Raw genomic sequence first — 230,686 nt, forward strand, 5'->3', positions numbered from 1 at the left:
GTTTGCGTCTATGACAGTACGTTCCGGCTGCTCCGGAAGGCAAATCGGTGAACGCAGAACGACCTGAACATGACGTAACTCACATTCGGCGCGGCAGTCTCCTGGTCAGGTCAGTTACCGAGCCCCTGATAGGTGTCGACCGCGGCCTGCAGGTCCTCGAGAGCCTGCCCCAGATCGGAGAGGTCTCCCCCGCCGCTCTGAGCCGAGCGCACCGCCGCCAGGGCCGCACTGAGGTCCCGCACGGCCGCGGCGCGGTCGGCGTCGCTGCCGCCGCCTGTGGCCGGCGCGGACGGTGCCGACGATCGCGGAGCACTCGCCGCAGCACCCGGCCTGGCCGAGCCCTCGGCCTGCGCCTCGGCCTGCCCGCTCTCGTCGATCCGCACGACGTCGGGGTCCGCCTCGATCCCCACCTGCCGTAGCGCCTCGTACAGGGTGGGCGCATAACCCACGGCGCGGTCGTAGCTGACCATCACGCGCAACAGCCTCGGGTACGCCGAGTCCTGGTCCTTGCGCTGCGTGTAGATGGGCTCCACGTACAGCACCGAGTCGTCCGCCAGGGGCAGCGCGAGGAGGTTGCCCTCCGTGATCTCGGCGGTCTCGCCCCACAGTCGGCGGTCCTCGGAGATCGCGGGGGAGGCGATCATGATGTCCTGGGCCTGGTTGGGGCCCTGCGCGAGTGGCTCGGTGGGACGCTGCACCCGGACCGTGATCGCGCCATAGGTGTCCGGGTCCGAACTGGCCGACATGTGCGCCGAGAGGAACTCGCGCTCGTAGCCGCGGAACGCCGAGATCAGCTGGAACGTGGGCTTGTCGGATTCGGGGTCGGTCGGATCCGAGGCCACCACGTAATACGGCGGCTGACTCGGCCCGTCCCGGTCGATGGTCTGTGCCGCGGTGGGTCCGCCGGCCGGACCGCCGACCGGACCGCCCACGGGCGGGGTCTGCGGATTCTGGATCGACGAGGTCACCGTGGGGTCGGAGGGCACCGACCAGAACGCGTCGTTGGTGAAGAACTGTCCGGGATCGTCCACCTGGTACTTGGCCAGGAGTTCGCGCTGGACCTTGAAGAGGTCCTCCGGGTAGCGCAGGTGCTCCTCGAGCTCCGGAGAGATGGCCTCGCGCGGCTGGACGATGCCCGGCAGGGCCTTCATCCACGTCTGCAGCACGGGGTCGGACTCGTCGAACTCGTACAGGTCCACGGTGCCGTCGTAGGCGTCGACGGTGGCCTTGACCGAGTTCCGGATGTAGGAGACCTCCTCGTCCGGCAGCACACGTCCGCCGGCGCCGCTGGTCGAGTCCGACGTCATGGCCTCCAGCGAGCTCAGCTCGGCGTACGGATAGGTCTTGAGCGTGGTGTAGCCGTCGACGATCCACTTGATCCGGCCGTCGATCACGGCCGGGTAGGTGTTGGTGTCCGTGGTCAGCCACGGGGCGACCTTCTGCACCCGGTCGCGGGGGTCGCGGTCGTAGATGATCTTGGAATCGTCGGAGATCAGGCTGGACAGCAGGATGTTGCGCTCGGCGAACTTGAGCGCGTAGGCGGTGCGGTTGACCCAGCCGCCGACCGGCACCCCGCCCTCGCCGGTGTAGGTGTACTGCTCGGAGTCCGTGTCGTACTCGCGGGGGCCGTCGCCGTTGTTGCCGACGATCGCGTAGTCCGGGTCCGACTGAGCGATGAGCTCACCGAAGTAGATCCGCGGCTGGGTCACCGGGATCATCATCTCGGCGCCGCTGGAGATCGCGCCGAGATCCGAGACCTGGAAGTTGGGCAACCCGCCGCGGTCCGAGCCCGCGTCGGCGATCTCGTTGACCCGGTTGGCGGGGGCGGCGACGAAGCCGTTGCCGTGCGTGTACACGGTGTGGCGGTTGATCCAGTCCCGCTGGTTGGCCTGGAGCGCCTCGGGGTTGAGCTCACGGGCCGCCACGAGGAAATCGCGCATCTCGCCGTCGATCGTGTAGCGGTCGAGGCTCAGCTCATCGGGGAAGCCGTAGAAGTTGCGCAGCTGCTGCAGCTGCGTGAACGTGGGGGCGAGGACGTTGGGGTCGAGCACGCGCACGTTGGACAGCGTGGTGAGGTCCGAGGCGGCGTCCCGCGGGTTGGGATTGGCCGAACCCCAGTCATCGAGGTAGGTGACCCGGTCATCCCCGATGTCGTACGCGGCCCGAGTGGCCTCGATGTTGCGGGCGATGTACTCGCGTTCCTTCTCGGCCCGGTTGGGTTTGACGGAGAACTGCTCGACGGCCAGCGGCCACGCCGAGCCCACGACGAGCGCGGAGAAGAGCAGGAGCACGGTGGCCAGGGCTGGAATCCGGAGGTCCCTGATGACGATCGCCGAGAAGAAGGCGACCGCGCACACGATGGCCACGGAGAACATGAAGATCTTGGCGGGCATCACCGCGTTGACGTCGGTGTAGCCGGCGCCGGTGAACGTGGAGTTCTCGCGGAACAGCAGCTCGTAACGGTCGAGCCAGTACGCGGCGGCCTTGGTCAACACGAACAGCCCGGCCAGGCTGACGAGCTGGATCCGCGCGGCCCGCGTCAGCGTGCCCTCGCGTGCACCGGGACGGAGCCCACCGAACAGATAGTGGGTGACGAGGTTGGCCAGGAACGCCAGGACGATGGCCACCATCAGCCACGTGACGATCGACCGCCACAGCGGCAGCTCGAACGCGTAGAACGAGATGTCGAGTCCGAACTGCGCGTCGACCTGCCCGAACGGGGTGGAGTTGACGAACATCAGCACCGACTGCCAGCCGGTCTGCGCGATGAGACCGGCGAGGAGACCGAGCGCGACCGGTGCCCAGAACACTGTTCTGGCCGGAGAGGAGCCGACGGCCGCCCGGTAGCGCGCCAGCGTGTCCGGCATCCCTGCCTGTGCCAGGAACACCGGGCGGTAGCGGTAGGCCAGCAGGATGCCGGCGGCCACGGCGAGGCCCACCACCAGGGCGACCACGACGATCAGACCCAGCCGGGTCAGGAGCTCGGCCCTCAGGACGCTGGTGGCGTCGACGGAGCGGAACCACAGCCAGTCCGTATAGGTGGAGTTGATCCTCGGCAGTACCTGGATGAGGACTATGAGGACGACGACGGAGATGGCGACGGCTCGGCCGCGACGTGAGATCGCGATCGGCCGTCCGGGATTGCCGGGTGGGCGGACGGACACCGGGGAAGCTCCTGGACTACTGGGGCGGACATGCTCGTGGGCCCCACCTTACGGAAATGCGCCGCCTCACCCGCAGGTCGGTGGTTCTCCCCCGGATGTGGCCGCTTCCAGCGCCTCCAGCGCGCCCGCCAGGGTGTCCACCTCGATCAGACGGATGCCGTCCGGCGGGTCCGCCGCGGCCTCCGCACAGTTCCCGGCGGGGACCAGGAACTCGGTGGCGCCCACCTCGCTCGCCGCCTGGATCTTGTGGGAGATCCCGCCGATGGGCCCCACGGTGCCGTCGGGCTCGATGGTCCCGGTCCCGGCGACCTCCGCCCCACCGGTCGACTCGCCCGGGGACAACTTGTCGACGATCGCGATCGCCAGCACCAACCCCGCCGAGGGGCCGCCGACGTCGGGGTCGATGTTGATCCGGACGTCGGTCCCGTCGGCGGGCGTGTCGCCGACGAGGATGCCTATCCGGCCCTGGTCGGGGTCGCCGTCCGGTCCGGCCGGGCGCAAGGTCGTCGTCGTCGTCGTCTCTTCCCGCCCGTCCCTGGTGAACCCGATCCGGACCTCGTCCCCCGGCCGGTGTTCTCCCACGCGCGCCACGACGGCGGAGGAATCGGCGACCTGCTGGCCGTCGACCGTGGTGAGCAGGTCGCCGGTCCGCAGCAGACCGGCGGCCGCACCCTCGGGGTCCACACCCTCGACCCGGGGCCGCATCGGGATCCCCAGGTGACGGTAGGCGGCGACCTCGGCCGAGTTCTCGGACCCGACCATCTCAGCGCTGTTGGTCTGCTCGACCTCGTCCCTGGACCGGTCCGGCGGGAAGACCTGGTCGCGCGGGACAACCACCTGGTCCTCGTCGAGCCAGAACCGCACCGCGTCGACCAGCGTGAGGCGGTCCCGCACGGCGACGGTCGTCATCCGCAACGACCCGGTGGTCTCGTCCGCCTCCCGGCCGGCCACCTCGATGACCGGGACGGCCTCGACCCGGTCCCCGCGCTCGACCTCGGACTCGGCGAAGGTGTCGTAGGTGGGACCCGGTCCCATGGCCACGAGTGGAACGGTCGCCGACGTCGCGAGCACGAGCAGGAGGATCGCCGGGACCAGCGCGGCGAGAAGGGTGGACAGTCGGCGACTCACGGGGGCAAGGGTAGACGGCGTGGCGAGACCGTGACATCTCGGCCGGACCCGCCCACCCCGCAGGGCTGTACCGTTGTGGCATGAACAGCCCCTTCGGATTCTCCGCCTCCGACGACGACGGGCGCGACAAGGACCGGGACCCCGATCCCGGCGGCGCCGGCGGCTTCGACCCCTCCCAGTTCGGCCAGTTCGGCCAGATGCTCTCGCAGTTCGGCCAGATGCTCGGCTCCATGGGGTCGGCGATGACCGGCCCGGGCGCCTCGGGCCCGGTCAACTACCAACTCGCCCGGACCATCGCCCTGCAGGCCCTCGGCCGCACCCCCGTCATCAGTGACGCCTCCCGGACCGCCGCCCAGGACTCCGTCCGACTGGCGGAGCTGTGGCTGGACGAGACCACCCAGTTCCCCTCCGGCGTGCACCGCACCGAGGCCTGGACCCCCCAGCAGTGGGTCGAGCAGTCGCTGCCCACCTGGGAGAAGATCTGCACCCCGGTCGCCGAACAGATGAACTCGGCCACCAAGGGCGCGATGCCCGAGGAGGCGCGACAGCTCGCCGGTCCGCTGCTGGGCATGCTGGACCAGATGGGCGGCATGGGGTTCGGGATGCAGCTCGGCCAGGGACTGGGCAAGCTCGCCCCCGCGGTGCTGTTCTCCTCCGAGGTGGGGCTGCCGTTCGGCGACGACGGGGTGGCCGCCCTCTGCCCGTCCGCGATCGACGCGTTCGCCGACGAACTCGAACTGCCCCGGCAGGAGGTCGTGGTCTTCCTCGCCGCGCGCGAGGCCGCCCACCTCCGGTTGTTCGCCGGCGTGCCGTGGCTGCGGGCACGGGTCCTGGCGACCGTCGACGAGTACGCCCGCGGCATCCGCGTGGACACGTCCGGACTGGATGACCTGGCCTCGGGGCTCGACCCCTCGATCCTGCAGGACCCCGCCAAGCTCCAGGAGCTGCTGTCAGGCGGCGCCGGAGCGATCGGCCCGAAGGTGACGAACGTGAACGAGGCCGCTCTCGGCCGTCTCGAGACGCTGCTCGCGCTGGTCGAGGGCTGGGTCGACGCGGTGGTCGCCACCGCGGTCGGCGACCGCCTGCCCAGCGCCGACAAGCTGCGGGAGATGTGGCTGCGCCGCCGGGCGTCCGGTGGGGCCGCCGAGCAGGCGTTCTCCAGCCTCGTCGGGATCGAACTGCGGCCACGACTGGCCCGTGAGGCCTCCGAGCTGTGGCGCCGGGTCGGCGAGGCCGTGGGTACGGAGCGCCGTGACGGCCTGTGGAGCCATCCCGACCTGCTGCCGGTGGGCGAGGACCTGGAGAACCCCGCCGCCGTGATCGACCGGCTCCTCGACGAGTCCACCGGCGACGAGTCCGGAGTGGACGAGATCGAGAAGTTCCTCCGCGAGGCCGGAGGCGGGGCCGGGGACAGCAGCACGGACCCGGACACCGGCACGGATGGTCCGGCCACGGACGTCTGACGGGTTCGGCGGCTGACGGGCTCGTCAGCCGGGGGCGACCTCGTCGTCGTCGACCTGGATCAGGTCCCCCACTCTCTCGCCGTCACCCTCTCCTCCACCGTCACCGTCACCGTCACCCTCGGCCCGGCCCGCTCCGCCGGGCCCGGTGCGGAGCACCCTCGCGTACGCCTCGAGGTAGCCCATCGCCCGCTCGGTCCGCGGGTAGCGCCGCACCGCCGCCCAGAACTGCGGTGTGTGACCGCCGGGGACGGTCAGGTGGGCGAGCTCGTGGACGACGACGTAGTCCAGCACGTACGCCGGGACGTCCCGCAGCGCCTCGCTGATCCGGATCTCTTCCGACCCGGGCGAACACGAGGCCCACCGCGTGGTCATCGCCGAGACCCACCGCACGACCCTCGGCCGCGGTCGACCGTCGAGCCACTCGTTCGACAACGCGGTCGCGCGGCGCATCAGGTCCTCGTCTGACGCCTTGGTGCCCGCCCGGCGTCCCGAACGCTGCAGGCGGGTCAGCATGTCGGCGATGAGCCGCCGCTCCTCGGCCCGCGGAAGCCCCGCCGGCATGAGCACCACCACGGTCTGACCCTCCAGTCGCGCCGACACGGTCCGCTTCCGGCGACGTGAGCGGCGCACGTCGATCCGGGGGTCGTCCGGGCTGGTGGGAAGTCCGTCCGCGGGCTGAGCCTCCGGGGCGGCGGCGGCATCGGGGCGGGGCGGGGGCGGCACGCCGACCACCGTAGACGACCGCGTCCGGCCGAAGTTCTCCACAGGTCTCTCGGCTTGCGCGAGGCTGTGGACAACCGCCCTGCGGTGCGGCCTGCCGCCGCGTGCCCCGTGTCACGATGTGCCCGTGACCCCACCAGCCGGTTCCGTCGGTACCTCGCCCCCCGGTGCGCTGGGCGCCGGACCGGCGGTCGTCGTCGCCCCGGCCGCCCTCGGGTCGGTCCGGGCCGTCCTGCGGGCCGGAACGGTCGTGGTGGTCAGGGACCACGACTCGGTCCAGGTGGGTCTGGCGCCGGACCGGGCGGTGGTCGTGGGCGCACCCGCCTCGTGCGGCCCACGCGGCCTGGCATCGCTGCTCGCCGACCTCGAAGGTGGTGCTGATCTCGGCGACGCCGCCGCCAGAGCTGGTGTCGACTCCGCCGACCTGCCCTCCGTCGCCCGGATCCTGGTGCGCCTGGCCGAACTCGGTCACGTCCGCCTCACCACGCCGGGCATCCTCACCGGCGAGCCGGATCCGGCCACGTTGCCGCCGCCCGTCCGACGCGTCCATATCCTCGGCAACGGCCAGGTGTCGGAGGTGCTGCGCGGACCGCTGTCGGTCAACGGTTGCCGGGTCACCACCGGGCCGAACCCCGGACTGACCTTCGACCCCGACCGGCCCCCCTGGCACCGCCGCGGGCCGGCCCCGGACCTGGTGATCCTCACCGGATCCATCGCCATCGACCCCGTCGTGACCGCGGCGCTCACGCGGTCCGGCCAGGTTCACCTCCACGTGTACTGCCGCGACGGCCGGGTGGTGGTGGGGCCGACCGTCCTGCCCGGGATCAGCCCGTGCCTGCGGTGCATCGACCTGTTCCGGGCCCGCCGTGACCCCAGGTGGCCGTTCGTCGCCGCCCAGCTCGTCGGCCGGTCCCCGGAAGCCGGGGTCCCCGCCCTCACCGCGGCGGCGGCTCTCGTCCTGGCCGAGGTCGCAGCCAGCCGCGAGCCGGGCCGTTCACTCCAGACCGTCGGTGCGAGCGTGGAGATCAATCCGGCGGAGGGGTTGTGGCGAAGACTCGAGTGGCCGGCGGCGAGGCGCTGTACCTGCGGCGCCGCGGCGCACCCTCCTCCTCTGTCATGATTGAGGTCGTGTCCGACCTCCCCCGCACCTCGTCCCGCCGAGCCGCACGCCTGGCCGGTCTGCCCCTGGGAATCGCCGGCCGTGCTGCGGGCTCACTGGGCCGTCGAGCTCTGGGCCGCGGAGAGGGCGACCTGACCGAGGAGCTGGCCGACCAGGCCGCCGAACAGGTCTTCGCGGTGCTCGGAGAGCTCAAGGGCGGGGCCATGAAGGTCGGGCAGGCGCTCAGCGTGTTCGAGGCCGGGATGCCCGAAAAGTACGCCGGTCCGTTCCGGGAGGCGCTGACCAAGCTGCAGGCCGGGGCGCCGCCCCTCCCGCCCGCCGAGGTCGAGAAGGTCCTCGACACCCAACTCGGCCTCCGGTGGCGTGAGCGGTTCGCCGAGTTCGACGGTGCTGCCGCCGCCGCCGCCTCGATCGGGCAGGTGCACCGTGCGGTCTGGGCGGACGGCCGCGAGGTGGCGGTCAAGGTGCAGTATCCCGGTGCCGACGAGGCGCTGCGCTCCGACCTGCGCCAGCTCCGCCGTCTCTCCCCTTTCCTGCGCCCCCTCGCCCCGGGCACGGACGTCCGGGGCGTGATCGACGAGTTGTACAACAGCGCCGTGGCCGAACTCGACTACCGCGGTGAAGCCGACACCCAGCGGGTGTTTGCCGCGGCGTTCCGAGACGACCCGCAGATCCGGGTCCCCGCCGTCCTGGCCTCGGCCCCCAAAGTGCTCGTCACCGAATGGGCTGACGGGCGCACGCTCGGCCAGATCGCCGCGGTGGGGACGCGCGAGGAGCGCAACCGGGCCGGCGAGCTGCTTGCCGAGTTCCAGTTCTGCTCTCCCACCCGGGTCCACATGATGCACGGCGACCCGCACCCCGGGAACTTCCTGCTCGCGGATGACGGCCGGATGGTCGTTCTGGACTTCGGGGCCTCGCTCCCCCTGCCGGAGGGAATGCCCGACGTCCTCAGCTCGATGATGCGCCTCGCTCTGGCCGGGGAAGCCGACGAGCTGCTCGCACTCATGACCCGAGCCGGCTACGTGGGCCGGAACGGGATGGACCCGGGGGACGCGATGGCCTTCCTCGATCCGTTCATCGAGCCGATGCGCCACCCCGAGTTCCACTTCGACCGGGCCTGGCTGCAGGGGATAGTGGCCGTCTACGGCGACTTCTCCGGGCGGGAGTTCCGGACCTCGCGCTCGTTCACCCTGCCCCGCGAATACGCCCTCATCCACCGGGTGCTGTCGGCCTCAGTGGGGATGCTGTGCCAACTCGAGGCGACCGCGCCCTACCGGGAGATCGTGCACCGGTGGATGCCGGAGATCTTCCCCGACGGGGTCTGACCGGGCGGGTGCCGGGCGGGCGGGTACCGGGCCTACTCAGCCCTGTCTGACCAGGCGGAGGACGTCGTCCCCGTATTCGCTGAGCTTGTGCGCTCCGATGCCACCGATCTTCCCGAGCGACCTGCTGTCCGTGGGTCGCTCGCGGGCGACCTGCGCGAGGGTGTCATTGGTGAACACCGTGTACGCCGGCTTGCCGATGCGCTCGGCGGTCTCTTTTCGCCAATCCCGGAGCCGCTCGAACAGCCCGGTGTCGATCTCCACCGAGCACTCCGGGCACAGTCCCAGCGCACGGTGCATCGGCCCGGTGAGTCTCTCCCCGCAGCCACGGCAGCGGCCCTTGTCCGGCGCTTCGCTCGCCCGGCCGGAACCCGCGGGCGTCGGAGCCGGTCGTACCGGGTCGAGGAAGCGGCTGGGCCGGCGGGTCGCGCGACCACCGGCCCGGCGACTGCGGCTCCACGAGACGGACAGGTGCTCCCTCGCCCTGGTGACCCCCACGTACAGCAGGCGCCGCTCCTCCTCGATGGCGTCGGGCCCGCTCTTGATCGCGTGGCTGATGGGCAGACTGCCCTCGTGCACGCCGAGGAGGAACACCGCGTCCCACTCGAGCCCCTTGGCCGCGTGGAACGACGCGAGGGTGACTCCCCGCTCGTCCGGTGCGTGCCTCGCGGAGGCCCGGGCCCGCAACCCCGCCACGGTAGCCAGCAGTCCTGGCCGGGTCTCGGTGGTGGCGATCTCCTCCGCCAGGCCCACCAGCGCGGCCAGCGAATCCCAGGCCTCCCTCGCCTGGGTACCGGACGGTTCGGCGGCAGTGAGTCCCAGCGGCGCCAACGCTTCGCGGATCACCTTGACGATGTCGGTGGGATCCGTGAGCGCCGAGTACGCCTCCCCGGCCGCCTCCTCGTCCGAGCCGTCGACCAGTCGGTCGATCACCGACATCGCCCGCCGGATCACCGGCCGGTCGAAGAAGCCCTCCCCGCCCTTGAGTCGGTAGCCGATCCCCACCTCGTCGAGCGCGGCCTCGATGCGTTCCGATTGCGCGTTGATGCGGTACAGGACCGCGATCTCCGAGGGGTCGAGCCCCCCGTGGACCAGGTCGGCGATGGCCCCCGCGACCGCCACCGCCTCGGCGTCCTCATCCGGGTACTCGGTGAGGACGGGGTCAGGGCCGGGTGGGCGCATCCCCCGCAGCGTGAGCCCGGCTGTCCGGAACCGCCCCGCACCCGCACCGATGACCGCGTTGGCGAGGTCGACGACCTGCGGGGTGGACCGGTAGTCCGATTCCAGTCGCACGACCGTCGCGTCGGGGTACCTGTCCGCGAAGCCCAGCAGGTAATCCGGGTCCGCCCCTGCGAACGAGTAGATGGTCTGGTTGACGTCTCCCACCACTGTCAGGTCGTCGCGTTTGCCGACCCAGGCCATCAGCAGGCGCTGCTGGGCGGGGGTGGCGTCCTGGAACTCGTCGACCACGAAGCACCGGTACCGGTCCCGGAACTCCTCCGCGATCGCCGGCACCTCTTCGATGAGCTCTGCCATGTGCATGAGCAGGTCGTCGAAGTCGAGCATCCGGACGGGACCGGAGACCTTCAGGTCCTCGTAGGCGCGGAACGCCCGCGCCACCTCGGGCGCGGGGACCGGTAGGTCACGGCCCAGCTTGACCGCCTGCTCGGCATAGGTGTCCGGGGTGAGCAGGCTCGACTTGGCCCAGCCGATCTCGGTGAGGACGTCCCGGATGTTCTCCGTGGACGGGTCCAACCCGACCCTGCGTACGGACTGCGCGACCGCCCGGAACTGGCCGTCGAGCAACTGCCACGGCTCCTCCCCATAGACCCGCGGCCAGAAGAACGAGAGATTGCGAAGCGCTGCGGAGTGGAAGGTGCGCGCCTGGACCGGACCCGTGCCCGCGTCCGCCACACCCAGGCCCGCCAGCCGCATTCGTAGTTCCCCTGCGGCGCGGGCGGTGAACGTCACGGCCAGGACCTGGTCGCCCCGGACGTGCCCGGTGGTCACCAGGTGGGCGATGCGCCTGGTGATGGTCCGTGTCTTCCCCGTGCCCGCACCCGCGAGGATGCAGACGGGGCCCCGCGGCGCCAGGACGGCCCGCCGCTGCTGCGGGTCCAATCCGTCGAGCGCGGTCTCCCGACTCTCACTCATGCCAGATCAGCCCCATGTCACTCACTCCCCCATCGTGGCATCCGGGTCCGACACCCCGCCGCCGGCCTCCCCCCGGGGGAAGATTCCATCGCTCCCGGACGTTGCACCCCGTCATGAGCGATCTCAGAGAAGTCGATGCCAGCGCCCTCACCCTGTACACCACCACGTGGTGCCCCTTCTGCAACCGGCTCAAGAAGCTGCTGGACGAGAAGGAGATCGGTTACACCGAGATCGACGTGGAGGCCGACGCCGAGGCCGCGGCCTTCGTGGAAAGTGTCAACGGAGGCAACCGGGTCGTTCCGACCGCGCTCTACTCGGACGGCACGACGGCCACCAACCCGCCCGCCTCGCAGGTGCGCGACAAGCTCGCCGAGCTCGCGAACGCCTGACTCAGGCCGCGTCGGCCGAGACCGCGCGGTCGTGGGTCAGACCGCGCGGTCCACCGCCGCCACCCACGAATCCAGCATCACGTGCGCGATCGACACCGGCGGCGCGACCGTCAACGCGCCGTGCCCGTGCAGTGCTGCACGGACCTCGTCGACGTCGAACCAGGCGGCCTCGCTGATCTCCTCGTCCTCGAGGATGATCGGCGCGTCCGGATCGCCGATCGCGTGGAAGCCCACCATGAGAGAGCGGGGGAACGGCCACGGCTGACTCCCGAGGTAGCGGACGCGGTCGACCACCACACCGACCTCCTCCTGGACCTCGCGGCGCACACACCCCTCCAGCGACTCCCCCGCCTCGACGAAGCCGGCGACATGCGAGTACATCCCGACCGGCCAGATGGGTTGTCGGGCGAGCAGCACGCGACGTCCGCCGTCGTGGACCAGGCAGATCACGGCCGGGTCGGTGCGGGGGTACTCGGGTCCACCGTGGAACGGGTCCTCGATCGCCCAGCCGGCGTCCGTCCGACGCGGGTGGTGCTGTGGATCGCGTCCCCGGATCGTGTCCCGGTGCCAACCGATCAGTGCGATCGCCTGAGAGGCGAGTGACCCGTCGCCCTCCACCAGGTCGGCTCCGCATGATCTGAGATTCCCCACCGCGGGATCGTTGGGCAGGTCCTCCACCGGCAGCGCCCAGATGTGCTGGCCGACCTCGGTGAGACCGAGGAACACGGCGGTTCCCGGCAGCGACTCGGCGTGGTCCCGCGCCGGTTCCAGGCGGATTCGACGGCGCCCACCGCCAGTCGGGTCGGTGGCGAAACGGTTGCGTTGGTCGACTCGCAGCACCCGCGCGGTGGCCCAGCCCTGCGCCAACCCGTCGGCGTCCTGCCTGAGCTGTGCGGCCCGGTCGGGCGCCGACACGGACAGGACAGGGTCGGAGTTCAGGCTGAAATCCAGCGGCATCGTTGAGGTCCTTTACACCGGTAGTGCGGGGAGTATTCAGGGTAACGAGCGGCAGCGGCGGGCCCGGCCGTCGGCTTCTCCGGCGCCCTGTCAGCTGCGAAAGATCAGCCCGCGACCATCCTGATGTAGAGCAAGCGGTCACCGGACTCAAGCGAGTCGGCTCCGGGCTCGTTGACCTTGATGAGCTCCCCCTTGCGGACCACACCCAGCACGAGTTCGGCCATATGCCGCGGTGAGCCGCCCACTTCCGTCTCCTCAATCCGTCGTTCTGCGATCGAGAAGCCCTCGTCGGGGGTCAACAGGTCTTCCATCATCCCCACGACGGTCGGGGTGATGGTGGCCAGACCGAGCAGTCGCCCTGCGGTCTCCGCGGAGACCACCACGGAGTCCGCACCGGACTGCTTGAGCAGGTGCTTGTTGTCAGACTCCCGGACCGTTGCGACGATCTTGGCGTTCGGTGCGAGCTCCCGCGCGGTCAGGGTGACCAGTACCGCCGTGTCGTCCGAGTTCGTGGCCACCACCACCGCGCTCGCACGGGTGACGCCGGCGAGCTTGAGTACGTCCGACCGGGTCGCCGATCCCTGGACGGTGACGAGACCGCGCGCCGCCGCGGACTTCAGTGCCAGCGGGTCGGTGTCGACGACGACGATGTCGTCGGGGTCGATCTCGTCGGCGAGCATCGCGGCGACAGCCGACCGCCCCTTGGTGCCGTAGCCCACGACGACAGTGTGATTGCGCAAGACACTCCTCCAACGCTGGATCTTAAAGGCCTGACGGGACTGCTCGGTCAGGACGGACAGTGTCGTACCGACGAGCAGGATGAGGAAGACGACGCGAAGCGGTGTGATGAACAGAGAGTTGATCAACCTCGCCTGTTGCGTGACCGGGGAGATGTCGCCGTAGCCCGTGGTCGAGAGCGAGACGGTGGAGTAGTAGAAGCTGTCGATCAGCGTGATCTCACCGTTCGGCCCCCCACCTCCCTCGTACCCGTCCTGGTCGAAGTAGACGACGAGCGCGGCCAGAGTCAGCGCGATCACGGCCATCATCACGCGTTTAACGATCAGGCGCCACGGGGTATCGGCGTTCTCCGGGATCTTCACCACGCCCACCAGGACGTGGTCGGGGCTCTCGTCCAGCGGGTCGCTGCCACGGAATCGAGACGATATCGCGCGCTTCCTCACCATCGACAGCTCCGTTTCCGTACGGCACCGCCGTCGATCCGCATCATCACCGGCACCATCGTTGCCTATCGGCCCTCATCGGACAACAGTCGGCCCCTCCCCGGTCCGTCACCGAGGAGCACCAGCAGCTCTTCCGCGTCGGGGAGGTCGGTCGGCTCCACCGTGCGCCCGGAGCGGACGTAGTGGAAGGCCGCCCGGACCCTGTCCTGCTCGATCGTCCGTCCGAGCCTGGCCGAGATGACCTTGGTCCAGGCGTATCGGTAGACCGCCAGCTGCAGCGAGACCGAGGGCAGCTCCCTCTCGCTCGGCACGCGTCCGGTCTTCCAGTCCACCACTATCCAGTCGTCTCCGTCCGCGAACACCGCGTCCATCCGCCCGCGCAGCAGGTGTCCCCCGAGGCCCACCTCGAACGGCACCTCGACGTCCACCGGGGTCAGTCGCGCCCATCGCGACGACTCGAACGCCTGTTGCAGATCCGCGAGGTCCGACTCGGACAGCCCGTCGACGGCGTCCCGGTCACCGGCGCCGGGCAGGTCGTCGATGTCGAGCAGGTGGGTGGCGCCGTAGCGGTGCTCGAGCCAGAGGTGGAACCGCGTACCGCGCCGGGCGAACCTGTCCGGGCGGAACGGGACCGGCCTGCGGAGTCGGTCGGCAAACGCGCCGGGGTCCGTCGCCATGGCCACCACCTCGCCCGCGGTCAGTCGTCGCGGCAGGACCACCGCATCCCGCTTCGCGGCGGCCCGGCGGGCGTCCGCCAGTAACGCCGCCGCCGCGAGATGCCAACGTCGAGCCGGCCCCGGGTCAGGAGCACGGTCGTTCTCCGGGTCCACGGGGACGGCCTGCTCCACCGCCAGCGCCACGGCCCGGCGGTCCGGTGGCGCCGCGCGAGGCCACGTCGCCTCGACGACGGACTGTGTGGCCGGGTTGGCGGTGGAGGGTGCGACGACGAGGTGGTCCACCTGCCCCAGTGGTTCGGGTCCCCGGCACGACTCGAGGACCTCCAGGAGGAACTCGGACGGTCCCCGCGACGTCGATCCGGTCCCGTGCCAGTGCGACGCCGAGAGCAGGAGCGAGCGTTCGGCCCGGGTGACGGCCACGTAGAACAGCCGACGGTCCTCGTCGAGCGAGCGCCTCTTGACGCGGTCTATGTGTCCCCTGAGCGCGGACTCGAGGAGCTTGCGGTCTGCCACCCCGTCGAGCCGGGGCACCGGGACCCCGCCGGGATTGGATTCGGACTCCCGGTCCCCGCGCAGCGCCTCGGGCAGGTGGGTAGCCGCCCGGACCGACGTCTGGGGAGCACGGTCGGACGGGAAGACCCCGACCGACAGGTGCGGCACGGCGACGATCTCCCATTCCAGACCCTTGGCGGAGTGCACGGTGAGGATCTGCACCCGCCCCGGTGTCGCGGCCACCTCCCCCCTGGCGAGACCACCGTCGACGGTGCGTGCCAGGTCGAGATGGGCGAGGAAGGCGTCGAGACCCGAGCCCCGATCCGCCCGGAACCCCGCGGCCACCTCTCGCAACGCGTCGAGTTGCTCGCGTGCCTCGCCGCCACCGGAACGCTCGCGCAGCCGGACCTCCGCGTCGAGCCCCAGCGCCTGCTCCGCGGCGGAGACCAACCGTGCCGGGGGCGCGGATGCGCCTGCTCGGAGACCGGCGATGATCGTCGCCAGCTCAGTGATCCGAGCGATCCCGTCCGGGCTGTAGGTTCCGGCCTGGCCGGGATCGGCGAGGGCGTCCGCCAGGCCCGCTGCGTCGGTCTCCTCACCCCGGGCGATGGCGTCGAGGAGGTCCTCGAGGTCCTCGGGCGTGGTCACGGCCCCGGTGGCCGCGGCCGGTCGTCGGAGCGAGAGGGTGGCGGCGCGCCGGGCCAGCGCGGCCAGGTCCGCGGCGCCGAGGGTGAACCGGGACCCGCTGAGCAGTCGCACCAGGGCGGCGCCCGCACCGGGGCGGGCGACCACCGTGAGCAATGAGACCACGTCGGCCACCTCGGGGACGTCCAGCAGTCCGCCCACTCCCACGATCTCCACCTGCAGGCCGCGCGCCTCCAGTGCCTCTGCGATCGGCGCCGAATCGCCGTTGCGGCGGACCAGCACCGCCGCCGTCGGGACGCGACCCTCGTCGACGACGGCGCGGTACCGAGCGGCCAGGGAGTCCGCCAGCCAGTCCCGCTCCTCCGCGGCGGTGTTCGTCACAGCAACCCTCAGGTCGGCAGGCTCCGCACCGGGGCGCGCTCGCAACTGCGGAACGGGCACCGAGCCCGGCCGATCCCGGAGCGGGAGGGTGATCCGGTTGGCCAGCGCGAGCACTTCGGGCGGGTTGCGCCAAGACGTGGTGAGCTCGCGCAGGTGCGATTGCTCGCCGCCCGGCCGGGGGAAGTCGTCGCGGAACCGATCCAGGTTGGACGCCGAGGCTCCCCTCCACCCGTAGATGGACTGCATGGGGTCTCCGACGGCCGTGACGGCCGGGACGGGGTCCGCCGCGCCGCCGAACAGCGACGCCAGCAGGACGCGCTGGGAGTGCCCGGTGTCCTGGTATTCGTCGAGCAGGACCACCCGGAACGCCCGGCGTTCCGCCTCCCCGACTTCGGGGTGGTCGCGGGCCACCGTCGCCGCCAGCGCCATCTGCGAGGAGTGGTCCAGGGCGGACTCTGATCGCATGCGCGCCGCGACCGCGTCCACCAGATCCGCCAACTCGTCCCGGTGTCCCTGGGCGGTGGCTGTGGTCTCGAGCCACGCTGTGGGGGCGTCGCGCTGACCGGGTCCACCGGGCAGGGTCGCTATGAGGGTGGAGACGAGGTCGGGGTGCGCGCGGAGTTCGTCCGTGGTGACCAGGTGTTCGGAGAGCTGACCGGCGAGGGTCAGAACGTCGCGGGTCACCTGCCCGGCGGACGACCCGGTGGTCAGAGGCGACTCCCACCGCGACACCACGTCGTAGGCGAGCTGGAACGCCGCCGTGGGTGAGAGCAGGCGCGAATCCGGTTCCACGGGGACGAGCAGCCCGTAGGACCCGAGCAGATTCCCGGCGAAAGCGTGATAGGTGGAGATCTGCGGATCCTCGGTCCGGATCGACTCGGCGATCCGTGGGTCCGCCCCGGGTCCGGTGCACAGCGGGCTCCTGGCCAGCGCGTCGAGCCGCCGCCGGATCCTCCTCGACAATTGTTGGGCAGCCTTGCGGGTGAAGGTCAGCCCCAGGATCTCGGAGGGACGGGCATGTCCGTTGGCCACCAGCCAGACCACGCGGGCGGCCATCGTCTCGGTCTTGCCGGCACCCGCGCCGGCCAGGACGAGGGTCGGCTCGGTGGGTCCGGCGATCACTGCGGCCTGTTCCGGGGTGGGACGGTGCACCCCGAGCGCGTCAGCGATCTGGTTCGGCCCCGTCGACGTGGCCTCTGAATCTGACGTGGTCACTCGATCACCTGCCGGCCCTCGATCTGTGCGGGGCAGCTGGACCGCACGTCGCAGCGGTCACACCACGAACCCACGCGGGCGGTATAGGTGGGTCCGGCGGTCGCTAGGCCCGCCTCGACCACGCGCTCGGTCAACGCCGCGGCGGCGTCCACCGTGAGCGGGTCCTGCACGCGTTCGGTGGGCGCCCGGCCCTCCCGACCCCCGAGGTACAACAGGAGCCCTCCCCCGGGGGCACGATCTGCCGCCGCCTCGACTGCACCTTCCGCGACGGCGAGCTGGTACAACGCGAGCTGGGGGTGCGCCGCCGCCACCGCCTTGGTGACGGCACTCGGCGAGGTCTTGACGTCCACCGGCACCACGGCCCCGGACTGGGTGGCCTCGAGCCTGTCGATCCGGCCCCGGACACGCACCCCGCCCGGGACGTCTAAGACGAACGCCTCCTCCACCCCTGCGGTGGTGTACTCGCCCCGCGTGTCGGCGCGCCACTGCCGGAAGGACTCCGCCATGCCGACCATCGACTCGGCTCCGCGTTCGGCAAACCATCCCCGGGCGCGGGTGAGCGAATCAGCCCGGCGGATCACCGCGGTCCGTATCCCGTCCTCGGAGATCCCACCCTCGACCGCCTGGGCGAGCGCGTGGACCGCCGAACCCCGGGTCAGGGCCGCGGACGAACCCGCGTCGGCCGAGTCCCCCCGCACCTTCTGCAGGAACCACCGCAGCGGGCACTCCTCGAGCGCCCCGAACCCGGACGGCGAGAGGACGGCGACCGGCTCATCCGGTCCGGCGGGGAAGGGCGGCGCGGTGGTGGACGGCTCGGTCGAGCCGAACCAGGTCCCGGGATCGGCCGCCTCGACCCCGGCGTCACGGAGCCCCGCGAGCAGACCGGCCGCGCGCGCGGCATCCCCCGGGTCCGTCGACGGGTCGAGGAGAGCGGCCCGGAGGTCGACCGCGAGATGCTGCAATGTGAACACGGTGGGCGCGTAGCGCGCGGAGACCGAGTCCGTGGGGACCGTTCCGAGATCGCCGGAACCAGCCGGTCCGCCGGCCGCGGTGGCGAGATCCGAGATCTCGTCGAGGAACCGCGACGGCGCGACGTCTCCCTCCTCCGGGGATTCGACCGCCGTGACGAGCAGGTGGCTACTCGCGCGGGAGCAGGCCACATAGAACAGCCGTCGTTCCTCGGCCGCCCGGGCCGCCGCGGACGACACCGCCCGCTCGGCCTCCGACGGCACCGGGCCGTCGCCGGCCACCTCCGTCAGATCCACGAGCTCGTCGACCCCGAGCAGGCCCGAACGTCGGCGGGGCGCGGGCCACAACCCGTCCTGGACCCCACACACGGCCACCGACCGCCATTGCCGGCCCACCGCGGCGTGGGCGGACAGCACGCTGACGGCTCCGCCGCGAGCCCGCGTGTCGGCCCGGCGGGGGGCGGGCAGGTCCTCTCCGGAGACCACGTCACAGAAGAGCGCGACCGACCCCCCGGGGACTCGGTCCACGTAGTCCGCCGCGTGATCGAACAGGGAGACCACGGCGTCGAGGGACCGGTCCGCCGAGCGGGACCACGGGTCGGCGGAGACTGCCTGCCGGACGAGTCGCCGTTCCATCCTCGACGCCGACCACGCGGCCCAGAGCACCTCTTCCGCAGTGCCGCCCGAGCGCAGGGAGTCCAGGACCGCAGCTCGTGCATGCCTGATGCGGGTGACCGGCGCGAGCTCGACCGCGGTGACGCCGGACCTGGCCGGGTCCTCGTCAGCCAGAACGAGCTTGCGGAGGGTCTCGGCGCTGGGTTCGGACCCTCCGATCCCGGAGCGACGGATCCCGCGCCGCAGTCGGCGCATCGCGATCGGGTCCGCACGGCCGATGGGACCGGACAGCAGCGCGAGGGTGCGTTCGGCGTCTGTGCCGTCCGCCCCTTCGAGCGCCGAGCGCAGGAGCAGGAGCAGCGCCGCGACCACGGGGTCGTGCGCCGGGGGCAGCTCGGCGCCCGCGTCGACAACCGGGACGCCGGCGGCGTCGAGGGCGGCCAGAAGGGCATCGGCGACCCGGGGCAGGGATCTGGTGATGACCGCCATCTCGCCGTAGTCGATCCCGTCCAGCACATGGCGACGGCGGAGGAAGTCCGCGACGACGGCGGCCTCGGCGGCTGCCGACCTGGCGACGGTCACCTCCACGTACCCGTCTCCGCCCGTGGCGTCGGTGGCACCGGCAGACGCCGTGGGCAGGGTGGGTCCAGCGGCTCCCCCTGCAGGCCCGGCGGGTCCGGAGGGCCCGGTGCTGCGGACGACCTCGCGCGGGCGGTGGCGGGCCGCGCCGGGGAGCCGGGAACCGATCCGCGCGGCGACGGCGGCGACCGCGGGGGCCATGCGCTGGCCCGCGTGCAGGTCGACCGCCCGGCCGCCCTGGTCCACCACCGCACGGGCGAGCCCGCCGTCCGCGCCGCGGAAACGGAACACCGACTGGTCCCCGTCCTCGACGACGAGCAGGACGTCCGCACCACCGCCGACCGCGGCCACGAACTCGGCAGCGAGTGGGTCGAGGTGGTGGGCGTCGTCGACCACCACCAGCCGCCGGGACCGGAAGATCTCCCGCAACTGTGGATCCGCGGTGAGCGCGTCCAGCGCAGCACCCACGAGTTCGGCAGCGTTGAGCGCCTCGGGCACGTCGGACTCCCCGCCACGCAGGCCCGACCTCAGGGCCATCTGCTCCTCGTGTCGGCGGAAGAAGCCGGCCGCGGCGACCCATGCCGGTCTGCCCGCCGACCGGCCCAGTCGCGCCAGTTCGCGGGGGCCGATCCCCCTCTCGAGTGAACGCAGCAGGAGATCGCGGAGCTCCCGGGCGAAGCCCACTGTCGACAGCGCCGGCCGTAGTTGCTCGGGCCAATACGGGGCACCGTCCATCGCCTCGCCGAGAAGCGTCTCGCGCACCAAGGCGTCGTGCTCGGCACCGGTCCGAAGGCGCGGCGGTGGGGCGTCGACCCGGGCAGCTGCCAGGCGGACGACGGCATGGGCGAGCGAGTGCACGGTCCTGACGGGGGCATCCGTCCCCACGACGAGCTCGGGAGGGAGCCCGGAGGTCACCTCTTCGAGGAGGTCTGCCCCGGCGGTGGCCGACGCGGTGAGGACAAGGACCCCGTCCAGGCCCACCCCACCCGTCACCGCGGCGCGGACCACATCCGCCACCAGGGTGGTCTTGCCGCTACCCGGCCCGCCGCGGACGACCCAGCGGTCCTGCCGACCGCCCGACCCCTTATCCCAGTCCCGGCCGACCAGACCGCCGAGTTCTGCGGGCCAGTCGTGGAACCCGACGGGCCCGGGTGAACCGACGGCCGCGGGATACACGACCGTGGGAGCCACGGCCGTGGGAGCGACGGCCGTGGGGGCGGCGGTTGTGGGGGCGGCGGTTGCTGTCACGGCTCGATGAGACCACACGCCTCCGACAGCCCACCCCCTCGGCGACGTCGGGTGGCCGTCGTCGGTACAGCGACCGTCGTCAGCACAGGGCCGTCGTCAGCCCAGAGTGCCGTCAACGCAGGGTGTCCTCGAGCATCCGGGGGCGGCACGCGGTCCGGGCGACCACGGCCATCACCGCGAGCACCGCCGTGAGGAACGCCAGGCCCGCGCCGAGGCCCGGTCCGGAAAGGAGGACACCGAAGACGATGGGTCCGAGGCACGCCGCCGTGTAGCCGACTCCTTGCGCGAAGCCGGACAGGGCCGCGGACCCGGCCTGGGTGCGGGTCCGGAGGTTGATGAGGGTCAGGCAGAGCGGGAACGTGCTGGGGCCGACCCCCAGGAAGCAGATCCACAGCCAGGGCGCGACGTCCGGCGCCCAGAGCAGCCCGGCGAAGCCTGCCAGATAACAGACCATGGAGACGACGACGACGGCGTACGGGTCGTCGAACCGGCCCGCCGCCCAGGGCACGACCAGGGCGGCGATCAGACCGATGGCCGAGTACACGGCCAGCGCGAGCCCGCCCTCGGCACGGGTCATCCCTATCGACTCGGCGACGGCCGGGAGCCACGTGAAGAAGGCGTAGGTGCACAGTGAATTGGTCCCGAAGAACAGCGCGAGTGCCACGCCGACGGGCGAGCGCCAGGGTCGGATCCGCTGTACGGGGGCGGTCCCGCCGGCGGCCCGGCCGGTGGTGGAGGTGGCAGCGGTGGTCCGGTCCTCGTGGTCCGTGCGCAGGATCTCCACGATCCACGGCACCGCCGCGACGATCGCGAGGACCGCCCACCACCCGATCGAGACCCGCCATCCGGCGGCCTCCTCGACGGGCACGGCCACGAGGGCGGGCACGACCGTACCCAGCTGGAGTCCGGTGATGTAGGCCATGCTCACCGCCGCGACGTGCCGCGGGAAGTACTTCTTGACCAGCGGCGGCGCCACCACGTTGCCGATCCCCATCCCGGCCAGCGCGATGAGGGATCCGGCGCCCATCACCCACGGGTCGTGGGCGAGCGCGCGCAGCACCTGCCCGGCGGCGGCGGCGACCATCGCCAGAACGGTGAGCATCTCCAGGCCCATCCGACGCAGGGCGATCGGGGTGAGGACGCCCCAGAGCGCGAACATCGCGGTGGGGACCATCCCGAGCAGACTCATGCCCCCGGTGCCGAGACCGATCTCGGCGTCGATCACCCCGAGCAGCGGACTCAGTGAGGTGACGGCGGTGCGGAGGTTGAGCGAGACCAGGATGACCCCGACCAGGGCCACCACGGGGAACGCGAGCGCGCTCCCGCGGGCGCCGGCTCGCGGAGAGCGGGGAGTCATGAGGCCGAGTCGCCGACGTACTCCTCGACGGCGCGGGCCATCATTTGGAGGCCGTCCATGGCGGCCGGCCGGGAACCTGGGTGGAGCGCATGCACCGCCAGGCGGAACACCGCGGCGCGCAACACCATCTGGGGCCAGTGCTCCAGATGGCGCCAGCGGCCCAGCACCCCGGTGTCGACGGTCCCCCACGAGAGGTGGTCGACCGCGACGACCGCCGCCGACCACGACGCCGGGCGGGCGTAGGGGACGACGTCCGTGAGCGCGGGCTCGGGCGAGGAGTCGAAGAGCAGACCCCGGGCGAGGTCTCCGTGGACGACCCCACCACCCGCCACCGGGGCGACCGGGCGACGGAGTCGGATGAGGCCGGTGGCGCCGAGCAGCGCGGCCGCGCGGTGCGTGGCGAAGGCGGTCCCACGGTCCTCCATGCCGGGGGCGAGGTCGTGTTCGGGATCCCCGTCCCACGACGCGACCTCAGCCAGGGCGAACAGGTCCGCCTCCGCCCACGGCCGGGTGGCGGGTCTCCGGACCGGGCGGGGACGCTCGACGGACGCGAGCGCGAGGTTGATGCGGGCCGACCAGGCGATCGTCTCGTCGGCGCGGGCCTCGGGACGCCCCTTGACGGCCCGGTCCGCGCGCCAACCGCTGACGACGTGTCTGCCGTCGGTGGAGCGCACGGGGAGCGCCACCCGCAGGCCGGTGACGTCGAGTTCCTCGCGAACCCGCGCTGACCAGTTGGCCAGGGCCGTGTCGGTAACGGGCCGGAACACCACGGAGGAACCGGGCGCGGCCCCGGTCGAGGTCACGAGCCACCCCGTCCCGGAACCGGCGACCACGGGCACGGCCACGCCATCCGCCACGCCGAAGGCGCCGCGGACGTGTTCGGGAACAGTCACGTCGCTCACGCCGACCACCGTACCCACCCCATCGGTCAATACCCGGGCAGGGACGGGTCGACGTCGCGGGTCCACGCCTCGATGCCACCCGCGAGCGAGCGGACGCCGGCGAAACCCGCACCGGTCAACGTCGCGGCCGCGCGGGCCGACCGCGCCCCGGATTTGCAGTACACGACGAGCGGTCCCCGTGCCGCGGCCCGGCCGAGAACCCCCGTCGGGTCGGCCGCGTCCTCGGAGACCGTGTCCAGCGGGACCCACACCGAGGGTTCGATCATCGCGATCGATCGTTCTCCGGCTCCGCGGACGTCCACGAGCACGGGCGCGACCGCGCCGGACGCTCCCGCGTCCGCCAACTCCGCCGCGAGCTCCGACGCCGTGACCTCGGGGACGGAGTCCGCGTCCGGGGTCCGCACCTCGCACGAGTCGTCCCCGTCGGGCAGGGCGGTCACCGGCGTGCGGGACGGGTCCGGCCGGATCGTCACCGTCCGGTTGGTGGTCTCCAACATGTCCATCAGCACGAGCCGACCGAACAGGGTCCGGCCGGCGCCGGTGATCAACTTGACGGCCTCCATGGCCATCATCGAGCCGACCGTGCCGCACAGGGCGCCCACGACCCCGGCCTCGGCACAGCTCGGGACGGAGCCGGGGGGTGGCGGGGCCGGGTAGAGGTCACGGAGGGTCACCGCGACAGCCGGTGCGGGAGGACGGGACCAGAAGACGGCGAGCTGGGCGCGGAAACGGTCGATCGTCCCCCAGATCACCGGGATCCCGGCGAGCTCGCAGGCGTCGGAGACCAGGTAGCGGGTCGCGAAGTTGTCGCTGCCGTCCACCACGAGATCGTGACCCTCGAGGAGCGCGCCGATGTTCAACGCGTCCAGGCGGGCGTGCACGGCGTCGACCCTGACCCCCGGGGCCAACTCGGCCAGCCGATCCCGGGCCGAATCCACCTTGGGTCGGCCGATCGCCGGAACGGAGTGGATCACCTGCCGGTGCAGGTTGCCGAGGTCCACCTCGTCGTCGTCGATCACGGTGATCCGCCCGACACCCGCCGCGGCGAGATACATCAGCACCGGCGCGCCGAGGCCCCCCGCTCCCACCACGAAGACCGACGCGGCGCGTAGCCGGCGCTGCCCCTCGTCGCCGATCGCCCCGAGCAGGAGATGACGGGAGTAGCGCGCCCGCTCGTCCGGCGTGAGCTGGTCGACCGGCTCCACCAGCGGGGGGAGGCCCGTGTCCGCGTCACCCGTCACCGGATTCACCGAGCCCCCGGCGGGCCGTCCGGGAACGGCCACGCGTTGTAGCGGCACGTGTCCTGGTTGTCCGGGACCACGCCCTCGGGGTCCAGACGGAAGATCTCCCCGTTGGTCACCCCGAAAGTCTGTTGCATCATGACCGGCGCCAACACCCCGTCCGCCGGGCACGGTTCGTGCTGCGGGAACCCGATGGCGTGGCCTACCTCGTGGTTGACCAGATACTGACGGTAGGAACCGATATCGCCCTGGAACGACCGCGCCCCCCGGATCCAGCGCGCCAGGTTGAGGTAGACCCGCCCGGTGGCGGGGTTGTAGCAGCTGGCCTCGAGTTCGATGTCGTACCCGCAGTTCTCGCGGACGGTCATGGGACTCGTCAGCGACACCCGGAAGGCGGGCTCGCCCTGGGCGGTGCGCCGGAACGCCACGGCGCCGTCCGCGGTCCAGCTCTTGGGGTTGGCCAAGGTGGCATCGACCATCCGGGCCACGGCGTCGTCCCCGCCGAAGTCCACCGTGTCGACGCCCTCCTCGACCTCGACCGTGTAGGTGAACTGCTCGGCGGTCGGGCGGCCGAACCCGTCGGTGCCCCCGGGGACGAGCCGGAACTCCCCCGTGCCGTCCTCGACGAACGGGCCGCCCTCGGGGAGCTGCCCGCTCGGGGGCACCACCCCGGCGACCGGCCCGCCGATGACCGCGGGGGTCTCCCGGGCGTCGGCGGACCCGGACGGCTCGGGGTCCGGTGTGGCGACGGCGTCGGCGATCACCAGCGCCGTGAGCAGCACCAGTACTGGGATCGCGTACGCCCGCCAGCCCCAGGTGGTGAAGAACCTGCCGGCCGGGGACTGCCTGCGGAGGTGGTCCCGGGAACCCGGGACGGAGCGACGACGACCCGGCGTCGACTCCTCCGGATCCCACGGCGCCCGCAGCGGTTGGCCGTGGGGCGGGTAGTACGGGGAGCGCTCCCCACGGTCCTCCCGACCGGGACCCCGAGTGGTGGACCCGTGGTCGACATCGTCGGGCGTCCGGCGACGGCCGTCGCTCATCCGCGCACCTCCACGTCCACATCGATCAAGGCCTCCACGATCCCACATCCCCGGCGGCCGACTCCTCCGGCCCTCCGCCGGTGCGGGTATTGTCCGTCTGGCCCGGTCGGCTGTCGACTCCCGTCCGGGCGGACAGGAGCCACGAGATGACGAGCCCGGACGGACCGTTCCCGACGGCCCCGGGACGTGTCAGGGCGACGCGTCTGCCCCGGGGCGCCCGACGTCGGCAACTCCTCGACGCCGCGGGGACCGTGTTCGTGGACCAGGGCTTCCACGCCTCCGCGATGGACGACATCGCCGTTCTCGCCGGCGTCTCCAAACCGGTGCTCTACCAGCACTTCGCCTCCAAACACGACCTCTACATCGAGGTCCTGCGCCACCACGTGGACGAACTGCTCGACCGCATCCGGGCGGCACTGGAGTCGACCTCGGACAACCGCCGCCGGGTCGAGGCGGCGGTCGACACCTTCTTCGCGTTCGCCGATTCCGACACCCGCGGTTTCCGGCTGGTCTTCTACTCCGAGTCCGGAGATTCGGACATCCGGCGGGAACTGGCCCGCGCGACCGATGGGTGCATCGACGCGGTCCACGACCTCGTCCGGGGCGACTCGGGACTCGACGCCCACAGCTCGCGGCTGCTGGCCGTGGGTCTCGTGGGCGCCAGCCGGGTCAGCGCCGGGCACTGGCTCGACTCGGGCCGGCCGATCTCCCGCGCCGACGCCGTCTCCACGACGGTCACCCTGTGTTGGGGCGGCCTGTCGAAGATCCCGCGCCAGAGCGGGGATCGGCCCGGCCCCTGAGTCCTGGTAAAGACCCGGGGCCGGGAACCCGGCCCCTGCGTCCTAGGAGAGGAACCCGACCGCTCGGCGGGCGGACTCCCCGATCTCGACGTAGGCCACCTTCTCGGTGGAGACGAGGTAGCTGCGGCCCTTCTCGTCCTCCAGCTCCAACACCGCTTTGCCCTCCGCGGTGAGGGCGGCCTCGACCCGCTTCTGCACGTCCGCAGGGCTCATCCCCGTCTTGAACACGAGCTCCCGATTGCTGTCCGCGATGCCGATCTTGACCTCCACGGTGCCTCCCCTTCTCGTCGTCGACGCATGTCACGTCGTCATCGGTGATACCTGGGTCCCAGGCTAGCCCGGACCTCCTATCCCGTGACGGCACGGGATAGGATGGGCGATACGTGGATCACACCCGCACCCGGTCCGCAGACCGGGGCCAGCGCCTGATGATCCGTGCGGAAATGTGCGCGCGCCCCGCTCGCCGAGGTCGGCCACCGAAGGCCTCACTCACCCGCGCGCGAGACGAGAAAGGCACCGCCCTGTCCACCACAGATGTGACCACCAGTGAAGTCGACGGTATGGCCGTGACGACCGCCGTCGTCGACGCCCCCTCCTCCGACTCCTCCCCCAGTTTCGCCGAGCTCGGCGTCCGACCCGAGATAGTCACCGCGCTCGGCGAGCGGGGTATCACCCACACCTTCGCCATCCAGGAGCTCACGCTGCCGCTTGCGCTCGCGGGTTCGGACCTCATCGGTCAGGCCCGGACCGGCATGGGCAAGACCTACGGGTTCGGCGTCCCCCTGCTGCACCGCATCTCGGTGGGACAGAAGACCAGGGAGCTCGACGGCACGCCGCGGGCCCTGATCATCGTCCCCACCCGTGAACTGTGCGTCCAGGTCACCCAGGACCTCAAGATCGCCGCCACCGGGTTGACCGCCCCCACTGCCTCCGGTTCGCGGCCGCTCAAGGTCCTCGCCATCTACGGCGGCACCCCCTACGAGCAGCAGACCGACGCCCTGGAGAAGGGCGTCGACGTGGTGGTGGGCACCCCGGGCCGGCTGCTCGACCTCGCCAACCAGTCGAAGCTGGTGCTCGGCAAGGTCGAGGTCCTGGTCCTCGACGAGGCCGACGAGATGCTCGACCTGGGCTTCCTTCCGGACATCGAGAAGATCCTCCGGATGGTCCCGGACCAGCGACAGACCATGCTCTTCTCCGCCACCATGCCGGGGCCGATCATCACCCTGGCGCGCACGTTCCTCACCAAGCCCACCCACATCCGCGCCGAGTCCGCGGACTCCGGCGCCACGCACGAGAACACCAAGCAATTCGTCTACCGGGCCCATTCCATGGACAAGCCCGAGGTGGTGTCGCGGATCCTGCAGGCCGACGGGCGCGGCGCCACGATGGTCTTCTGCCGCACCAAGCGGACGGCCCAGAAGCTCGCCGACGACCTGGCCGAGCGGGGCTTCCACGTGGGCGCGATCCACGGCGATCTGGGTCAGGGTGCGCGCGAGAAGTCGCTCAAGGCCTTCCGCTCCGGAGAGGTCGACGTCCTCGTGGCGACCGATGTCGCCGCGCGCGGTATCGACGTCGACGACGTCACCCACGTCATCAACTACCAGTGCCCCGAGGACGAGAAGACCTACGTCCACCGGATCGGCCGTACCGGTCGGGCCGGAAAGCTCGGCGTCGCCATCACCCTCGTGGACTGGGACGACCTCCCCCGCTGGGGCCTGATCGACAAGGCCCTGGGTCTGGGTCACAGCGAACCCGTCGAGACCTATTCCACGTCCCCGCACCTGCGCGAGGAACTCGGGATCCCGGCGAGCGCCGGCGGCCGCGTCGGGGCCGCCACCGGAACCGGATCAGGTCGGCGACCGGCGGACCGCGAACCCCGCAGGTCCGGTCCGGACGCCGGTAGCGGAGCCCCTCGCCGCACCCGGAGCAGCGGCTCCGCACCGTCGACGCCGTCCCCGCGGGCCGACAACGGTTCCGGCGGCAACTCCGGTGACGGCTCCGGAAGCAGCTCCGGCGGCGACGCCCCGGCCTCCGGCGACGCTCCGAGGCGTCGGCGTCGGCGTCGCCCGTCGTCCGACTCCGCCGGCCGGGACTGACCCTGCCCACTCGTCCCGAAGGAAGGGCACGTGCGCACATCCAGGAGCTCTTCTGTCCGACGCGGCCGTCCGTTCCTCGGCGTCTCCTCGGAGCGGACCACTCGGCGTGATCTGATCACCGCCGGGATCATCGCGCTGGTGATGATCGTTGCTGCAGCCGTCGTGCTCCTGTCCGGGAGCGCGGCCCGCTCCGAGTTCAGGACCGCAGACGCGGAGCAGCCTGTCTACGGTCCGACCGTCGAGGCCCCCACGTCGTTGCAGCCTCTCTGGACCCACGGGTCCGGGGGGACCGGCGCTCCGCTCACCACCAAGGGCAACCTCGTCACCGTGACCGAGGACGGCACGCTCGTCGGACGTGATGCGGGGTCCGGCGAGGAGCGCTGGACCTACTCGAACGCCGGACGGTTCTGCGCGGCCACGTTCTACGCAGATTCGCTGGTGGCCGCGTTCGACGGCGCCTCGGGGTGTAGCGACGTCACCTCTGTCGACCCGACCTCCCAGCAGTACGAGAGCACCAGGCAGAGCGATTTCCCCGACGCGATGGAACTCGGCAGCACATGGAAGCACGCCCTCGCCTTGAGCCCGCAGCGGCTCGAGATCTGGCGCGACGACCTGGTCCGGACCGTCGAGTACGGCGCCGTTTCCGCACCCCAGGAGGCCGGGATGCAGCCGCGGACCGGCTGCACCCTCGGGACCGCGGACCTCACCGACGAGCGGTTTGTCGTGAGCGAGCGCTGCCCGGGGGAAGACTCCGAGCGGCTGACGTTCTCCAAGACTGTCCCCGAGGACAATCGCAAACCGGAGGAGCTCGCCTCGGCTCCGACCGGGGCCGACGGCCTGTGGATCATCGAGGTGAGCGACGAGGGAGTCCTCGCACTCCGCAACCAGGGCGCCGACTGGACCGTGGACTGGTTCACCTCCCCCACCCAGCGCCAGACCGTGCTCATCCTCGGCGGCGAACCCGCTCGGAAGCCCTCCCTGGACACCGTCTCGGGGGACGACGGCCAGGCCCGGTGGTTCGACGGCGCGCAGGCGCACGCGTTCGACACCTCCTCCGGGGCGCAGCTGTGGGCGAGTCCGGCGACAGGTCCGGGACTCACCGGAGGCTGGTCCCCGGATCCAGAGGCGGCCACGGCGGGGCCGTGGGTGCTCCTCCCCCTCCCCGACGGGTTCTCGCTCCTCGACCGCGCCTCGGGGACGGAATTGCGGCCTCTCGCATCAACCCCGCTCCCCGGCGAGGGAGTGCGCGAGAGCGTCACCGGGCTCGCCCAGATCGGCGACATCCTCTACGAACGCCGCGCCGGCGCGATCCACGCGTACAAACTCGTCGCCTGACCCGCCCGGGCGTCTGTGCCTCGTCAGGGTCAGACCGCGTACCACTCGATCGCGTCCCTGCGGAACAGCGACCCCAGCGCGATCACGCACACCGCCGCGATGACGACTCCGGCCAGGTACTGCTTGGAGCCCACCCCGACATACCAGGCAACGAACAGCAGCAGCAGTTCTGCGATCACCACCAGTCCGCGGCCCCAGCGATGGCCGCGGAGCAGTCCGATCCCCGCTGCGAGCAGACCGCCACCCAGGATGAGGAACCACACGGCGGTCCCGTAGCCGCTGATGACCACGGTCTCCTCACGGTGGCCCCCCGCGGCCCGGATCATCAGGGCGATCGCGACGCCCACCCCGAGGAGTCCCTGCGCGGCGGCGATCCACCCCGCGACGCGCACAGGAGTAGGGATCCCTGTCCGGGAATCCCGCAGGGAAGGTCGGTCGTCAGGTCGGCTCACGTTCACCGCTCCAGCCTAGGTCGCGCTACCTGACGGGCCGGAACCACCCTCGCGGACTGGACTCCGGTTAGCGGACAGGGCCTCTTGGCGTGGACTTTCGGGGCGATTTGACATCGCAGGTGACCTTTGCCACATACTCGCCCGAGAGGGTTGACTTGTTCTGGAATCGTGGCACGATCACTCGTAACACCGCAGACACACCGTGTTTGCCTTGCCTTAACCGGGAGCCACTCCGCTAGGAGCGCGCCCCTAGAGCGGGTTACCCCCACCATCACATTGTCGGATGTGAAGGATCACGAACGTCCGCGTGCCAACCGTACAGGTCTGCGCGTCGACGGCGTCCTCCTGTGTCCGACACACCCGATAACGGTCTCATACCGTAAGGAGTTCCCATGGACTGGCGCCATAAGGCCATCTGCCGCGACGAGGATCCCGAGCTCTTCTTCCCCGTCGGCAATTCCGGACCCGCCCTCGCTCAGATCGCTGAGGCGAAGATCGTCTGCAACCGCTGCCCCGTCACCGCCGAGTGCCTCGCGTGGGCCCTCGAGTCGGGACAGGACGCCGGCGTCTGGGGCGGGATGAGCGAGGACGAGCGTCGCGCCCTCAAGCGTCGCCGTGCCCGCACCCGCACCGCGGTCTGACCCGGCCTTACCAGCCACAGCTCGACCAGACACAGCTCGATCAGACACCGGGCCGGTGCTCCTCCCACGGGAGGAGCACCGGCCTTCGTCGTGGAGTCGACTGTCAGCTGATGACGGCGATGAGATCGCCGGCCTGGATGACGTCGCCGGGCGCGACCGCCACCTCGGTGACGGTACCGGCGGTCTCACACAGCACCGGGATCTCCATCTTCATCGACTCGAGGAGCACGATGGTGTCGCCTTCGGCGACCTCGGTGCCGGCGACAGCCACGACCTCCATGACGCCTGCGACCATCTCGGCACGGACCTGTTCAGCCATGTAATTGCTCCTCTGCTTTCCTGACAACGGCCCCCGGACACCTCAATGCAACCACATGGGTCCGCTCATGGCAGACTCGTACACTGACGAAAGGAGGCGACCATGAGCAAGCGTGGCCGCAAGAAGAAGGATCGCCGCAAGAAGAACGCCAATCACGGAAAGCGTCCCAACTGTTGAGTCGGTTGATCAGCTGAGTCGGGACCATCAGAACCGAGAAAGGGGCGGGCACCTAACCGGTGCCCGCCCCTCATCGTATTTGCCGGTGTATCAGCGTGGCTCCCGCCGTTCGACGGTCGTCATCCGATGGACCACCGTCGTACCGTCCGCGTCCGTCGTGGTCACCGTGGTGCGACGGATCTCCACCATCAGCCGCTCGCGTAGACCTGAGGGCGCCTTCTCGCAACATGACCGGGACAGCTTGGCCTTGAGCCTGCGTTCCGACAGGAACAACTCACGGCAGGTCGCACAGCCCGCCAGGTGATGCTCCAGCCTCGAACGGCAGCTGTCGTCACACTCGAGGTCCACGAGCAGGGAGAGGTCGCGCCGGGCCGCCTCGCAGTCGATCCCGTCCAGCCGGGGGTCGTGTTCCCTCATCACTTGCCCTCCTCTACGCGATCGCGACCGAATCCACGTTCGGTGGCCACGTCCCGGAGAAGCTCGCGCAGTTGCTTGCGTCCCCGGTGGAGGCGCGACATCACGGTCCCCAGGGGGGTGTCCATGATCTCGGCGATCTCCTTGTACGGCAGGTCCTGGACGTCGGCGTAGTAGACCGCCATCCGGAACTCTTCCGGGAGCTGGGCGAGCGCGGACCGGATCTCGTCGTCCGGCAACAACTCCATTGCCTCGACCTCCGCTGAGCGCAGACCCGTCGAGGTGTGCTCGGCCGCAGCCGCCAACTGCCAGTCCGTGATCTCCTCGGTCGGATACTGCGCGGGCTGCCGCTGCCGCTTGCGGTAGTGGTTGATGTAGGCGTTGGTGAGGATGCGGTGCATCCAGGCCCGGAAGTTGGTGCCCGTCTTGAACGAGTGGAAGCCCGCGAACGCCTTGGCGTACGCCTCCTGGACCAGATCCTCCGCATCGGCCGGGTTGCGGGTCATCCGCAGCGCAGCACCGTACAACTGATCCAGGAGCGGCATGGCCAACTCCTGGAAGTCCTCGGCGCGCTGGCCTGCCTCGCCGGGCTGCAACTCGGTAGGCAACCGGTACTCCTCACCTGTCGATGACCCGGAGTCTATCCGCACGCCGGGGGCGTCGAGGACCGCGGTCCGCATCGCACCCTCCTCTCCCGATCCCGGGGACCTCCCCGGGCACTTGCTCAGGATTAACGTGCTCGGCCACCGCGCTATTCCGGGCGGTCGGCGTCAGTACGATCGGGCGGGTGAGCAAGAGGAGCGGGAGAGTCGTCGCGGGCCCGGCCGCGACCCCGGCGATTGGCGCACTCCACGCCGCCGGCGTCGACCACACGGTGCACAGCTTCGAGGTGACCACGGACGCGTTCGGGGACGAGGCCGCCCGGGTGATGGGCGAGCGACTCGGGATCGCGCCGGACAGGGTGTTCAAGACGCTGGTGCTGGCCACCGCCCGCCCGCCGGAGGGCACGAGGACCCCGCTCGCCGTCGCGATCCTGCCCGTCACCGCCATGCTCGACCTCAAGGCCGCCGCGGCCGCGCTCGGCTGCGGGAAGGCCTCGCTCGCCCCTGTCGACGTGGCGGAGAGGACCACCGGGTACGTGGTGGGCGGGGTCTCCCCCCTGGGCCAGAAGCGGACTCTCGCCACCGTCGTCGACGACTCGGCGCTCTCCCATCCCACCGTCCTGTGCAGCGCCGGCCGCCGCGGTCTCGAGATCGAACTCCCGCCCGCCGACCTCGTCCGGCTCACGCGCGCGGTGACGGCCCCGGTCGCCTCCGGGCGGGCGCGGCCCTAGGAGAACATCCCCCTATGCCCCTTCGCCCGAGCAGGCAGGATGGTTGCCATGTGCGGTCGTTACTCCATCACAGCCCGAGCAAGTGACCTCGTCGCCGAGTTCGACATCGGTCTCGTCGTCGACGAGACCCCCCAATCGTGGAACGTCGCTCCCACAGACCCGGTCCCCGCCGTCGTGGAGCGCGAGCCACGGGGAGACGAGCCCGAGTCGCTCCACCCCGTCCGCCAGCTCAGGACGATGCGGTGGGGATTGGTCCCCAGCTGGGCCAAGGACCCGAAGATCGGCTCACGGATGATCAACGCACGAAGCGAGACGCTCACCGAGAAGCCCTCGTATCGATCCGCCGCCGCTCGCCGGCGATGCATCCTGCCCGCCGCCGGGTTCTATGAATGGCAGACCGAGAACGGCAAGAAGCTCCCGTACTTCCTGCACGATCCCCGGAACCCGATCCTCGCCTTTGCCGGCCTGTACGAGCTGTGGCCTGACCCGGACATCGACGACGAAGATCAGCGATGGCTCTGGACGTGCACCGTGATCACCCGCCCGGCCACCGACGCGCTCGGCCACATCCACGACCGCACCCCCGTCATCATCCCGTCGGACCTGCGCGATGACTGGCTCGACTGCACAGCAGGAGCACGGGGCGTGGCCGACGAACTCCTCCGCGCGATCCCGGATCCGCACCTGGAGCCCTACCGCGTCTCGACGGCAGTCAACAGTGTCCGCAACGACGGGCCCCAGCTGCTCGAACCCGTTGACGAGGAGCGGCTGTTCTAGACCACCTGCCAGCAGTGAACCGGCGCAGCCGAGGGCGGCGGTGCCAGATGTCCTCGCACCCGGATCGGACGAGGTCGGCGCTGATGGGCGACAATAGCCAGGTGAGTCATTGGAGCGCGCCCGTAGCCGCCACGCCCGTGCACGCCGAGGTCCCGGTGCCCGGATCCAAGTCGTTGACCAACCGCGCCCTCGTCCTGGCCGCGCTCGCCGACGCGCCCTCCCGGCTGACCGGAACATTGCGCAGCCGGGACACCGACCTCATGATCCGAGCGCTCGCCGCGCTCGGCACCCGGATCGAGGGCGTGTCGGGGCCCCTCGGCCCCGACCACACCGACCTGCTCATCACCCCGGGCGAGCTGCGCGGCGCCGACGTCGAGTGCGGTCTGGCCGGCACGGTAATGCGGTTCGTCCCCTCGGTCGCGGCGCTCGCCACGGGCACCTCGACCTTCGACGGCGACCCGGCGGCGCGGGTACGCCCGCAGGCCACCGTGCTCGATGCCTTGCGTGCGCTCGGGGCGCAGGCCACCGGTGACAGCCTCCCCTTCTCCGTCACCGGCACCGGCTCGCTGCGCGGCGGCCGCGTGGAGATGGACGCCTCGGCCTCCTCCCAGTTCGTCTCCGGGCTGCTGCTCTCGGCCGCGCGGTTCGACGAGGGCGTCGAACTGGTCCACGTGGGCACCTCCCCCGTCCCCTCCGGCCCGCACATCGAGATGACGCTGGAGATGCTCCGGGAGTCCGGGGTGACCGTCGAGCAACCCACCACCTCGTCGTGGCGGGTGCTCCCCGGCCCGATCTCGGCCGTCGACCGGGTGGTGGAGCCCGACCTGTCCAACGCGACCCCGTTCCTGGCCGCGGCCGCCGTCACCGGAGGGACCGTCCGGATCCCCCACTGGCCGGTGTCCACCACCCAGCCCGGGGATGCCATCCGCGGGATCCTCCGCGGAATGGGCGCGTCGGTGACGCTCGAGACCGCCGACGGGGCCGGCCACGGCACCCTCGTCGTCGTCGGGCCCGGAAGCCTGTCCCCCGTCAACCTGGACCTGTCCGCCATCGGTGAGCTCACCCCCACCGTCGCCGCGCTGTGCGCGCTGGCCGACGGGCCGTCGCGCCTGACCGGGATCGCGCACCTGCGGGGCCACGAGACGGATCGACTGGCGGCGCTGGCCGCCGAGCTCGGCGCCGTGGGGTGTGAGGTGACCGAGCTCGACGACGGCCTCGAGATCACCCCGGCCCCTCTGCACGGCGCCCCGTGGCGCGCGTACGCGGACCATCGCATGGCCACCGCCGGAGCGATCATCGGGCTGGTGGTCCCGGGCGTCCGGGTGGACGACATCGACTCCACCGCCAAGACCATGCCCGGGTTCACCGCGATGTGGGCCGGCATGCTCGCCGGGCGGGGCTGACACCGGCCATGGCTGGCGGACGAGGTGGCGAGAGCGGCGCGCGCGGCTGGGACGAGTCCGACATCCGGATCCGGCCGGGGAAGGGGTCCAGGCCACGCACCAAACGGCGACCGACCCACTCCGACGCCGCGTCCGCGATGGTCGTGAGCGTCGACCGCGGACGCTGGGGCTGTGTACTGCTCGACGACGGCCCGGATCACGTGGCCGGGACCTGGATCGTCACCATGCGGGCCCGCGAACTGGGTCGGACCCCGATCGTGGTGGGCGACCACGTGGGCGTGGTGGGCGATCTCACCGGCACGCGCGACACGCTGTCGAGGATCATCCGCGTCGAGGACCGGAGCACGGTGCTGAGGCGGACCGCCGACGACTCCGACCCGTACGAGCGGGTGGTGGTGGCCAACGCCGAGCTGCTGCTGATCGTGGTGGCCGTGGCGGATCCCCCGCCGCGGGCCGGGTTCGTCGCCCGGGCGCTGGTGGCCGCCTACACCGGCGGGCTGGAGCCGGTGCTCTGTCTGACCAAGGGCGACCTGGACGACCCGTCGGTCTTCGCCGCCGAGTTCGAGGCCCTCGACGTCCCCGTGTTGCAGGTGGGGATCGACGACGACCTGGCCGCGCTCCACGAGCTGATCGACGGCCGGATCTCCGCCATGATCGGCCACTCCGGGGTGGGCAAGTCCACGCTGGTCAACCGGTTGATCCCGGACGCCCACCGCGCGGTGGGCGTCGTCTCGGGAGTGGGAAAGGGTCGGCACACGTCCACGCAGTCCGTCGCCCTCGAGCTGGGCACCGACGGCTGGGTGGTGGACACCCCGGGGATCCGGAGCTTCGGGCTCGCGCACGTCTCCCCCGACGACGTGGTGGGGGCGTTCTCCGACCTCCACGAGATCGCGGAGGAGTGCCCCAGGGGGTGCACCCACCAGGGCCCGCCCGCCGACCCCGAGTGCAGGTTCGACGCGATCACCGACCCCGCCGCGCATCGCCGGGCGCTGGCCGTCCGCGAGCTGCTCGGCGTCCTGCAGTCCAACGACGCGTGGGCGCTGGGGACGGATCAGGACTGACCCGCCCCCGCGCGGTCAGATCTTGATCTCGACATCCCCCAGCGCGACCGAGATGCACGTCTGGATCCGCTCCCCGGGCCCGTGATCCGTGCCGTTGCGCAGGTCGCGGACATGCCCCTCGTCGAGCCCCACCACGCAGGTCTGGCAGATGCCCATCCGGCAGCCGAAGGGCATCTGCACGCCGACCTTCTCGCCGCCCTCGAGGATGGTGGTGGCGCCGTCCAGCTCCACGGTCTTGCCGGTCGAACCGAACTTGACGGTGCCGCCCGAGGCGCCGGCGTCCCGGTTGACGGTGAAGCGCTCCGTGTGGAGATCCTTGCGACCGGTGGCCTCGAAGTGCTCGGTCAGCTCGTCGAGCATTGCCGACGGCCCGCACGACCAGGTCGGGCGCTCGGACCAGTCCGGGACCAGCTCCGCCATCTGCTTGGCGGTGATCCGGCCCTCCTCGCTGGTGACCCGGAGGTGCAGGACGTACCCGGGTTGGGTCTGTTCCAGGGCGCGGAGTTCGTCGTAGAAGAGCGCGTCGTCCCTCTCGCGCACCGAGTGCACGTGGACGACGTCCGGGAACGGCGTGGTGTCCGAGCGACGGTCCAGGGACCGGAGCATGCCCATGACGGGCGTGATCCCCGATCCGGCGGTGACGAACATCAGCTTGGAGGGGGTGGGTGAGGGCAGGTGGAAGTCCCCCGCCGGAGCCGCGAGCCGGACGATGGTGCCGGGCTCCACGGTGCCGACGATGTGGTTGCTGAGCAACCCCTCGGGCAGGGCCTTGACCGTCACCGAGTACTCGCCGCGTCCGCTGGTGGGCGCCGAGGTCAGTGAGTACGACCGCCAGGTCCAGCGGCCGTCGAGGAGGACGCCGATGCCGAGGTACTGACCCGGCTGGTAGTGCGGGGTGGCTCCCCAGCCGGGCTTGATGACGAGGGTGACGGTGTCCTCGGCCTCGCGCCGCACCGAGACCACCTCGCCGCGCAACTCTCGCGAGGACCACAGCGGGTAGATGAGCGACGAGTAGTCGTCGACCCGCAGCGGATGCGTGAGACGGTTCAGGAAGCGGTGCGCCACCCGCGGTTCGGGGACCCTCGCGGCCGCCGCCCGCAGGACGCGGCTGAGCCCGTTCAACGACTCGGTCACTTGTGCCTCCTCATGCCGGTGCCCACGCGGCCCGGGATCGGGCCGGCGGTCCGGACGTCAACCTACGGTAGCGTAGGTTAGCGTCCGTCGCGGTAACTCGGTGGTGAAAATGTACACCGCACCGCGCCCGAGCGAGGCGTCACAGCAAGGTCAGCAGGAACGGGAGTTCCACCGCGTCGTACCAGGCCAGCTCGACGTCGAGAGCGTCCCCCACCGTGAGTTCGGCGTCCTCGTCCCCGAGGTCCGCGCGGTCCACGGCGTCGACGGCGTCCCTCACGAGGTCGACCGCGCCGGCCAGGTCCACATGGACGGAGGCGACCTCCGCCATCGTCACGTTTCCCCGGGTCAGTCGCACCACCGCGGTGTCGAGATCCGGCCGCGCCTCGGCGTCCGAGTCCGGGACGTCGACGCTGACCACCACCCGCCGGTACGGGTGCGCCTCGTGCGCCGCCCCGGAATCGAGCTCGCCGCCCAGCAGCCGGAGTGAGGCACGGGCGGCCTCGAGGAAGGCCACGTGCTCGATCTCCTCCGAGTCCCCCTCCGCGTAGGACTCGACGAGCGCCGGGGTCGCGGCGAACGCGGTAGCGCTCCGCACGGGCATCTCCCCGCCCTCGAGCAGGGTTTCGAGCATCGCCAACGTGGCAGGTATGAACAGTCGCATGTGGTGCCTTCCTCGGGTGAGCGGTGACGGTCAGCGGGCGGTGTCCGCGAGCTCGTCCAGCGCAGACGAGATGAGTTCGCCGATCTCCTCCACGTCCGGGACGGCCTGGCGGTCCGAGGTGAAGCCGTAGTAGACGATCCCCGAATAGCTGCTCATCGAGACCGCCAACGCCTGCCCGTCGAGCAGCGCCGGGACCGGGTAGACCTCGGAGAGCTCGCCGTCACCCCAGAACATCTTGTGCTGTGGTCCGGGCGCGTTGGTCACCACCAGGTCGTAGCTGTCCGACGGCAACATGATCGCCGCCCGGGAACCCAGCGCGTGCAGGGTGGGCGGGGCGAAGCCGGAGAGACGGGCCAGTGACTTGGCGCCCACAGCCTCCCGGGGATGGCGCTGGGTGGCTGCCTCGCGGGCGATCTGCGCGAGCCGCATGCGAGGGTTCGGCTCCCCCACCGGCATCCCGATGAGCGCCGAGGCGATCTCCGCCGAGGTCGCCCCTCCCAGGGCGTCGGCCTCCTCAGCCTCCGGAGCCGCGGACTCGGAGATGACGGCCTCGGACGAGGCGGACTCGGAGACGACGGCCATGGGCACGATCGCGCGCAACGTGTCCGAGGTGGCCAGCGGGTGACCACAGGACAGGATCCACGAGCGGAGGGCGCCGCACAGCACCGCCAGGACCACATCGTTGACCGTGCAGTCGTGCGCCCTGGCTATCGCCCGCGCGTCTGACAGCGGGAACGAGGCCAGCCCCACCCGGCTCCCGCGGGGCCGGGAGGTACGGAACATGTCGGCGAGCCCGCCGGGTGGGCGCAGGAGCGTGAGACTCGCTGCACCGACGATGCCCCGGCTCGCCCGCTCCACCGCGTTGACCAGCCTCGCCGACCGGCGGACCAACTCCAACGGGTCGGTGGCGATGGTCATGAGCGCGTCCAGGACCAGGACGCCGTCGCCGGGCGACGGGACCGGGGTCCAGGTGGCGACCTCGTCCTGCTCGGCAGAAGCCCGCTCATCGCTCATGAGCACCTGGGCGAGGTCCACGGCGTTGGGCCCGCCCAGGAGGACGTGATGGGTCTTGGTGAGGATCGCCAGACGTCCGTCGGCCAGACCCTCGATGAGGTAGAGCTCCCACAGCGGCCGGCCCGCCTCCAGCGGGCGGTCGACCAGCCTGGCCACCAGGTCGGCGAGTTGGCGAATCCCCCCCGGTGCCGGTAGCGCGGACCGGCGGACGTGGAAGCTCAGGTCGAAGTCCGGGTCATCCACCCAGACCGCCCGGGCGAGACCGAACGGCACGTAGCGGATCCGCTGCCGGAACCTGGGGGCGTCGGCGAGCCGCGCGTCGACGAACTCCATGACGCGGTCGATGTCCCAGGGCTCGTCACGGGAGACCAGAGCAAGAGAGCACGAGTGCCGACTCCGCGACCGGGCGGCATCTCCCAGGAGGAGGTCCGCGTCGGCGGTCGCCAGCCTGTTCGGCACGGGTCAGACCGCCTCGTCCAGCCCGAGCAGCCCGCGGATCTCCACGGCTGCACGGTCGAAGACCTGGTAGAAGACTCCGATCATGCCGGTCTGCACCGCACCGAGGACGTTCTCGATGGCGTCGTCGACCATCACACACTCCCGGGGCTCGAGTTGGAGCCTCCGTGCCGCCTCGAGGAACGCCTCGGGCTCCGGCTTCTCCACCCCGGTCACCCCGCTGAGCACCACGTGGTCGATCCCGTAGGCGCGCGCGTCCTCGCGCACCCGGTCCGCGCCGGGGCCCTCTGGTTCGTTGCTGAGGACCGCCATCCGCACGTCATTGGCCCGCGCGCCGGTGAGGATGCCCCGCCAGCTCTCGCGGTCCTCATCCGTGCCGTCCAGCACTCCGAAGTAGTCGACTATCAGTCCTCGCATGGGGACAGCCTAGGCAACACCCGCGAACCGCGCAGTACCGAGGTGGAACCGCCCGCCTTACCGACGCGTCGTAAGGGATACAGGACGCGAGACCGGACCCGGTCATCGTGGGAGGGAGTTGACGTATCCATGGCCCCGACACCAGTGTCACCATTGCCGACCGATCGTCCCGCAGCAGCCGCGGGGACGCCGTGGGAGGAGCACCGGGTTCGCCCGCTCCCCTCGACCGAGCCCGGACCCGGGGCCGGTGTTGGTGCCGGAGCCGGGGCCGGTGCCGGTGCCGGTGCCGGTGCCGGGGCCGGAGCCGGGGCCGGTGCCGGTGCTGGTGCCGGTGCTGTGGGCGGGGCGGGTGCTGGGGGCGCGGTCGGAGCCGGGCTCGATCCGTGGCCGCGGAAACCTGTCGCCGCGCCGGGCCCTCGGTCCCCGGAGGACGTCGTGCCGGTCCCGGCCAGGCGGGCGGCCCACGCACTGGTCATCATGGCGCTCGAGGTGGTCGACCGGCAGCGGGCCCCACACCACACTCGCGGCGCGTTCCCACCCCACCTGGTCGAAATGCTCCGGGCACTGGCCCGCGGCGGGGTCCCGGGTCAGCATCTCGGTCCGGCTCGGATCCACCGGCTCCACATCCACGCGGCCGGACCGGCCTTCTTACGCGACGACCAGTCGGAGTCGCCCGGATTCGCCGACTACGAGGTGTGCGCCACGTACGCCCGCGGGCCGCGACTGTTCGCAGTCGCGGCCCGCATCAGGGTCACCGGGACCGGGGCGACCTGTACGGCCCTCCGGTTGGCGTAGTGGCCCGCCCGGTCAGTTCTGTCAGGCCTAGTGGCCCGCCCGGTCAGTTCAATCAAGCCCGGTCAGTCCTTGCGCCCCCGGGACGCGGTCTTGGCCGCCCGCTCGCGGCGCTCGAGCCGCTCCTGACGCTCCTGGGAGCGTCGCTCCGTGCGGTTGGCCGGTGCGCTCTCATCGACGAGCTGCGCATCCCCCGACTCGGACGGACCGGAGAACTGCATCTGCGCGTCGCTCACGTCGCGGCCCGTTCCCGCAGCCTGCAGGATCGGGTTGGCGCCGGCCAGGGCCGCTGCCTGCGCCGCGGAGGGGGCCGCCATCGACTTCTGTTGCGGATTGGCCTCGACCTTGACGTTGAACAGGAACGCGACGGTCTCCTCGCGCACGCCGTCCATCATCGCCGCGAACATGTCGTAGCCCTCGCGCTGGTACTCGACCAGCGGATCGCGCTGGGCCATCGCGCGCAGCCCGATGCCCTCCTTGAGGTAGTCCATCTCGTAGAGGTGCTCGCGCCACTTGCGGTCCAGGACCTGAAGCATGATGGAGCGCTCCAGCTGACGGATGGCGCCCTCGCCTCCGATGGCCTCGATCTCGGCTTCACGATCGTCGTAGCGTGCGAAGACGTCGTCGAGGACCGCGTCCCGGAGGTTCTTGGCGGACAGGTCGCCCGGAGCGCCGTACTCGTCTCCGTCCACCACCTCCTGGGCGGTGATGGAGACCGGGTAGAGCTGGCGGAGCGCGTCCCACAGCTTCTCCAGGTCCCAGTCCTCCACGTAACCCTCCGCGGTGGCACCGTCCACGTAGGCACTGACGACCTGGTAGATCATCGACTCGACCTGGTCGGTGATGTCCTCACCCTCGAGGATCCGCTTGCGCTCGCCGTAGATGACGGTGCGCTGCTGGTTCATGACCTCGTCGTACTTGAGGACGTCCTTGCGGATCTCGAAGTTCTGCGCCTCCACCTGCGTCTGCGCGTTCTTGACCGCGCGCGAGACCATCCCGGCCTCGATCGGGACGTCGTCGGGCAGGCTCAGGCGGTTCATGATCGCCTCGACTGCGGCGCCGTTGAAACGCCGCATGAGTTCGTCACCCAGGGACAGGTAGAACCGGGACTCCCCCGGGTCGCCCTGACGTCCCGAACGACCGCGCAGCTGGTTGTCGATACGCCGGGAATCGTGCCGCTCCGTACCGAGGACGTACAGCCCCCCGGCGTCGCGGACACGCTCCGCCTCCTCCTTGGTCAGCGTGCGCATCCGCTCGATCTCGGCGTCCCACGCCTCCTCGTACTCGTCGGGGGTGTCCACCGGGTTGAGGCCACGCTCGCGGAGGTTGAGGTCGGCGATGATGTCGGCGTTGCCGCCCAGCACGATGTCGGTACCACGACCGGCCATGTTGGTGGCCACGGTGACCGCGCCCGGGCGGCCGGCCTGCGCGATGATCTGCGCCTCCGAGGCGTGGAACTTGGCGTTGAGGACGTGGTGCTTGACGCCGCTCCGCGTGAGCAGCTTGGACAGGTGCTCACTGCGCTCGACCGACGCGGTTCCCACGAGGACCGGTTGCTTCTTCTCGACGCGCTCGGAGATGTCCTCGACGACGGCGGCGAACTTGGACTCCTCCGTCTTGTAGATGAGGTCCGGCTGGTCCTCGCGGACCATGGGACGGTTGGTCGGGATGGGCATCACTTCGAGCTTGTAGATCGAGTACAGCTCGGCGGCCTCGGTCTCGGCCGTACCCGTCATCCCGGCCAGCTTCTCGTAGAGCCGGAAGTAGTTCTGGAGCGTGATGGTGGCGAGAGTCTGGTTCTCCGCCTTGATCTCCACCTTCTCCTTGGCCTCGATGGCCTGGTGCATGCCCTCGTTGTAGCGGCGACCTTCGAGCACGCGGCCCGTGAACTCGTCGACGATGATCACGTTCCCGTCGCGGACGATGTAGTCCTTGTCCTTGACGAACAGCTCCTTGGCCTTGATGGAGTTGTTCAGGTAGCTCACCAGCGGCGAGTTGGCGGCCTCGTAGAGGTTGTCGATCCCGAGCTGGTCCTCGACGAACTCCACGCCCACTTCGGACACACCGATCGTGCGCTTCTTGCGGTCGACCTCGTAGTGCGTGCCCTCCTCGAGTTGGGGGGCGATACGCGCGAACTCCGCGTACCACTTGCTCGAACCGTCGGCGGGCCCCGAGATGATGAGCGGGGTCCGGGCCTCGTCGATCAGGATCGAGTCGACCTCGTCGACGACGGCGTAGTGGTGCCCGCGCTGGACGAGCTCCGCCGTGTCGTGCGCCATGTTGTCGCGCAGGTAGTCGAAGCCGAACTCGTTGTTCGTCCCGTAGGTGATGTCCGCGGCGTAGGCCTCGCGACGCTGAGCCGGGGTCATCCCGCCGAGGATCGCGCCCACCGACAGACCGAGGAAGCGGTGGACCCGGCCCATCCACTCCGCGTCGCGCTTGGCCAGGTAGTCGTTGACCGTGACCACGTGCACGCCCTCGTCCGCCAGGGCGTTGAGGTACGCGGGGAGTACGCAGGTGAGGGTCTTGCCCTCGCCGGTCTTCATCTCCGCGACCGAGCCGGTGTGCAGGACGATGGCGCCGATGATCTGCACCTTGTACGGCTTCTGCCCGAGGACGCGGGAGGCGGCCTCGCGGGCGACCGCGAACGCCTCCGGCAGGAGGTCGTCCAGCGTCTCACCCTTGGCCAACCGACCCCTGAATTCCTCGGTCTTCGCGCGGAGCTCGTCGTCGGTCAGGGCCTCCGTCTGCTCGGAGAACGAGTCCACATAGTCGGCAAGTGCGCTGAACCGCTTGAGCTTTCGGCCTTCGCCGGCTCGGAGCAGTTTGGAAAGGATGGACACAGTCTCGAACGTCCTCGTGGTCGGGGAAATCTGGCGACCATCGCCGTCACACGTTGGTCCGAGATCATCCTAGGTGTTGCGGGCCGCGGCCTGCACGCCGAGGGCGGTCCGGTCCGTGTGGACCGGACCGCCCCTGGCGATCCGCGAACCGCGCCGTCAGGCCTGGTCGCTCAGTGTGATGAGGCCGTAGTCGAACGCGTGCCGCCGGTAGACGACGGTCGCACGATCGGTCTCGGAATCCCGGAACAGATAGAAGTCGTGACCCACGAGCTCCATCTTCTCCAGCGCCTCGTCCACCGACATCGGGGCGCCGTCGTGTTCCTTGTTGCGCACGATCTGACCGGGCAGTTGCTCGTCGGCGCCGTCCGCGTACTCGTCCAGGACGTCGGCGGACGCCGCCGCGGGCGCGAGCACCGCGGTGGCCTCGGCAACCGACTGCGGGCGACGGTGGCCGGAGTGACTGATCTTGCGGCGCGTACGCGCCTTGCGCATCTGTCGCTCCAGTTTGGCGACCGCCGATTCCAGAGCCGCGTAGAAGGTGTCCTCAGCCGCCTCTGCCCGGGCGACCCCGGGCTTTCCCTTCAGGGTGATCTCGATGCGCTGACTGGCCTTGGCCAGGCGTGGGTTGTTCTCGTGGAGAAGGACCACATCGAACCGGGTGATCGCCGGCGAGATCTTCTCGATCTTCGCGAGCTTGGTGTTGATCCGGGTCGCGAAGTGTTCGGGCACCTCGACGTTCCGGCCCTTGATGGTCACCTGGGCTTCAGGGGCACCTGGGTCCTCGGTCTCCGGACCGTCGAAGGTGGCGGGGTCGAGCAGGACTGCGGGGGTCTTCGCCATCGAAGCTCCTCCTCATCGGGCCTGCGGCGGACCTCTCCGACCGGCCCGTCACACGCCCGGGACCCCGGCCGAGAGGCCAACCCACATGGCTGAGTGGACACTCTGCGGACGGGACGTCACCGGCAGAAATCAAAGAACGCGCTGGTGAACCCCGTCCGAAGTCGACGATACCCGTTCTCCTGTGCACTGGTTCTCAAGTCGGCACAAGTAACGAGGAAGACCATCGTTCGTCACGCGGCGGTGACGCTGAGGACCCCGTCCACATCGAGTCCGCCGGCCCGGAGAACCGCTACGCAGGCGGCGGCCGTGGCCCCGGTGGTCACCACGTCGTCAACCAGCAGGACCGTGGCCCGGGACGTGAGCAGTGCGGTGACGGATGACGGCGCGCCGCGGGAGGCCCGGATCGGCGTGCCCTCGGGGCGCCGACGGATCCGTCCCGAGAGGTTGTCGGACCGGGCCCGGGCGTCCAACCCGGCGGCGTCCCGGACCCGTCCCCGAACCTCGAGCACCGGGGCGACCGCCACGGGGCCGCCCGGGACCGAACCTGCCAGTTCGGCGGCGAGGGCGTCCACGACGTCGCGGACGTGGTCGAACCCCCGTCGCCGGCGCGCCCGCGAGGACGCCGGCGCGGGGACGAGGACGGTCGGCCGCTCGGAGGCCTCCGCGATCTCCCCCGCCGCCCGGAGGGACTCGATCCCGGCGGCGAGGGCGGCGCCGAGGGGTCGGGCGAGATCCGGGCGGCCCCGGTCCTTGTAGGCGGACACCGCGCGCGCCGCGGGCCCGGTGTGCCGCGCCAGAGCCCACACGGGCACCCGGAGGTCGGCCCGGGTCCGCACGCGCACCGGGTCACCGAGCAGTGTCGCCGCACACTCGGCGCACCACCGCTGCCGGGCACGCCCGCACCCCGCGCATTCGAGCGGGACCACCAGATCCGTCAACGCCGCAGCCCACCCGGGCCCCGGCCCACACCGGGACACCCCGTCGCGCCCGGTCGGCACCCCGTCGGGCCCGGTCGGGATCCCGCCAGGCGGCCCGGTCGGCATGGCGTCAGCCCGCGACGACCGGGTCGGCCCGGATCGCTGCCAGGCCGTTGATCTCCCGCCAGTACCGATCACCGGTCTCGGCCGCCGTGTCGAGCCGCAGGAGCGACCGCTGGTCCACCACGTAGACCTCCCGGCCGGCGGCGGCGACGGCCGTGACCGGCCCCGTGATGTTGCGTTGGGAGAGCGGCACCGTGATCGCGCCGTCGATCGAGATCGTCACGACCGGGGCCTCGGTGGTGTTGCGGCCCACGACGATCGTGGTCCGGTCCCGCCACGCCACCACTGACGCGGTCTCCCCCAGCGCCCGGCCGATCTGGCCGAACGTGCCGGCGAGCGGCTGCCCGGTCTCGGCCGACAGTCCGCCGATGAACACCTTGCCGTCGACGACCACGGCCAGCCGGGTACCGGACTGGTCGATCCGCAGCGCGGTCACCCGCGAGCCGAGGGCGCGAATCGGACCCGCGTCCATCTCCTGGACCGACGGCGAGGCGCCGGTACCGATGCGGACGAGCCTGGCGTCGTCGACCATCACCCACGCCCGGCCGTCCACGGGATGGAAGGTCGGGCCGGCCACGGTCCGGGCCGTGAGGGCCTCGCGGGGCGCGTCGTCGGCCGCCCCGACGAGCACCCTCCGCGACCCGGCCTGCTCCTCCCCGGCCACGACCGCCAGGATCCGCCCGTCGTAGGACAAGCTGCCGCTCCGTCCCCCGCGGACCTCCGACCAGGGCCCCCCGGCCGGCCGCGCACCGGCTCCCTCGAGCCGGACCAGCCCGTCGGCGGCGGTCAGCGCGTTACGCATCGGCTCCACCGGCGGGTACGGGTCGAAGGAACGGACGTCCTCCGTGGTCCACCCGTCGCTGTACCGCTCGTCGAGAGGTGCGCCGTCGCGTTCGAGCCGGTAGGGCCCGGGCACGTCCGCACGGGCGAGGGTCCACACCACCTGCGCGGCGAACTGCGTGGTGGCCTGACTGCTGAGCACCGGCAGTCCGGTGAACTCGATGGTCGTGCCCGGGCGCCCCTCGTCCCCGTCGCCCTCGTCCGGCCGCACCGAGACCGACGAGGGGACGCGGGAGAGCACCGAGGCCGTGAGCCCGGGGCGCGGCCCGGTCGCGAGCAGGTTGACCAGCGAGTAGCCCAGGTCGGTCCGGTCAGCGGCCGTCCACCGCGGGTCGGGGACCAGCGACTCCCCTGACCCGGAGAGGAAGAACAGGTCGCGTTGGGCGTAGGTGGAGAAGAACTCGGTTTTCTCGATCACGACCCCCGGGGGTAGCCGGTCGATCCGCCACTGCCCGTCCTGCCGCGCGAGGCCGATCGTCACCTCGAGCTGCCCGACCTCCTCCCTGAAGATCCCGCCGGGATCGAGCGACCCGACCTTCTCGGCCCGCAGCGTGTACTCGGCGCGGTCGGAGTCACGTCCGCCCTCGGCGCTGAGGTCCGCCCGCAACACGATCGTCGTGTCCGCGGAGTCGTCCCAGGTCTCCGCCGCCTCCCGGGTGAGGAACTGTCGGGATGCCGCGTGCCGCTGATCGGCGGTCGCGGCGGCCTTGAGGAAGTCGCGGACCAGCAGGTCCGGCTCCTGATCCGGGACGGGCGTGGGGACGGACAGTGCGGTCGCCGAGGGCGAGAACGTGTCGATGACGTGGGGTGACGACGACGAGGGCAGCGTCGCGCAGCCGGTCGCCCCAAGCCCGGCGACGCAGGCCAGCGCCACCACCCCGAGAACCGCCCGCACGCTGCTCACGACCCGGTCTCCTCGGATCCGGGAACCCGGTCGAGCGGCGTCGACGAACCGGTCTGCACGACCCGCGCCTCGTCCTCCGGCGTCAGGGGCAGCGGGCTCGAGGTGATCGTGCCACCGTAGCGCCGGGGGATGGTCAACCTGAAGCAGGAGCCCTCACCTGGGCTGCCCCAGCAGTCCAGGCGACCGCCGTGGAGCTTGGCGTCCTCGAGCGCGATCGCCAGTCCGAGCCCGGTGCCGCCCGATCGCCGGACCCGCGAGGGGTCCGCCCGCCAGAAGCGGTTGAACACCAGGGCTTCCTCGCCGGGCTTGAGCCCCACGCCGTGGTCGCGGACGGAGACCGCGAGGGCGGCGTCGGACACGCGCAGGGTCACCCGGACCGGCTTGGATTCGGAGTGGTCGAGCGCGTTGGCCACCAGGTTGCGCAGGATCCGCTCGACCCGCCGCGGGTCCACATCGGCCACCACCGGCTCGGCCGGCATGTCCAGCTCGACCTCCACCCCCGCCGACTCGGCGATGTGGGACACGGTGGAGACCGCGTCCTCGACCGCCATCCGCACGTCCATCGCGGTCACGGACAGCTCCGCCATCCCCGCGTCGTGGCGGGACACCTCGAGCAGGTCGGTGAGCAGGCTCTCGAACCTGTCGAGCTCGGACTCCAGCAGTTCCACGGCGCGCTTGGTCGGGGCGTCGAGGTGGTCGGCGGAGTCGGAGATGATGTCCGCCGCCATCTTGACCGTGGTCAGGGGCGTACGGAGCTCGTGGGAGACGTCGGAGGTGAAGCGCTTCTGGAGATCACCGAACTCCTCCAGCTGCGTGATCTGCTTGGACAGGCTCTGCGCCATGTCGTTGAACGCCATCGCCAACCGCGCGACGTCGTCCTCGCCCCTGATCACCATCCGTTCCTTGAGGTGGCCGTTGGCGAACCGCTGGGCGATGGACGCCGCCTGCCGGACCGGGAGGACCACCTGACGCGCCACCATCCACGCGATCGCCGCGCTGAGCACGATGATCGCCAGACCCGCGGTCGCGACGATCCCGCGCATGATCCCGAGCGTCTGTTCCTCGGCGATCAGCGGGTAGACCAGGTACAGCTCGAGCCCGGGGATCGACGAATCCGTGGGCGTGCCGATGATGAGCGACTTGGCGGACTCGCCGCGGAAGTCGATCGTGACGTACTGGTAGGCGATCCGGCCCCGCTGGACCAGCGACTGCAGTTCGGGGGGCACCTGCCCGTCGGCCGGGCTGACCACCTGTCCGCGCCCGGTCTGGTCGGGGACCACGAGGATCGGGTCGAAGGTCCCTGCGTGGACCGAGTCCCCTCCCGAGGCGAACCCGCGCTCCCCCAGGGCACTGCGCGCCTGGTCGAGCCGGGACTGTTCGCTCGTCCCCTCGTCGGTCGCCGCGATCTGCGCCTCGACGGTCACCCGGAGCCTGCTCGCCTGCTCGACGGCGGCGTCCAACTTGGTGGAGAGCAACTGCGCGGCCATCTGGCTCTGGAGCATGAACGCGATCGTGAGGATCACACCCATGGACAGCGCGAGGGTCGAGGTGACCACGCGGAGCTGCAGGGACCGGCGCCACATCCGCACGATCCGGTGACCCAGGACGGCCAGGTCCAGGTCCCCGAGCCGTTCCAGAGGAGTCGGTGGGGACTCCGCTGCGTCCATCTGGGCGAGCTCGTCGCCGGAGGACGCCGCCGCGTCTTCCGAGCGACCGGCGGTCACGAGACCGGGCCCGCCTTGTAGCCGACGCCGCGCACGGTCAGGACGACCTCGGGGTTCTCCGGGTCCTTCTCGATCTTCGCGCGCAGGCGCTGGACGTGGACGTTGACCAGGCGGGTATCCGCCGAGTGGCGGTAGCCCCAGACGTGTTCGAGGAGCACCTCACGGGTGAACACCTGGCGGGGCTTGCGCGCGAGCTCGACCAGGAGGTCGAACTCCAGCGGGGTGAGCGGGATCGGCGTGTCGTCGCGGGTGACGGTGTGCGCGGGGACGTCGATCGTCACGTCACCGATGTGCAGCAGCTCGCTCGGCTCGTCCTCGCCCCGGCGCAGCCGGGCACGGATCCGGGCCACCAGCTCCTTGGGCTTGAACGGCTTCATGATGTAGTCGTCCGCACCGGACTCCAGGCCCAGCACCACGTCGACCGTGTCCGTCTTGGCCGTGAGCATGACGATCGGCACCCGAGACTCACCGCGGATGTCCCGGCAGACGTCGATCCCGCTCCTGCCGGGCAGCATCAGGTCCAGGAGGACCAGATCCGGCTGGGCCGCACGGAACACCTCGATGGCGTGGACGCCGTCGCCCACGACCTCGGTCTCGAACCCCTCGCCCCGCAGGACGATGGTGAGCATCTCTGCCAGTGCGGCGTCGTCGTCGACGACGAGGATCTTCGGGGTCATGGTCACCACTTGAGTCGGCGGAAGTGTCGGGGCGGAGCGGCGTCGCGGGGTCACACGGGGCACCTCGCGGGCCGTACTCCTGGATCGCACCCTACCCGGCCACCTCGCCGATTCGTGGTCGCGGCTCGGCCTCCGGCGAGGTCCGGGGTCCTGCGCTCGGAATTTCAGCGCCCGACGACGAGGTCCGCCAGCTCGGGGATGTCGGGGTCGGCCCCCAGGACGCGCCAGGGCGAGCGCCATGCGGAGGCGGCGAGCCGACGGTAGGCCTCCCCCGTGGCCGCCTGGAGGGCCGCGTCCCGCTCGTAGCGGTCCCGGGTCCGGCCCGGGTCGGCCGCCTCCCGGGAGCCCGCCCGCGCGGCCGCCACGGCGACGGGGGTGTCGAGCAGGAGCTGCAGATCCGGCGCCGGCAATCCCAGGCGGTCGAACTCGAGCGCGCCGATCCAGTCGACCACCTCGGCCTCCCGTCCGGGTCCGAGCCGGGCCGCGGTGTACGCGGCGTTGGACGCCACGTACCGGTCGAGCAGGACCACGTCGTGCTCGGCGCGGAGTTCCCGAAGCTCCCCGAGGGCGGCGTGCCTGTCCATCGCGAACAGCAGGGCCATCGCGTGGGGCGAGTCCGCGGTCCCGGCCTGGCCGCCGTGCAGGGCATCGGCGGCCAGGTCGGCGTGCAGAGTTCCGTACCGGGGGAACGCGAGGCGGCCGACCGACACACCCCGGTCGGTGAGCTCACCGACCAGGGCCGTGGTCAGGGTGTTCTTACCCGCGCCGTCGAGCCCCTCGACGACGACCAGCCGCGCGCTCACCGGTGACCGGAGATCAGTACCGGTAGTGCTCGGCCTTGTACGGGCCCTCGACGTCGACGCCGATGTACTCGGCCTGGTCCTTGGCCAGACGGGTGAGCGTCCCGCCGAGCGCCTCGACGTGCAGGCGGGCGACCTTCTCGTCGAGGATCTTGGGCAGCAGGTGCACGCCGATCGGGTACTGGTCGGCCTTGGTGAACAGCTCGATCTGGGCGATGACCTGATCGGAGAAGCTGTTGGACATCACGAAGGACGGGTGGCCGGTGGCGTTGCCGAGGTTGAGCAGACGGCCCTCGGACAGCACGATGATCGAGCGGCCGTCGTCGTCGAAGACGAACTCGTCGACCTGGGGCTTGATGTTGATGCGGGTGACGCCCTCGGCGGACTCGAGGCCGGCCATGTCGATCTCGTTGTCAAAGTGGCCGATGTTGCCCAGGATGGCCTTGTTCTTCATCCGCTTCATGTGCTCGAAGGTGATGATGTCCTTGTTGCCCGTGGCGGTGATGACGATGTCGGCGTGCTCGATGGCCTGGTCGACCGTCACCACGTCGAAGCCGTCCATGAGCGCCTGCAGGGCGTTGATGGGGTCGATCTCGGTGACCTGCACGCGCGCACCCTGACCGGCCAGCGCCTCGGCGGAGCCCTTGCCCACGTCGCCATAGCCGCACACCAGGGCCTTCTTGCCGCCGATGAGCACGTCGGTGCCCCGGTTGATGCCGTCGAGCAGCGAGTGGCGGGTGCCGTAGGTGTTGTCGAACTTGCTCTTGGTGACCGCGTCGTTGACGTTGATCGCCGGGAACGGCAGCACGCCCTCGGCGAAGAAGTGGTACAGGCGCAGTACGCCGGTGGTGGTCTCCTCGGTCACGCCCATGACCGCCTCCGCGATGGCCGTGTACTTGCCGGGATTCGCCGGGACCGACTCGCGCAGCAGCGCGTGGAAGACCTTCTCCTCCGCCGACCAGGCGGTGTCGTCGGAGGGGACCGCGCCGGCCTGCTCGAACTCCTTGCCCTTGATCACGAGCATGGTGGCGTCGCCACCGTCGTCGAGGATCATGTTGGGCTCGGCGTCCGTCCAGGTCATGATCTGCTCGGCACACCACCAGTACTCGGTGAGCGTCTCGCCCTTCCACGCGAACACCGGCACGCCCGCCGGCGCCTCCGGGGTGCCCTCGGGGCCCACCACGACCGCGGCGGCCGCCTCGTCCTGCGTGGAGAAGATGTTGCACGAGGCCCAGCGGACCTCGGCGCCGAGCGCGGTCAGCGTCTCGATCAGGACGGCGGTCTGCACCGTCATGTGGATCGAGCCCGCGATCCGGGCACCGGCCAGCGGCTGGGCTGCCGCGTACTCCTCGCGCAGGGCCATCAGACCGGGCATCTCGTGCTCGGCCAGGCGGATCTGCTTGCGGCCCGCCTCCGCCAGCGACAGATCCGCCACCTTGAACTCGACACCGTTGACGGACTGCACCTGGAGATCAGCAGACATGTGTGCGACCAGCTCCTCATAGCTTGCGAAATAACACTTACCCGCCAGCCTAACCCGGCGGCTCAGGCGCGCTGCGTCCCCGTCGCCGGTTCGCCGACGCGCGTCCGGAAGACGGTGGCCCCCCCGGTGGAGTCCAGCACCACCTCGGGAGTCGAGGCGGGCACCCAGGCGGCGCAGCCCGGACCGAGGGTCTCGAAGACCCCGTTCTCGCACACCCTCGCCTGGCCGGAGGTGCAGAGCAGGACCTCCGGGCCATCCGGCCGGTAGGAGACGGGCGCCGCACCCGGGATCAGGTCGATGCGGGAGAGCGCGAAGTCAGGCTCCGGCGTGGGGTACGCCATCTCACCGGGGATCTCTCGGCCGGCCGGCTCCGCCCGCACGGTCGGATCGACCAGCGGGGCGAACTCCAACACCCGCATCAGTTCGGGGACGTCGACGTGCTTGGGTGTGAGGCCGCCCCGCAGGACGTTGTCGGAATTGGCCATCACCTCCACCCCCACCCCTCGGAGGTAGGCGTGGAGCTGACCGGGTCCCAGATAGACGGCCTGTCCGGGCCGGAGGGCGACCCGGTTGAGCAGCAGTGCCCCCAGCACCCCCGGGTCGGTGGGATAGCGCTCCGCCAGCTCGACGACGGTCTTCGCCTCCGCCGCCCACTCGGCCTCGACCCCCGCCGCGGTGAGGTACCCGACGGCCCCGGTGACCAGGTCCGACACGACCGTCGCCAACGCCAGGTGCGGCATCGTGATGAACGTGGTGAAGACCGCGCGGATGCCCGCGGCGTCCGGCTGCCCGTGGAGCATGTCGCGGTAGGGACGCAGCGCGGGCACGTCCAGCGCGTCGAGCAGGGTGACGGTGCGGTCCACGGGACGGAACCCCACGAGCGCGTGGAACTCGGTCAGTGCCACCAGGATCTCGGGCTTGTGGTTGACGTCCCGGTAGTTGCGGTCAGGGGCGTCGACGGGGATCCCCCGGGCGTCCTCCGCGGCGAAACCCTCCCGCGCCTTGTCCGGGGAGGGGTGCGCCTGGAGCGAGAGCGCCTGTTCGGCCGAGAGCAGCTTGACCAGGAACGGCAGGCCACCTCCGTGCCCGGCCACCACCCGCTCGCCCAGCTCGCCGACCGGGTCCGCCGCGATGCGCGCGTCCAACCCGCGACCGTCAGGGCAGAGCGACGAGCCGGAGTCGTGGGCACCGAACCAGTGTTCGGCCACCGGGTGCGGTGCGGGGGACGGCGTACCGCACAGTTCGGGGAGAGCGGTCCGGGAACCCCACGCGTACGCCTGGACCACCGGGCTGAGAGCCACCACGGTTCACAACCCCCCGACCAGCAGGTACGCGGCGGATAGTTCGGTCCTCGCCATGAGCGCGGCAACCTTTCCGCTCAACGGGGCCGACGCGTCGTCGGCCGTGTCCCGACCGCGGTCGGTGATCCACTCCACTTCCGCGAGCGGACCCGCGGCCATCCGGACGAGGTGATCGTCCGCGCCCAACACCATACCGAGGTGCCGGACGGGCGCATCCTGACGCGCTCCGTCCAACTCGTCGTCGTGGAACAGGCTCGCGAGGGGGTCCACGGGGGGTCGGCCCTGGTCGCGTTCGGCCTGCGAACGTACGGAGTCCCACACGGTGGAGGACGCCGTGACCCGGCCGACGTCACAGAAGGCCGCCACGGCCCGGTCACAATAGGCGGCGGACACCGGGTCCGAGTGGATCCAGACGACCGGGTCCGAGCCGGCGACCGAGGTGGCGAGCAGCTTGGCCGGATTGACCGGCGTCGCGAGGTCGGGCCCCAGGCCCTCGAGCTCGGCGTCCACCGCGTCCGCGGCCGCGCCCACGTCGAGGCCACCCGCGCCCAGCGCGGTGAGGACCGCCATCCCGGCGGCCAGGTGGCGCACCACCCCGCGGTGCGGGGGCAGGTACGGCAGCGGCTCGAGCCAGGTGGCCCGTCCCCCGCCGGATTCGCCCACCGGACCCTCCCGCGGCACGTCCGCCACGACGAACGCACCCCGGTGGGCGGCGGTGTCGATGGCGGACGCGAGATCCGGGTCTCCGGCGTCGTCACCCGAGACCAGGACGACGTCCAGCGAGCCGACCCAGGCCGGGAGCGAATGGGCGTGGACCAGCGGCGGTACCGCGGACCCGCCGACGACCTCCGCGAGGGCGGCGACCATCGCGGCGGCATGGCGGGCCCGGGTCGAACGCCCGGACACCCACACCAGCGCCCTCGGCCGGAAGCCGGTGAGCTCGTCGAGTGCACCCGCGTCGGCGGCCGTGGCCACCGCGCGGATCTGCGCCCCCGCCATGGAGGCGTGGAGCAGGGCGCCGGTGGCGTCGGCGGCCCTGAGGGCGTCGGCGTCGTCGAGGTCGACCCGGCCGGCCCCGGTATCGCTGGTCAGGTCAGGCACGGACGATCGCGAGGACTTCGTCGACCACCGCGGCGACGTCCTCCCCGGTGGGCGCCTCGGCGTTGAGGCGGAGCAGGGGCTCGGTGTTGGAGGCCCGGAGGTTGAACCAGGAGCCGTCCCCGAGGTCCACGGTCACGCCGTCGAGCCTGTCGATCGACACCGACCGACCCGTGAACGCGGTGACGACCGCCTCCATGCGCTCTGCCTGTGCCTCCGCCGAATCCAGGGTGGAGTTGATCTCCCCCGAGGCGGCGTAGCGGGTGTACTCGGCCATGACCTGGGAGAGCGGCGTGTCCTGCTCGCCCAGCGCGGCGAGGGTGTGCATGGCGGCGAGCATCCCGGAGTCGGCGCCCCAGAAGTCCCGGAAGTAGTAGTGCGCCGAGTGCTCGCCACCGAAGACCGCACCGGTGTCGGCCATCTGCGCCTTGATGAAGCTGTGGCCGACCCGGGTGCGGATGGCTACGCCGCCCTTCTCCTCCACGATTTCGGGCACGGCACGCGAGGTGATGAGGTTGTAGATGATCGAGGCGCCGGGCTCCTTGTCGAGTTCCCGCCCGGCGACGAGAGCCGTGATGGCCGACGGCGCGACCGGCTCCCCACGCTCGTCCACCACGAAGCAGCGGTCGGCGTCGCCGTCGAAGGCCAGCCCGATGTCCGCGCCGCTCTCGCGGACGAGCGCCTGGAGGTCGACCAGGTTGGCCGGCTCGAGCGGGTTGGCCTCGTGGTTGGGGAAGTTCCCGTCGAGCTCGAAGTACAGCGGGACGATCTCGAGCGGGAGCCCGGTGAGCACGGCGGGCACGGTGTGACCGCCCATCCCGTTCCCGGCGTCGACGGCCACCTTGAGCTGCCGGACGCCCGACAGGTCGACCAGTCCCCGCAGGTACTCCCCGTAGCCCGTCAGGACGTCGCGCTCGGACACGGTGCCGGCTGCGCCGTCGAACTCGGGGACCCCCTCGATCAGCTCGTCCGAGATCACGCCGAGTCCGGACTCCTGGCCCACGGGCTTGGCGCCCGCGCGGCACAGCTTGATGCCGTTGTACCGGGCCGGGTTGTGGCTCGCGGTGAACATGGCACCGGGGCAGTCGATCATGCCGGAGGCGTAGTAGAGCTGGTCCGTCGAGGCGAGGCCGATCGTCACCACGTCCAGGCCCTGCGCGGTGACGCCGGCCGCGAACGCCTGTGACAGCGCCGGCGAGGAGTCCCGCATGTCGTGACCGACCACCACGGTGCCCGCGCCCTCCGACCGCATGAGGCGCGCGAACGACGCCCCGACCTCGCGGACGAAGTCCTCGTCGATCTGCTCGCCCACGACGCCTCGGACGTCGTAGGCCTTGATGACTGCTCGGACGGACTCGGCGGTGCGTGCCACGTGCTGCTCCAGGGGTGAGAGGCGGTCGGACTGTGTCGTCGATGACACTACCCGCGGGGGTCGCCGTGTGGTCTCCACGCGATGTGGTCTGTGGGAGATGGGGGCTCCGCGCGATGGGTTGGCCGCGCGATGTCGGGGCTCCTCCCGGCGGCGTACCGGTCAGCCGACGCCGGGCCCCGGCTGCCGCGTACCCGCATCCGTCTCGACCGACGGGTTCTCGCCGCGTTCGGGCGGGTTGGGCACCACCCGGAGGTGGGGGCGGGCGCCGGAGGGCTCCTCCGGTGCTGCGGCGAGCAACGGGCCGTGGTCGGAGACCCCCAGTCGCCGCAGGCGGTCGGCGTCGACCAGTGCCGCGCCCGTCCGCCGCCCGCCGATCGGCCCGCCGGCCACCGCGTCGAGAAGGGCGGTGAGGTCGGAGTCCTCCGCGGAGGTGTCGATGTCCGGGTGGCGCACCAGGTCCCAACCCCGTGGGGCGGTGATGCGCAGGGCGTGCGCGGCGCACAGGTCCCAGGAGTGCGGCTCCCGGGCGGCCGACAGCGGGCCGACCACGGCCGTGGAGTCGGCGTAGACGTAGGTGAGCGTGGCGACAGCCCGATTGGGACACCCGGGGCGGCAGCAACGACGGTTCTCACTCACGAGGCCCCAGAGTAGCCGCGCCGGACCGGATGACGGGCCGCGACCCGCCGCGCCGGTACCGGCGGCCCCGGCCACCGGGGGCTATCCTCGCGCCATGACCCCGACCGCCCCCGTTCCCGGACGGCCGCCCACAGGGAACGCGATCCCCGGTGCCGGCCAGTCCGACGTGTGCGCGGGCAGTCGGATCTCGGTGCGGGACTTCCCCGGGGATCCCGGTCCCCGGGGCCCGCGTGTGGTGACCTCGCGGCGCGCCGACCGGCGCGGGCACGGCCCGCGGGGCCCGATCCTGCCCCCGGAGGTCCCCCGGTGGCGGAGCAGGGCCGCCGAGTTCGACTCCGCCGCGCTCGAGGCGTTCGCCGAGATCGACCAGCACTGGCATTCCCGCCTGGTGCACCTGGACCTCGCGGTGGACATGGTCCCCAGGATGCGGTTGAAGCCCGGTGAGTCGTGGCCGGAGGAGGTCGTGGCCGACGGACTGGTCCCGCTCGCGCGACTCGTCCCCGCCGGGGTCGACCGGTCCGGCCAGCCCACGCGGGCGCGGCTGGTGCTGTTCAGGCGGCCGCTCACCCACCGGGCGCCCGACGGGGACGATCTGCGCGACCTGGTCTACTCGGTCCTGGTGGAGCTCGTCTCGCAACACCTCGAGATCTCTCCCGACGAGGTCGAGGCGGGCCCCAACGACAACTGACCGCCCCGTGGGGCGGTCAGGCTTCGTGAAGACTCAGCTCACATGACGGCTTCGCGCTTGATCCGGCGCCGCTCGCGCTCGGACAGGCCTCCCCAGATGCCAAAGCGCTCGTCGTTGGCCAGGGCGTACTCGAGGCACTCGGCCTTGACCTCACATCCCGTGCAGATCTTCTTGGCCTCACGAGTGGATCCGCCCTTCTCGGGGAAGAACGCCTCGGGGTCGGTCTGCGCGCAGAGAGCCTGTTCCTGCCAGCTCTCCTCCTCGTCCTCCAGGAAGAGAGACGGGGCGCCGAGGTCGACCAGGGCCAGTTCTGGTCCCGCCGCGGTGCGTGACTGTCGATCCACGGTCATCCCTTCGTGTTACTTTGCTCGTCGCTCATGCGAATGCCGGGCCGGTAGTGCCGCTCCCGGTGGAATGACACACCTGTGATTACACACATGCGAGTCGCGAAGGTCAAGCGAAATCGGCGATACCTAGCATTTTCACCCCGATGGGCGGCCCGTGACACGCCGGGATCGGTGTGGCGTGGACCACGCTCCCGGGGTCCACCGGGGCCGGGCCCCGTAGCCCAACCGGGCCGGGCCCCGTAGCCCAACCGGGCCGGGCCCCGTGGCCCACCCGGACCGGCTCGCCCCCTCGTCACTACTGTGGGGCGACGTGAGGATCTGTGTATTGGCCGGCGGCGTCGGTGGCGCCCGTTTCCTGCTCGGCGCACGCCGACTGCTCGGGCTGGACCCCGCGAGCGGCGGTGTGGACGGCGCGCCGGCGGGTGCGGCATCACCGCACCACGTGGACGCGGTCGTGAACGTGGGTGACGACGCCTGGATGCACGGTGTCCGCATCTGCCCCGATCTGGACACCTGCATGTACACCCTCGGCGGGGGCATCGACCCCGAGCGCGGCTGGGGGCACGCGGGCGAGACGTGGAACTGCAAGGCGGAGCTCGCCGCGTACGGCGTCCAGCCCGACTGGTTCGGCCTCGGGGACAAGGACCTGGCCACACACCTCGTGCGCACCCAGATGCTCGGCGCCGGCTACCGCCTGACCGACGTCACCGAGGCGCTGTCCGTCCGCTGGCAACTCGGTGACTCCCACGGCGTCCGCCTGTTGCCCGTCACCGACGATCGCTGCGAGACGCACGTGGTGGTCCCCGACGACTCCGCCGACGGGTCCGGTTCGAAGGCCATCCACTTCCAGGAGTGGTGGGTCCGGCACCGGGCGCAGTTGCCGGCCTCCGGCTTCGTGCAGATCGGCGCCGAGGCCGCCCGGCCCACCGCGGAGACGCTCGAGGCCATCGCGTCGGCCGACCTCGTCGTCGTCGCCCCCTCCAACCCCGTGGTCTCCGTCGGCGCGATCCTCGCCGTCCCCGGGATCCGCGCCGCGCTGCGCAGCACGTCCGCGCCGGTCGTGGGCGTCAGCCCGATCATCGGCGGCGCGGTGCTGCGCGGCATGGCCGACGCGTGCCTCACCGCGATCGGCGTCGAGACGTCCGCCCTGGCCGTCGCCCGGCACTTCGGCGCCCGCTCCGGCACCGGCCTGCTCGACGGCTGGTTGGTCGCCCCGGGTGACGGCCCCACGGGCGGCACCACGGACGCCGGCGGGGAGGTGGCCGGGATCGCCGTCCGCGAGGCGCCGCTGCTCATGACCGACCCGGACGCCACCGCCGCCATGGTGGCCGCCGCGATCGAACTGGCCGGCCTGGAGGTCCCCGAGGTCCCCGCGCGGTCCGACCGATGACCGACGGCGCGATCCCCGAGGTCCGCCACTGGTCGGGGGAACACGCCGCCCCCGCGGACGTCCTTCTCTGGGCTCCGGACGGCCTGCCGGAGTTCCGGCCGGGCGACGACCTGGCGGGGATCCTCGCCGGCGCGCTCACCGGCGACCCGCACGGGCTGACCGACGGCGACGTGGTGGTGCTCACCTCCAAGGTGGTCTCCAAGACCGAAGGCCGGATCGTGGCCGCCCCCACCGACCCCGACGAGCGGGACGCGCTACGCCGGCGCCTGGTCGACGAGGAGTCCGTCCGGGTGGTGGCGCGCGTCAACCGCACGCTCATCACCGAGAACCGGCTCGGCATCGTCCAGGCCGCCGCCGGCATCGACGGCTCCAACGTCGACTCCGGGGAGCTCGCACTGCTGCCCGAGGACCCCGACGCCTCCGCCGTCGCGCTCGCCCGCGACCTGCGACGCCTCACCGGGGCGCGGGTGGCCGTGGTCATCACCGACACGATGGGCCGGGCCTGGCGCACCGGTCAGACCGACGCCGCGATCGGGGCGGCGGGACTGCGGGTGTCGGTCGGGTACGACGGTGCCGTCGACCGCCAGGGCAACGAGCTCTGGGTCACCGACGTCGCCGTGGCCGACGAGATCGCGGCGGGCGCCGACCTGGTCAAGGGCAAGCTAGGCGCCCGGCCGGTCGCGGTGATCCGCGGGTTGGACCACCTGCTGCTCGGAGATGACGACGACGAGAGCGGCTCCCCGCAGCGGGCCCGCGACCTGATCCGGGACAGCGCGTCGGACCTCTTCCGGCTGGGCACCGCCGAGGCGCTGGCGCAGGGGCGGCGCGCGGCCGTCCCCGGGCGTCGCTCCGTGCGGCGGTTCGCCGACGAGCCCGTCCCCGCTGAGTTGCTCGCCGAGGCCGTGGCCGACGCGCTCACCGCGCCCGCGCCGCACCACAGCACCCCGATACGCTTCGTCCGCGTCTCCGGGGACGCGCGCACCCGGCTCCTGGACGCGCTGCGCGCGGACTGGGAGGCGGACCTGCGGGCCGACGGGCACTCCGGCGACGTCCTGGACCGGCGGATGGCCCGCGGCGATCTGCTGCGCACCTCCCCCGAACTGGTCCTGCCGTTCGTCGACGACTCCGCGGGGGCGCACGACTACCCGGACCCGCGCCGCAGCGCCTGCGAGGAGGCCATGTTCACCGTCGCCGGTGGCGCCGCTGTGCAGTCGTTGCTGGTGGCCCTGGCCGCGCGGGGTCTGGGCTCGTGCTGGGTGGGTTCGACGATCTTCGCCGCCGAGACCACCCGGCGGGTGTTGGGCCTGCCGGGGTCGTGGCGGCCGCTGGGGTCCGTGGCCATCGGCGTCCCGGCCGATCCGGTCCCCGAGCGGGAGCCCCGGCCGGCCGGGGACGCCTACCTGTCGGTGGAGTAGGCGCCTACATGTGCGCGGTCAGCGCCTACATGTCGGTGGAGTAGCGGATCCCGCCGTCCGGGATCACCACGCCGGGCCACACCCGGGCGCCGCGCAGCAGCTCACAGCGGGCGCCCACGTCGGCGCCGTCGCCGATCACGCCGTCGCGGATCAGCGCGCGGTGCCCGATGCGCGCCCCCGCGCCGATGATCGAGCGCTCGACTGTCGCGCCGGCCTCGATGCGGGCGCCGTCGAAGACCACGGCCCCGTCCAGGCGCGCCCCGGCCCCGATCTCGGCGCCGCGGCCGACCACCGTGCCGCCGACGAGGACGGCGCCGGCTCCGACGCCCGCCCCCTCGTGGACGAGCGCCTCACCCACGTGGCCACCGAGTGCCGGTGAGGGCGCGATGCCCCGGACCAGGTCCGAGGACCCGCGGACGAAGTCCTCGGGGGTGCCCATGTCGCGCCAGTACGCCGCGTCGACGAAGCCGTACACCCGCTTGCCCTCGGAGAGCAGGTGGGGGAAGGTCTCGCGCTCGACGGAGACCGGGACGCCCGCGGGGATCTGCTCGATGAGCTCCCGTCGGAAGACGTAGCAGCCGGCGTTGATCTGGTCGGTCGGCGGGTCCTGGGTCTTCTCCAGGAACTCCAGGACGCGCCCGTCGGTGTCCGTGGTCACGCACCCGAACGCGCGGGGGTCCGAGACCCGGACCAGGTGCATGGTGAGGTCGGCGTTCTTGGCGTGGTGCAGGTCGAGGATCTGCGTCAGATCCGTCCCGCCCAACACGTCACCGTTGAACACCATGATCGTCGAGGCGGTGAGGTGGTCCAGGACGTTGCGGATGCCGCCGCCGGTGCCCAGGGGCTCGCTCTCCACCACGTAGGAGAGCTCCAGGTCCAGGTCCGAGCCGTCCCCGAAGTACTCCTCGAACACCTCGGCCTTGAATGAGGTCCCCAGCACGACGCGACGGATGCCGGCCGCGCGGATCCGGGAGAGCAGGTGGGTGAGGAAGGGCAGGCCCGCGGTGGGCAGCATCGGCTTGGGTGCCGAGATGGTCAGCGGCCGCAGGCGGGTCCCCTTGCCGCCTACCAGGACCACCGCCTCGGTGTCCGGGATCAGGTCGCCCCGCCCGGCGTTCTCGGAGGTAGTCGACGTCAATTCAAAGCTCCCGCTGTCTGGGGCCCCGGGGTTCGCGCGGTCGCGCGGGCCCCGTGAGGCCGGTTGTCTTCTCTGGTCGGCGCTCAGCTTGTCTGTCGCTCAGCGCGGTCGTCGTCCGGTCTGGTCGTCGTCCGGCGGTCGTCGTCCGGTCTGGTCATCGTCCGGTCTGGTCCCGGCTCAGCGCAGGGCGCGCCGAGCGGATCGGATCGCGAGACGACATCGCAGCGCCAGGCCCGCTCTGAGCACCCAGCGTATCGGCGCCTGCCAGGCGTGCGGATGCCTGTCGGCCTGGAAGAGGTACGCGCTGCGGTGGTGCGCCCGGAGGGTGAACTCCGGCACGGTCCTGGCCGCGTGGCCCTGGTCGTGGTGGATGACCGACGACGGCACGTAGACGTTCTGCCAGCCGGCGCGACCGAGGCGGTCGCCCAGGTCGACGTCCTCGAGGTACATGAAGTAGCGCTCGTCGAATCCGCCGAGGGCGTCGAACGCCTCCCGCCGCAGGAGCAGACACGACCCGGACAGCCACCCCGCCGTGCGCTCGGTGTCCATGTCCGCGTCGTCGAGGTAACGGGCGGTCCAGGGGTTGCCGGGCCACACCGGGCCCAGGACGGCGTGGCCGATGCCGGCGCCGAGCCGCGGGACCGCGCGGGCGGAGGGGTACGCCGATCCGTCGGTCTCGGCGATGCGCGGCCCCACCGCGCCCGCCCGGGGCCACCGCCGGGCGGCGGCGAGGAGGGCGTCCACCGATCCGGGCTCGAAGCGCACGTCGGGGTTGACCACCAGGACGAACTCCTGGTCGAACTCCTCCGGGCGCCCGGCGATCTCCGTCACCGCCCGGTTGATCGCCGTGCCGTACCCCAGGTTCCCGCCGGTCGGGAAGAACTCGGCGAAGTCGTGGGCGGCAGCCACCGCCTCGGGCGCGCCGTCCACCGAACCGTTGTCCGCCATCACCAGACCGACCGGTCGCGTCGTGGCCCCGGGCAGGGTCTCGACGAAGCGGTTGAGGTGGTCGCCGGGAGAATAGGTCACCGTCACGACGGGTAGTCGGGTCGTCACGCCAGACACACTACGACGCGCGCTGCCGATTCCGACGCCCGGCGCGCGGCGCGGTACCGTGGGATCGTTATCAGCGGCCCAAGTGGCTCGCGAGCCGCGCCGGCGGCGCCATCCGCGGATCTGTCCCACCCGTTCCAGGGCTCGGCCTGATCGCCTCGATTCAACGACAAGGACGGTGGATGACCGCCGAGCAGCCCGCGACGCCTCGTCGCGCCCCGACCCGCGGCCGGCGCCACGCGACCCCCGCCCGCCCCTTGGCGTCCCGGATCGGCCGCGTCGTGGCCGCCCTCGTCTCCGTGCTGTGCCTCCTCGTCACGGGCGTCGGGTGGTCGCTGTTCAACAACCTCAACTCGGATATGTCCTCGGCGGGAGGCCTCGACGTGGGCGACGGCGGCCTCGACGGCGCCGTCGACATCCTGCTGGTGGGCACCGACAACCGCACCGACGCCCAGGGCAACCCCCTGAGCCAGGAAGAGCTGGCCACCATCCGGACCGGCGAGGAGGACGGCGAGAACACCGACACGATCCTGCTCATCCGGATCCCCGAGGACGGCAGCTCCGCCACCGCGATCTCGATCCCGCGCGATGTGTACGTGGAGACCCGGAGCGTCGGCGGGAGCAAGATCAACGGGGTGTACTCGGCCAACAAGGAGGCCTTCCTCCAGGACGCCGTCGACGCCAGCCCGGACGGTTCACTCACCCAGGACGACCAACGCGACGCGGTCCAGGCCGGCCGCAACGGTCTCATCAACGCCATCCGCGACCTCACCGGCGTGGAGGTCGACCACTATGCCGAGATCGGCCTCCTGGGGTTCGTCCTGCTCACCGACGCGGTCGGCGGCGTCGAGGTGTGTCTGAACGCCGACGTCGACGAACCGCTGTCGGGCGCGAACTTCCGCGCCGGTGTCCAGACCGTCTCCGGGTCCGACGCGCTCAGCTTCGTCCGCCAGCGCCACGACCTCCCGGCGGGCGACCTGGACCGGATCGTCCGCCAGCAGGTGTTCATGTCCCAGCTGGTCAAGAAGACGCTCTCGGCCGGCACACTCTCCGACCCCTCCAAACTGAGCGCGCTCGCCGACGCCGCCAAGCGCTCGTTCGTCATCGACGAGAACTGGGACTTCGTGGATTTCGCCATGAAACTCCAGGACATCAGCGGCGGAAACGTGCGCTTCGAGACGATCCCCGTGACGAGCATCGACTCCGTCACCGAGTGGGGTGAGTCCATCGTCACGGTGGACCCCGCCCAGGTCGCCGAGTTCGTCGGGAGCTTTGCCAGCTCCGAGGAGGAGTCCACGGAGGTCTCCGAATCCGCCACGGCGGCGCCCGGGGCCGACCCCGCCGCGATCACGGTGTCGGTGGTCAACACCACCGCGATCGACGGCCTCGCGGCCCAGGTCTCCGGTGCCCTCACCGAGCTCGGGTACGGCACCGGCGACCTGCTCTCGGATCCCGCCGCGGCCTACACCTCGCACGTCGCCGCGGGCTCCGCAGACGACGCCGCGGCCTTTGCCGTCTCCGACGCGCTCGGCGGACTGCCCGTCCAGGTGGACCCCGCGGTCCCCGCCGGCTCTGTCCGCGTGGTGCTCGCGGAGGACTACAGCGGACCCACCGGCGAGTCCGCGGGGGTCGAGTCCGCGTTCCCCGCCACGACCACCTACGCTCCCCTGCCGCCGTCCATCGCGCAGCGGCCGACCTTCGACGCGGGCGGCTCCAGCGCCCCCTGCGTGAACTAGCCCCCGCGTGAACTAGCCCCGCGTCAACAGACCCCGCGTCACCTGAACACCGACCAGAGGAACACCCCCGTGAAGACCGCCGCAGACATCGTGCTCCAGCCGCTCCTCGCCGCGGACCCGGGAGCGCCGATGGTCACCCACTACGACCTCGAGACCCCGTCGCGCATCGAGCTGTCGGCGACCTCGACCGCGAACTGGGCGGCCAAGATCGCCGGGCTGCTGCGGGACGAGCTGGGCGTCGCCCCGGGCGACGTGGTGGTGTGCGATCTCCCGGCCCACTGGCTCACCGCCGGAGTGCTGCTGGGCGCCTGGTGGGCCGGCGCCGAGATCAGCACCCGCCCGGCCGACGACGCCGTCGCCGTCATCACCGTCCCCGATCGTCTCGACCTCCATCCCACCGACGTCGAGACCCTCCTCATGACCACCGACCCGATGGGCCGGCCGCTGTCCTCTGTGGGTGTCGAGGTGCCGCCCGGGGTCACCGACCTCGCCGAGGCCTGCCGCATCCACCCGGACGCCTTCGTGCCCTCGGGCGGGAGTGCGCTCGCGCTCGACGGCGTGGCCGTGGACCTGCTGGCGGACCCGGCACTGTCCGGTCGGGCGCTCATCGCGGGCCGCGAGCGCGACGATGTGGTGACCGTCCTCGCCCGGGTGTTCGCCTCGGGCGGTTCGGCGGTCCTGGTCACCGGCGCGGACGCCGACGCGCCCGGAGTCGCCGACGTGGCGTCCACCGAGCGCACCACTCTCACCCTCTAGTCGCACTACACCGACGAGAGCCGCCACCCCGTGGAGGAGTAGCGGCTCTCGTGCGCCGATCCGGGGACGCGGACGCCCCCGGGTGATCAGGCCAGGACCTGGCGGGCCATCACCATGCGGTTGATCTGGTTGGTGCCCTCGTAGATCTGGGTGATCTTGGCGTCGCGCATCATGCGCTCGACCGGGAAGTCACGGGTGTAACCGGCGCCGCCGAAGAGCTGTACGGCGTTGGTGGTGACCTCCATCGCGACGTCCGAGGCGAAGGTCTTGGAGGCGGCCGCCATGAAGCCCAGCTTCTCGCCGCCCGGGGCGGATCCGCGCTCGGCGTTGGCGGCGGCGGTGTAGACCATGAGCCGCGAGGCCTGGACCTTCATCGCCATGTCCGCCAGCATGAACTGCGTGTTCTGGAAGTCCGAGATCGCCTTGCCGAACTGCCTACGCTCCTTGGTGTAGGCGATCGCCGCGTCGAGTGCGCCCTGGGCGATGCCCACGGCCTGCGCGCCGATGGTCGGGCGCGTGTGATCCAGGGTCTGCAGCGCGGTCTTGAAGCCCGTGCCCGGCTCACCGATGATCCGGTCGCCCGGGATGCGGACGTTCTCGAAGTACAGCTCGGCGGTGGGCGAACCCTTGATACCGAGCTTCTTCTCGGTCTTGGAGACGCCGAAGCCCTCGTCGTCGGCGTGGACCATGAACGCCGAGATACCGCCGGCGCCCTTGTCCGGGTCGGTCACGGCCATGACCGTGTACCAGGTGGACTTGCCGCCGTTCGTGATCCATGCCTTGCTGCCGTTGAGGATCCAGTCGTCGCCGTCCTGGCGGGCGCGCGTGCGCATGGCCCCGGCGTCCGAACCGGCCTCACGCTCGGACAGGGCGTAGGAGGCCATCTTGCCCTCGGCGATCTCCGGCAGGACCTTCTTCTTGAGGTCCTCGCTGCCGGCCAGGATCAGCCCCATCGTGCCGAGCTTGTTCACGGCCGGGATGAGGGAGGACGACGCGCAGACCCGCGCGACCTCCTCGATGACGATGCAGGCCGCCACCGAGTCCGCGCCCTGGCCGCCGTACTCGTCCGGGACGTGGACGGCGTTGAAGCCCGAGGCGTTGAGCGCGTCGAGCGCCTCCTGCGGGAACCGCTCCCGCTCGTCGACGTCCGCCGCGTGGGGCTCGATCTCCTTCTCGGAGAGGGCGCGGATCGCGGCCCGGAGCTCTTCGTGCTCCTCCGCCGGGCGGTACAGGTCGAAATCGGGGTTACCGGACATGTGCGGGCCTCCAAGGGGTCGTCGTCGGTGCTGATCGCGCGGCGGGCACCGGACCGGGTCCTCCCGGCGATGCCCTCTGCGCGCGTCGGGCCGTCATGATCGCCGCGGGTTCCGACGGACCGTGCCCGGTCACCCAATTTACCAGCAGATATCCGACCGAGGAGCCCGGGGGCGAGCACCCCCGGGCCCCGGGCGGTCAGCCGAGGAGGCTCTCCCGCAGTGCCGCGTCCTTGCGTTCGACCATCGCGGCGAGGTCGGCCTGGAAGCTCTCCATCCGGGCCAGGAGGGCGGGGTCGGAGGCGGCGAGGATCCGGACCGCCAGCAGCCCCGCGTTGCGGGCGCCGCCGATCGACACGGTGGCCACGGGGACCCCGGCCGGCATCTGCACGATCGACAGCAGCGAGTCCATGCCGTCGAGGTACTTCAGGGGCACCGGCACGCCGATGACCGGCAGCGCAGTGGCCGAGGCGACCATCCCGGGCAGGTGCGCGGCACCACCGGCGCCGGCGATCACCACCCTGATCCCCCGGCCCGCGGCCGAGTTCGCGTAGTCGAGCATCTTCTGCGGTGTCCGGTGTGCGGAGACCACCCCCACCTCGAAGGGGATATCGAACTCCGCGAGCGCCTCGGCGGCCGCCTCCATCGTCGGCCAGTCGGAGTCGCTGCCCATGATCAGACCGACCTGCGGCCCGCCCTGTCGCTCGGTCATCGTCAAGCCTCTCGTCGTCCTGTTTCGGTCAGCGGTCGAAGTCCCCGACCGGCGCCCCCGAGTGGGGGTCCCAGCCGTCAGCCCACTCCCCGTGGGAGAGCCAGTGGGCGGCGTGCTCGGCCACCGCGCGGACGGCCGCCACCTGGTCGGCGTCCTCCGGGTCGACGCCCGGATCGGCGAGGACGTTGACGTGTCCGACCTTGCGTCCCGGGCGCTCCGACTTGCCGTAGAGGTGGACCTTGGCGTGTGGGAAGCGGGCCGCGAGGTGGTGCACCCGCTCGTCCATGCTCATCTCCGGGGCCTGCGGGGCGCCCAGCACGTTGGCCATCACGGTCACGGGCGCGGTCGGCACGGTCGAACCCAGCGGGTAGTCCAGGACGGCCCGGAGGTGCTGCTCGAACTGGCTGGTGGTGGCGCCGTCCATGGTCCAGTGGCCGGAGTTGTGGGGTCGCATGGCCAGCTCGTTGATCAGCACACCCGGCCGGCCGTCGGAGCCGATCACCTCGAAGAGCTCCACGGCCATCACCCCGGTCACGTCGAGGTGTTCGGCCAACCGGAGGGCCGTGGCCTGGACGGCGGAGCGCAGGTCGTCGTCGAGCCCCGTGGCGGGGGCCACCACGACGGCGCAGATGCCGTCGCGCTGGACGGTCTCCACGACCGGCCACACCGCGCCCTGCCCGAACGGCGAGCGGGCGACCATCGCGGACAGCTCGCGGGTCCAGGGCACGCGGGCCTCGGCCATCATCGGCACCCCGGCCTCGAGCTGCTCGCCGGCGATCCGCTCGGCCTCCGCCAGCGAGTCCGGCATCCACACGCCGCGGCCGTCGTAGCCCCCGCGCGCGGCCTTGAGGACGATCCGTCCCTCCTGCTCGGCGTGGAAGCGACGGACGTCGTCGAGGGTGTCGACCGCGGTGAACGGCGGGACGGGTGCGCCGATCTCGGCGAGCGCGCGGCGCATGACCAGCTTGTCCTGGGCGTGGATGAGCGCCGAGGCGCGCGGCCGCACCGCGACGCCGGCGGACTCGAGCTCCAGGAGGATCTCCGGCGGGACGTGCTCGTGGTCGAACGTCATCACGTCGGCGCCGGCGGCGGCGCGGCGCACCGCGTCCGGGTCGTCGTGGGCGCCGATCACCACGTCGGGCGTGACCTGCGCGGCCGGGTCCTGCGGGTCGGCGGCGAGCACGCGGAGCGTCTGGCCGAGGGCCACGGCGGCCTGGTGGGTCATGCGGGCGAGCTGTCCGCCCCCGATCATCGCCACGACGGGGGTGCCGAGCGGATTGCGGCGGATGCGCGAGTCGTCGTTCACGTCGCCCATGTTCTCACGTGAGCCGGGGTCGTCACCGTCGCCCCGGGAGCCCCCAGCGGAACCTGGGCCCCGCGGCGAGCGGAGCGGGCGGCGGCGGAGGGGGTAGCCGGAGCAGCTCCTCGTAGACCGCGGCGTGCACCCGCGCCACGTCGGGCACGTGGTCGATCTCCACCGGGGGCAGGTGGCCGCACTCGAGGATGAGACACCCGGTGCCCAGCGCGCGGTCCGCGAGGGTGTGCCGGAACCGGACGGCGCTGACCCGGCGCAGTGGCACGTCAACACACCTCCTGGAGGACCCGGCCGGCCGGTACAGCACGCGCTCGTCGGTCACCACGAGGTCCGTCCGCGCCCACCGGACCGCGGGCCACAGCCCGAACCGCAGGACCAGCAGGAGGTAGAGCCCCGCCACCATCGCCCAGGTCGCGCTGCGGTCTCCGGGGTGCACGACCTGCACCTCGATGAACCCGCCCGCTATCCCCGCGAGTCCCGCACCGACCACCGTGACCAGCGCGGGCCGCACGAGTCCCCGCCAGTGCGGGTGGGAGTGGACGATCATCGACTCCCCCGGCGTGAGGACGGAACGGACGAACCCCACGGGTCAGCCGCCCCACCGGTCGCCGGCGGGACGGATGTGGGTGATGTCCCCGGCGGTCACGGGCAACTCACCGTCCGGGGTGACGACGACGAGGCGACCGGATCTGTCCACCCGTTCCGCACGCCCGGTTCGCACGACGTCGCCCGGGAGTTCCACGGAGACCTCGGCGCCGAGGGTGGAGCAGCCCCGCGAGTATTCCTCCAGGAGCTCGTCCGAGATCGAGGAGCCGCTCCCGCGTTCGCACGCGCGCCACTGCGCATGTCTGGCGGCCAACGCCTCGAGTACCGCCCGCGCGACGGCGTCCCGGTCGGTCACACCGCCGAGGAGGGCGAGCGAGGTCGCGTGGGGAACGGGGAGCTGGGCCCGGGTCAGGCTCACATTGATCCCCACTCCCACCACGAGCGCCGGCAGCCGGACCCCGAAGTCCCCGCCGGCGGGGACACTGGTCATCTCCGCGAGGATCCCCGAGATCTTGCGACCGTCGACCAGGACGTCGTTGGGCCACTTGAGCGTGGCGTCCACGCCGCCCGCGGCCACCAGACCGTCCCGGACGGCGAGCCCGGTGACCAGCGGCAACCACCCGAACAGCGTGGGAGAGACCGCGCCGGGGCGGAGCAGGACACTGAGCGCGACCTGGGTCCGCGGTGGCGCCGTCCAGCTGCGCCCGAGCCGGCCGCGACCGGAGGCCTGGAACTCCGCCAGGAGCACACTCCGGTCGGCGGCCCCGAGTCCCGCCCGCTTGATCTGCTCGGCGTTGGTGGATCCGATCTCATCGACCACCTCGAGCGATGTGTACGGCGCGTGAGGTCCCTCGACGAGCGCATGACGGAGCGCTGCGGCGTCCAGGGGAGGTGGCGAATCGGTTCCGGGATCTACGTGCACGAGGTCCAGACTAGGTCGCCGCCCCGACTCCGGGCGGGGTCGGTGTCGGGGGAATCCGCCGGGTCACGTCGCCACGGACCCTCCGGACTCGATAGAGTCCTACAACATGACGACTGCCTCAGAACCGGACGTGAGCGACGACGTCCAGACGGATGCCGCGACCCCCGACATCCACACGACCGCCGGGAAACTGTCCGAGCTGCGTCGGCGCCTCGACGAGGCCCGCGCCCCGATGGGGCAGGCCGCGATCGACAGGACCCACGACAAGGGCCTCATGACGGCCCGCGAGCGGATCGAGAACCTGCTCGATCCGGGCTCGTTCGTCGAGATCGACGCCCTGGCCCGCCACCGCGCCACCGACTTCGGTCTGGCCGAGCGCCGGCCGCTCGGCGACGGTGTCATCACCGGCTACGGCACCATCGACAGCCGCAGCGTCTGCATCTTCTCCCAGGACGCCACCGTCTTCGGCGGCTCGCTCGGCGAGGTCTACGGCGAGAAGATCGTCAAGGTCATGGACCTGGCCCTCAAGACCGGCCGCCCGATGATCGGCATCAACCACGGTGCCGGCGCCCGCATCCAGGAGGGCGTGGTGTCGCTGGGTCTCTACGGCGAGATCTTCCACCGCAACGTCCTGGCCTCCGGTGTCATCCCGCAGATCTCGCTGATCATGGGCCCGTCCGCCGGCGGCCACGTCTACTCCCCCGCGCTCACCGACTTCACCGTGATGGTCGACAAGACCTCGCAGATGTTCGTCACGGGCCCGGACGTCATCAAGACGGTCACCGGCGAGGAGGTCAGCCAGGAGGAACTGGGCGGCGCCACCACGCACATGACCAAGTCGGGAGTCTCCCACTACACGGCCAGCGACGAGCAGGACGCCCTGGACTACGTCAAGGACCTGCTGTCCTACCTGCCCAGCAACAACCGGGCCGAGGCCCCCCGCCAGCCGTTCCCCGTGGCCGAGGGCGCGATCGAGGACAACCTCACCCTCGAGGACCAGGAACTGGACACGATCATCCCGGACTCCTCCAACAGCCCGTACGACATGCACGAGGTCATCTCCCGCATCGTCGACGACGGCGAGTTCCTCGAGACCCAGGCGCAGTACGCCATGAACGTGATCGTCGGTTACGGCCGGGTCGAGGGCCGCAGCGTCGGCGTGGTGGCCAACCAGCCCACCCAGTTCGCCGGCTGCCTGGACATCAAGGCCGCAGAGAAGGCCGCGCGGTTCGTCCGCACCTGCGACGCGTTCAACATCCCGATCCTCACCCTGGTCGACGTCCCGGGCTTCCTGCCGGGCACCGGACAGGAGTTCGACGGGATCATCCGCCGCGGCGCCAAGCTCCTGTACGCCTACGGTGAGGCCACCGTCGGCAAGGTCACCGTGATCACCCGCAAGGCCTACGGCGGCGCGTACGACGTCATGGGCTCCAAGCACATGGGTGCGGACATCAACCTGGCCTGGCCGACCGCCGAGATCGCCGTGATGGGCGCCTCCGGCGCCGTCGGGTTCGTCTACCGCAACGAGCTCAAGGCAGCCACCGCGAACGGCGAGGACGTCGACGCGGTGCGGCTGAAGCTGCAGGCCGAGTACGAGGACACCCTCGTCAACCCGTACGTCGCCGCGGAGCGCGGGTACGTCGACGCGGTCATCCCGCCGTCGCACACCCGACTGCAGGTGGCGCAGGCGCTGCGGCTGCTCGACCGCAAGGTCGTCGAGGTGCCGGCCAAGAAGCACGGGAACATCCCGCTGTGACCGCCGCCGAGCAGCAGTCCGGCACGGTGGGGAGCACGGGCACCGGCGAGAACACGGACACGAGCGGCAAGCCGACCGCGCCGTTCTTCCAGATCCTGCGCGGCAACCCCTCGCCGGTCGAGGTGGGGATCCTGTCCGCGGTCCTGGCGACCGCACAGGGCAACTCGGTGCACTCCGGCGAGTTCCCCACCGGGATCAAGGACGACTGGGGCTCGTACGAGGACCGTCTGCGTCCGGCGTTCGGTTACAACCCGAGTTCGTTCCTCAACCGCCGCCAGTACTGAGACCTCGCGCGGCGTGGCTGCCTCCGACCGCAGCCGCCGCCGTTTCCCAGCCGCCCCCGTCCTTGCACTCTCGCCCGCACCGAAGCGCGGGCCGGATCGCAAGGCCAGGGGCGGCTGTGGTGCGTTCGCGGGTCGGTACGCTGGGAGTTCAGCCAGCTCCGGGAGGAACCGCATGACCGCTCAGCCCACCACCCCGGAGGACGGCTCGGACGCGGCGGTCCGCGCCGACCGCGACCACGGCAGCCGCGCCGGGACCGCCGAGGGGACCGCCACCCACCTGACCGGCATCATCGGGCGCAGCGAACCGTTTCCCTCCCGACCCCGGGCGTCTGTCGTCCACAGCGACGAGACCACCAAGATCGTGGCGTTCGAGTTCGACGAGGGACACGAACTGGGCGACCACGCCGCCCACCACCCGGTGCTGATCCAGCTCCTGCGCGGCCGGGTCGAGTTCGGCCTACCGGACCGCACCGTGGACCTGCGCCCCGGCGAGATCCTGCACCTCACCGCTCAGCTGCGGCACTCGGTGCGCGCGCTCGAGCCCACCACGCTCACCATCACGATGCTGCTGCCGCAGGGCTGACGCCATGACTACGCTGAGCCCATGATCGCGTTGGTGCTCGCCTCGGCCTCCCCCTCCCGTCTCCGCATCCTCGAGCAGGCCGGGGTGGACCCGCTCATCCGGCACCCACAGGTCGACGAGGACGCTCTGCAGGCCTCGCTCCCGGAGGGGACACCGCACGTGCGGGTGGTCGAGGAGCTGGCACGCGCGAAGGCGGAGGACGTCCTCGAGCGTGAGGGCCCGTCGCTCGCGGCCGAGGCCCGCGCCGCCGGAGCCGACACGTTGATCGTGGTGGGTTGCGATTCGATGCTCCTGGTCGACGGCCGGCTCGAGGGCAAGCCGCACACGTACGAGCGGGCCATGGCGCGGTGGAAGAAGATGCGCGGGCGCCACGGGGTCCTGCTGACCGGCCACGCGGTGATCGTCGCCGACCTCACGGGTGACGCCCCCCTCGTCGTCACGACCACCGCAACGGACACCTCCGACACCACCGTGCACTTCGGTGCCCCCTCGGACGCCGACCTGGACGTCTACCTCCGCACCGGCGAACCACTGGAGTGCGCGGGTGCCTTCACCATCGAGTCCCTCGGTGGGTGGTTCATCGACCGTATCGACGGCGACCCGTCGAGCGTCATCGGGCTCAGTCTGCCGCTGCTCCGACGGCTCCTCGAGGCGGCCGGATTCCACGCGCACCACGTGTGGCGTCCGGAGCTCCGGGTCTGACCTGCAGGTCAGGGCACTTCCGAGGCGTTCCGGCCGCCCCCGCAGGGTGCCCCGTGGACCCCGAACCCACACATGAGGTGCGCCTCTCATTAGACTGCTAGAAATATCGGTGCCCCTACCGGGCGCACCGTTCGTAAGAGACGTCCATCACCAGGAGGCCCTGAGTGCCCAGTCATGCCAGCTCTCACATCACCAAGGTCCTCGTCGCCAACCGCGGCGAGATCGCCGTTCGTGTGATCCGCGCGGCGAAGGACGCCGGCCTGGCCAGCGTGGCCGTTTACGCCGAGCCCGACGCCGACGCCCTGTTCGTCAAGCTGGCCGACGAGGCCTTTGCACTCGGGGGCCAGACCTCCGCGGAGTCCTACCTGGTCTTCGACAAGATCCTCGACGCCGCCGCCAAGTCCGGCGCCGACGCCATCCACCCCGGATACGGCTTCCTCTCCGAGAACGCCGAATTCGCGCAGGCCGTCATCGACGCCGGGCTGATCTGGATCGGTCCGCCGCCGAGCGCGATCCGCGACCTGGGCGACAAGGTCGTCGCCCGCCACATCGCCGAGCGCGCCAACGCACCGATGGCCGCCGGTACCAAGGACCCGGTCAAGGACGCGAGCGAGGTCGTCAAGTTCGCCGAGCAGTACGGCCTGCCCATCGCCATCAAGGCCGCCTTCGGCGGTGGTGGCCGCGGCATGAAGGTCGCCCACAAGATGGAAGAGGTCGCCGAGCTCTTCGACTCGGCCACCCGTGAGGCCGTGTCCGCGTTCGGCCGCGGCGAGTGCTTTGTCGAGCAGTACCTGGACAAGGCCCGCCACGTCGAGGCGCAGGTCCTCGCCGACCAGCACGGCAACGTCGTGGTGGCCGGTACCCGCGACTGCACCCTGCAGCGCCGCTTCCAGAAGCTCGTGGAGGAGGCCCCGGCGCCGTTCCTCACCGACGAGCAGCGGGGGCGCATCCACGACTCGGCCAAGGCCATCTGCAGGGAGGCCGGCTACTACGGCGCCGGCACCGTCGAGTACATGGTCCAGGGCGACACGATCTCCTTCCTCGAGGTCAACACCCGCCTCCAGGTGGAGCACCCGATCACCGAGGAGACCGCGGGCATCGACCTCGTGCTGCAGCAGTTCAAGATCGCCGAGGGCGAGGTGCTCGAGTTCACCGAGGACCCGACCCCGCGCGGCCACGCGTTCGAGTTCCGCATCAACGGCGAGGACGCCGGCCGCGGCTTCCTGCCCGCCCCCGGCACCATCACCGCCTACCGGGAGCCCAGTGGCCCGGGCGTGCGCGTGGACTCGGGCGTCGAGCAGGGTGACACCATCGGCGGCCAGTTCGACTCCATGCTCAGCAAGCTGATCGTCTGGGGCGAGGACCGCGACCAGGCGCTCGCCCGCTCGGCGCGCGCGCTCGCCGAGTTCAAGATCGAGGGCATGGCCACCGTCCTGCCGTTCCACGCCCACGTGGTGACCAACCCCGCGTTCGTCGGCGACGGCAAGAGCTTCGACGTCTACACCAAGTGGATCGAAGAGGAGTGGGAGAACCCGATCGAGCCGTGGACCGCCACCGGCGCCCCGGCCGACGACGACGAGCCCGTCGAGCGCAAGAAGGTCGTCGTCGAGGTGGACGGCCGTCGCGTCGAGGTCTCCCTGCCCGGCGACCTCGCCTTCGGCGGCTCCCACAACGGCGGCACGGTCCGCCGTAAGGCCAAGTCCCGCACCCGAGGCGGGGCCGCCGGTGCGGCCGCCTCCGGCGACGCCGTGTCGGCGCCCATGCAGGGCACCGTCGTCAAGGTGGCCGTCGAGGAGGGCCAGGAGGTCGCCACGGGCGACCTGATCGCCGTCCTCGAGGCCATGAAGATGGAGAACCCGGTCACCGCGCACAAGGACGGCGTCATCACCGACCTGTCCGTCGACGCCGGTGCCGCCGTCACCCAGGGCGCGGTGCTCTGCGAGATCAAGTGATCCGCTGACGGCGCCGACCAGCCGGTCGGCGTCGTCCCGCTCCCCCGGAATCCGCTACCCCGTCTCGGGGTGGCGGATTCTCGCGTCTGCGTCTGCGTCCGCGTCAGGTCCGGACGGCCGGGGGGTCGACGACGGGCTCCGCAGCAGCGGGGTCGACGGCCGCGTCCAGGAGGAACTCCCGGACCTCGGGCACACGGCGCAGGAACCGGTCGGCCTCGTCGTCGGACTCCGTCACCTGGCTGGCCTGCTCGGCGGCGACCCGCTGCTCGAACGCCGCCACCTCCCGTTCCACGCGGCCCGGGTCCCAGTCCAGCACCTCGGCCATGAGGTCGGCGACCTCGCGGGCGCACTCCACCCCGCCGTGCTGGTACTCCATGGAGATCCGGGTCCGGCGCACCAGAACGTCCTCGAGGTGCAGCGCGGCCTCCGCGAGGGCGGCGTAGACGATCTCGACGCGCAGGTAGCGCTCGGCGCCGCCGAGGGTCTCGAGCAGGTCGGGCCGACCCGCGGACAGGTCCAACACGTCCTCCAGGAGCGAGCCGTAGCGGCCGAGCAGGTGCTGGACCTGCTCCTCGCGGATCTCGAAGTGGTCGGCGATCCGGTCGGCGCGGTTGACCAGGGCCGGGTACCCGTCGGCGCCGAGGAGCGGGATCCGGTCGGTGGTGGAGGCCGGCACCGTCGATGCGCGCTCCCCCAGTTCGGCGACCGCCGCGTCGACCGCATCGGCCGCCATCACCCGGTAGGTCGTGTACTTGCCGCCGGCCACCACGACCGCCCCGGGGGCCACGGTCATCACCGCGTGTTCCCGCGACAGCTTGGCCGTGGAGTCGGCTCCGCCCGAGAGCAACGGGCGCAGCCCCGCGTACACCCCGCGGATGTCGTCCCGGCCGATCGGGTCCGTCAGCACGGAGTTGATGTGCCGGAGGATGTAGTCGATGTCCGCGCCCGTCGCCGCCGGGTGGGCCAGATCGAGCTGCCAGTCGGTGTCGGTGGTGCCGATGATCCAGTACTCGCCCCAGGGGATCACGAAGAGCACGGACTTCTCGGTACGCAGGATGAGCGCGGCCTCCGAGTCGACCTTGTCGCGGTCCACCACGATGTGGACGCCCTTGGACGCGCGGACGGTGAACCCGCCCTTCTCGCCCAGCATCTCCTGCAGGTGGTCGGTCCACACCCCGGCCGCGTTGAGCACGACCCCGGCCCGCACGTCGGTCTCGAGACCGGTCTCGGCGTCGCGGACCCGCACCCCCGTCACCCGTTCGCCCTCCCGCAGGTAGCCGATCACCTGGGTCGAGTTGGCCACCACGGCACCGTGCTGGGCGGCCGTGCGGGCGAGAGTGAGGGTGTGGCGCGCGTCGTCGACCAGCGTGTCCCAGTACCGGATGCCGCCCACCACCGCGTCCTCGCGCAACCCCGGCGCCAGCCGACGCGCGCCGGCTCGGCTGTAGTGCTTCTGCGGCGGGACGCTCTTGGCGCCGCCCATCACGTCGTAGAGGACGAACCCCGCGGCCATGTAGGGCCGTTCCCAGAAACGCCGCGTGAGCGGGAAGAGGAATTTGAGCGGTGTGACCAGGTGCGGGGCGAGCCGCGTCATGCTCAGTTCGCGCTCGTGGAGGGCCTCGGCGACGAGCCCGAAGTCGAGCTGCTCCAGGTAGCGCAGCCCGCCGTGGAACATCTTGGAGCTGCGCGACGAGGTCCCGGCGGCGAAATCCCGGGCCTCGACCACCGCGACGCTCAGCCCACGGGTGGCCGCGTCCACCGCGCTGCCCGTGCCCACCACACCGCCCCCGACGATCACGACGTCGAAGGACTCCTCAGTCAGTCGGCGCCACGCCTCCACCCTGTGTTCGGGGCCGAGTACGGACCGGGATCTGATCGTGGGCACTGCGCTCCCTCCGCGGCCGGTCATGGGGTTCCGGCCGGTCGCGCCCGACTCTACGCGCGGCCGGACGTAGGCTCGGACTGTGACACGAAACACCTACATTCTCGCGATCGACCAGGGGACCACGTCCTCCCGGGCCATCCTCTTCGACGACCGGGGCCTCCCCGTCCCCGCCGCGACAGCGCAGGTCGAGCACCGACAGATCCTGCCGCGGGCCGGATGGGTGGAGCACGATCCCCTGGAGATCTGGGAGAACGTGCGGACCGCGATGGCCCAGGTGGCCGGTCGCGTGGACCTCGAACCCGGCTCGGTGACGGCGATCGGCATCACCAACCAACGGGAGACCGTGGTGGTGTGGGAGAAGGAGACGGGTCGGCCGGTTTACAACGCGATCGTCTGGCAGGACACCCGGACCTCGGGGATCTGCGCGCGGCTGGCGGACGGGCACCCGGACGGCGACAACCGGTTCCGCGACGTCACCGGCCTGCCCCTGTCCACGTACTTCGCCGGGCCCAAGATCCGATGGATCCTCGACCACCTCGACGCGGAGGGTGAGCGCGGCACCGAGCGGGCCGAGACCGGGGAACTCCTGGCCGGGACCATCGACTCGTGGCTGGTGTGGAATCTGACCGGCGGGAGCCGGGGTGGGGGCCGGTCAGGGTCCGATGGCGAGCCCGCCCTGCACGTCACCGACGTCACCAACGCTTCCAGGACCATGCTGATGGACCTGAAGACCCTCCAGTGGAGCGACGACCTCTGCCGCGAATTCGGGGTCCCGCGGGCGATGTTGCCCGAGATCGTCCCGTCATCCGGGGTGGTGGGGCATGTCGCCGTGCGGCGGATGTTCGGCGGCACCCCTATCGCGGGGATCCTCGGCGATCAGCAGGCGGCCATGTTCGGCCAGACCTGCTTCGACCCCGGCGACGCCAAGAACACCTACGGCACGGGGGCGTTCCTGCTCCTCAACACCGGCACCACCCCGCAGTTCAGTGAGAACGGGCTGCTCACCACCGTCTGCTATCAACTGGGCGACGCGGACCCCGTGTACGCCCTGGAGGGCTCGGTGGCCGTCGCCGGGTCGCTGGTGCAGTGGCTGCGCGACAACCTCGGGGTGATCTCGAGCGCCGACGAGACCGAGGAGTTGGCGAACTCGGTGGAGGACAACGGCGACTGCTACCTCGTCCCGGCGTTCTCCGGCCTGCTGGCACCGCGGTGGCGCCCGGACGCACGCGGCGTGATGGTGGGCCTGACCCGGTTCCACACGCGGGCCCACCTCGCGCGTGCGGCGCTCGAGGCCACGGCGTTCCAGACCCGGGAGGTGACCGACGCGATGGCCGCCGACTCGGGCGAGGCCGCCGAGGCCCTGCGAGTCGACGGCGGGATGGTGGTCAACGAATACCTGATGCAGTTCCAGGCCGACATCCTCGGCATCGACGTGGTGCGACCCGAGGTCACCGAGACCACCGCACTTGGCGCCGCGTTCGCCGCCGGACTCGCGGTGGGCCAGTGGGACTCCCCCGACCGGCTCCGCGAGTTGTGGCGCGAGGACCGCCGCTGGGAGCCCCGCATGTCTGAGGAGGAGCGCGCGCGCCTGTGGGGCCGCTGGAACGACGCCGTCGAGCGGACGCTGGGCTGGGCCGCCACCGAGGGCTGACGGGCGGCGTCAGTCCAGGCGTGCGTCAGTCCAGGTCGTCGTGCCGCATGAGCTGGCGGGCGGCCTCGGTGACCGACCCGCTCAACGACGGGTAGACGGAGAACGATCCGGCGAGGTCAGCCACGGTGAGCTGGTTGGACACGGCCACCGACACCGGCAGGATGAGCTCGGAGGCGGTCGGGGCCACGATCACCCCGCCGATCACCACGCCCGAGGCCGGGCGACAGAACAGCTTGACGAAGCCGCGGCGCAGGCTGCGCATCTTGGCGCGCGGGTTACCGGCGAGCGGCATCACCTCCACGCGGGCGGGCACCTCGCCGCTCTCGATCTGCGCGTGGGAGATGCCGACGGTCGCGATCTCGGGGCGGGTGAACACCGACGAGGCCACCGTCCTGAGCTTGATGGGGCTGACCCCCTCGCCGAGCGCGTGGTACATCGCGATCCGGCCCTGCATGGCCGCCACGGAGGCCAGCGGGAACAGGTCGGTGCAGTCGCCGCCCGCATAGATCCCGGCGGCGGCGGTCCGGGAGACGCGGTCGACCTTGATGTGGCCGCTGCGCTGCAACTCGATGCCGGCGCTCTCCAGACCGAGGCCCTCGGTGTTGGGCACGGAGCCGACGCAGATCAGGGCGTGGGACCCCTTGACCGTGCGGCCGTCCCCGAGTCGGACGATGATGCCGTCCTCGAAGTGCTCGACAGCGTCCGCGCGGGCGTGCTTGACCAGCGAGACACCCCGCTCGCTGAGCGCCTCCTCCAGCACCAGGGCGGCGTCGGCGTCCTCGTGCGGCAGCACGCGGTCGCGGCTGGAGACCATGGTGACCTTGACGCCCATCTCCGTGAAGGCGGAGACGAACTCGGCACCGGTGACACCCGACCCGATGACCACCAGGTGGGTGGGCAGCTCGGTGAGGTCGTAGAGCTGGCGCCAGTTGAGGATCCGCTCGCCGTCCGGCTCCGCCCCCCGCAGCACCCGGGGCCTGGACCCGGTGGCCACCAGCACGACGTCGGCGTCGAAGAGCTTCTCCTGGCCGTTGTCAAAGGTCACGGCCACCTGGTGCGAGGCCATCCCCGGCTGCGAGTCGTGTAGGCGGGCCCGACCGGACAGCAGTCGCACACCCTCGCGCTGGAGCTGCGAGCGGATGTCGGCGGACTGGGCCCGGGCCAGGGACTTGACGCGACCGTTGACCTGACCCAGCCGATAGGCGGTGGGGTCGAAGTGCGCCTCGACGCCCATCTCCTCCGCGCGGCGCATGTCGGTGCGCACGCCGGTGGTGGCGATGAACGTCTTGGACGGCACGCAGTCGGTCAGGACACAGTTGCCGCCGATGCCGTCCGAGTCCACGATCGTGACGTCCGCACCGTACTGCGCAGCCACCAGCGCGGCCTCGTAGCCGGCGGGTCCGCCGCCGATGATGATGATGCGTTGGGTCACAGGTGGTCCTCCACGGCTCACGGGTCACGGCCGGGCGCCGCACCCCACTTGTGGTGGAGTGCGTCGCATCCGCCGTACACGGTAGTCGAACGAGCCGCGCCCGGTTGGAGCGAGCGGGGGCCACACCCGGCGGAGGGACTACTGTGGTCGGCGTGCCTCTCTACGCCGCGTACGGGACCAACATGCATCCCGAACAGATGGACATCCGCGCGCCGCACTCTCCGTTCGCCGGAACCGGCTGGCTGGAGGGCTGGCGCCTGACCTTCGCCGGAGACGACCCCACCTGGGAGGGCGCCGTGGCCACCCTGGTCGAGGACCCCGATTCGCGGGTGTTCATGGTGCTCTACGACGTCCCCGACGAGGACGCCCGCGCCCTCGACCGCTGGGAAGGCACCGACCGCATCCCGGCCCGCAAGATCCGGGTCCGGGTGCAGCGGCGCCCGACCGTGCCCCCCGGCCCCCCGGTCGGCGCCCAGGAGTCCGAGTTCTCCGTCGCCCCGTCCGCCCCCACCGCGGACGACGACACCGTGCTGGTCTGGCTGTATGTCATGGACGCCTTCGAGGGCGGCCTGCCGTCGGCGCGCTATCTCGGTCTGCTGGCCGATGCCGCCGAGTGCGCGGGCGCCCCGGACCCGTACGTGCGGGAGCTGCGCACCCGGGAGTCCCGCAACGTGGGCCCGGGCGCCTAGAACACCGTGTCTGGAACCACCGTGCCTGGAACCGCCGGGTCTCCCACCCCCGCCCCTCCCAGCCCGGCGCCGCCTCTGCTCACCCCCACCCCCGACGCCCGGGCTGCCGCCGACGCCATCGCCCGCGCGAGCGGCCGGTCCGTCCACGAGGTGACCCTGGTCCTGGGTTCCGGATGGTCCGAGGTCGTGGCGGGGTTGGCCGACCCCGGTACCGCGGTCACCATCCCGGTATCGGAGCTGCCCGGGTTCGTCCCGCCCTCGGTCGCCGGGCACCGCGGGACCGTCACCAGCTGCCTGGTGGGCGGCGTCCCGATGCTGGCCGTGGCCGGACGCACGCACCTCTACGAGGGCCTGGGGACCGATCCCGTCGTGCACCCCGCCCACGTGGCCGCCGCGGTCGGCTCCGGGGTCCTGGTGTTCACCAACGCCGCGGGCGGGGTGCGGGCGGACCTCGCCGTCGGAGAGCTGGTCCTGATCTCCGACCACCTCAACCTCACCGGCCGCTCCCCGCTGACCGGCCCGACCTTCGTCGACCTCGTCGACGCCTACTCCGCCCGCCTCCGCGCCGCGGCCGCGGACGCGCTCGAGGCCGCCACCGGCTCCCGTCCCCCCGCGGGCGTCTACGCCGCCATGCCCGGCCCGCAGTACGAGACCCCCGCCGAGGTCCGGATGCTGCGCACCCTCGGCGCGGACGTGGTGGGGATGTCGACGGTCCCCGAGACGGTGGCCGCCCGGGGCCTCGGGGTGGAGGTGGTGGCGGTGTCGCTGGTGACCAACCTCGCCGCCGGGGTCACCGGGGCGCCCCTCGACCACGCCGAGGTCCTGGCCGCGGGAACCGCCGGGGCCGGTCGCCTCACCGCCGCACTGCGGGCGCTCGTCCCCTCCGTCGCCCGGGCCTGAACCAGGCATGACCGCGAGCGCCCCGTGACCCTGGCCTTCGGCACCGCCGGTGTCCGCGCCCCGCTGGGTCCCGGGCCGGACCGGATGAACGACGTCACCGTCGCCCTGGTCGCGACCGCCGTCGCCCGGCACCTGCGCGGGCGTGAACCCGCGGGCTCGACCGTGATCGTGGGGGGTGACGCCCGGCACGGGTCGGCGCGTTTCGTCGAGGTGGCCGCTGCGGTGCTGGCCGCGCACGGTTTCCTCGTCGTCGTCCCCGGGTCGCCCGTCCCCACGCCGGTCGTCGCGGCGGCCGTGCGGTCGCGCGGCGCGGTCGCCGGCCTGATGGTGACGGCCTCCCACAACCCCGCCACCGACAACGGGATCAAGGTCTTCGGGCCGGGCGGCGCGCAGATCGTGCCGCCGGACGACTCCGACATCGAGCGCCACCTGGTGGCCGCCGCGCGGGAGGGCCTCGCGGTCGGGGCGGCCGGCGGCCGCAGCACTCGGGGGGGCTCCCGCGAGCGGGTGGACCCCGGCGTGCGGGTCAACCCGAGCGTGCGGGTGGACCCCACACTCGTCGACGACTACGTGGCCTCCGTCGTCGCCGGCCTGCCCACCCCCGGCCGGCCTCCACGCGTGGCCCTGACCCCCGTACACGGGGTGGGTGGCGAGATCTGTCGCCGCGTCCTGGCGGGGATCGGGGTCCTGGACGTGACCCTGGTGGCCGAGCAGGCGGACCCAGACCCGGACTTCCCCACCGTCGACTCCCCCAATCCCGAGCGGCCCGCGACCACTGCGCGGTTACTCGAACTGGCAGCGGAGATCGGCGCCGACGTCGCGCTCGCGCTGGACCCGGACGCCGACCGGTGCGCGGTGGGGTTAGCGGGCCCCGATGGCGTGTGGCGGATGCTCGACGGCGACGACGCCGGGGCGCTGCTCGCCGACCATCTGCTCACCCACCCGCTGCCCGGTTCGGCTAGCTCGGCGGGGGCGGCGGGGGCGGCGGCGGAAGACGACCCCGGCGCGCCGATCGTGGCCTCGACGATCGTCTCCTCGCGGCTGCCCTCGCTCCTGGTCCCCGCCCGGGGTGGCCAGCACGTCGAGACGCTGACCGGGTTCAAATGGCTGGTCAGGGCAGGGCAGCCGCTGCGGTACGCGTACGAGGAGGCGATCGGGCACTGCGTGCTGCCGGAGGTGGTCGCGGACAAGGACGGCATCTCGGCCGCGGGCGCGTGGTGCGCGATGGTCGGCGCGGGCGGTCCGTCGGTGGGGGCGAGGCTCGACGCGCTCGCCGAGGAGTTCGGCGCGCATCTGCGGCGTAACACCCCGCTGCCACTGGATCCCGGCTCCGACCCGGTTGACGCGCTGCGGCGGGCGGCCGATCGGCTCGCCTCGACAGGCGTTGTGACCCCGCTGGACGGGACGGCGGGCTTCCGTGTGGACCTCCCGGGCGCTCGCGCGGTGGTCCGGCCGTCCGGCACCGAGCCGCTGCTCAAGACGTATGTCGAGGCGTGGACGCCGGCTCGCCCGTCAGCGGCCGACCGGGGCGACGCCGCACGTCGACTTACCGAGCTGGCCGGGGCCGTCGCCGCCGCGGCTACGCCCTGAGCCCGGTCGACCCGAGACCTGTTGACCCGAAGCCGGGCAACCCAGCCCGGTCGACCCAGCCCGGTCGACCCAGCCCGGTCAGCGGGGGCCGAAGAGACGGTCCCCGGCGTCGCCGAGCCCGGGGACGATGAAGGCGTCGTCGTCGAGCTTCTCGTCGATCGTCGCGGTCACCAGGGTGGCCGCGAGGCCCGACGCGCGGACGGTCTCGACGCCCTCCGGCGCGCACAGGACGCAGACCACGGTGACGCCGGTCGCTCCGCGCTCGGCCAGGGTCTCCAGGGTCGAGACCAGCGAACCCCCGGTGGCGAGCATGGGGTCCAGCACGACCACGTGGCGGCCGGCGAGGCTATCGGGCAGCGAGCAGAGGTACGAGACCGGTTCGTGCGACTCCTCGTCGCGGGCCAGGCCGATGAAGCCGACCTGTGCGCCCGGGAGCAGCCGGGTCGCCGGGTCCAGCAGGCCGAGTCCCGCCCGCAGGACCGGCACCACGAGTGGCACCCCGTCCACCGCGACGCCCGTCGTCTCGGCGACAGGGGTGGTCACGGGGACCTCGGTGGTGGGGATGGAACGGAAGGCCTCGTAACAGAGCATGGTCCCGAGCGCGTCCATCGCGGCCCGGAATCCGGCGGTGTCAGTGGCGCGGTCCCGCAGCGTACGGAGCCGGTCTCCGACCAACGGGTGGTCCACGACGATGATGTCCATGCCCGAAAGGATTCCACAGTGGAGATTTCCCGGATCCGGTGGAACCGTCGAGCAGCCCCGGTGCGTCGAACCCTGTGACGGGATAAGAGGCGACGAGGGGCGTAGCAATGGCGGACGGAGCGATCGACGTCCATGTCGACGGATTGCGTGAACTGGGCACGGGGCTGACCACGCTGGCGGACTCGCTGGGGGCGGCGTTGCAGGCCATGGACAGCCTGCCGATCGAGGCGGTGGCGCCGGTCGTGGGCCCGGTCGGCGCTGACTTCCTGTCCGCGCTGCTCTCGGCGACCGCGCGGCACCGCGACGTGCTCGCGGGTGTCACAAGGGTGACCGACGCCGCCGGGCAGTTGGTACTGGAGACGGGGCGGGTGTTCGAGGACTCCGACGTCGGCGGGGCCGAGGCGATCGGCGCCGCCGGTACCGGTCTCGCCCAGCCGCCGGGGGTGGGCCGGTGATCGCCGACGCGCTGGCCTACGCGGGGCCCATCAAGCAGGTCCTGGACCTGCTCTCTACCGAGGAGTTCGTCCCCGAGCCGGTACGTGATGTCATGCGGCCGGTCAGCGACGGGCTGGAGGTTGCCCAGCGGCTGGGGCCGCCGCTCGAAAGTCTGCTCTCCGCATCGTGGGACTCCCTGGCCGCGCTGGGCGCCGCGCACTCGGTCGCCGAGATCGGTCGGACGGTGGGCGCGCTCACCGAGTCGGCGGTCGAGATCGCCCGCGTGACCGCCGTGGCCGCCGACATCGTCGTCCGCGGCACGATCGAGGTGCTCGGCATCGTGCAGCAGTTCATCGCCCGCGCCGCGGCGCTGGGTCCTGCGCTCATCACCCCGCCCGGGCAAGCCGCGCTCCTCGGCCTGGCCGCCGAACACCTGGCCCGCGGGATCCAGGTGGCCGAGCGGGTCCAACTCGAACTCCAAGGGCCCACCGCGGAGCTGCACGCGATCGCTGCCGGCATCCCCGACGCCCCCCGCATGCCGGGCATGATCGCCGCGGACTCGTCCGCCGGTGGCGCGATCAACGCCTCGACCACCGCCTATACCGGGTCCGGGCCGGGTGCGCTGGGCGCACCCGACACGGCGGGCTCGGGTGGCCCGGCGGGCTCGGGTGGCCCGGCGGGCTCGGCTGGCCCGGGGGACTCGGCCGACTCTGCGGGATCGGCGGCGGGCTCCGCGGCTGGCTCGGCCGACTCTGCGGGCTCGGCGGGATCGGCGGGTGCCGGGAACGCCGGGTCGAGCGTGGTCGGCAGCGGAATCGAGGTGACCCTGCCCGACGGGTCCGTCGCCACCGCTCCCAACGAACAGGCCGCCGGGGCGGTCCGCAACGCCCTCAGCCAGCAGGGCGTGCCCTACGTCTGGGGCGGTACCACGCCCGGCCAGGGCCTGGACTGCAGCGGGCTGACCCAGTGGGCCTACCGCGACGCCGGGATCGAGATCCCCCGCCTGGCCAGCGAGCAGAGCGTCGGTGTCGAGGTATCGCAGTCGGACCTCATGCCCGGAGACCTGGCGGTGTGGGACGGCCATGTGGCCATGTACATCGGCAACGGCCAGCTCGTCGAGGCCGGGGACCCCGTGGAGGTCTCTGGCCTGCGCACCGAGAACAGCGGGATGTCCTTCCACGGTTTCTACCGTCCGACCGGCTGATGACCACCCGCAGCTGCCGTCGCACCGACCCGATGACCGGAGTTGTCGCCGAGGTGGGAACCGACGGCGTGCCGGTGGGGCTGGCCCTGCCGGAGGAGCTCCTCGACCGCGCGCCCGCCGACGTCGCCCGGGCGGTTCTCCGCGCGCTCACCGCGGCGGCCGGCGACGCCCGCGACCTCCTCGACCGACTCGCCGAGCAGGAGTGGGACGAGGCGGGATGGGAGGACGCCGCGCTCCGGGATGACGCCGAGGTCGACGATGACCACGGCGATGACGACTACGACTACGACGTCAACGAGAACGACGACGAGTGGCGCGGGGGCGCAGCGTGAGCGGCGGCGGACTGGACGTCGACGCGTTCCTCGGCCGTCTGCGCGGGATCGCGGCGGAGTGGGAGTCCGCCCACGACCAGTTGGAGACGCTCCGGGTGGTGGCCTCGAGCCGGGATCAGCTCGCCACCGCCACCGCGGACTCCGGCGGGAGCGTGGTCGACCTGGCCCTGGCCTCCGGCCTGCGCAGGCACGGGTCCGAGGTCGTGGCGGCGGCGATCCTCGAGGCCACCTCCGACGCCGTCGAACAGGCCAACGCCCGCCGTGCCGAACTGGTCTCGGGATCTGTGGCACTCGCGGTCAGCGGCCGGAAGCGGGATGCGGAGAGCGCCGCCCGCGGGTTCGGCGGTGCTGCGGTGGTGGGCCGTGGCACCACCTGACCGGCCGTGGATATGCTGACCGGCATGGCCAAGGACATCGTCCCGATCGAGCTCGGTCTCCCTGAGGGAGACGTCACGACCCTCTGGGCGCCCAGCTGGCGCGAGGACAACGACGACTGGGAGGCGTTCCTCGGTCTCGACGAGGACCTCTACGGGTTCGCGACGACCGCCGAACTGCTGGCTCTGGTCCGGAGCGGAGCGGAGCACGACCTGCAGGACCACCCGTCGTGGGCCGAGTTCGCCGGCTCGGACGTCCTGGCCTTCCGCGCTGCTGAGGACAACTGTTACGACCTCGTGGGCGTCCTGGAACTGCTCAGCGAGAACCCCACCGAGTCGTCCGTCGACGAGATCGACCAGTCCTTCGCCATCGCCCGGTCGATCGGCGAGGTGTGCGAGCTCGACACCGTCACCAAGTTCTTCAACGGCAACCCGATCCTGGCAGCCGTCACCCGCGGTATGGACGAGTTCTACGGCCGGGACGGCCTCAAGCTATGGAAGTCCGTCCGCAAGACCGTGGCCAAGGGCTGGGACGACGTGCTGGACGCGATCCAGGGCGTCATGACCACCCCGGAGCTCGACCCCGCCGAGGTCGACCGCGCCGTCAAGGACCTGGAGACCGCCGAAGCCGCGATCCCCGAGCCCGTGCCGGAGCCCGAGCCCGTTCCCACCGGCTACCCGGAGGGTTCGCTCTGGGGGTCGGTCGGGATCGACCCGGTCAGGATCGTCTTCTCCGATCAGGAGTTCCTGACCCTGCGGTGCTATCTCGGCGACCAGCCCGTGTTCCTGGGCGACGGCGACCAGGCGTACGTGTTCACCAGCGCCCGCGGCCTGGCCCGCTACCTCGCGGACAACGACGACGCGACGCTCAGCCGCGTGGCCACCTACGAGCAGGTCAAGATCGCCGCCACCGACGGCAGCCTCGACGTCCACGTGACCGACGACAACGCCTACGTCTTCGCCGGCATCGACCGCGACATCGAGGTCGGCCCGGCGATGGTCGACTCCGAGCAGCTCGGCCTGGCCGTGGAGCTGGTCACCGACCTGGCGAACTACGTCGGCGACTCGGATCTGGAGGCGTCGGTGACGGGCCGTGGATCGACGCTGCGCCGGTTCCTGCACTTCGTGCTCAACCCGGACGACGCCAAGCTGCTCGAGCCCACCGCGCCGTACGACGACGAGGCTTCCGAATGGCGCGACCTGGTCGACGACGTGGAGCGCCTGGTGACCACTCCGGACATCGCCTGAGCCACTGGCGCCCCTAGCGGGAGCACCCCCCGCCTGGGCGGCGCACGGTCACCAGCCGCGCAGTCGCTCCAGCACGACCCCGGCGGGCCCTCGCTCGGAGCCGGGCCCGCCGATCTCCAGCGCTGCCTCGAGTTCGGCGATCGCCGCGGGGAGCCGTTCCGGGTCGTCAGCGTGGACGCCTGCCACCACCTCACCCGCCCGGACGTCGTCGCCCTCGACCCGGTGCAGAGCACCCCGGCGGCGGGGTCCACGTCCTCGCCCGGCCGGGTCCGTCCCGCGCCGGACAGCCACGAAGCGCGGCCTACGCCCAGGGCGTCCCATCGCAGCAGGCCCGACGTCGGTGCCCGCAGTTCCACCGAGTGCGCAGCCACCGGCAGCGGAGCGTCCGGATCGCCGCCCTGGGCGGAGATCATCGCCCGGTAGGAGTCCATCGCGCGGCCGTCGGCCAGCCGTTCGCGGGGGTCGCCGTCCAACCCCACCGAGTGCAGCGCCTCCTCGGCGAGGGCGCAGGTCAGGTCGATCATGTCGGCCGGGCCACCGCCGGCGAGGATGTCCACGCATTCCGACACCTCGAGGGCGTTGCCCACAGCCCGGCCCAGCGGGGTGTGCATCGAGGTGACCAGGGCGCTGGTCCGGACGCCGGATGCGGTCCCGATCTCCACCATCACCCGCGCCAGCTCCCGGCCGTCGGCGAGGTCGGGCAGGAACGCCCCGGACCCGCTCTTGACGTCGAGCACCAGGGCGCCGGTCCCCTCGGCGATCTTCTTGCTCATGATCGAGGACGCGATGAGCGGGATCGACGGGACGGTCCCGGTGACGTCGCGCAGGGCGTAGAGGGCCCGGTCGGCGGGCGCGAGGTCGGCTCCGGCAGCGCAGATCACCGCGCCGGTCTCCCCCAGGATCCGGCGCCGGGCGTCGGCATCGAGGTCCGCCCGCCAACCGGGGATCGCCTCGAGCTTGTCCAGCGTGCCGCCGGTGTGGCCGAGCCCCCGCCCCGAGAGCTGGGGAACCGCCAGGTCCCAGGTGGCCAGCAGCGGGGTCAGCACGAGCGTCACGGAGTCGCCCACGCCGCCGGTGGAGTGCTTGTCCACCGTGGGCACGCGCCGTCCGCCCCGGGTCAGGTCGGTCAGGTCCAGCCTGCTGCCGGAGGCCACCATGGCGGCGGTCCACCGGGCGATCTCCCGGTCGGTCATGCCCCGGAAGTACACGGCCATCGCCAACGCGGACATCTGCTCGGGAGGCACCGCCCCGCGGGTGAACCCGTCGACGATCCAGTCGATCTCGTCGTCGTCCAGCTCCCGCCCGTCTCTCTTGCCCTCGATGATCCGCACGGCGTCCAGGGACCGGGTCACGTCAGGTCCCCGGGCCCGAAGGCGTCCGGCAGGAGCTCGCCCAGGCGCACCGCGCCGCGGGCGGTGTGGACCATCAGGTCGGGCCCGCCGTGCTCGTGGAGGAGTTGCCGGCAGCGCCCGCACGGGGCCAGGGGGTCGCCGGTGTGGGAGACGACGACGAGCTCCAGCAGTCGCCCACCGCCCGTGCGGTGGAGGTCGGAGACGAGCGAGCACTCGGCGCAGAGAGTCAGCCCGTAGGAGGCGTTCTCCACGTTGCACCCGGTCACGATCCGCGTCCGCGAACCATCGGGGTCCGAGGCCACCGCGGCAGCCCCCACCCCCAGTCCGGAGTACGGACGGTAGGCGCCGAGCGCGGCCCCGAGCGCGTCCTCGCGGAGTTGCTCGAGGGTCGCGATGCGTTGTGCTGCGGTTTCGTCGTGGGACACCTGGTTTACCCCTCGGTAACTTCATTTAGGGTCCCCTAACAGGGGGAACCCGTTCGGACCACCGTACCCACCCTGCTTCTCATCAGTGAGATCTCAGGTCTAAAGTCCTAGTAGGCGCTCGCTGTGCTCTACTGCCGAGTCGCGCGCCGATGGCACCACGCCCAGACGATTCGGAGGCACGACAAGCCCATGAGTACCGCGCAGGCGCCGGCGCGTCCGGCCCCCACAAAGAAGATCAACATCTACAAGGGTGACCCGGGGATGTGGTCGTGGGTCGCGCACCGAATCTCGGGCGTCGCGATCTTCTTCTTCCTCTTCGTGCACGTGCTCGACACCTCGCTCGTCACCCTCAGCCCCGAGTCCTACAACGCTGTCATCGACACGTACAAGACCCCGATCGTCGGCCTCATGGAGATCGGCCTCGTGGCGCTCGTGCTGTTCCACGCTCTCAACGGACTGCGCATCGTCGCCGTGGACTTCTGGTCCAAGGGCGCGCGCTACCAGCGCCAGATGTTGTGGGCTGTCCTGGCGATCTGGGTCGTGGTCTTTGCCGCAGGCACCGCCCGCCTCCTCTTCCTTCTCTTCCAGCACCTCTAAGGGGAACGATCACCATGGCAGACGCACCAGTTCTCCAGACGTCCTACGACCGCCCCGCCTCGCTGGCCCAGCCGCGCTCACAGCGCCTGCGGTCGCGTGGCAACTTCGAGCGCACCGCGTGGATCTTCATGCGCGCCTCGGGAGTTGCGCTGGTCATCCTCACGATCGGCCACCTCACCGTCGGGCTCATGATCGACGAGGGTGTCCACCGCATCGACTGGGCCTACGTCGCTGACCGCTGGCAGAGCCCCTTCTGGGCCACCTGGGACCTCCTCATGCTCTGGCTCGCGCAGCTCCACGGCGCCAACGGCGTCCGGACGGTCATCGCGGACTACTCGCGCAAGGACTCCACCCGGTTCTGGCTCAACTCGATCCTGATGGTCGCGACGATCCTGGTCCTCGTCCTGGGCACCTACGCCATCCTCGGCCTCGCCTACGACGTCTGATCGACGCCAGCGGACCATCCCACTTCGAAAGCGAGCACTGAGAATCCCATGACCGATCGTCAGGTCCACCAGCACCAGTACGACGTCGTAATCGTCGGCGCCGGCGGCGCAGGCATGCGCGCGGCCATCGAGTCCGGACCTCGGACCCGCACCGCCGTACTCACCAAGCTCTACCCCACCCGCTCCCACACCGGCGCCGCCCAGGGCGGCATGTGCGCCGCCCTCGCGAACGTCGAGGAGGACAACTGGGAGTGGCACACGTTCGACACGGTCAAGGGCGGCGACTACCTCGTCGACCAGGACGCCGCGGAGATCATGGCCAAAGAGGCCATCACCGCCGTCATCGACCTGGAGAACATGGGCCTGCCGTTCAACCGCACGCCCGAGGGCAAGATCGACCAGCGCCGCTTCGGCGGCCACACCCGTGACCACGGCAAGGCGCCCGTGCGCCGGGCCTGCTACGCGGCCGACCGCACCGGTCACATGATCCTGCAGACGCTGTACCAGAACTGCGTCAAGCACAAGGTCGAGTTCTTCAACGAGTACTACGTCCTGGACCTCTGCCTCACGGAGACCCCCGAGGGCCCCGTCGCCACCGGCTGCGTCGCCTACGAGCTCGCCTCCGGCGACCTGCACGTCTTCCACTCCAAGGCCACGGTCTTCGCGACCGGCGGCTCGGGCCGCATGTACAAGACCACCTCCAACGCCCACACCCTCACCGGTGACGGAATGGCCGTGGTCTTCCGCAAGGGCCTGCCCCTGGAGGACATGGAGTTCCACCAGTTCCATCCGACCGGCCTCGCGGGCCTGGGCATCCTCATCTCCGAGGCCGTCCGCGGCGAGGGCGGCATCCTGCGCAACGCCGACGGCGAGCGCTTCATGGAGCGCTACGCCCCCACCATCAAGGACCTCGCTCCGCGTGACATCGTCGCCCGCTCGATGGTGCTCGAGGTGCGCGAGGGCCGCGGCGCCGGACCGAACAAGGACTACGTCTACATCGACGTGACCCACCTGGGCGCGGACGTGCTCGAGGAGAAGCTCCCCGACATCACCGAGTTCTCGCGGACCTACCTGGGCGTGGACCCGGTCACCGAGCTCGTCCCGGTATTCCCGACCTGCCACTACGTCATGGGCGGCATCCCCACCAACGTCCAGGGCGAGGTGCTGCGTAACTCCGTCGACATCGTCCCCGGCCTCTACGCCGCGGGCGAGTGCGCGTGCGTCTCGGTGCACGGCTCCAACCGTCTGGGCACCAACTCGCTGCTGGACATCAACGTGTTCGGCCGCCGCGCCGGCATCGCTGCCGCCGACTACGCCGCGACCCATGAGTTCGTCGAGCTCCCCGAAGAGCCCGAGACCATGGTCCGCGAGTGGATGGAGAGCATGCTCGCCGAGCACGGCACCGAGAACGCCAACGACATCCGCTCCGAGATGCAGGCCATGATGGACGACAAGGCGTCGGTGTTCCGCACCGAGCAGTCGCTCACCGAGGCCCGCGAGGAGATCCGCGCCCTCAAGAAGCGCTACGCCGACGTGACCGTCAGCGACAAGGGCAAGCGATTCAACACCGAACTCCTCGAGGCCGTCGAGCTCGGCTTCCTCCTGGAGCTGGCGGAGGTCACTGTTGTGGGTGCCCTCAATCGCAAGGAGTCCCGCGGCGGCCACTCCCGCGAGGACTACCCGGACCGCAACGACGATGAGTACATGAAGCACACAATGGCGGTCAAGGACGGCCTTGACCTGCTCTCCGAGATCCAGCTGGACTGGAAGCCGGTAGTGCAGACCCGCTACGAGCCGATGGAGCGCAAGTACTGATGACCACCGCAGTCGACACCACCAAGGCCACCGACGGCAAGGACCCGAACTCTTCTCGTCCCGTGTCGCCGGGGTCCACCATGGTCACGCTGAAGATCGCCCGGTTCAACCCGGAGGATCCGGACTCAGCTGGCTGGAAGGAGTACGAGGTCCCGGCACTGCCGTCCGACCGTCTGCTCAACCTGCTGATGTACGTCAAGAACTACATCGACGGCAGCCTGGCGTTCCGCCGGTCGTGCGCGCACGGCGTCTGTGGTTCGGACGCCATGCTCATCAACGGCGTCAACCGCCTGGCGTGCAAGGTCCTCATGAAGGATCTGCTCCCCAAGGACGGCAAGTCCATCACCATCACCATCGCCCCGATCCGTGGGCTCCCGGTGGAGAAGGACCTGTACGTCGACATGGAGCCGTTCTTCAAGTCGTTCCGCGACGTCATGCCGTACCTCATCACGTCGGGTAACCATCCGACGGCCGAGCGCATCCAGTCCCCGACCGACCGGGCCCGCTTCGACGACACCACCAAGTGCATCCTCTGCGCCTGCTGCACGACCTCGTGCCCGGTGTTCTGGGCCGACGGGTCGTACTTCGGCCCGGCGGCGATCGTCAACGCGCACCGGTTCATCTTTGACTCGCGGGACGAGGCCGCTGCCGAGCGTCTGGACATCCTCAACGATGCCGAGGGCGTGTGGCGCTGCCGCACCACCTTCAACTGCACCGACGCCTGCCCCCGCGGCATCCAGGTCACGCAGGCGATCCAGGAGGTCAAGCGCGCACTGCTCTTCGCGCGCTGATCTGGGCGTTCACGGCGCCCGGGTGCCGTGACGCAACACCGGCCGGGGCCGCACTCTCCATTCACGGAGGGTGCGGCCCCGCCGGCATTTTCCCGCCACAGGCAGGGCGCTCGCGGGCAGGGCGCTAGGGAGTCGCCTCCACGAGCAGCAGCGCCCGGGAGCCGCGCCCACGAGCAGACACGCAGCACACCTCCCTCGGGATACGCTGCCTCTTTGAGCCGCGCTGGCGGTCTGTACGCGAACCCCCGGGGTGCGCTGGCGGTAGGGACCAGACACGCAGCGCGAGCCGAAGAGCCAGCGCAACCGGCGTCGGTCGGGCTGCTGCTTTGCTCGCACCAGTTCGTCCCCCCGCTAGCTGCGCACCGCCGATGGCTCCGTCGCGGCGCGGGTGGGGCATCAACCGGGCCTCGCAAGCCCCGTCCACCAGCGGGTCCGGTTCGAGGCACCAATCACCGGACGTAGACTCGGGACCCGTGAACCCCCCGCGTCGACGCCCTGCATCCCGAGCCGCCGGCCTCATCTCGGCCGTACTCGTGGGCCTGGCGCCGGCAGCGTTCGCGGGCCCCGCTGCGGCCGTCGAACCCCCGATCGGACACTCGCAAGCCCAACTCCCGCTCTCCGTTCCGCCGCCGGCGGCCGTGTTGCCGTCGACCACATCGTCCGAGTACTTCGACACCCCCCGCGATCTCACGGGCTGCCCGTACCGCACCACGCCGCCCGCACCCGTCGACGCGTCCGAGGTCCCGCTGCCCGGACAGACCTCCCCCGCCCCTCCCCCGGTTCCGGAGACTCCCGCGGGCGGCGAGTCGCTGAACAGCTGCGATGTGGCGGCTCCGGCCGGGTTCGACGTGCCCGGTGAGGTCACCGCGAGCGCCTGGCTGGTCTCGGACCTGGACACCGGCGAGGTGGTGGCCGCCCGCGATCCCCACGGTCGCTACCGCCCGGCGAGCGTGATCAAGACCCTGCTCGCCTCGGTTGTCCTGGACCGCCTCCAGGCGGACCGGATCATCGAGGTCACCGACGCGGATCTCCAGGGCGCCGAGGGCAGCCTCGTGGGCATCGGGCCGGGCGGGAAGTACTCCGTCGATCGGCTGCTGAGCGGGCTCCTGATGTCGTCGGGCAACGACGCCGCCACCGTGCTCGCGCACCAGATGGGCGGGATCGAGGCGACGGTCGAGGCGATGAACGCCCACGCCGCGGAACTCGGGGCCGAGAGCACGCACGTCGCCACCGTGAACGGGTTGGACGGGCCGGGGATGATGTCGACGGCATACGACATGTCACTGATCTTTCGCGACGCCATGACCCGCCCCGAGTTCGCGCGGATCGTGGGCACGCAGATGTCCGGGTTCCCCGGGTATCCCGCCGGCGAGGGCGCGGGTGCACCGGACCCCGCGGCCGCGCCCGCCAACGCCGGGCCGACCGTGCGCGCGGACGGCAGCGTGGTCAACCCCGGGTTCGTGTTGGCCAACGACAACCGGCTCCTCTACAACTATCCGGGCGCGATCGGCGGCAAGACCGGATTCACCGACGACGCCCGCCACACGTTCATCGGTGCTGCGGAGCGGGACGGGCGGCGGCTGGCCGTTGTTCTGCTCGACGGCACGCGCGTACCCAAGGCGCCGTGGGAGCAAGCGGCGTTGCTGCTCGACGCCGGGTTCGCCACCGACGACACCGTGGGGCGTTTGGTCGACGGGCCCCAGACGTCGGCTGACGATGCCGATCATGCGGACGAGCAGCTGGCCTCCGGCCCACTGGGCACGGTCGGACAGACCCGCGCGAGCACCGCGGACGGTTCACTGATCGAGCGCTACGGTCCCTGGCTCGCCCTGGGCGCGGGGGGAGTGATCGTGCTGGCGGGTGCGGGGCTGACGCTGCGGTCGCGCCGCTGACCCCGACGGTTCACCGCGCCCGTCAGGACACCGCGCCCGCGCCGGCGAGGATCACCCGCACGCGTCCGGTGCACTCCTCAACGGCCGCGCGGGCGTCGTACCCCACCGCCACCTCCACCAGTAGCCGCAGGAGGACGACGACGACGAGGTCCGCCGCGATGTCCACGGCGCTGCCGTCCGCTCCGGAGAGCGTCTCGAGCCGTCCCAGGGTGATCCCCAGCCTGCGGCGTGCGGAATCGACGGCTCCGGCGAGCACCCGGTGGTCGGGGTGGGCGGTGTCGACCAGCCCGCGGGCGAGCACGGACCAGGTCTGCGGGTCTTCCACGGCCGCGGCGGCAGCCCGGGCCGGCCAATCCGCGGCGGGGTCCGCGGCCGGCGCGGACACCAGGTCGTCGACAAGCCTGGCCAGCGCCTCGGCCGCCCCGGACGCCAGCTCGGTGGCCAGCGTGTCCACGGACTCGAAGTGCCGGTAGAAGGCGGTGGGGACGATGCCGACGTCGCGGGCGAGCTCGCGGACCACCAGCCCGGCGAAGCCGCGGGTGGCCACCGCTTTGCGGCCGGCGGCGACGATGAGTGCACGTGTGTGCTGCTTCTGTTCGGCCCTGGTTCCCGGTCTCGCCACGTCGGCAACTCTATCGTTTCAGGGGCATATACGCATGTCGGCCGCCCCCGGCCGCGGAGTGTGACCCAGGCGACATTCCAGCTCCTTTTCATTTGAGAGAACGTATGTACACTCAAACCCGTCCGGTGGTCGAATCGGACGGATACGCCCCCGTAGTGCGGCCGCACCCCAGAGAAGTGTGAGCGCACATCACGGAAGCAGGCCGCGTCCGCCGATGCCCGATCACACCGACCAACACCTTCCGGAGGTCCTCATGACCGCCCCGACCATCAGCCGACTCTTCTCCCGCGGGATCACCCGCACCCTGCTGACCCCGCATCCGCCCGAGCACTACGTTCGTTCGCTCGGCCTGGCCTGGTCCGATGATCCGACCGGCGCAACCGTCGTCGCCGTCGACCGGCCCGTCCCCGACGTCACCGTGCTCACGCTCCGCCTCCCGACCGGCGTCGACCGACCCGTCCCCGGTGCCGCGCTCGAGATCGGCGTGGTGGTGGACGGCGTCGTGCACCGCCGCCACTACTCGCCCGTCGATGCGGCCACCCGCGCCGACCGGCTGGCGACCATCGCCGTCCGCCGCCACCCGGGCGGCGTCGTCTCCGAATACTTGTGGACCGAGGCGGTTCCCGGGATGCGCCTTCTCCTGGGGGATCCGGTCGGGGAAATCTCCCTGCCCGAGAACCGGCCGGCCGACGTGTTGCTGGTGAGCGGGGGCAGCGGGATCACCCCGATGCTCGCGATCGCCTCCACCCTCGCCGGCGAGGGCCACTGCGTCAAGAACCGCAGCGGTGAAAACGACAGCCGCTACGGGAAGGCCGGCCGCGTGGCCTGGCTGCACTACGCCCGTCGAGCGGAGGACGTCCCGTTCGCCGACCGGATCCGCGAACTCTCGCGCGCGGGAGTCGATGTCCGGGTGGTCGCCACCACCGGGGATCCGTCTCCGGAGGGCCTGGCCGGCCACCTCACCGCCGAGCATCTCAGCAACGTGGCGCCCTGGCACGCCGACGCCACCGTGTTCCTCTGCGGACCCGAGGGGCTGGCCGACGGGCTTGCCGACGCCCTCGGCGCCGAGCGCTACGCCGGCGTCCTGCGTGAGCGGTTCTCCGCCACCACCGGCCCCGTGCCGGACGGCGACGGGGGCACCGTCACCCACCTGACGAGCGGCGTGTCCGCCCACAACGCCGGCACCACGCTCCTCGAGGGCGCCGAGGCCGCGGGACTGAACCCCAAGCACGGGTGCCGCATGGGCATCTGCCACACCTGCACCGCCGTCCGCGTCTCCGGTGCCACCCGCGACCTGCGGACGGGTGAGGTCGACACCACACCCGGCTGCCACGTCCAGATCTGTGTCTCCGCGCCCGTCGGCGACGTCGAGATCGAGCTCTAGAACCACCCAGACTCCGCACGACCCACCTGCACGACCCACCCGGAACACCCGGAAGGACACCCATCATGACTCTCCTGCAGCTCCCCACCATCCGCCCCAAGAACCCGAAGGCCGAGAAGGCGCCGAAGCCCGAGAAGGTCGTCAAGGTCAAGGCCGACAAGGCGCCGAAGCCCGCGAAGGTTCCCAAGGTCAAGGCCGAGAAGGCGCCGAAGCCCGAAAAGGCAGAAAAGCCTGCCAAGCCGGAGAAGGCTGCCAAGGCCAAGAAGACGGTCGCCTCCGCGCCCGAGCCGGTGGTCCTGTCCGCCGAGTCGGTGGAGATCATCGGGCGCGAGCTCGACGCGATCCGCGACCGCGTGGTCGCCGACCTCGGGACGGCCGACCGCGACTACATCCTGAACGTCGTGCGCATGCAGCGCCGCCTGGAGCTGACCGGCCGCGGCCTGATGTTCCTGGGCTTCCTGCCGCCGGCCTGGCTCGCCGGGGTCGCGGCGCTGAGCGCGTCCAAGATCTTGGACAACATGGAGATCGGCCACAACGTCATGCACGGCCAGTACGACTGGATGCGCGATGACATGCTCCACTCGTCCAGCTTCGAGTGGGACAACGTGTGCCCGTCCGACCAGTGGCGGCACTCGCACAACTACATGCACCACACGCACACCAACATCCTCGACCTGGACCGGGACATCGGGTACGGCATTCTGCGCATGGAGTACGAGCAGCCGTGGAATCCCATCCGCCTGGGCAACCCGGTGTACGCGTTCCTGCTCATGATGGGCTTCGAGTGGGGCGTGATGCTCCACGACCTCGAGTACGACAACGTGCTCAAGGGCAAGCGCAAGTGGTCCGACGTCAAGGTCCTCCTGGCCGGATGGTGGAGCAAGATCCGCGGGCAGGTGACCAAGGACTACATCGTCCACCCCGCGCTCACCGGCCCGCTGTTCCCCCTGACGTTCGCCGGCAACCTCACCGCCAACCTCGTCCGCAACGTCTGGGCGTTCTCGGTGATCTTCTGCGGGCACTTCCCGTCCGGTGCGCAGGTGTTCACCCAGGAGGAGACGGCGGAGGAGACCCGCGGCGAGTGGTACGTGCGCCAGATGCTCGGCTCGGCCAACATCTCGGGCAGCCCGCTCATGCACCTGGCCACCGGCAACCTCTCCTTCCAGATCGAGCACCACCTGTTCCCCGACCTCCCCGCGCACCGGTACCCGGAGATCGCTGACAAGGTGCGGGCGCTGTGCGAGGAGCACGGACTGCCGTACACCACCGGCCCGCTGCACAAGCAGGTCGGGAACGTCTGGTCCAAGATGTTCCGCCTGGCCCTGCCGTTGCCGCCCACCCCGGCGGACACGCCGGCCGTGCTCATCGAGCGCCGGAAGGTGTCGCCGGCCGCCTGAGCCGGGGTACCTTCGTGGTCACCAATGACGGAGGGGGCAGCCCGATGAGCGACTTCGAGCGGAACAAGGACCAGGTCCAGGCGAGCGTCCAGGCGGGCGCCTCCCTGGTCGGCCGCGTCACCATGATCATCACCGACGCGATCGGCTCCATCGCCAAGGAGGTCGGGGACTTTGTCACCGACGGCATCGAGATGCGGGAGGCCGCCAAGGCCGCCAGGCTCGACGAAGCCAGGCGCTCCCCCGAGAACGACCTCGACAGCATCGACGGCATCGAGTCAGACGCTACCGAGCCAGACCGCATCGAGCCGGACGAGTTGAACGGATAGCCGCCGACCGGCTGCCGCCCACCGGCCACCGCCCACCGATCCCCCGCCGCCACGGCGCGGGTCCGGTGGGCGGTGGCGGTCGTCACGGTGGCAGGATCGCTACCCGTGACGATCATCGCCGCCGCGGACGGCTCCGCACTCGGGAACCCTGGACCAGCCGGCTGGGCCTGGTACATCGACGACGAGCGGTGGCGTTGCGGCGGCTGGTCACGTGGCACCAACAACCAGGGCGAACTGGCGGCCGTCCTGGACCTGCTGCGCCAGACCGCGCACTCTGATGAGCCGCTCCACGTCTTGTGCGACTCGCAGTACGTCATCAATTCGGTGACCAAGTGGATGGCCGGCTGGAAGCGAAAGGGCTGGAAGAAGGCCGACGGCAAGCCCGTGCTGAACGTCGAGGTGATGAAGGCCCTGGACGAGGCGATGCGCGGGCGCCAGGTCACCTTCGAGTGGGTCAAGGGCCACGCCGGTCACGAGCTCAACGAGAAGGCCGACGTCCTGGCCAACGGCGCCGCCAAGGCGCACGCGGCGCGGAAGGAACCCAAGGCCGGCCCCGGTTTCCCGGGTGCCCGCTCGGTCGGTGCCGGTGACGATCCGTTCGTCCCGCCCCCCGCCGGCGGAGAAGGCGACGTGCGAAAGTCGACGGCGACGGCGACGACGACGACGACGACGACGACGAGTTCTGGCACCGCCGACGAGCCCGACCTGTTCTCGGTGGACGCGCACTCCTCTGCCCGTCCCGCGGACTCCGGGCCCGCGGCCGCACCCGCCGGCCACGCGATCGAGGACCTCGTCGTCGACCTCGAGCGGTCCCTCCTCACCGACGCCGTGCGCGGGGACCGCAAGAAGCTCACCCGCCTGCTGGACGTGCGGTGGCGGCAGGTCGACAGCGCGGGCCGGGTGCAGACGCGTCGCGAACTCGGAGACGCGGGCGGCTCTATGGGGGGCAGCTCGCTCGAGGACGTGGACCTCGAGGTGCTGGAGACGCGGCGCCTCGGCGACGACGTGGTGCTGGTGTTGTGGCGGGCATCCGGCTCGGACGGGGTGTCCTCGCTCCGCAGTTCAATCTGGCAGCGGACGGGCTCGGACTGGAAGCAGGTCTACCAGCAGGGCACCCGCGAAGCCTGAGCCCCTGCCGGTTGGCGGACACCTCGTGCAGGTTGGCGGGCAGCAGGTTCAATCCGGGCCTCAGAATCGCACTTTGAGTCCGCCAACCGACCGGCGATGTCCGCCAACGGGGACTTGTATCCGCCTACCGACTAGCGCTGGCCGGGTGGCGTCAGCCGCGGCGGGGCGCGGTGAACCCGACCGCGGTGTACACCTGCGAGAGGACCGGCCCCGCCACCGCCCGGGCGCGCTCGGCGCCGTCGGCGAGGATCCGCTCGAGCTCGCCCCGGTCGGACATGTACTCGTCGAACCGACCCCGCAGCGGGGTCACGAACGCCTCGAGCGCGTCGGCGGTGTCGGACTTGAGGGCGCCGTACCCCGCACCCGCGGACTGGTAGTCGGCCACGATGTCGGCGACCGGACGCCCGCTGAACGCCGACTGGACCGTGAGCAGGTTGGAGACGCCCGGCTTCATCTCGCGGTCGAAGCGGATGTCGCCGTCGGAGTCCGTCACGGCGCTGCGAATGCGCTTCGCGGAGACCTTCGGGTCGTCGAGCAGGTTGACGACGCCCTTGGGGTTGACGCCGGACTTACTCATCTTGGACGTGGGATCCTGCAGGTCGTAGATCTTGGCCGAGCCCTCGAGGATCTTGCCCTCGGGCACCACGAAGGTCTTCTTGAAGCGCGAGTTGAACCGCATCGCCAGGTCGCGCGTGAGCTCGAGGTGCTGGCGCTGGTCCTCGCCCACCGGCACCAGGTGCGGGCGGTAGAGCAAGATGTCGGCGGCCATGAGCACCGGGTAGGTGAACAGGCCCACCGTGGTGCCCTCGGTGCCCTGCTTGGCGGACTTGTCCTTGAACTGGGTCATCCGCGCGGCCTCGCCGAACCCGGTGATGCAGCCCAGCACCCAGGCCAGCTCGGCGTGCTCGGGGACGTGCGACTGCACGAAGAGCACCGAGCGGGCCGGATCGACGCCCAGGGCGAGCAACTGCGCGCAGCCGCGGAAGACCCGCTCGCGCAGCTCCTTGGGGTCCTGCATCACGGTGATCGCGTGCAGGTCGGGGATGAAGTAGTAGGCGTCGTAGTCGTCCTGCAGGTCCACCCACTGCCGCACGGCGCCCAGGTAGTTGCCGAGATGGTACGAATCGGCGGTGGGCTGGATGCCCGAAAGGACACGCTGGCGCTTGGCGGGGGCCTGCGCCCCGGCCGGCCCGGACTCGGGCGTGGGAGCTGCGGAGGAGGACTGCTCAGACATGGCATCCATCATCCCACGGCGCCGACCAGCTATTGCTGATGCCCTCAACCGTTGCCGGCGGGCTACTGCTCACGCCCTCAACTGCCGGCGGGCTACTCCTTTTCCGGCGGGAAGCCGCCGGTGGCGACCGGGCCCCACCCGTCGATCCGCACCCGGATGAGGCACTTGCCCTGCTTGACCATCGCCGCGCGGTACTCGTCCCAGTCGCTGTGCTCACCGGCGATGCTGCGGAAGTAGTCGACCAGCGGCTCGACCGCCTCGGGCAGGTCCACGATCTCCGCGGTGCCGTCCAGGTGCACGTACGGGCCGTTGAAGTCGTCGGAGAGAACGCACACGCTCACGGCGGGGTCGCGGCGGATGTTGGCCACCTTCGCGCGCTGCGGATAGGTGGCCACGGTGAGGCGCCCCTCGGCATCGAGCCCGCAGGTCACCGGCGAGCTCTGCAGCTCGCCCGACGACCGACGGGTGATCAGCACGGCGCGGTGGCGGGAGCGCAGGAAATCGTCGAGCCCGGCTCGATCGGGTCGTTCGGCGGTCGCATACTTGGTCATGATGCCGAGGTTACGGACCCGCCCGTCGGGCGGCATCCGCGAACGCGGGCCCGCCCGAGGCGTACGGCCTCGTCGTCGTCGTCACTCGCGGACAGACGTCGTCACTCGTAGACGACGGTCACCGGTGCGTGGTCCGACCAGCGCATGTCCCAGGCACTCGCCCGGTCCACCCGGTCCGCGACAGCGCGATCGACAAGCCCGTCCGAGACCACCTGGAGGTCGATGCGCCAGCCCGCGTCGGTGTCGAACGCCTTCCCGCGCATGGACCACCACGAGTAGGGACCGACCTCGTCGGGGCGGCGGTGGCGGACGATGTCCGTCCAGCCGCTGCCGTCGGCAAAGATCCCGGTCATCCACTCGCGCTCGTGGGGTAGGAAGCCCGAGCTCTTGTGGTTGCCCTTGTGGTTCTTGAGGTCCACCTCGTGGTGAGCGATGTTCCAGTCTCCGCAGACGATCATCTCGTGGCCGTCCCGGGCGCCGACGCTCTCCGCCCGCTCGGCCAGGTGCTCGCGGAAGCTCGCCATGAAGCGGTCCTTCTCGTCCTGCTTGGGCGTCTGGGCCGTCCCGGAGGGCAGGTAGAGGCTGGCGACGGTGACGGTCTCGCCGTCGATCGCGCCGGGGTAGGTCGCCTCGATGTAGCGGCCGGACTCGGCGAACTCGGGATCACCGTGGCCGATGCGCACCTCCGACGGCTCCTGCCTGGACAGGATCGCGACCCCGGCCCGACCCTTGAGCGAGGAGGCCGAACCGATGAGGTGCCATCCGGCGTCGAGCGCGGGGGCGAGGGCCTTGCGGGCCTGATCCTCGTCGGCGCGCACCTCCTGGAGCGCGACCACGTCTGCTCCGCTGCTCTCCAGCCAGGGCAGGAATCCGAGGTTGGTCTCCGAGCGCTCCTTGACGGCGGCGCGGATCCCGTTGACGTTGACGGTGCTGACGGTGAGGCTCACGCCGTTCAGGCTACCGACCGTCTCCGACGTGACCATTGACACACCGGCCATACATTCATACATTAGGACGATCATTGTATGAATGAAGGGAACCCCGTGACCCACGGAGCCACAGCAGTCGTCCTCGGCGGGAGCGTGGCGGGCCTGTGCTCGGCCGGCGTTCTCGCCCCGCACTTCGAGCGCGTGATCGTCCTCGAGCGCGACGAGCTGCCGCCCGGCGCGCAGCACCGGCGCGGCGTCCCGCAGAGCAAGCACCCGCACTTCGTCCTCAACGCCGGGCGCCGCGCGATGGGCGCGATCTTCCCCGGTTTCGAGGAGTCGCTCCTCGAGGCCGGCGGGATGCTGCTCATGCCCTCGATGGAGGCCGCCTACGGCGAGAAGGACGGCTGGGGGCCGCGCAAGTCCAGCACCATGACGATGATCTACTCCTCCCGCGTGCTGATGGAACGCGTCCTGCGGGACAAGGTCCGCGAGCTGTCGAATGTGGAGATCCGCGAGGGCGTGACCGTCTCAGGGCTCGACTCGACCAGCGGTGGCACCGTGAACGGCCGGGTCAGGGGCGTCGAGTACCGGGATTCCGCCGGTGACACGCGGACTCTCGACGCCGACCTCGTCGTCGACGCACTGGGCCGGGGCTCCTCGGTCCGGGACTGGCTCGTGGCCGCCGGGTGGTCCACCGCCCCAGAGAAGACCCTCGACGCCAAGGTCACCTACACCTCCCGCTGGTACCGGTTGCCCGAGTCCGAGCAGCGACCACCGTCGTGGTGGTGGAAGCACCTGGTGCTCACCCCGACGCAGGACCCCGGGCCGCACCCCGACGAGCACGAGTACCTCTCCAACTTCTTCCCCATCGACGGCGACCGCGCGATCGCGTGCATGGGCTCCTGGGGCCTGGAGATGCCGCGCAATCCGGAGGCGTTCGAGGCCGCCGCCGAGAAGCTGCGCGCCCCGTCGTTCGCCGCCGCCATGCGCGCGAGTACCCCGCTCTCCGAGGTCCACCTCACCCGGGCGACGGGCAACAAGTGGCGACGCTATGACGAACTCGGGCACCCGCCGCTCGGGCTGGTCTCGATCGGCGACGCCATCTGCGCGTTCAACCCGTTCTACGCCCAGGGCATGAGCTCGGCCGCCAGCTCTGCCGTCGTCCTGGCAGAGGTCCTGTCCGAGCACCGCCACCTGGACACCGGGTTCGTCCGCGACTTCCTCGACCGGCAGCGGGTCTCGCTGGAGGTGCCGTGGATGCTCGCCATGGCCCGCGACCAGGGGTACGACATCGCCGAGGGAACCGAGGTCGCCCCGGCGTGGCGCCGCAAGATCATGGCCCGGGTGTCCTGGCCGGTGTTCAACGCCATCACCGCGGCCGCCCGCGAGGACGATCACGTGGAGCGGACGTTCACGGCGGTGTTCAACATGGACAAGTCGCTGCGGGACATGATGACCGACCCGCGGTTCCTGTTCGGGCTGGCCCGGCACAGGGTGCGCGAACTCCTCGGACGCACGGTCGTCCCCGCCGGTTTCGACATCCGGCTCGACCCGCCGGGCACCGACTACACCGACCCGTCGCACCCGGTCGAGCTGGCCGCGGCCGCCTCCCCGACCCTGACCGATCAGGCACCGGCCGGTCAGGCACCCACCAGCCGGAAGCAGGACTGACCCATGGCCTACTCCTGTGGACCCGACGCGCGGCAGGTCGCGGACTTCCTCGGCTTCGCCTGCGACGACGCCGACCCCGTCGCGGCGGTGCGCTCGCCGTTGGGGCTCGAACACTGGACCATGCCCCTTCTCGAGGTCCTGATCATCGCCGGGGCGATCTTCGCCCTGGTCCACGCGTGGCGGCGCTGGCGGCGCGACGGCGACCCCATCAACCTCGGCCTGTGGTTCGCCTCGTTGATCTACCTCGCCGTCATCGAACCGCCGCTCTACTTCCCCGAGTGGTTCGGGCTGCAGGACTACGTGGGCTTCATCTTCTCCCACAACGTCTTCACGGTGCAGTTCATGTTCGACCGGTTGCCGCTGTACATCGTGGCGTTCTACGCGGTGATCTCGCAGATCACCTACGAGCTCGTCCGGGCGCTGGGGATCTTCGAGCGCCGCGGTGCCGCGATCGGCGCGATCGCCACCGCGTTCGCCAGCCAGGTGTTCTACGAGATCTTTGACCAGCTCGGTCCGCAGCTCAAGTGGTGGGCGTGGAACCCGGAGAACATGATCAACCAGCCGATGTTCGCCTCCGTGCCGATGAACAGCATGTGGGTGTTCGCCTCGGTCTCGTTCGGTGTCATGGTGTGGCTGGTCGTGAAGCTCCTGGGTGGGAAACGGCGCTCGGCGGCGCCCCCGCGCGACGCCACTCCCCTGGGCGATGCCGCGCACCTGGGCGGCGGTTCGATCGCCTGGCGCACGGTGCTCGCCGGCGTGCTCACCCCTGTCCTCATGGTGATCCTCGCCGCGCCCACCAGGGTGGGCGTCGACGCAGAGGGGGCCGGGACCCTCCAGTTGGTCATCCTCTGGACATTCCTGGGCATCCTGTGGCTGGTGGGCCTGTGGTTGCTGGCCGACGGCACGCGCCGGACGTGGCGGGGCTCGGCGGAGCCGTTCGCCTCGCCCGCGTTCGTCCGCGTGTATCCCGCCGTCTACGTGGTCGTGCACGCGCTGTTCTGGATCGCGGCGCTCCCGGCGTTCCTGGGCGCGACCGACGGGGTCACCGCCGACGGCACCCCGATCGGCAACGGTTGGTACGCGCTCGCCTGCTTTGCTGCCGCGACATGGTTCGTCATCGCGGCCACCCTGGCGACCCGCACTCGGTCCCGCGCACAGGGCCAGTCTCCGGGACAGTCACCGGGCCGGGCACCAGGCGGCACGGTCGCCGCACCCACCGGTTCCGGCGGGTCTCCCACCAGCACCGAGGGCCCGCAGACGCGCCAGGCCGATGTGACACCCTGACCCCATGGCCAGACACGGGTGGGGCGGGCGGCCCCCGGCGGACGAGGAGGAGGCGCGTCAGCGCATCATCGACGCCACCGCCGGACTCATCGATCGACACGGGGTCGCCAAGACGACGCTCTCGGACGTCGCCGCCGAACTCGGGGTGACGCGGCAGACGGTGTACCGGCACCTCGGCAACGTCAGCGAGATCGTGAGCGCGGTGGCGGCCCGGGGGGCCGAGGACTTTGTCGACCGACTGGTCTCGCACCTGGGCGGCAGCCGGTCCCCCGCCGAGGCCGTGGTCGAGGGCGTCCTGTTCTGCCTGCACACCGTGCCGAACGACCCCCGACTGAGCCTGCTGCTCCAACTCGGCGACACCGCCACCTTCAGCCGGGCCGCCACCTCGCCGCTGATGCTCGAGTACGGCTCGGCGATGCTGCGCCGGTTCCCCGTGGAGTGGGCCGACGCCGGGGTCACCGACGCCGACCTGGACGGTCTTGCCGAGATGATCATGCGGTTGCTCATCTCCCTGCTGGACTCGTCCACCGAGATCCCGCGGCCGGAGGCCGAGGTCCGCGCCCTCCTGGAGCGGTGGCTCGTCCCCGCGCTCACCCCGTCCTGAGGTCACCCGGCCCTGAGTTCACCCGGCCCTGAGCTCACCCGTCCTGTTGTCGCCCGTCCTGAGCTCGCCCCGGTCCGCCGACCGACGAGCCGTCCACACCGCGCCCACCAGGATCACCAGTCCGGCCGCCGCCAGGGCCGCACCCGCGAGCGCCGGCGACGTGTAACCGAACCCGAGGGCGATCACCATCCCGCCGAGCCACGCCCCCAGCGCATTCGCGGCGTTGAGCGCCGAGTGGTTGAGCGCGGCCGCCAGCGTCTGCCCGCGACCGGCGTACTTCATCAGGCGGGTCTGGAGCCCGGGCACCAGCGCGGACCCCGTCGTCCCCACGAGGAACAACCCCACGAGCGCCGTGACCGGATGGTGCGCGGCCACCGCGAACAGCGCCAGCACGACGGTCATGATCGAGGCGATCGCGACCAGCCCGCGGTCGAGGTCCCGGTCCGCGACCACGCCGCCCAGCAGGTTGCCGGCGACCATCCCGAGCCCGTAGACGGCCAGGACCGCGGGCATCCAGCCCCGGTCGATCCCGGCGACGTCGACCATCGTCCACTGGATGTAGGTGTAGACCGCGAACATCCCGCCGAAGCCCACGCAGCCCACCGCGAGGGTGGCGAGGATCTGCGGGCGGGCCAATGCGGCCAACTCCTCGCGGGCGCGGACGGGCTCACCACCGGGCGGTTCGGGGACGACGACGAGGATCGCGGCCACGGTCAGCGCGCCGATCACCCCCACCGCGAGGAACGCCGCCTCCCAACCCACGGCCTCACCCAGCCAGGTGGCCGCCGGGACGCCGATCACGGTGGCCACCGAGAGCCCCAGCAGGACCAGGGACACCGCCCGCGCCTGCTTCCCCGGGCCGACGAGGGAGGCCGCCACCAGCGAGGCCACCCCGAAGTAGGCCCCGTGCGGGATGCCGGCGACGAATCGCGCCGCGATCAGGATCTCCGCGGTGGGCGAGAAGGCCGCGGCCGCGTTCCCGACCGTGAACAGCGTCATGAGCACCAGCAACAGGGTGCGTCGCCGCCAGCGGGAGGTCCAGATGGTCAGCAGCGGGGCTCCCACCACCACGCCGAGGGCGTAGGCGGTGATCACGTGTCCCGCCTGCGGTTCGGTGAGCCCGAAGTCATCGGCGATCGACCTCAGGAGACCCATCGCCGCGAACTCGGTGACGCCGATGCCGAACCCGCCGAGCGCCAGGGCGAGGAGGGCCATCTGGACGCGGCGTGCGGTGGGCGCGGTGGATGGTCTGGGAGCGCTGGTCACCGGAGCAGGCTACGCCCGCCACCGGACCGGGGGCGGCCCGGACGACGACAAGGCCTGGCGAGCGGGGGCGGATAGACCATCAAGTGGCGGGCGATCCGCTACTGGTTCAGCGCTGTTAGCCTAGGTGCAACATTGTCGCAGGACGCCGGGCCGCCGCCCAGTTCCGGAGGTTGCCGTGGGAGCCGGACTGCTTCGCAGAAGTCCAGCGGGACCGGCTCTCACACGCCTCGACGCATCGCCTCGCCGCCGGGCCCTCGGGTGGACCTGGGCGTTACTCATGGTCGTGGTGGCCAGTGCGATCCTGTGTCTCGGCCTGGGGCCCTCGGGGGTCACCTCGGACACCGTCGTCCCGGTGGTCGGTTTCCACCTCGGTCTTCCGGTCACCCCGGGTTGGACACCGGCCGAAGAGGCGATCATCTGGGAGGTGCGGGCGCCGCGTGTGCTACTCGCCGCGGCTGTCGGCGCGGCGCTGGCGATCAGCGGGGTCGCGCTCCAGGCGATGGTCCGGAATGTCCTCGCCGAGCCGTACGTCCTGGGGATCTCGTCGGGAGCCTCGACCGGGGCCGCCGGATCCATCCTCTTCGGCTTCGCCACCGGGGCCGGGCAGTACGCGCTCCCGGTCAGTGCGTTCATCGGGGCACTGGCGGCATCACTGCTCGTTTTCGCGCTCGCCCGCTCCAATGGCCGGGTCACGTCGGTGCGCTTGCTGCTGGCCGGTATCGCCGTCGGGTACGCCCTCTCCGCCGCGACGAGTTTCCTGGTCTTCGCCTCGGACGATCCCGAGGGCTCTCGTTCGGTGATGTTCTGGATGCTCGGGTCACTCGCACTCGCCCGCTGGGGCCCACTCCTCGCCCTGGTCCTGTTGGTGACTCTCGCCAGCGGGGCCTTCTTCGTGCTCTCGTCACCTCGCCTCGACGCCCTGGCCATGGGCGACGAGACCGCTCTGGCGCTCGGCGTCCGCCCCGACCGCACGCGAATCCACCTGCTGCTGGCTGTCTCGCTGTGCACCGGGGTGTCCGTGGCCGCCGCCGGGGCGATCGGGTTCGTCGGATTGGTCGTCCCCCACCTCGCCAGACGCATGGTCGGGGCAGCCCATTCCAGACTTCTCCCCGTCACCGCGCTGCTCGGCGCAGCTCTGCTCATCTGGGCAGACGCGGTCGGCCGCATCCTGATGCAGCCCCGGGAGCTCCCGATAGGCATCCTGACCGCGCTCGTGGGCGCTCCGTTCCTGGTGATGCTCGTCCGGCGAGCCACCACCCGACCCTCTTAGCCGATGACCCCGCCCCCGGAGCACCGCCCGACGCCGATCTCGAGAGGCCCCCGCCAGTGAGCCACCCGTCCCGCAGAACCCTCCGGATCGCTGCCCCGGCCCTCGCGATCGCCATGCTCCCCGGGTGCACCACAGCTCCCGGTTCCGGGGCGGTCGGTGGCGTGCCTGACGGCTTCCCGGTGGTCGTGGACAACTGCGGTACCGAGATCCGTTTCGACGCACCCCCCGAGCGGGTCATGCTGCTCGAGAGCGCCCCGGTCACGATCCTGGACGGCATCGGGGTGTTCGACCGGGTGAGCGCCCGCGCCGGGTCGTTTCCGCTGGAGTACTACGACGACCAGCTCGCCGGCGCCGTCTCGCGGGTGCCGGCGCTCTCCGACGACGTCGACGCATCGGGCCACGTGGTGATCTCGCAGGAGCAGATCATCGCTCAGACCCCGGACCTCGTTCTGGGCCAGCTCGACGGCATCTCCCGCGAGACGTTGGCCGGCGCCGGCGCCACGGTCATGGTCCAGGAACTGCTCTGCCCGGGCGACACCGTGGAGGCGTCGTTCGACACGCTCTACGCCGAGATCGACCGCTACGGTCAGGTCTTCGACCGGCGCGGGGAATCGGCCGCCCTGGTGGACGACCTCCGCTCCCGGGTGGACGCGGTCAGGGCGCGCACCGCCGGGCGGGACAGGAGAACCGCGGCAGTTCTCTATCCGTCCACCGGTGGTGGGCCGCTCTACGCCTACGGCAGCGGCAGCATGGCCCAACCCCAACTCGAGGCCGCCGGGCTGGACAACGTCTTCGCGGCGAACGACGAGCGGGTGTTCGAGGTCCAGTTCGAGCAGCTCATCTCCGCAGATCCCGACGTGCTGATCCTGCTGCACCAGGGGCCCGACGACGGCGTCGAGAGGGCGGTGACGTCCCTCCCGGGCGCGCAGACCATCGATGCCGTGGCCGAGGGCCGGGTGATCACGCAGCTGTTCAACTTCACCGAACCGGCGTCGCCGTTGACGGTGGCGGGGCTCGAGAAGATCAGTGCCCGGCTCGAGGGGGGAATCAGATGACGCTCGAGGTCTCCGGTGTCTCGCACGCCTATGGCGATTCGACCGTGCTGCGCGATGTGTCGTTCACGGTTCCCGAGGGGCAGGTCCTCGGGCTCGTCGGACCGAACGGGAGCGGGAAGACCACCCTCCTGCGTACTCTCTACGGCTCACTCGTCCCGGACACCGGTTCGGTGTCACTGGACGGGCGGGAGGTCCGGACGATCCCCGCGCGACACCTGGCACGCCGCGTCGCCGTGGTGGTCCAGGAGCCGATCAGCGACCTCGTCCACACGGTCGCGGACGTCGTGCTGATGGGCCGGATCCCCCACCTCGGCACATTCGGTCGGAGGACGAGACAGGACGAGCAGCTCGCCGCTCGAGCCCTCGACCGCGTCGGAGCCCTCCATCTGGCGGCTCGGGGCTACGAAGAGATCTCGGGGGGTGAGCGGCAACGCGTCCTTCTGGCCCGGGCCCTGACCCAGGAGGCGCGGTGCCTGCTCCTCGACGAACCGACCAACCACCTCGACATCCGGTTCCAGCACCAGCTCCTGCAGCTCGTCCGGGACCTCGGGGTCACCGCCGTGGTGGTCCTGCACGATCTGAACCTCGCCGCGCGGTACTGCGACTCGCTGGTGATGCTCGACGACGGCGCCGTGCAGGCGGTCGGCGCCCCGGACGAGGTGCTCGCCGCCGACCGGGTGGAAGCGGTCTACGGGATCGAGGCCGAGGACATCCGGGCGGTCGACGGCACGCCGCAGCTGCTGTTCAGCCGGGGGGCGCGCCCCGCCGTCCTCGATCCTGTCTGATGCGTCAGCCGGGCCCTCCCCCGACCGGGTCCCGGCAGTCCCGGCAGGTGCCGACCAACGAGCTGCGGTTGGGGTCCACCTCGAAGCCCTGACCCACCCGCAGGCGTTCCACGACCGGGTCGAGTGTGTCGACGGGTAACGCCACGACCCCACCACACGAGACGCAGTGTCCGTGCAGGTGATTCGAGGTGGCGATGTGGTACGCCGTGGCGCCGCCGGGCAGCTGACGGTGCGTCACCGTGCCGGCCCCGACGAGCAGTTCGAGCGTGCGGTAGACCGTCGCCCGATGTATGCCCTCCCCGTGGAGGAGGCTGGCGAGCTCCTCTGCCGTGAGGTGGTCGTGTCGCTCGGCGAGTATGTGGAGGAGGCGTAGTCGTGCGCGGGTGACCCGCTCGCCCCGGTTCCGGAGCGTCGCGAGTGCCTGACTCACCACGCCGACGGGATCGTCGACGTGATGCGCTTCGTGTCGGCCGGTCATCGCCGATCAGTCGTGACTGTGGAAATGGCCGCTCACGTGCTCGGCGACGAGCTGAGCGTCCATCAGCGACGGGGAGAACGTCGCGGCGTTGATCATGAGCCGTTCCTGCTCGTGCATATCGATGAACACTCGCGCCCCCTACATGGGCTGTCGGACACCGAGCCAGTGGCCGAAGGTCGAGGTCAAACTACCAGTGCCCACCGTCGAGTTCTCGGGTTCTCGTCGCCCGGGATTCCCCGCCCGACATCCGGAAGTCCCTCCGGGTTCACCACTGATTTCCAACACTTCACCGTCCTGTCGCTTTCGTCACCGCGCCGTCGACCAGATGGATCTGCGCATCACATCGGGTCGCCATCGTGGCGTCGTGCGTGACCAGCATCAGCGCCACCTCGAACTCGCGCGCGGTGCTCAGGAGGAGATCCATGACAACCTGACCGGACTCTGAGTCGAGCGCACTGGTGGGCTCGTCGGCGAGCAGCACCGAAGGCTCGGTCATCAGCGCCCGCGCCACGGCCACCCGCTGCCGCTGCCCGCCGGACAGTGCCCCGACCGACCGATCGGCCGCCGCGGCGAGACCCACCACGCCGAGAAGCTCGTCGGCCCGCTCGCGCGCATCGCGACGCCGCGCCCGTGACGGCCGCGATCCCAACCATGCCATTGCCTCGAGCTGTTCGCGGGCGGTGAGCGACTCGATCAGGTTGGACTGTTGGAACACGATGCCGATCTCGTCTCGCCGCAGTTCCGCCGCACGCCGCGGGTTCACCGCGGCCAGGTCCACCACTCCGTCCCGGGTCTCCAGCCACACCTGCCCGGCTTCCGGCCTGGCGAGCGTGGCGGCGACGGCGAGCAAGCTGGACTTACCCGATCCGGAGGGGCCTGTCACTGCGAGGCTGCGACTGCGATCGATCGAGAGCGAGACGTGGTCGACGGCGGTGACCCGGCCATCACCATCGGGGAAGGTCAGGACCACGTCCTCCATCCTGAGCGCGGTGGTCGCGGGGGCGTCGAGTAGTGCGGTGCGGGGCATGGCGGTTCTCCTTGAGGTGTGGCCGGCGTGCGAGATCGCGGGAGTCGACGACGACGAGGTGGTGCGGCTGACGGCGTCGGAGCGGTTCATCGGGCGGCCCCGAGTGCGGAGTTCGGGTCGGCGGTCACGACGGGCCGTAGCGAGACGGCGGCGCCGGCGAGGCCGAGCACGGCGAGCAGCGCGGCCGGCACGAGCGTGGTCCCGGCCGAGACGACGAACGGCACGGCGCCGCCCACGGCCAGACCGAACAGTGCGGCGATCCCGACCCCGCCACCGATGCCCACGGCCAACACGATCGCGGCCTGGCCGACCGAGTCGCGGACGACTGCGGCGGTGGACGCACCGAGCGCCTTGAGCACGGCCACGTCGCGGCGGCGTTGCATCCCCCACACCGCGAAGAACGCGCCGACGACCAGGGCGGTGACCGCGAGCAGCATGTAGGTCATGGTGGTGAGCGAGGAGTTCTCGGCCCGGTGCGAGGGCAGAGCACCCACCAGACCGTCGGAGTCGACCAGCGCGAGTCCCGAACCGTCAACGGCGGCATCCGACACCGGGTCCGCCTGCACCGCCATGGTGGTGGCCGCCCCACCGCGGGGGGCGAGTTCTCTCCAGGTGTCGAGGTCGGTCACCACGACGGGGGTGTGCGAGTGCCAGAGATCGCCGACATGTCCGGCGACAGCCAGGGTGCCCCCACCGACGCTGAGCTGGCTGGCGCCGGCGCCCACCTCGTCGTCGACGCCTGTGGTCACCAGTACCTCTCCCGCGGCCGGTGGGGTCACCGATCCCACCGGACCGGCCAGGCCCACCGCGACGGCGGAGACGCCGGTCTCGGTGCCGTTGTCCAGGTTGATCCGGGCCAGGCCCACCGGCACGGCCGACGGGTCCTCGGCGAGGACGGTGGCCACCTGATCGTCGGTGAGTGCCGCTCGGTCGAGGTCGACGGGACCCTTGTCGTCGGCGGGCAGGACGAAGCCCGAGCCGTCCGAGCCGAGCGCCCTGAGCGCGGACACGCTCTGGTCGGCCAGCCCGGCGGTCAGGCCGAGCAGTCCCGCCACCAGGACGGAGAGCATCAGGACCACGCCGGTGATCAGGACGAAGCGCCACCTGGCGGAGCGCAGGTCGCGGAGTGCGAAGAACATGAGGTTTTCCCTTCCCGAAGGTGTGCCTCAATCCTCGTTCGCGCGGTCGCCACCCGAATCGGCCACGAGGTTGGCACGCCGACGACGAACGGTGGAGGGGTGCATCCATCGTTCGATGGATGCCGAGTGCAACGCCGGCGACTAGCGTCGACCGGGTGTCCACCGCGCCCCCGTCTCTCCCGGAGCTACCGCCCGAGTCGACGGGGGTGCGCGTGGTGTTGGCGCAGCTCGAGGTCTCGCTGCACACCCTGGTGGCGGCGTTGCTGGTCCTCACGCTGGTCAGCGCGCACCGCGGCACGTCGGGCGCGCCCGACGTACCGGCCGTGCTGGCCGCTGCCGGATTCGCGGGCGTGTATGTGGCGGGAACGATCTGGGCGCGCCGTCGCGAGACCGCAGGTGTGGTCCGCCTCGGCTGGCTGGCGGCGGTACTAGGCCTGTGGGCGTGGTTGGTGGTGCAGGTACCCGAGGCCGCCTACCTGGTGTTCCCCCTGTTCTTCCTGGCCCAGTTCCTCCTCGGTGTGTGGGCGGGCGCGGCCGCGGTGGCGTTGCTGGCCGCGGTGGCCGTAACGGCCCTGGGATTACACGGTGGCTTCACCCCTGCCGGGATCGTCGGGCCGGCGGTGGGGGCGCTCGTCGCTCTCGGCCTGGGTGCTGGCGTCCGTGCACTTCATCGCGAGTCGCAGGCCCGGCGGGAGGTGATCGCCGAGCTCGTGGCCACCCGCTCAGAGCTCGCCGCACGCGCCCGGGAGGTGGGCCGCGAAGCAGAGCGCGCGCGGCTGGCCGGCGAGATCCACGACACCGTCGCGCAGGGACTGTCGAGTATCGGGATGCTCCTGCACGCCGCAGAACGCACCGGTCCCGCGCACCCCGCGATCGACCAGATCCGTCTGGCCCGCCAGGTGGCGGGCGAGAATCTCACCGAGACGCGCAGACTCATCACCGCACTGCGTCCGGCGCCGCTCGACGGCGTGTCCCTGACCGGGGCGCTGCACCGCGTCGCGACGCGGTGCGGCGCCGCGAACCCCGGCGTCGCGCTCCACCTAGACGGCACCCGCGCCGCCGAACCCCCCCCCGCCCACGCGGCGGTGCTGGTGCGGGTGGCGCAGGAGGCCCTGACCAACGCGATCAAGCACGGCGCCCCGGAACGGATCACCCTCACACTCACCGACTCCCCCACCGCGGTGGTACTGGACGTCACCGACGACGGTCACGGCTTCGCCGTGACCGCCCCGCGCACCACTGCCTCGTTCGGACTAGATGGGATGGCGCGGCGGGTCGACGACCTGGGTGGGACGCTCGAGGTGGAATCCGCGGCGGGCAGGGGGACAGCGGTGCGCGCGGTGCTGCCGGCGCGGAAGGCGGAGGCCTCCTGATGACCACAACGGTGCGCGTGCTGATCGCCGACGATCACGCGGTGGTACGGACAGGACTGCGGGCGGTGTTGGCCTCCGATCCCACGGTCGAGGTGATCGCTGACGTCGCGACGACCGGCGACGCCGTCGAACGCGCCCGGATCGGCGACATCGACGTGGTGCTGATGGACCTGCGGTTCGCCGGGGACGCCACCGCCGGGGTCCAGGCCACCGCCACACTCCGCGACCTCACTGAACCGCCCCAGGTACTCGTACTGACCAGCCACGACACGGACGCGGACATCCTCGGCGCCATCGCGGCCGGAGCCTGCGGCTACCTGCTCAAGGACGCCGGCCCCGACGAACTGCTGGGCGCCGTCCACGCCGCCGCCGCCGGCGAGAGCGCCCTCTCCCCCACCGTCGCAGCCAGGCTCATGAGCCGGCTGCGCGACCCGCGACCAACGCTCACCGACCGAGAGGTCGACGTCCTGCGAGCCGTGGCCGAGGGGGCGACCAACCGGCAGGCCGCCGCCTCGCTGCACCTGGCCGAGGCCACGATCAAGACACACCTCGTGCACGTCTTCGAGAAACTCGACGTCACCTCTCGAACCGCCGCCGTGGCGAGGGCACGCGAACTCGGGGTGCTGTGAGAGCGCCACCGGTCGCCCCGACCGAGCGCTGCCCGGTCGGGGCGGAGACCACAGTGGGGTCCCCGGGGGACCGCGATCAGGCTCGTGCCTTCTTCAGGTTCTGGTCCAGCGCCGCGAGGAACTCCTCGGTGGTGAGGTAGTCCTGCTCCTCGCCGACGAGCCCGGCGAGGTCCTTGGTCATCTGGCCGTCCTCGACGGTCTTGATCACCACGTCCTCGAGCTGGTGCGCGAACTCGATGACCTCGGGGGTGTCGTCGAGCTTGCCGCGGTGCTCGAGGCCTCGGGTCCACGCGAAGATCGACGCGATCGGGTTGGTGGACGTGGGCTTGCCCTCCTGGTGCTGACGGAAGTGGCGGGTGACGGTGCCGTGGGCGGCCTCGGCCTCGCAGGTCTTCCCGTCCGGGGTGAGCAGGACGGAGGTCATCAGGCCGAGCGAGCCGAAGCCCTGCGCCACGGTGTCGGACTGGACGTCGCCGTCGTAGTTCTTGCAGGCCCAGACGTAACCGCCCTCCCACTTGAGCGCGGAGGCGACCATGTCGTCGATCAGCCGGTGCTCGTAGGTCAGGCCGGCGGCGTCGAACTCACTCTTGAACTCGCGCTCGAAGACGTCCTGGAAGATGTCCTTGAACGCGCCGTCATACGCCTTGAGGATGGTGTTCTTGGTGGACAGGTACACCGGGTAGTCGTGCTGCAGGCCGTAGTTGAACGAGGCGCGCGCGAAGTCCTCGATGGACTTGTTGAAGTTGTACATGCCCATCACCACGCCGCCCTCGTCGGGCATGTCGACGATCTCGTGCTCGATCGGCTCGGAGCCGTCGGTCGGCGTGTAGGTGATGGTGATCTTGCCCGCACCGGGGACCTTGAAGTCGGTGGCGCGGTACTGGTCGCCGAAGGCGTGGCGGCCGACGATGATCGGCTTGGTCCAACCCGGCACCAGGCGCGGGACGTTGGAGATGATGATCGGCGCGCGGAAGATCGTCCCGCCCAGGATGTTGCGGATAGTGCCGTTGGGCGACCGGTACATCCGCTTGAGGCCGAACTCCTCCATGCGGGCCTCGTCCGGCGTGATGGTGGCGCACTTGACGCCCACGCCGTGCTTCTTGATGGCGTTCGCAGCATCCACGGTGATCTGGTCGTCCGTCGCGTCACGGCTGGAGATGCCGAGGTCGTAGTACTCGAGGTCCACATCCAGGTAGGGGTGGATGAGTTCGTCTTTGATGAACTTCCAGATGATGCGGGTCATCTCGTCGCCGTCGAGCTCGACGACGGTTCCCTCGACCTTGATCTTGGACATCGGGCCCTCTTCTCCGCCCGCCCTCGTGGGGCCTGCGTTGCCGGAACTTATGTGACGTGCGCCTCATATTACCGGCGCGGCCCGTCGCGAGAGGCCCACTCCGCCCGTTACCCCTCGTTGCCGTCGCGCATCGGCTTAGGCTAGCCTCTCCCCAGGTCATGAGTTCCAGCGACAAGCCCCGGCTCGCTGGGCGGCAACCCTCCACCGCGGTGGGGTGCCCCGGGAGACGACCTGGCCACCACCCACCTGGGTGACAAGGCAAGCGCGGGTCCGCTGACGTTCACGCGGGCGGACCCTTCTGACGAGAGGAGGGGCTCCGCCCCTATGACGTACGACAACACCAACCCCGACTGGGCCTTCGAGACCCGTCAGGTCCATGCCGGCCAGCCCGTCGATTCCGACACGGGCGCACGCAACCTGCCGATCTACCAGACCACCTCCTACGTCTTCGCCGACGCCAAGCAGGCCGCCGACCGGTTCGCGCTCGCTGAGATGGGCCCCATCTACACCCGGATCACCAACCCGACGGTGGCCGCAGCCGAGGATCGCATCGCCTCCCTCGAGGGCGGCGTCGCCGGTCTGCTGTTCGCCTCCGGTCAGGCCGCGGAGACCGCCGCCGTCCAGGCGATCGCCCAGTCCGGTGGCCACGTGGTGGCCTCCCCCCGCCTCTACGGCGGTACCGACACGCTGCTGCGGCACACGCTGCCCAAGTACGGCATCGAGACCACGTTCGTGGAGAACCCGGACGATCCCGCCTCCTGGCAGGCCGCGGTCCGCCCGAACACCAAGCTGTTCTACGCGGAGTCCATCTCCAACCCCCTTGGCGACGTGCTGGACATCCCGGCCATCGCCGAGGTCGCGCACAACAACCAGGTGCCGCTGGTCATCGACAACACGGTGGCCACCCCGTACCTCATCCGCCCGCTCGAGCTCGGTGCCGACGTCGTGGTGGCCTCCGCCACCAAGTACCTCGGCGGCCACGGGTCCTCCCTCGGCGGCGTTCTGGTCGACGGCGGCAAGTTCGACTGGCGGGTACAGCGCGATGGCGAGGACGTCTTCCCGTCCTTCACCACCCCCGACCCCGCCTACCACGGCCTGGTCTACGCCGACCTCGGGGCGCCCGCGCTCGCGCTCAAGGCCCGCGTCACGCTCCTGCGCGACACCGGTGCCGCGGCCTCACCGTTCAACGCGTGGACCCTGGTCCAGGGCATCGACACCCTGAGCCTGCGGATCGAACGCCACGTGTCCAACGCGCAGCGGATCGCCGAATGGCTCGAGGCGCGAGAGGACGTGGCGAAGGTCCAGTACGCCGGCCTGGCGTCCTCGCCCTACAACGCACTGCAGAAGAAGCTGTCGCCCAAGGGTGCCGGCGCCATCGTCACGTTCGACCTGGCCGTGCCCCAGGGCACGTCCGACGAGGACGTCAAGGCGCAGGCGTGGAAGTTCATCGACGCGCTCAAGCTGCACTCGTGCCTGGTGAACATCGGCGACGTCCGCTCGCTGGTGTGCCATCCGGCCACCACGACCCACTCCCAGGGCACCCCGGAGGACCAGGCGATCGCGGGGGTCACCACCGCGACCATCCGACTCTCGGTGGGCATCGAAGCCGTCGAGGACCTCATCGGCGACCTCGAGCTCGGTTTCGCCGCGATCTCCTGACGCCCGTCCGCATGCTCAGCCCCACTGATCCGCTCGCGCAGTTGCCCCCGGGCGACGGCACCCTCGGCCATGTCGCCCTCGGCGACCTCACGCTGGTCACGGGTGTCGTCCTCCCGGGGGTGACCCTCGCTGTGCAGCGGTGGGGCCGGATCGCGGAGGACCGGTCCAATGTCGTCCTCGTCGAGCACGCCCTCACCGGCGATTCGCACGTGGTCGGCTCGGTCGACTCGCTGCACCCCACCCCCGGTTGGTGGAACGGACTCGTCGGGCCAGGGTTGCCGATCGACACCGACCGGTTCTGCGTCCTGTCCGTCAATGTGCTCGGCGGCTGCCGTGGTTCGACGGGTCCGAGTTCGCTCCACCCCGACGGCCACTACTGGGGAGCCCGGTTCCCCGCCGTCTCCGTCCGTGACATGGTCGCGGCCGAGCGGGTGCTGGCCGACATGCTGGGGATCGAGCGCTGGGCCGCGGTCATCGGAGGCTCCATGGGCGGGGCCAGGACCCTCGAGTGGATGGTCTCCCACCCCGACCGCGTCGGCGCGGCATGCGTCCTGGCCGTCGGGGCCCGTGCCTCAGCCGACCAGATAGGCGTCCAGACCGCGCAGATCATGGCCGTCACCTCCGACCCGCACTGGCAGCAGGGCGGATACCACGGGACCGGCCGCACGCCGGTCACCGGGCTCGGCATCGCCCGGCGCATCGCGCACCTGTCCTACCGGGGCGAGTTGGAGCTCGATGAGCGTTTTGCCAACCGCCCGCAGCCGGGCGAGGACCCGCGCGCGGAGGACTTGTCGATGTCGGGGCGGTTCGCCGTGCAGTCCTACCTCGACCACCAGGCGGGGAAGCTCGTCTCGCGCTTCGACGCCTGCTCCTATGTCCTGCTCACCGACGCGCTCAACCGGCACGACGTGGGCCTGGACCGCGGCGGGGTCGAGGAGGCGCTGCGCTCGTGCCCGGTCCCGTGCGTGATCGGCGGCGTGACCACCGACCGGCTCTACCCCCTGCGCCAGCAGGAGGAACTGGCCCGGCTCCTCCCTGGCGCCGACCCCCTCGTGGTGATCGACAGCCCCGCCGGCCACGACGGATTCCTCACCGAGGCCGACGTGGTGGGCCCGATGCTCGCACGGACCCTCGAGCTGGCCGGCCAGGGGTCCCCCGACCGGACGCGAGGACACGCATGACCGAGTACGACAGCACTCCCCGGCCGGCCGCGCTCGGCCTGGCGGGCCTCGCCGTGGCCTTCGGGATCATCGGGGTGTCCGTCGGCTTCGCCACGCTGCTGGGCCTCACCGCCACCGCGAGCGGCGGCAGCGACACCACGGGCTTCGGGCCGATGGCGGTGACCGCCGCATCCTCGCTGGTGCTGGGGTTGCTGCTGATCGCCGGCGCCGTCCTGCTGTGGCGTGCCCACCGCGCGGCCAGGGTGGTCATCGGAGCGGCGGTGACGCTACTCGCCGCGAGTTCGCTCGTGCGCATGGCGCTGGACAGCATCACTTTCATCTCCGTGCTGGGCAGCGTGCTCTCGCTGTGCGCGCTGGCGGGGATGGGCTACCTGCTCCTCTCGGACGGCGTGCGAGACCACGTCCGCGAAGGCGTACCGCTCCGCCTGCACTGATCCGGACCGCGCGACCGGCGACGTCGGCCGTCAGTGGTCAACCGTCAGCCGGTCCCCAGTGCGTCGACCGAGGTCGCCAGCCACAGCACCACCGCGCCGACCACCACATAGAAGGCCACGTCGAAACCCTTACCGCGGACGCCGAGCAGGCGGGCGTGCTGCTCCGGGACCAACCAGCGCAGGGCGGCGGCCGCGAGCGCCACGAGCCCCAACAGGAACGCCCCCCGGCGCCACCGCTCGAACATCACGAACCCCAGGGCCACCGCCAGCCCGGCCAGGACCAGCGCGAGCGGCCACTGGGCTCGGATCTGCGACCACCGCAGCCGCGCGGGCCTCGTCCGGCGGGGCCGGGCGTCGGTCGGCCGCGGCCGGTCGGGGGCGGGGTGGGTCATTCGCGCCTCAGGAATTCGCGGCGAGCCGCTCGCAGCGCTCGACCACGTTGGCCAGCAGGAACGCTCGCGTGAGCGGGCCGACCCCACCCGGGTTCGGGGACACCGCCCCCGCTACCTCCCAAACCTCGGGGTGGACGTCTCCGGCGAGCTTCCCGTCGAGCCGGGACACGCCCACGTCCAGGACCGCGGCACCGGGCTTGACCATGTCGGCGGTGAGCATGTGGGCGACGCCGGCGGCCGCCACGATCACGTCGGCGCGCCGCGTCTCGGCGGCCAGGTCCCGGGTGCCGGTGTGGCACAGGGTGACGGTGGAGTTCTCGCTGCGGCGGGTGAGCATGAGGCCGATCGGCCGGCCCACTGTCACGCCGCGGCCGATCACCACCACATGGGCCCCGTCGAGTTCCACCCCGAAGCGGCGGAGGAGATGGATCGAGCCGTTGGGTGTGCACGGCAACGGGGCCGGCTCGTTCAGCACCAGCTTGCCGAGGTTGACCGGGTGGAGCCCGTCCGCGTCCTTGGCCGGGTCGATCCGCTCGAGGACGGCGTTCTCGTCGAGGTGCTTGGGGAGCGGGAGCTGCACGATGTACCCGGTGCACGCGGGATCGGCGTTGAGCTCGTCGATCACGGCATCTAGCTCGGCCTGGGTGGTCTCGGCGGGCAGGTCGCGACGGATGGAGGCGATGCCGACCTGCTCGCAGTCCCGGTGCTTCATCTTGACGTAGGACTGGCTGCCGGCGTCCTCGCCCACCAGGACCGTGCCCAGTCCCGGGGTGATGCCCTTCTCCCGCAGCGCGGTCACGCGGGTGGTGAGGTCGGCGACGATCTCGTCGCGGGTGAGCTTGCCGTCCAGCTTGATCGCGGTCACGCCCACCAGTATCCCACTCCCCCGCGGTCGCGCAGGCAGCGCACTGCGAGAATGTCCCCCATGACCGGAAGTGGCGTGCGCGTGCTGTTCGACCGTCCCCGCATCCCACCCAACACCGGCAACGCGATCCGGATGGCGGCCGGTGCGGGCTGCGAACTCCATCTGGCCGGGCCGCTGGGCTTCGACCTGTCCGAGCCGCAGCTGCGCCGGGCCGGCCTCGATTACCACGACCTGGCCCACGTGGAGGTGCACGAGGACCTGGAAGCCGCCTATACGCGGCTGCTGCCGGCGCGGATCTGGGCGTTCACCGCGCACGCCGACCTCGCGCTGCCCGAGGTGCAGTTCTCCCCGGGCGACGTCCTGCTGTTCGGTCCCGAGCCCACCGGGCTGGCCGAGGAGGTCATGGCGGACGAGCGGGTGACGGCGAGGGTGCGCATCCCCATGCTGCCGGGCCGCCGCTCGATGAACCTCTCCAACGCCGCGGCCGTGGTCGTCTACGAGGCGTGGCGGCAGCAGGGTTTCGCCGGCGGTATGGATTTTCCAGCGCATTGAACTAAAGTTTCGGTATGCCGAAATTAAAGTCGGTCGGCGCCCGCAAAGCCCGTGTCGTTCGCCGATCCCCGCGGGCCCGCAGGTCCGGTGAAGCGCTCGCGTCCGCGGCCGCTTTCGCGGCGGCGACCGTCGTCCTCGCGACGTCCGCGTGTGCTGCGGGGGTCACCGACCTGGCCGCCGTGGACGACCGGCCGCAGTTCGTCGACGCCGGGGACCGGGTGGTGGTGGCCACGACCTTCACGATCCTGGCCGACATGGCGCGCCGGGTCGGCGGGGACCGGGTGCAGGTGGAGTCCGTGACGACCCCCGGGGCGGACGTTCACCAGTACGAACCGAGTGTCGCGGACCTCAAGCGGGTCGAGGGCGCCGACCTCATCCTGAGCAACGGGCTCGGCATGGACGACTGGCTGCTGCGGTTCATCGACGGGACCGACGCCCACCACGTCACCACCTCCACGGAGATCGACCCCCTGCCCGTCCGCGCCGGCAACTACACCGGCCGGCCCAATCCGCACGCGTGGATGTCGCCCGTCGAGGGCGCCAGATACATCGACACGATCGCCCGGGCGCTCGCCGAGGTCGACCCGGACGGCGCCGCGGAGTACACCGCCCGCGCCGAGGACTACGTGGCCGAACTCGACGAGCTGGCCACCCGCGCCCGGGCGGCCATCGCGACCGTTCCCGAGCAGCGCCGCGTCCTGGTGACCTGCGAGGGTGCGTTCTCCTACCTGGCCCGCGACCTCGGCCTGGAGGAGTTCTACCTCTGGCCGGTCAACAGCGAGAACCAGGGCCTGCCCCGTCAGGTCTCGGAACTGATCGACGAGGTGCGCGACCGCGAGATCCCCGCGCTCTTCTGCGAGTCGACGGTCTCCGGCGCCGCCATGGAACAGGTCGCGGCCGAGACCGGCAGCCGACTCGCCGGGTTGCTGTACGTCGATTCGCTCTCCGCCCCCACCGGCCCGGTGCCCACCTATCTCGACCTGCTCGACCACGACCTCCAGACCATCACCCGGGAGCTGACGTCATGACCGGACAGCCACTGCCCTTCTCCCCGCCGGCGGGCCCGCCCGCCGTCGTGGTCACCGACCTCACGGTGGACCGCGGCCAGGTCCGCGCGCTCGACTCGGTCTCGCTGGCCGTGCCCCGCGGGGAGATCACCGTGCTGCTCGGCCCCAACGGGTCGGGCAAGTCGACCCTGATGCAGGCGATCCTGGGCCTGGTCGCCCCGAGCGCCGGAACGGTCCGGGTCCTGGACGCCCCCGTGCGGCGCGCGCTGCGCACCGGCCGGGTGGCGGCGGTCCCCCAGTCCGATGACGTCGACGCGCGCTTCCCGGTCACGGCCGCCGAGGTGGTCATGCAGGGCCGCCGGCGCTTCACCGGGCCGTGGCGCCGCCCGTCCTCCGCGGACCGGCTGGCCGTCGCCGACGCCCTGGACCGGGTCGGGCTGTCCGCGATCGCCGGCCGCCGCATCGGTGAACTCTCGGGCGGGCAACGCCGCCGCGTCCTGCTGGCCCGCTGCCTGGCCCAGGAGGCCGATCTGCTCCTGCTCGACGAGCCGTTCAACGGCATGGACGCCGGCAGCGAGCTGGTCTACATCGACGTGCTGCGCGAACTCGCCGCCTCGGGCCGGACCGCGCTGATCTCCACTCACCATCTGGGCACCGTGGAGCAGCTCGCCGACTCGATCGCCCTGATCAACGGCCGACTCGTCGCGCACGGCCCGGTCGCCGAGATGACCACGCCGCAGATCCTGTCCACCCTGCTCGGGGCCCGCCTGTCCGAGCCCGCCGCCCGCGCGGCGACCACCCTGGGGGTCCTGTCGTGATCGACCTGCTCGTCGAGCCCATGTCGTATGAGTTCATGCGCCGCGCGCTGGTGGTGGTGGCCGCCTCCGGTGTGGCCGGTGCGCTGCTGAGCTGCTGGTTGGTGCACATGGGCTGGTCGCTCATGGGTGACGCGGTCTCCCACGCCGTCCTGCCGGGTGTGGTGATCGCCGCGATGACGGGCATCCCGTTCGCCGTCGGCGCGCTCATCTCCGCGCTCATCGCCGTCACGCTGATCGGCGCGGTGCGCGAGGGCGGGACGGTCCGGGAGGACGCCGCGATGGGCATCGTCTTCACCGCACTGTTCTCGCTCGGCCTGGTCCTGATCGCGCGCTTCCCCAGCCAGCAGGACCTGCACTCGATCCTGTTCGGCAGCGTGCTCGGCGTCCGGGATTCCGACCTGGTCCAGGTGCTGGCCGTGTCGGCGTTCACGGTGATCGTGCTGCTGGCGTTGCGCCGCGACCTCATCATGCTGGCGTTCGACCGCCTCCACGCCCACACCCTGGGCCTGCGGACCCGGGCCCTGACCGCGCTGCTGCTGGCCACCCTCGCCACGGCCACCGTCGCGGGAGTCCAGTCGGTCGGCGTGATCCTGGTGGTGGCGACGCTCATCATCCCCGGCGCGACAGCGCAGCTGTTGGCCGACACGTTCCGGGGGACGATGCTCCTCGCCGTCGTCGTCGCTCTTCTCGGTGGCGTGACCGGCCTGTACGTCGGCTACTACGCCGACCTCCCCCCGGGCCCGGTGGTGGTCCTCACCCAGTCGGTGATCTTCGTGGCCGCGCAACTGTTCGCGCCCAGGCGCGGGGTGATCCCCCGGGCGGCGGCGAGTGCGCGGGCGCGGCGGTCGGGAATGATGGCCACATGACCGTCGACCCCCGCCGAGTTGATCCACCCAGACCTGACCCACCCAGGGGACTGGCCGACCTCACCCCGACGATCCAGGCCTACCTCATGGCCGCCCACGCCCTGGGCTCCGGCGGCGACCCCGTGACCTCCGGCGCCCTGGCCGAGCGCCTCGGCGCCTCCCCGTCCTCCGTCACCGAGGGCGTCCGCAAGCTGGTGGCGATGGGGCTGGCCGAGCACCGCCCCTACGCGCCTGTAGCGCTCACCCCGGCCGGGCGGTCGTTCGCGGTGGCGATGGTCCGGCGGCACCGGATCATCGAGACGTTCCTGGCCAGCAGCCTGGACTACCCGTGGGACGAGGTGCACGCGGAGGCCGACGCCCTCGAGCACGTGGTGTCCGACCGCTTTGTCGACGCTCTGGACGCCTACCTCGGTCACCCGCGCCGCGACCCGCACGGCGATCCCATCCCCACCCGCGACGGGCACCTGGACACCCTCGGCGACATGCCGCTGGACCGGGTCCCCGAGGGCTCGTCCGGCGTGGTCACGCGGGTGTCCGACCGGGACAACACCGTCCTGCGGCACCTCGCCGAGATCGGCCTGCGACCCGACTCGCCGGTCGAGGTGGTCTCCCGTCAGGTCGAGTTGGGGATCATCACCGTGCTGATGGACGGGCGGGTGGTGCCGGTGGGCACGCCGGTGGCCGCGGCGGTGCGGGTCCGGGTCCTGGCCGGCGACGACGACCACGCCCGCGGAGAGGACGACCGCCGCGAGCACGACCTCGGCGAGAACATCGACGACGACGAGGCCGGGGCCTGACCCACGGTGACAACCTCTCCCGGCGCGGATGTCGCGCCCCCGGGCCACGCGGTGCCCGGTCCCGGACCCGCCTGGTTCGGCGCGGTCATGGGCACCGGCATCCTGGCCACGCTGCTGCAGCTCCACGCCGTGCACGTCCCCGCCTTCGGCGCCGTCGCGCCCGCTGTCCTCGTGCTGGCTTGGGTGCTGCTGCTGGGGCTGGGCGCCGGTTTCGCCCGCTCGATCGCCCGCGACCCGGCGGTGTGGACGCGCTCGATCGGGGAGGCGTCGATGCTGCCCCTGTGGGGGATGGTCTCCATGGGCCTGCTGGCGGTGGGATCGGGCACCTTCACCGTGGTCGACGCCCACGCGCCGGCGTTCCGGACGGCGGCACTGGGCGTGGACGCCGCGCTGTGGCTCGTGGGCACCGTCCTGGGGCTGGCCACGGCCGCCGGGTTCACCTATTGGCTGCTCACGCGGCGCCCGGCCCACCCGCTGCCCACCTGGGCCCTGCCCCTGGTGCCGCCGATGGTCACCGCGACCGCGGGCGGGGCGCTGGCCGCCGAGCTCGATCCCGGTCCGCTGCGCACCGCCCTCGTGGCCGTCTGCGCGGTCGCGTTCGTCGTGGCCCTGACTCTCGGCGGCGGCGTGATCGCGGTGGCGTACCGCCACGCGTGGCGGCGCACCCCGATCCCGGTCGCGCTGGCCACCTCCACGTGGATCCCGCTGGGGATCCTGGGCCAGTCCACCGCGGCGGCCCAGGAGCTCGCCGGGCCGCAGCTGGCCGCCGCGGCCCGGTGGTACGGGGTGGCGGCGATGGCGGCCGGAGCGGCGGCGGGCGCGTTCGCGGCGGCGACGACCGTCCGCGGCTTCCGGGCCCGGATGCCGTTCCACCCGGGCTGGTGGGCCATGACCTTCCCCCTGGGCACCTGCGCGCTCGGCGCCCACCACCTGGAGTGGTGGCCGGTGAGCCTGGGCATCCTCGTCGCGCTGTGCGGGACCTGGAGCCTGTGCACGGTCGCGAGCCTGCGGGCGATCAGGGCCTCGCGGTCCGCCGCGCGCTGATCCTCTAGAACGCCGCACGCTGATCCCCTAGAACATCGTCCCCGGGTTGAGGATGCCCTGCGGGTCCAGCGCGTCCTTGATGCGCCGGCTCAGCGCCATCACGTCCTCGCCCAACTGCGCGGGCAGCCAGGGTGCCTTGAGCCGACCCACGCCGTGTTCGCCCGTGATCGTCCCGCCCATCGAGATGGCCAGCTCCATCACCTCGCCGAACGCCAACCGGGCGCGCTCGGCCCGGTCCGGGTCGTCGTCTTCCAGCACGATGATCGGGTGCGTGTTGCCGTCGCCGGCGTGGGCGACCAGCGCGATCGGCACGTCGCGCCGGGCGGAGATCTCCTCGATCCCGGCCACCAGCCGGGGCAACGACGGCAACGGAACCCCCACGTCCTCCAGCAGCAGCGTTCCGGTCTTGCCCAGGCTCGTGAACGCGGCACGGCGGGCGACGGTGAACTGCTCGCCCTCGTCGGGGTCGTCAGTGGCAAAGACCTCGGTGGCACCGTGGGTGCGGAACGCCTCGGCCATGAACTCGGCCTCGGCCGCCCGATCGGGCCCGGTGAGGTCGGACTGCGCCAGGAGCATCGCCCCGGCGGAGACGTCGAGCCCCATCCGCAGGTCCGCCTCCACGGCGCGGATCGAGACGTTGTCCATGAACTCGAGCATCGCCGGGCGGATCCGGCGGGTGATCGCCAGGACCGCCTCGCTGCACGCCACCACGTCGGGGAAGATCCCCACCACCGTCGAGCGCGGCGGCTGCTCCGGGATCAGCCGGATGATGATCTCGGTGACGATCCCCAGGGTTCCCTCGCTGCCCACGAAGAGCTTGGTCAGGCTCAGTCCCGCGGTGTCCTTGAGGCGCGCGCCACCCAGCCGGACCGCGGTGCCGTCGGCCAGGACCACCGTGAGCCCCAGGACGTAGTCGGTGGTCACGCCGTACTTCACGCAGCACAGCCCGCCGGCGTTGGTGGCGATGTTGCCGCCGATCGAACAGATCTCGTACGACGACGGATCCGGCGGGTACCAGAGTCCGTGCTCGGCGACGGCCGCCTTGACCTCGGCGTTGAACAGGCCGGGCTGGACGGTGGCCGTGCGGGTGACGGGGTCGACGTGGATCTCCCGCATGAGCTCGGTGGTCAGCACGATCCCGCCCTCGACGGCCGTGGCGCCGCCGGAGAGTCCCGAGCCGGCACCCCGCGGCACCACGGGGACCCCGTACTCGGTGGCCCAGCGCATGACCTCCTGCACGTCCTCGGTCGACCGCGCCCGCACCACCGCCAGCGGCATCCCCGGATCGGGGGCCTTGGCCCAGTCCTGGCGGTACCCCTCGATCATGTCGGGGTCGGAGAGGATCGTGGCGCCGTCGAGGCGGCGGCGGAGGTCGTCGAGGGACATGCCCCGAACCTATGCCCAACCGTCGCGGGGGCGCGGGCTTACAGGGCTGGGCGATCAGCTCTCCCGGATCCGCAGCCGTTCGAAGACGGCCCGCAGTGGCCGCGGCGCCCACCAGTTGGCGTCCCCGAGCAGGAGCATGGCGCTCGGTACGAGCAACAGTCGGATGATGAACGCGTCGACCAGTACGGCGAGCGCCATCCCGAGTCCGAGCATCCGGACCACGCTGATCCCCGATGTCCCGATGGCGAGGAACACCACGGCCACGAGCACCGCCGCCGCGCCCACCACGGGGGCGGTGCGGGAGACCCCGTCCACCACGGCCCGGGTGGTGTCGCCGTGGCGGTCGTACTCCTCACGGACCCGGGAGAGCAGGAACAGCTGGTAGTCCATCGACAGCCCGAAGGCCAGGCACGCCATGAGCAGGGGCGTGGAGGAGTCCACCACCCCCGTGGCCGTCACGCCCACCAGGTCGGCGAAGTGCCCCTCCTGGAAGACCAGGACCATCGCGCCGAACGTGGCGGTCAGACTCAGCGCCGCCATGAGCAGCGTCTTGAGGGTGACCAGCACGCCTCCGGTCAGCAGGAAGACCAGGGGCAGGACCACCGCCATGACCAGCAGGGCAACAGGGATCGCCCGGTCGGAGACCGCCTGGCGGGTGTCGACGTCGTCGGAGTAGGTTCCCGCCACCGGGGCGGGGGCCACCACGTCGCGGACCTGCTCGGCGAGGTCCTGTTGCTCCGGCTGCGTCAGCCCCGGAGCCGTCACCACCTCCACCGCGGCCACGGAACCCCGTCTCAGGGTGGGGTCCCCGGGACCGGTTGTCCGCCCGTCTGTCACGGTGCCGTCCGGGCCCCGCGCCGCCGTCACGCCGTCGACGCGCGAGACCCGCTCCGCCAACACACCGGGGTCGATCCCGTCCGCCAGGATGACCAGCGGATCGGAACCGAGGTCCGGGCGTTCGGCGCGCAATTGCTCGGCCGCCACCCTGGACGGGGCGTCCGGCGGCAGGACCCTGTCGTCGAGGGTGCCCAACCGGAGGCCGAACGCGGGCGTCAACAGGATCAGCAGGAGCGCCGACACCCCCAGCGCCACCACCACCGGGTGCCGTCGCGACACCCCGAGCAACGCGGTGACCCCGCGGCCGGGTCGGGACGGGTCCACCCGCCGCACGGACCACGCGTCTATCCGCCGGCCGAGAACCCGCAGGACCGGCGGCAACACCACGAGGGTGAGGGTGGCCACGAGCGCGACCACGGCGACCCCGGTCATCGCCATGGACCGCAGGTAGGGCATGTCCACCGCGGTGAGGGCGGCCAGGCACAGTCCGACCGTCACGGCCGAGATGACGATGGTCCTGCGGCAGCGGCGCATCGCGCGGTCGACCGCCTCCGGTGGGTCCGCCCCGGCCGCCAGTTCCTCGCGGAACCGGGTCACCACGAGCAGGCTGTAGTCGATCGCCAGTCCCAACGCCAGACCGATCACGAGGTTGAGGGCGAAGACCGAGACGTCGATCAGGTGGACCAAACCCGACAGGACCAAGAAGGTCGAGAGCATGGCGAGCACCCCGATCGCGACCGGGACCGCCGCGGCCACCACGGAGCCGAAGAACAGCACGAGCAGGACCAGGGTGACCGGGACGGCGATGAGCTCGGCGCGGGCCAGATCCTCCCGCCCGAGCAGATCGTCCTCGCGCAGGACCTCGGCCCGGCCGGTCAGCTGCCGGTCGACGCCGTCGACGGGCGGCGGCAGGGCGTCGCGGACCGTATCCAGGGTGCGCCTGGACTCGGACTCGTCGCCGGACAACACCGCGGTCACCACGGTGGGTCCGTCCCCCGGCGCCGGCGAGACGGTCACGCGGCCCACTCCCCCGGCGCCGCCGAGGAAGGACGCCACCGCCTCGCTGTCGCGGGCCACGGCGGCGGACTCCGAACCCGAGATCAGGACGATGAGGTCGGGCGTGCCCGCTCCCACCTCCGTGTCGAGCCGCCGCTCCGCGACGGCGGACGGCGTCGAGTCCGCGCGGAACCCCCCGGGCGTCAACGCCTCCTCCACACCACCCGCGGAGAGCGCTCCGAGCACGGCCAGGACCAGCGCCAGAGCGAGCGGCCACCCCCGCGCCAGGACCGCCCACCAGCGGTGAGCACGCCGGCGGGTGCGGACGTCGGTTCTGCGGTCCATGGGTCTCCTCTGGTCTGACTCCCCCACTCATTCGTCGCCCCTCCGCGGGCGGATGGGCGACGAGGAATAGGAGAGCGATCCGGAAATTTCGGCCTCCCGACCCATCCGTCCGGGAGAACCAGACGAATAACCGGGGTAGCCCACCGGAAGGACAACTTTTGAATCATCCACTCATCGACCGACTTGCCGCCGACGAACGGGTCCAGATCTTCTCGTCCCTCCAGGACTCCGGCCAGAGCCCCTACTACCGGACCATGACCTCGAGCACCGGCGCCACGAGCAACGTCGAGGGCGTGGACCGGATCATGCTGGGCTCCAACAACTACCTCGGCCTCGCCCGTCACCCCGAGGTCATCGAGGCCACCACCGAGGCGGTCCGTCGCTTCGGGTCCGCGAGCACCGGGAGCCGCCTGCTCAACGGGACGATGTCGCTGCACGAGGAGCTCGAGGCGGAGATCGCGGACTGGTTCGGCACCGATGACGCGCTGTGTTTCTCGACCGGGTACCAGACCAACCTCGGCACTCTCGGGGCCCTGGTCGGTCCGCGGGACGCTGTCGTGATCGACGAGTACGCCCACGCCTCGCTCCGGGACGGACTGCGAATGGCGCAGACCTCAGTGCTGACGTTCCGGCACAACGATCTGGACGCCCTCGAGGAGGCTCTGGTCGCGGCCCGCGGGGGGTCCCCGGACCAGGTCCTCGTCGTCGTCGACTCTCTCTACTCGATGGAGGGCAGCCTCGCGCCCCTGGCCGGGATCGCCGACCTCGCCCGGGAGTTCGGGGCCGCGCTCATGGTCGACGAGGCCCACGCGATGGGCCTGTACGGCCCGACCCGGCGGGGCTGGGTCGAGGAGACCGGCACCGTCGACGCCGTCGACGTGACCATGGCGTCGTTCTCCAAGTCCTCGGCCTCCTGCGGCGGGTTCATCACCGGCAGCTCCGAGCTCGTGACCGGGCTCAGGGTCACGGCGCGGCCGATGATCTTCAGCACGTCCTCGGTCCCAGCCGCGACGGCCTCCTCGCTCGCCTCGATCAAGTTGATGCGCACGGACGAGGGCGCGGCGCGGACCGAGGCGGTGCGCCTGAACTCGCTCCTCCTGCGATCCGAACTGGGTCAGAACGGGATCGACTGCGGGTCCGGGCACTCCGGCGCCTTCTGGTCGCCCATCGTCCCCGTCCCCATCGGCGACGACTTCCGCGCCGTCCACGTCTGGAACCTGCTCCTCGAACGAGGCGTCTACACCGGTGTCGCGGTCCACCCGGCCGTCCCCGCCACCGGTGCGATCCTCCGCCTGTGCGTGACGGCCGACCACACGGAGGAGCAGCTGGTCACCGCGGCGCGCGCGATCGCCGACGTCCTGGCCCTCACGCGTCCGGACACCGCTCTGTGAGGGTGGTGCTGACCGGGGCGTCCGGTGACTTCGGCACAGCGCTCCTGCGAGGACTGATTCTGCGCGACGAGGTCGACCACGTGGTCGCCCTGGCCCGGTCGCCGCTCCGGGTGCGGCACCCGAAGATCGCTCAGCACGTCATCGACCTCACCACCGACGATCTGGACGAGGCCTTCGCCGGCGCCGACGCCGTGATCCACTGCGCCTTCATGGTCGAGGAACCGCGCGACAAGGAGTCGGCGCGGGTCGTCAACGTCGACGGTTCGCGACGGGTCCTCCTGGCGGCCGAGTCCGCGGGCGCCCGGGTGTGCGTGATGACCTCGAGCATCAACGCCTACGGTCCCCGCGGCGGCCCCGAGGTCATCGACGAGACGGCCGCCATCGGTGCCGGCGAGGAGCACTACTACTTCCACCACAAGGCGCTCATGGAGGAGGACGTGCGCCGGTGGCGGCAGACCGCTGACGGCCGGATGGCGGTCGCGGTCCTGCGTCCCGCCTACGTGGTGGGGCCCGACATGGCCAACTCCGGGCTGGAGACCATGCGCTCGCGCGTCGTCCTGCACCCGAGCCCCCGGCGGTCCTATTTCCAGTTCCTCCACCAGGACGACCTCGTCGATGCCTACCTGCGGGTTCTCCTCGCCGGCGTCGACGGCGAGTTCAACCTCGGCCCCGAGGGCGCGATGACCGTGTCCGAGCTGTGCCGGATGAACCGCTCGGTGTGCATCCCCGTGCCGCTCGGTCCCTCCCGACGTCTGGCCGACCTCGGGTTCCGGCTCGGACTGCTCCCCTTCTCCTCGCACTGGGTGACCCGCGGGGAGCCGGTCACCACCTCACAGCGACTCCGCGACGCCACCGGGTGGCAGCCGCGGTACGACTGCGCCGACGCCGCGCGCCTGATGCTCGCCGGCTGACGCTCGCGCCCTGACTCCCGCCCGTCTGACCCCGCCGACTGACCCCGCCGACTGACCCCTCGCGCGAACCCACTCCCGAAAGGACCCCATGCTCCTCACCACCGAGAACACGACCCTCGACCACTACGCCCCCGGGCTGCGTGAGCGCCTGTACTCCCGCGGCCTGCTCGCCAACGAGGGCGCCGAGAGCACCGCCGTGGCCGACTGGTCCGCCACCGGCGGCACCGGTCTCATCGTCCCCACCGCCCTGGGCGGTGCGGGTGCCAGCGCTGTCGACGCGGTGCGGTTCCAGACCGCCATCGGTGCGGTCGCCCCCTCCCTCGCGGCCGCGACCACGATGCACCACCTGTCGTGCGCGACTCTCTTCGAGGCCGCCGAAGCCGCCTCCCAAGACGAGCGCGACCTCATCAAAGCGCTGGTCGAGGCCGGGACCGTGATGGCGTCCGGCTTCTCCGAGGGCTCCCCCGGAGGGTCGGTGTTCCGCCCGACCATGACCGCCCGCCGGGACGGCGACGACTACCTCCTCTCCGGCCGCAAGGCCCCCTGCAGCCTCTCAAGGTCGATGAGCCTCCTGGTGGCGAGCGCCCTCGTGGACGACTCCGAGCGGGCCGTCGTCCTGGTCTTCGACGGGGCCGAGGGGCTGCGGCGTGAGGAGTTCTGGAAGAGCCCCGTCCTCGCGGCGGCGGAGAGCGACGCGCTGATCCTCGAGGACGTCCGGGTCGGGGCCGACATGGTCTTCCTCACCTCGGAGAACGATCCCGACGACGTCCACGAGATGACCGGTTACCTGTGGTTCGGGTTGCTGATCAGCGCCTGCTACCTCGGGGTGGCCACGCGTCTGGTCGAGCGGCTCACCGAGCGCGACCGGCTCGACCCCAAGTTGTTCTCCACGGCGCTCGCCGAGGTCGAGACCATGCGGACCGCGCTGCACGCCGTGGCCCGCGAGTTCGACGAGGGGGCCCGGGGCGGCGACGTCTCCGCGCGCCTCGCCCTGGTCCGGTGGTCGATGCGCGACGCCCTGGTCCGCGTGCAGTCCCTGGTCCGCGAGGCCGTCGGCGGGTTCGCCTACATGCAGGACCCGGAGCTCGCCTACGCCTTCGAGGCCGTCCAGGTGTTCGGCTATCACCCGCCGTCGCGCCGGGACACCGCCGACCGGTTGGTGGCGTGGGCACGCGGCGAGGACTTCCGCTACGTCTGAGCGGGGAGCGGAAAGTCCCGGTCTGACGCCCGTTCCGGTCGCCGAAATCGGTGGGGGGCCGGATATTCGACGACGACGAGGCCCGGGCATAGTGGCCTGGTGAGTACAGCCCCAGCTGCAGGACCCGGCCCCCGGGTGCCCGCTGTGCCCGGCCCCGGACCCGCCTGGTTCGGGGCCGTCATGGGGACGGGCGGTCTGTGCGCCCTCCTGCAGATCCACTCCGTGCGGCTGCCCGTCTTCGGACCGCTCGCGGTGATCACGCTGCTCCTGGGTTGGGTGCTGCTGATCGGCCTGGGGGCGGGGTTCGCGCGGTCGGTCGCCCGGGACCCGGACGTCTGGACGCGGTCGGTGCGCGACGCGGCGATGCTGCCCCTGTGGGGCATGGTCTCGATGGGGCTGCTGGCGACGGGGTCGGCCACCTATCTCGTGGTCGACGCGCATGCCCCGTCGCTGTCCCCGGTCGCCTTCGGCATCGACGCCGCGCTGTGGGGCGCGGGCACCGTTCTGGGCCTGGCCACCGCCATCGGCTTTGCCGCCTGGCTGTTCACCACGCGCCCCGCCCATCCGCTGCCCACGTGGGCACTGCCGATGGTGCCGCCGATGGTCTCGGCGACCTCCGGTGGGTTGCTCGCCGAGCAGATCGACTCCGCCACCGCGCGCGCGTTCGTCGTGGCCGTGTGCACGTTCGGCTTCGTCGCGGCCCTCGGACTGGGCGGTGCCGTCATCACCATGGCCTATCACCACGCGTGGTTCCGCACCCCCGTCCCGGTGGCGTTGTCGACCTCCACCTGGATCCCGCTGGGAATCGTCGGCCAGTCGGCGGCCGCCGCGCAGGTGCTCGCCGCTCCGGGTCAGGCCGGGATCGCCAGACTCTACGGCGCCGTGGTCCTGATCGCCGGTGCCGGCCTGGGGGCGTTCGCGGTGCTGTCGACATTCCGGGGATTCCTCGCCCGGATGGCGTTCAACCCGGGGTGGTGGGCGATGGCCTACCCTCTCGGCACCTGTGCGCTGGGCGCGCACTACCTCGGCTGGGAGACCGCGAGCCTGGTGACCGTGTTCGCGTTGTGTGGTGTCTGGCTGTTGTGCGCGGTCGCGAGCACGCGCGCGATCATGTGGGCCCGACTGGCGTAGCGGCTGGGCGCGACTTGCGAAGCCGCGCTCACCGGAAGTCCCGGCTGCGGCCGATCGCCATGCCCAGGTGCAGGCGTTCGATCTTGTCCGCCACCACGCTCACCGCGCCCGAGCGGTTCTCCACGGTGCCGCGGACGATCAGCGCCGGGGCCGAGGAGACGATCGGTCGGTAGCGCGCCCACAGACCGACCGAGCACACGACGTTGGTCATGCCCGTCTCGTCCTCGAGACTGAGGAAGGTCACGCCTTCCGCGGTGGCGGGCCGCTGCCGATGGGTGACCGCGCCCGCGACCTCGACCCGACTGCCGTCGGGGACGTGGGCGAGCCCGGCGGTGGTGCACACCCCCCGGGAGTCGAGCCATGGCCGCGCATGGACGGTCGGGTACTCCTCCGGGCTGATGCCGGTGGAGGACAGGTCCGCGGAGGTGAGCTCGACGATGCTCATACCCGGTAGCGCCGGGGCGTCGACCTGGCTGAGGCCGGGCAGCATCCCGGGGCGCTGCCGGGCTGCGGTGGCCGCCGACCACAGCGCGGCCCGCCGACCTCCCGTCCCGAGCGAGTCGAGCGCCCCGGCGGTGGCGAGCGCCTCCATCTGCCGGACCGTCAGGCCGGTGCGGCCGGCGAGGTCCGCCGCCGAGAGGTACGGGCCGTGGGTGTCACGCTCGTCGGCGACCGCCATGGCCAGATCCGTGCCGATCGCCCGCACGGACTCCAGTCCGAGCCGCACCTCGGTGCCCCGGTTCTCACATGAGGCACCGCCGAGCGAACGGTTGACGCACGGGCGGTGCACGGTGACACCGTGCCGCCGGGCGTCGGCCACGAGCGACTGCGGCGAGTAGAAGCCCATCGGCTGGCTGCGGAGCAGGGCCGCGCAGAAGATGGCCGGGTGGTGGCACTTGAACCACGCCGAGTAGTAGACGATCGCCGCGAAGGACTGCGAGTGGCTCTCGGGGAAACCGTAGTTGGCGAACGCGCACATCTTCTCCCAGATCCGCTGCCCGACCTCGGGACCGGTGACCGGCGTCCCGGGCGGGCTGGTGCCGATGCCGTGGAGCTCGCGCATCCCGGCGAAGAACCTCTCCTGCAGCCTCGCCATCCGTTCGGGCGAGCGCTTGGCCCCCATCGCCCGGCGGAGTTGGTCCGCCTCCGCCCCGGTGAACCCCGCGATCTCGGTGGCGATCTGCATGAGCTGCTCCTGGAACAGCGGGATGCCCAGCGTCCGTCCAAGGGCCGTCTCGAGCGCGGGGTGGTCGAACGCCACCTTCTCCCGCCCGTTGCGACGACGGATGTACGGGTGCACGGACCCGCCCTGGATGGGACCGGGTCGGATGAGTGCCACCTCCACCACCAGGTCGTAGAACGTCCGTGGCCGGAGCCGGGGAAGCGTGGCCATCTGCGCCCGGGACTCCACCTGGAACACACCGACCGAGTCGCCGCGGCACAGCATCTCGTAGACCTCCGGGTCCGCGAGGTCGAGTCGGGCCAGGTCCACCTCGAGGTCCTTGTGCTCGGCCGCCAGGTCGATGGCGTGGTGCAGCGCGGTGAGCATGCCCAGCCCCAGCATGTCGAACTTGACCAGCCCGACCGCCGCGCAGTCGTCCTTGTCCCACTGCAGGACGGTCCGCCCGGGCATGCGTGCCCACTCGACGGGCACCACGTCGGCCACCGGGCGGTCGCAGATCACCATGCCGCCCGAATGGATGCCGAGGTGCCGGGGCAGGCCCACCAGCCTGCGGGCCAGCGCGAGCACCTCCGGCGGGACGGTGTGCTCGGTGGCTTCCCGCTCGTGGTTCTTCAGCCCCGACCACCGGTCGACGCTCTTGGACCATGCGTCCTGCTGCCCGGGGGAGTAACCGAGCGCCCGGGCCACGTCCCGCACGGCCGACCGCCCCCGGTAGGTGATGACGTTGGCCACCTGCGCGGCGTGGTCCCGCCCGTACCGGGAGTAGACGTACTGGATGGCCTCCTCCCGGCGGCCGGACTCGATGTCCACGTCGATGTCGGGCGGGCCGTCCCGCTCCGGGGACAGGAACCGTTCGAACAGCAGGTGCGCGCCCACCGGGTCGACGTTGGTGATGCCGAGGGAGTAGCAGACCGCCGAGTTGGCGGCCGAGCCCCTGCCCTGGCAGAGGATTCCCTCCCGGCGACAGAACTCGACGATGTCGTGGACGACGAGGAAGTACCCGGGGAACCCCAGTTCGGCGATCACGCTCAGCTCGCGATCGATCTGGTCGTACGCCTCCGGCGCCTCCGCACGCGTCCCGTAGCGCCGTGCGGCCCCCGCGGAGGTGAGCTCGGCGAGCCAGGTGCTCTCGGTGTGGCCCTCGGGGACGTCGAACGGTGGCAGCTCGGGGGCCATGAGCTGGAGGTCGAAGGCACATTCCTCCCCCAGCCGGGCGGCGGTGCTCACCGCGTCGGGCCAGCGGTCGAACAGCTCCGCCATCTCCTCCCCCGAGCGCAGGAACGCCCCACCGGCCGCGGGCAGGTGCGCGGCATGGGTCTCCAACGCGTTGCGCGCTCCGAGCGCCGCCATGACCGAGGCCAGGCGGGCGTCCTCCGGACCCGCACAGTGCGCGGCGGTGGTGGCCACGACGGGCAGACCCGCCTCGGCGGCGAGCGTGGCCAGTGCGTCGCATCGTTCGGTGTCCTCGGGCACGCCGTGGCAGGTCAGCTCCACGACCACCCGGTCCCGGCCGAACAGCTCCACGAGCTCGGCCAGCGCCGCACCCGCGGCCGCGGTGTCGAAGTCGGACGCGCCCGGGCCGCCCCGCTCGAGGGCCCGCCGCACCCGACCCCGGCGGCAGCCGGTGAGCACGTACCAGTGGCCGCCGGCCGCCTCCGCCAGTTCCGTGATCTCGTACCGCGGCTCGCCCTTGACCCCACCTCGCAGGTGGGCGTGGGCGATCGCCCGCGAGAGTCTCCGGTACCCCTCCCCACCCCGGGCCAGGACGAGCAGGTGCTCGTCGCCCGGCAGGGAGAGCTCGGCGCCGAACACGGTGTCCAGGCCCAGCTCCACGGCCGCCTCGGCAAAGCGGACGACCCCGTACATCCCGTCGTGGTCGGTGATCGCGAGTGCGGTGAGCCCCAGCTCCGCGGCCGCCTCCGCCATGGCCTCAGGCGTGGAGGCACCGTCGAGGAAGCTGAACGCGGTGTGGGCGTGCAGCTCCGCGTAGGGCACGCGTCCCGGCGTCGGGGACTGCGGCGGTGGGGTGTACTCACCCCGTCGACGGGACCAGGCGGGGGCGTCGCTGCCGTCGCCGGGATGTTGGTTCTCAGAACCCCGTGGGTCCGGGCGCCCGGACAACACCCGCTCGAGCTCGGACCAGGTCTTGGGTCCGTGGTACCAGTTCACCGGACCTCACCCGCCGAGGCCGGGTGTGCGCAGGTCCGGTGTGCGCAGGTCCGGTGTGCGGAGACCTGGTGTGCGGGCTCAGAGCTGCGCGAACGACTCCACGACCCACGCCGAGGCGTTGCCTGGTGGCTTACGACAACTCTGGGAGCGCGGAGGGAGCGGGTGTGTACCGGCCTCGACGCGCCAGGAGCGCCCGTCGGTGTGCCGGACCACGGCCACGCCCGGGGAGCCGGCGTCGAGGGTGACGACGAGGTCGTCCACTCCCGCGTCCACGCCGGAGCCCCGCACGGCGACCTCCGCCACCTGCCCGGCCGGCGGCCACGTGCTGCGGCCCCGCAGGTTCTCGGTGACGACCCAGCCGTCCAGCTCCGCCTCGACGATCCGGACTGCGTGGGCCGTCTCCGCGGGCCCATAGGTGTAACCGGTGCCGGGGAGCAGCAGCACCGGGGCGAAGCGGTGACCGCCGGTGTGGGAGCACTCCCACACCGCGGCGTCGGGATCGAGCGCGGCCAGACGCGCGCCCACCAGGGTTTCGAGTCCGGCCGCGACCGGGCGTCCCCGTACTGCGCAGCACTGGTCGCGCTTGGCGTGGGTGCACACGAGCGGTACCGGTGCCGCGACCTCGCGGGTACCGGCCACGTGCGCGCCGGGCGAGAGGTCGATATCGAGCATGTCCGCGGGCGCGTGGACACGGCCGGCGCGGATGCTGCGTCGGCCGGGGCGGGTGTCGCAGAGGTAGAAGCGGTGCCGGTCGAGTCGCTGGCCCTCGCGGCCGGGGCGCCGGATGAAGAGCATGCGCGTTCCACAGGCGGCGACGTGCGCTTTGAGCCGCTCGGACAGGTCCTCGCCCAACGCCTCGCCGTCGAAGATGTCGCGTCCCCACCGTGCGGGGACCTCCAGCAGCACCCAGGACTCCTCGTGGGCGGCGGTGCCGGCCGGCGGCTCGTCGGCTGACTGGAAGGAACACCAGCCCGGGCGGATGGCGTGATCGGTATCTGACACGACCCCATGGTGCCCGACATCCCGGAGAGGTGAAACTGTAGCCACCTTGTGGGACAAAAGTGATGAGAGGGAATTAGGGTGGGGCCATGCGTACCCGCCCTCGCCGCCTCGCCGCGGCCGCCGCCCTCACCGCCGCTGCCTCCCTGGCCCTGGTGGGATGCGGGACCGATACCTCGACTGACGCCCCCACCACGAGTCAGACGACCACCGCGGGGTCCTCGCCGGCCGCGCTGGCCCGGACCCTGTCGCCGGAGGAGATGGAGGCCTCCGATCCCTCGGCCTCGCCGGCGGATGCCGCCCCCAAGGCCCAGCAGTCCGGCGACAGCGCTGAGCCTGCCCAGTTCGTCGTGACCGAGATCCGCGTGGGCGACTACCGGGGCAAGGACCGGGTGGTCTTTGAACTCGACGGCCAGGGCATCCCGGGGTACTCCGTGGACTACGTCGACGCCCCCGCCCAGCAGGGCAGCGGCTTCCCCGTGGAGGTGGCCGGGGACTCGTTCCTCCAGGTGATGCTCCGCGACCAGGTCCTGCCCACCGAGTCGGGCATGACGGAGGTCCCCGTGGGCACCGTCTCCACCGAGGAGGCGATCGGGGTGGCCGGGGTGGCCTTCACCGGGCAGTTCGAGGGTCAGGCCCAGTCCGTGATCGGACTCGAGGGCACGGACCGCGCCTTCTCCGCCTTCCTCCTGCAGAACCCGACCCGCCTGGTGGTGGATATCGACCGCTGACGCGGCACGAGGACCGAGGGGAGCCGCCCCGCCTCCGGTCATCGGTGGACGGTTTACTGGTACGCCGTTCATCCGTAGCTGGTTCATTCGTAGCTGACTCATTCGTAGACCCCCTCGACCGTCCAGTGCCCCTGTCCGTCCCCGAGCAGGCCGCGGAGCAGCAACGCGGCCGCCCGCTCGGGGACGATCTGCATCCGGGCCCTCGGCCGGTGGGGCTCACCGCCGGGCGTGGGCTCCCACCAGGCCTCGTCGATCGGCCACGGCCGCGACCAGCCGAGCAGCACGCATCGACGGCCCGCCACCTCGACAGTTTCGGGCCGACCCGTGAGCAGACCACGCGAGTTGACCCCGACGGGCGCCCCCGCTGCGGTGCGCAGCAGAACTCCCCCGGCGAGGGCGACCCGGGCCACGACCCCGGCCCCGGGGTCAGCACTCGCGCGGATTTCCAAGCGGTAGCCCGGACCCGGCCACACCACCGACGGCGACGGCGCGGGGAGCGCCCCCGGCCACGGGCCCTGCGTGACGGGATCATCCGGGGCGTCCCCGTACGGCAGGGACCGCACGCGATCGCCGGGACCGCGTCCGCCCACCTCCACGGGCACGCGGACCGACTCCGGCCCGAGCAGCCCCTGCACCCGCACGAGGGCGCGGTGCACGCGTGCCTCTGCCAGCCCCGCTTCGCCCCACAGCCCCTCCTGGACCCGGCCGGCGGGGACGACCTCCACCGGCTCCAGGACCAGAGCGGTGACCGCCCCGCCGACACCGCCGGCGATCGCGGTACCGGTGAGCCAGCCCTCCAGTTGCCAACGCAGCCGGTCGGCGGTGCCCTCCGGGGTGAGCGGCGACGAACACCGCCACACCCGGTTGACCTCCACGCCCCCCTCGACCCGCGCGGTGATGGACAGACGCAGGCAGGCGACCCCGGCCGCGGCGAGCACGGTGTGCAGCTCCCCCGCCAGCCGACGGCCGAGGAACGCCGCCTCGTCGACCCGCTCCAGGGGCGGGTCGCACCGGTGCTCGACCGCTGACCCCGCGGGTATCGCGGACACGGACGGGGGCCGCCACGGCACGGCCCGCGCGATGCGGTGCGCCACCGCGCCCGCCTCACCGAAGCGGGTGGCCACGTCCCGCGGCGGGAGCGCGGCAAAGTCCCCGAGCGTCCGCATGCCGAGCCGGTGGAGCAACCCGACGAGTTCGGCCAACTCCTCCGGGTCCCCCAGCGCGGGCTCCACCACGAGCGCGTCCACGGGCAGACCGGCGAGGTAGTCGGCATCCCCGCCCGGCTCCAGCAGCGCCGACCCGCGCGCGCCGAGCACGGCCGTGGGCAGCTCGTCCGCCAACCCCACCTGACATTCCGTCCCTGCCGCCGACACCGCGTCCAGGACCCGGGTGACGACCTCCTCCACCCCACCGTGGAAACGCAGCGCCCCGGCCGCGGAGAACACGAACAGTCCGGGCCGCAGCACCTCGATGCCCGGCACCACGGCATCCAGCGCCTGCACCACGGGCTCGAACCACACGGCATCCCGCGCCGGGTCCGCCGCCACCACGACGAGCTCCGGGCACCGGAACTGTGCCTCCCGCCGGCGCAGCCCACGCCGTACCCCGACCGCGCGCGCGACGGCGTTGCACGCGAGCACCCCGCGGGGGCCGACCACAGCGAGCGGCAGGTGCAGACCGCGCCCCTCGCCCCGGGCCGCCGCAACAGCCGGCCAGTCCGGGCACCACACCGCCATGACCCGCGCGCTCATCCCGCCGCCACCCATTCCGCCGTCCGCGAGGGCGCCGCCCGCCCGGAACACCGCACCACGGTCGAGACCGAGGCCAGCCTGCCCGCGCCCGCACCCAGTCCGCCGTAGCGGCAGTGCCGCCCCGCCAGCGTCAGCTCGGCGCCCGGCCAGCCCGGACCCACGAGCAGCACCGCACCCGAGACCCGCACCCGACCGGCGAGCACGCGGGCCCGGGACGGGGCGACCGCCGCGACGCCGGGCCCCAGCAGGACCAGGTCCAGGCCGTCTAGCAGCACCGACACCACCGCGGCCGCGTCCGGACCGGGATCCGGGATTAGTGCCAGACAGTCCAGCCGGCCGCCCTGTTCCGCCACCGCGGCCACCCCGAGTTCCGGCCAGCCCACCACCGCACACCTGACCCCGGAGGCCGTGGCCGCCGCCAGCAACCCCACCCTGAGGGTGGCGCTGCCGGAGACCGCCGTAACCCGCCCCGCGGGGAGCACCCCGCCCGGCAACAGGGGCGCCACGGAACCCGGCACGGCCACGCCGGGGACAACGGGAGTGCCGGACGCAGCAGGGGTGACCACAGCGGAGCCGCCCGGGACCGGGTGCGCTGCGGCGGGCTCTGCCGTGACAGGCTCTGCGGTGACAGTTGCCGCCGTGACAGGTGCGGCCGCGACAACCGAGACCGTCTCCACAGGCGCGCCCGAGCGCGCGGCCGCGGGCGGGCCCCCACCCGGCATCGCAGCCAGCCGACGGCGCAACTCCGCGACACGATCCTCCGTGCCGAGGTCGGACAGATCGACAGCAGAAGCGCCTACTACCATCATCAGAACCTTCCGCCCCGGACGACACGCCGCCAACCCCGTGAATCGAACTATTTTTCGACTACACCGAACAGTGAACACCACGGGTACGACACAGCGCAAGAACACCTGTTCGACAGGGTCAAACGAGGTTCTGGCGTCGGACCGCTCGGATACGCTGTGCCCACCACCGAGAGGAGCACCATGGCCGGGCTGCGTTTCCGACTCCGGCAGATCAGCCGACGCTTCTGGTTCCTCCCCGCCGTCATGACCCTCGTCGCACTGGCTCTTGCCCAGCTCGGGACATGGTTGTCCACCAATCCGGGAACGAACGACGACGCGCCCACCTGGCTCTACGGCGGCGGCGTGGATGGTTCCCGGAGCATCCTCGCCGCCGTGGCGAGCAGCTCGATCGGAGTCGGCGGCACCGTCTTCTCCATCACCATCGCCGCCCTCTCCTATGCCGCCGGCACCATGGGTCCGCGCCTGCTCCAGAACTTCACCGAGGACCGCGGCAACCAGGTCACGTTGGGCGTGTTCATCTCCACCTTCGCCTTCAGCCTCTACAGCCTGCGCACGGTCACCGGCGGCGACGAGGGAGCCCCGTTCGTCCCCCACTACAACGTCACCCTGGCGCTCCTCCTCGCGCTCGGTTGTATTGCTGCGCTCGTGTATTTCCTCGGTCACGTCACCGGCTCGATCAACACCACCCGTGTCGTCAACCTCCTCGCAGCAGACCTCCGGTCCTCCCTGCTCACCGCCACCGAGCGGACAGGTCCGGAGCACAACGTGTTGCCGCAACCGGGAGCGGAGTTCTGGGCGGGAGCGGAGACACTATCCGCGGAGAAGGGCGGATACCTGCAGCTGGTGGATCACGAGGGGTTGGTCGACCTCGCCGTCGAGACCGGGACGGTGATCCGACTCCTCGTCCGACCGGGGGACTACCTCTACCCCAACTCCCCCATCGCCGAGGGCGTCCCCACCCTGCCCGACGGCGTCTACTCCAGGCTCACGGTCGGCACCTCCCGGACCCGGGAGCAGGACGTCGAGCACGCCGTCCGTCTGCTCGCCGAGGTGGGCACCCGCGCGCTGAGCCCCGGTACCAACGACCCGTTCACCGCGGTCGACGTCATCGACCGATTCGGCGACGCTCTGTGCACCCTGGAGGACCGGGAGTGGCCGACCGGCGTGTACTCGCGCGACGAAGAGGTCCGTCTCGTCGTGGCCACCTCCGACTTCGAAGGCCTCATCGCCGCGATGTTCGACCAGATGCGCCAGTTCGGTGCAGGCGCACCTGCCGTCAGCATTCGGATGCTCGACGTCTTCGCCGTCGCGGCGCGGGTTCTCGACGATCCCGGCCGGCGGGCGGTCGTCACCCGCCACGCCACGAAACTCCGCGACGACGCCCTCGGGGCGACCCGTAACGCCGACGACAGGGTCGCCATCGAGCGTCGTTACCGCGCCGTGCTCGAGGCCGCCGGATAGAACGGGCGGCACGGAGGGGAGGACCAGAGAGAAGACCCCGGCGGGAGAGACCGAGGTTCACCCGGTGTCGCCCCGGCGGCCACCCATCACACCTACCCTGGCGAGCATGAAGGCCTCCATCGGGAACCGAATCGTGCTCATCGGCGCCGGGGACGTGGGCATCGCCTACGCCTACGCGCTCGTCAACCAGGGCCTGGCCGACCACCTGGCCATCATCGACATCGACCACGACAAACTGGTCGGCGAGGTCATGGACCTCAACCACGGCGTCGTGTGGGCGCCCTCCCCCACCCTCGTCACCGAGGGGACCTACGACGACTGCGCGGACGCCACCATGGTGGTGATCTGCGCCGGCGCCGCCCAGAAGCCGGGCGAGACCCGCCTCGACCTGGTCGGGAAGAACATGACGATCTTCGAGACGATCGTCGGTGATGTCATGGCGACCGGTTTCGACGGCATCCTGCTGGTGGCCACCAATCCCGTCGACATCCTCGCCCAGGCCGCGTGGCGGTACTCCGGACTGCCCGCCGCGCAGGTGATCGGCTCCGGCACGATCCTCGACTCGGCGCGCTTCCGGTTCATGCTGGGCCAGTACTACGACGTCGCCCCGATGAGCGTGCACGCCTCGATCATCGGCGAGCACGGCGACACCGAACTGCCGGTCTTCTCCTCCGCCAACGTCTCCGGGGTGCCGCTACGCCGCGACCTGGACTCCGACCCGGCCACGCGGGAGCGGCTCGCGCAGATCTTCACCGAGACCCGGGACGCCGCCTACCGGATCATCGACTCCAAGGGCTCGACCAGCTACGGCATCGGCATGGGTCTGGCCCGCATCACCCGTGCCGTCCTGCGCAACGAGCAGGTCTCGCTGCCGGTATCCACGTTGCTGCAGGGCGAATACGGCCAGGACGGCATCTTCATCGGGGTGCCCGCGGTGATCGGGCGGACCGGCGTCCAGCGCGTGGTGGAGCTGGAACTCGACGACACCGAGACAAAACAGTTCGCCCGCAGCGCGTCTGCGCTACGGGCGGTGTCCGAACAGTTCGAGGTACTGCGTTAGATCAGAGGGCTCCGGGGGGATCGCTGGCCGGGAAGGACTCGTCGCCCCACTCGTCGACGATCGCGTCGTCGTGCTCATACCGGGCCTGATCTGCGGGTTCCTCGGAATGCTCGCCGGTGCGGTCAGGGTTCTGCGGACTCGTCATAGTTCATCCTCCTACCGCCGTACACGGCGTACGACGATACTCAGGTTAGCGGACGCCTCGGGCCCCGGCCGACGCGGAGGCCAGCGTCCCATCCTTCACAGGAATGGCAGGAGTCACCATGCACACCACCGACTACACCGACACCCTGATCCTCCCCGCGCCCGACACCAAGGCCGTGGCCGCCGCCGTCCCGCCGGCCGGGAAAGGCTCGATCGCCGAGCTCCAGTACGACCGTCTCTCCGCCGAGGACTACGCGTGGACGAGCGACGACCTGCTCTTCGACGTGCACTGCCAGCGCAAGGGGATCGCGGAAGGAGACCGCGCGGCCGAACGCGAGCGGTTCTTCTCCAAGGGCCAGCCCTGCCTGCGCACCTCCCCGCTGGCCAAGACCTACGGCTGGGCGCTGCACTTCGACTCCGCCGGGCGGATCGCGCTGCTGCCCATGGGCTCAGAGCGCGTGACCGAGCTGGAAGCCGACCCGGACGTGACGGTCAGGACCGCGATGAAGAGCTCCCGCTAGCCCCCCTCACCGCCAGCCGAGCTCGACGTCGGCCAGGGACCGCAGCCACTCGAGCACCGGGCCGGCGACGACCCGCGCGAACTCCTCGTAGCCGGCGGGGCCGGGATGAGCCCCGTCGCCGGCAGTGACCTCGCGCATCCACGCCCCGCCCGCCAGCAGCCGGTCGAAGGTCGGCACGAACGGCACCCCGGCCTCGGCGCACACCTCGGCCATCGCGGCGGCCCGGGCCGTGATCCTCTCGTTGACCCCGTCCCACACCACCGGCGGCGGGCCCACCACGAGCAACCGCCCCTCGGGGGTCCGGGCGATCATCCCGCGCAGCGCCGCGACCGTGCCCGCCTCGTCCACGCGGACCGCGCCCTCGTGCTCCATCACGTCGTTGACCCCGAACTCCGCGATCACCGCCGTCGTGGGGAACGCGGCCCGTCGGCGGTCGACCTCGTCCCAGCGGGCCAGGATCATCTGGGAGGTGTCCCCGCCGATCCCGGCGACCATGAAACGGAGCCGCAGGCCCGCCCGCGAACCCTCCTCGACCAGGAGCGCGGTCCAGCCGCGGCCGGTCTCGTCGCCGTACCCGGCCACGAACGAGTCACCGATGACGCACACCGGGAGGTCGCGCGGTTCGCTCACGACGTCACGGTAGCGGTCCGGGCGGGTGGGTGGGGGCCGCCCCGCGTCAGTCCAGGTGTCGGGACTGCGCCCAGCGGGTGAGCGCGTGCCGGTTGGACTGCTGGGTCTTGCGCAGCACGTTGGAGGCGTGGGTCTCCACCGTCTTGACCGAGATGAACAGCTCCTCGGCGATCTCCTTGTAGGTGTACCCGCGGGCCAGGAGCCGCAGCACCTCCTTCTCCCGCGGGGTGAGGGAGTCCACCTCCGCGTCGTGGACGGGCTCGCCGCGATCCTCCGGCCCGGGGGCCGCACGGGCGAACGCGTCCAGGACGAACCCGGCCAGACGCGGGGAGAACACCGCGTCGCCGTCGGCCACCCGGCGCACGGCATCGGCCAGGTCCCCGCCGGAGATGGTCTTGGTGACGTAGCCGCGCGCGCCGCCGCGGATCACCGCGATCACGTCCTCGGCGGCGTCCGAGACGCTGAGCGCGAGGAACGTGGGGCCGGGCGCGTCCGCGGTATCGGTCGAGCCCCCCGCGACGGCGCCCAGCACCGCGCGCAGCACGGCCACGCCGCCGCCGTCGGGCATGTGCACGTCGAGCAGGACCACGTCGGGGCGCACCCGCCCGATGCCGGCGACCGCCTCGGCCACCGACCCCGCCTCGCCCACCACCTCGATCCCGGTCTGCCCGGCGAGTTCGGCCCGGACGCCGCTGCGGAACACCGCGTGGTCGTCGACAAGGAATACCCGGCACACCCTGGCGCCACCGTCCGGCCCGTCCGTCATTCGCCCTCCAGCGGCATCTCGATCCTGATCTCCGTCCCGCGCCCGAGCGTACTGCGCACGGTCACGCTGCCGCCCCGGCTCTCCACGCGGTGCCGGATGGACTGCGACAGCCCGTGGCGATCGCCGCCGACGTCGTCGGGATCGAAGCCGCGCCCGCGGTCGCGGACGAAGGCGCTGAGCACCCGGCCGTCGTTCTCCACGAACACGTCGGCGGTGTCCACGCCGGCGTGCTTGGCCACGTTGACCAGCGCCTCGCGCACCGCGCCCAGGACGGCCTCCTCGGCGTCGCCCGCCGGGCCGTCACCGCCCACCACCACCTGGTCGATGCGCAGTCCATAGGCGTCCTCGACGTCCCCGACGATCACCTCGACCGCCCCGGCGACGGTGGCGGCGCCGGAGGACATCCGAGCCCCGGCCCCGAAGAGCCACTGCCGCAGTTCGCGCTCCTGTCGACGGGCCAACCGCGACACCTGCCCGGGGTCGTCGGAGCGCTTCTGGATCAACGCCAGCGTCTGCAGCACGGAGTCGTGCAGGTGGGAGGCGATGTCGCTGCGCTCGGCCTCCCGGATGCGCGCCGCGCGCTCCTCCTCCAGCGACCGCCACAGCCGCAGACCCACCGGGACGCTGAGCAGCCCCACGCCGACGAGGGTCGCCAGCACCGCCAGGAACGACGACCGCAGGGCGGCGAACTCGACCTGGCCCACCACCACCACAGCGAGTCCGACGACGACGAGGGTGGCACCCGCGGTCACCCTGGCCCAGTCGAAGACGGACCGGGGGGCCACCCGTCCCCCACCGTCGTACTGCTGCCAGACCAGCCCGGCACCCAGGGCCACTATCAGGACGGGGACGATCACGTTCAGTCCCGTCGTGGTGGTCACCATGAACGACAGCACCGAACCCACCAGCGCGAGGGCCGCCAGGGCCATGCCGCGTCGCCGCTCCCGCGGGTCCCGGGGGGCAGCTCCCTCCCGCGCCGGCGCCGACGGGGTCAGTGCCCACAGCGCGGCGTAGAACACCACGCCGGCCCCGGACAGGGTGGCCAGCAAGACCATCGCCAGACGCACGTAGATGACCCGCACCCCGAGGTGGGCGGCGAGTCCCGCGCACACGCCGGCCACCACGGAACCGTCGGAGATCCGGCTCAGCGCGGGGTACCAGCGGAAGCCGGCCGGCTGCACGGCGGGAAGCCGCCCCGGCGGGGCGACCGACACCGCCGGCCGCGGCACGGTCAACGGCGCTGTGGCCGGCTCCTGCACCGGGTCGGTCGCGTTCTCACTCATGAAGTCCATGGTCACAGATCGATCCCCGGGGCGCATCGGGGTCCGACCCCGAGATCCCCGGGGTCGGGAAATCAGGGTCGGCCCCCGATGTGCCCGCCCCGCCCGCCAGCCACAGTGGAGTCATGTCCAGCACCAGCACCACCGACTTCCCGTCCGAGCTCCGCGCCCTGTGGCGCACCCGACCCGTCCGGACCCCGGACGACTCCAAGATCGCCGGTGTCTGCGGCGGTTTCGGCCGGCGCTACGGCGTCGACCCCGTGCTCTTCCGCATCGCCTTCGTCATCGCCGCCCTCTGGGGCGGGGCCGGCGTGTTCCTGTACGCCCTGTTGTGGCTTCTGCTGCGCTCCGCCGGGAACGAGGTCTCCAAGGGGGAATCGCTCATCGGCCGGGGCCGGGCATCCGGCTCCAAGGCCGCCGCTGTGGTCCTCGTCGTCGTCGTCCTCCTCAGCGCCCCCACCTTCGGCGGCTCCGGGGAGACCTTCTTCGTGGGCGCCGGGTTCCTCATGGCCGCCGCCATGCTCGTCGGCTGGTACGGCCTGCACCGCCGCACCCCCACGCCGCCCGCCGGATGGGCCGAGGTGTCCGCCGTCCGCCCGCCGACCGCGCGCACCTCCACCCCGTGGACACCGTGGACCGCGCAGACCGCCACCACACAGGACCCCACCACACAGGACCACGGTGCCGCACAGGTCCCCGGATCGGGCCCAGATGCGCCGTTCGGCCCGCCGGTCCCGCCCTCGTGGGACCCGCTCGGCGCCGCACCGTTCGCCTGGGACCTGCCCGACCCAGACGCCGTGTCCGCGCCCGGCGCAGCGTCCGCGCCCGAGCCCGCCAGGCGCCGGTCCCGCCTCACCAAGATCACGCTCGGCCTGGCGCTGATCGCCGTCGCCGTCACCACCGGACTGTCCGCCCTGGTGGGGATCACCTGGCTCGACTCCACCCGGATCGCCGCGGTCGCCCTGGCCGTGGTGGCCGGAGGCCTGCTCATCGGCGCGATCACCCGCCGGGGCCACGGACTGCTGGTGGTGGCCGGGCCGCTCGCCGGGTTCGTCCTGCTGGCCTCGCTGGTCCAGGTCCCCGAGGGCGGCTGGGAGAACAACGGTGACCTGCGCGTCGAGATCACCGGACCCGCCCAGCTCGGCACCCCGGTGACCCACGAGTTCGGCGACGTCACGGTGGACATGCGCGGGCTGGAACTGGACCGCGACCGCAGCTACAGCATCACCAACGAGGTCGGCGAGGTGACGGTGCTGCTACCCGCCGGGCTGAACGTGGAGGCGACCTGTCACACCGACCTCGGCAAGGTCGAGTGCCCCGAGAGCACGGGGGGCGACGCCGGCGGACCGGTCCTGACCCTGGACATCACCAACGACCTCGGTGATGTCGAGGTGACCCGATGACCGCCTCGCAGGGCCCGCAGCCCACCGGCGGGAGCGCTGCCGACCGCACGGACGGCCCCGCCGCAGACCACGCCGCAGACCACGCTCACAAGAATGCCGACGACCACACCACCGGGAGCCCCGAGATGACCACCGACGCCGTCAACCCCACTGCCACGTTCACCCCCACCGACACCTTCGCCCCGACCGATGCGGCCTCACGCCCCGACCAGCCGCTCTACGCCCCGCTCCCCTACGGGACCGGCTTCACCGCCCCGGAGCAGTTCGGTTACGGCGTCGCCCCCGGGGCCCCCGAGACCCGGTCGACGCCGTCGGCCACGACCGCGGTGGCGAGGCGCGAACGGCCCGGATCCCCTGTGCTCGCGGTAGCCGGGCTGCTCTCGCTGGCCGTCGCCGTGTGGGCGGTCCTGGGGGCGCCGGCGATCAGCACCACCGCCGTCCTCACCGCGGGGCTCGTGCTGACGGTCCTCGTGGGGTTGGCCATGGTGGTCCGGCGCTGACTGTGTTCCGGCGCTGACTCCGGACAGTGTGACGCGGGCGCGGCAGCTGCCGCGCCCGCGTCATGTCACGCCCGGCTCACTCCCACTCGATGGTGCCCGGCGGCTTGCTGGTCACGTCCAGCACGACCCGGTTGACGTCCGGGACCTCGTTGGTGATGCGGTTGGAGATCAGGGCGAGCGTCTCGTACGGCACGCGCGTCCAGTCCGCCGTCATGGCGTCCTCGGAGCTCACCGGGCGCAGCACGATGGGGTGACCGTAGGTGCGGCCGTCGCCCTGGACGCCCACCGAGCGGACGTCGGCCAGCAGCACCACCGGGCACTGCCACACGGAGGAGTCGAGGCCGGCGGCGGTCATCTCCTCGCGCACGATCGCGTCGGCCGCGCGCAGCGTCTCCAGCCGGCCGGAGTCCACAGCGCCGACGATCCGGATGGCCAGACCCGGACCGGGGAAGGGGTGCCGGCCGACGATCGCCTCGGGCAGCCCGAGTTCGCGGCCCACCGCGCGGACCTCGTCCTTGAACAGCAGGCGCAGCGGCTCCACCAGCGAGAACTCGATGTCGTCCGGCAGGCCGCCCACGTTGTGGTGGCTCTTGATGTTGGCCGTGCCCGCGCCGCCGCCGGACTCGACGACGTCCGGGTAGAGGGTGCCCTGGACCAGGAAGTCGACGGAGGCGTCGTCGTCGCCCTGGAGTTCGAGGGCCTGGGTCACGGCCCGCTCGAACGACCGGATGAACTCCCGGCCGATGATCTTGCGCTTGGACTCGGGGTCGGTGACGCCGGCGAGGTGGCCGAGGTAGGTCTCGGAGTCGTCGAGCGTGATGAGGCGGGCGCCGGTGACGGCGACGAAGTCGTTCTCCACCTGCTCGCGCTCCCCCGCGCGCAGCAGCCCGTGGTCGACGAACACACAGGTGAGCCGGTCGCCGATGGCCCGCTGGACCAGCGCAGCCGCGACGGCGGAGTCGACGCCGCCGGACAGTCCGCAGATCGCCCGGCCGTCGCCGATCTGCTCGCGGACGGCCTCCACCAGCTGATCGGCGATGTTGGACGCGGTCCACGTGGGCTCCAGGCCCGCGACCTCGGTGAGGAACCGGGTGAGCACCTGCTGCCCGTGGGGCGAGTGCAGGACCTCGGGGTGGTACTGGACGCCGGCCATGCGACGCTCGGCGTTCTCGAACGCCGCGACCGGGGCGCCCGGGGACGTGGCGGTCACCGTGAACCCCTCGGGGGCGGCGGTGACGGCGTCGCCGTGGCTCATCCACACCGGGTGCTGCTCCGGCAGTCCGGCGTGCAGCACGCCGCCGGAGACCGTGGCATCGGTTCGCCCGTACTCGCGGCTGCCGGTGTGGGCGACCTCGCCGCCCAGCGCGCCGGCCATGGCCTGGAAGCCGTAGCAGATGCCGAACACCGGCAGCCCCAGCTCGAGCACCGCCGGGTCCAGCGACGGGGCGTCTTCGGCGTAGACGCTGGCCGGTCCCCCGGACAAGATCAGAGCCACGGGGTTCTTGGCCCGGATCTCCTCCACGGTCGCGGTGTGCGGGATCACCTCGGAGTAGATCCGCGTCTCGCGCACCCGCCGCGCGATGAGCTGCGCGTACTGGGCGCCGAAGTCGACCACGAGGACGGGGCGGGGAGCTGCCGCTTCTGCGGTGATCTGGGAGTCGGTCTGTGCGTTCTGGGCCACGGACCAGAGTCTATGCGGCGTGGCCACTCTGCCGAACTCCGCCACGTCCGCCCGCCGAGGTGTTCACAATGGATCGCATCACGGCCGGGGCCTGATCGGCTACCGCCATCGACGGGGAGGGGCACCGATGGAGAGGATGACGGGGTTCGACGCGAGCCTGCTGTACCTGGAGACATCGCAACAGATGCTCGTGGTCAGCGGGATCCTCGTCGTCGACGTCTCCGGCCTGGAGTTCGAGTACACCTTCGAACGGTTCCGGACGGAGCTCGCCCGGCGGATCAAGGAGATCCCCGAGTTCCGCCGCAAGATCTACGACTCCCTCCTGAACCTCGGGCACCCCGCGTGGGTGGAGGAGTACGACCTCGACGTGACCGAGCACGTCCGTCGCGTCGTGGTGGACGCGCCCGGTGACGACGACGCCGTGTTCGAGATGTGCGGGACCCTGAGCAGCCGCTCGCTGGACCGGTCGAAGCCCCTCTGGGAGATGTGGGTACTCGAGGGGTTGGCTGCGCCAGACACCGTGGTCGTGCTCTTCCGCGCCCACCACGCCCTGCTGGACGGCACGAGCAGCGCGGCCGTCCTACGCAAACTCAGCGGGGCCCAGAGCAAGCCGTCCCCCCGCGACCTCGACCTGGTCCGGGTCCAGGCCGGCGGGGCCAACCCGATCCGGCTGTTGGTGGGGGGCCTGTGGGACTTCTCCGTGCGCCGCCCACTGACCGTCGCCCGCCTCGTGCCGGAGATCGCGATGCTGCCGCTGACGCTGCGCAGGGCGACAGCCGACACGAAGCCGGCCTCGGCCCGGGAGGCGGCTGGCGATGCAGACACGGCGGGCGGCACGGCGGCCGGCACGAACGCAGCAGACGCGACGGACGCCACCGACAAGGCCGCACCCAAGGCCGCGCCGTTCACCGCCCCGCGGACCCGCTTCAACGCGACGATCACCCCGCACCGGGCGGTCTGGGGCACCTCGCTCGACCTGGCAGACATCAAGGAGGTGAAGAACGCCTTCGGGGTGACCGTCAACGACGTCTTCCTGTCGGTGGTGGGCGGCGGGCTCCGCCGATACCTGCGGTTCCACGACGATCTCCCCGAGAAGCCGCTCATCGCGGTCGTCCCCGTGTCCACACGCGGGGACGACGGGACCCAGGGCAACAACCGGGTGACCGTGCTGTTCGCGTCGCTCGGGACCGATATCCAGGACCCGCTCGAGCGCCTGCAGGCGGTGGCCGCGCGGACGCGGCGCGGCAAGAAGCAGGCCAGGAACGGGATACGTCCGGACCTCATCCAGGACGTCGCGACGCTGGCCCCGTCCACCGCCCTCTCGCTGGCGATCCGTCTGTACGGCGACTTCCACCTCGCCGACCTGCACCCGGTGGTGCACAACCTCACCGTCTCCAACTTCCCCGGCCCCGAGAAGCTGGACTTCCTGGGCGCACGGGTCACGCACATGTATCCGATGGGCCCGCTGATGCACGGCTCCGGGTTGTCGGTGACGGCGATGTCGCTGAACGGTCAACTCGACGTGGGGATCAACGCCTGCGAACACCTCGTGCCCGATCCGGAACTCTTCGCCACCGGGCTGCGGGAATCGCTGGACCGACTGCTCGAACTCACCCGGGCGATCGAACCCACCCGAGCGAAGAGCTGACCCGTGCAGCGGATGACCGGCCTCGACGCGAGCTTCCTCTACCTCGAGACCGACGAGCAGATGATGGTGATCAACGGCATCGTCCACCTCGATGTCTCCACCATCTCCGAAGGGTACTCCTTCGAGCACTTCCGGTCCGGGCTCGCCCGGCGGGTCAAGACCGTCCCCCCGTTCCGGCGCGAGGTCCACGACTCGCGGTGGAACCTCGGGCACCCGGCGTGGGTGGAGGACTTCGACTTCGAGATCGACCACCACGTGCGCCGGATCGTGCTCGACCCGGTCGACACCGAGGACGACCTACTGGCGACGTGCGGGCGGCTCGCCTCCACGCCGCTCGATCGCTCCCATCCCCTCTGGCAGGTGTGGATCATCGAGTGGGGAGATCCGCACGCCCCCACCGTGACCGCGTTCTGCCGTGTCCACCACGCGGTCATCGACGGCATGCTGGGCGCCGAGCTGCTCGCCACCCTCGCCGCGACGGACGCCTCCAACCCCGCCCAGGACCCCGCGCTCGTCCGCACCCACGTCGGTCGCGCCAACACGCTCCAGCTCATCGCCGGGGGCGCCCGCGAGCTCGTCGGTCGGCCACTGTCGTTCCTCCGGTTACTCCCCGAGACGCTGTCGGTGCCGCTGGCGATGACGCGGGCCCGGGGCCGGAGGGACGACGGGGAGTCCATGCCCGCGCCGTTCACGGCGCCCCGGACGTTGTTCAACCACTCGCTCACCCCGCACCGCGCAGTGGCCACCGCGTCTCTCGACCTCGACGCCGTCAAGCTGGTCACCGCGCGGCTGGGCGGGACCGTCAACGACGTGCTGCTCACGGTGGTCGGCGGCGCGGTCCGGTCCTACCTCGAGGACCACGACGACGTCCCGACCTCGTCCCTGGTGGCGATAGTCCCCATCTCCACCCGCGAGGATCTGGCGGCCGACGGCGCCAACCAGGTGTCGGCCATGTTCGCCTCGCTGGCCACGGAGGTGGTCGATCCGGTGGAGCGGTACGAGCGGATCAGCGCGGCGGCCACGACCGCCAAAAGGCAGGCCGGCAGTATCCGTCCGGGACTGCTGACCGACTGGGGCCGGATGAGCCCCCGCCTGCTGATCGATCTGGGGATGCGCGCGTACGAGGCACTCCGGCTCGCCGACGTCCACCCGGTGATCTACAACCTGATCATCTCCAACGTGCCCGGGCCCCGCACCCCCCTCTACTTCCTCGGCGCGCGGATCACCCACATGCACCCCTTCGGCCCGCTGCTCCACGGGGCGGGCCTGTCGGTGACCGGCGTGTCGATCGACGGCCACATCGACCTGGGCGTGATCTCGTGCGAACACCTCGTGCCCGACCCGGACGTGGTGGCCCGCGGCATCGAGGTGGCGCTGGCCCAGCTGGTCGAGCTCACCGCGCCCTGAGGCAGCCCGTCAGCTGACCCCGACGATCGGCAGGCGGAGCGCACCGGGCGCTGCCTCCGGCACGACGGGCGACGTGGGCTGCACCGGCGCCACGCGCTCGTAGGCCTCACCCTGCGCGGGACGCGGATCGGCCTCGCCCTTGTTGGGCCACAGGGACATCGCCCGCTCGGCCTGAGCGGTGATGCTCAGCGCGGGGTTCACGCCGAGGTTCGCAGAGATCGCGGAGCCGTCCACGATGTGCATCGTCGGGTAGTTCCACACGCGGTGGTAGGGGTCCACGACGCCGGTCTCGGGCGAATCCGAGATCACGCAACCACCCAGGAAGTGAGCGGTGAGCGGAATGTTGGCGATCTCGCCCCACGTGCCACCGGGCATGCCGCCGATCTCCTCGGCGATCTTCCGGGTGGCCTCGTTGCCGGCGGGGATCCACGTCGGGTTGGGCTCGCCGTGCCCCTGCTTGCTGGTGACGTACTTGAACGGACCGAAGCGCTTGACGGAGGTCTGCAGCGAGTTGTCGAGGTTCTGCATGACCAGCGCGATCACTGAGCGCTGGCTCCACCGACGCAGGTGGAACAGTTGGAGGAACATGGCGGGCTCACGCCGGACCTCGTTCAGCAGGGTGCGCCAGCGCGGGAGCGGCCCGTCGCCGTCCGTCAGCAGGGTCTGCAGGATGGCGATGGCGTTGGAACCCTTGCCGTACCGGACCGGTTCGATGTGGGTGTCGGGCCGGGGATGGAACGACGACGTGATGGCGACGCCCTCGGAGAAGTCCTGCTCCGGCTTGTAATTCGGGCGCATCGCCCCGAGGATCGCCTCCGAGTTGGTGCGGGTGAGCTTGCCGAGGGCGTCCGAGAGACGGGGCAGCGACCCGTCGTCCTTGGCGTAGTGGAGCAGGTGCTGGGTGCCCCAGGTGCCGGCCGCCACGACCACCTGACCCGCGGTCACGGTGGTGGTGCGCTTGCCGCGTCGCGTCCAGGCGCCGGTCCGCTCGAGGGTGACCTCCCACGTCCCGTCGCCGCGCTCGCGGAGCCCGTTGACCGTGGTCCGGTCCAGGACGCGGGCGCCCGCGCGCTCGGCCAGGGCGAGGTAGTTCTTCATCAGCGTGTTCTTGGCATTGTGGCGGCAGCCGGTCATGCACTCGCCGCACTCGATGCACGCGTTGCGGTCCGGCCCCACCCCGCCGAAGTACGGATCGGCGACCCGCTCGCCGGGCTTGCCCTCCCCGCCCGTCTTCTCCCCGAAGAACACGCCGACCGGGGTGTAGACGAAGGTGTCCTCCGCGCCCATGTCGCGGGCCACCTTCTTCATGACCTCGTCCGAGTGGGTGTGCGTGGGGTTGGTGACCACGCCCAGCATGCGGCGGCCCTGGTCGTAGAACGGGGAGAGTTCCTCCTCCCAGTCCGTGATGTGGCCCCACTGCCGGTCCTTGAAGAACTGACTGGTGGGCTTGTACAGCGTGTTGGCGTAGTTGAGCGAGCCCCCGCCCACGCCCGCGCCGGCGAGGATCATCACGTCGCGCATCATGTGCACGCGCTGGATGCCGAACAGCTTGAGCTTGGGCGCCCACACGTAGCGGTTGAGCCGCCAGGACGTCTTGGGCAGGTCGGCGTCCTCGAAGCGGCGGCCCGCCTCGATCACCGTGACGCGGTACCCCTTCTCCGACAGCCGGAGCGCGGTGACGCTGCCGCCGAAACCGGAACCGACGACGACGACGTCGATATCGGTTCCCGCGGAGGCGTCGGTATTCGAGGTCGACGGGGTGCGTGACGTCATGGTGGATCTCCCTGGGTGGTCGATGATGTCACTCACGATACCCGAGCGCCCAGGAAGTTACCCGACAGTAGTACGCATTTTGTCCAGCATCAGGAGCGGACGGACAGATCCACCTTCTGGAAGCCCTTGACGTCCGAGTACCCGCACTTGGCCATCGCCCTCCGCAGGCCACCCATGAGGTTCCGGGTGCCGTCGGGGACACTCGTCGGGCCCTCCATGACCTCCTCCAGCGGAGCGAGAGCGGTCTCGTCGTCGGTCTCCGCCACATGACTGCGCGGCACCTTGGGGTGCGCGGCCACCGAGTCCCAGTACACACCCCGGCCCGGCGACTCGAGGGCGCCTACGAGCAGCGGGCCCAGCACGACCGCGTCCGCGCCGCAGCCGATCGCCCGGGCGATGTCGCCGGAGGTGTAGATGTCGCCGTCCGCGAGGACGTGCACGTACCGGCCGCCGGTCTCGTCCAGGTAGTCCCGTCGGGCGGCCGCGGCATCGGCGATCGCGGTGGCCATGTGGACCTCCATACCGAGCACGTGTCCGGTGGTGGTCACGCCCTCGACCCCACCATTTCCCACGATCACGCCCGCCGCGCCGGTACGCATGAGGTACAGCGCGGTCTTGTAGTCCACCACGCCACCGGCGATCACCGGCACGTCGAGCCCGCCGATGAAGTCCTTGAGATCGAGCGGTGCGTCCTCCCCGCTCACGTGCTCCGCGGAGATGATGGTGCCCTGGACCACCAGCAGGTCGATACCGGCTGCGATCAACCCCGGCGCGAGCTCTCGCGCATTCTGGGGCGACACCCGCACGGCCACCGTCGCACCCTCGTCGCGGATCCGCTGCACGGCGGCCGCGAGCAGGTCGCGGTCGATCGGCGCGCGGTGCAGCTCCTGGAGCCTGGCCACGGCACGGTGGCCGGTCACGTCATCGAGCGCGATCTCACGCAGCTCGGCGATCGCCGCCTCCGGATCGGCGTGCCGACCCCACAGGCCCTCCGCGTTGAGGACCGCCAACCCGCCCAGCTTCGAGAACTGCACGGCGGAGTCGGGTGAGACCACCGCGTCGGTGGGATGGGTCATCACGGGGATGCCCATCTGGTAGGCGTCGATCTTCCAGGCCGTCGACACCTCCTTGGAGCTGCGGGTACGACGCGAGGGGACGATGTCGACCTCACCGAGTCCATACATCCGACGGGCCTCACGGCCGATTCCGATCTCCACGACGTCTCGCACGGCGCCTCAGTCCTTGACGTTGTAGTTGGGGGCCTCGACGGTCATCTGGATCGCGTGGGGATGGCTCTCCTTGAGCCCCGCCGCCGTGATCTGGACGAACTGGGCGCGCTGCATGTCCGGGATCGTGGCCGCGCCGGTGTAACCCATCCCCGCCCGGAGTCCACCGGTGAGCTGGTGCAGGACCTGTGCGACGTCGCCGCGGTACGGCACCCGCCCCTCGATGCCCTCGGGGACCAGCTTCTCCTCGGACAGGACGTTGTCCTGGAAGTAGCGGTCCTTGGAGAACGACTTCTCCTGGCCCGGCTTGCCGCGCCCGCGCATCGCGCCCATCGACCCCATGCCGCGGTAGACCTTGTACTGCTTGCCGTCGGCGAAGATCAGCTCCCCGGGGGACTCCGTGCACCCGGCGAGCAGCGAGCCGAACATGCATGCCGAGGCGCCGGCCGCGATGGCCTTGGCCACGTCGCCCGAGTACTGCATGCCACCGTCGGCGATCACGGGGATCCCGGCGGCGTGCGCGACCACGGACGCCTCGAGGATGGCGGTGATCTGCGGGGCGCCCACGCCGGCGACCACACGGGTGGTGCAGATGGAACCGGGGCCGATGCCCACCTTGATGGCGTCCGCGCCCGCGTCGACCATGGCCTGCGCCGCGCCACGGGTGGCCAGGTTGCCGCCGATCACCTGGACCCGGTCACCGAGCTCCCTCTTGACGCGGGCGACCATCTCGATCGCGTTGCGGTTGTGGGCGTGCGCGGTGTCGACGACGAGGACGTCCACCCCGGCATCGGTGAGCGTGCCCGCGCGTTGCCAGGCGTCCTCGCCGGTGCCGATCGCGGCGGCCACCCGCAGCCGGCCATCGGAATCCTTGGTGGCGTCCGGGTGCTTCTCGGTCTTGACGAAGTCCTTGACGGTGATGAGTCCGGTGAGGCGACCGCCGCCGTCGACGATCGGCAGCTTCTCGATCTTGTGCCGGCGCAGGAGGCCGAGGGCGGCCTCCGCCGTGACGCCCTCGCGGGCGACCACCAGCGGCGCGCGGGTCATGACCTCGTCGACGCGACGCGACTTGTCCACCTCGAACCGCATGTCCCGGTTGGTGATGATCCCCACCAGCTCGCCACGCTCATCGGTGACCGGCAGGCCGGAGATCCGGTAACGGGCACACATCTCGTCGACCTCGGCGAGGGTGTTGGCCGGCGCACACGTGACGGGGTCGGTGACCATGCCCGCCTCGGAACGTTTGACCGTGTCCACCTGGGCGGCCTGGTCCGTGATCGAGAGATTGCGGTGGAGCACGCCGATCCCGCCCTGCCGGGCCATGGCGATGGCCATGCGGGCTTCGGTCACGGTGTCCATGGCGGACGACACCAGGGGGACGCGGAGCGTGATGTCGCGGGTGAGCCGGGTACTGGTGTCGACCTCACTGGGGACCACCTCGGAGGCGGCCGGGAGCAGCAGCACGTCGTCGAAGGTCAGGCCCACCATGGCGACCTTGTCCGGATCGTCCCCGCCGGTGCGCACTGGGCCTCGCGACTCGCTCATCTGCTGTCCTCCTGGGGGTGGTCTCACTGCTGGCTTCCGAGGATAGTGCGTCCGAGGGCTACGACTCGAACCGTCGACCCCGCAGGGTGGTGGTCACAGGTACTCTGGGGACGTGAACGATCCGCTACGACACGGTATGCCGCCCGACCCCTTCGCCGGTGATCCGGACGATCCGGCCGCGGAACTGGCCGAGTTCGACCCCGCCGACGACGGTGCTCCCTCGGGTCCGCTGGACGCCGACGAGCGGCACGCCATCGAGGAGGATCTGGCCGACCTCGAGGAGTTCCGTGCACTCCTCGCCCCCACCGGCGCCAAAGGCGTCGCGGTCCAGTGCGAGGACTGCGCTGAGGAGCACTATCACGAGTGGGACATGCTCCGTGCCAACCTGATGCAGCTCCTCGAGGACGGCTCACTCCTGCCCCACGAGCCCGCGTTCGATCCCGTCCCGGACGACTACGTCACGTGGGAATACTGCCGCGGTTACACCGACGCGGTGCGCGCCATGCGCCCGCGTCGCCTCAACTGGCGTCGCTGAACCGGCGCACGCGCGACCCCGCGCGTCGCACGACGAACCCCGCCGCCCACCTTGTGAAGGTGGGCGGCGGGGTTCCTCTTATCCTGCGCTACCCGTCGGTCGGCGCCGCGGGATCAGTTGAACGGCGGGGCGGTCTGCGCGGTCGGACTCGTACTCGTCGGGGTCGGCGACCTCGAGGTCGAGGTCACGGTCGGCCGGGTCGGAACCGTCGTCGGCACGTCGGTCTGGTCGTCACCCGGCTGCGGAAGGCCCGTGGTCGGCGCCAGGAAGTCCTGGATCCGCTTGGTGTCGATCGGGATCTGCAGGGTGGTGGAGATCCGCAGTCCGTCGAGCGGCAGCGGGATCACCGGCATTCCGGGGGGCGGCGCCGGGAACAGGTTCGACGGCAACGGGACGGGGATCCCCGGGACGAGGGTCGCAGGTCCCGGACTCGGCGCCGGAGCGGGCGCCGGCGAGGGCACCGCGCTGGGGGTGACCCGGCTCAGATCACGCTTGATCGCGTCGCGGCGCTTCATCAGCTCGACCCGCTCCGCGGCATCCGAGACCTCGTCGAGCCGGTCCGTCACCTCGTTGAGCAGTCGCTCGGCGGTGTCTCGATCGCCTTCTCGGGCCGCCAGGTCCGCCGCGGCCAGGTGCTCGGTGAGGTCGCTGACCAACTCCACGTCCCCCGCACGGTCGGAGAAGATCGTCTTGGAGACGTCCCACAGCGGGTCGCCGGGCATCGCACTGTGTGCGGCGACGGACAGGCCACCGACGATGACGGCGGCCACGGCGGCTGCCCCGGTCACCGCCTGCCACAAGGCGGGGCGCTGACCGTGGTGGTGCTCATGCGACTTGGCCCAACCGCGGCGCGGCCACAGGCGCGAGACGTTGGGCGCGAGCGCGACCCCGATCTCCTCGTCGCTGGGCAATTCGGGCAGGGGCGCGGAAGCGACCTCGGCCCGCCACTCGGCAAACAGCGCGAGAAGGGCGTCGTCTCCGTCCGGCCGATCTCCGTTTCCCAGAGCACTCAGGAGATCGTCGTCACGCTCGACCTCCGCCGGGCTGGGGCCGTGCTCGTCGAGCGAGGCGTCGTCGTCCCGGGTGCCGGGGTCGACATCGTCGTCGTTCATCGCCATCGCTCCTTTCCGTCCTGCTCGATCTTCGTCCGGAGCTGCTTCATCGCCCGGTGCTGGGCGACGCGCACGGCTCCGGCCGTACTGTCCACGATCTCCGCGGTCTCGTCCGCGGAGAGTCCGACCACCACTCGCAGTCGGATGATCTCTCTCTGCTTCTCCGGAAGGGTTCCCAGCAACCGGCTCATCGCCTTGGTCACCTCCCCGTCGAGGACGTGGGCCTCCGGCCCGGTGTCCGTGGAGAGCACCTCGGGGAGGTACTCCACGGGATCTGACTTGTTCCGTGCGGCGCCCCGATGGGCGTCCGCGACCTTGTGGGCCGCGATCCCGTACACGAATGCCATGAAGGGACGTCCCTGGTCCCGGTATCCCGGCAGGGCCGAGAGCACCGCGATCAGCACCTCCTGTGCCACATCGTCAGCAGACAGGTTGACCCTCTCCGCACCCCCGACGCGGGAACGGCAATACCGAACCACACCGGGACGTACGAGTTCGAGAACCCGCGACGCCGCGGTCCGGTCTCCCTTCACCGCGGCGGCGACGGCGAATTCCAACTCGTCTGCTGTACCTGTCATCGAATTCGAGGGGCCTCTCGTTACACGGGTGTGCTTACGGGGCACGGCCTTCCTGTCTGGGGGTACGACGCCGGGCGTCGTGGTCTCGTGCCCGGCCCGTCAGTGTCTGTCGGTGTCCGTCAGGACGTGGGCACAGGATACGTGCGCGACCTCGTGCAGGAGGCCGTCTCGTGAGCGCCCAGCGTAACTGTTGGGCGCCATACGGGCCCACATGGCGGGCCGGGAACGCCGAACGGACCCCGGCCCCGCGGGTGCGGGGGCCGGGGCCCGTGGTGACCGGATGTCAGTGCGAATGACCCGCGTGCGAGTGGGCGTCGGAGCCCTTCTCCTCGGGCTTCTCGACGATCGCGGTCTCGGTGGTCAGGAGCATCCGCGCGACGGAGCACGCGTTGACGACCGCCGAGCTGGTGACCTTGACCGGGTCGATGATGCCGGCGGAGATCAGGTCGCCGTACTCGCCGGTGGCGGCGTTGAAGCCGTCGCGCGGGCCCAGGTCGGCGACCTTGCTGACCACCACGGCGCCGTCCTCGCCCGCGTTGGCGGCGATCCAGAACAGCGGGGCCGACAGGGCCTTGCGGACCACGTTCACGCCCACGGCCTCATCGGCGTCGGTGGTGTCCTCCGCGAGCCGCGCGAGCGACGCCGCAGCCTGCACCAGGACGGAACCGCCACCGGCGATGACGCCCTCCTCGACCGCGGCCTTGGCCGAGTTGACCGCGTCCTCGACGCGGAGCTTGCGCTCGGTGAGCTCGGTCTCGGTGGCAGCACCGACACGGATGACCGCGACGCCACCGGAGAGCTTGGCGATCCGCTCCTCGAGCTTCTCGCGGTCCCAGTCGGAGTCGGTGTTCTCGGCCTCGCGGCGCAGCTGCGCCACCCGGGCGTCGACGTCCGCCTGGTCGCCGTCGCCGTCGACGATGATCGTCTCGTCCTTGGAGACGGTCACGCGACGGGCGTGGCCGAGCACCTCGAGACCGCAGTCCGAGAGCTTCATGCCCAGGTCCGGGCTGACGACCTGTCCCTTGAGGACGATCGCCAGATCGTCCTGGAAGGCCTTGCGCCGGTCTCCGAAGTACGGAGCCTTGATCGCGACGGCCTTGAGGGTCTTGCGGATCGAGTTGACGACGAGGGTCGACAGCGCTTCGCCGTCGACGTCCTCGGCCACGATGAGCAGCGGCTTGCCGGTCTCCGCGACCTTCTCCAGCAGCGGGAGCAGATCCGGCAGCGAGCTGATCTTCTCCCGGGCCAGCAGGATCAGGACGTCCTCGTAGATGGCCTTCTGCTCGTCGGGGTCGGTGACGAAGTACGGGCTGAGGAAGCCCTTGTCAAAGGCGATGCCCTCGGTCACGTCGACCTCGGTGTGCAGGCCCTGTGACTCCTCGACGGACACGACGCCGTTGACGCCGACCGCGTCCATGGCCTCGGAGACCATGCGGCCGATCTCCGGATCCCGAGAGGACACGGTGGCGACCTGCGCCACGGCCTCGGAACCCGAGACCGGGGTGGCCGAGGCCTTGAGGAACTCCACGACGGCGGCGGAGGCCTTCTCGATGCCCTTGCCCATCGCCATCGGGTTGGCCCCGGCGACCACGTTTCGCAGGCCCTCGCGGATGAGCGCCTGGGCGAGCACTGTGGCGGTGGTCGTACCGTCGCCGGCGACGTCGTTGGTCTTGGTGGCGACGCTCTTGACCAGCTGCGCACCGAGGTTCGCGAAAGGCTCGGAGAGCTCGATCTCGCGGGCGATGGAGACGCCGTCGTTGGTGACGGTGGGGCCTCCGAAGGCCTTGGCCAGCACGACGTGCCGGCCCTTGGGGCCGAGTGTGACCTTGACGGTGTCGGCGAGCTGGTCCACACCGGCGAGCATGCCCTTACGGGCCTCCTCGTCGAACGCGATCAATTTGGGCATGGGTAGGACTCCTGGAGAAAAGAGGGTGTTCGGGACGGACGGATCACTCTGCGAGAGACTCCGGTCAGACACCGGTGAGACACCTCCGCCCCGGCGGGCCGGACTATGGCCAGCGTCACCGGGGCGGGGGTTGCGGGCTCACGTCAGTCGATGACCGCGAGAACGTCGCGCGAGGAGAGGATCAGGTACTCCTTGCCCTCGTACTTGATCTCGGTGCCGCCGTACTTGGAGTAGATGACCTTGTCACCCTCCTTGATGTCCATGGGGATGCGGTCACCGTCCTCGTCGAAGCGGCCCTGGCCGACCGCGACGACGGTGCCCTCCTGGGGCTTCTCCTTGGCGGTGTCCGGAATGACGAGGCCGGATGCCGTAGTGGTCTCGGCAGCGGTGGCCTCGACGAGAATCTTGTCCTCAAGCGGCTTGATCGCCACGATGGATCCTCCGTGTGTAGATGGTGATGTGTGTTCAGGGGGCGGGGCTCCGGTGAGGCGTCGTCGCGGGAGACGCGGTCGGGTCCATGCCTATTGGCACTCTATATGCGCGAGTGCCAGCACTCAAGTGCCCCGGGTGCCCGATCTGGCACATTCGCCGGTGGCGAACACGCTGAACTCGGCCCGGGGCGCACGGGTGCCGAACTCCGACAACGGGTGCGGCCCGCGCGTACGATCAGGCGAACCGACCCGTCGCCCCCAGGGAGAATCCGCCAGCCATGTCCGATTGGTCCACGGTCGGTCCGGCGGGAACGCCGGTTCCCGGTGACGATCCCGGGACCGACGACCCGGGCCCCGATCCGCACGGTGGCCCTCGCCCTGTTAACCGGACGGCCCTGGCCGCAGTAGTACTGGCGGTGGGCAACGTCGTGTTCGGCTCGTTCCTCGGGCTGTTCCTGCCGGTGTTCCCGGCCGTCTTCGCCGTGGTCTCGGTGGCGCTGGGCCATGTGGCCCTGTTCCGGGTCCGCCGGAGCGGGGAATCCGGCCGCGGCCTCGCGCTCACCGCCCTCGCGGTGAGCTACGTCTGGCTGGCGGTCATGGCGTCGGTGGTGTTCGGGATGCTGTTGTTCACCGGATACGCCTTCGCCGTCCTCGGTTTCTGACGCGGGAACCGCTCACACGACCTGGGTCACCTCGACGGACAGTCCCGGATCAGCAGCCACGGTCAGGGGGCTGGGCCGGACCCCCGCGGCGAGGAGCGCCGACGCCACCCCCACGACCATCGCCCCGTTGTCCGTGCAGAGCCGCGGCCGCGGGATCCGCAGGGCGATCCCGGCGTCGGCGCACCGCTGCGCGGCGAGTTCCCGGAGCCGCGAGTTTGCCGCCACCCCTCCCCCGACGAGGAGGGTGTCCACGCCGAGATCGGTGCAGGCACGGACGGCCTTCATCGTCAGTACGTCGGCCACGGCCTCCTGGAACGACGCGGCCACGTCCGCCACGTCGAGCTGGTCACCGTCGCGCTCGGCCGCCTCGATACGCCGCGCGACCGAGGTCTTGAGTCCGGAGAAGGAGAAGTCGTGGCGGGCGTCCCGCGGGCCGGTCATGCCGCGCGGGAACGAGATCGCAGCGGGGTTCCCGGTCGCGGCGAGCCGATCCACCACCGGTCCGCCCGGATATCCCAGGCCCAGTAGCCGTGCGATCTTGTCAAAGGCCTCGCCTGCCGCGTCGTCGACCGTCGAGCCGAGCTCCACGACCGGTTCGGTCAGGGACCGCACGTGGAGCAGCTGGGTGTGCCCACCGGAGACCAGCAGGGCCACGCACTCCTCGAGCGGTCCGCCGTCGAAACCGGCGACGGCGACGTGGCCGACCAGGTGGTTGACGGCGTAGAACGGGGTGCCCCACGCGGCGGCGTACGCCTTGGCCGCGGACGAACCCACCAGCAGCGCGCCGGACAGGCCGGGGCCGATGGTCGCGGCCACCGCGTCGGGCCGGTCGATGCCGGCCTCGGCGAGCGCCGCCCGGACGGTGGGGACGAGCGCCTCGAGGTGGGCCCGGGAGGCGATCTCCGGCACGACCCCACCGAAGCGCGCGTGCTCGGACATCGACGAGGCCACCACGTCGGAGAGCAGTTCGGCCCGCCCGTCGTCGTGGACCCGGGCTACGGCGACACCGGTCTCGTCACACGAGCTCTCGATCCCCATTACGGTCCTCACGAGCTGGTCCCCTCTCCTGCCGGACGCACCATCAGGTGCGCGTCGGCCATGCTCGGCCGGTAATAGCGAGGCCGCAGTCCCACGACCTCGAACCCGTGGGCCACGTACAGCGAGCGGGCGGGCACGTTATCCGTGCGCACGTCCAGCACCACCGGTGCGTTCTCCGCATCCGCCACGGCGAGCATCCGCCGCAGCAGTGCCCGGCCGATCCCCCGCCCCTGGAACTCCGGGTCGACCCCGATCGTGTGCACCTCGAACTCGCGGTCGCCCTCCCGCCCGAGCGCGGCCAGGACCGAGTAGCCGACCAGCCGGTCGCCCGACCGGGCCGCCACGCACGTGGTGTGCCGGGAGCCGATCTCGGACAGGAACGCCGCAGCCGACCACGGCCCGTCCCCCGAGAAGAGGACCTGCTCGAGTCGGGCGCACTGCATCGCGTCGTCGGCGACCAGCGGCTCGTAGACCACCCCGTCCCGCGACCCGCCACCCGTCCCGGCGCTGCTCGTCCCGGCGCTGCCCGTGTCGGCGCTGCTCGTATCGGAGCTGCCCGTCTCGGGGCTGCCCATCTCAGGGCTGCTGATGTCGGGGCTGTTCATCTCGGAAGTCCCTCGGGACGCCCGACGCCCCGCAACGCCGGTGACGGCTCCACCCTGCGGGGCGGTACCGCGTCCGGTCGCCGCAGGTACAGGGGCTCGAGCGGAGCCGGGGTCACCGCGCCGAGGAGATCCGCGGCGGCGGCCGCCACGAGCCCGGCCGGGTCCGGGGCGGCCACCCCGCCCGCTCCCGCAGACTGCACCGCCCCGACCATCTCCGCCAGGCGCGCGGGGTCTCCCACCACGTGGTCGACCCCGTCCACCGGGATGTCCGCGGCGGGGCCGACCGCGGGCCCGGAGACGCGGGCACCGTCCGGGGAGTAGCGCGCGTGGTAGGCCTCGCGGCGCCGGGCATCGGTGACGACGACGAGCTCGCCGACCGCCCCGGCGGCGCGCGCGCGTTCCGCGACCCCGTCGAGCGAACACACCCCGTGCACCGGCCTGCCGATCGCGTCCGCGAACGCGGCCGCGGTGACCATCCCCACCCGCAGTCCGGTGAACGGACCCGGCCCCACCCCGACCACCACGGCTTCCAGGTCCACGGGGGCGAGACCGGCCTCCGCCAGGCACTCCAGGATGTGCGGCGTGAGCAGCTCCGCGTGGGCCCGGGCGTCCTCGGTGACCCGTGAGGCCAGCGTCGTCACGACCGGACGGCGGTCTCCGGGCACGAGTCGGCACACCCCGGCGGTGACGGCGGGGGTGGAGGTGTCAACAGCGAGGACCAGCACACCGGTCAGGGTACCGCCGGGCCCGGCGGCCGACCGGCCCGGTGCCAGGCGGCGGAGCGCACCTCGGTGTCGTCTCCGCGGCGCATGGTGACGACCAGGGGGGCCGCGACGAGCGAGTCGACGAACCCGGCGCCCCATTCCACCACCACCACGTCGTCGTCGAGCGCGGAGTCCAGATCGAGGGATTCCAGCTGGTCGGCCAGGTCCGCGGACGAGGGCCGGACGCCGTCCGGGTCCTGCCCGCCGAGGAGCCGATAGGCGTCGACGTGGACCAGTCCGGGACCGTCCGGGGTCCCGGGTGCGTGCCGGCGCGCGATGACGAAGGTCGGAGAGGTGACCCGGCCGAGCACCCCGAGCCCGACCGCCAACCCCGAGGTGAGCGCTGTCTTGCCCGCACCGAGGGGCCCGTCCAGCACCACCACGTCGCCGGCGCGCAGCAGTCCCGCCAGCTCGGCGCCCAGCGCCCGGGTGTCCTCCACCGTGGGGAGCTCCCGCTCCCCCGGCACCGGGATCGTCACGAGGCCTTGCTGTGGCCCGTCGAGGGGCTGCTACCGGGCGAGGCGCTGCCATCGCTCGCGGGATCGCTGTCAGGCGAGGCGCTGCCATCGCCCGCGGGACTGCTGTCAGTCGAGGGGCTGCGGTCAGCCGGGCCCTGCGTCCGCGCGCGCCATTCGATGATCGCGTCCGCGACGAGGTCGCCCAGGACCTCCGACACGTACGCGGGCTCCTCCAGCATCACCATGTGGCCGCAGCCGGGGACCACCACGAACTCCGCGTCCGGCAGTTCCTCGGCGATGTCGACCGACCGGTCCAGGGGGGTCAGCAGGTCGCGGTCACCGCACAGCACCGTGGTGCGCACGTCCCGCAGCACGGGTATGGCGGCGGTCTCGTCGTGCTGGGTGAGGGTCTCGAAGAAGTTCGCGATGGTCAACACATCGGTCGAGGCGATGAGCTTGTCCACGAACCTGGCGACGGTCGGGCTCATCTTGGCCGGGTCGCCGAACGAACCGCCGTAGATGAACGGCGAGATGATCGCGCCGAAGGCCTTCCGGCCACTGGTGAACACACCCGGGGTCCGTCCGGCCAGCCCGGCGATCCGGGCGACGGTCCTGTTGCCCAGCACCGCACCGAGCCCGGCCTCGGAGAGCTCGGCCATCGCGGTGGAGACCAGGCCCACCCCGAGGACACGCTCGCGGACCGTCGCCGAGTGGCGGGCCGCGTACCCCATGACCGCCATCCCGCCCATCGAGTGGCCGATCACCACGATCGGACCGGTGGGTGCGGTCGCCGACACCACCGTGTCGAGGTCCCTGGCGATCTGCGCGATGGTCGAGTTCGCGCGCGAGCTCTTACTGCTGAGCCCGTGGCCGCGCTGGTCGTAGAAGACCATCCGGATCTCGGAACCGAATCGTTGCTGCAGGTGGCGGCGCTGGAAGTGCCAGGAGTCCATCGAGAGCGTGTACCCGTGCGCGAACACCACGGTCATCGGGGCGTCGGTCGGCCCGGCCTCGCGTACCGCGAGCGGGACCCCGTCCGAGGCGGTGACCATCGAGCCGCGGTCCACGCCCAGCTCCCACATGTCCTCGCCCGCCCACGGGTCCTTGGCCCTCCGGCCGGGCAGGAGGGTGGACACGGAACCGATGGTGGCGGCGCCGAGGGCACTGAGGCCCGCGGCCAGACCGCCGGGCGTCCGGATCTCCTCCGCCACCGTCTCGGCGTCCCCCGGCGCACCGCCGACGAGCTGCGGCGACCGGACCTCGACCGGCGGCTCCGCCGGCGACCGCGAGGGACGCCGGGGCAACCGGAGCTGCGGTCGACCACTGCCGCGGCGCGTCGTGTCGTCCTTCTGGCTCATCCTCGACCTCTCCCGAGTCCACTGTGAACATGATGGCGGGCCGCCCGACCGCGGACGGCGGTGACGACCTCGTAGTGGATGGTCCCCAGGGTCCGGGCCCACTCGGCGGCCGTGGGGCCGCCATCGGAACCCGTGCCGAACAGGACGGCGGTGTCGCCCGCCCGCACTGCTGCGCCCGCCTCGCCCGCCCCGCCAGGGCCGCGCGGGTCTCCCGGGTCCGGCCCCAGGTCGACGACGAGCTGGTCCATACAGACCCGCCCGACATTCGGATACCGGCGCCCGCCGATCGAGACGTCGAGCCGGCCCGAGAGCAGGCGCCACACCCCGTCGGCGTAACCGGCCGCGACGAGCGCGACGGTGGTGTCCCGGGGGGCGAACCAGGTGTGCCCGTAGCTCACGCCCTGGCCGGCCGCCAGCTGCTTGACCATCAGGACCTCGGCGGAGAACGTCATCGCCGGGATCAGGTCCGCGTCGAGGTCGTCGACCGGGCTGAGCCCGTACAGGGCGATACCGGGCCGGACCATCTCGAACCCGTCGTCCGGCCGGGTCAGGGTGGCCGCCGAGTTGGCGTGGTGGTTGACCGGGCAGTCCAGGCCGCGGGCGCGCGCCTGCGCCACGGCCGCGTGCAGGCGCTCGACCTGCTGGTCGATGACGGGGTTGCCCGGGTCATCGGCGTGCGCGAAGTGCGCCATCAGCCCGGTGACCTCGATCAGCCCCTCGTCGGAGGCCACCACGAGCCGGTCGAGCAGGGCGGGCCAGTCATCGAGGGTGACGCCGGAGCGGGCGAGCCCGGTGTCGATCTTGGGGGTCACCCGGGCGCGGCGGCCGGTGCGGCGCGCGGCGTCGAGAACGGTGTCGAGGTGACCGGGGCCGGGGATGGCCAGGTCGATGTGGGCCTCGAGCGCCGCACGGACGTCGTCACCGACCCCGAACAGCCAGGCCAGGATCTCGGCGTCGATCCCCGCCTCGCGCAACTCCACGGCCTCGCCGATGGTGGTGACGCCCAGCGCGTCCGCACCGCCGCGCAGCGCGGCCAGCGAGACCGGCACGGCTCCGTGGCCGTAGGCGTCGGCCTTGACCACTGCCATGACCCGCGCCCCGCGCGCAGACCGGACCAGGACGCGGGAGTTGTGCTCGATCGCATCCAGATCGATCTCGGCCCGGCATGGTGCGGGGGGGACAATTGAACCCATTCTGTCCATTCTGCCAAACAACACCGCCGGGTAGTGATTCACCGACCGCGCAGCGCGGATATCGCCCCCGGTAGCGCGGCCAGCAGATCGCCGGCCCCGATCGGCGCTCCCGCCCCACCTGTCCGCCGCGCGGCGGCCCGCGCGGCCTCACCGTGGGCTACGACCGCCGCGACCGCCGGCCACGAAGCCGCCCCGCCGGCCCCCATGCCGTTCGCGAGCAACGCCCCGGCCACCCCGGACAGGACGTCCCCGGAACCGGCGGTCGCGGCCCAGGAGGAACCGGCATCGTGCGACCAGGTGGTCTCGCCGTCGTCGACAAGGGTGACCCGCCCCTTGAGCAGCACCGTCGCCTCGATCCCCCGGTCCCGCAGACCGGCGACGTAGCGGCGCAACGCGCCGGGTCGGTCCGCACGGTCCCACCCGCCGGTGAGGCGGTCGAACTCGCCGGCATGGGGGGTGAGCAGCACGGGCGCGGTCGAGCTCCGCAACAGCACCGGATGGGCCGCGACACACGTGAGCGCGTCGGCGTCGAGGACCGTCGGCCGTCCCCTGGCCAGGACCGCGTCGATGTCGGCGACGGCCTCGGCACCGGTCCCCGAACCCGGCCCCACGATCCAGGACTGCGCGGTCCCCGCCTCGGCCACCGACGGGTGGCACACCACCTCCGGCCGCGCGGCCAGCACGGCCCGCGCGCCCGGGCCCACGTACCGGACCATCCCCGAGGTCGCCGCCACCGCCGCCGAGGTGCACAGCACGGCCGCGCCGGGGTAACGCTCGGAGCCGGCGCGGATCGCCACCACGCCCTGGGTGTACTTGTCGTCCCCCGGCCCCGGCACCGGCCAGGACCGGCCCACCTCGGCCGGGTCCGGGGACGCGATCGTCTGCGGTCCGGGCGGAATCCCGGTCAGACCGATGTCGACCACCTCCACCCGCCCGCAGGCGGGCGAGGCCAGCAGGTGCGCCCGCCGCAGCGCGCCGAAGGTGACGGTGAGTGTGGCGGGAACGTGCGGCGTGTGGACGGTCCCGGTGTCGGCGTCGACCCCGCTGGGCAGGTCCACCGCCACCCACGGGACCCCGGCCGCGGCCAGGCTCTGAACGAGCCGCGCCGCCGGAGCGCGCACCGGGCCGACACCACCCAGGCCCGCCACGCCATCGACGGCGACGTCCGGGACGGGCTCGTGCGAACCCGGAGTCTGCATGCGGCGGATGCGCCCGCCGGCGCGGAGCAGGGCGGCGAGGCCCCGGACGTGGGCCCGGTCCGGGTCCACGAGCACGGCGTCCACGCGGCAACCGCGGCCGCGCAGGACCACGCCGGCGTAGAGGGCGTCGCCTCCGTTGTCGCCGCTGCCCACCAGCAGCAGCACCGAACGGCCGTACACGCCGCCCGTGCGCTCGCGCAGGAGCTCGGCGGTGTGGTGGGCGACGCCCGCCGCCGCGCGGCGCATCACGGCGTCCGGGTCCCCGGACTCCGCGGCCGCCTCGATGAGCGGGCGCTCGGCGGACCGGATCGCCTCGACCGGGTGCGCACGCCTCATGCTCGTCGGACCCCGATCGCTTCCCAGACCCGGTGGCGGGTCACTCCACCGTGACGGACTTGGCCAGGTTGCGGGGCTTGTCCACGTCGTAACCGCGGGCGGCGGCGACCTCGGCGGCGAAGGCCTGGTACGGGATCGTCGCGAGCAGCGGCTGCAGCAGGGTGGTCGAGGCCGGGATGGGGATGAAGTGGTCGGCCAGCGGCTTGGCCACCTCGTCGCCCTCCTCGGCGATGATGATGGTCAGCGCCCCGCGGGCCCTGATCTCCTGGATGTTGCTCACCAGCTTGGAGTGCAGCACGCCCCGCCCCTCGACGGGCGGCATGACGATGAAGACCGGGAGGTCGTCCTCGATGAGCGCGATCGGCCCGTGCTTGAGTTCGCCGGCCGGGAAACCCTCGGCGTGCATGTAGGCCAGCTCCTTGAGCTTGAGCGCACCCTCCAGGGCCGTGGGGTAGCCGACGTGGCGTCCGAGGAACAGCACCGACTTGGAGTCGGCCAGCTCGCGCGCGATCTGCCGGACCGGCTCGAGGGAGTCGACCACCTTCTGGATCTCGGCGGGCATCTTCTCGAGCTGACGGAACTCGGCGGCCACCTCGTCGGGGTACTTGGTGCCCCTGGCCTGCGCCAACGCCAGGCCGACGAGGTAGTTCGCGGTGATCTGCGCGAGGTACGCCTTGGTCGAGGCCACACCGATCTCGGGGCCGGCGTGCGTGTACAGCACGGCGTCGGCCTCACGGGGGATCTGCGAGCCGTTGGTGTTGCAGACCGCCAGGACGCGGGCCTTCTGTGACTTGGCGTGGCGCACGGCCTCGAGGGTGTCGGCGGTCTCGCCGGACTGGGAGATGGCCACCACGAGGGTGGACCGGTCCAGAACCGGGTCGCGGTAGCGGAACTCCGAGGCGATCTCGACCTCGCAGGGAAGCCGCGTCCAGTGCTCGATCGCGTACTTGGCCACCATTCCGGAGTGGTACGCGCTGCCGCAGGCCACGATGAACACCTTGTCGATGTCCCGCAGGTCCTGGTCTGTCATCCGCTGCTCGTCCAGGACGATGCGACCGTCCTGGAAGTGACCCAGGAGGGTGTCGGCGACGGCCTTGGGCTGCTCGGCGATCTCCTTGAGCATGAAGTAGTCGTAGCCGCCCTTCTCGGCGGCGGCCAGGTCCCAGTCGATGTGGAACGGGCGCCCCTCCGTGGGCTCACCGGCGAGGTCGGTGATCTCGTAGCCGTCGGCCCGCAGCACCACCACGTTGTCCTGGCCGAGCTCCACCGCATCACGGGTGTGCTCGATGAAGGCGGCGACGTCCGAGCCGAGGAACATCTCGCCGTCCCCCACGCCCAGGACCAGCGGGGTGGACCGGCGGGCCGCGACCAGGGTGCCCGGGTGGGCGGCGTGGCTGAACACCAGGGTGAACGCGCCCTCGAGGCGCCTGAGCACGGCGCGGCACGCGGCCACGAAGTCACCCGCGTGGGGTCCGGTGGCCATCTCGCACGCGACCAGGTGCGCGGCGACCTCGGAGTCGGTGTCGGACTCGAACTCGATCCCCATGGCCTCGAGCTCCGCGCGCAGGGGCCCGAAGTTCTCGATGATGCCGTTGTGCACGATCGCGACGTCGCCCGAGACGTGCGGGTGGGCGTTGCGGTCGACGGGGCGACCGTGGGTGGCCCAGCGCGTGTGGCCGATGCCGGTGGTCCCGGGGAACGCGTCGGCACCCGCGGCGTCGAGGGCCGCCTCGAGGTTGGCGAGCTTGCCCTGCTTCTTCTCGACCCGGGACGAGCCCGACCCGTCGAGAACGGCCACGCCCGCGGAGTCGTACCCGCGGTACTCCATCCGCCGAAGGGCATCCACCACAACAGGGAGGGCAGCCTGATGCCCCACATAACCGACGATTCCGCACATGGGCGCAAGTGTAACCACGCGGTCCGGCGTCTCAGCCTCCCTCCGCACCCCCGAAGCGATACTGTGGCCACCGTGGCCATCAAGACCAAGGAACTACTCGACACGCTCAGCCGCCGGGGTCCCTACGGGGTCGACACCGGCGATCTCGGCTTCACCGGGACGCGCGGCACGGTGTTCGTCCCCCGGGATGCACCATCGCCCGCGCCGCTCGTGGGCTTCGCTCACGACTGGACCAAGGGCCCGGGCCACTACGTCGACACCCTCAAACACCTCGCGTCGTGGGGCTTCGTCGTGGTGGCCCCGTCGACCGACAACTCGCCCCGACCGAACCACCAGCACTTCGCCGACCACCTGTCGGCGGCGATCGAGGACACCCTCCAGGCCGCCCTCGGCCGGGGGTCGGTCCGCGCGGATGCGCGTCGGATCGCGCTCGCCGGTCACGGTCTCGGCGGGGGTGTCAGCGCACTGCTGGCCTCCCAGCGCACGGACATCGACGCGGTAGCCATGATCTTCCCCGCGGAGACCGTCCCGTCGGCCGCTGACAGGGCGATCACCATCGACGCGCCGGCGATGCTGCTCTCGGCCGCCGGCGGCACCCACACCGAGGACGCGCGGGCGCTGCACCTGGCGTGGCGTGGTCCGCTCGTGCACCGGCGTCTCGCCAAGGCGATCGAGGCCGGTCTGGTCGAGCGCAATCCACTGCTCGAGAACATCGGCCTGGCCGACCCGGACCGTCGCACCCACCGCACGGTGCGTCCCCTGCTCGCCGGGTTCCTGCTGTCCGCCCTCGCCGGTGACAGCGCCTATGCGGCGTTCGCCGACCCGGACGCGCAGTTCAAGGACACGGTCACGGTGACCGACGAGTTGCTGGACAAGGAGGAGAACGACCTCCTGGCGAGCACCCCGCCGATGCTCAAGCTGGTCAAGTCCTTCACCGGCGGCTGAACCGGCCCCCGCGCCCGGGCCGAGCGACTCGGCCGGCCCCCGCGCCCGGGTCAGACCGCGGCGACGACCCCGGCGAGTCGCTCGGCCACCTCGCGGGCGAAGTCCGCATCCTCGGCCTCGACCATGACGCGGAAGAGCTGCTCGGTCCCCGACGGGCGCAGGAGCACGCGGCCGCCCGACCCGAGACGCTTCTCCTCGACCGCCACGGCCGCACTGACGACCGACGAGGCGACGACCGCCGCCTTCTCGTCCACCGGCACGTTGATCAGGATCTGCGGGAGCACCGTCATCACTCTCGCCAGCTCGGCGAGCGACTTGCCGGTGTCCGCCATCCGCGCCATGATGCGCAGCCCTGTGAGCACGCCGTCGCCGGTGGTGGCGTGCGCGGGGAGCACCAGGTGACCGGACTGCTCGCCGCCGAGGCTGTACCCGCCCTCCCGCAGACGCTCGAGGACGTACCGGTCCCCCACCTTCGTCTCGGTGACCTCGATACCCGCGGCCCGCATGGCCACCTTGAGACCCAGGTTGCTCATGATCGTCGCCACGAGGGTGTCCCCGGCCAGCTCGCCGGCATCCCGCATCGCCAGGGCGAGGACCGCCATGATCTGGTCGCCGTCGACGACCTCACCCGAGGCGTCGATCGCCAGGCAGCGGTCGGCGTCGCCGTCATGGGCCAGGCCGAGGTCGGCGCCGTGCGCCCGCACGGCCGCACGGACGTCGTCGAGGTGCGTGGAACCACAGTCGTCGTTGATGTTGTAGCCGTCGGGGCTCGCGTGGATCTCGATCACCGTCGCCCCCGCCTCGCGGTAGGCGCGCGGCCCGACCACGCTGGCGGCACCGTTGGCGCAATCGACGACGACGACGAGGCCGTCCAGCCGCGCCGGCGTCGCGCTGAGCAGGTGCCCCACATAACCGTCCGACGCATCCTCCGCGGAGGCCCGTGAGATCCGGCCGACGGCTGCTCCGGTGGGGCCGGTGATCACGCCGTCCGTCAGAGCGCTCTCGATCCGGTCCTCCACGTGATCGCCGAGTTTGTGTCCGCCCGCGGCGAAGAACTTGATCCCGTTGTCGGGCATCTCGTTGTGGGAGGCCGAGATGACCGCACCGAGCGCCGCGCCGAGCTGCGCGGTCAGATAGGCGACGGCGGGGGTCGGCAGTTCACCCACCAGCAGCACGTCCACACCCTGGCTGGCCAGCCCCGCGGCGAGCGCGGCCTCGAGCATCTCTCCGGACACCCGGGGGTCCCGGCCGATCACCGCGAGCGGGCGGGGTGAGCCGGAATGCACCCGGGTCCCGTCGAACTCCGCGGCCAGGACCGCGGCAGCGGCCGCACCGAGCCGCAGGGCCAGGTCCACGGTGAGCGTCCGGTTGGCGAGTCCGCGAACCCCGTCTGTGCCGAACAGTCGAGTCATGGTGGGTACTCCTGAAAGATCGTGGGGCCGCCACCGCGCGGGGGGTGGGCGTCTGCAACCGGGTCAGGATAACCCCGGCCGGTCGGTCACTCGAGAGATGAACCACAGCAGGCCCCCGCGATCGCGGGGGCCTGCTGTGGGATAAGCGAGCGCGTGGATCAGCGCTTCGAGTACTGCGGTGCCTTACGGGCCTTCTTGAGGCCTGCCTTCTTACGCTCGACGGCGCGGGCGTCCCGGGTGAGGAAGCCGGCCTTCTTGAGCGCCGGGCGATCGTCCGGCGCGTACTCGATGACCGCGCGGGAGATGGCCAGACGGAGCGCACCGGCCTGACCGGAGGTGCCGCCACCGTGGAGCAGGCTCACGATGTCGAACTGCTCCTCACGCTCGGTGAGGACCAGCGGCGACTTGACCAGCTGCTGGTGCACCTTGTTCGGGAAATACTCCTCGAGGGAGCGACCGTTGAGGGTGAACTTGCCGGAGCCGGGCACCAGACGAACGCGGGCCACGGCCTCCTTGCGACGACCGACGGCCTGCAACGGACCGGAGGTGACGACGTCCGCGAGCTGGGTGTCGGCGTCGGCGACGTAGTCGGTGCCTCCGGCGTAGTCAGCCTCGCTGTAGTCCTCGGCGACCTCGGCAGCGAGCTCCGCCACGGTGTCATCCGCTGCGGTGTCCTCAGCCAGGGTGTCGTCAGCGACCTCGGACTCGGGGGTGATGTTCTCGTCGGTCACTGGGCCACCTGCTTGATCTCGTAGGGCACGGGCTGCTGAGCGACGTGCGGATGATCGGGACCCGCGTACACCTTCAGCTTGGAGACGACGGCACGGCCGAGCTTGTTGCTCGGGAGCATGCCCTTGATGGCCTTCTCGACCACGCGGTCCGGGCGCGTGTCCATGGCCTTACCGAGGGACTGCGTCTTGAGCCCGCCCGGGAAACCGGAGTGGCGGTGGTGCATGACGCGCTCGCGCTTGTTGGACGAGATCGCGACCTTGTCGGCGTTGATGATGATCACGAAGTCGCCGGTGTCGGCGTTCGGGGCGAACTGCGGCTTGTGCTTACCGCGGAGGATGTTGGCGACCTGCACGGCGAGTCGACCGAGAACCACATCTGTGGCGTCGATGACGTACCAGGCGCGCGTCACGTCCCCGGGCTTGGGGGCATACGTTGACACAGGCAATACCTCTGACTGTCTAGTGGGCTGCCGGCCGATCGGACGCCCTCCCCCTCGCGCGGCGGCCGGTAGTGACCCGCGGAGGCGGTCCATCAACCCCTTCGAGAGGGGACGACACGGACGCCAGCGTTCAAGACTACCGGCCAGCGGCTCGTCACTCCAACTCGCCGATCGCCGGGACCGGCGACGCATCAGTTAGACTCTCCCCGGTTCCCGCCCTCGTAGCTCAGTGGATAGAGCACGGCTCTCCTAAAGCCGGTGTCGGAGGTTCGATTCCTCTCGGGGGCACCACGTGATCGGCGACCCGCGCTCAGCGTCGCAGAGTGGCGGCGAACGCCCCGGTCAGCGCCAGGATCGGCAGGCCGATGACCAGGTGCACGATCGCCGCCGCCAGGCCGTCCAGGAACGGGACCGTGACCAACAGGGGCAGTGCCACCGCGGCGACGATCAACAGTCCGACGGTCCAGGAATAGAACTGCTGGGGATTCGCGGTGCCCACCAGCAGCAGGTACCACAGGAGTCCGGCCAGGACGGCGGCCGCCGCTCCGTACACGGCGTACATGGTGGGCGTGTTGCCACCGTTCGCCCACTGGTGCCCGAACCTGCCGAACACCGCGTCGACCACCCACGCGATCAGCCAACCCGCGATCGCCGCCACCAGTGCCGTGGCCGCCACGCTGCCGATGAACTTGCCCACGTCGAGCGCGGGGCCGCGGGACTCGCGAGGTGCGCGGCGCTCCTGATAGCCGGGATCGCCTCCGTAGGGCTCGTCGTACCCGTCTCCGCCCATCTGCGAATACGCTCGGGAATCGGGCTGCTGCCCCATCCGCCGTGTCTGGTCGTCCTGTCCGGGATACATCGCTACCGCCTTCGAATGCGTGGGGTGGTCCCCGAGGGTAACCCTCCCATGAACATGACGCGGCCCGCCCGACCGTTGGTGACGGTCGGGCGGGCCGGTGCCGGGGGCCGCCGGGGCGGATCCGTCAGCGGTGGATCATCAGTGCTTGATACCGGTGCGCGAGGATCAGTGCGCGATCCTCAGTGCGCGATCGTCTTCTCCACGCCGACGCCGGTGAGGGAGCGGACCTCCATCTCCACCCGCCTCTGCGGGAACTCGTCCTTCTTGCCGAGGAACGTTCCGATGATGCCGAGCAGGAACGCCAGCGGGATCGAGACGATGCCCGGGTTGGACAGCGGGAACAGGGAGAAGTCGACGCTGGAGATCATCGACTTCGGCCCCCCGGACACCGCCGGCGACAGTGCGATCAGCACCAGGGTGCTGATCAGGCCGCCGTACATGGAGAACAGTGCGCCGGTGGTGTTGAACCGCTTCCAGAACAGGGAGTACAGGATCGTCGGCAGGTTCGCCGACGCCGCGATGGCGAAGGCGAGCGCGACGAGGAACGCGATGTTCTGACCCATGGCACCGATACCCATGACGATGGACACCAAACCGATCACGACCACCGTGATCCGGGACACCCGCAGCTGGGCCTTCTCGGTGGCCTTACCGTGCTTGATCACGCCGTTGTAGATGTCGTGCGCGAACGACGCGGAGGCCGTGATCGCGAGTCCGGCGACCACCGCGAGGATCGTGGCGAAGGCGATCGCCGAGATGATGCCGAGGAAGATCTCCCCGCCGAGCGCGAAGGCCAACAGCGGGGCCGCCGAATTGACGCCTCCGGGCGCCGCCTCGATGACGTCCGATCCGACCATGGCCGCGGCACCGAAGCCGAGGACCAGGGTGAACAGGTAGAAGGAACCGATGAGCGCGATCGCCCAGGTCACGGACCGACGGGCTTCCTTCGCGGTGGGCACCGTGTAGAAGCGCATCAGCACGTGCGGCAGCCCGGCGGTGCCGAAGACCAGTGCGATGGACAGGGAGACGAAGTCGAGCTTGCTGGTCTCCGTGGCTCCGTACTGCAGGCCGGGCTGGAGGAGATCCTTCCCGGAGTTCGTCACGGCCTGGCCGAGGAGCTGCGAGAAGTTGCCGCGGACCGCGATCAGCACGAGGATGCACATGATCAACACGCCGCCGACGAGCAGGACGGCCTTGACCATCTGCACGTAGGTGGTGCCCTTCATCCCACCTACCAGCACGTAGACGATCATCAGGATGCCGACGATCGCGACCACGATCGCCTGCCCGGTGGAGTCGTTGATGTTGAGCAGGAGCGCCACCAGCCCGCCGGCGCCCGCCATCTGCGCGATGAGATAGAACAGGCACACCGCCAGGGTGGCCAGGGCCGCGGCCATGCGAACAGGCCGCTGGTTGAGCCGGAAGCTGAGAACGTCGGCCATGGTGAACCGGCCGGTGTTGCGCATCAGCTCGGCGACGAGCATGAGCGCGACCAGCCACGCCACCAGGAAGCCGATGGAGTACAGGAAGCCGTCGTAGCCGTTGATGGCGATCGCGCCGGCGATACCGAGGAACGACGCCGCCGACAGGTAGTCGCCCGCGATGGCGATGCCGTTCTGGGGGCCGGTGAAGCTCGACCCGCCGGTATAGAAGTCCTTGGTCGACTTGGTCGACTTGGAGGCCCGCAGCACGAGGGTCATCGTGATGACGATGAAGATGCCGAAGACGACCATGTTGAGCGCGGTGCTACCGACCTGCTCGCCCGGGACCAGCTCATTGATGTTGATCAGCCAGTCGTCCATCAGGCCACCTCACCTTCCAGCTCGTTGCGGATGGCTTCCGCGCGGGGGTCGACCACCCGGTTGGCGAACCGGATGTACACGAACGTGATGAGGAACGTGGTGACGAACTGTGCGAGCCCGATGATCAGCCCCCAGGTGATGTTCCCGTAGACCTTTGTTCCCATGAAGTCGGTCGCGTAGACGGCCAGGAGCACGTAGAGGAAATACCAGACGAGGAAGGCGACCGTCATGGGGAAGACGAACGCCCTGAACTTGCTGCGCAGTTCTTGGAATTCCGGACTGGAGTGCATCGCCTCGAACTCCGCGGCTTCCGGAGTGCGCCGTGACGATCCTCCTACCGGGGGATCAGCTGGTTGGGACACGGAGGTCCTCCGTTTCAGTTCACTTGGAACACACCTAGTGATGTGTGTCACTGACAATGTCCTGAAAGTGTGACACGCAGCACAAGGGCGTGCGGGAGTTAACCGGCAAACCGCCCGGTCGCCGCACCCCCGACGGCGGGGATCAACCACCTCGATCGGGGGCCGGTCGTCGACGGTCACGGATCTGCCGGGACTGCCCAGCTCGCGGAGCTGGGCGGGGAGTCGTTCCGGGGCAGTCCCGACACCCCCGTCGTCGGCACCGGCCGGGGGCGTGGCGGGGGTGCGGCCGGGTTGAGCCGCCGCACCGACGCCCGCGAGCCCGTGCGCCTATCCGGGGCCGCTGCGCCTACCCGGGGACGGTCAACGTCCGCGGAAGACGGGCGGACGCTTCTCCGCTCGCGCTGCCCGCGCCTCCGCCATGTCCTCGCTGCCCCACGCCTGCTGCTGGAGCTCGGTGTGCTCGTCCCGGGGCAGGAGGTGGGCGTCGTCGTCGTTGATCACCGATTTGATGTGCCGCAGGCTCAGTGGGGCGAAGCGCGAGATCTCCGCCGCCAGCTCCATCGCCGCGTCCAGATCGCCGATCTCGTTGGCCAGTCCGATCCGGGCCGCCTCCTCCGCGCCGACCGGGCGCGCGGTCATGAGGACCGATCTGGCATGTCCCCCTCCCACCACGTTGGCCAACCTCTTGATGGTCCAGTTGTCCAGCGCCAGACCCACCTTGACAACGGGCACGGCGAACACCGCGCCGGGGGCCACCACCCGCAGGTCAGCGGCCAGGGCGAGCTGGACCCCGGCTCCCACCGCGGGGCCGTTGACGGCGGCGATGACAGGGACCGCAACGGATTCGACGGCCCGGAGCATCGCGGCGTGGGCGTCGTAGAAGTTCGAGTTGTAGACCCCGCCGGAGAGGTCCGCGCCCGCACAGAAGGCGGTCCCGGCCCCGGTCACGACGATCGCGCGCACCGGGTCCTCGGCTTCCGCTGCGGCGCCCGCGGATTCGATCGCCTCCCGCAGCGCTGCGCACACCTCTGCGTCGAGGGCGTTGCGGGTGCTGTGGCGGTCGATGGTCACGACGGCGACGGCACCGTCCCTGCGGGTGACGATCATGGCGCGGGGCCTCCTGGGATGTCGCGGGCTGGTGCGTCGCGGGGGTACTGCGGTGCACCCGCGACAGACGATACCTGCTGGTAGTCGTGCCCACCGTACGATGCGTGCATGGCGCGAACCGGAGCTCTACAGATCCTCGACCTGGTCCTCGACGAGGGTTCGTTCCGGTCCTGGGACGGCGCTCCGCTGCGGCCGCCGCAGGTCGAGAAGGTCCCCGGTTACGAGGCCTCGCTCGAGCGCGCGGCTCAGTCCTCGGGCGTGGACGAGTCGGTCATCACCGGCGAGGGCACCCTCCTGGGCCGGCGCGTGGCGTTCATCGCCTGCGAGTTCGACTTCCTGGCCGGTTCGATCGGCATCGCGGCGGCCGAACGGATCGTCTCCGCGATCGAACGCGCCACGGCTGAGCGACTGCCGGTACTGGCGTCCCCGACCTCCGGCGGCACCCGGATGCAGGAGGGGACCATCGCCTTCCTGCAGATGGTCAAGATCTCCGCCGCGGTGGCCGGGCACAAGGCCGCCGGACTCCCCTACCTCGTCTATCTGCGGCATCCCACCACCGGCGGGGTCTTTGCCTCGTGGGGCTCGCTCGGGCACGTCGCCGTGGCCGAGCCCGAGGCGCTCATCGGGTTCCTCGGACCCCGCGTGTACGAGGCGCTGTACGACGCCCCCTTCCCCGAGGGCGTCCAGGTCTCGGAGAACCTCGCCCGCCGCGGGATGATCGACGGCGTCCTCGCCCCGGAGGGGGTTCGGGACCTCACGGCGCGGGCCCTGCGCGTGCTCTGTGCGGACCCCCCGTCGGACGATGAACCGGCCCCGCCGCACGGCCCGGTCCCCGAGCCGGAGACCGACGACGCCCCACCCCCCGACGCGTGGGACGCCATCACCCGCACCCGCCGCGGCGACCGCCCCGGCGCACGGAGCTTCCTCGACCGGGCGGCCCCGGACCGCGTCCTGCTCTCGGGCACCGGTCAGGGCGAGGACAGCGGGTCGCTCCTGCTCTCCCTGGCCCGCTTCCGCGGCCAGTCCGCGGTGGTCCTGGCCCAGGACCGCGACGCCGAGAACGAGACCTCCCCGCTCGGCCCGTCGGCACTGCGGTCGGCCCGGCGCGGCATGCGGATCGCCGCCGAGGTCGGGGTCCCGCTCGTCCTGCTCATCGACACCCGCGGCGCGGCGCTGTCCCGCGAGGCCGAGGAGGGCGGGTTGGCGGGTGAGATCGCGCGCAGCCTGGCCGACCTGGTGACCCTGTCCACCCCCACGGTCTCGGTGATCCTCGGCCAGGGCACCGGCGGCGCGGCCCTGGCCATGCTCCCGGCCGACCGGGTGCTGTGCGCCCGGCACGGTTGGCTCGCCCCGCTCCCGCCCGAGGGGGCGAGCGCGATCCTGTACCACGAGACCTCCCGCGCTCCCGAGGTCGCGCGGTCGCAGGGCATCACCTCGGCGGACCTCCTCGAGGCGGGGATCGTGGACGTCGTGATCCCCGAACGGCCCGACGCGGCCGATGAGCCGGACGCGTTCTGCGACCGTCTGGCCGATGCGGTCGCCGCCGCACTGATCGAGGTCCGGAGGCGTCCCCCCGAGCGGAGGTACGCCGAGCGCATGTCCCGCTACCGGGACCTGGGCCTGCGACTAGAGTGAACCGCGTCACAGGCCGTCGGCGCTGATCGGGGGTCTCACTCGAAGTCAGTGAGGGGCTCACCCGATGTCGGATCCCACGACCTCGTCCACCTACGCCACGGCACACCGGCGCTCGATCACCGATCCAGACGCCTTCTGGCTGGAGGTCGCCGGGGGGATCGACTGGACCACTCCCCCCACCACCGCGGTCGACGGCTCGCGCCCGCCGTTCTACCGCTGGTTCCCCGACGGCGAACTCAACACCTCGTACAACTGCATCGACCGCCACGTCGAGGCGGGCCGGGGCGACCAGGCCGCCTACATCTACGACTCCGCCGTGACCGGGGCCAAGGAGACCATCACCTACTCCCAGCTGCTCCAGCAGGTCGCGGTGTTCGCCGGCGCGCTCGCGGCCGAGGGCGTGGGGCGCGGCGACCGGGTCGTCATCTACATGCCGATGGTCCCCCGCGCCGCCGTCGCGATGCTCGCCTGCGCCCGCCTCGGAGCCGTCCACTCCGTGGTCTTCGGCGGCTTCGCGGCGCCGGAGCTGGCCATCCGGATCGACGACGCCCGGCCCAAGGTCATCGTGACCTCCCACGGCGGCATCGAGCCCACCCGTAAGGTCCCCTACTTCCCGATGGTCGCCAAGGCGCTCGCGCTCGCCGAGCACACCCCCACCGCGGTGATCGTGGCCGCGCGCCCCGACCAGTTCCCGGACGAGACCTTCCCCGAGACGCCCGGGACCACCTGGACGGACTGGGACGAGGCGGTGTCCGCTGCCGAGCCCGCCGCACCGGTGCCCGTCAAGGCGACCGACCCGCTCTACATCCTGTACACCTCGGGCACCACGGGCCTGCCCAAGGGCGTGGTCCGCGACAACGGTGGTCACGCGGTGGCGCTCGCCTGGTCCATGTGGAACATCTACGGGGTCCGCCCGGGGGACGTCTGGTGGACCGCCTCCGACGTGGGCTGGGTGGTCGGCCATTCCTACATCGTCTACGCGCCCCTGCTGGTGGGCGCCACCTCGATCATCTACGAGGGCAAACCCGTGGGCACCCCGGATGCGGGGGCGTTCTGGCGCGTGGCCTCCGAGCACAGGGCCACGGGGCTGTTCACCGCACCCACCGCCGTCCGCGCCATCCGCAAGGAGGACCCGGAGGGCGTCGAGCTCGCCAGGTACGACCTGTCGTCGCTTCGCACGCTGTTCTGTGCGGGCGAACGCCTCGACCCGGACACCTACCACTGGGCGACGGAGAAGCTGGGCAAGCCCGTCGTGGACAACTGGTGGCAGACCGAGACCGGGTGGCCCATCGCCTCCAACCTTCGCGGACTCGAGCCGATGCCGATCAAGGCCGGCTCCCCCACTGTGCCGGTCCCCGGCTACGACCTGCACGTGCTGGACGCCCAGGGCAACCCCCTGCCCGCCGGGGAGGAGGGGAACCTCGCGATCAAGCTGCCCATGGCGCCGGGCACCCTGGCGGGACTGTGGGACGACGACGAGAGGTTCATCTCCTCGTACATGTCGGTTTTCGACGGGTACTACTCGACCGGCGACGGCGGGTACATCGACTCCGACGGGTACGTCTACGTGATGGGCCGGACGGACGACGTGATCAATGTGGCCGGTCACCGCCTGTCGACGGGGTCGATGGAGGCCGTGATCGCCAAGCACCCGGCGGTGGCCGAGGCGGCGGTCATCGGCGTGAAGGACGAGATCAAGGGCCAACGCCCGGTCGGGTACGTGGTCCTCAAGTCCGGGCAGATCCGCGACCCCGAGGAGCTGCGCGCCGAGCTGGTGGCGATGGTCAGGGAGGAGATCGGCGCCGTGGCCACGTTCCGGGACTGCACGGTGGTGCAAGGGCTGCCCAAGACCCGCTCGGGCAAGATCCTCCGCAAGACCATGCGTCAGATCGCCGACGGCCAGGAGAACGTGGTGGTCCCGTCGACCATCGAGGACCCACAGGTACTCGAGGACCTCACGCCGTTCCTCCGCGGCTGAACGCAGCCCGGGACGGCCCTCGCCCCGCCCTCCCCGAGGGAGGACGGGGCGAGGGTGGGGTGGGGCCCGGCGTGGAGTCCGCCGCCCGCTGCAGCCGGGGCCGGACGGAGCCGGTCAGTGCGGCAGCGTCTCCTCGTTGCCCTGGCACGATCCGGCCAGGTAGGACGCCCAGGTGTCGACCTCGGGATCGCACTCGACCATGAGGGCGTTCTGCGAGCGACCCGGGGTGAAGAGCCCGATCGCCGAACGCGGACCGCGCTGGTTCACCACGAACACGATCTCCTCGTCTCCGGGGATGACGTCATTGATCTGGTCGGCCAGGGCGTCGATCGCGTCGAACTCCGCCTGACCGAGGTCGCTGACGCTGACGTACGTCGCGGTGGAGACGGACTTGATCTCAGGCGCAGCAGAGGCGGCGGGGGCGGCCAGAGTCAGACCGGCGCCGGCGAAGACTGCGGCGGAGGCCACGGCGAAGGCGCGGCGAGCGGAGTTCTTCGTAGGGGGTTCCTTCCGTTCCGACAGCGTCGATCGCCGTCGATAAAGAAGAGCTTACAGGGGCCAAACCGCGTCGCGCACCGCGATAACGGAGCCCACCGCCCTCACATCGTGAACGCCCCGTCCTCCACAGGGGAGAACGGGGCATTTACGGAAATCTCGCCGCGGTGCAAGTGCGGTCGGGCACTCCGGCCCGCGCGGACCACCAGGTCTGGTCAGGCGTCCAGCAGGTCGATCACGAAGACCAGCGTCTTGCCGCCGAGCGGGTGCAGGGCCGCGGACGTGCCGTAGGCCTTGTCCGGCGGGATGACCAGCTGGCGGCGACCGCCGGCCTTCATGCCCGGGATCCCCTCCTGCCAACCCTGGATGAGGCCGTTGAGCGGGAACGTGATGGACTCGCCGCGGTCCCAGGAGGAGTCGAACTGCTCACCGGTCTCGTAGTCGACCCCCACGTAGTGGACGGTCACGTTGCCGCCGGCCACTGCCTCGGCGCCGTCACCCACCGTGAGGTCCTCGGTGACGAGGTCGGTGGGGGCGGGACCTGTCGGCAGAACGATCTCGGGCTTGTCCATGGTGTCTCCTCCTGGAGTCAGGTTCCCGGGTTCAGCGCTGGCTGATCGGGGTGAAACTCCGCTCGGCCGGGCCCGTGTAGACCTGACGCGGGCGGTTGATCTTGGTGGACGGATCCTCGCGCATCTCGCGCCAGTGTGCGATCCAACCGGGCATCCGGCCGAGCGCGAACAGCACGGTGAACATCTCCGTGGGGAAGCCCATCGCCCGGTAGATGAGACCGGTGTAGAAGTCCACGTTCGGGTAGAGCTTGCGCTCGACAAAGTAGTCGTCGGCGAGCGCCGTCTCCTCGAGCTTGAGCGCGATCTCGAGCAGCGGGTCGTTGCTCTGCGAGAGCAGCGCGTGCGCGTGCGACTTGGCGATCTGGGCGCGCGGGTCGTAGCTCTTGTAGACGCGGTGACCGAAGCCCATCAGCTTGACGCCGTCGCTCTTGTTCTTGACCCGGTTCATGTAATCGGTGGCGTCGCCGCCCTCCGACTCGATCCGCTCGAGCATCTCCAGGACCGCCTGGTTGGCGCCCCCGTGCAGCGGGCCGTACAGGGCGTTGATCCCGCCGGTGATGGACGCGTAGAGCGGCGCCTCGGACGAGCCGACCATGCGGACGGTCGAGGTGGAGCAGTTCTGCTCGTGATCGGCGTGGAGCACCAGGAGCATGTCGAGCGCCTTGGTGACCTCTTCGGTGATCTCGTAGTCCGGACCGAACACCATGCGCAGGAAGTTGCCGACATAACCGAGGGACGGATCCGGGTCGAGTGCCTCGTGGCCGGACCGGATGCGCTCGATGGCGGCGGCGAGCGTCGGGCCACGGCCCAGCAGTCGGGCGGTGGCCAGGTCGACGGCCTTGGGGTCGTCGATGTCCAGGTCGTCCCCGTGGGTACCGAACAGGCTCACTCCGGCCGAGAAGACCGGCATGGGGTGGGTGTTGCGGGGGAAGGCCTGGAGCAGCGGCATCATCTGGCCGGGAAGCGCGGTCTGGCCGAGTACCTTCTCGGTGAACTCCGCGAGCTGCGCCTCGGTGGGATCCACTCCGTAGATCAACAGGTACGAGACCTCGAGGAACGACGCGTTATCCGCCAGCTGATCGATCGGGTAACCGCGGTGCCGCAGGATGCCCTCGCCGCCGTCGATGAAGGTGATCGACGACGTGCACGCGGAGGTGTTGACGAACCCCACGTCGAGAGTGGTCATCCCCGTCTTGGCCAACAGCGGGCCGAGCTGCACCGCGTCGCTCCCGACGGTGGCGTCGACGACGTCGAGTTCGAGTTCACCGCCGGGGTAGGCCAGTGTTGCCTTGCGGTCCGAACCGTTCGAGCCTGCGGTCACGCGATTCCCTCTCCGACGACTGGTCCGGGCGGCCAAAACCCCGCCACGAATGTGCTGTGCCACACCCTACCGTGACAGGCGTCAGCGTTAGGAAGCGTGTTCTGGTCGGTTCCCCCCAGACCCTCCGCCAACCGCCTTCCAGCCGTCTTCCAGCTGACATCGCAGCCGACACCCGTGGCGCCCCGGCGCGGGATCAGGGCTGGAGCCGACGGACCCTCCACCGGTCGTCCTGCCGCACGCACTCGACCCGGTCGTGGAAGCGGTCCCGGCCGCCCTGCCAGAACTCCACACGGTCCGGGGTCAGCCGGTACCCGCCCCACCGGTCGGGCATCGGGATCTCCTCGACTCCCACCAGTCGCTCCTCCGCCACCGCGAGGAGCGACTCCAACTCCTCGACGGAGGCTGCCGGCTGCGACTGTTCCGAGGCCCAGGCCGCCACCTGCGACCCCCTGGGCCGCGTGCGCCAGTACGCGAGGCTGTCGGCGCGGTCGAGCGGACGGCACCCGCCCTCCACGTGGACCTGACGTTCCGCGACCAACCAGGGGAACGTCACGGACGCGTAGCCCGACTCCGCCAACTGCGCGCCTTTGCGCGAGGTCGTCGTCGTGAAGAAGGTCAGACCCCGCTCGTCGGCGCCCTTACACAGCACGGTCCTGGTCGACGGTCGGCCATCGGCCCCGGCGGTGCCGAGCACCATCGCGTTGGGCTCGCGGACACCCCTGCGCCCCGCCTCGTCGAGCCAGGCGGTGAACAACGGCAACCAGTCGTCGCCCAGGTCTGTCACGTCCAGCCGGGGGTGCAGGCCGTAACCGACCCGCATCGTGTCGAAATCAGCCGGTCCGAGTGCGGGATCCTCCATGACCCAGACGGTACTCCGGGCCCGGAGCGGCCCGGACTACCATGGGGCGAGTCCCATCCCACGACAAGGAACGGCACCCAAAGAGCATGAGCGATCAGCTGCCCACCATCCCCGCCGACCTCAAGCCCGCCGACGGCCGCTTCGGTTGCGGCCCGTCCAAGGTCCGTCCCGAGCAGATCGCGGCCGTGTCCGAGGCCGCCACCACGGTGATGGGCACGAGCCACCGCCAGGCCCCGGTCAAGGACGTCGTCGGCCGGATCCGCGACGGCCTGTCCTCCCTGTTCTCCCTTCCCGAGGGTTACGAGGTCGTGCTGGGCAACGGCGGCACCACCGCGTTCTGGGACGCCGCCGCGTTCGGCCTGGTCCGCGAGAAGTCCCTCCACCTGACCTACGGCGAGTTCTCCTCCAAGTTCGCCAAGGTCACCGGCGGCGCGCCGTTCCTGGCCGACCCGATCGTCATCTCCTCCGACCCGGGTACGGCCCCGGAGCCCACCTCCGACCCGTCCGTGGACCTGATCGGCTGGGCGCACAACGAGACCTCGACAGGCGTCATGCTCCCGGTGACCCGACCGGCGGGCTCGGAGAACGCGCTCGTGGCGATCGACGCCACCTCCGGCGCCGGCGGACTGCCCGTCGACATCACCGACACCGACGCCTACTACTTCGCCCCGCAGAAGTCCTTCGCCTCCGACGGCGGGATCTGGGTGTCGATCATGAGCCCCGCCGCGCTGGACCGCGTGGCCGAGATCGCCGCGACCGACCGCTGGTGCCCGGACTTCCTGTCCCTGCCCACCGCGGTCGACAACTCGCGCAAGAACCAGACCTACAACACCCCGGCCGTGGCCACGCTGCTGATGTTCGCCAACCAGGTCGAGTGGATGAACGCCCAGGGCGGCCTGGACTGGTGCGTCGCGCGGACCAAGGACTCGTCCTCGCGCCTCTACGACTGGGCGGAGGCCAGCGAGTACGCCACGCCTTTCGTCTCCGAGCCGGCCCATCGCTCGCAGGTCGTCGGCACCATCGACCTCGCCGAGTCGATCGACGCCGCGAAGGTGGCCAAGACCCTGCGCGCGAACGGCATCCTCGACACCGAGCCGTACCGCAAGCTCGGCCGCAACCAGCTGCGCATCGGGATGTTCCCCGCGATCGACCCCGAGGACGTCACTCAGTTGACCCGCTGCATCGACCACGTGGTGGGCCAGCTCGGCTGACCCCACCACTCGCGCCCCGCGCGCAGGCGGAACGGCGCAGATTTCCGCAGCCCACCCGGCCCGTCACCTCGCCGGGTGGGCTGCGCTGCCCTACCATGTGGTTCAACGCCCAGGACCCGGGTGCGCGCGAGTAGCTGCCGACGGGACCACGAGTAGTCGAGGAGGCGGCATGCGAAAGCTGATGATCGTCCGGGTGGACGCCGACTCGTCCGTGGTCGAGTGCGAGGTCCCGGACTCGGGCGAGAAGTTCTCCCTCCCCCTCGACGACCGTCTCCGCGCAGCCGCACGCGGGGAGGCCGTGCCCGCGGTCAACGCCGAGCGCGTCGCCGTCACCGGCACGCTTCGCCCCCGCGAGATCCAGGACCGTATCCGGCACGGGGCCTCCCCGGAGGAGGTCGCCTCCGACGCCGGGGTGCCGCTGTCCCGGATCGAGGGCTTTGCCGTTCCTGTTCTCCTGGAGCGCGCCAACGCGGCCGACCTGGCCCGGTCCGCGCATCCGGTGTTGCCGGACGGGCCCGCACTCGACACGCTCGCCGAGCGGGTGGAGACGGTGCTCGACCGGCGCGGCATCGACGCCGCCCTCATCTCCTGGGACGCCTGGCGCGACCGGGCCGGCGGCTGGGTCGTGCAGACCTCCTGGCCGGCGGGCCTGTCCGACGACGCCTCCGCGACCTGGTCCTTCACCCTCGACTCGCATGGTGGCTCGGCGCGCGCGCTCGACGACGAGGCCGAGCACATCCTGGACCCTTCGCGGGCGACCGCCCTGCGCACCGTCACCTCCCCTCCCCCGCTGCCGCCCGGCCCGCCGCCCATCCGCGCGGTGCCCGCGACGGGGAGCCCGGCCGGACAGGAGTCGGCGTTCGCCCCGCTACAGCCGGTGCGCCCGCCCGTCGCGGCCACCCCCGTGGACGACGACGACGAGTTCCTGCAGCACCCGTCCACCGAGCCCGAACGTCGCTCCTCTCGCCGTCACCCCACCATGCCGTCGTGGGAGGACGTCCTGCTCGGGGTCCGCGGCAAGGACGACTGACCCCTCGCCATGGGCCACCACGTCGCGACCTTCTGGTACCTGGGCACTGACGACCCGGCGGCGCCGATCAGGTCGGGCCGACCGTCCGATCCCGGCTTCGCCCGGCGGTTGCTCTCCCGGCTCTTTCCCACCGTCACCGTCGTCTCGCTGGGGGCGTTCCCGCTCAACCGCTCGGCCTCGGCCGGACCCGGGGAGATCTACGTGGGGTCGTTCCCCGGACTCACGGTCGTGCAGACCCTGGTCGACTCGCCCGTCCTGCCCTCCGCCACCGACGCCACGTGGCTCCGGCTGGTCGAGGCCCCCACGGTCCTGTTGTTCTCGCACGATCCCGACACCGGGGTGAGCGGGTTCGCCCGCTGGGAATCGGGCCGGCTCGCCCGCTCGTTCGCGGCAGCCGACGACAGGATCGTCGAGGACGAGGGGATGCCGCTGCCGTTCGAACTGCCCTACTGGGCGGGTGAGTTCCCGCTGGCCGATGCCGGCGACAACCCGCTCGCACTGCCGTTCTCGCCGTCGTCACTCCTGCACGCCGCGCACCGCGCCTGGCTGGGCTTCGACCTCGAGCCGGGCGGGCTCGACGTGCCGGTCCACGGTTTCGCCACCGATGGTCGCCGAGAGGTCCGCCAACACACCCCACCTGTGGGGCCGGCGCTCCACGTGGTGGGGATGCCCGGCCGGGCCGAGCTGCACGCGGCCAACCGCCGCGAGGCCGGTTCGGGCGACCGCGACGACAACCCGTCGTCCCCGTACGTCGACGACGACTACGAGCGGGCGCAGTTCACCCGTGCGGTGGCCAGGGCGTCGTCCTCCCGCGCCGCGGGGACCGCCCGCAGGGTCGCGACGCTCGTGGGCGACGGGGTCCGCGACGCGGCGGCCAGGGTGGCTCGTCGCTTCTCCAACCGGCGCTAGCGCCGATGGCGTTCATGGCGACCGAGCCGGGGACAGCACCCGCGGGCCTCGCCGGATGATCGTCGCGAAGTCCGTCCTGTTGTTCGTCCTGGCGGCCCTGCTCGAGATCGGTGGCGCCTGGCTGGTGTGGCAGGGCGTCCGCGAGCACCGCGGCTGGGTCTGGATGGGTGTGGGCGTCGCCGCCCTGGGGCTGTACGGATTCGTGGCCACCCTGCAGCCCGACGCCGACTTCGGCCGGATCCTCGCCGCCTACGGCGGGGTGTTCGTCGCCGGTTCGCTGCTCTGGGGCATGGCGATGGACGGGTTCCGGCCGGACCGCTGGGACGTCACCGGGGCCGTGATCTGCCTGGCCGGGGTGGGCGTCATCATGTACGTCCCGCGCTAGCCCCGCCGGTCACCTCTCGCGCGACCGCTCGTAGAACGCCACGGCCGCGGCGGTGGCCACGTTGAGCGAGTCCGTCCCCTCCCTCATCGGGATCGTGGCCCGGACGTCGCAGGCCCGCATCGCGTGCTCGGTGAGCCCGGGCCCCTCCGCTCCCAGGACAAACGCCACCTTCTCGGCGTCGACGGCCCGCGACAGCGGCACGTCGCCCGAGGGGGTCAGCGCCACGGTCCGGAAGCCCTGCCCGCGCAGGTCCTCGATCGAGCGCTGCCACGTCGTGGAGACCCCGGGCAGGTGCGCGAACGGCAGTCGGAGCACGTGCCCCATCGACACGCGGACGACCCGTCGGTAGAGCGGGTCGCCGGTGGAGGCGCCGAAGAGCACCCCGTCCACCCCGAGCGCCGCGCAGTTGCGGAAGATCGCGCCGAGGTTCTCCGGGTCGTTGACGCCCTCCAGCACCACCAGGGTGCGGGCGCCGTCCACCACGTGGTCGACCGGAAGCGGAGTCGGCCGGTCCGCGGCGGCGAGGATGTCGCGGCTGGACTTGAACCCGATCACCTCGCTGAGCACGTCCTTGGTGGTCCGCAGGTACACCGCGTCGCCGGCCTGCGCGTCGGCGTCCCACCCCTCGGCCGCCGCCTCGCGACGGAGCTGCTGCAGGCGCGCGTCGGTGCCCAGCACGATGTGGGGCCGGAAGCGCGAGAGCAGCATCCGGCCCACCACGTAGGTGCCCTCGGCGATCACCAGTCCCCGGCCACCGGGCAGGTCCGGGCGACGGTCGGAGTGGTTGAGGTCGCGGAGGTCGTCCAGCCGTGGGTCGGCGGGATCGGTGACGTCGACGACGAGCACGCGCGCGCCCCGGTCAGGCCAGCACGTCGGTGATGGGCCCGATCGCGAAGAACACGAGGAACGCCACCGCGACCACCCACAGCAGCGGGTGCACGGTCCGGGCCCTGCCTGTGGCGGTGGCCATGACCACCCAGGCCACGAACCCGATGCCGATGCCGTTGGCGATCGAGTAGGTGAACGGCATCGTGACGATCGTGAGGAAGGCGGGCAGCGCGATCGAGAAGCGCGTGAAGTCGATGTGGACGATCTGCGACATCATGAGCGCGCCGACGATCACCAGGGCGGGGGCGGCGGCCTCGACCGGGACGACCTCGTACAGCGGGGTGAAGAACATCGCGAGCAGGAACAGGACACCGGTGATGATGTTCGCCAGACCGGTGCGGGCGCCCTCGGCGATACCGGTCGCCGACTCCAGGAAGACCGTGTTGGACGACGACGAGGTGAAGCCACCCGCGACGGCGCCGAAGCCCTCGACCACGAGCGCGGTCTTCATGTTGGGCAGGTTGCCCTGCTCGTCCATGAGCCCGGCCTCCTTGCCCAGGCCGGTGAAGGTGCCCATGGCGTCGAAGAAGTTGGCGAGCAGCAGGGTGAAGACGAAGAGGCTGGCCGCCAGCGGGCCGATGCGCACGAACGCGCCGATGAGGTCCACCTGCCCGATGAGGGACAGGTTGGGCATCCCGCCGAGCGAATCGGGGAGCACGGGAACGGCGAGGTTCCACCCGGTGGGCGAGGATTCGCCGTCGACGAACGACGGGCCGGCGTTGGTGACGGCCTCGACGATGATGGCCACGACCGTGGTCACGACGATGCCGATGAAGATCCCGCCGCGCATCTGTCGGGCTACGAGCACCCCACACAGGAGGAGTCCGAAGGCGAACACCGCGGTCGGCCACGACGCGATCGACCCCTCGATCCCCAGTCCCACGGGGACCGTGGTGCCCGCGGCGTCGGGGAGCCGGCGGACGAACCCGGAGTCGACAAAGCCGACCATGGCGATGAAGAGTCCGATGCCCACCGCGATGGCGGACTTGAGATCCGCGGGGATGGCGTCGAACACGGCGGTGCGGAAGCCGCTCACCGCCAGGATGACGATGATGACGCCCTCGATGACGATCAGACCCATCGCCTCGGACCAGGTGACCTGCCGGGCGATGGTCACCGCCACGAGAGAGTTGATGCCGAGGCCGGTGGCGAAGGCGAAGGGGTAGCGGGCGATGGCGCCGAAGGCCACCGTCATCACACCGGCGGTGAACGCGGTGACCGCGGCGATCTCGACGATCGAGAGCTGGTTGCCCTCGACGTCGACACCCGAACCGAGGATCAGCGGGTTGAGGATGATGATGTAGGCCATCGCGAAGAAGCTGACGAGGCCTCCGCGGACCTCGCGGGTCACCGTCGAGCCGCGCTCTGTGATCTTGAAGTACCGGTCGACCGCCCCGATCCGACCTGGGGGCTGCGACGGGGCCTCGGTGCTCTGCGACATCTGGAGACCTTCCTGGCGGTGGGTGAGGAACCGTCATAGAGTAACCGCCCACCTGCCTGCGGTAACGTCGCGGGCATGACGGACGAGCCGACGGACCCGCAGGTACCGCGGATTCCGGGCTACCTGCTCGATCCGCGTCCGGTCGTGATCGTCGGAACTCTGGCCTGGACCGTCGCCCTACTGGCCGCGATGCTCGTGGACGAGGTCGACATGAGGACCGTGATCCTCTGCGCGGTGGGCATCGGTGTCGGAGCGCTCGGCACGTTCGTCTACGCCCTGCAGCGCCGGGCGGTCCTGCGGGGTAGCGCGGGCGCGCAGAGCGGCCTGGACTTCGACCGAACCTGACAGAGCGGTCGGCCGTGCGAGCTCAGCCGTGCGTGATCAGCCGTGCGTGATCAGCCGTGCGTGATCAGTCGTGCTCGAGTGAATCCGATTGCGGCAGCTCCAGCACGTCCACGGCCGAGTCGTCGTAGGCTTCGGCGACCGGGGTGTCCGACTCCGCGGCGACCTGGACGTCACTGTGGGCGCCGCAGCCGTACTGGAGGTGCACCACCTGTCCATCGGCGGAGTACTCGTTGGCGCACACGCCGAACATCGACCCGAGTGAGCCGGTGAGGGGCAGGAGGAAACCGCAGGTCCCGCAGGAGTGCTTGGCACCGCGCGCGATCTCGGAGTCCGGACCGCGCGCGGCGGCCCAGCGGACCGCCGCTTCCGATCGACCCTCACGGCTCAGATGCTGGGGCCGTCCGAGCCCCACGGGACCCGCGAGCTCGTCGAGGTCGTCGTCGCCCGAGAGCACCTGCCCGGGGACCAGTCGCTCGTCGTCCTCCGCGGGCGGGAGGAGGTCGCCCGCGCCGAGGTCGCCCGGCCGGACGCGCTTCTCCCACGGCACCCACTCGGGTGCCACCACCGCGTCGGCGCCGGGCAGCAGCGAGATCTCGTCGACGGTCAACTCGCCGCCGGGGACCAACGCGAGCACGCAGGCCCAGTACCAGCCCCGGTAGCCGGCGAGGTCGGAGGCGAACCGGTGCGTCGTGGTGAAGGGTGCCTCGACGACCGAACCGAGGTACTCCCCCACCCCGTCGGCGGAGAACTCCTCGACCGCCGCCCGGGCCGCGGCCCGGGCCTCGTCGGAGGCCAGCCGTTCGCGCAGCGCGTCGTCGAAGTCCGACGCCTGATCGGTACTCAGGGAGACCGCCTCCTGATCCGTGCCTACCTCGGTGTTCACCTGTCCCATTATGCGCATCACCCGCGTCGACGTCACGGTCCGGCCCGTCGTGCGGCATCCTGGGGGTATGCCTAGTGTCCTGCGCCCCGTCGGCCCCCTCGTCGTCTCGCTCTGTCTCGTCGGCGCCGTCGCCGCGTGTGCGGGGGCGGATTCCGGGGAGACCTCGGCGGCGGCGTCATCGTCGTCGGCGTCGTCCGACACGGCACTCGCCTCCTCGAGCCTGCCCACCGGCTCGGGTACCGGCAGCGCCTCGGCCGGTCAGGTCCCCGTGGGCCCGTCCGACCCTCGGCCCGCCCGGGGTTCGGTGGAGGTCGTGCGGACTCTTCCCCACGATCCCGCCCTGTTCACCCAGGGCCTGCAGGTGGTCGGCGACGAGGTCTACGAGTCGACGGGCCAGTACGGCCGCTCGGTGGTGCAGCGCCGCCCGCTGGTCGGCGAGGGGCCCACGGTCACCGTCCCGATGGCCGCCGACGAGTTCGGTGAGGGACTGGCCGTCACCCCGGACACCCTGTGGACCCTGACCTGGCAGAACGGGATCGCCCACAATCGCGACCCGCAGACCCTCGAGGTGCGTTCCGAGGTCCGGCACGAGGGCGAGGGCTGGGGTCTGTGCCATGACGGTTCGCAGTTGGTCATGAGCAACGGCTCCGACGAGCTGACCTTCCGGGACCCGGTCACCTTCGAGCCCACCCGGACGGTGTCGGTGACCTCGGGGGGTACCCCGGTCGGCATGCTCAACGAGCTCGACTGCGCGGACGGGTCGATCCTGGCCAACGTCTGGATGACCGACGAGATCATCCGGATCGACCCCGCCACCGGCGCGGTCACCGCGATCTACGACGCCTCCGCCCTCGAGCAGCCCCGGCCGGCCAACCGCGACGGGGTGCTCAACGGGATCGCCTCGCTGCCGGACTCGGAGAACGTGCTGCTCACGGGGAAGCTGTGGACCTCGGTCTACGAGGTGCGTCTAGTTGGGTGAGCGCTCCCCCGGTCCTCCCCGCCGCGCCGCCGCCTCGGTGGGGCGCGGTCTGCGGCGGGTCTTCCACGCCGACGGGGCGGACAGCTCGGGGCTCGCGCCGCTCAGCTACGTCACCGTCGCCAACTTCGCGTGCGACGCGATCCTCGCCGTCGCCCTGGCCAACACCCTGTTCTTCTCCGCCGCCACCGCGGAGTCGCGCGGCAAGGTCGCCCTCTACCTCCTGGTGACGGTCGCGCCGTTCGCCCTGGTCGCCCCGGTGATCGGGCCGGCCCTGGACCGCCTCCGCGGCGGGCGGCGCCTCACGGTGTCGCTGACCTTCACCCTGCGGGCGGTGCTCGCCGTGATCCTCGCGCTCAACTTCGACTCCTGGCTGCTGTACCCGCTCGCGCTCGGGATGCTCGTGTTGTCCAAGACCTTCGGGGTGGTCAAGGCCTCGATCACCCCTCACGTCCTGCCGGCGGCGCTGGACCTGGTCAGGACCAATTCCCGACTGACCATGCTCGGCCACATCGGCGGGTCGCTGGTCGCCGGCGCCCTGGCCGGTGCGGTGTCGTGGGTGTGGGGCTCCGACGGCGCCCTGTGGCTGCTCGCCACGATCGCGCTCGTTGCGGCGTACGTCGCGATGACCATCCCCGCGCACGCCGAGGCCTCGCCCGAGGAGGAGTCCGCGACGCTGCGCATGGGCTCCGGGCAGTCGCTCACCAGCGGGCTCAGGGCCGTTCTCACGCGCCCCCTGGGGCGGCAGGTCCTCGCCGATCTGTGGGCCGTGTCCATGGTCCGTTTCATGACCGGTTTCCTCACCTTGTACCTGGCGTTCGTCGCCAAGGCCCAGGAGAACGCCACGGCCGCCGAACAGGCCGGGATCCTCGCGATCGCGGGCGTGGCAGGGGGCCTGGGCACCTTCGCGGGCAACGCGGTGGGCTCGCGGCTCCCGCTGGGCCGACCGGGTCGGATCACCACGACCGCGGCGGGGGCCGCGCTGTCGGCGGCGGTGGTCGCGGCGTTCCTCGGCACCATCTGGGCGGCAGCCGTCCTCGCACTCATCGCCGCGGCGTGCAGCGCCCTGGGCAAGGTGGCGCTCGATGCCTCGATCCAGACCGACATCCCGGACTCCGCGCGCTCGTCCGCCTTCGGCCGGTCCGAGACGGCTCTGCAGCTCGCGTGGGTCTCGGGCGGCGCGCTGGGCGTCCTGCTGCCGCCGGACTTCGTCGTGGGTTTCTCCGTCATCGCGGTGGTCGGCGCCCTGCTGTTCACGCAGTCGCTGCTCACCGCCCGGGGGTCGACCCTCGTGCCGGGGTTCGGCGGTAACAGACCCCGGTTCCCGGGGGCGCCGCGCGACCCCCGTGCGCCCGGTGCGCGCCCGCTCGGCAGAATGGAGGAGTGAGTCCCCGCAGCGCAGCCCCCACGTCCGGTCCCCGCGTCCGCCCTGTCACCTGGGCGATCCTGGCCTGGATGGTCATCATGATCGCCGCGATCGTGGGTGCGTGGCAGGGTTCGGTCTCCCGCTTCGGGGCGATCCCCTCCGTCACGGTCGCCACCGATCGCGACCACGTCGAGGTACTCCCCTTCACCGCCGCGGACCTCGACGGGACCGCGTACACCAACCCGGTCGGCGCGTTCACCGTCCGCGGTGAGCACACCCTCACGGTCCGGCTACCGGTCGAGCTCCGCGACGCCACCCTCAACATCTATGAGGTCCGCGGGGACGGCGTGCGGGAGTACACGGTCGAACCGGGAGGCCCCGGCGAGCTGCTGATCCCCGTCACGACCGTTGACGAGGGCCGGATCGAGGGTCTGGCCATCCAGGCGGTCGCGCTCGTCTACGCCTCCGACGGTTCGGAGTCGATCCTCAACGGCGAGTGGTCGGTCGGCTTCACCTATGACGACTAGCGGGCCGGATCAAGCGTCCAGTTCGCGCGCGATCGCCCGGAGCACGGAGGCCACGCGTCCCGACAGCTTGTGATCGGGCCGGTGGCCGCGCCGCAGCTCCGGCTGGACGGCCGTCTCGAGGACCTTGATCATGTCCTCCACCATCCCGTGCAGTTCATCGGGCGACCTCTTGGGTCCGCCACGCGGGGCGCGCTCCTCCGCGATCGTGGGGAGGTCCTCGTGGACCACCACCCGGAGAGCCTGGGGTCCACGGCGGCCGGAGACCATGTCGAACTCCACGCGCTGACGGGGCCGGAGTGCCTCCACCCCTTCCGGGAGCGCCTCGGACCGGACGTAGACGTCCTCCCCGCCCTCCTGTGAGAGGAAGCCGAAGCCCTTCTCCGCGTCGTACCACTTGACCTTGCCGCTGGGCACCGCGATCCACCTCTCCACCCGGCCCCGCACGCACGCGTGGCCGTCGACTTCTCAGGGCACCGAGACTACCCTCGCCGCGCGTTGGTCCCCGCCCGTCCCCGGCCGGTAACCTCCCGGTGTGACCTCAGACGACCGACGCCCCGCCGACGACCTCGACCCCTGGGCACCCGACGCGGTCGCGCCCGCTCCGACCCGCCCCCGGCGCCGAGGCCTGTTCTTCGCGGCAATGGCCGTGTTCGCCCTCGGCGTGGTGTTCACGATCCTCGCCGCGGCCACCCCGTTCGTCATCGGCCGGGACGCCCCCACGCTCCTCTACCTCGGCGCCATCATCTTCACCCCGGCCGGATTCCTCCTGGGCCTGCTCTACGCCATCCTCGGCTCCCGACCGCCCCGGGTGTGACCGAACCCACCTTCCGGCGAACCTCCAGGTAACGAGCAGATAACAGCGCCTGCCGCGACCTGCGCGAGAAGCATTTGTCTCAGAATGGTGACGATCCGGCATCAGCCCGCTACTGTTCTCCCCAGGCTCGTCAGCGAGTCGGCATCGGACGCACCTCCGAACCCCGCCCTGCGGACGATGCGACTTTGACCGTTACCGGGCGGGGACGGGGGACCCACATCAGGGCCCACCACGGGCCGGCGACCACAGGTCGCCTTGGGGTTAAGCCGCCGCAGGCGGCCGGGCGCACTCGTCCGAACCCGACAGCTCACCTCGTAGGCACAGAGTGAAAAGGACTGACGTGTACATGACTTCATACAACGGACGCCACCGCACCGCCACCACCTCCTCCGCGCCGAGGACCGCTGTGAAGGTCGTCCTCGCGGGCACCGCCTTCTCCGCCGCCGGGCTCGCCCTGGCCCCGGCCGCCAACGCCGCCCCGGACTCCGACTGGGACCGTCTGGCGCAGTGTGAGGCCGGCGGCAACTGGGCCATCAACACCGGCAACGGCTACCAGGGCGGCGTGCAGTTCTCGCCGAGCACCTGGGCGGCCTACGGCGGCACCCAGTACGCGCCGACCGCCAACCAGGCCACCCGTGAGCAGCAGATCGCGGTCGCCGAGAAGACCCTCGCCGGTCAGGGCTGGGGCGCATGGCCCGCCTGCTCGGCCAAGCTGGGCCTGAACTCCGCCCCGACGCCGCGTGACGTGGCCCAGCCGGCGCCCGCCGCACCGGTCGCCGCTGCGCCGGCCGCGCCCGCCACCCCGGAGGCCGTCTCCGCCGCCGCTCACGTCGCGACGCTCTCCGCGTTCGCCGAGAGCCGCGGCATCGCGCTGCCGATCTCCGGCGGCTACGAGGCCAACAAGGCCCTCGTGGACGCTGCCTACGCCGGCAACCAGAAGGCCGTCGACGGCTTCGTCGCCGCCTACCTGAACTGAGCTCCGGCCGAGTGACACCGGCCGGCCGAGCGCCGGCCGACTGATACCGGTCGAACCCGACCACGAGAAACGGGCCGCCACCCCCTACAGGGAGTGGCGGCCCGTTTCGCGTGCGCAGGCGGCCGGGGTCAGCGTGACCGGACACCCTTGTTGATCACCGTCACCGGGTGAACGTAGTTCAGGCGCTCCTGCGGCAACGGGAAGATCTCCTGCCCGAAGGGGGACAGTCCTCCCGCGACCAGCGCAGCTAGTTCGGTCACCGGGTGCTCGCCGAACGAGGCGTCGGGCCATCCCGGGTTGTCGTAGGTCAGTTTCTTGGCAGCCACACCGGTAGTGTCTCACCTCGCGCCCGATTCGTCAGCAACCGGGTCAGATACCACCCGCACCGGCTCTGGTCCGACGGCTTCTCACTAGGCTGGAAGGATATGTCGCCCTCGCGCACCACGCCCCGACACGCCGCCAGCGGAGAACCGGACTTCCCCGCCTGGCTGGCCGGCCTGCCCGACGACGCCCTCGTCCGGCTGTGCGTGCTGCGCCCGGACGTGGCCAACCCTCCCCCGGCCTCGCTCGACGTCCTCGCCTCCCGCCTGCGGCTGCCGGCGTCGACCGCCCGCGCTATGGGCACCCTGACCTGGCCGGACCTGCTGGTCCTGGCCACCATCGCCGAGCTCGGCGCCGGTTCCGGTCCCGTCCCACTCCGCGCGGTGTCGGGGCGACTGGGTGTCGACGACGACGACCCGGCCTTCCGCACCTCCGTGCACACCCTCCGCGAACTCGCGCTGCTCTGGGGTGACGAGTCCCGCGCCCGGATCGTTCCCGTCACCGGGGCCGCGGTCGACTCGGCCCCCGTCATCGCGCCGCAACCCGGTGAGCCCGCCGGCGCGGACCTCGAGACCGCGTGGAACGGATTGTCCGCCCGGGCGCTCGGTGTCCTCGAGGCCATCGCCCGCGGCCGCTCGCCGGTCGGAGCCCTCGGGTCCGGAGCGTCGGAGACCGTCCGCGCCGCCGCCACGGAGCTGGCCGACGCCGGACTCGCCGTGATCACCGGAGCCGACGGCGGCGAGGCCGTCGTCCCCCGCGTCCACACCCTCGACCGGGCCCGCCACGGTGCCCGCCCGCACGGCGCCTCCCTGCTCGACACCCCCGCGTGGGCGGCGCCCGTCGCCGCCGCCACCAGGTCCACCGGGACCGCGGCCACGACCTCCGCAGCCACCAGAACCGACGCCTCCGCGGGCGTGGCCGCCCTGGACCTGCTCCACCGGTGCGACGCGGTCATCGCGGCGCTGTCCGTCCTGCCGGCCGCCACGCTCAAGGCCGGCGGCGTGGGCGTCCGCGAACTGCGCCGCGTCGCCCGGTCCGCTGCTCTCGACCCGCGAGAACTCCCCCTGCTGCTCGAGGTCCTCGCGGGCGCCGGGCTGCTCGCGGTGGGAGACGCCGACGTCGGCGACTCCGCCTTCGACTCGGTGTGGGCGCCCACGGAGGCGGCCGACGTGTGGTCGGCCCGCGAGCCCGCGCGCCGGTGGGCCGAACTCGTCCTGGCCTGGTGGTCGATGCCCCGCGCGCCGTGGCGGGTCGGTTCCGAGATCGAGGGCGGCGGCACCGTCCCGGCCCTCGGCGACCCGGTCGGACCGCCGGCTCCCGCCGAACGGAGCCGGGTCCTGCGGGCCCTGTCCGAGCTGGACCCGGCCGCCGAACCCGGCGACGCCCTGCTGCCCGAGGTGGTGCGCTGGTTCTCGCCGGTGTGGTTCTCCCGCGCGGGATCCCGGCCGTGCACGGAGACCGTCCTCGAGGCGCGACGGCTCGGCCTCGTCGTCGGGACCACCGCCACCAGCGCGGCCAGGCTCCTGGCCGCGGGTTCCGCCACCGCGGGGTCCCCCGCCACCGGCGCCCCTGGCGTCGACGACCTCGAGCCGATCCTCACCGCAGCGCTTCCCGACCCCGTCTCCGAGGTGATCGTCCAGGCGGACCTCACCATCCTGGCGCCCGGGCCGCTGGTGCCGGAGCTCGCCGCGGAGTTCGCGCTCCTGGCCGACGTCGAGTCCGCCGGCGCCGCCATCACCTACCGCGTCACCGAGACCTCGCTGCGCAGGGCCCTCGACTCGGGGAGCACGGCCGCCGGGATCCGGGAGCTGCTGGCCCGCACCTCGATCACCCCGGTCCCGCAGTCGTTGGACTACCTCATCGAGGATGTGGCCCGTCGGCACGGGCGGCTGCGCGTGGGCTCCGCGCTGTCGTTCCTCCGCTGCGACGACCCGTCGCTGGTGGCCCAGGTCATGGGGTCGGCGGTGGCCGAGAGCTGCGCGCTGCGCATCGTCGCGCCAACCGTCCTGATCTCCCAGGCCAAGCCGCTGGACCTCGTGGAGTCCCTGCGGGAGCACGGCTTCGCGCCCGTCGTCGAGGACACCTCCGGGGCCGTCGTCGCGCTCTCCCGTCCCGTCGCCCGCGTCCACGCCACCTCACCCACGCGTGCCCCCCGCGTCCCGACCCGGGCCGCCACCCCCGCCGAGCTGCGTGCGGCGCTCACCGCGATGCGCTCGGCGGACCGCGTCCGCTCCGCCCGGGGCGGTGCGGGCACCGGGTACACCGGTGAGGCCGCCATCGCGCGCCTGCACGAGGCCGCCAGCTCCGGGACCGCGGTCACGGTGTCCGTGGTCGACGCCCAGGGCCGGTCGACGTCGCGCTTGATCATCCCGGCGACCGTCACGGGCGGCCGGATCGAGGGGATCGAGCCCGAATCCGCCGAGCCGGTGACGCTGCCGCTGCACCGCGTCATCTCGGTCGCCGACCTCGACCCCACCCGCTGACCCGACCCGCTCACCGGATTTCCAGGACACTGGAGGGTCGGGCCCACGCGGGCCCCAGATGAACCCAAGGAGAACGCTGTGAGTGGTGGACCGCTGATCGTCCAGTCGGACAAGACCGTGCTGCTGGAGATCGACCACGATCAGGCGCAGGACGCGCGGCAGGCCCTGGCCCCGTTCGCCGAGCTCGAGCGCGCCCCCGAGCACGTCCACACCTACCGGATCACCCCGCTCGCGCTGTGGAACGCCCGGGCCGCCGGGCACGACGCCGAGCAGGTTGTCGACGTGCTGGTCACGTATTCGCGCTTCCCGGTGCCCCAGCCGTTGCTGGTGGACATCGCCGACACCATGGACCGCTACGGGCGGTTGCAGCTGGTCAAGAGCCCGGTCCACGGCCTCACCCTGGTCTCCCACGACGCGGCCGTGCTCGCCGAGATCAGGCGCCACAAGAAGATCGCCCCCATGCTCGGCGCCGAGATCGACGCGGACACCGTCATCGTCCACGCGTCCGAGCGGGGCCGCCTCAAGCAGGAGCTGCTCAAGGTCGGGTGGCCGGCCGACGACCTGGCGGGGTACGTCGACGGCGAGGCGCACGACATCGACCTGTCGACCGAGGGCGAGCCCTGGGAACTGCGGGACTATCAGCAGATGGCCGCGGACTCGTTCTGGGCGGGCGGGTCCGGCGTGGTGGTGCTGCCGTGTGGAGCGGGCAAGACGATGGTCGGGGCGGCCGCCATGGCCCGCGCCAAGGCCACCACCCTCATCCTGGTGACCAACACCGTCGCCGGTCGGCAGTGGAAGCGCGAACTGCTGGCCCGGACCACGCTCACCGAGGACGAGATCGGTGAGTACTCGGGCGAGCGCAAGGAGATCCGCCCGGTCACCATCGCCACGTACCAGGTGGTCACCCGCAAGACCAAGGGCGTGCACCGCGCGCTCGAGCTGTTCGACTCCCGTGACTGGGGTCTGATGATCTACGACGAGGTGCACCTGCTCCCCGCCCCGGTGTTCCGGATGACCGCGGACCTGCAGTCGCGTCGCCGCCTCGGGCTCACCGCCACCCTGGTCCGCGAGGACGGTCGGGAGGGGGACGTCTTCTCCCTCATCGGTCCCAAGCGCTACGACGCCCCCTGGAAGGACATCGAGGCGCAGGGCTGGATCGCCCCCGCCGACTGCGTGGAGGTCCGGGTGACGCTCACGGACAACGAGCGGATGCTCTACGCCACCGCCGAGCCCGAGGACAAGTACAAGCTGTGCTCGACCGCCCGCACCAAGTACCCGGTGGTCAAGAAGATCCTCGCCCGGCACGCCGGCGCCCCGACCCTGGTGATCGGCGCCTACCTCGACCAACTGGAGGAGCTCGGGCTCGAACTCGACGCCCCGGTGATCCAGGGCTCCACCTCCAACAAGGAGCGGGAGAAGCTCTACGACGCGTTCCGCGCCGGTGAGATCTCCACGCTCGTGGTGTCCAAGGTCGCCAACTTCTCGATCGACCTGCCCGAGGCGAGCGTCGCGGTGCAGGTCTCCGGCACCTTCGGTTCCCGCCAGGAGGAGGCCCAGCGGCTCGGCCGTCTCCTGCGTCCCAAGCACGACGGCGGCCAGGCGCACTTCTACTCCGTGGTCGCCCGCGACACCCTCGACGCCGACTACGCCGCCCACCGGCAGCGGTTCCTCGCCGAGCAGGGGTACGCCTACCGGATCGTCGACGCCGACGATCTGCTCGGGCCGGGCATTCCCGAGGTCAGCTGAGCCCCGAGGCCGGCGGAGCCGCTGCTTCGATCGGGCCCCGCGGTCGACTGAGCCTGGCCCGCGCCCCCCGTCGGGCGCTGTGTCGGGATATCGGCCCCATAGCCGCCGAACGCGCCGTGGCTGGGATACTGGCCCCATGGCCGCCGATCGCACCCCCCGCGCCCCGCACGAGCAGTACCGACTCGTCGACTTCCCCGTGGACGACGCGTGGGTCCGCAAGAACAACGAGAGCCTGGCCGAGGTCCGGCGGCTGCAGTGGTCGGCGGCGATCCTGGGCGTCATCGTCCTGGCCGCCGGGATCGGCGTCCTCGTCTACTCGGGTGTCGCCGCGTGGGGGTGGATCGTCGCCGTGATGGCCGGGGCCTTCGCCCTGGGCTGCCTGGCGATGATCGGCTACATCCCGCGCAAGATGGGGTCGATGGCCCGCGCCTACGCGACCTCCGAGCTGGTGCCCGCGATCATCGCCGAGGTCCGGCCGCGCGGGATCACCCTGCTCGCGCTGGCCGACCGCGCCGTCGACCGCTCCGCGGGCAAGCTCCCCACCCTCGTCGCCCGGAGCTGCAGTGAGATCGCCGGCCACGAGACCCGCGTGGGCGAGCGCGTCCCCTGCGTGGCGGTGGTGGGTAACCGCAGCTCGCGCGGCACGGACAACCTGTACCAGTTCATCTCCCCCATGCCCGTCGCCTGGGCCACGCCGGACAAGGCGGTCCTGCGCCGTCTGGTCGCGGAGATCCCCGCCGGGGAATGGGAGACGCTACGTCAGAACCTCGACCGGGTCGGCGAGGTCTCCGCCCTGCCGACGAGCATGCTCCCCCTCACCTGACCGGTCGACCGCTGTGAACTAGACGTCACGGCATCGTGATCCACCGCCATTCCCCGGCAACACGGACTCCTTAGCGTGATCAGCACACGCACGAAGGAGCATCCAGATATGACTGAGCACATCGTCGTCGTCGGGCACGGAATGGTCTCCCACCGTTTCGTCTCCACCCTCGGCTCACGCCACGCCGCAGCCGACATCGCCGTCACCGTGATCGGTGACGAGCCGGACCCCGCCTACGACCGGGTCGGGCTCTCCTCCTACATCGGCGCCTGGGAGCGCGAGTCCCTCCATCTGGAGGACGCGCGCCACACAGGTGACCCGCGCGTCACGGTCCGGTCGGGCCGCCTCGTCACCGCCGTCGACAGCGCCGCCCAGTGCGTCGAGCTCGATTCCGGTGAGCGGATCTCCTACGACACCCTGGTCCTGGCCACCGGCTCGCGCGCGTTCGTCCCGCCCGTCCCCGGTCACGACCTGCCCGGTTGCCACGTCTACCGCACGCTCGACGACCTCGATGCCGTCCGCGACGCCGCCGAGCGGGCGGGCTCCGGGGCCCACGGCGTGGTGATCGGCGGCGGTCTGCTCGGGCTCGAGGCCGCCAACGCGCTCGGCATGCTCGGACTGACCCCGCACGTCGTGGAGCGCAACGACCGGCTGATGCCCGTCCAGGTGGACACCGGCGGCGGGGCGCTGCTGGGAAACCTCATCGGCCGGCGCGGGATCGACGTGCACCTGAGCGTCACCGGCACCGTCATAGAGGAATGTGACGCCGGGGTGCGGGTCACCCTGACCTCCGACGACGACGAGACGGTGGTCGTGGACGCCGCCCTCGTGGTGTTCTCCGTCGGGATCCGGCCGCGCGACGAGCTGGCCCGCGCGGCCGGGTTGGCGCTGGCCGAGCGGGGCGGCGTGCTGACCGACAAGGCCTGCCGCACCTCGGACCCGCACGTCTACGCGATCGGCGAGTGCGCGGCCATCGAGGGCACCTGCTACGGGCTGGTGGGCCCCGGGTACACCTCCGCCGAGGTCGCGGCGTCGCAGATCGCCGCCGCCGCCGACAGTGCGACCGCCCCCACCGAGTTCACCGGCGCTGACCTGGCCACCAAGCTCAAGCTCATGGGCGTGGACGTGGCCAGCTTCGGCGACGCCCACGGCCGCGCCGACGGGTGCCTGGAGGTGGTGGTCAACGACCCGGTCGCGGGCACCTACTCCAAGCTGGTCCTGAGCGACGACGCCCAGACGTTGCTGGGCGGGGTGTTCGTGGGCGACGCGGGCCCGTATCAGCTGCTCAAGCCCCTGCTGGGGCGCACCCTGCCGTCGGTCAACCCGATCTCCCTGATCTCGGCGGCCACCTCGTCAGAAACCGGCATGGGCGTCGACGCGCTCCCCGACGACGCCCAGATCTGCTCGTGCAACGCGGTCACCAAGGGCGCGCTCCGCGAGGCGATCTGCGGCGGCGCGTGCGACGTGCCCGCGCTCAAGTCCTGCACGCGGGCCGGCACCTCGTGCGGATCGTGCCTGCCGCTGATGCGCCAGGTGCTCGAGGCCGAGGGGGTCGAGCAGTCCACGGCCCTGTGCGAGCACTTCGACCAGTCCCGCTCGGAGCTCTTCGAGATCGTCACCGTCACCGGGGTCCGCACCTTCTCCGGGCTGATCGGGCGCTTCGGCCGCGGCGCCGGCTGCGACATCTGCAAGCCCACGGTCGCCTCGATCCTCGCCTCGACCAGCTCGGATCACGTCCTCGACGGCGAGCAGGCCTCGCTGCAGGACACCAACGACCACTTCCTGGCCAACATCCAGAAGAACGGCACCTACTCGGTGGTCCCGCGGATGCCCGGCGGGGAGGTGACGGCCGAGCAGCTCATCGTGATCGGGGAGATCGCCCGCGACCACGACCTGTACGTCAAGGTCACCGGTGGTCAGCGCATCGACCTCTTCGGCGCCCGCGTCGACGAGTTGCCGAAGATCTGGAAGCGCCTCGTCGACGCCGGCATGGAGTCCGGGCACGCCTACGGCAAGTCGCTGCGGACGGTGAAGAGCTGCGTGGGCACCGCGTGGTGCCGGTACGGGCAGCAGGACTCCGTGGGGATGGCCGTGCTGCTGGAGAACCGGTTCCGCGGGCTGCGGGCCCCGCACAAGATCAAGATGGGCGTCTCCGGGTGCGCCCGCGAGTGCGCGGAGGCCCGCGGCAAGGACATCGGCGTGATCGCCACCGAGACCGGATGGAACCTCTACGTCGGCGGCAACGGCGGCGCCACGCCCCGCCACGCGAACCTGCTGATCGGCGATCTCACCGACGACCAGCTGATCCGCTACATCGACCGCACGGTGATGTTCTACGTCCGCACCGCCGAGCGGCTGCAGCGCATCGCGCCCTGGCTCGAATCCCTCGAAGGCGGCATCGAGCACCTGCGCGAGGTCGTCTGCGAGGACTCGCTGGGACTGGCCGCCGAACTCGAGGGCCGGATGGAGGCCCACGTCGCCGGGTACGTGGACGAATGGGCGGCCGTGCTCGACGACCCGGACAAGCTCGCCCGGTTCGTCTCCTTTGTCAACGCGCCCGAATCCCCGGACCCCACCGTGCAGTTCGAGGAGAAGGAAGGCCGCAAGGTCCCCGTCCTGCTGGGCTCCCCCGCTATGCCCGTGCGTGCCTGAGCGGTCCCTTCCGCACCCGATCGCACGCGTCCGTTCGCACCTGACGTTCCGCACTCGATCCGCCCACACCCGACCCACACCCAGCTGCTCCATCCACCAGAAGGAGATCCGCCATGACCGCCACCCTGCACCCCGCCCCGAGCCTCGTAGTCGCCCCTGCCCCTTCCGAGATCACCGTCTGCCCCGTCGACCGGCTCATCCCCGGCCGAGGGGTGGCCGCGCTGTTGCCCGACGGTCGCCAGGTCGCCGTCTACCTCCTCGACGACGGCGAGGTGCACGCGCTCTGCAACATCGACCCCGTCGCCCGGGCCGCCGTGATGAGCCGCGGCCTGGTGGGCGACCGCTCGGGCGTACCGGCCGTGATCTCCCCGATAGGCAAGCAGGCCTACGCACTCTCGGACGGCCACAGCCTCGATGACCCGACCCACGGGCTCTCGGTCTTCCCGGCCCGGGTCGGACGCGACGGCGCGGTGATCGTCTCCACCGAGCCAGCGGTCCGCCATCCCCGCGCGACCGCGGCCTAGAGGGCCAAGGTACCGGGCGCTGGGCGTACGGACCGAGGCCACCCCCGCCCGACCCGCCCGCTCGACCCGCCCGGCAAAGAGGCGGCGCACCCGCCACCGGATGCGCCGCCTCTTCGGCCTGCGCTGCCCGAATGCACCCAAAAACCATGCTTACGCTGGGCGAATGGACCATTTCGAAGGCGTAAGTCAAAGGGGCAGCGCATCCAGCGGCACGTGCGCTGCGGGAACGCCCACCCCGCAGGACCGCCAGCCCACACCCGAGTCCGGTGCCGGCCCGGCTACACGTTCAGCCGGTAGCCCCGCTTGACCACGGTGGTCACCAGGTCCGGCACGGCGAGCGATCGGCGCAACCGGCCCATCGCGGTCTCGACGGCGTGCGAGTCCGTGCCGTCGCCCGGCAGGGCCGCGAGCAGGTCCTCCCTGCTCACGCAGGCGCCCGGTCGGCGGGACAGCGCGCGCAGCAGAGCCAGCTGGGCGGGGGTCACCTCGACCGGTTCGCCGTCGACCAGCACTGCAGCGGCGCACACGGTGAGCTCGTGCCCGGCGACCTCGATCGGCGCGGTCCGGGCGACGAGCTCCTCGGTCGTGTGTCTCATGAGCGCACCCAACCGCATCCGGTCGGGGCTCGTGAACGGGACATCGAGTTCAGCCAGCGGGGCCGCGGTCACCGGCCCGACGCACAGCGCCGCCACCGGCCCACGCAGTGCGTCCAGCAGGGCCTCGTGCACGCCCAGTGCCCGGGCCCGCTCGAGCACAGCCACCACCGCCGGGGCCGCGGTGAAGGTCACCCCGTCCACGCCCTGTCGTGCGATGGTCCGCACGAGCTCGTCGAGCGCGTCCAGATTCTCGGGCAGCTCCCAGCGGTAGACCGGCACCTCGACCACCTCGGCCCCCGCCGCACGCAGGCCGTCGAGGAGCGGCCGCACGGGATTCCACCCCGACCCCGAGCCCTGTACCTGGACGCACACCGTGAGGCCCTCCACCCCGCGTTCGAGCAGCATCTCCAGGAGTTCGGGGCTCGCCTCGCTCTTCGACGACGCGTGTTCGCGGAGCCCGGCGGCCCGCAGCGCCCCGGTCACCTTGGGTCCGCGCGAATACAGCGGAATCCGGCCCATCAGGGCGAGCAGGCCCTCGGCCAGGCCCCATTCCTCGCAGACCTGCATCCACCAGCGCACCCCGGAGGCGGTCGTGAGCACCATGAGATCGGCGGGTGCGGCCAGCGTCCGCTCGGTGGCCTCGCGGACCAGGGAGTCCTCGGCCACCGGGATCATGTGGATGGCGGGGGCGTGCAGGACGGTCGCCCCGCGTCGTTCCAGGAGCGTGCGTTGCTCGGAGGCCCGCCGGGCCGCGGTCACCGCCACGGTGCGCCCGCGCAGCGGCGGGTCCACCCCGGGCAGCGGCGGATCCGGGTCGGGCAGCCGCTGATCCGGGTCCCGCAGCGGATGATCGGGCTCGGACGCCAGCTGGTCGGGCACGCGCTGCGGCTGGTCGGGCTCGCGCTCATAGGAGGTCACGCCGGAGTCAGTCACTCCCCCATGATGGCCGAGACGTGTTGCCGGGGTGTTTCCCGGAGATGCTTCGGCCGTCTCGTTCCCGGTTATTTCCGCGCGATCGCCGTCGCCGCCTGTCATCCCGCCTCCCGTAGCCAGCCGCAGATCCCGTCGACCGCGGAGGTGCACCCGCCACAGCCGGTGCCCGCGCGGGTCCGCTCGACCAGCGCCGAGCGATCCCGGGCCCCGTCGCCCCAGGCCGCCACCAGGTCGCCCTTGCTCACCCCGTTGCACCGGCAGATCACCGCGGCGGCCGGCATGGTCGACGGGGTCGGCGCCGCCACGGCCTCGGCGCGGCCCAGGATCACCGACAGCACGTCGTCGGGCACCGGGAGGGCGTTCTCGTAGACCTGGGTGAGGATGCCGACCGGCTCGGGGTGACCCACCAGGATCGCGCCCACCACCCGCCCGCAGGACACGTCCACCCGGGCGTACCGACCCCGGGCTGGCTCGCAGATCGTCGTGATCTCGGGGGCCGCACCCGGGCCGTCGGCGCCACTCGCGCCACCCGGGCCGTCGGCGAACACGTCCTCGGCCACCTCCCCCAGCGCGACCACGTCCAGGCCGAACGCCTTGAGCCGGGTCACGGTGGTCCCACCGGTGTACCGGGCGTCCGGGTCGGCGCCCGTGAGCCGGGCCGCCACCGTGACGGCCTGGTCCCACGCCGGGGCGACGAGTCCGCTGACCACGCCGCGGTGCTGCGCGCAGTCCCCGATCGCGCTGATCGCCCGGTCGCTGGTGGCCAGTGTGTCGTCCACCACCACCCCGTGGCCCACCTCCAGGCCGGCGGCGCGCGCGAGCTCCGTCCTCGGGCCGGAGCCGGCGGTCAGCACCACGGTGCGGCAGTCGACCTCGTCGTCGTCGCCCAGGGTCAACACGGACCCGTCCCACCTCGTCGCGCGCGCCCCGGTGACCACCCGCACGCCGAGCGCGCCCAGGGCGCGGACCAGGACCGCGCCGCCGGCGGCGTCCAGGCAGCCGTTCATCGGCCAGGCGCGGGGATGGACGACGACGACGTCGTGGCCCGCCGCGGCCAGAGCGCAGGCCACCTCCAGGCCGATGAAGCCACCACCGATGAGGGCCACCGGGCCGGGGTGGGCCGACAGATGCGCGGTCAGCCCGCGGGCGTCAGCGGCGTCGCGGAGGGTGGACACCCCGGGCTTCAGCGCGCCGTCAGGGGCCAGGATCCCCTCGATCGGTGGCACCCGCGGCGCGGCGCCGGTGGCCAGCACCAGGTGGTCGTAGGCGATGCGCTCGCCGTCGGCCAGCTCCACCTCGCGCGTCACCCGGTCGATGCACCGCACGGGGGTAGCGGTGCGCAGGCGGATGTGGTTCCGGGCCCACCACCCCTGGGGCTTGAGCCGCGCCGTCGGCGCGGGACCACCGGCCGGGCCGCCCGCCACCGCGTGCGAGAGCATGATTCGGTTGTACGGGGCCTCGGGCTCGGAGCCCAGGACCGTCACGGCCAGCAGCGCGGGGTCGGGCTGGCCCTGTCGCAGCTCCTCGGCCACTCGCGCGCCGGCCATCCCGGCGCCGATCACCACGACCCTCTTCATCGCCGTCACGCCGCCTCCAGCCTGACCGCGCACACCTTGAACTCCGGCATGCGGCTGTACGGGTCGAGCTCCGGCAGGGTCAGCAGGTTCGCCCGCCCGCCACCGGAGAAGTGGAACGGCAGGAACAGGGTGTCGGTCCGCATGTCCTCGTCGCAGCGGATCACGGCCTCGACCGCCCCGCGGCGGGAGGTCACCCGCGCCCGGTCGCCCTCGGACAATCCCGCCGCGCGCGCGACCACCGGGTGCACCTGCACCCACATCCCGGGTTCGGCGGCGTCGAGTTCGGGGACCCGGCGGGTCTGCGCCCCGGACTGGTAGTGCGACAGGATCCGGCCGGTGGTCCCCAGCAGCGGAAACTGCGCGTCCGGGGGTTCGGCGGGCGGACGCACGTCGTCGACCATGAACCTCGCCCGGCCGTCGGCGGTCGCGAAGCGGTCCAGGAACAGCCGCGGGGTGCCTGCGGGAGAGTCCGCACCGCACGGCCAGTGCAGCGCCTCGCCGGCGTCCAGGCGCTGCCAGTCGATGGCCGAGTAGTCGGCCTTCCCGCCGGCCGAGGCCCGGGCGAGCTCATCGAACACCGCGCGGGCATCCACCGGGAACCGCTCGGGACCCCGGTCCAGGCGGCGGGCGAGCTCGTGCCAGATCCACAGCTCGTCGCGGACCCCCTCCGGCGGGGTGATCGACCGACGTCGACGCAGCACCCGGCCCTCGAGGTTGGTGAGCGTGCCCTCCTCCTCGGCCCACTGCGGCACCGGCAGCACCACGTCGGCCAGCGCGGCGGTCTCCGAGAGCACGAAGTCGGCCACCACCAGGGTGTCCAGCGCGCGCAGGCGCTCGGTCACCCGCCCCGCGTCCGGCGCGGAGACGACGGGGTTCGAGGCGTGGACCAGCAGCGCCGACGGCCCGCCCGGTGTACTCGGTGTGCCTGGGGTGCTCGGGGTGCTCGGGGTGCCCGGTGTGCTCGGGGTGCCCGGGGTGCCGAGGCTGTCCAGGAGCTCGAACGCGGACAGGCCCGCACCGGGGATCTCCTCCGGTTCCACGCCCCACACCGCGGCGACGTGGGCGCGCGACTCGGGGTCGGTGATCGAGCGGTATCCGGGCAACTGGTCGGCCTTCTGCCCGTGCTCGCGCCCGCCCTGCCCGTTGCCCTGACCGGTGAGCGTCCCGTACCCGGCCCCCGGCCGCCCCGGCAGCCCCAGGGCCAGCGACAGCGCGATCACCGCGCCCACCACGTCGGTGCCGTCGGCGTGCTGCTCGGCGCCGCGCGCGGTCAGGACGTACGCGCCCGCGTCGGCGTCCCGGGCGTCGGCCAGGAGCGCCACCGCGCGCTCGAGCTGCGCCACCGACACCCCCGTGACGCGCTCCGTGCGCTCCGGCAGCCATCCCGCGGCGTGGGCCCACGCGTCCTCGAACCCCGAGGTGCGTTCCGCGATGTAGTGGGTGTCGAGCCGCCCCGTGACGACGACGAGGTGCAGCAGCCCCAGCGCGAGCGCCGCATCCGTGCCCGGCCGTAGGCGCAGGTGCACTCCATTGCCGTCGAGGGCGCGCCGCGCCGTCGCGCTGAGCCGCGGGTCCGCCACGATGAGCCCGCCGGACGCGGCCGCGGTGTCGAGATGCTGCATGAACGGGGGCATGGTGTCGGCGGGGTTCGCGCCCACCAACAGGACGGCCCGAGCCCGCCCGAGGTCCTCCACCGGGAACGGCAGCCCGCGGTCGAGCCCGAAGCTGCGGTTGGCGGCCGCCGCCGCGCTCGACATGCACCACCGGCCGTTGTAGTCGATCAGCCGGCTGCCCAGCGCGAGCCGGGTGAACTTGCCCAGCTGGTAGGCCTTCTCGTTGGTGAGCCCGCCCCCGCCGAACACCGCCACGCCGTCGGGCCCGCCCGCCGCCTGTGCCCTCTCGATCCCCTCGACCACCCGGTCCAGGGCGGTGTCCCAGTCGCAGGGCTGCAGCCGCCCGTCCCGCCGGATCAGCGGGGTCGTGAGCCGGTCCGGGTGGTTGAGGAGGCTCGCGGCCGTCCAGCCCTTGCGGCACAGCCCGCCGCGGTTGGTCGGGAACCACGCGGGGGCCACCTCGGCGACCGGGCTACCACCTGGGGCGGACCGGCCCGCCGCCCCGGTCCCGGCAGCCCCGGTCCCCGCGGCAGTCGGCGTGACGGTCATCGCGCACTGCAGGGCGCAGTACGGGCAGTGCGTATGTCCGGTCGTGCCGTCGTGCCCGGCGGGAGCGGTCGTGCCGGCGTGCCCGGCGGGAGCGGTCGTTCCGGTCGAGGTCGGTCCGGTGGCGCTGGTCTGCTCGATCGGGCTGGTGCCGGCGGTCATGTGGTGGTCCCCTCGTCGTCGTCGCCCGTGTTGTCGCTGCCCGTGTTGTCCCCGCGGTCAGCGCGCGGCGGGCACCGGGTCGTCCGCGGTCGGTCCCGCCGGGCTCTGCCCCTCCGGTGCCTGACCCTCCGATGCCTGGCCGGTGTCGGCCCGTCCCGCTGCGGCGGGCTGCGCCGTCCGCGTGAGGCCCGTCGAGGCCGCGGTCGGGCGCCGCAGGTAGACCGTCCGGGTGACGGCGGCCGCCACCAGATAGAAGACGGTGAACGCGATGAACGCGGAGGTGGCGGAGCCGGAGGACTGGTACGAGCTGCGCAGCGTCATGTTGATGAGGAATCCGCCGAACGCGCCGACCGCACCGGCCACCCCGATGAGCGCACCGGAGTGGGCGCGCGACCACGCCGCCCGCGCGGGCTCGGGCAGTCCCAGTCCGCGGCTGCGGGCCTCGAAGACGGTGGGGATCATCTTGTACACCGAGGCGTTGCCCATCCCGGTGAGCGCGAACAGGGTCAGGAAGGCCACGAAGAACAGGACCAGGGCCCCGCCGGACAGCCGCCCACCGTCGGCCGCCTGCATGGACGAGGTGACGATCAACGCCACCGTGGTCGCGGCCATCCCCAGGAAGGTCACCAGCGTGACCCGCGCCCCGCCGAACCTGTCGGACAGTCGACCACCGAGCATGCGGGTGATCGAACCGAGCAGCGGCCCGAGAAAGGTGATCTGCGCGGCGTGGAGGGCGGCGTCCGCAGGGGACTGGCCGTTGCCGGTGAAGGTCATCGTGAGCATCTGACCGAAGGCGAAGCTGAAGCCGATGAACGAGCCGAAGGTACCGATGTAGAGCAGCGAGAGCACCCAGCCGTCGCGGTCCCGGGCCACGTCCTTCATGCTGGCCACGTCCACGGTGTGGTGCTCGAGGTTGTCCATCTTGAGTGCTGCGCCGATGCCGGCGACGACCAACAGCACCAGGTAGACCGCGATCACCCAGTGCGGGGAGCGGTTGCCGGCCGCGGCGATCACCAGCAGGCCCACCACCTGGATGGTGGCCACGCCCAGGTTCCCGCCGCCCGCGTTGAGCCCCAGGGCCCAGCCCTTCATCCGCTGCGGGAAGAAGGCGTTGATGTTGGTCATGGAGGAGGCGAAGTTGGCGCCGCCCAGTCCGGCAAGGGCGCCCACCACCAGGTACAGCCACAGCGGCTGACCGGGGTTGGCCATGATCCAGAGCATCGCGCCCGCGGGGATCATCAGAACGAAAGCCGAGAACATGGTCCAGTTGCGCCCACCGAAAGTCGCCGTGGCCAGCGTGTACGGGATCCGGAGGAAGGCACCGGTGAGGGTGACCACCGCGGAGACGAGGAACTTGTCCGGCGCGTCCAGCCCGTAGACGTCCTGGGGCATGAACAGCACCATCACCGCGAAGAGGGTCCACACGGAGAACCCCACGTGCTCGGCGAAGACCGACCAGTAGAGGTTGCGCATCGCGGTCCGCCGGCCTCCGGCCTCCCACTGCGCGGTGTCCTCCGGATCCCAGTTCTCGATCGTCCTTGAGCGCGACATCTTTTCGCCCCTCCCGCGTTGTGGGCACCGGCTCGGTGCCCTCTGCCCGGCAACGGTAGGCAGACCCTGTTTCCCCTGGGCTTCGTGCTGTGACGGTGCCGTCACGGTGTACTCACGTGTGGCCGTTCGGCCTGTGAGGGGCGCTCGGCCGTGGTGGAGTGGGCGCATGTCCTCCCACGTCACATCCCGCGCCCTCGGCACCGTCGCCACCACGATCGCCTTGGCGGTGGGCCTTTCGCCCGCCGCGTCCGCCCAGGATGCGGAACCGTGGAACCCTCCGTTCTCCCCCGGGCACGGCTACCAGCTGCCGGACAGCCTGGTCGTCACCCTCGGGCAGCCGGGCGCGTTCTGGGATGTCGGTGACCGGTTCCGGCTGCTGTCACCGCACGGGCAGTCCCGTCCGGTGCACTGCCAGAACGACCGCGGCCACCCGTACGGCCGGTGCTGGCAGGTCGAGCCGGACGGCCGGTTTGTGGAACTCCGGCAGAGCACCGGGGTCAGCGACGTCTGGCACTCGCTGTTCACGCAGACCGGGTCCACGGCCTCGGCTTCCATCGGCCTCTACGAACTCGCGCGGCGGATGGGGTGGATGACGACCTCCGGCGGCATCTTCGTTCCCCCGCTCACCTCGGGCAGCGCGGTGGGGACGTACTCGAACACGATGCCGCTGTCCCCACACGCCCCTCGGTCCCCGGTCTTCGACGTGTGGGTGCATCCGGGGTTCGTGCCCGGCAGCTGAGTAGCCTGGGGATCTGCCCGCCGTCTCCGCACCCCGCGAAAGGATCCACCGACGTGCCGTTCCCCCTGGATGTCCCCGAGTCCGAGTTGCGCAGGCGCCGGAGCCAGAAGTGGGTGGCGTACCCGGAGGACGTCCTGCCGCTGTTCGTCGCCGAGACCGACGTCCTGCTGGCCCCCGCGATCCGGGACCGCCTCGCGGCGGCCGTAGCCGACGGGGACACCGGATACTTCGCCGAGATCGAGCGCCTGTCCGGGGTGTGCGCCCGCTACTACTCGCGGTTCGGGTACGACATCCCTGACGACTCGGTCTCGGTCGTCCCGGTCAACGACGTCGGGGTGGGGGTCCGCGAGTCGCTCGCGCGGATCCTCCCGGCCGGTAGCGGCGTCGTCTACACGACGCCCGTGTACATGCCGTTCGCCCCGTGGATCCGGCGCGTGGGGATGTCGCCCGTCGAGGTGGCACTGCTCGACCACGACGGCGAGGACCCGCGACTGGACCTGGCCGGCATCGAGCGTGCCCTGGCCGACGGCGCCCGCGGCGTGCTCCTCAGCCACCCGCACAACCCCACCGGGGTGTTGCACTCCCCGGAGGAACTGGCCGCGCTCGCCGACCTGGCCGCGCGGTACGACGCCGTGGTGGTCTCCGACGAGATCTGGGCGCCCCTGACCATGCCGGGGATCGAGTTCACCTCGTTCCTGGCGGTCTCGGACACCGCCCGCGAGGTGGGGCTGGCCATCTCCTCGGCGTCCAAGGCGTTCAACCTCGCCGGACTCAAGTGCGCTTTCGTGGTCAACGGCAACCCGGAGCGGTTCGAGGTCCGGCGCGCCGCGTTGTCCGGCGCGGTGGGGCACTTCGGGGCGCTGGCCGCCGAGGCCGCGCTGACAGAGTCGCTGGACTGGCTCGACGATCTGAGGTCCGCCCTGGCCGCCAACCTCGACCTGATGGAACGCCTCATGGCCGAGCATCTGCCCCGCGCGCGCTGGCGGCGGCCCGACGCCGGGTTCGTGGCCTGGCTCGACCTCCGCGCCTACCCGGGCCTGGGGGACGACCCCGCCGCGGCGTTCCTAGACGACGGCCGCGTGGCGCTGAGCAACGGGCCGGCGTTCGGGTCGGAGGGCAAGGGGTTCGCCCGCGTGAACTTCGCGTGTTCCGAGGAGCTGCTCACCGAGGCGTTCGCCCGGATGGGCCGGGTCGCCGCGGCCCGGGGCTGAGAGCCCGTCTCACCGCGCGTCTGCCGCCCCCTCCCCGCCCGGGGCTACCTGCTGCGGCTATCTCCCGGGGGCGGCGGTCCCGTGTCCGCGGCGCCACAGGAATACGGTCATCGACGTCGTGACGACCGTGACCGAGTCCTGGTTGTGCATCTCCATGTCCATCATCACCCTCCCGCGCGCGTCGTCGAGACTCACGTCCGTGACGACGACCGAACCCGTCAGAGTGTCCCCTGGGCGGACCGGCGCGGTGAACCGGAGACGGTCGAAGCCCCGGCCGGCGATCACGTCCCACCGCGAGTAGATCCCGTCCACGCAGAGTCGCTGCAGGACGGCCAGCGTGTGGATCCCGCTGGCGATCACGCCGCCGTGGTGGCCGCCCGCGGCCGCGTCCGGGTCAGTGTGGAACCACTGCGGGTCCCATTGCTCCGCGAACGCGACGATCTCCTCCTCGGAGAGCGTGAGATGGCCGAGCTCGACGCGGTCCCCCGCGGACAGATCATCGGCTGTGATGAATCCATTCATCCGGCATGCCCTTTCTCTCGTGATCGAACCCTCAGAAGAATGCTGCACAAAGGCCGTCGTAGCCTTTTCCGGTCTGTTCTCGGCACGCCCGCTACCGATCATCGATCACACCATTGAACATAGAGCTCGCTATGGCTATCCCTTTATCGTTGCCGTACCCTCTTTAGGCATACCTAATTAACCCGGAGGACCAATGGAGACGACCATATCCGCGCCACTGTCGAGAGCATTACATGACTCGACGATAGTGGCACACGAACAAGCGGAGCACGCCGCATTCATCACACGCCTGATGGGCGGTAACGGAACGCCGGATGGCCTGGTGGCGCTCCTCCGGCAGTCGCTCCCGGTCTACGAGGCGCTCGAGACCGCGTGCCGCGGGATCGGGGCGGACCCGCGCCTGTCGGCGATTCTCGACCCTCGCCTCGACAGGACCGCGGCCCTCCGCGCCGACCTCGAGACGCACCGCGCGCAGGGCCGCTCCTTTGACGTCCTGGTGCCCGCCACCGAGGCGTACGTCGCCGAGCTCCAGGCGTGTGCCTCGGACCCTGCCGCTCTCATCGGGCACCACTACGTCCGGTACCTCGGGGACCTGTCCGGTGGCCAGATCATCAAGACGATGGTGCGCCGGCACTACGGCATTGACGAGGGCTTGAGCTTCTACGAGTTCGACATCCCCAAGCCCAAGGTCTATAAAGACGACTACCGGGCCGCGCTCGACACCCTGCCGCTGAGCGAGGCCGACCGTGAATCCGCCCTCGCCGCGGCCACTCGCGCCTTTGAGCTCAACCACCAGATCTTTGTCGACCTGGACGCGCACGGGGTTCGCTGACTCCCTGCGACGAACTGATGCCCCGGAGCCCAGGCGGATCCGGGGCATCAGTCGTCTGCCGGTCACACAGGCTCACTCGAGGGCCGTGACCTGCAGTAACAGCCAGCGGCCCCGACACCCTGGGTGGGTGTCGGGGCCGCGGCCGAGAATCGCGGGGTTCTAGATGAGGCTTCCGAACAGGTTCGTCATGCCGGCGAGCGAACCGCCACCGATGGTGCCGGTGTCGTCGTCGTCGTCATCGCCACCGTTGTCATCGCCACCGCCGTTGTCGGCCGGGGTGAAAACGACCGGAACAAACTGCTCGTACGAGGCCTTCTTCGCGCCACCGGCGGGATACGTGTAGATGCCGTAGCCACCGAGCTCGGACTTGGCGTCCGCGGCGGCCTTGGACACGGTCAGCGTGGCGGTGAAGCTGCCGTCAGCCGTGATCTCGATGTACGGCAACTGTCCGCCCATTGCGGTGAAACTCCCGGTCGGCAGGGCCCAGCGCTGCTCCACGACCGCGCGGGCTGTCGACGGCGCGTTGGCCGACGGCTTCCACTCGTCGAGGAACTTGCCGAACACCACGTATGCCCCGGACGGCTGGCCGGCCAGCGGCGGACGCGTGCCCACGACGGAAGGGTCGTTGAACCCGGTGCCGGTGACGGTCACCTGGTGCTCACCCTCGGCCGAGAGCGAGGACTGCGAGACCTCGATCTTCGGCGTACCGATCGGGGCCTGGGTCTCTTCCTCTGTGACGTCGTAGTCGACCTGGAACGGCAAGGCACCCTTATAGTTCTGGGTCCCACCGCACCCGGTGCTGTAGTAGTGAGGCCGAACCGAGGCGGGCAGAGCGCTGACGAAGTCCGCGGGCCACGAACCCCAGACGTTGGACCCGATGCAGTCGTCGATCTGCGATTCCGTGTTGACGACGCCCTTGTAGTCGGGGGCGATTGTCACCACGCCGGTCGGCGACGCCGTCATCGCACCGGGGCTGAAGGTCGCGATCGTCTGACGACCGAGGTTTTCAGGAGGGGAGGGCTCGCCCCCCATACCCGCGCCCGAACCGACGTCGAACCCGGCCGTGAGCGAACCTGAGCCGTCTGCCTCGACCGTGAGGCTCGGGTCCGTGATCGTCTCGCTGGGAGCCCCGATGTTCACCGGGTAGGCGTTGTATGTGAACGACCCGTCCCACCCGATGGTCAGCGTGCCGTTTGCATCACGCGTGCCCTCACCATCGCTGAACTTGACGGCGTTCGGCGTCGATTGAACACCTCCGACCAGCTTGGTGGTCATCGACGTGGCGGGGAACGGAGCGGGTGTGTACTCGGTCTGGCTGCCGCCCGATATCGACCCTGTGAGGAACGAGGCGTCCCCGGTCGTGTCGAGCATCTTCCACGGACCGAACGGCGTCGGGTTCTCCTGGGCGTAGCCACTGACACCCCAGACAAACGACGCGTCAGAGACGGTCCCCGGGGTGGTTTCCTGAGCTTGGGCCGCCGGGGCGGCGACGACTCCGGCGAGCAGCGCGAGCGCTGCCCCCAGCATCGTGCCCCGTCGACCGGCGAGCGCGAGCCGGGATCGAGATGTCTTCACATCAGTCCTTTCGTCGAACTGTCTGGTAGAACAGCATTGCCGCGAGCGCGAGCAATGCGGCCCCCACCCACCACTGCCATTGGTGGGTGGGGTCTCCGGCCTTCTGGGAGGCGGAAGTCTGTGCGTAGACCACGTCGGAGCCGTAGAGCGGCGAGTTCGCCGCGACCGGGATAGTCGACGGGTCTGAAGATGGAGCGGGCGCCGGCGCCGGTCCCGCGGAGCCAGGTGTCGGGGACCCGCCGGACGCTGCGGGCATCGATGCGACCGCGGCTCCCACGGTGCCGGCGGTCATCGGAACACTGGTCGTGTAGTACTCCTCGAAGTACTCCTCGAAAACCTCGTCGACCTGGCCACCCGGGGAGGCGCCGGTGTCCGGCGCCGACGTCGGGCCGGCCGCTCCCTGAGCCGCCTTGACCGCATCGGGCTGGGCGGGCTTCCACGCCTCGTCCATCCAGGCGGCCGCGGTGTCAGCTACGTCGTCGCCAGCAGATCTGAGGATCTGCTCGACCGTGTCATCGACTACTTGTCCGACGAGGCCTTTGGAATTTCCCGAATCGCCGGAATTCGGCGTCTCCTCGGGTTTTGAAGAATTCCAACTGACCGCTATCGGCAATGCGGGCTTTGTATTATCGGAAGTCCCGGTTGAATACCAGAATGCCCCGGAGCCGGCGTCCGCCGCGAAGTCCACGAATTCTCCGGGGAAAGATCCCCAGACGGCCCCTTCCTTGCTCTGCGGATTCTCGCCGTCCTTAGCGGCATAAGAAACCCCGAGATAATCGGGGGTCACAGAGAACCCCTTATCCCCACCCAGTTCGACACTCTTGCGGGGGAGGTTGGCTATGACCACCGTGCGGGACGAGATCGGAACCGACACCTCCGGGTTGTCCTGCGAGCTACGGCGTCCACCGAGGGTCGCGGTGACAACCGCCCTGGTGGGGGTCACGGTGAGGACCGGGTCCTTGACGCTCAGGAACACCAGGCCCGAGTAGTACAAGACCGAGGTGGTCCCCCTCCACTCAATCTCGGCGGTTCCCGCCTTCGCGTCGACGGTTCCGGCACCCTTGCCGAAGACCGCCTCGAGGCCGCTGTACTTACTCGACGAGGGGTCACGGAGCGGCGTTCCCGACTGGTCGGTCTGCGTGCCCGCCCAGGTTGCGGGTGCCGCGGTCCCGCCAGCCGATCGCTTCTCGATCGCCACGTTCCCCGACTGGGCATTCCAGGTCGGTTCGGTGATCGTCGCCCCCGACCCGGTGAGCGCCGTCGAACTGTCCCCCGCCGAGAGAAAGTTGAGCCCGGGACCGTGACTCGGTCCGGCACTCTGCTTGGTGAGTCCCCAGCGGAACTCCGCGTCGGTCAGTTCCAGAACCGACCCCTGCGCCCCTGCCGACGGGGCACCCATCATCGCGCTGAGCCCGAGCCCGATCACCAGTGCCAACGCCAGCGCAGTGGCCCGGCGGTAGGTCGGTCGCAGCTGACTTTTCATCGGAGATCCTTCGTGTCGAGGACGGTCGTGGACGGGTCGGAGGGACCGGTCATAGCCGGGTGCGGGAACGGTGTGGACGTCGTCGCTTCCTGGCCGGCACCGTCGAGGGACTCCTCTGCCAGCTCCTCGGTGTCCTCGGGCGCCGACGGGTTCCGACGATGCACCAGGAACGCGGCAGCCCCGAGCAACGCCAGCGCGGCCAGGACGAGGAAGATCCACCCTGCCGAGTTGCGCAGGCCGGAGGTGGAGGCAGCGGGGGCGATGTCGGTCCGCACCGGGAACCGCTCGGCGGCCTCGAGTCCCGACCCGGCGCCGGCTGCGCGGATCTCATGCGTACCGGGTTCGATGTCCTCCGGCAGCGAGAGCACCCCGGCCACCTCCCCGTCGACCCCGGCAGTCACAGGCCCCACGGCCGCGTCGCCGTCGCCGAGCACCACGTACACCTGCTCGCCGGGCCAGAAGCCTGCTGCGGCGAATCCCATCGCGCCACCCGGGCGGGCGGCCTTCCGGTCGACTTCGATCAGCGCGGTGATCGTCGAACTGATCCCTCCGGCCACCGCGAGGGGTGCACCGTCCGCCGGAGAGTCTCCCCCGGTCTCGGCGTCGGAGCCGCTCGCGCCTGCGGCGTCGCCGGACTGCTGCCCGGCAGATCCGGCCGCAGGGGCCGGTGAACCCTGCGCGGACGCACTGACCCGAGAGCGGGGGGCCGCGCGTCCGGCCGCGGCCGGACGCCCTGCCTGGGCATCGGCGGCAGGCGCGTTTGCGACACCGGCCCCGCCCGCCGCGGCCTCGGCGGCCGGGGCCGCAGGGGCGGTTCCGCCCTGGAACGTCACCGGGGTGAACGACTCGTTGGCGCCGTTCCGCACCCCGTGCGCGCCCCAGGTGAGGAACCCGCAGGTGACCTTTGTGCAGTCGATTTTCTTGCCGCCGGCCCCGGTGAACGTCGGACCGGGGACCGTGAGGCTGACACGGAACGAGCCGTCCGAACCCATCGTGCCCTGGGCCTCGCCCGCGGTGGACGAGCCGGGGAACGCGACGAAGGCCTGGTACCCGTTGTTGCTCCTGGACTGCTCATCGGGGACGTAGTCGTAGGTCCGGCCGGTGGCACCACCGTTGGACGGGCCCCAGCCCGATCCGTTGACCCAGCCGAAGCCCACGTAGACGCCACCGAAGCCGCCGTCGATCGCCTGGTACCCCGAGCCTGTGACGGTGAAGGTCGTCGCGCCGGACGTCGCCGCCGTCGCCCCGCCGAGCGAGCTGGACGCTGACAGCCGCGCGGCGGCGTACGCCGGGGTGGCAGTGAGCACCGCCAGCGCGGATGTGCCGAGCAGCGCCAGCGCCAGGAGAGCGATGATCCGGACCACGGACGTCCGCACCATAGATGACCGGGTGTGTATCACGAGAACTCCTTGACGAGGCTTGACTCGAGCGCTACCCCGAACGCGGGCTCCGCCGGGGTCCGGGTGGTGCGGACGCGCCGTCGATCCGGGGTGACCAGCAGGTCCCCGGTGACGGGATGACGGTGGACGAGCACCGGCTGCTGGTAGACCTCTTCCACCAGGTCAGCGGTGAGGACCTCCTCGGGCGGCCCCTCGGCGCGGATCCGGCCGTCGGAGATCATCACCAGCCGGTCGGACCACGCCGCCGCGAGCTCCAGGTCGTGCAGGACCACCACCACTGCGCCCCCGTCGTCGGCGACGGCCCGCGCGAGTTCCAGGACGATCTCCTGGTGCCTCAGGTCCACCGCTGCGGTGGGCTCGTCCAGCAGGAGGATCCCGGCCCGCTGGGCCAGGGCCCTCGAGAGGGACGCGCGCGCCTTCTCGCCACCGGAGAGCGTCGGGAAGGTTCGCGAGCGCAGGTGGGAGGTATCGGTGGCGGCCAACGACTCCTCGATGATGACCTCGTCGTCGTCGCCCTCGGGCAGCGCCGCCCACGGCGCGCGCCCCATCGCGACGACCTCACGCACGGTGAAGGGGAAGGCGACGGAGTTGGCCTGGGTGAGCAGGGCCCGGCGGCGGGCCAGGTCGCCCAGGCGCCAGCGTCGCAGGTCGGTGCCGTCGAGGAGGGTACGGCCGGACTCGGGCTGGGTATCCCCCGCCACCACGCCGAGCAGCGTGGATTTGCCCGCCCCGTTGGGGCCGACCAGCGCCAGCACCTCCCCGGCGTGGACATCGAGGTCCACGGCATCGAGCAGCACCCGGCCGCCGATTCGTACCGTGACGCCCTCGGCGGACAGGACCGGCGTGCGGGTCGCGGTGACGCTCATCCCCAACCTCCCGCCGTGCGACGGGTGCGATGGAGGAGCCAGAAGAAGAGCGGTCCGCCGACGGCGGCGGTGACCATGCCCAGTGGCAGCTCCGCGTAGTTGACGGCGGTGCGGGCGAGCAGGTCCGCCGCGAGCAGGCACACCGCGCCGCCGAGCGCCGAGGCCGGCAGCAGCAGTCGATGCCCGGGGCCGGCGATCATCCGGATCAGGTGCGGCACCACCAGTCCGACAAAGGCGACGATGCCGCAGAAGCTCACCGCGGCGGCCGTGAGCAGGCCGACCAGCAGGATCGAGACGATGCGCAGCCGTTCCACGTTGACGCCCAGGTGGCGGGCGGGCCGCTCCCCCAGCGACAACAGGTCCAGCGGCTTGGACAGCCGGGCCGCCAGGACGAGGCCGACCAGGGCGAGCGGGGCCACCACCAGGACGTGCTCCCAGCGACTGCCGCTCAGGCTGCCGAGCTGCCAGAACACGATCTCCTCGCGGGCCTGGGTGTCGCCGAGGAACATGAGGAACGCGAGCGCCGCACCGGCCACGGCGTTGACCGCGATCCCCGTCAGGACCAGGGTCACGACCTCGGTCCGACCGTTGGTGCGGCTGAACAGGTACACCACCGTGGTGGTGATGATCCCGGCGACAAAGGCGCAGACCACGCTGGTCCAGGCGCCGAAGGCGGTGAGGCCGAAGACGATCGCCGACGCCGCACCCACGGCCGCGCCGGCGGACACGCCCACCACGCTGGGCTCGGCGAGCGGGTTGCCGAACGCGCCCTGCATCAGCGCCCCGGCCACGGCCAGCGCCGCCCCCACGACCATCGCCATGGCCACCCGCGGGAAGCGGACGCTCCACAGGGTGGCGTCCGCGCGGGGATGACTCTCCCCGGGGCCGACGTCGATCCCGAGGCCGCGGAGGAAACCGGAGGCGACCTCGCCCGCCGGGATGGACAGCTGCCCGGAGGCTGCGGCCACCACGGCCAGCACGACCAGCGCGACGGCCAGCCCGGCCACTAGCAGGCCGCCCGTCAGCAGCCGGTTGGCGTTGCCGCTCTCCCGGGTCCTACCCGGCCCGGGCGCGGGCGGCCGCGCGACCGCCCGCTCGGCCGCCCGCCCGTCGGTGAGCATCACAGCGCGTCGGGGGCGTAGAGCGCCACCGCGAGCGCGTTGAGCACGGCGGGGGTCCGGGTGCCGAAGGACAGGACCAGGTCGTCGTTCATGGCGACGATCCGCTGGTTGGCCCCGGCCGGGGTCTGCGCCAGGGCCGGGAACTTGTCCAGCAGGCCGTCGACGCCGCCCACGGAGTCCAGGCCCTTGTTCATCATCACGATGACATCCGGCTGGGCGGCAATGAGCCCCTCGTCGTTGGCCGGCTTGGCGCCCTTCCAGCCGACCTCGGACGACACGTCGTAGCCACCGGCCGCGGTGATCAGCTCGTCCGCGCCGCTGTCCTGGCCGAACATGTAGTACACGCCGGCGGATCCACGGGCGTAGAGGAACACGGTGCGCAGCCGGGCGGTCTCGGACTCCGGGACGATCGACGAGATCGACTCCTCGGTCCGGGCGATCTTCGCTCGCGTACGCTCGCCCAGCTCGCGGCCCAGCTCGGGGACGCCGAGGCCGTCTCCGACGGCCTGGGTGAGGGCCTCGACGTTACCCGGGGACCGGTGGGAGTCGACGACGACGACGGGGACTCCGGCGTCACGCAGCTGCAGCACCACGTCCCACGGACCGAGCGAGGTGTCGGTGACGATCACGCTGGGGTTGAGTGCGAGGATCGCCTCGGCGTTGAGCTGGTGGCCGTCTTGCGTCACCAGCGGACGATCGGCGATCTCGGGGAAGGCCGACGAGATGTCGCGGCCGATCACGTTCTCGCCGAGACCCAGTTCGAAGATGATCCGGGAGATCGTTCCGTAGATGTCTAGCGGCAGGATCCGGGAGACGTCCGCCACCTCGACGACCGTGCCCTGATTGTCGGTGACGACGGCCGGGAGCTGTGGGACGGGGTCGGTCGCGACGGGTTCGATCGGGTCGTCGACCAGCTGCAGCGCGAGCTCGCCGGAGAAGGATCGTGGGTCGTCGATCGCCGAGACCTCGGACGCCGACGGGATCCCGGAGATCGTCTCGGGACCCTCGCCGAGCCCGGTCGCGACACCGCACGACGTCAGCGTGAGAGCCAGGGTGGCCGCGACGATCAGCCTGAGCGAGCCTGTGCGCTGTCTGAACATGCGGAAACAGTAGCATCACAATTCAGGCTAGCCTAACCTTTTATTGGTTAGCCTCACCTTGGTCCGGTTTTCGCAGCTCCAGGCGCGATCGGCCGCACCTATGCTCGCTACCGCGCCCAGGAAGGGGTCACCTGAGGAATCTAAAGCTTGGACCAGTTTCGCCGCTGACACGACAGAGGCGGCCGCCCCCGGAGTACCGGGGACGGCCGCCTCTACCGCTCACGCGGACCGCGTGGCAGGAGTCGATCAGGCCTGCTGCGCGGCCGCCTTCTTCAGCGACTCGGTGGGCGCGAAGCGCTCGCCGTACGTGGCGGCCAGCTCCTCGGCGCGGGCGACGAAGCCCTTGTAGCCCGAGGCGACGTGCTCGCCGGGGGCGAAGTAGTTCTTGGCGTACTGGCGGGTGCCGCCCGTCCACGCCGGGAACCCGATGCCGATGATGGAACCGATGTTGGCGTCGGCGTCGTCGACGATCACGCCCTCGTCCACGCACTTCTGCGTCTCGAGGACCTCGGCGAAGATCATCCGGTCCACCAGGTCCTGCAGCGGCGGGGCGTTGTCCACGGAGGTGTTGAACGCGTCGCGCAGACCCGACCAGAGACCGGTGCGCTTGCCGTCGGTGTAGTCGTAGAACCCGGCGCCGGCGGCGCGACCACTCCGCTTCAGCTCCTCGACCATCTTCAGCAGCACCCGGTCGACCGCGTCGGGAACGAATTCCTGACCGGCGGCCTCGGCCGCGTCGCGGGTCGCCTGACGGATCTTCACCATGAGGTTCATGTTCAGCTCGTCAGAGAGCTGCAGCGGCGCGGCCGGGTACCCGGCCATGCGACCGGCCTGCTCGATGGTCGAGGGCTCGATCCCCTCACCCAGCATGCCGATGGCCTCGTTGACGAACGTGCCGATGACGCGCGAGGTGTAGAAGCCCCGCGAGTCGTTGACCACGATCGGGATCTTGCGGATCTGCAGCGTGAGGTCGATGGCCTTGGCCAGCGTCTCCGGCGTGGTCTTGTCGCCCTTGATGATCTCGACCAGCTGCATCTTGTCGACCGGGGAGAAGAAGTGCAGGCCGATGAAGTCCTCGGGCCGCTTGACGCCGGTTGCGAGGTCGGTGATGGGCAGCGTCGAGGTGTTGGAGCCCAGCAGGGCGTCGGGGGCCACGACGTCCTCGATCTCCTGGAACACCTTCCGCTTCAGGTCCGGGGACTCGAAGACGGCCTCGATGACGAGGTCGCAGCCGGCCAGCGCCTGCGGATCCGCCGCCGGGGTGATCCGCGCGAGCAGCTCCGCGGACTTCTCCGGGGTCGTGCGGCCGCGCTCGAGGGCCTTGGCCTCGATCTTCTCCGAGTAGGCCTTGCCCTTCTCGGCGCCGGCCAGCTCGACGTCCTTGAGCACGACCTCGATGCCGGCCTTGGCGCAGACGTAGGCGATGCCCGCACCCATCATGCCGGCGCCCAGGACGCCGACCTTGGTGAACTGCGTCCTGGGGATCTCCGAGCCGTCGGCGGCCTTGGGCCGCGCGCCACCGGAGGAGCAGTGCTGCATGTCAAAGAAGAAGGCCTGGATCATGTTCTTGGCCACGGCGCCGGTGACGAGCGAGACGAAGTAGCGCGCCTCGATCTTCTCGGCGGTGGCAAAATCCACCTGCGAACCCTCGACCGCGGCGGCCATGATGGCCCGCGGCGCAGGCGACGGCGCGCCCTTGGTCTGCTTGCGCATGTTGGCCGGGAAGGACGGGAGCACGGAGCTGACCGCGCGGTCGTTCACCGTGCCGCCCGGGAGCTTCCAGCCCTTGCGGTCCCACGGCTGGGTGGCCTCGGGGTCGGTCTTGATCCACGCCTTGGCGGCGTCGAGCAGCTGCTCGGGCGACACGACCTCGTCGACGAGCCCCGCCTCGAGTGCCTTGGCCGGTGCGAAGGACCGACCCGACATGAGGACGTTCGGCACGGCCTGGGCCAGGCCGAACATGCGGACGGTGCGGACGATGCCGCCGCCGCCCGGGAGCAGGCCGAGGGTGACCTCGGGCAGACCGACCTTGGCGCCGCGGGCGTCGGCCATGACGCGGTGGTGACACGCGAGCGCGAGCTCGAGGCCTCCACCGAGGGCCGCGCCGTTGATGGCGGCCACAACGGGAACGCCACTGGTCTCCAGGGCGCGCATGCGGCCCTTGATCCCCATGGACCGCTCGAAGAGCTGCTGTGCGTCCTCGGGGCCGGCGTTGATCATGGACTTGAGGTCGCCGCCGCCAAAGAAGCTCTTCTTGGCGGAGGTCAGCACCACGCCCTTGATCGACTCCTTCTCGGCCTCGATGCGACCGACGGTCTCCGAGAAGTCGTCGATGAACCGGGCGTTCATCGTGTTGGCGCCGTGGTCGGGATCATCCATGGTGAGGGTGACGATGCCGTCGCCGTCCTGCTCCCACCGGAACATGTTTTCGCTCACTGGTTTACTGCTCCTTCTATGGCTGGTGTCGGTGGGGGGTCAGACGCGTTCGATGATCGTGGCGACACCCATGCCGCCGCCCACGCAGAGGGTGATCAGTGCGCGCTTGCCGCCGGTGCGCTCGAGCTCGTCGAGCACGGTGCCTGTGATCATCGCGCCGGTCGCCCCGAGGGGGTGGCCCATCGCGATCGCACCGCCGTTGACGTTGAGCTTCTCGTCGGGGATGTTCATGTCCTTCTGGAACCGGAGGACGACGGAGGCGAACGCCTCGTTGAGCTCCCAGAGGTCGATGTCGTCGGCGGTGAGACCGGCGATCTCGAGCGCCTTCTTCGCGGCCGGGGTCGGGCCGGTGAGCATGATCGTGGTGTCGGCGCCGGAGGTGGCCGCGGCCACGACCCGTGCGCGCGGCGTCATGTTCATCTCCTTGCCGGCCTTCTCCGAGCCGACCACCACGAGTGCGGCGCCGTCGACGATGCCGGACGAGTTACCACCGTGGTGGACGTGGTTGATCTCCTCGACCCAGTGGTACTTCTGCAGCGCGACCGCGTCGAATCCGCCCATCTCGCCGACCATGGCGAACGACGGCTTGAGGCCGGCGAGCGTCTCGACCGTGGTGCCGGGGCGCATGTGCTCGTCGCGGTCGAGGATGGTGATGCCGTTGATGTCCTTGACCGGCACGACCGACTTGGCAAACCGGCCCTCGTCCCAGGCCTGCGCAGCCAGGCGCTGCGAGCGCTCGGCGTAGCGGTCCACGTCCTCGCGGGTGAAACCCTCGAGGGTGGCGATGAGGTCGGCGCCGATCCCCTGCGGGGAGAAGTAGGTGTCGTAGTTGGTGGCCGGATCGAGGGCCCAGGAGCCGCCGTCCGTGCCCATCGGCACGCGCGACATGGATTCGACGCCACCCGCGAGGACGACTTCGTCCCAGCCGGAGCGGATCTTCTGCGCGGCCATGTTGATGGTGGTCAGGCCGGAGGCGCAGAAGCGGTTGATCTGAACGCCGGCGACCGTGTCGGGCATCTTGGCGGCCAGCGCCGCGATGCGGGGCAGGTCCATGCCCTGGTCACCGAGGGGGGTGACGATGCCGTAGATGATGTCCGAGATCCGGTTCTCGTCGAGGTCGGGGAACCGACGTCGCATCTCCTCGATGAGGCCGACCACCAGGTCGATCGGCTTGACCCCGTGCAGAGCGCCGCCAGGCTTACCCTTGCCTCGCGGAGTCCGGATGGCGTCGTAAATGAATGCCTCGGTCATGAGTGGTCGACGGCCTTTCTCTGGGCGCAACTGATACGTGTTCCGCTTCACAGTACGTGGTCCCGACCCGCCTGTTCGGACTGCGGTCCGTTTCTGTCGGGCCCGCACCTGACGCGCTCCGGTGGCACAGTGGACCCTGCATGTTTTTCCCGGCGCTGTGAGACGAACGCCGCCCCACCCCACGCGAGGACGACACGTGAGCCCGACCGACGCCGTATCCCCCGCCCTGGCCGAGCTGGCCGACGCCTGCGGGGTCGCCACCACCTACCAGGACGCGCTCGGCGCCCACCGTGACATCTCGTCCCGGACGCTCCGCGCGGTCCTCGCCGCCATGGGAGTAGAGACCGGGGGCGACGACGACGAGGTCGACACCGCCGACCGTGCGGCACTGCAGGCGGTTCGACTGCGCCCGTGGCGGCGGGTACTGCCGCCGACTGTGGTGGCCCGGCAGGGGACGGTCACCAGCTGCCCGGTCCATTTCCCGCGCGGCGCCACCGTGAGCCTGTCGATCCGACTCGAGGACGGCGGCGCTCCCCTCGCGCTGCGCCCGCTGCCCCGACCGCAGGAGTCCCGGGACGTCGACGGCGTGCTCACCGAGCGACTGACCGTCACGATCCCTGATTCCCTGCCGCCGGGTTGGCACCGGATCCTCGCCGTCGTCAATAACGACGGCGACGGCGGCGGCAGCGGCAGCGGCAGTGGCAGTGGCAGTGGCAGTGGCGACGACACCGACACCCACACAGCCGAGGCCACCCTGCTGGTCTCGCCGCCCTCCATCCCCGTGCCCGCCGGACTCGACGAGCGACGCGCGGTGGGTCTGGCGGCGCAGCTCTACCAGGTGCGGTCCGAGCAGTCCTGGGGCGTCGGGGACCTGGCCGACCTGGCCTCGCTCGCCGGGTGGGCGGGTCGAGACCTCGACGCCGACTTCGTCCTGGTCAACCCGATGCACGCCGGGGAGCCGTTCCCGCCCGTCGAACCCTCGCCGTACCTCCCCACCACCCGCAGGTTCGCCTCCCCGCTGTATCTCCGCCCGGAGCAGATCCCGGAGTACGGTCTCCTCTCCCCGGCGGACCGGCAGCGGGTCGACGGGCTCGCGACGTCCGTCCGGAGGTTGAACGCCGCCGACACCATCGACCGCGACGCCTCGTGGACCGCCAAGCTCGACGCCTTGCGGATCATCTTCACCGCACCCCTGTCGCGCGAGCGAGCAGAGCACTTCGGGGACTACACCGCGGCCCATGAGTCCGGGCTCCACCGATACGCCACCTGGTGCGCCCTCGCCGCCGAGCACGGCCCGGACTGGTCGGTCTGGCCAACGGAGCTGCAGGACCCGGACTCCCCCGCGGTGACGCGGTTCGCCGAGGGGCACGGGGAGGAGATCCGCTTCCATCAGTGGCTGCAGTGGCAGGTCGCCGAGCAGCGCGCTACCGCGCAACGGGACGCCCTCGGGGCCGGGATGCGACTCGGGGTGCTGCACGACCTCGCCGTCGGGGTCCATCCCACGGGCGCCGACGCCTGGGCCCTTCACCAATCGTTGGCCCGCGGCGTCACCGTCGGCGCCCCACCGGACGTCTACAACCAGCGGGGCCAGGACTGGTCGCAACCCCCTCTGCGACCGGACGCCCTCGCCGAGCAGGGCTACGCCCCGTTCCGGGATATCGTCCGCGCTGCACTGCGTGATTCGGGCGGGGTCCGGATCGATCACATCCTCGGGCTCTTCCGACTGTGGTGGATACCGGCCGGCCTCCCGCCCACGGAGGGGACGTACGTCCGCTATGACCACGACGCCATGATCAGCGTCCTCGCCCTGGAGGCGTGGCGTGCCGGCGCGGTCGTGGTGGGTGAGGATCTCGGCACCGTCGCCCCCGGGGTGAGGGAGGAACTCTCTGATCGAGGCGTTCTGGGGACCTCGGTGATGTGGTTCGAGCAGCAGGACGGCCGGCCGCTGCCGCCGGAGGGGTATCGCCGGCTGTGCATGGCGTCGGTGACGACCCACGATCTCCCCCCGTCCGCCGGCTACGCCGACCTGGTCCACGTGGACATCCGTGAGGAGCTCGGACAGTTGACCGGGGACGCCGCGGAGGAACGTCGTGCCGCGGCCGGCGAGATCCAGTCGTATGTCGACGCGGTCCGTCAGCGTGGTCTCCCGGCCGGCGACATTGCAGAGGACGGACCAGAAGGCGGCGGTCCCGAGGGAGTCAGCAGTACCGAGGACCTCGTGGTGGCACTG

At 71.4% G+C, this 230,686-nt stretch carries 207 protein-coding genes, 1 tRNA gene, 1 pseudogene and 2 riboswitches (1 of these 211 running past the window's edge); of the genes and pseudogenes, 96 read left to right on the plus strand and 113 right to left on the minus strand.

The annotated features are described in order from the left end of the window. Positions 1-110: 110 nt before the first annotated feature. Positions 111-3,164, minus strand: coding sequence for a UPF0182 family protein (locus tag R4P08_RS06285; RefSeq protein ID WP_317812918.1), 3,054 nt, complete (start codon positions 3,162-3,164; stop codon positions 111-113). A 66-nt stretch (positions 3,165-3,230) separates the two neighbouring features. Next, complete coding sequence (locus tag R4P08_RS06290; RefSeq protein ID WP_317812919.1) at positions 3,231-4,292, minus strand: PDZ domain-containing protein; 1,062 nt, start codon at positions 4,290-4,292, stop codon at positions 3,231-3,233. 80 nt (positions 4,293-4,372) lie between these two features. Here R4P08_RS06290 and R4P08_RS06295 point away from each other — a divergent pair, with 80 nt between their 5' ends. Further along, a complete protein-coding gene (locus R4P08_RS06295) occupies positions 4,373-5,755 on the plus strand; it encodes a zinc-dependent metalloprotease (RefSeq protein ID WP_317812920.1) in 1,383 nt (460 codons plus the stop codon). Positions 5,756-5,779: 24 nt separating this feature from the next. Here R4P08_RS06295 and R4P08_RS06300 read toward each other — a convergent pair whose 3' ends face one another. Next, positions 5,780-6,478, minus strand: coding sequence for a M48 family metallopeptidase (locus R4P08_RS06300; RefSeq protein WP_317812921.1), 699 nt, complete (start codon positions 6,476-6,478; stop codon positions 5,780-5,782). A 124-nt stretch (positions 6,479-6,602) separates the two neighbouring features. Between R4P08_RS06300 and R4P08_RS06305 the strand changes: the two genes are divergently transcribed. Further along, the gene (locus R4P08_RS06305) at positions 6,603-7,595 is read left to right on the plus strand and encodes a hypothetical protein (RefSeq protein ID WP_317812922.1); all 993 of its coding nucleotides are present in this window, start codon (positions 6,603-6,605) and stop codon (positions 7,593-7,595) included. Next, positions 7,592-8,920, plus strand: coding sequence for an ABC1 kinase family protein (locus tag R4P08_RS06310; RefSeq protein WP_411741173.1), 1,329 nt, complete (start codon positions 7,592-7,594; stop codon positions 8,918-8,920). The genes R4P08_RS06305 and R4P08_RS06310 overlap by 4 nt, the downstream gene beginning before the upstream one ends. A 36-nt stretch (positions 8,921-8,956) precedes the next feature. Here the strand turns inward: R4P08_RS06310 and R4P08_RS06315 are convergent, their stop codons facing one another. After that, positions 8,957-11,071 carry an ATP-dependent DNA helicase UvrD2 gene (locus R4P08_RS06315; protein ID WP_317812923.1) on the minus strand — a complete coding sequence of 705 codons (2,115 nt, stop codon included), beginning with the start codon at positions 11,069-11,071 and terminating at the stop codon, positions 8,957-8,959. Between the two features lie 113 nt (positions 11,072-11,184). Between R4P08_RS06315 and R4P08_RS06320 the strand changes: the two genes are divergently transcribed. Then, positions 11,185-11,460: a mycoredoxin gene (locus R4P08_RS06320; RefSeq protein WP_317812924.1), complete on the plus strand. Its 276-nt coding sequence runs from the start codon at positions 11,185-11,187 to the stop codon at positions 11,458-11,460. A 36-nt stretch (positions 11,461-11,496) separates the two neighbouring features. Here the strand turns inward: R4P08_RS06320 and nudC are convergent, their stop codons facing one another. The 8 genes from nudC to R4P08_RS06360 all read right to left on the minus strand — a co-directional run bounded on the left by nudC (position 11,497) and on the right by R4P08_RS06360 (position 24,961). Then, positions 11,497-12,417 (minus strand): NAD(+) diphosphatase, encoded by a 921-nt coding sequence (nudC, locus tag R4P08_RS06325; protein WP_317812925.1) that lies wholly within the window; start codon positions 12,415-12,417, stop codon positions 11,497-11,499. A gap of 104 nt (positions 12,418-12,521) precedes the next feature. Continuing rightward, complete coding sequence (locus R4P08_RS06330) at positions 12,522-13,601, minus strand: potassium channel family protein (protein ID WP_317812926.1); 1,080 nt, start codon at positions 13,599-13,601, stop codon at positions 12,522-12,524. Between the two features lie 62 nt (positions 13,602-13,663). After that, positions 13,664-17,008: a UvrD-helicase domain-containing protein gene (locus R4P08_RS06335; RefSeq protein ID WP_317812928.1), complete on the minus strand. Its 3,345-nt coding sequence runs from the start codon at positions 17,006-17,008 to the stop codon at positions 13,664-13,666. Then, positions 17,005-20,418, minus strand: coding sequence for a PD-(D/E)XK nuclease family protein (locus R4P08_RS06340; protein WP_317812929.1), 3,414 nt, complete (start codon positions 20,416-20,418; stop codon positions 17,005-17,007). The genes R4P08_RS06335 and R4P08_RS06340 overlap by 4 nt, the downstream gene beginning before the upstream one ends. A 112-nt stretch (positions 20,419-20,530) precedes the next feature. After that, positions 20,531-21,775, minus strand: a complete 1,245-nt coding sequence (locus tag R4P08_RS06345; protein ID WP_317812930.1) for an MFS transporter — start codon at positions 21,773-21,775, stop codon at positions 20,531-20,533. After that, positions 21,772-22,677, minus strand: a complete 906-nt coding sequence (locus R4P08_RS06350; RefSeq protein ID WP_317812931.1) for a TIGR02569 family protein — start codon at positions 22,675-22,677, stop codon at positions 21,772-21,774. The genes R4P08_RS06345 and R4P08_RS06350 overlap by 4 nt, the downstream gene beginning before the upstream one ends. Before the next feature lie 26 nt (positions 22,678-22,703). Then, positions 22,704-23,918: a ThiF family adenylyltransferase gene (locus tag R4P08_RS06355; RefSeq protein WP_317812932.1), complete on the minus strand. Its 1,215-nt coding sequence runs from the start codon at positions 23,916-23,918 to the stop codon at positions 22,704-22,706. A gap of 5 nt (positions 23,919-23,923) precedes the next feature. Further along, the gene (locus R4P08_RS06360; protein ID WP_317812933.1) at positions 23,924-24,961 is read right to left on the minus strand and encodes a DUF3152 domain-containing protein; all 1,038 of its coding nucleotides are present in this window, start codon (positions 24,959-24,961) and stop codon (positions 23,924-23,926) included. 146 nt (positions 24,962-25,107) lie between these two features. On the opposite strand from R4P08_RS06360, the gene R4P08_RS06365 reads away from it, so the two are divergent. Next, on the plus strand, positions 25,108-25,761 hold the full coding sequence (locus tag R4P08_RS06365) for a TetR/AcrR family transcriptional regulator (RefSeq protein WP_317812934.1): 654 nt from the start codon (positions 25,108-25,110) through the stop codon (positions 25,759-25,761). A 42-nt stretch (positions 25,762-25,803) separates the two neighbouring features. On the opposite strand, the gene R4P08_RS06370 is transcribed toward R4P08_RS06365, so the two are convergent. Beyond that, a complete protein-coding gene (locus R4P08_RS06370) occupies positions 25,804-26,031 on the minus strand; it encodes a DUF3107 domain-containing protein (protein WP_317812935.1) in 228 nt (75 codons plus the stop codon). Positions 26,032-26,321: 290 nt separating this feature from the next. On the opposite strand from R4P08_RS06370, the gene R4P08_RS06375 reads away from it, so the two are divergent. Both R4P08_RS06375 and R4P08_RS06380 read left to right on the plus strand, forming a co-directional pair. Next, positions 26,322-27,857, plus strand: coding sequence for a DEAD/DEAH box helicase (locus R4P08_RS06375; protein WP_317813125.1), 1,536 nt, complete (start codon positions 26,322-26,324; stop codon positions 27,855-27,857). A gap of 30 nt (positions 27,858-27,887) precedes the next feature. Further along, positions 27,888-29,192, plus strand: a complete 1,305-nt coding sequence (locus tag R4P08_RS06380) for a PQQ-binding-like beta-propeller repeat protein (protein ID WP_317812936.1) — start codon at positions 27,888-27,890, stop codon at positions 29,190-29,192. Between the two features lie 29 nt (positions 29,193-29,221). Here the strand turns inward: R4P08_RS06380 and R4P08_RS06385 are convergent, their stop codons facing one another. Then, positions 29,222-29,584 (minus strand): hypothetical protein, encoded by a 363-nt coding sequence (locus tag R4P08_RS06385; RefSeq protein ID WP_317812937.1) that lies wholly within the window; start codon positions 29,582-29,584, stop codon positions 29,222-29,224. A gap of 452 nt (positions 29,585-30,036) precedes the next feature. Between R4P08_RS06385 and R4P08_RS06390 the strand changes: the two genes are divergently transcribed. Next, positions 30,037-30,285: a WhiB family transcriptional regulator gene (locus tag R4P08_RS06390; protein WP_317812938.1), complete on the plus strand. Its 249-nt coding sequence runs from the start codon at positions 30,037-30,039 to the stop codon at positions 30,283-30,285. A gap of 103 nt (positions 30,286-30,388) precedes the next feature. Here the strand turns inward: R4P08_RS06390 and R4P08_RS06395 are convergent, their stop codons facing one another. Then, complete coding sequence (locus R4P08_RS06395; protein ID WP_317812939.1) at positions 30,389-30,604, minus strand: biotin/lipoyl-binding carrier protein; 216 nt, start codon at positions 30,602-30,604, stop codon at positions 30,389-30,391. Positions 30,605-30,706: 102 nt separating this feature from the next. Between R4P08_RS06395 and R4P08_RS18540 the strand changes: the two genes are divergently transcribed. Next, positions 30,707-30,781: a 50S ribosomal protein bL37 gene (locus tag R4P08_RS18540; protein WP_411741174.1), complete on the plus strand. Its 75-nt coding sequence runs from the start codon at positions 30,707-30,709 to the stop codon at positions 30,779-30,781. A gap of 90 nt (positions 30,782-30,871) precedes the next feature. On the opposite strand, the gene R4P08_RS06400 is transcribed toward R4P08_RS18540, so the two are convergent. Next, the gene (locus R4P08_RS06400) at positions 30,872-31,198 is read right to left on the minus strand and encodes an anti-sigma factor (protein ID WP_317812940.1); all 327 of its coding nucleotides are present in this window, start codon (positions 31,196-31,198) and stop codon (positions 30,872-30,874) included. Next, positions 31,198-31,875, minus strand: a complete 678-nt coding sequence (locus tag R4P08_RS06405) for a sigma-70 family RNA polymerase sigma factor (protein ID WP_317812941.1) — start codon at positions 31,873-31,875, stop codon at positions 31,198-31,200. The genes R4P08_RS06400 and R4P08_RS06405 overlap by 1 nt, the downstream gene beginning before the upstream one ends. Positions 31,876-31,982: 107 nt before the next feature. Between R4P08_RS06405 and R4P08_RS06410 the strand changes: the two genes are divergently transcribed. The 4 genes from R4P08_RS06410 to rsgA all read left to right on the plus strand — a co-directional run bounded on the left by R4P08_RS06410 (position 31,983) and on the right by rsgA (position 35,769). Then, positions 31,983-32,528, plus strand: a complete 546-nt coding sequence (locus tag R4P08_RS06410; RefSeq protein ID WP_317812942.1) for an aminoacyl-tRNA deacylase — start codon at positions 31,983-31,985, stop codon at positions 32,526-32,528. A gap of 48 nt (positions 32,529-32,576) precedes the next feature. Beyond that, positions 32,577-33,305 carry an SOS response-associated peptidase gene (locus R4P08_RS06415; RefSeq protein ID WP_317812943.1) on the plus strand — a complete coding sequence of 243 codons (729 nt, stop codon included), beginning with the start codon at positions 32,577-32,579 and terminating at the stop codon, positions 33,303-33,305. Positions 33,306-33,388: 83 nt separating this feature from the next. Next, positions 33,389-34,708, plus strand: coding sequence for a 3-phosphoshikimate 1-carboxyvinyltransferase (aroA, locus tag R4P08_RS06420; protein WP_317812944.1), 1,320 nt, complete (start codon positions 33,389-33,391; stop codon positions 34,706-34,708). Between the two features lie 8 nt (positions 34,709-34,716). Beyond that, positions 34,717-35,769 carry a ribosome small subunit-dependent GTPase A gene (rsgA, locus tag R4P08_RS06425; protein ID WP_317812945.1) on the plus strand — a complete coding sequence of 351 codons (1,053 nt, stop codon included), beginning with the start codon at positions 34,717-34,719 and terminating at the stop codon, positions 35,767-35,769. A 15-nt stretch (positions 35,770-35,784) separates the two neighbouring features. Here the strand turns inward: rsgA and R4P08_RS06430 are convergent, their stop codons facing one another. The 4 genes from R4P08_RS06430 to R4P08_RS06445 all read right to left on the minus strand — a co-directional run bounded on the left by R4P08_RS06430 (position 35,785) and on the right by R4P08_RS06445 (position 39,451). Continuing rightward, positions 35,785-36,903, minus strand: a complete 1,119-nt coding sequence (locus tag R4P08_RS06430) for a ferredoxin reductase (protein WP_317812946.1) — start codon at positions 36,901-36,903, stop codon at positions 35,785-35,787. 139 nt (positions 36,904-37,042) lie between these two features. Beyond that, positions 37,043-37,564: a DUF6912 family protein gene (locus R4P08_RS06435; protein ID WP_317812947.1), complete on the minus strand. Its 522-nt coding sequence runs from the start codon at positions 37,562-37,564 to the stop codon at positions 37,043-37,045. A 30-nt stretch (positions 37,565-37,594) separates the two neighbouring features. Then, on the minus strand, positions 37,595-39,037 hold the full coding sequence (locus R4P08_RS06440) for a wax ester/triacylglycerol synthase family O-acyltransferase (RefSeq protein WP_317812948.1): 1,443 nt from the start codon (positions 39,035-39,037) through the stop codon (positions 37,595-37,597). A gap of 3 nt (positions 39,038-39,040) precedes the next feature. After that, a complete protein-coding gene (locus R4P08_RS06445) occupies positions 39,041-39,451 on the minus strand; it encodes an HAD-IA family hydrolase (protein WP_317812949.1) in 411 nt (136 codons plus the stop codon). 435 nt (positions 39,452-39,886) lie between these two features. Here R4P08_RS06445 and R4P08_RS06450 point away from each other — a divergent pair, with 435 nt between their 5' ends. After that, complete coding sequence (locus R4P08_RS06450; RefSeq protein ID WP_317812950.1) at positions 39,887-40,246, plus strand: Rv3235 family protein; 360 nt, start codon at positions 39,887-39,889, stop codon at positions 40,244-40,246. Between the two features lie 62 nt (positions 40,247-40,308). Here R4P08_RS06450 and secA read toward each other — a convergent pair whose 3' ends face one another. From secA to R4P08_RS06510, 12 genes are all read right to left on the minus strand, one after another. Further along, positions 40,309-43,086: a preprotein translocase subunit SecA gene (gene secA / locus R4P08_RS06455; RefSeq protein WP_317812951.1), complete on the minus strand. Its 2,778-nt coding sequence runs from the start codon at positions 43,084-43,086 to the stop codon at positions 40,309-40,311. Between the two features lie 156 nt (positions 43,087-43,242). Next, positions 43,243-43,926, minus strand: coding sequence for a ribosome hibernation-promoting factor, HPF/YfiA family (gene hpf / locus R4P08_RS06460; RefSeq protein ID WP_317812952.1), 684 nt, complete (start codon positions 43,924-43,926; stop codon positions 43,243-43,245). 230 nt (positions 43,927-44,156) lie between these two features. Continuing rightward, a complete protein-coding gene (locus R4P08_RS06465; RefSeq protein WP_317812953.1) occupies positions 44,157-44,864 on the minus strand; it encodes a ComF family protein in 708 nt (235 codons plus the stop codon). A gap of 109 nt (positions 44,865-44,973) precedes the next feature. Continuing rightward, complete coding sequence (locus R4P08_RS06470; protein ID WP_317812954.1) at positions 44,974-46,710, minus strand: LpqB family beta-propeller domain-containing protein; 1,737 nt, start codon at positions 46,708-46,710, stop codon at positions 44,974-44,976. Next, the gene (mtrB, locus tag R4P08_RS06475; protein WP_411741175.1) at positions 46,707-48,377 is read right to left on the minus strand and encodes an MtrAB system histidine kinase MtrB; all 1,671 of its coding nucleotides are present in this window, start codon (positions 48,375-48,377) and stop codon (positions 46,707-46,709) included. The genes R4P08_RS06470 and mtrB overlap by 4 nt, the downstream gene beginning before the upstream one ends. Positions 48,378-48,430: 53 nt before the next feature. After that, positions 48,431-49,111, minus strand: coding sequence for an MtrAB system response regulator MtrA (gene mtrA / locus R4P08_RS06480; RefSeq protein ID WP_411741170.1), 681 nt, complete (start codon positions 49,109-49,111; stop codon positions 48,431-48,433). 164 nt (positions 49,112-49,275) lie between these two features. Next, the gene (locus R4P08_RS06485; RefSeq protein WP_317812956.1) at positions 49,276-49,914 is read right to left on the minus strand and encodes a dTMP kinase; all 639 of its coding nucleotides are present in this window, start codon (positions 49,912-49,914) and stop codon (positions 49,276-49,278) included. Between the two features lie 13 nt (positions 49,915-49,927). Next, positions 49,928-51,394, minus strand: a complete 1,467-nt coding sequence (ahcY, locus tag R4P08_RS06490) for an adenosylhomocysteinase (RefSeq protein ID WP_317812958.1) — start codon at positions 51,392-51,394, stop codon at positions 49,928-49,930. Positions 51,395-51,456: 62 nt separating this feature from the next. Further along, positions 51,457-52,698, minus strand: a complete 1,242-nt coding sequence (gene manA / locus R4P08_RS06495; RefSeq protein WP_317812959.1) for a mannose-6-phosphate isomerase, class I — start codon at positions 52,696-52,698, stop codon at positions 51,457-51,459. 3 nt (positions 52,699-52,701) lie between these two features. Further along, the gene (locus tag R4P08_RS06500; protein WP_317812960.1) at positions 52,702-53,796 is read right to left on the minus strand and encodes a hypothetical protein; all 1,095 of its coding nucleotides are present in this window, start codon (positions 53,794-53,796) and stop codon (positions 52,702-52,704) included. Then, on the minus strand, positions 53,789-55,165 hold the full coding sequence (locus R4P08_RS06505) for a phosphomannomutase/phosphoglucomutase (protein ID WP_317812961.1): 1,377 nt from the start codon (positions 55,163-55,165) through the stop codon (positions 53,789-53,791). The genes R4P08_RS06500 and R4P08_RS06505 overlap by 8 nt, the downstream gene beginning before the upstream one ends. Before the next feature lie 159 nt (positions 55,166-55,324). Beyond that, positions 55,325-55,801, minus strand: a complete 477-nt coding sequence (locus tag R4P08_RS06510) for a DUF3499 domain-containing protein (RefSeq protein WP_317812962.1) — start codon at positions 55,799-55,801, stop codon at positions 55,325-55,327. Positions 55,802-56,036: 235 nt separating this feature from the next. Between R4P08_RS06510 and R4P08_RS06515 the strand changes: the two genes are divergently transcribed. Continuing rightward, positions 56,037-56,489: a metallopeptidase family protein gene (locus R4P08_RS06515; RefSeq protein WP_317813127.1), complete on the plus strand. Its 453-nt coding sequence runs from the start codon at positions 56,037-56,039 to the stop codon at positions 56,487-56,489. A gap of 38 nt (positions 56,490-56,527) precedes the next feature. On the opposite strand, the gene R4P08_RS06520 is transcribed toward R4P08_RS06515, so the two are convergent. Then, complete coding sequence (locus R4P08_RS06520) at positions 56,528-56,839, minus strand: WhiB family transcriptional regulator (RefSeq protein WP_317812963.1); 312 nt, start codon at positions 56,837-56,839, stop codon at positions 56,528-56,530. Between the two features lie 307 nt (positions 56,840-57,146). On the opposite strand from R4P08_RS06520, the gene cofD reads away from it, so the two are divergent. Together cofD and R4P08_RS06530 are read left to right on the plus strand one after the other, a co-directional pair. Next, complete coding sequence (gene cofD / locus R4P08_RS06525; RefSeq protein ID WP_317812964.1) at positions 57,147-58,226, plus strand: 2-phospho-L-lactate transferase; 1,080 nt, start codon at positions 57,147-57,149, stop codon at positions 58,224-58,226. After that, positions 58,223-59,641: a coenzyme F420-0:L-glutamate ligase gene (locus tag R4P08_RS06530; RefSeq protein ID WP_317812965.1), complete on the plus strand. Its 1,419-nt coding sequence runs from the start codon at positions 58,223-58,225 to the stop codon at positions 59,639-59,641. Before cofD ends, R4P08_RS06530 begins: the two co-directional genes overlap by 4 nt. A 25-nt stretch (positions 59,642-59,666) precedes the next feature. On the opposite strand, the gene R4P08_RS06535 is transcribed toward R4P08_RS06530, so the two are convergent. After that, positions 59,667-60,779: an NDP-sugar synthase gene (locus R4P08_RS06535; protein ID WP_317812966.1), complete on the minus strand. Its 1,113-nt coding sequence runs from the start codon at positions 60,777-60,779 to the stop codon at positions 59,667-59,669. Between the two features lie 177 nt (positions 60,780-60,956). Beyond that, complete coding sequence (locus R4P08_RS06540) at positions 60,957-61,835, minus strand: glycosyltransferase family 2 protein (protein ID WP_317812967.1); 879 nt, start codon at positions 61,833-61,835, stop codon at positions 60,957-60,959. Positions 61,836-62,014: 179 nt separating this feature from the next. On the opposite strand from R4P08_RS06540, the gene R4P08_RS06545 reads away from it, so the two are divergent. After that, the gene (locus R4P08_RS06545; protein WP_317812968.1) at positions 62,015-63,568 is read left to right on the plus strand and encodes an LCP family protein; all 1,554 of its coding nucleotides are present in this window, start codon (positions 62,015-62,017) and stop codon (positions 63,566-63,568) included. 69 nt (positions 63,569-63,637) lie between these two features. Next, the gene (locus R4P08_RS06550) at positions 63,638-64,324 is read left to right on the plus strand and encodes a TIGR03089 family protein (RefSeq protein WP_317812969.1); all 687 of its coding nucleotides are present in this window, start codon (positions 63,638-63,640) and stop codon (positions 64,322-64,324) included. An 86-nt stretch (positions 64,325-64,410) separates the two neighbouring features. On the opposite strand, the gene R4P08_RS06555 is transcribed toward R4P08_RS06550, so the two are convergent. From R4P08_RS06555 to R4P08_RS06575, 5 genes are all read right to left on the minus strand, one after another. Beyond that, positions 64,411-65,580, minus strand: a complete 1,170-nt coding sequence (locus R4P08_RS06555; protein WP_317812970.1) for an acyl-CoA dehydrogenase family protein — start codon at positions 65,578-65,580, stop codon at positions 64,411-64,413. 196 nt (positions 65,581-65,776) lie between these two features. Next, positions 65,777-66,289, minus strand: a complete 513-nt coding sequence (purE, locus tag R4P08_RS06560) for a 5-(carboxyamino)imidazole ribonucleotide mutase (protein WP_317812971.1) — start codon at positions 66,287-66,289, stop codon at positions 65,777-65,779. Positions 66,290-66,317: 28 nt separating this feature from the next. Beyond that, positions 66,318-67,604 (minus strand): 5-(carboxyamino)imidazole ribonucleotide synthase, encoded by a 1,287-nt coding sequence (locus R4P08_RS06565; protein ID WP_317812972.1) that lies wholly within the window; start codon positions 67,602-67,604, stop codon positions 66,318-66,320. 22 nt (positions 67,605-67,626) lie between these two features. Beyond that, a complete protein-coding gene (locus R4P08_RS06570) occupies positions 67,627-68,190 on the minus strand; it encodes a PH domain-containing protein (RefSeq protein ID WP_317812973.1) in 564 nt (187 codons plus the stop codon). Between the two features lie 3 nt (positions 68,191-68,193). Next, positions 68,194-69,072, minus strand: a complete 879-nt coding sequence (locus R4P08_RS06575) for a biotin--[acetyl-CoA-carboxylase] ligase (protein WP_317812974.1) — start codon at positions 69,070-69,072, stop codon at positions 68,194-68,196. A 106-nt stretch (positions 69,073-69,178) separates the two neighbouring features. Here R4P08_RS06575 and R4P08_RS06580 point away from each other — a divergent pair, with 106 nt between their 5' ends. From R4P08_RS06580 to R4P08_RS06600, 5 genes are all read left to right on the plus strand, one after another. Further along, on the plus strand, positions 69,179-70,828 hold the full coding sequence (locus tag R4P08_RS06580; RefSeq protein WP_317812975.1) for an acyl-CoA carboxylase subunit beta: 1,650 nt from the start codon (positions 69,179-69,181) through the stop codon (positions 70,826-70,828). After that, entirely contained in the window at positions 70,825-71,112 is a 288-nt protein-coding gene (locus R4P08_RS06585) for an acyl-CoA carboxylase subunit epsilon (RefSeq protein ID WP_317812976.1), read from the plus strand. The genes R4P08_RS06580 and R4P08_RS06585 overlap by 4 nt, the downstream gene beginning before the upstream one ends. Positions 71,113-71,284: 172 nt before the next feature. Continuing rightward, entirely contained in the window at positions 71,285-71,695 is a 411-nt protein-coding gene (locus R4P08_RS06590) for a cupin domain-containing protein (RefSeq protein WP_317812977.1), read from the plus strand. Between the two features lie 21 nt (positions 71,696-71,716). Beyond that, positions 71,717-72,397 carry a Maf family protein gene (locus R4P08_RS06595; RefSeq protein WP_317812978.1) on the plus strand — a complete coding sequence of 227 codons (681 nt, stop codon included), beginning with the start codon at positions 71,717-71,719 and terminating at the stop codon, positions 72,395-72,397. A 164-nt stretch (positions 72,398-72,561) separates the two neighbouring features. Beyond that, complete coding sequence (locus tag R4P08_RS06600; RefSeq protein ID WP_317812979.1) at positions 72,562-74,349, plus strand: acetyl/propionyl/methylcrotonyl-CoA carboxylase subunit alpha; 1,788 nt, start codon at positions 72,562-72,564, stop codon at positions 74,347-74,349. Positions 74,350-74,452: 103 nt separating this feature from the next. Here R4P08_RS06600 and R4P08_RS06605 read toward each other — a convergent pair whose 3' ends face one another. Next, positions 74,453-76,258 (minus strand): glycerol-3-phosphate dehydrogenase/oxidase, encoded by a 1,806-nt coding sequence (locus R4P08_RS06605; protein ID WP_317812980.1) that lies wholly within the window; start codon positions 76,256-76,258, stop codon positions 74,453-74,455. Between the two features lie 55 nt (positions 76,259-76,313). Here R4P08_RS06605 and glpK point away from each other — a divergent pair, with 55 nt between their 5' ends. Next, on the plus strand, positions 76,314-77,885 hold the full coding sequence (gene glpK, locus R4P08_RS06610) for a glycerol kinase GlpK (protein WP_317812981.1): 1,572 nt from the start codon (positions 76,314-76,316) through the stop codon (positions 77,883-77,885). 25 nt (positions 77,886-77,910) lie between these two features. Here glpK and R4P08_RS06615 read toward each other — a convergent pair whose 3' ends face one another. Continuing rightward, the gene (locus R4P08_RS06615; RefSeq protein WP_317812983.1) at positions 77,911-79,317 is read right to left on the minus strand and encodes an NAD(P)H-quinone dehydrogenase; all 1,407 of its coding nucleotides are present in this window, start codon (positions 79,315-79,317) and stop codon (positions 77,911-77,913) included. Between the two features lie 152 nt (positions 79,318-79,469). Here R4P08_RS06615 and R4P08_RS06620 point away from each other — a divergent pair, with 152 nt between their 5' ends. Genes R4P08_RS06620 through R4P08_RS06630 form a run of 3 tightly spaced genes read left to right on the plus strand, consistent with a single transcriptional unit; the run spans position 79,470 to position 82,496 of the window. Next, entirely contained in the window at positions 79,470-80,006 is a 537-nt protein-coding gene (locus tag R4P08_RS06620; RefSeq protein ID WP_317812984.1) for a gamma-glutamylcyclotransferase family protein, read from the plus strand. Between the two features lie 21 nt (positions 80,007-80,027). Beyond that, positions 80,028-80,906: a purine-nucleoside phosphorylase gene (locus tag R4P08_RS06625; RefSeq protein WP_411741171.1), complete on the plus strand. Its 879-nt coding sequence runs from the start codon at positions 80,028-80,030 to the stop codon at positions 80,904-80,906. A 24-nt stretch (positions 80,907-80,930) separates the two neighbouring features. Next, positions 80,931-82,496 (plus strand): phospho-sugar mutase, encoded by a 1,566-nt coding sequence (locus R4P08_RS06630; protein WP_317812985.1) that lies wholly within the window; start codon positions 80,931-80,933, stop codon positions 82,494-82,496. A gap of 78 nt (positions 82,497-82,574) precedes the next feature. On the opposite strand, the gene upp is transcribed toward R4P08_RS06630, so the two are convergent. Continuing rightward, positions 82,575-83,198 (minus strand): uracil phosphoribosyltransferase, encoded by a 624-nt coding sequence (upp, locus tag R4P08_RS06635; protein ID WP_317812986.1) that lies wholly within the window; start codon positions 83,196-83,198, stop codon positions 82,575-82,577. 107 nt (positions 83,199-83,305) lie between these two features. On the opposite strand from upp, the gene R4P08_RS06640 reads away from it, so the two are divergent. From R4P08_RS06640 to R4P08_RS06660, 5 genes are read left to right on the plus strand one after another with little or no spacing between them, the layout of a single operon-like run. Beyond that, positions 83,306-83,653 carry a type VII secretion target gene (locus R4P08_RS06640; RefSeq protein WP_317812987.1) on the plus strand — a complete coding sequence of 116 codons (348 nt, stop codon included), beginning with the start codon at positions 83,306-83,308 and terminating at the stop codon, positions 83,651-83,653. Then, entirely contained in the window at positions 83,650-84,837 is a 1,188-nt protein-coding gene (locus tag R4P08_RS06645) for a C40 family peptidase (RefSeq protein WP_317812988.1), read from the plus strand. Before R4P08_RS06640 ends, R4P08_RS06645 begins: the two co-directional genes overlap by 4 nt. Beyond that, positions 84,837-85,169, plus strand: a complete 333-nt coding sequence (locus tag R4P08_RS06650; protein WP_317812989.1) for a hypothetical protein — start codon at positions 84,837-84,839, stop codon at positions 85,167-85,169. The genes R4P08_RS06645 and R4P08_RS06650 overlap by 1 nt, the downstream gene beginning before the upstream one ends. Continuing rightward, positions 85,166-85,546, plus strand: a complete 381-nt coding sequence (locus R4P08_RS06655) for a YbaB/EbfC family nucleoid-associated protein (RefSeq protein ID WP_317812990.1) — start codon at positions 85,166-85,168, stop codon at positions 85,544-85,546. The genes R4P08_RS06650 and R4P08_RS06655 overlap by 4 nt, the downstream gene beginning before the upstream one ends. Positions 85,547-85,570: 24 nt before the next feature. Then, entirely contained in the window at positions 85,571-86,791 is a 1,221-nt protein-coding gene (locus R4P08_RS06660; RefSeq protein ID WP_317812991.1) for a primosomal protein, read from the plus strand. 48 nt (positions 86,792-86,839) lie between these two features. On the opposite strand, the pseudogene R4P08_RS06665 reads toward R4P08_RS06660, so the two are convergent. Further along, a pseudogene (locus tag R4P08_RS06665) lies at positions 86,840-88,143 on the minus strand (thymidine phosphorylase). Continuing rightward, positions 88,140-88,568 (minus strand): cytidine deaminase, encoded by a 429-nt coding sequence (locus R4P08_RS06670; protein WP_317812992.1) that lies wholly within the window; start codon positions 88,566-88,568, stop codon positions 88,140-88,142. Before R4P08_RS06670 ends, R4P08_RS06665 begins: the two are co-directional and overlap by 4 nt. Before the next feature lie 189 nt (positions 88,569-88,757). Here R4P08_RS06670 and sdhC point away from each other — a divergent pair, with 189 nt between their 5' ends. The 5 genes from sdhC (at position 88,758) to R4P08_RS06695 (ending at position 94,109) form a co-directional block, all read left to right on the plus strand. Continuing rightward, on the plus strand, positions 88,758-89,165 hold the full coding sequence (gene sdhC / locus R4P08_RS06675) for a succinate dehydrogenase, cytochrome b556 subunit (RefSeq protein ID WP_317812993.1): 408 nt from the start codon (positions 88,758-88,760) through the stop codon (positions 89,163-89,165). Between the two features lie 14 nt (positions 89,166-89,179). Continuing rightward, complete coding sequence (locus R4P08_RS06680) at positions 89,180-89,611, plus strand: succinate dehydrogenase hydrophobic membrane anchor subunit (protein WP_317812994.1); 432 nt, start codon at positions 89,180-89,182, stop codon at positions 89,609-89,611. Between the two features lie 48 nt (positions 89,612-89,659). After that, positions 89,660-91,426, plus strand: a complete 1,767-nt coding sequence (gene sdhA, locus R4P08_RS06685) for a succinate dehydrogenase flavoprotein subunit (protein ID WP_317812995.1) — start codon at positions 89,660-89,662, stop codon at positions 91,424-91,426. Further along, positions 91,426-92,217 (plus strand): succinate dehydrogenase iron-sulfur subunit, encoded by a 792-nt coding sequence (locus R4P08_RS06690; RefSeq protein WP_317812996.1) that lies wholly within the window; start codon positions 91,426-91,428, stop codon positions 92,215-92,217. Before sdhA ends, R4P08_RS06690 begins: the two co-directional genes overlap by 1 nt. Positions 92,218-92,690: 473 nt before the next feature. After that, complete coding sequence (locus tag R4P08_RS06695) at positions 92,691-94,109, plus strand: D-alanyl-D-alanine carboxypeptidase family protein (protein WP_317812997.1); 1,419 nt, start codon at positions 92,691-92,693, stop codon at positions 94,107-94,109. 22 nt (positions 94,110-94,131) lie between these two features. Here the strand turns inward: R4P08_RS06695 and R4P08_RS06700 are convergent, their stop codons facing one another. Continuing rightward, positions 94,132-94,731, minus strand: a complete 600-nt coding sequence (locus R4P08_RS06700; RefSeq protein WP_317812998.1) for a TetR/AcrR family transcriptional regulator — start codon at positions 94,729-94,731, stop codon at positions 94,132-94,134. Positions 94,732-94,984: 253 nt separating this feature from the next. Between R4P08_RS06700 and R4P08_RS06705 the strand changes: the two genes are divergently transcribed. From R4P08_RS06705 to R4P08_RS06720, 4 genes are all read left to right on the plus strand, one after another. Next, entirely contained in the window at positions 94,985-96,115 is a 1,131-nt protein-coding gene (locus tag R4P08_RS06705; RefSeq protein WP_317812999.1) for an iron-sulfur cluster-binding domain-containing protein, read from the plus strand. A gap of 65 nt (positions 96,116-96,180) precedes the next feature. Continuing rightward, entirely contained in the window at positions 96,181-97,512 is a 1,332-nt protein-coding gene (locus R4P08_RS06710) for an acyl-CoA desaturase (RefSeq protein ID WP_317813000.1), read from the plus strand. A 44-nt stretch (positions 97,513-97,556) separates the two neighbouring features. Next, a complete protein-coding gene (locus tag R4P08_RS06715; RefSeq protein ID WP_317813001.1) occupies positions 97,557-97,838 on the plus strand; it encodes a hypothetical protein in 282 nt (93 codons plus the stop codon). 105 nt (positions 97,839-97,943) lie between these two features. Then, positions 97,944-98,966: a ribonuclease HI family protein gene (locus R4P08_RS06720; RefSeq protein ID WP_317813002.1), complete on the plus strand. Its 1,023-nt coding sequence runs from the start codon at positions 97,944-97,946 to the stop codon at positions 98,964-98,966. Positions 98,967-99,117: 151 nt separating this feature from the next. On the opposite strand, the gene trpS is transcribed toward R4P08_RS06720, so the two are convergent. From trpS to R4P08_RS06735, 3 genes are all read right to left on the minus strand, one after another. Next, the gene (gene trpS, locus R4P08_RS06725; protein ID WP_317813003.1) at positions 99,118-100,200 is read right to left on the minus strand and encodes a tryptophan--tRNA ligase; all 1,083 of its coding nucleotides are present in this window, start codon (positions 100,198-100,200) and stop codon (positions 99,118-99,120) included. Between the two features lie 92 nt (positions 100,201-100,292). Beyond that, the gene (locus R4P08_RS06730; protein ID WP_317813004.1) at positions 100,293-100,751 is read right to left on the minus strand and encodes a PPOX class F420-dependent oxidoreductase; all 459 of its coding nucleotides are present in this window, start codon (positions 100,749-100,751) and stop codon (positions 100,293-100,295) included. A gap of 101 nt (positions 100,752-100,852) precedes the next feature. Beyond that, positions 100,853-101,698 (minus strand): exodeoxyribonuclease III, encoded by an 846-nt coding sequence (locus R4P08_RS06735; protein WP_317813005.1) that lies wholly within the window; start codon positions 101,696-101,698, stop codon positions 100,853-100,855. 96 nt (positions 101,699-101,794) lie between these two features. On the opposite strand from R4P08_RS06735, the gene R4P08_RS06740 reads away from it, so the two are divergent. From R4P08_RS06740 to R4P08_RS06750, 3 genes are read left to right on the plus strand one after another with little or no spacing between them, the layout of a single operon-like run. After that, positions 101,795-103,351 carry an FAD-dependent oxidoreductase gene (locus tag R4P08_RS06740; RefSeq protein ID WP_317813006.1) on the plus strand — a complete coding sequence of 519 codons (1,557 nt, stop codon included), beginning with the start codon at positions 101,795-101,797 and terminating at the stop codon, positions 103,349-103,351. A gap of 3 nt (positions 103,352-103,354) precedes the next feature. Next, on the plus strand, positions 103,355-104,635 hold the full coding sequence (locus tag R4P08_RS06745) for a hypothetical protein (RefSeq protein ID WP_317813007.1): 1,281 nt from the start codon (positions 103,355-103,357) through the stop codon (positions 104,633-104,635). A gap of 4 nt (positions 104,636-104,639) precedes the next feature. Next, positions 104,640-105,239 (plus strand): TetR/AcrR family transcriptional regulator, encoded by a 600-nt coding sequence (locus tag R4P08_RS06750; protein ID WP_317813008.1) that lies wholly within the window; start codon positions 104,640-104,642, stop codon positions 105,237-105,239. A gap of 18 nt (positions 105,240-105,257) precedes the next feature. Here the strand turns inward: R4P08_RS06750 and R4P08_RS06755 are convergent, their stop codons facing one another. Further along, entirely contained in the window at positions 105,258-106,454 is a 1,197-nt protein-coding gene (locus tag R4P08_RS06755) for an MFS transporter (RefSeq protein ID WP_317813129.1), read from the minus strand. Between the two features lie 328 nt (positions 106,455-106,782). Here R4P08_RS06755 and R4P08_RS06760 point away from each other — a divergent pair, with 328 nt between their 5' ends. Genes R4P08_RS06760 through R4P08_RS06770 form a run of 3 tightly spaced genes read left to right on the plus strand, consistent with a single transcriptional unit; the run spans position 106,783 to position 109,615 of the window. Continuing rightward, positions 106,783-107,775, plus strand: a complete 993-nt coding sequence (locus R4P08_RS06760) for an iron ABC transporter permease (RefSeq protein ID WP_317813009.1) — start codon at positions 106,783-106,785, stop codon at positions 107,773-107,775. A 56-nt stretch (positions 107,776-107,831) separates the two neighbouring features. Further along, positions 107,832-108,830: an ABC transporter substrate-binding protein gene (locus R4P08_RS06765; RefSeq protein ID WP_317813010.1), complete on the plus strand. Its 999-nt coding sequence runs from the start codon at positions 107,832-107,834 to the stop codon at positions 108,828-108,830. Continuing rightward, positions 108,827-109,615: an ABC transporter ATP-binding protein gene (locus R4P08_RS06770; protein WP_317813011.1), complete on the plus strand. Its 789-nt coding sequence runs from the start codon at positions 108,827-108,829 to the stop codon at positions 109,613-109,615. The genes R4P08_RS06765 and R4P08_RS06770 overlap by 4 nt, the downstream gene beginning before the upstream one ends. A gap of 4 nt (positions 109,616-109,619) precedes the next feature. Here R4P08_RS06770 and R4P08_RS06775 read toward each other — a convergent pair whose 3' ends face one another. The 4 genes from R4P08_RS06775 to R4P08_RS06790 form a co-directional block, all read right to left on the minus strand. Then, complete coding sequence (locus tag R4P08_RS06775) at positions 109,620-110,093, minus strand: Fur family transcriptional regulator (protein WP_317813012.1); 474 nt, start codon at positions 110,091-110,093, stop codon at positions 109,620-109,622. 6 nt (positions 110,094-110,099) lie between these two features. Further along, positions 110,100-110,222, minus strand: coding sequence for a hypothetical protein (locus tag R4P08_RS06780; protein WP_317813013.1), 123 nt, complete (start codon positions 110,220-110,222; stop codon positions 110,100-110,102). Positions 110,223-110,379: 157 nt separating this feature from the next. Beyond that, on the minus strand, positions 110,380-111,120 hold the full coding sequence (locus R4P08_RS06785) for an ABC transporter ATP-binding protein (RefSeq protein WP_317813130.1): 741 nt from the start codon (positions 111,118-111,120) through the stop codon (positions 110,380-110,382). Between the two features lie 86 nt (positions 111,121-111,206). Beyond that, positions 111,207-112,259, minus strand: coding sequence for an FtsX-like permease family protein (locus tag R4P08_RS06790; protein WP_317813014.1), 1,053 nt, complete (start codon positions 112,257-112,259; stop codon positions 111,207-111,209). 155 nt (positions 112,260-112,414) lie between these two features. Here R4P08_RS06790 and R4P08_RS06795 point away from each other — a divergent pair, with 155 nt between their 5' ends. Continuing rightward, positions 112,415-113,632, plus strand: a complete 1,218-nt coding sequence (locus tag R4P08_RS06795) for a sensor histidine kinase (RefSeq protein WP_317813015.1) — start codon at positions 112,415-112,417, stop codon at positions 113,630-113,632. Then, positions 113,632-114,261 (plus strand): response regulator transcription factor, encoded by a 630-nt coding sequence (locus R4P08_RS06800; RefSeq protein WP_317813016.1) that lies wholly within the window; start codon positions 113,632-113,634, stop codon positions 114,259-114,261. The genes R4P08_RS06795 and R4P08_RS06800 overlap by 1 nt, the downstream gene beginning before the upstream one ends. A gap of 76 nt (positions 114,262-114,337) precedes the next feature. Here R4P08_RS06800 and R4P08_RS06805 read toward each other — a convergent pair whose 3' ends face one another. Continuing rightward, complete coding sequence (locus R4P08_RS06805) at positions 114,338-115,555, minus strand: NADP-dependent isocitrate dehydrogenase (protein ID WP_317813017.1); 1,218 nt, start codon at positions 115,553-115,555, stop codon at positions 114,338-114,340. Positions 115,556-115,709: 154 nt separating this feature from the next. Beyond that, positions 115,710-115,826, plus strand: a riboswitch (SAM riboswitch). 53 nt (positions 115,827-115,879) lie between these two features. Between R4P08_RS06805 and R4P08_RS06810 the strand changes: the two genes are divergently transcribed. From R4P08_RS06810 to R4P08_RS06820, 3 genes are read left to right on the plus strand one after another with little or no spacing between them, the layout of a single operon-like run. Further along, positions 115,880-117,214 (plus strand): O-acetylhomoserine aminocarboxypropyltransferase/cysteine synthase family protein, encoded by a 1,335-nt coding sequence (locus R4P08_RS06810; RefSeq protein ID WP_317813018.1) that lies wholly within the window; start codon positions 115,880-115,882, stop codon positions 117,212-117,214. Continuing rightward, positions 117,211-118,395, plus strand: coding sequence for a homoserine O-acetyltransferase MetX (gene metX / locus R4P08_RS06815; RefSeq protein WP_411741176.1), 1,185 nt, complete (start codon positions 117,211-117,213; stop codon positions 118,393-118,395). The genes R4P08_RS06810 and metX overlap by 4 nt, the downstream gene beginning before the upstream one ends. Further along, positions 118,392-118,829 carry a hypothetical protein gene (locus R4P08_RS06820; protein ID WP_317813020.1) on the plus strand — a complete coding sequence of 146 codons (438 nt, stop codon included), beginning with the start codon at positions 118,392-118,394 and terminating at the stop codon, positions 118,827-118,829. Before metX ends, R4P08_RS06820 begins: the two co-directional genes overlap by 4 nt. Before the next feature lie 44 nt (positions 118,830-118,873). Here the strand turns inward: R4P08_RS06820 and R4P08_RS06825 are convergent, their stop codons facing one another. Together R4P08_RS06825 and R4P08_RS06830 are read right to left on the minus strand one after the other, a co-directional pair. Next, complete coding sequence (locus R4P08_RS06825) at positions 118,874-119,221, minus strand: DUF3017 domain-containing protein (RefSeq protein ID WP_317813021.1); 348 nt, start codon at positions 119,219-119,221, stop codon at positions 118,874-118,876. A gap of 7 nt (positions 119,222-119,228) precedes the next feature. Next, positions 119,229-120,086 (minus strand): bifunctional methylenetetrahydrofolate dehydrogenase/methenyltetrahydrofolate cyclohydrolase, encoded by an 858-nt coding sequence (locus R4P08_RS06830; RefSeq protein WP_317813022.1) that lies wholly within the window; start codon positions 120,084-120,086, stop codon positions 119,229-119,231. 60 nt (positions 120,087-120,146) lie between these two features. Here R4P08_RS06830 and R4P08_RS06835 point away from each other — a divergent pair, with 60 nt between their 5' ends. From R4P08_RS06835 to R4P08_RS06860, 6 genes are read left to right on the plus strand one after another with little or no spacing between them, the layout of a single operon-like run. Beyond that, a complete protein-coding gene (locus tag R4P08_RS06835) occupies positions 120,147-120,638 on the plus strand; it encodes a tRNA (cytidine(34)-2'-O)-methyltransferase (RefSeq protein WP_317813023.1) in 492 nt (163 codons plus the stop codon). A gap of 14 nt (positions 120,639-120,652) precedes the next feature. Further along, on the plus strand, positions 120,653-121,666 hold the full coding sequence (locus R4P08_RS06840) for a metal ABC transporter substrate-binding protein (protein WP_317813024.1): 1,014 nt from the start codon (positions 120,653-120,655) through the stop codon (positions 121,664-121,666). Further along, positions 121,663-122,463: a metal ABC transporter ATP-binding protein gene (locus R4P08_RS06845; protein WP_317813025.1), complete on the plus strand. Its 801-nt coding sequence runs from the start codon at positions 121,663-121,665 to the stop codon at positions 122,461-122,463. Before R4P08_RS06840 ends, R4P08_RS06845 begins: the two co-directional genes overlap by 4 nt. Further along, complete coding sequence (locus R4P08_RS06850) at positions 122,460-123,329, plus strand: metal ABC transporter permease (RefSeq protein WP_317813026.1); 870 nt, start codon at positions 122,460-122,462, stop codon at positions 123,327-123,329. The genes R4P08_RS06845 and R4P08_RS06850 overlap by 4 nt, the downstream gene beginning before the upstream one ends. After that, positions 123,326-124,126: a metal-dependent transcriptional regulator gene (locus R4P08_RS06855; RefSeq protein WP_317813027.1), complete on the plus strand. Its 801-nt coding sequence runs from the start codon at positions 123,326-123,328 to the stop codon at positions 124,124-124,126. The genes R4P08_RS06850 and R4P08_RS06855 overlap by 4 nt, the downstream gene beginning before the upstream one ends. 6 nt (positions 124,127-124,132) lie before the next feature. Beyond that, entirely contained in the window at positions 124,133-125,170 is a 1,038-nt protein-coding gene (locus R4P08_RS06860; RefSeq protein ID WP_317813028.1) for a C4-dicarboxylate ABC transporter, read from the plus strand. A gap of 27 nt (positions 125,171-125,197) precedes the next feature. On the opposite strand, the gene R4P08_RS06865 is transcribed toward R4P08_RS06860, so the two are convergent. Continuing rightward, positions 125,198-126,556, minus strand: a complete 1,359-nt coding sequence (locus tag R4P08_RS06865; protein ID WP_317813029.1) for an FAD-binding oxidoreductase — start codon at positions 126,554-126,556, stop codon at positions 125,198-125,200. A 54-nt stretch (positions 126,557-126,610) separates the two neighbouring features. Beyond that, positions 126,611-128,734: an MMPL family transporter gene (locus tag R4P08_RS06870; protein ID WP_317813030.1), complete on the minus strand. Its 2,124-nt coding sequence runs from the start codon at positions 128,732-128,734 to the stop codon at positions 126,611-126,613. A gap of 158 nt (positions 128,735-128,892) precedes the next feature. Here R4P08_RS06870 and R4P08_RS06875 point away from each other — a divergent pair, with 158 nt between their 5' ends. The 4 genes from R4P08_RS06875 to R4P08_RS06890 all read left to right on the plus strand — a co-directional run bounded on the left by R4P08_RS06875 (position 128,893) and on the right by R4P08_RS06890 (position 133,365). Next, positions 128,893-130,125: a pyridoxal phosphate-dependent aminotransferase family protein gene (locus R4P08_RS06875; protein ID WP_317813031.1), complete on the plus strand. Its 1,233-nt coding sequence runs from the start codon at positions 128,893-128,895 to the stop codon at positions 130,123-130,125. Between the two features lie 2 nt (positions 130,126-130,127). Then, complete coding sequence (locus tag R4P08_RS06880; RefSeq protein ID WP_317813032.1) at positions 130,128-131,036, plus strand: NAD-dependent epimerase/dehydratase family protein; 909 nt, start codon at positions 130,128-130,130, stop codon at positions 131,034-131,036. Between the two features lie 88 nt (positions 131,037-131,124). Then, entirely contained in the window at positions 131,125-132,234 is a 1,110-nt protein-coding gene (locus tag R4P08_RS06885; protein WP_317813033.1) for an acyl-CoA dehydrogenase family protein, read from the plus strand. A 99-nt stretch (positions 132,235-132,333) separates the two neighbouring features. Continuing rightward, positions 132,334-133,365, plus strand: coding sequence for a C4-dicarboxylate ABC transporter (locus R4P08_RS06890; protein ID WP_317813034.1), 1,032 nt, complete (start codon positions 132,334-132,336; stop codon positions 133,363-133,365). Positions 133,366-133,393: 28 nt separating this feature from the next. On the opposite strand, the gene R4P08_RS06895 is transcribed toward R4P08_RS06890, so the two are convergent. Together R4P08_RS06895 and R4P08_RS06900 are read right to left on the minus strand one after the other, a co-directional pair. Beyond that, a complete protein-coding gene (locus R4P08_RS06895; protein WP_317813035.1) occupies positions 133,394-136,717 on the minus strand; it encodes an error-prone DNA polymerase in 3,324 nt (1,107 codons plus the stop codon). A gap of 78 nt (positions 136,718-136,795) precedes the next feature. Then, positions 136,796-137,719, minus strand: a complete 924-nt coding sequence (locus R4P08_RS06900) for a sucrase ferredoxin (RefSeq protein ID WP_317813036.1) — start codon at positions 137,717-137,719, stop codon at positions 136,796-136,798. Positions 137,720-137,805: 86 nt separating this feature from the next. On the opposite strand from R4P08_RS06900, the gene R4P08_RS06905 reads away from it, so the two are divergent. Then, positions 137,806-138,447, plus strand: coding sequence for a hypothetical protein (locus R4P08_RS06905; protein ID WP_317813037.1), 642 nt, complete (start codon positions 137,806-137,808; stop codon positions 138,445-138,447). 98 nt (positions 138,448-138,545) lie between these two features. Here R4P08_RS06905 and R4P08_RS06910 read toward each other — a convergent pair whose 3' ends face one another. After that, positions 138,546-140,198 carry a DNA polymerase Y family protein gene (locus tag R4P08_RS06910; RefSeq protein ID WP_317813131.1) on the minus strand — a complete coding sequence of 551 codons (1,653 nt, stop codon included), beginning with the start codon at positions 140,196-140,198 and terminating at the stop codon, positions 138,546-138,548. Further along, positions 140,195-141,007, minus strand: a complete 813-nt coding sequence (locus R4P08_RS06915; protein ID WP_317813038.1) for a hypothetical protein — start codon at positions 141,005-141,007, stop codon at positions 140,195-140,197. The genes R4P08_RS06910 and R4P08_RS06915 overlap by 4 nt, the downstream gene beginning before the upstream one ends. Positions 141,008-141,187: 180 nt before the next feature. Here R4P08_RS06915 and R4P08_RS06920 point away from each other — a divergent pair, with 180 nt between their 5' ends. Together R4P08_RS06920 and R4P08_RS06925 are read left to right on the plus strand one after the other, a co-directional pair. After that, a complete protein-coding gene (locus R4P08_RS06920; protein WP_317813039.1) occupies positions 141,188-142,468 on the plus strand; it encodes a DUF2254 domain-containing protein in 1,281 nt (426 codons plus the stop codon). Positions 142,469-142,574: 106 nt separating this feature from the next. Continuing rightward, positions 142,575-143,528, plus strand: coding sequence for an L-lactate dehydrogenase (locus tag R4P08_RS06925; RefSeq protein ID WP_317813040.1), 954 nt, complete (start codon positions 142,575-142,577; stop codon positions 143,526-143,528). 1 nt (position 143,529) lies between these two features. Here R4P08_RS06925 and R4P08_RS06930 read toward each other — a convergent pair whose 3' ends face one another. Next, positions 143,530-143,673, minus strand: coding sequence for a hypothetical protein (locus tag R4P08_RS06930; RefSeq protein ID WP_317813041.1), 144 nt, complete (start codon positions 143,671-143,673; stop codon positions 143,530-143,532). Positions 143,674-143,791: 118 nt separating this feature from the next. Between R4P08_RS06930 and R4P08_RS06935 the strand changes: the two genes are divergently transcribed. Next, positions 143,792-144,193 (plus strand): DUF6157 family protein, encoded by a 402-nt coding sequence (locus tag R4P08_RS06935; protein WP_317813042.1) that lies wholly within the window; start codon positions 143,792-143,794, stop codon positions 144,191-144,193. A gap of 6 nt (positions 144,194-144,199) precedes the next feature. Here the strand turns inward: R4P08_RS06935 and R4P08_RS06940 are convergent, their stop codons facing one another. From R4P08_RS06940 to R4P08_RS06950, 3 genes are read right to left on the minus strand one after another with little or no spacing between them, the layout of a single operon-like run. Next, positions 144,200-144,823 (minus strand): SGNH/GDSL hydrolase family protein, encoded by a 624-nt coding sequence (locus R4P08_RS06940; protein WP_317813043.1) that lies wholly within the window; start codon positions 144,821-144,823, stop codon positions 144,200-144,202. Positions 144,824-144,869: 46 nt separating this feature from the next. Continuing rightward, a complete protein-coding gene (locus R4P08_RS06945) occupies positions 144,870-145,589 on the minus strand; it encodes a response regulator transcription factor (RefSeq protein WP_317813044.1) in 720 nt (239 codons plus the stop codon). Then, positions 145,586-146,872 carry a PspC domain-containing protein gene (locus R4P08_RS06950; RefSeq protein ID WP_317813045.1) on the minus strand — a complete coding sequence of 429 codons (1,287 nt, stop codon included), beginning with the start codon at positions 146,870-146,872 and terminating at the stop codon, positions 145,586-145,588. Before R4P08_RS06950 ends, R4P08_RS06945 begins: the two co-directional genes overlap by 4 nt. Before the next feature lie 122 nt (positions 146,873-146,994). On the opposite strand from R4P08_RS06950, the gene R4P08_RS06955 reads away from it, so the two are divergent. Further along, positions 146,995-148,272 (plus strand): PspC domain-containing protein, encoded by a 1,278-nt coding sequence (locus R4P08_RS06955; RefSeq protein ID WP_317813046.1) that lies wholly within the window; start codon positions 146,995-146,997, stop codon positions 148,270-148,272. Beyond that, on the plus strand, positions 148,269-148,772 hold the full coding sequence (locus R4P08_RS06960; protein WP_317813047.1) for a hypothetical protein: 504 nt from the start codon (positions 148,269-148,271) through the stop codon (positions 148,770-148,772). Before R4P08_RS06955 ends, R4P08_RS06960 begins: the two co-directional genes overlap by 4 nt. A 76-nt stretch (positions 148,773-148,848) precedes the next feature. Here R4P08_RS06960 and guaA read toward each other — a convergent pair whose 3' ends face one another. Beyond that, positions 148,849-150,453, minus strand: coding sequence for a glutamine-hydrolyzing GMP synthase (gene guaA, locus R4P08_RS06965; protein ID WP_317813048.1), 1,605 nt, complete (start codon positions 150,451-150,453; stop codon positions 148,849-148,851). A 127-nt stretch (positions 150,454-150,580) separates the two neighbouring features. On the opposite strand from guaA, the gene R4P08_RS06970 reads away from it, so the two are divergent. Both R4P08_RS06970 and R4P08_RS06975 read left to right on the plus strand, forming a co-directional pair. After that, complete coding sequence (locus tag R4P08_RS06970; RefSeq protein ID WP_317813049.1) at positions 150,581-152,101, plus strand: wax ester/triacylglycerol synthase family O-acyltransferase; 1,521 nt, start codon at positions 150,581-150,583, stop codon at positions 152,099-152,101. Positions 152,102-152,113: 12 nt separating this feature from the next. Further along, the gene (locus R4P08_RS06975; protein ID WP_317813132.1) at positions 152,114-153,508 is read left to right on the plus strand and encodes a wax ester/triacylglycerol synthase family O-acyltransferase; all 1,395 of its coding nucleotides are present in this window, start codon (positions 152,114-152,116) and stop codon (positions 153,506-153,508) included. A gap of 9 nt (positions 153,509-153,517) precedes the next feature. On the opposite strand, the gene R4P08_RS06980 is transcribed toward R4P08_RS06975, so the two are convergent. From R4P08_RS06980 to guaB, 3 genes are all read right to left on the minus strand, one after another. After that, complete coding sequence (locus R4P08_RS06980) at positions 153,518-155,281, minus strand: GMC family oxidoreductase (protein ID WP_317813050.1); 1,764 nt, start codon at positions 155,279-155,281, stop codon at positions 153,518-153,520. Positions 155,282-155,370: 89 nt separating this feature from the next. Further along, a complete protein-coding gene (locus R4P08_RS06985) occupies positions 155,371-156,510 on the minus strand; it encodes a GuaB3 family IMP dehydrogenase-related protein (protein ID WP_317813051.1) in 1,140 nt (379 codons plus the stop codon). A gap of 6 nt (positions 156,511-156,516) precedes the next feature. Further along, a complete protein-coding gene (guaB, locus tag R4P08_RS06990; RefSeq protein WP_317813052.1) occupies positions 156,517-158,052 on the minus strand; it encodes an IMP dehydrogenase in 1,536 nt (511 codons plus the stop codon). Positions 158,053-158,164: 112 nt separating this feature from the next. Here guaB and R4P08_RS06995 point away from each other — a divergent pair, with 112 nt between their 5' ends. Further along, the gene (locus R4P08_RS06995; protein ID WP_411741172.1) at positions 158,165-158,587 is read left to right on the plus strand and encodes a DUF5319 domain-containing protein; all 423 of its coding nucleotides are present in this window, start codon (positions 158,165-158,167) and stop codon (positions 158,585-158,587) included. A 113-nt stretch (positions 158,588-158,700) separates the two neighbouring features. On the opposite strand, the gene R4P08_RS07000 is transcribed toward R4P08_RS06995, so the two are convergent. From R4P08_RS07000 to groES, 4 genes are all read right to left on the minus strand, one after another. Beyond that, complete coding sequence (locus tag R4P08_RS07000; RefSeq protein ID WP_317813053.1) at positions 158,701-159,699, minus strand: hypothetical protein; 999 nt, start codon at positions 159,697-159,699, stop codon at positions 158,701-158,703. Beyond that, the gene (locus tag R4P08_RS07005) at positions 159,696-160,277 is read right to left on the minus strand and encodes a sigma-70 family RNA polymerase sigma factor (RefSeq protein WP_317813054.1); all 582 of its coding nucleotides are present in this window, start codon (positions 160,275-160,277) and stop codon (positions 159,696-159,698) included. The genes R4P08_RS07000 and R4P08_RS07005 overlap by 4 nt, the downstream gene beginning before the upstream one ends. Positions 160,278-160,560: 283 nt before the next feature. Next, positions 160,561-162,183 (minus strand): chaperonin GroEL, encoded by a 1,623-nt coding sequence (gene groL, locus R4P08_RS07010; protein ID WP_317813055.1) that lies wholly within the window; start codon positions 162,181-162,183, stop codon positions 160,561-160,563. A 143-nt stretch (positions 162,184-162,326) separates the two neighbouring features. Continuing rightward, positions 162,327-162,614 (minus strand): co-chaperone GroES, encoded by a 288-nt coding sequence (gene groES, locus R4P08_RS07015; RefSeq protein ID WP_317813056.1) that lies wholly within the window; start codon positions 162,612-162,614, stop codon positions 162,327-162,329. Positions 162,615-162,892: 278 nt separating this feature from the next. Here groES and R4P08_RS07020 point away from each other — a divergent pair, with 278 nt between their 5' ends. Further along, the gene (locus R4P08_RS07020; RefSeq protein ID WP_317813057.1) at positions 162,893-163,276 is read left to right on the plus strand and encodes a DUF4190 domain-containing protein; all 384 of its coding nucleotides are present in this window, start codon (positions 162,893-162,895) and stop codon (positions 163,274-163,276) included. Between the two features lie 12 nt (positions 163,277-163,288). Here R4P08_RS07020 and tsaD read toward each other — a convergent pair whose 3' ends face one another. From tsaD to glmS, 8 genes are read right to left on the minus strand one after another with little or no spacing between them, the layout of a single operon-like run. Further along, positions 163,289-164,314 carry a tRNA (adenosine(37)-N6)-threonylcarbamoyltransferase complex transferase subunit TsaD gene (tsaD, locus tag R4P08_RS07025; RefSeq protein WP_317813134.1) on the minus strand — a complete coding sequence of 342 codons (1,026 nt, stop codon included), beginning with the start codon at positions 164,312-164,314 and terminating at the stop codon, positions 163,289-163,291. Between the two features lie 8 nt (positions 164,315-164,322). Beyond that, positions 164,323-164,919, minus strand: a complete 597-nt coding sequence (rimI, locus tag R4P08_RS07030; protein WP_317813058.1) for a ribosomal protein S18-alanine N-acetyltransferase — start codon at positions 164,917-164,919, stop codon at positions 164,323-164,325. Next, complete coding sequence (gene tsaB / locus R4P08_RS07035) at positions 164,916-165,644, minus strand: tRNA (adenosine(37)-N6)-threonylcarbamoyltransferase complex dimerization subunit type 1 TsaB (RefSeq protein ID WP_317813059.1); 729 nt, start codon at positions 165,642-165,644, stop codon at positions 164,916-164,918. The genes rimI and tsaB overlap by 4 nt, the downstream gene beginning before the upstream one ends. A gap of 5 nt (positions 165,645-165,649) precedes the next feature. Next, a complete protein-coding gene (locus R4P08_RS07040; RefSeq protein WP_317813060.1) occupies positions 165,650-166,162 on the minus strand; it encodes a tRNA (adenosine(37)-N6)-threonylcarbamoyltransferase complex ATPase subunit type 1 TsaE in 513 nt (170 codons plus the stop codon). Then, positions 166,159-167,499, minus strand: a complete 1,341-nt coding sequence (locus R4P08_RS07045) for an alpha/beta hydrolase (RefSeq protein WP_317813061.1) — start codon at positions 167,497-167,499, stop codon at positions 166,159-166,161. The genes R4P08_RS07040 and R4P08_RS07045 overlap by 4 nt, the downstream gene beginning before the upstream one ends. Next, entirely contained in the window at positions 167,496-168,692 is a 1,197-nt protein-coding gene (gene alr / locus R4P08_RS07050; RefSeq protein WP_317813062.1) for an alanine racemase, read from the minus strand. The genes R4P08_RS07045 and alr overlap by 4 nt, the downstream gene beginning before the upstream one ends. A gap of 38 nt (positions 168,693-168,730) precedes the next feature. Beyond that, the gene (locus R4P08_RS07055; protein WP_317813063.1) at positions 168,731-170,227 is read right to left on the minus strand and encodes a bifunctional ADP-dependent NAD(P)H-hydrate dehydratase/NAD(P)H-hydrate epimerase; all 1,497 of its coding nucleotides are present in this window, start codon (positions 170,225-170,227) and stop codon (positions 168,731-168,733) included. A 40-nt stretch (positions 170,228-170,267) separates the two neighbouring features. Further along, positions 170,268-172,124 (minus strand): glutamine--fructose-6-phosphate transaminase (isomerizing), encoded by a 1,857-nt coding sequence (gene glmS / locus R4P08_RS07060; protein WP_317813064.1) that lies wholly within the window; start codon positions 172,122-172,124, stop codon positions 170,268-170,270. A 72-nt stretch (positions 172,125-172,196) separates the two neighbouring features. On the opposite strand from glmS, the gene R4P08_RS07065 reads away from it, so the two are divergent. Further along, the gene (locus R4P08_RS07065) at positions 172,197-173,069 is read left to right on the plus strand and encodes a chlorophyllase/cutinase-like alpha/beta fold protein (protein ID WP_317813065.1); all 873 of its coding nucleotides are present in this window, start codon (positions 172,197-172,199) and stop codon (positions 173,067-173,069) included. A gap of 50 nt (positions 173,070-173,119) precedes the next feature. Here R4P08_RS07065 and glmM read toward each other — a convergent pair whose 3' ends face one another. From glmM to rplM, 3 genes are all read right to left on the minus strand, one after another. After that, positions 173,120-174,481 (minus strand): phosphoglucosamine mutase, encoded by a 1,362-nt coding sequence (gene glmM / locus R4P08_RS07070; RefSeq protein ID WP_317813066.1) that lies wholly within the window; start codon positions 174,479-174,481, stop codon positions 173,120-173,122. A gap of 158 nt (positions 174,482-174,639) precedes the next feature. Then, entirely contained in the window at positions 174,640-175,212 is a 573-nt protein-coding gene (gene rpsI / locus R4P08_RS07075) for a 30S ribosomal protein S9 (protein ID WP_317813067.1), read from the minus strand. Further along, positions 175,209-175,652: a 50S ribosomal protein L13 gene (rplM, locus tag R4P08_RS07080; RefSeq protein ID WP_317813068.1), complete on the minus strand. Its 444-nt coding sequence runs from the start codon at positions 175,650-175,652 to the stop codon at positions 175,209-175,211. Before rplM ends, rpsI begins: the two co-directional genes overlap by 4 nt. Before the next feature lie 215 nt (positions 175,653-175,867). On the opposite strand from rplM, the gene R4P08_RS07085 reads away from it, so the two are divergent. Beyond that, positions 175,868-175,943, plus strand: a tRNA-Arg gene (locus tag R4P08_RS07085). A 19-nt stretch (positions 175,944-175,962) separates the two neighbouring features. Here R4P08_RS07085 and R4P08_RS07090 read toward each other — a convergent pair. The 4 genes from R4P08_RS07090 to R4P08_RS07105 form a co-directional block, all read right to left on the minus strand. After that, positions 175,963-176,511 carry a hypothetical protein gene (locus R4P08_RS07090; RefSeq protein ID WP_317813069.1) on the minus strand — a complete coding sequence of 183 codons (549 nt, stop codon included), beginning with the start codon at positions 176,509-176,511 and terminating at the stop codon, positions 175,963-175,965. A gap of 179 nt (positions 176,512-176,690) precedes the next feature. Continuing rightward, positions 176,691-178,313: a cation acetate symporter gene (locus R4P08_RS07095; RefSeq protein ID WP_317813070.1), complete on the minus strand. Its 1,623-nt coding sequence runs from the start codon at positions 178,311-178,313 to the stop codon at positions 176,691-176,693. Then, entirely contained in the window at positions 178,313-178,603 is a 291-nt protein-coding gene (locus R4P08_RS07100; RefSeq protein ID WP_317813071.1) for a DUF485 domain-containing protein, read from the minus strand. The genes R4P08_RS07095 and R4P08_RS07100 overlap by 1 nt, the downstream gene beginning before the upstream one ends. A gap of 432 nt (positions 178,604-179,035) precedes the next feature. Continuing rightward, a complete protein-coding gene (locus R4P08_RS07105) occupies positions 179,036-179,782 on the minus strand; it encodes an enoyl-CoA hydratase (RefSeq protein WP_317813072.1) in 747 nt (248 codons plus the stop codon). A 108-nt stretch (positions 179,783-179,890) separates the two neighbouring features. Between R4P08_RS07105 and R4P08_RS07110 the strand changes: the two genes are divergently transcribed. After that, positions 179,891-181,417, plus strand: a complete 1,527-nt coding sequence (locus R4P08_RS07110) for a carboxyl transferase domain-containing protein (RefSeq protein WP_317813073.1) — start codon at positions 179,891-179,893, stop codon at positions 181,415-181,417. Between the two features lie 64 nt (positions 181,418-181,481). Then, complete coding sequence (locus R4P08_RS07115) at positions 181,482-183,395, plus strand: propionyl-CoA synthetase (RefSeq protein WP_317813074.1); 1,914 nt, start codon at positions 181,482-181,484, stop codon at positions 183,393-183,395. 114 nt (positions 183,396-183,509) lie between these two features. Here R4P08_RS07115 and R4P08_RS07120 read toward each other — a convergent pair whose 3' ends face one another. From R4P08_RS07120 to pdxH, 4 genes are all read right to left on the minus strand, one after another. Further along, positions 183,510-183,863, minus strand: a complete 354-nt coding sequence (locus R4P08_RS07120; protein WP_317813075.1) for a hypothetical protein — start codon at positions 183,861-183,863, stop codon at positions 183,510-183,512. A 242-nt stretch (positions 183,864-184,105) separates the two neighbouring features. Next, positions 184,106-184,462 carry an FKBP-type peptidyl-prolyl cis-trans isomerase gene (locus R4P08_RS07125; RefSeq protein ID WP_317813076.1) on the minus strand — a complete coding sequence of 119 codons (357 nt, stop codon included), beginning with the start codon at positions 184,460-184,462 and terminating at the stop codon, positions 184,106-184,108. Between the two features lie 31 nt (positions 184,463-184,493). Then, a complete protein-coding gene (locus R4P08_RS07130) occupies positions 184,494-185,783 on the minus strand; it encodes a citrate synthase (protein WP_317813077.1) in 1,290 nt (429 codons plus the stop codon). 193 nt (positions 185,784-185,976) lie between these two features. Continuing rightward, on the minus strand, positions 185,977-186,642 hold the full coding sequence (gene pdxH / locus R4P08_RS07135; protein WP_317813078.1) for a pyridoxamine 5'-phosphate oxidase: 666 nt from the start codon (positions 186,640-186,642) through the stop codon (positions 185,977-185,979). Positions 186,643-186,728: 86 nt separating this feature from the next. On the opposite strand from pdxH, the gene serC reads away from it, so the two are divergent. From serC to R4P08_RS07155, 4 genes are all read left to right on the plus strand, one after another. Beyond that, positions 186,729-187,853 (plus strand): phosphoserine transaminase, encoded by a 1,125-nt coding sequence (gene serC / locus R4P08_RS07140; RefSeq protein WP_317813079.1) that lies wholly within the window; start codon positions 186,729-186,731, stop codon positions 187,851-187,853. 169 nt (positions 187,854-188,022) lie between these two features. Beyond that, on the plus strand, positions 188,023-188,883 hold the full coding sequence (sepH, locus tag R4P08_RS07145; protein WP_317813080.1) for a septation protein SepH: 861 nt from the start codon (positions 188,023-188,025) through the stop codon (positions 188,881-188,883). Between the two features lie 9 nt (positions 188,884-188,892). Next, positions 188,893-189,792 (plus strand): DUF6928 family protein, encoded by a 900-nt coding sequence (locus R4P08_RS07150; protein WP_317813081.1) that lies wholly within the window; start codon positions 188,893-188,895, stop codon positions 189,790-189,792. A gap of 55 nt (positions 189,793-189,847) precedes the next feature. Next, entirely contained in the window at positions 189,848-190,177 is a 330-nt protein-coding gene (locus R4P08_RS07155) for a YnfA family protein (protein ID WP_317813082.1), read from the plus strand. 9 nt (positions 190,178-190,186) lie between these two features. Here the strand turns inward: R4P08_RS07155 and R4P08_RS07160 are convergent, their stop codons facing one another. Together R4P08_RS07160 and R4P08_RS07165 are read right to left on the minus strand one after the other, a co-directional pair. Continuing rightward, positions 190,187-191,023 (minus strand): RNA methyltransferase, encoded by an 837-nt coding sequence (locus R4P08_RS07160; protein WP_317813083.1) that lies wholly within the window; start codon positions 191,021-191,023, stop codon positions 190,187-190,189. A 13-nt stretch (positions 191,024-191,036) separates the two neighbouring features. Continuing rightward, positions 191,037-192,506, minus strand: coding sequence for an NCS2 family permease (locus R4P08_RS07165; RefSeq protein ID WP_317813084.1), 1,470 nt, complete (start codon positions 192,504-192,506; stop codon positions 191,037-191,039). Between the two features lie 75 nt (positions 192,507-192,581). On the opposite strand from R4P08_RS07165, the gene R4P08_RS07170 reads away from it, so the two are divergent. Continuing rightward, on the plus strand, positions 192,582-192,851 hold the full coding sequence (locus tag R4P08_RS07170) for a DUF2530 domain-containing protein (protein ID WP_317813085.1): 270 nt from the start codon (positions 192,582-192,584) through the stop codon (positions 192,849-192,851). A 64-nt stretch (positions 192,852-192,915) separates the two neighbouring features. On the opposite strand, the gene R4P08_RS07175 is transcribed toward R4P08_RS07170, so the two are convergent. Then, a complete protein-coding gene (locus R4P08_RS07175; RefSeq protein WP_317813086.1) occupies positions 192,916-193,743 on the minus strand; it encodes a DUF3027 domain-containing protein in 828 nt (275 codons plus the stop codon). 58 nt (positions 193,744-193,801) lie between these two features. Between R4P08_RS07175 and R4P08_RS07180 the strand changes: the two genes are divergently transcribed. The 3 genes from R4P08_RS07180 to R4P08_RS07190 are packed head-to-tail and all read left to right on the plus strand — an operon-like array spanning position 193,802 to position 196,603. Beyond that, a complete protein-coding gene (locus R4P08_RS07180; protein ID WP_317813087.1) occupies positions 193,802-194,713 on the plus strand; it encodes a glutaminyl-peptide cyclotransferase in 912 nt (303 codons plus the stop codon). Continuing rightward, a complete protein-coding gene (locus R4P08_RS07185) occupies positions 194,706-196,097 on the plus strand; it encodes an MFS transporter (protein WP_317813088.1) in 1,392 nt (463 codons plus the stop codon). The genes R4P08_RS07180 and R4P08_RS07185 overlap by 8 nt, the downstream gene beginning before the upstream one ends. Then, complete coding sequence (locus R4P08_RS07190; protein WP_317813089.1) at positions 196,094-196,603, plus strand: DUF2771 family protein; 510 nt, start codon at positions 196,094-196,096, stop codon at positions 196,601-196,603. The genes R4P08_RS07185 and R4P08_RS07190 overlap by 4 nt, the downstream gene beginning before the upstream one ends. Before the next feature lie 9 nt (positions 196,604-196,612). Here the strand turns inward: R4P08_RS07190 and R4P08_RS07195 are convergent, their stop codons facing one another. Further along, a complete protein-coding gene (locus tag R4P08_RS07195; protein WP_317813090.1) occupies positions 196,613-197,017 on the minus strand; it encodes a cold-shock protein in 405 nt (134 codons plus the stop codon). A gap of 118 nt (positions 197,018-197,135) precedes the next feature. Here R4P08_RS07195 and R4P08_RS07200 point away from each other — a divergent pair, with 118 nt between their 5' ends. Both R4P08_RS07200 and R4P08_RS07205 read left to right on the plus strand, forming a co-directional pair. After that, positions 197,136-197,417 (plus strand): hypothetical protein, encoded by a 282-nt coding sequence (locus R4P08_RS07200; protein WP_317813091.1) that lies wholly within the window; start codon positions 197,136-197,138, stop codon positions 197,415-197,417. 177 nt (positions 197,418-197,594) lie between these two features. Then, positions 197,595-197,752, plus strand: a riboswitch (cyclic di-AMP (ydaO/yuaA leader). A gap of 11 nt (positions 197,753-197,763) precedes the next feature. Beyond that, positions 197,764-198,393: a transglycosylase family protein gene (locus R4P08_RS07205; RefSeq protein WP_317813092.1), complete on the plus strand. Its 630-nt coding sequence runs from the start codon at positions 197,764-197,766 to the stop codon at positions 198,391-198,393. A 128-nt stretch (positions 198,394-198,521) separates the two neighbouring features. Here R4P08_RS07205 and R4P08_RS07210 read toward each other — a convergent pair whose 3' ends face one another. Beyond that, positions 198,522-198,719, minus strand: a complete 198-nt coding sequence (locus tag R4P08_RS07210; protein ID WP_317813093.1) for a hypothetical protein — start codon at positions 198,717-198,719, stop codon at positions 198,522-198,524. Between the two features lie 99 nt (positions 198,720-198,818). On the opposite strand from R4P08_RS07210, the gene R4P08_RS07215 reads away from it, so the two are divergent. From R4P08_RS07215 to nirD, 5 genes are all read left to right on the plus strand, one after another. Next, positions 198,819-201,197: a helicase-associated domain-containing protein gene (locus tag R4P08_RS07215; protein WP_317813094.1), complete on the plus strand. Its 2,379-nt coding sequence runs from the start codon at positions 198,819-198,821 to the stop codon at positions 201,195-201,197. Positions 201,198-201,275: 78 nt separating this feature from the next. After that, on the plus strand, positions 201,276-202,943 hold the full coding sequence (locus tag R4P08_RS07220; protein WP_317813095.1) for a DNA repair helicase XPB: 1,668 nt from the start codon (positions 201,276-201,278) through the stop codon (positions 202,941-202,943). 136 nt (positions 202,944-203,079) lie between these two features. After that, positions 203,080-203,766, plus strand: coding sequence for a DUF3239 domain-containing protein (locus R4P08_RS07225; RefSeq protein WP_317813096.1), 687 nt, complete (start codon positions 203,080-203,082; stop codon positions 203,764-203,766). A gap of 108 nt (positions 203,767-203,874) precedes the next feature. After that, the gene (nirB, locus tag R4P08_RS07230; RefSeq protein ID WP_317813097.1) at positions 203,875-206,418 is read left to right on the plus strand and encodes a nitrite reductase large subunit NirB; all 2,544 of its coding nucleotides are present in this window, start codon (positions 203,875-203,877) and stop codon (positions 206,416-206,418) included. Between the two features lie 113 nt (positions 206,419-206,531). Next, positions 206,532-206,942: a nitrite reductase small subunit NirD gene (nirD, locus tag R4P08_RS07235; protein WP_317813098.1), complete on the plus strand. Its 411-nt coding sequence runs from the start codon at positions 206,532-206,534 to the stop codon at positions 206,940-206,942. Between the two features lie 278 nt (positions 206,943-207,220). On the opposite strand, the gene R4P08_RS07240 is transcribed toward nirD, so the two are convergent. The 4 genes from R4P08_RS07240 to R4P08_RS07255 form a co-directional block, all read right to left on the minus strand. Continuing rightward, positions 207,221-208,339, minus strand: a complete 1,119-nt coding sequence (locus R4P08_RS07240; RefSeq protein ID WP_317813135.1) for a uroporphyrinogen-III synthase — start codon at positions 208,337-208,339, stop codon at positions 207,221-207,223. Positions 208,340-208,569: 230 nt separating this feature from the next. Beyond that, positions 208,570-210,048, minus strand: coding sequence for an FAD-dependent oxidoreductase (locus R4P08_RS07245; RefSeq protein WP_317813136.1), 1,479 nt, complete (start codon positions 210,046-210,048; stop codon positions 208,570-208,572). A 5-nt stretch (positions 210,049-210,053) separates the two neighbouring features. After that, complete coding sequence (locus R4P08_RS07250; RefSeq protein ID WP_317813099.1) at positions 210,054-212,369, minus strand: molybdopterin oxidoreductase family protein; 2,316 nt, start codon at positions 212,367-212,369, stop codon at positions 210,054-210,056. 57 nt (positions 212,370-212,426) lie between these two features. Continuing rightward, positions 212,427-213,920 (minus strand): nitrate/nitrite transporter, encoded by a 1,494-nt coding sequence (locus R4P08_RS07255; protein ID WP_317813100.1) that lies wholly within the window; start codon positions 213,918-213,920, stop codon positions 212,427-212,429. 166 nt (positions 213,921-214,086) lie between these two features. Between R4P08_RS07255 and R4P08_RS07260 the strand changes: the two genes are divergently transcribed. Further along, positions 214,087-214,659 (plus strand): hypothetical protein, encoded by a 573-nt coding sequence (locus R4P08_RS07260; RefSeq protein ID WP_317813101.1) that lies wholly within the window; start codon positions 214,087-214,089, stop codon positions 214,657-214,659. Between the two features lie 53 nt (positions 214,660-214,712). Further along, positions 214,713-215,870: a MalY/PatB family protein gene (locus R4P08_RS07265; RefSeq protein WP_317813102.1), complete on the plus strand. Its 1,158-nt coding sequence runs from the start codon at positions 214,713-214,715 to the stop codon at positions 215,868-215,870. A gap of 57 nt (positions 215,871-215,927) precedes the next feature. Here R4P08_RS07265 and R4P08_RS07270 read toward each other — a convergent pair whose 3' ends face one another. Further along, on the minus strand, positions 215,928-216,392 hold the full coding sequence (locus R4P08_RS07270; protein WP_317813103.1) for a MaoC/PaaZ C-terminal domain-containing protein: 465 nt from the start codon (positions 216,390-216,392) through the stop codon (positions 215,928-215,930). A gap of 193 nt (positions 216,393-216,585) precedes the next feature. Between R4P08_RS07270 and R4P08_RS07275 the strand changes: the two genes are divergently transcribed. Next, a complete protein-coding gene (locus R4P08_RS07275) occupies positions 216,586-217,224 on the plus strand; it encodes a biliverdin-producing heme oxygenase (protein WP_317813104.1) in 639 nt (212 codons plus the stop codon). Positions 217,225-217,383: 159 nt separating this feature from the next. Here the strand turns inward: R4P08_RS07275 and R4P08_RS07280 are convergent, their stop codons facing one another. The 8 genes from R4P08_RS07280 to R4P08_RS07315 all read right to left on the minus strand — a co-directional run bounded on the left by R4P08_RS07280 (position 217,384) and on the right by R4P08_RS07315 (position 228,456). Further along, the gene (locus R4P08_RS07280) at positions 217,384-218,799 is read right to left on the minus strand and encodes a hypothetical protein (RefSeq protein ID WP_317813105.1); all 1,416 of its coding nucleotides are present in this window, start codon (positions 218,797-218,799) and stop codon (positions 217,384-217,386) included. A gap of 1 nt (position 218,800) precedes the next feature. Next, complete coding sequence (locus tag R4P08_RS07285; protein ID WP_317813106.1) at positions 218,801-220,282, minus strand: hypothetical protein; 1,482 nt, start codon at positions 220,280-220,282, stop codon at positions 218,801-218,803. Then, positions 220,279-221,661 carry a hypothetical protein gene (locus R4P08_RS07290; RefSeq protein WP_317813107.1) on the minus strand — a complete coding sequence of 461 codons (1,383 nt, stop codon included), beginning with the start codon at positions 221,659-221,661 and terminating at the stop codon, positions 220,279-220,281. Before R4P08_RS07290 ends, R4P08_RS07285 begins: the two co-directional genes overlap by 4 nt. Positions 221,662-221,678: 17 nt before the next feature. Then, positions 221,679-222,548: a heme ABC transporter ATP-binding protein gene (locus R4P08_RS07295; RefSeq protein ID WP_317813108.1), complete on the minus strand. Its 870-nt coding sequence runs from the start codon at positions 222,546-222,548 to the stop codon at positions 221,679-221,681. Further along, the gene (locus R4P08_RS07300) at positions 222,545-223,669 is read right to left on the minus strand and encodes an iron ABC transporter permease (RefSeq protein ID WP_317813109.1); all 1,125 of its coding nucleotides are present in this window, start codon (positions 223,667-223,669) and stop codon (positions 222,545-222,547) included. The genes R4P08_RS07295 and R4P08_RS07300 overlap by 4 nt, the downstream gene beginning before the upstream one ends. After that, the gene (locus R4P08_RS07305) at positions 223,669-224,769 is read right to left on the minus strand and encodes a hemin ABC transporter substrate-binding protein (RefSeq protein ID WP_317813110.1); all 1,101 of its coding nucleotides are present in this window, start codon (positions 224,767-224,769) and stop codon (positions 223,669-223,671) included. The genes R4P08_RS07300 and R4P08_RS07305 overlap by 1 nt, the downstream gene beginning before the upstream one ends. A 246-nt stretch (positions 224,770-225,015) precedes the next feature. After that, on the minus strand, positions 225,016-227,193 hold the full coding sequence (locus R4P08_RS07310) for a 3-hydroxyacyl-CoA dehydrogenase NAD-binding domain-containing protein (protein WP_411741177.1): 2,178 nt from the start codon (positions 227,191-227,193) through the stop codon (positions 225,016-225,018). Between the two features lie 51 nt (positions 227,194-227,244). Next, entirely contained in the window at positions 227,245-228,456 is a 1,212-nt protein-coding gene (locus R4P08_RS07315) for an acetyl-CoA C-acetyltransferase (protein WP_317813112.1), read from the minus strand. A 196-nt stretch (positions 228,457-228,652) separates the two neighbouring features. On the opposite strand from R4P08_RS07315, the gene malQ reads away from it, so the two are divergent. Next, positions 228,653-230,686: the 5' portion of a 4-alpha-glucanotransferase gene (malQ, locus tag R4P08_RS07320; RefSeq protein WP_317813113.1), read on the plus strand. It continues 222 nt past the right edge of the window; the window shows 2,034 of its 2,256 coding nt (coding positions 1-2,034); its start codon is at positions 228,653-228,655; its stop codon lies off the right edge, out of view.

The organism is Rhodococcus sp. IEGM 1408 (genome assembly GCF_033142235.1).
GTDB lineage: Bacteria > Actinomycetota > Actinomycetes > Mycobacteriales > Mycobacteriaceae > Dietzia.

What these genes read in the sequence shown, in the direction of transcription:
- R4P08_RS06295 (WP_317812920.1), top strand. Translation starts at nt 4,373, where the DNA reads ATGAACAGCCCCTTCGGATTCTCCGCCTCCGACGACGACGGGCGCGAC.
- R4P08_RS06310 (WP_411741173.1), top strand. Translation starts at nt 7,592, where the DNA reads ATGATTGAGGTCGTGTCCGACCTCCCCCGCACCTCGTCCCGCCGAGCC.
- R4P08_RS06315 (WP_317812923.1), bottom strand. Translation starts at nt 11,071, where the DNA reads ATGAGTGAGAGTCGGGAGACCGCGCTCGACGGATTGGACCCGCAGCAG.
- R4P08_RS06320 (WP_317812924.1), top strand. Translation starts at nt 11,185, where the DNA reads ATGAGCGATCTCAGAGAAGTCGATGCCAGCGCCCTCACCCTGTACACC.
- nudC (WP_317812925.1), bottom strand. Translation starts at nt 12,417, where the DNA reads ATGCCGCTGGATTTCAGCCTGAACTCCGACCCTGTCCTGTCCGTGTCG.
- R4P08_RS06330 (WP_317812926.1), bottom strand. Translation starts at nt 13,601, where the DNA reads ATGGTGAGGAAGCGCGCGATATCGTCTCGATTCCGTGGCAGCGACCCG.
- R4P08_RS06345 (WP_317812930.1), bottom strand. Translation starts at nt 21,775, where the DNA reads ATGACTCCCCGCTCTCCGCGAGCCGGCGCCCGCGGGAGCGCGCTCGCG.
- R4P08_RS06360 (WP_317812933.1), bottom strand. Translation starts at nt 24,961, where the DNA reads ATGAGCGACGGCCGTCGCCGGACGCCCGACGATGTCGACCACGGGTCC.
- R4P08_RS06365 (WP_317812934.1), top strand. Translation starts at nt 25,108, where the DNA reads ATGACGAGCCCGGACGGACCGTTCCCGACGGCCCCGGGACGTGTCAGG.
- R4P08_RS06375 (WP_317813125.1), top strand. Translation starts at nt 26,322, where the DNA reads ATGGCCGTGACGACCGCCGTCGTCGACGCCCCCTCCTCCGACTCCTCC.
- R4P08_RS06390 (WP_317812938.1), top strand. Translation starts at nt 30,037, where the DNA reads ATGGACTGGCGCCATAAGGCCATCTGCCGCGACGAGGATCCCGAGCTC.
- R4P08_RS06395 (WP_317812939.1), bottom strand. Translation starts at nt 30,604, where the DNA reads ATGGCTGAACAGGTCCGTGCCGAGATGGTCGCAGGCGTCATGGAGGTC.
- R4P08_RS06400 (WP_317812940.1), bottom strand. Translation starts at nt 31,198, where the DNA reads ATGAGGGAACACGACCCCCGGCTGGACGGGATCGACTGCGAGGCGGCC.
- R4P08_RS06405 (WP_317812941.1), bottom strand. Translation starts at nt 31,875, where the DNA reads ATGCGGACCGCGGTCCTCGACGCCCCCGGCGTGCGGATAGACTCCGGG.
- R4P08_RS06415 (WP_317812943.1), top strand. Translation starts at nt 32,577, where the DNA reads ATGTGCGGTCGTTACTCCATCACAGCCCGAGCAAGTGACCTCGTCGCC.
- aroA (WP_317812944.1), top strand. Translation starts at nt 33,389, where the DNA reads ATGGGCGACAATAGCCAGGTGAGTCATTGGAGCGCGCCCGTAGCCGCC.
- rsgA (WP_317812945.1), top strand. Translation starts at nt 34,717, where the DNA reads ATGGCTGGCGGACGAGGTGGCGAGAGCGGCGCGCGCGGCTGGGACGAG.
- R4P08_RS06435 (WP_317812947.1), bottom strand. Translation starts at nt 37,564, where the DNA reads ATGCGACTGTTCATACCTGCCACGTTGGCGATGCTCGAAACCCTGCTC.
- R4P08_RS06445 (WP_317812949.1), bottom strand. Translation starts at nt 39,451, where the DNA reads ATGCGAGGACTGATAGTCGACTACTTCGGAGTGCTGGACGGCACGGAT.
- hpf (WP_317812952.1), bottom strand. Translation starts at nt 43,926, where the DNA reads ATGGCGAAGACCCCCGCAGTCCTGCTCGACCCCGCCACCTTCGACGGT.
- mtrB (WP_411741175.1), bottom strand. Translation starts at nt 48,377, where the DNA reads ATGGACGCAGCGGAGTCCCCACCGACTCCTCTGGAACGGCTCGGGGAC.
- mtrA (WP_411741170.1), bottom strand. Translation starts at nt 49,111, where the DNA reads ATGACCCCGAAGATCCTCGTCGTCGACGACGACGCCGCACTGGCAGAG.
- ahcY (WP_317812958.1), bottom strand. Translation starts at nt 51,394, where the DNA reads ATGTCTGCTGATCTCCAGGTGCAGTCCGTCAACGGTGTCGAGTTCAAG.
- R4P08_RS06520 (WP_317812963.1), bottom strand. Translation starts at nt 56,839, where the DNA reads ATGACCGTGGATCGACAGTCACGCACCGCGGCGGGACCAGAACTGGCC.
- R4P08_RS06530 (WP_317812965.1), top strand. Translation starts at nt 58,223, where the DNA reads ATGACCGACGGCGCGATCCCCGAGGTCCGCCACTGGTCGGGGGAACAC.
- R4P08_RS06545 (WP_317812968.1), top strand. Translation starts at nt 62,015, where the DNA reads ATGACCGCCGAGCAGCCCGCGACGCCTCGTCGCGCCCCGACCCGCGGC.
- R4P08_RS06555 (WP_317812970.1), bottom strand. Translation starts at nt 65,580, where the DNA reads ATGTCCGGTAACCCCGATTTCGACCTGTACCGCCCGGCGGAGGAGCAC.
- purE (WP_317812971.1), bottom strand. Translation starts at nt 66,289, where the DNA reads ATGACCGAGCGACAGGGCGGGCCGCAGGTCGGTCTGATCATGGGCAGC.
- R4P08_RS06565 (WP_317812972.1), bottom strand. Translation starts at nt 67,604, where the DNA reads ATGGGCGACGTGAACGACGACTCGCGCATCCGCCGCAATCCGCTCGGC.
- R4P08_RS06580 (WP_317812975.1), top strand. Translation starts at nt 69,179, where the DNA reads ATGACGACTGCCTCAGAACCGGACGTGAGCGACGACGTCCAGACGGAT.
- R4P08_RS06590 (WP_317812977.1), top strand. Translation starts at nt 71,285, where the DNA reads ATGACCGCTCAGCCCACCACCCCGGAGGACGGCTCGGACGCGGCGGTC.
- R4P08_RS06595 (WP_317812978.1), top strand. Translation starts at nt 71,717, where the DNA reads ATGATCGCGTTGGTGCTCGCCTCGGCCTCCCCCTCCCGTCTCCGCATC.
- R4P08_RS06605 (WP_317812980.1), bottom strand. Translation starts at nt 76,258, where the DNA reads ATGACCGGCCGCGGAGGGAGCGCAGTGCCCACGATCAGATCCCGGTCC.
- upp (WP_317812986.1), bottom strand. Translation starts at nt 83,198, where the DNA reads ATGGACATCATCGTCGTGGACCACCCGTTGGTCGGAGACCGGCTCCGT.
- R4P08_RS06640 (WP_317812987.1), top strand. Translation starts at nt 83,306, where the DNA reads ATGGCGGACGGAGCGATCGACGTCCATGTCGACGGATTGCGTGAACTG.
- R4P08_RS06650 (WP_317812989.1), top strand. Translation starts at nt 84,837, where the DNA reads ATGACCACCCGCAGCTGCCGTCGCACCGACCCGATGACCGGAGTTGTC.
- R4P08_RS06660 (WP_317812991.1), top strand. Translation starts at nt 85,571, where the DNA reads ATGGCCAAGGACATCGTCCCGATCGAGCTCGGTCTCCCTGAGGGAGAC.
- sdhC (WP_317812993.1), top strand. Translation starts at nt 88,758, where the DNA reads ATGAGTACCGCGCAGGCGCCGGCGCGTCCGGCCCCCACAAAGAAGATC.
- R4P08_RS06680 (WP_317812994.1), top strand. Translation starts at nt 89,180, where the DNA reads ATGGCAGACGCACCAGTTCTCCAGACGTCCTACGACCGCCCCGCCTCG.
- sdhA (WP_317812995.1), top strand. Translation starts at nt 89,660, where the DNA reads ATGACCGATCGTCAGGTCCACCAGCACCAGTACGACGTCGTAATCGTC.
- R4P08_RS06690 (WP_317812996.1), top strand. Translation starts at nt 91,426, where the DNA reads ATGACCACCGCAGTCGACACCACCAAGGCCACCGACGGCAAGGACCCG.
- R4P08_RS06705 (WP_317812999.1), top strand. Translation starts at nt 94,985, where the DNA reads ATGACCGCCCCGACCATCAGCCGACTCTTCTCCCGCGGGATCACCCGC.
- R4P08_RS06710 (WP_317813000.1), top strand. Translation starts at nt 96,181, where the DNA reads ATGACTCTCCTGCAGCTCCCCACCATCCGCCCCAAGAACCCGAAGGCC.
- R4P08_RS06715 (WP_317813001.1), top strand. Translation starts at nt 97,557, where the DNA reads ATGAGCGACTTCGAGCGGAACAAGGACCAGGTCCAGGCGAGCGTCCAG.
- trpS (WP_317813003.1), bottom strand. Translation starts at nt 100,200, where the DNA reads ATGTCTGAGCAGTCCTCCTCCGCAGCTCCCACGCCCGAGTCCGGGCCG.
- R4P08_RS06730 (WP_317813004.1), bottom strand. Translation starts at nt 100,751, where the DNA reads ATGACCAAGTATGCGACCGCCGAACGACCCGATCGAGCCGGGCTCGAC.
- R4P08_RS06745 (WP_317813007.1), top strand. Translation starts at nt 103,355, where the DNA reads ATGGCCTACTCCTGTGGACCCGACGCGCGGCAGGTCGCGGACTTCCTC.
- R4P08_RS06750 (WP_317813008.1), top strand. Translation starts at nt 104,640, where the DNA reads ATGGCCAGACACGGGTGGGGCGGGCGGCCCCCGGCGGACGAGGAGGAG.
- R4P08_RS06755 (WP_317813129.1), bottom strand. Translation starts at nt 106,454, where the DNA reads ATGGCCCTCCTCGCCCTGGCGCTCGGCGGGTTCGGCATCGGCGTCACC.
- R4P08_RS06760 (WP_317813009.1), top strand. Translation starts at nt 106,783, where the DNA reads ATGGTCGTGGTGGCCAGTGCGATCCTGTGTCTCGGCCTGGGGCCCTCG.
- R4P08_RS06770 (WP_317813011.1), top strand. Translation starts at nt 108,827, where the DNA reads ATGACGCTCGAGGTCTCCGGTGTCTCGCACGCCTATGGCGATTCGACC.
- R4P08_RS06775 (WP_317813012.1), bottom strand. Translation starts at nt 110,093, where the DNA reads ATGACCGGCCGACACGAAGCGCATCACGTCGACGATCCCGTCGGCGTG.
- R4P08_RS06785 (WP_317813130.1), bottom strand. Translation starts at nt 111,120, where the DNA reads ATGCCCCGCACCGCACTACTCGACGCCCCCGCGACCACCGCGCTCAGG.
- R4P08_RS06790 (WP_317813014.1), bottom strand. Translation starts at nt 112,259, where the DNA reads ATGTTCTTCGCACTCCGCGACCTGCGCTCCGCCAGGTGGCGCTTCGTC.
- R4P08_RS06800 (WP_317813016.1), top strand. Translation starts at nt 113,632, where the DNA reads ATGACCACAACGGTGCGCGTGCTGATCGCCGACGATCACGCGGTGGTA.
- R4P08_RS06805 (WP_317813017.1), bottom strand. Translation starts at nt 115,555, where the DNA reads ATGTCCAAGATCAAGGTCGAGGGAACCGTCGTCGAGCTCGACGGCGAC.
- R4P08_RS06810 (WP_317813018.1), top strand. Translation starts at nt 115,880, where the DNA reads ATGACGTACGACAACACCAACCCCGACTGGGCCTTCGAGACCCGTCAG.
- R4P08_RS06820 (WP_317813020.1), top strand. Translation starts at nt 118,392, where the DNA reads ATGACCGAGTACGACAGCACTCCCCGGCCGGCCGCGCTCGGCCTGGCG.
- R4P08_RS06825 (WP_317813021.1), bottom strand. Translation starts at nt 119,221, where the DNA reads ATGACCCACCCCGCCCCCGACCGGCCGCGGCCGACCGACGCCCGGCCC.
- R4P08_RS06835 (WP_317813023.1), top strand. Translation starts at nt 120,147, where the DNA reads ATGACCGGAAGTGGCGTGCGCGTGCTGTTCGACCGTCCCCGCATCCCA.
- R4P08_RS06840 (WP_317813024.1), top strand. Translation starts at nt 120,653, where the DNA reads ATGCCGAAATTAAAGTCGGTCGGCGCCCGCAAAGCCCGTGTCGTTCGC.
- R4P08_RS06845 (WP_317813025.1), top strand. Translation starts at nt 121,663, where the DNA reads ATGACCGGACAGCCACTGCCCTTCTCCCCGCCGGCGGGCCCGCCCGCC.
- R4P08_RS06855 (WP_317813027.1), top strand. Translation starts at nt 123,326, where the DNA reads ATGACCGTCGACCCCCGCCGAGTTGATCCACCCAGACCTGACCCACCC.
- R4P08_RS06865 (WP_317813029.1), bottom strand. Translation starts at nt 126,556, where the DNA reads ATGTCCCTCGACGACCTCCGCCGCCGCCTCGACGGCGCCACGATCCTC.
- R4P08_RS06870 (WP_317813030.1), bottom strand. Translation starts at nt 128,734, where the DNA reads ATGGACCGCAGAACCGACGTCCGCACCCGCCGGCGTGCTCACCGCTGG.
- R4P08_RS06885 (WP_317813033.1), top strand. Translation starts at nt 131,125, where the DNA reads ATGCTCCTCACCACCGAGAACACGACCCTCGACCACTACGCCCCCGGG.
- R4P08_RS06905 (WP_317813037.1), top strand. Translation starts at nt 137,806, where the DNA reads ATGCGTACCCGCCCTCGCCGCCTCGCCGCGGCCGCCGCCCTCACCGCC.
- R4P08_RS06910 (WP_317813131.1), bottom strand. Translation starts at nt 140,198, where the DNA reads ATGAGCGCGCGGGTCATGGCGGTGTGGTGCCCGGACTGGCCGGCTGTT.
- R4P08_RS06915 (WP_317813038.1), bottom strand. Translation starts at nt 141,007, where the DNA reads ATGATGGTAGTAGGCGCTTCTGCTGTCGATCTGTCCGACCTCGGCACG.
- R4P08_RS06920 (WP_317813039.1), top strand. Translation starts at nt 141,188, where the DNA reads ATGGCCGGGCTGCGTTTCCGACTCCGGCAGATCAGCCGACGCTTCTGG.
- R4P08_RS06925 (WP_317813040.1), top strand. Translation starts at nt 142,575, where the DNA reads ATGAAGGCCTCCATCGGGAACCGAATCGTGCTCATCGGCGCCGGGGAC.
- R4P08_RS06930 (WP_317813041.1), bottom strand. Translation starts at nt 143,673, where the DNA reads ATGACGAGTCCGCAGAACCCTGACCGCACCGGCGAGCATTCCGAGGAA.
- R4P08_RS06935 (WP_317813042.1), top strand. Translation starts at nt 143,792, where the DNA reads ATGCACACCACCGACTACACCGACACCCTGATCCTCCCCGCGCCCGAC.
- R4P08_RS06945 (WP_317813044.1), bottom strand. Translation starts at nt 145,589, where the DNA reads ATGACGGACGGGCCGGACGGTGGCGCCAGGGTGTGCCGGGTATTCCTT.
- R4P08_RS06950 (WP_317813045.1), bottom strand. Translation starts at nt 146,872, where the DNA reads ATGAGTGAGAACGCGACCGACCCGGTGCAGGAGCCGGCCACAGCGCCG.
- R4P08_RS06955 (WP_317813046.1), top strand. Translation starts at nt 146,995, where the DNA reads ATGTCCAGCACCAGCACCACCGACTTCCCGTCCGAGCTCCGCGCCCTG.
- R4P08_RS06960 (WP_317813047.1), top strand. Translation starts at nt 148,269, where the DNA reads ATGACCGCCTCGCAGGGCCCGCAGCCCACCGGCGGGAGCGCTGCCGAC.
- R4P08_RS06970 (WP_317813049.1), top strand. Translation starts at nt 150,581, where the DNA reads ATGGAGAGGATGACGGGGTTCGACGCGAGCCTGCTGTACCTGGAGACA.
- R4P08_RS06975 (WP_317813132.1), top strand. Translation starts at nt 152,114, where the DNA reads ATGACCGGCCTCGACGCGAGCTTCCTCTACCTCGAGACCGACGAGCAG.
- R4P08_RS06980 (WP_317813050.1), bottom strand. Translation starts at nt 155,281, where the DNA reads ATGACGTCACGCACCCCGTCGACCTCGAATACCGACGCCTCCGCGGGA.
- guaB (WP_317813052.1), bottom strand. Translation starts at nt 158,052, where the DNA reads ATGAGCGAGTCGCGAGGCCCAGTGCGCACCGGCGGGGACGATCCGGAC.
- R4P08_RS07000 (WP_317813053.1), bottom strand. Translation starts at nt 159,699, where the DNA reads ATGAACGACGACGATGTCGACCCCGGCACCCGGGACGACGACGCCTCG.
- R4P08_RS07005 (WP_317813054.1), bottom strand. Translation starts at nt 160,277, where the DNA reads ATGACAGGTACAGCAGACGAGTTGGAATTCGCCGTCGCCGCCGCGGTG.
- groL (WP_317813055.1), bottom strand. Translation starts at nt 162,183, where the DNA reads ATGCCCAAATTGATCGCGTTCGACGAGGAGGCCCGTAAGGGCATGCTC.
- R4P08_RS07020 (WP_317813057.1), top strand. Translation starts at nt 162,893, where the DNA reads ATGTCCGATTGGTCCACGGTCGGTCCGGCGGGAACGCCGGTTCCCGGT.
- tsaD (WP_317813134.1), bottom strand. Translation starts at nt 164,314, where the DNA reads ATGGGGATCGAGAGCTCGTGTGACGAGACCGGTGTCGCCGTAGCCCGG.
- rimI (WP_317813058.1), bottom strand. Translation starts at nt 164,919, where the DNA reads ATGAACAGCCCCGACATCAGCAGCCCTGAGATGGGCAGCCCCGAGACG.
- R4P08_RS07045 (WP_317813061.1), bottom strand. Translation starts at nt 167,499, where the DNA reads ATGAGCCAGAAGGACGACACGACGCGCCGCGGCAGTGGTCGACCGCAG.
- alr (WP_317813062.1), bottom strand. Translation starts at nt 168,692, where the DNA reads ATGGGTTCAATTGTCCCCCCCGCACCATGCCGGGCCGAGATCGATCTG.
- R4P08_RS07055 (WP_317813063.1), bottom strand. Translation starts at nt 170,227, where the DNA reads ATGAGGCGTGCGCACCCGGTCGAGGCGATCCGGTCCGCCGAGCGCCCG.
- glmS (WP_317813064.1), bottom strand. Translation starts at nt 172,124, where the DNA reads ATGTGCGGAATCGTCGGTTATGTGGGGCATCAGGCTGCCCTCCCTGTT.
- glmM (WP_317813066.1), bottom strand. Translation starts at nt 174,481, where the DNA reads ATGACTCGACTGTTCGGCACAGACGGGGTTCGCGGACTCGCCAACCGG.
- R4P08_RS07090 (WP_317813069.1), bottom strand. Translation starts at nt 176,511, where the DNA reads ATGTATCCCGGACAGGACGACCAGACACGGCGGATGGGGCAGCAGCCC.
- R4P08_RS07095 (WP_317813070.1), bottom strand. Translation starts at nt 178,313, where the DNA reads ATGGACGACTGGCTGATCAACATCAATGAGCTGGTCCCGGGCGAGCAG.
- R4P08_RS07100 (WP_317813071.1), bottom strand. Translation starts at nt 178,603, where the DNA reads ATGCACTCCAGTCCGGAATTCCAAGAACTGCGCAGCAAGTTCAGGGCG.
- R4P08_RS07105 (WP_317813072.1), bottom strand. Translation starts at nt 179,782, where the DNA reads ATGATCGTCACCCGCAGGGACGGTGCCGTCGCCGTCGTGACCATCGAC.
- R4P08_RS07110 (WP_317813073.1), top strand. Translation starts at nt 179,891, where the DNA reads ATGGCGCGAACCGGAGCTCTACAGATCCTCGACCTGGTCCTCGACGAG.
- R4P08_RS07115 (WP_317813074.1), top strand. Translation starts at nt 181,482, where the DNA reads ATGTCGGATCCCACGACCTCGTCCACCTACGCCACGGCACACCGGCGC.
- R4P08_RS07125 (WP_317813076.1), bottom strand. Translation starts at nt 184,462, where the DNA reads ATGGACAAGCCCGAGATCGTTCTGCCGACAGGTCCCGCCCCCACCGAC.
- pdxH (WP_317813078.1), bottom strand. Translation starts at nt 186,642, where the DNA reads ATGGAGGATCCCGCACTCGGACCGGCTGATTTCGACACGATGCGGGTC.
- serC (WP_317813079.1), top strand. Translation starts at nt 186,729, where the DNA reads ATGAGCGATCAGCTGCCCACCATCCCCGCCGACCTCAAGCCCGCCGAC.
- sepH (WP_317813080.1), top strand. Translation starts at nt 188,023, where the DNA reads ATGCGAAAGCTGATGATCGTCCGGGTGGACGCCGACTCGTCCGTGGTC.
- R4P08_RS07150 (WP_317813081.1), top strand. Translation starts at nt 188,893, where the DNA reads ATGGGCCACCACGTCGCGACCTTCTGGTACCTGGGCACTGACGACCCG.
- R4P08_RS07155 (WP_317813082.1), top strand. Translation starts at nt 189,848, where the DNA reads ATGATCGTCGCGAAGTCCGTCCTGTTGTTCGTCCTGGCGGCCCTGCTC.
- R4P08_RS07165 (WP_317813084.1), bottom strand. Translation starts at nt 192,506, where the DNA reads ATGTCGCAGAGCACCGAGGCCCCGTCGCAGCCCCCAGGTCGGATCGGG.
- R4P08_RS07170 (WP_317813085.1), top strand. Translation starts at nt 192,582, where the DNA reads ATGACGGACGAGCCGACGGACCCGCAGGTACCGCGGATTCCGGGCTAC.
- R4P08_RS07175 (WP_317813086.1), bottom strand. Translation starts at nt 193,743, where the DNA reads ATGGGACAGGTGAACACCGAGGTAGGCACGGATCAGGAGGCGGTCTCC.
- R4P08_RS07180 (WP_317813087.1), top strand. Translation starts at nt 193,802, where the DNA reads ATGCCTAGTGTCCTGCGCCCCGTCGGCCCCCTCGTCGTCTCGCTCTGT.
- R4P08_RS07205 (WP_317813092.1), top strand. Translation starts at nt 197,764, where the DNA reads ATGACTTCATACAACGGACGCCACCGCACCGCCACCACCTCCTCCGCG.
- R4P08_RS07215 (WP_317813094.1), top strand. Translation starts at nt 198,819, where the DNA reads ATGTCGCCCTCGCGCACCACGCCCCGACACGCCGCCAGCGGAGAACCG.
- R4P08_RS07225 (WP_317813096.1), top strand. Translation starts at nt 203,080, where the DNA reads ATGGCCGCCGATCGCACCCCCCGCGCCCCGCACGAGCAGTACCGACTC.
- nirB (WP_317813097.1), top strand. Translation starts at nt 203,875, where the DNA reads ATGACTGAGCACATCGTCGTCGTCGGGCACGGAATGGTCTCCCACCGT.
- nirD (WP_317813098.1), top strand. Translation starts at nt 206,532, where the DNA reads ATGACCGCCACCCTGCACCCCGCCCCGAGCCTCGTAGTCGCCCCTGCC.
- R4P08_RS07245 (WP_317813136.1), bottom strand. Translation starts at nt 210,048, where the DNA reads ATGAAGAGGGTCGTGGTGATCGGCGCCGGGATGGCCGGCGCGCGAGTG.
- R4P08_RS07250 (WP_317813099.1), bottom strand. Translation starts at nt 212,369, where the DNA reads ATGACCGCCGGCACCAGCCCGATCGAGCAGACCAGCGCCACCGGACCG.
- R4P08_RS07255 (WP_317813100.1), bottom strand. Translation starts at nt 213,920, where the DNA reads ATGTCGCGCTCAAGGACGATCGAGAACTGGGATCCGGAGGACACCGCG.
- R4P08_RS07260 (WP_317813101.1), top strand. Translation starts at nt 214,087, where the DNA reads ATGTCCTCCCACGTCACATCCCGCGCCCTCGGCACCGTCGCCACCACG.
- R4P08_RS07270 (WP_317813103.1), bottom strand. Translation starts at nt 216,392, where the DNA reads ATGAATGGATTCATCACAGCCGATGATCTGTCCGCGGGGGACCGCGTC.
- R4P08_RS07275 (WP_317813104.1), top strand. Translation starts at nt 216,586, where the DNA reads ATGGAGACGACCATATCCGCGCCACTGTCGAGAGCATTACATGACTCG.
- R4P08_RS07285 (WP_317813106.1), bottom strand. Translation starts at nt 220,282, where the DNA reads ATGAAAAGTCAGCTGCGACCGACCTACCGCCGGGCCACTGCGCTGGCG.
- R4P08_RS07290 (WP_317813107.1), bottom strand. Translation starts at nt 221,661, where the DNA reads ATGGTGCGGACGTCCGTGGTCCGGATCATCGCTCTCCTGGCGCTGGCG.
- R4P08_RS07295 (WP_317813108.1), bottom strand. Translation starts at nt 222,548, where the DNA reads ATGAGCGTCACCGCGACCCGCACGCCGGTCCTGTCCGCCGAGGGCGTC.
- R4P08_RS07300 (WP_317813109.1), bottom strand. Translation starts at nt 223,669, where the DNA reads ATGCTCACCGACGGGCGGGCGGCCGAGCGGGCGGTCGCGCGGCCGCCC.
- R4P08_RS07305 (WP_317813110.1), bottom strand. Translation starts at nt 224,769, where the DNA reads ATGTTCAGACAGCGCACAGGCTCGCTCAGGCTGATCGTCGCGGCCACC.
- R4P08_RS07310 (WP_411741177.1), bottom strand. Translation starts at nt 227,193, where the DNA reads ATGTTCCGGTGGGAGCAGGACGGCGACGGCATCGTCACCCTCACCATG.
- R4P08_RS07315 (WP_317813112.1), bottom strand. Translation starts at nt 228,456, where the DNA reads ATGACCGAGGCATTCATTTACGACGCCATCCGGACTCCGCGAGGCAAG.